The following is a 209,806-nucleotide window of genomic DNA, read 5'->3' on the forward strand; positions in this document are numbered from 1 at the left end:
ACGATCCGCTCGACGTTCTCGACCTCGTTGTAGGTCGGGATGATCACCAGCACCGGGCCGAGATCGGCGAAGGTGCTCTCCTTGGGGGTCTCCTCGGGGGCGGTCACGTTGTGCCTTTCGAAGCGGCGGGAGTGGCAGCGGGCCGTTACGCGCGCCCTCTTGCGCGCACCAGCAGCGACACCGTCAGCCCGCGCACGTGTCGGACCTCGCTCGGGGTGAACACCGCTCGCAGGGCACCGGCCTGGTCGGCCGGCAGTGCCTGGTACGGGTCGTCGCCAGTGCCGATGGTAACGACCCAGGTACGGCTCACGTCACCGATACAGCGGACCGGAACCGGGCACTCCGCCGGGAACAGGTCGTCTGCCCGTGCCGCGGTCTTCGCGATCAGCAGCGGTCTCGGACGGACGCCGTCCGGCAGGTGGTACGCCACTCCGGCGCCCACCATCATCCACGCCTTCTGCCCGGCCACCGCCACGATCCCGTCCCCGGCCCGGTAGCCGGACGCCACCAGGTGCGCCGCGCCCCGGTAATCGGTCTCGGTCCGCGCGGTCACGTACCGCACCGCCCGCTGCTCCGGCAGCCCGAGCAGTCCGACCACGGCGACCACGGCCAGCGCCGGTGCGGCGGCGAGCCCCGGAGCCGTCCGGAGGCGCGCCGGGGTCCGGGAGGGCGCGGGGAACGGTGCGGCCGCCCCCGTGCGCGAGTTCGTGACCCGCCCGGCACCCTCCGGGGCGCGTGGGGCATCGCGCGACCCGGCGTCCGCGATGGCGCGGGGGCGCTCGCGGGGTTCCGCGCGCCCCCGGAGCGGTGCGTCCTCGCGGAGCGCCGGCGTCCCCGAGAGTGCCACCCGGGCTCCGAGGGCCTGTGCGGCGGCGCGGACCGCCGCGACGCCGCCGCCCGCGAGTGCGGCCCAGGCGGGCAGGGTGAAGAGCAGATAGCGGTCGACGAAGTACGAGGTGCGCCCCTGCGAGACCAACCAGACCCCGAGCACCGGCAGCACGGCCGCTGCCGCCGCCTGGGCCGCCGCCGACCGGTGGCCGCGCCACAACAGGGCGGCCGCCGCCAGCAACAGGAAGGCGTACATCACCCCGAACGAGCCGAGGAACTCCGGCCAGAACATCCGCAGCCGGTACCGGGTCGCGGCGGCGATCCACTCCAGCTGGCGTCCCGACTGCCGCTGCCCCAGCAACATCACGGGCACGGTGGGCAGCAGCGCCGCCAGCACCGCCGGCGGGAACCACCGCAGCGCCCGGGTGTCCCGTCCCGACCGAACGGCCAGGGCCACCACCACGCACTGCCCGGCGAGGCTGCTCAACGAGACCAGGTGGAACACCCCGGCGAGCGCCGTGCACAGCGCGTACCAGGCCCAGCGCGCCGGGCAGGGCCGCTCCAGGGCCCGAAGCAGGCACCAGGTGCCCGCCGCCACGGCGCAGGTGACGAACGCGTACGAGCGGGCCTCCTGCGCGTACGCAGAGACATTGGGGAGGGCCGCCAGCAGCAGTCCGGCGGCCACCGCGGCCACCCGGCTGCCGAACCACCGCAGCGCGGCGAGCGCAGTGAAGGCGGCGGCCGCGGCCATCGCCAGCGCGGAGGGCAGCCGCAGGCTGAGCACCGAGTCGCCGAAGACACCGGTCCAGGTGTGCAGCACCAGATAGTACGCGCCGTTGCTGGCATCGACGTTGCCGAGCATCGCGAACAGCTGCGGCAGCGGCCGGGTCGCCGCGCTCCAGCTGGAGAACTCGTCGCGCCAGAGCTCCGGAGTGGTGATCCGGTAGAGGCCGAGCAGCAGGGTCACCAGGGCGGGCGATAGCCAGACGCTGCGAAGCGCGCGCCAGGGAGAGCTCAAAGGTTCGATGAGCATGGGAAGTTCAGGCGATCTGTGAAGCTGACTTGCAGTCAGTCCGCAAGGCGGGCCCGGCCAGGATACGGGAGCCGGACGGGCCCGCGAGCCGGTGTCAACCGGTGGTGGTGAGGTCGCCCAGGCGGCGGTTGCGGGCGGCCCGGGCGGCGGTCCGGACCGGCTCCGGCTGGGCGGCCAGTTCGCCGAGTGCGTGGGCGATCGCCCGGCCGGCGCGTTCGCAGAACGCGTCCGGCTCCGCCGCGGCGTCCGGGAGTTCGGGCAGCACCTGGTCCACCAGGCCGGCCGCCGCGAGGTCGTGCGCGCCGATGCCCTGGGTCCGGGCCAGTTCAGCCGCGTGCTCGCCGTCCCGGTGGACGATCGCCGAGGCGCCCTCCGGCGGCAGCGGTGCCAGCCAGGCGTGCTGGGCCGCCAGCACCCGGTCGGCGGGCAGCAGTGCGAGCGCGCCGCCGCCCGAGCCCTGGCCGAGCAGCACCGCCAGCACCGGGGTGCGCAGGGCGATCAGCGTGTCCAGGCAGTGGGCGATCTCCATCGCCATGCCGTCGAGTTCGGCCTGGACGGAGAGTTCGGCCCCGGCGGTGTCCACCACCGTGACCAGGGGGAGTCCGAGCTGTTCGGCGAGCCCGGCCGTGCGCCGGACGCACCGCAGATCGGCGGCGGTGAACGGACGCTCGGTGCCGGGAGTCGCCCGCTGCTGGCCGACCACCACGGCCGGCCGGCCCCCGAACTCGGCCAGCGCGCGCACCAGTGCGCCCGCTGCCCGGCCTTCGCGCGGGGTGGGCGCGGTCAGTGGCAGTACGCCCTCGGCGGCCCGCGCGAGCAGCTCCCGCACCCCGGGCCGGCCGGGCTGCCGGGTCAGCCGGACCGACTCCCAGGCGTCGTCCCGCCCGGCCGCCGCGGGCCGATCCGCCGGCGCCCCGTCCGCCCCCGTCCCGCCCCGGCGGTCCAGCATGGCCAGCAACCGCCCGACGAAGGCGGCCAGTTCGTCAGGCGGCACCACCGCGTCCACCAGCCCGCCGGACGCGAGCGTTTCGGTCCGCTGCACCGCCTCCGGCAGCCGGACCCCGCGCAGTTCCTCGTACACCCGGGGCCCGAGGAAGCCCAGCCGCGCCCCGGGCTCGGCCAGCACCGGCTGCCCGAGCGCGCCCCAGGAGGCGAACACCCCACCCATCGTGGGATTGCGCAGATACGTCAAGTACGGCAGCCCGGCGGCCCGGTGGGCCTGGACCGCGGCGGTGATCCGGACCATGCAGAGGAAGGCGGCCGACCCCTCCTGCATCCGGGTGCCGCCGGAGACGGGCAGGGCGAGCAGCGGCAGGCGCTCGGCCGTGGCCCGTTCCACGGCCCGGGTGATCCGCTCGGCAGTGGCGACCCCGATCGAGCCGCCCAGGAAGCCGAACTCCGAGGCCACCACCGCCAGCGGCCGCCCGCCCACCAACAGCCGCCCGGTGGTCACCGACTCGTCCAGCCCCGTCCGCGCCCGGGCCCGGGCCAGCGAGGCGGCGTACCCCTCGTCGGCGGGCGCCGCCGTGATCGGGGCGTCCCAGCACTCGAAACTCCCACGGTCGCCCAGCAGATCGATCAGCTGAGCCGCGGTCAGTCCGCTCCTGATGGTCATAGGTCCCCCGATCCCGGCTCCATCGGCGCCTCAGCGTACCCATTCCACCGCGGCCGCCGGGCCGCACCGGCATCACCCCGAGGTTCACAAAGCGGTCCACAGCTTCGCGAGCGCGGAGGAGGTCCGGCTCTGGAGTCGGTGAGCAGTCCACCGAGGACGTGCTCCCGGCGGCCAAGGCCTCGCCCGAGCGCCTGCTGTTCACCGGTTGCCTCTGAGCCGCCCTCCGCGACCGCCCGCCGCCGACCTCCGGGCCCTCCACGACCGCCCGCCGACGCACCATCTGACGATCACAGCCCGCCAGTCCCACGACATCAGCGCCCGCCCGACCCGCGATCCGGTACCCTGTGGATCGAGCGTCCGGCGGGCGCTGCACTCTGACCCGTGGAAACCCACGGCCGATGAGCCCGCAGCCCCGGCAGCACGGCGCTCGACGCCTTGTCGACAGGCCGACCACGGCTCGGATTCCGAGCTCCGTGCGAGGTCCGGGACGAGCCCCGCCTCAGTAGCTCAGGGGATAGAGCACGGCTCTCCTAAAGCCGGTGTCGCAGGTTCGAATCCTGCCTGGGGCACAGCACGGAAACAGAAAAAGGCCCAGGTCAGAGGGGAAATCCCTCCGACCTGGGCCTCTGTCGTTCTGGACTGCTACTCCTCCTGTGCCCCGTCCGTGCCCGTAGCCCCAGGGGAGTCCTGCTCGCCGAGCGCCTTGCGGGCGGCCTCGCCCATCTTGTCGGTGATGACCCGGTCGCGGTCGCTGGTCATGTGCTGGTAGATCAGCGCGGCCCGCGCGGTGCTGTGGCCCATCCTCGTCATCAGCTCGCGCGTGCTCGCGCCGTTCTGCGAGGCGAGGGTGTTCCCCGTGTGCCGAAGACCATGGAAATGGACGTCGCCGCTGACACCGGCCTTGGCCTTGGCCTTCACCCAGGAGTTGGCGTACGCACTCGACCTGCCGTCCGGCTCGGCGGCCGCGCGGGCGGTCGCACCCCCGGCCGGGCGGGCGCCCGTCGGGGGGCGTCATGACGTGCGGGGCGGCGGGGTGCTGAGTCGGCGGGGGCCGAGGCAAGCCGGGGATGCCCAACGGCCCGCCGCTCCCTGCGCGGGGGAGCGACAGGCCGTCGATCGGGGCAGGGCCTGTTAATGCGTTGCTGCGTTGCCGTGCGTTAGCCGGGGTCCGGTGTGAGTCGAGCGGCCGGGCGCCCGGACGGCGGGCCCGCCGGCGGTGGATCGCCGGCGGTGGATCGTAGGCGGTGGATCGTAGGGAGGGTCAGAGGGCGGGCGCGGGAGAGGCGGGCGCGGGGACGGCCATGGTCGGCTGTACGGGCGGGATCGGCTCCGGGTTCGGCTCCAACTCGGCGCGTCCGGCCGCGTCGGAGAGTTTGATCAGTATGGCGGTCAGCAGCCAGTTGGCGGTCAGCGACGAGCCGCCGGAGGCGAGGAACGGAAGCGCCTTGCCGGTCAGCGGGACCAGGCCGGTCACGCCGCCGACCACCACGAAGACCTGGAGCGCCACGGCTGCCGAGAGGCCGGTGGCGAGCAGCTTGCCGAAGGGGTCGGTGAGTGCGACGGCGGTCCGCAGGCCGCGTTGGACGAAGAGCGTGTAGATCAGCAGGAAGGCGGTGACTCCGGCGAGTCCGAGTTCCTCGCCGATGGTGGTGAAGATGAAGTCGCTGCGTCCGGCGAAGCCGATCAGGTAGGGCCGTCCCTGGCCGAGGCCGGTGCCCAGTAGGTGTCCCGTGCCGAAGCTGAACATGGCCTGGGCGGGTTGGTCTGAGATCAGTGCCGGGTTGTGGACGGGTTTGTAGATGTCCAGCGGGTGCAGCCAGGCCTCCACGCGGCCGTGCACGTGCGGTTCGATCGTGCCGACCACGGCGGCGCCGCCGACGGCCATCAGCAGGCCGAGCACCACCCAGCCGGTCCGTTCGGTGGCCACGTAGAGCATCACGACGAAGATGCCGAAGAAGATCAGCGAGGTGCCGAGGTCGCGTTCGAAGATCAGCACCAGCAGGCTGGCCACCCAGATGGCGAGCACCGGGCCGACGTTGCGGCCGCGAGGCAGGTTCATGCCCCAGACCTTCCGCCCGGTCAGCGCCAGCGCGTCGCGGTTGGCCATCAGGTAGCCGGCGAAGAAGACGGTGATGGCGACCTTGACGAACTCGTCCGGCTCGAGCTGGATCCCGGGGAGCTTGATCCAGCGCTTGGCACCGAAGTCCTCCGGGCTGGATGGGAAGAAGGCCGGTGCGGCCAGCAGGGTCATCGAACCGGCCATGAGCAGGTAGACGTAGCGCTGGAAGAACCGGTGGTGCTTGATCACGATGATCACGGCAGCCGCGACCAGCGAGGCGATCCACGCCCACATCACCTGGTTCGGCGCCGCCGGCAGCTTCTGGAAGTCGCCCTTGGCGGCGTGGAAGAGCGCGTAGGACTGGTCGAGCCGGTTGAGCAGCACCAGTCCGAAGCCGGTCAGGAAGACGGCCAGCGGCAGGATCAGCGGGTCCGCGTACGGGGCGAACCGCCGGACCGCCATGTGCAGCCCCAGGGCCAGCAGCGGCAGGCTGAGGCCGTAGACCAGCAGGCCCTTGGGCAGCGCGTGGTTCATCGCCTCGTTGGCGGTCACATAGCCCGCGAGGCAGACCAGGACCGCCGCAGCCAGCATGAAGAGTTCGAGGTTGCGGCGGCGGGTGGCCAGCCTGCGCCCGGAGCTTCGCGGGCTCTCTGTCACGGATTCCCCACCTCGGCGGCTTCGACAGTGATGTAGTAGACGAGGAATCCTCGCACGAGAGTGACGTCGGTGGGAGCGCAGGGGGTTCCGGACCCAGCTCCGGTGATCGTCCGGGCGTCGGTCATCATGTCCGAGGAGCCGCAAGCGCCGCAGCACGGCGACCGGCCGCGCGACGGCCGGCTGCCCTGCACCGACCGGCTGCCCACACCAGCCGGAACAGGAGAACCACCGGATGCCGACCGCAGCACTCGCCCTCGGGCACGACGGCCCGCCACCCTGGCACTGGGCCGACCTGGCCACCAACTGGACCGTAGAGCCCGTCGTCCTGGCCCTCGCCGTACTGCTCGCGAGTGCCTACCTGCTGGGCGTACGGGCGTTCCACCGCGGCGGTGGGAGCGGCGGCGTCAGTGGGAGCGAAGGCGGGAGCGGCAGCGGAAACGGTGGTGCGAGCGGTGGTGGGGGCAGCGCCGCGCGGTGGCCGCTGTACCGCACGGCCGCGTTCCTCGGCGGGCTGCTGGCCTGGGTCTGGGTGACCTGCTCGGGCCTCGGGGTGTACGAGCGGATCCTGTTCACCGACCGGGCCGTCCAGGTCGTGCTGCTGCTGATGCTGGTGCCGTTCCTGCTGGTCCTCGGTGCTCCGGTCTCGCTGCTGGTCGAGACCGCGTCCGAGGCCCGCCGCGAGCGGATCATGCGAGCGCTCCGCAGCCGCCCCTCCCGGGTGCTGATGTTCCCCGCGGTGTCCACGGTGCTGCTGATGGCGCCGCCGTGGCTGCTCTACTTCACGCCCTGGTACGAGAAGACCCTCACCAGCGGTGCCTGGAACATCGGCCTGCATCTCTCACTGGTCGTCCTCGGTCTGCTGTACTACTGGCCGCGACTGCAGCTCGACCCGGTCGCGCACGAGTACCCGCTGCTGGTCAGCCTGGTCATCACCTTCGCCGAGGTGATCTTCGACGCGGGTCTCGCCCTGATCCTCATCTACGGCCACCACCTGATCGCCGAGCCCTACTACGCCGGCCTCGGCCGCACCTGGGGACCGACCCTGCTGCAGGACCAGACCTGGGGCGGCAACGTGATCTGGGTGCTGGGCGACCTGATCGGCCTGCCCTTCCTCTGTGCGCTGATCCGCCGCATGATCGTGACCGGCCGGGCCGAGACGGCGGCGGTGGACGCCGCACTGGACGCCGAGTACGAGGCGCAGATGGCCGAGCGGCGGGCGGCGAAGGCGGCCGAGGGGGAGGCGGCCGAAGCGGAGGCAGCTGCGGCGGACACGGCCACGGGGGAGACGGCTGCGGGAGAGGCGGTGCCCGTCGCCGCGCGAGCCGCCGTCGAGGAGGACGAGTCGGAGGGCACTCGTCCGTGGTGGCTGGACGACCCCAATCTGAAGCACCGTTTCGGAGGCGCCGGGCACTGAGCCGTTCCCGGTTGGGCGCTTCCCGGGGCCCGGGAGTTCGCCCGGCCGCCGGTCAGTCCCCCTTGGCCGCGGGTTCGGCTCGCCGCCCGGTGGTGGGTTCCGCCGGTGGTTTCCCCGCCCCCGGTTCGCGGTGGCGGCGGCTGTGCCGGGCGACCCGCACCCGGTTGCCGCAGGCGCTGGTGCACCACTCGCGGCGGGCGTGGCTCTTGACGAAGTACAGGATGCAGTCGGGAGCCGGGCATGCCCGCACCTGTCCGGTCGACGGCCCGGTGAACAGGGCGACGGCCGCCGCCGCGACCTCACCGAGCGCGACCAGGTGCAGATCGGGCTCGGTCCAGCGCGGTATCCGGACGCCGGGACGGTCCGGGTCCAGCTCCAGCCAGCCGGTCGAGAGCCGGGCGGCGGCATTGACGGCGGCCACCGTGCCGGGCGGCGGAGTCGTACCGGAGACCGTCGCGGCGGCCAGGTCGCGCAGCGCGGCGCGCAGCTCGCGGTAGCGGTCGAGGTGGAACCGGGTGGCCGGGACGCCCCCGTCGAGCAGCGGACGCAACGGCTCGCCGAAGTCGGCCGACCGGGTCCGCAGCCAGTGGTCCAGATCGGCGGGTTCCCGCAGGGCGTCCACCAGGGCGCCGCGGGCGCCGCCCTGGATGAACGTGGTGTTCACCAGGTCGAGCGCGAGGGACTCGCCGGTGAGGGGCAGGTCGTCGACCGCCGGTGCCGTGGGACTGCTCATGGCTCCATCATGCCCGGCCGCCAGCCCCTCCCACGCCAGGCGTTGCTAACGCGAAATATTCCTGTCTCCTATTAGCGTTCTTCGAACCTGACCGTCCCTCCCCGGGACGCGCCGGCCGATTCTGGGGTCCCCGGTGCCTGCCGCGCCCGCATAGGCCAGGCTTGGGGGCGGCCGGTCTCTCCGGAGCCGGCTGTCCGGACGAACACGGACACGGTCACCAACCGAATCGAAGGCGAAAATGACCAACCACTTTGATGTCGTTGTCCTCGGTGCCGGCCCGGGCGGGTACGTCGCTGCCATCCGCAGCGCGCAGCTCGGCCTGAGCGTCGGCATCGTGGAGGAGCGCTACTGGGGCGGGGTCTGCCTCAACGTCGGGTGCATCCCCTCCAAGGCGCTGCTGCGGAACGCCGAGCTCGCGCACATCCTGACGCACGAGACGAAGACCTACGGCATCCAGGTCGAGGGTCGGATCAGCTTCGACTACAAGGAAGCCTTCCAGCGCAGCCGCCAGGTCGCCGACGGCCGGGTCAAGGGCGTCCACTACCTGATGAAGAAGAACAAGATCACCCAGTTCGAGGGCCGGGGTCACTTCACGGATGCCAACACCCTCCAGGTGACCGGTGTCGACGGCTCCGTGCAGACCGTCACCTTCGATCACTGCATCCTGGCCACCGGCGCCACCCCGAGGCTGCTGCCCGGCACCTCGCTGAGCCCGCGCGTGGTGACGTACGAGGAGCAGATCCTGGCCGACCAGCTGCCGGCGAGCATCATCATCGCGGGTGCCGGCGCGATCGGCGTCGAGTTCGCGTACGTGATGCACAACTACGGCGTGAAGGTCACCATCGTCGAGTTCCTGGACCGGATGGCCCCGCTGGAGGACGCCGAGGTCTCGGCCGAGCTGTTCAAGCGCTACAAGCGCCTGGGGATCGAGGTGCTGACCTCCACCCGGGTCGACGCGATCGACGACTCCGGTGAGAAGGTCAAGGTCACCGTCACCGCGGGCGGCGAGCAGCGCGTGCTGGAGGCCGACAAGGTCCTGCAGGCGATCGGCTTCGCTCCCCGGGTCACCGGCTACGGCCTGGAGAACACCGGTGTCCGCCTGACCGAGCGTGGCGCGGTCGAGGTGGACGGCCGCTGCCGCACCTCGGCGCCGCACATCTTCGCCATCGGCGACGTGACCGCCAAGCTGATGCTGGCCCACGCCGCCGAGTCGATGGGCGTCATCGCCGCCGAGACCATCGCGGGCGCCGAGACCATGGAACTCGACTACGTGATGATCCCCCGCGCCACCTACTGCCAGCCGCAGATCGCCAGCTTCGGCTGGACCGAGGAGCAGGCCCGCAGCCAGGGCTTCGACGTCAAGGTCGCGAAGTTCCCGTTCATGGCCAACGGCAAGGCCCACGGCCTCGGGGACACGGTCGGCTTCGTCAAGATCATCAGTGACGCCAAGTACGGTGAGCTGCTCGGCGCCCACATGATCGGCCCCGAGGTCACCGAGCTGCTGCCCGAGCTGACCCTGGCCCAGCAGTGGGACCTCACCGTCACCGAGATCGCCCGCAACGTACACGCCCACCCGACGCTGGGTGAGGCCGTCAAGGAGGCGATCCACGGCCTGGCCGGGCACATGATCAATATGTAGTCGCCGCGCCGCCCCCCGCCCGCCGTTCTGCCGGGGGCGCCGAGACCGTCGACTCGGCGCTCCCGGCCGGATCGCCAGCCTCGAAGCCTGTCCGCCACGGCCCCCCGCACCCTCGGGTGCTGCGAGGCGGGCGGAGCCCGGGAATTGACCACCACTCACATTCGTTGATCCACAGGTCAGTTCCCGAGCGAGATGATGACGCGATGAGCGAGAGCACCGAACGGCCCGGCCGTCTGCTGGCGGTCTCCGACCTGCACGTCCACCATGCGGAGAACCGCCGCATCCTGGCGGAGGAGCTCCTCGCGACCTCGCCCGAGGACTGGCTGATCGTGGCCGGGGACGTCAGCGAGACCGTCAGCCAGATCGAGTGGGCGCTCGGCCTGCTCAAGGAGCGTTTCGCCCGGGTGATCTGGGCCCCCGGAAACCACGAGCTGTGGACGCCGCCGACGGACCCGGTGCAGCTGCGCGGCGAGGCACGCTACCGGCACCTGGTGGAGATCTGCCGCCGCCTCGGCGTGCTGACGCCGGAGGACCCGTACGCCGTCTGGCGCGGCCAGGGCGGTCCGGTGGCCGTCGCGCCGCTCTTCCTGCTCTACGACTACTCGTTCCGCGAGCCGGGCCTGAGTCGCAAGGAGGCGATGGAGCGGGCCTACGAGTCGGGCGTGGTGTGCTCGGACGAGTTCATGCTGCACCCGGAGCCCTACCCGGACGCCGCCACCTGGTGCGAGGCGCGTCTGTCCTGGACGGGGCAGCGGCTCGCCGCCGTCGACCCAGGGCTGCCGACCGTGCTGGTCAACCACTTCCCGTTGGTCCGCGAGGACACCGCGATCCTGCGCTATCCGCAGTTCGCCCAGTGGTGCGGCACCGACCGGACGGCCGACTGGCACCGCCGGTTCCGGGCCGCCGCGGTGGTCTACGGCCACCTCCACATCCCCCGGACGACGGTCCACGACGGTGTCCGCTTCGAGGAGGTCTCGATCGGCTACCCGAGGGAGTACCGCCGCCGTGGCTTCCCCCGCGGGCTGCTGCGTGAGGTGCTGCCCGGGGCGGGGAGCGTCTGACCGCTACGGCCGGAGGGGACCGGCACCATCCGGGGAGACCGCCCCGCCCGGCGGGCGGGTGCGGGCTACCGCCGGTGCTTGCCGCTGTTGGCGGGCGTCGGCTCCGGGTACGGGATCCGCAGCTTCCGGGCCAGCGGGGCAACGGCGCCCGCGGCGCCGAGCGGCTTGGCGAGCACCAGGACGGAGACCAGGACCGCCGGTGCGCCGGCGCCCAGTGCCGCGAAGTTGCCCACGATGCCGTGGCCGAGCGCACCACCCACCTGACCGGCGATCCAGTGGGCCGCCAGGGCGCCGGGGGCACAGGCGAGCACCAGGCCCAGGTGCAGGGTGGTCACCCGGGCACCGTCCAGGCCGCTGCGGATCCGGCCGCGCCGCCCGCCGCCGATCTCGAGCGTGGCGTCGGCGGATACGGCGGTCGCCCCCTCCCGGCGGAGCCGCTTGCCCAGCGCCCGACCGGTGATGATCACGCCGAACGTGGTGGCCAGTGTCTGGGCGAAGGCCATTCCGACGATGATCCAGCGCACCGGCAGGGTGTAGTACGCGACGGCAGAGAAGGCGACGTTGCTGCCCGCGATCGCCGTGGTCAGCCAGAACGGGGTCCGGGCGTCGCTCATCGCGTAGAACCCGCGCGCCAGTGCGTACTGGGCGCAGAAGGCCGGCAGGCCGATCGCGAAGGCGATCAGCACCTGGGCCATGACATCGACGTCTGCAGGCTGGATCTGGTTGCCGTGCCCGTACGCGAGGCCGATGATCGGGTTGGCCATCGAGAGGAAGACCGCCATGGCCGGGATGATCATTCCGGCCGAGCTGCGCAGTGTCTGGGCCAGCTCCCGGCCGACGTCCTCGAACCGGCCCGAGCTCACCGCACGGGACAGGGTGGGCAAGATCGCCGTCACCATGGAGACCGTGATGATGCCCTGCGGCACCACGAAGAGCAGGTACGCGTTGTTGTACGGGGTGTAGCCCAGCCCCTCCTTCAGGTGCAGGTTGTAGGCCTGCGTGCCGGCGCCGGTCGCCATGTTGGTGATCGCGTTGAAGGACAGCTGGGTCACCACGACCAGCAGCAGTGCCCAGCCGGCGGCCCGCAGCGGGGTGGTGAGACCGGCGCCCTTCCAGTCGAAGCGCGGCCGGAAGCGGAATCCCGAGGCGCGCAGCGAGGGCAGTACGGAGAGCGCCTGCACCAGGATTCCGAACGCCGTGCCCGCACCCAGGAGCATGGTGGCGCCGCTGCTCATCTGGTCGGCGGACTCCGCGTGCTTGCAGACCCCGATGTAGAGGCTGAAGACGCCGATCACCACGACGTTGTTCATCACCGGCGCCCAGGTCATCGCGCCGAAGCGGTCACGTGCGTTGAGCACCTGGCTGAGCAGGCCGAAGACGCCGTAGAAGAGGATGGCCGGCAGGCAGTACTGGGCCAGCGCGATGGTCAGGTCCCGCTGGACGTGGTCCTTGGGGGTGTAGTTCGTGTAGGAGTCCACGATCTGCGGCGCGAACAGCCAGGCAACCAGGGTGATGGCGATCAGTGCCACACCGCAGGCCGTCAGCAGGCGGTTGGTGTAGGCGACGCCGCGGTCCTTGTGGGTCTGCGCGGCCCGGACCAGCTCGGGGACGAAGACCGAGTTGAGCACACCGCCGATCAGCATCATGTAGACGGTGGTCGGCAGCAGTGTCGCCACGGCGTAGCCGTCAGCGAGCTGCTTGGTGCCCAGCGCGGCGGCGATCACGCCGGCCCGTACGAAGCCCAGCGCGCGCGAGGTGAGCGAGCCCAGGGCCATGATCAGCCCGTTGCGGGCGGCGGAGGACTCCTTGCCCTCCGGCGCCTTCTCGGCCTCCGCCGGGGGCTGCTCCACCGGTTGGCGCGGCGGCGGCAGCTGGGTGCCCAGCTGCATGGTCGGCTGTGAGCCGTGCTGCTGCTGGGACACGGGTGGCAGGTACTGCTCGGGCGACATGAACTGCTCGTCAGTGATCTGACGCAGCGGCATGGTGGGCGGGTCGCCGTACGAGCCGGAGGGCTCGCCCGTCGTGTGCATGGTCATCGGACCCCCGTCACTCGGTGCCTGGGCAGTGCGCGGTCACGGGGCTTCCGCAGACCGCTGTCCGGCGGTCCCTTGGTGTACGGAGCCGGTACTGCCTCGTACGACCGGCTCGGTCCGCGCCGTCGTGCTTGGTTCCCCCGGGCTGGGCGCGGGTGCACCCAGCCGGAGAAGTCTGCCTTAACTCGGCACCCGATGGGGAGCGGTGTGCCGCGCGCCCGAGATCTCCCAGTGGCACTGATTGGCCCGCATTCCGGACGAACCCGGTGGAAGTCGGTCCCTAATGACCGGATTTGCAGTGGTATTTCCCGGCTCTGATGCGGGGGACTTCGGCGGGCGCGGCACTCTACCGATTCCTCCCCGACGGTCACCCCAATGAGATGTGACCTTTCTCACTGGCCGTCAGGGGTGGCGGCGGATCCACTTTCGCGATGGGTTCCAGCCCCCGCTCCGGAGGCCAGGACGCGCTGCACCCTCGGTCTGGTTCGCCAGTCGACCCGGCGCACGTCCCGGCTCAGTGCGCGGGGCCGCCACAGTTCGACCGCGACCGTCACCCCTCCGACCACCAGGCCCGCCGTCAGCCATCCGGCCAGGACGTCGCTGGGCCAGTGCACGCCGAGGGCGATCCTGGTCCAGCCGATGGTCAGGACGGCGAGTGCCGCGATGGTGCAGGCGACCGCCCGCCCGGCCCGGCTGGCGTGCGGCCAGACCAGGATCACCAGGGCGGCGGCGGTGATCGCCGAGGCCATCGCGTGCCCGGAGGGGAAGGCGGCATCCGAGGCGGACGAGACCGGGTCGGCGAAGTGCGGCCGGGTGCGGCCGACCAGCGCCTTGCCGCCCCAGTTGGCCAGCCAGCCGAGCAGGATCTGGGCCGCCGCCCACCCGGCCAGCATCCGCGCGCCGATCGCCCAGAGCCAGGCCGCCGTCACGCCCAGCAGGGTGCGGGTGACGGTCGGGCCGCCGAGGTCGGAGACCATCTGCATGGACGCCGCCCAGGCGGTGTGGTCGCGGGCGTAGCCGTGCAGCGAATCCACCCAGTCGCGATCCAGTCGGGCCAGCGGGCCCCAGTGGTTCTCCACCAGGGCCAGGAGCACCCCCAGAAGGGCGGCGCAGCCGAGAGTCAACGCCGCGGACTCGATCAATCGGCCATGGCGGCGCCGTGCGGTGGCGGCGGTGGCGCCGTCGATGGACAGGTGCATGGCTGACACCTTCCCAGGGGCCGAGGTGACTCCGCACCGTACCGATAGCAATTTTGCATCTTTTGTGAGGAGAAGCTGCGGATGTCGGATCTCGTTCGTTGATCCGGTGGACGGGGTGATTGTCGACACCGTCCGCACCTGCTCGGTCGCACAATGTGCGCGATCATGGGCCAAATTGCGCAGGATACTGCATCGCGCGAAGAATCTGGGTTAGTTGGGAATGTTGTCCGAAATCTGTGCGTTGGATCGTTACGTGTGAGCCTTCAGAGGCCCGCATCTCTTTGCCTTCATCTCTCTGCCTCCTCTCTTCGGCCCTGGCTCGCCCCGTCGGGGGTGAAGACCAAGGCAGACCGGCACCAGCAGCAAGGGAGCAAGCATGGCCACTCGTGCCGTCGTTCGCGGCAGTGCCGACCACCCTCGTTCGGCTCGCCCGAACAACCTTGAGGCCGACCGCGACCTTGTCGGCATGTACCTCGACGAGATCGCCCGGACACCTCTGCTCGATGCCGCCGAGGAGGTCGAGCTCTCGCTGCGCATCGAGGCGGGTGTCTACGCCCAGCACCTGCTGGACGAGGACGCCGTTCCCGAGAGCACCACGCGCAAGGAGCTGGAGGCGATAGCCGACGACGCCGAGCGCGCGAAGGACGTCTTCATCCGCTCGAACCTCCGCCTGGTGGTCGCGGTCGCCCGGCGGTACCCCCGCAGCGGCCTGCCCCTGCTCGACCTGATCCAGGAGGGCAACGCCGGCCTGGTCCGAGCGGTCGAGAAGTTCGACTACGCGAAGGGGTTCAAGTTCTCCACCTACGCGACCTGGTGGATCCGCCAGGCGATCACCCGCTCGATCGCCGACCAGTCGCGCACCATCCGACTGCCCGTCCATCTGGTCGAGGAACTCGGCCGGATCCGCCGGGTGCAGCGTGAGAAGGCCAAGGAGCTGGGCCGTGAGCCCGAGCCCGCCGAGATCGCGGCCGAACTCGACACCACCGAGGACCGGATCAAGGACGTGCTCGACTGGGCCCGCGACCCGGTCAGCCTCAACATGTCCGTGGACGACGAGGGTGAGACCCAGTTCGGTGACCTGGTCGAGGACACCGGCGCGGTCTCCCCGGAGGACGCCGTGATGGTCATGCTCCGCCGTGAGGAGTTGGACGACCTGATCGGCCGGCTCGACGACCGGACGGCCTCCATCATCCGCTCCCGGTACGGAATGGAGGACGGCCGCGAGCGCACGCTGACGGAGGTGGGCAAGCAGCACGGACTCACCCGGGAGCGAATCCGCCAGATCGAGAAGCACGCGCTCGCCGAGCTGAAGAAGATCGCCGACCACGCGGGCTTCGAGGCAGCCTGACACCCGGTTCTCCCGGAGCCCTGGTCCGGTGCCGGCCGGACCGGGGCCTCGCTGTCCGAGGCCGCTGCTGCCGTGCCGCCTACGCTGGATGCAGTTGACAAGGATCGGAGCAGACATGGCCGAGCAGGAAGAGCCGACCCGGCCGAAGGCGAAGCTGGTCTTCGGCGACCCGCTGGACCGCCAGACGGGGGACGACACCGACCGGGGCTGGGGCGAGCGCCCGGAGTCGGGGGAGAGTGGCGGGCGCGGCCTGGACTGGTACCTGAGCCAGCGGCCGCCGCACCACGGTGGCTGACCGCTGACCGCTGACCGCTGACCGCTGACCGCTGACCGCTGACCGAGGCCCCGCACCGGGGTTGCGCGGATCTCAGCCGCCGGGCGGCGCCGTTCCGGTGCAGTGCGGAGTGGCAGTCGGCCCGGCCGCTGTCGAGGCCGTCGAAGGGGTGGCGGGCGGCGGTGGGCCGGGCCGCAGCGGACCGGCGGTGATCGCCGTGGCGGCGGCCAGCAGCCCCGTCACCAGCAGCCCGGGCCGGTGCCGGACGGCCTGCTGGAGCCGGTGTCGCCCCCCGCCCCGGATCGGCGGGAAGGGCGGAACGGTGCGCCGCGGCGGCACGGCCGAGGGTGTCGTGGCGGTCGTGGTGGCGTTCGGGTGGCAGCGCGGCTGGTTCGCCAGGTACGTCGTCATGCGCATCAGGCTGCGCGCACCGCACCCGCCGCGGAATGCCCCCTCGAATTCCTGTGGAAAACCCGGCCTTGTGGACAACTTCGTTCACCCACAAGGCTGGTGCGGTCATACGAAAGGCCCGGGTTCGGTTCCGAACCCGGGCCTTTCGTGCGGATGCCGCGGACGGCGGTGCCGACGTCAGCTCGCGGTGCTGGTGCTGGTGCTGGTGCTGGTGCTCGCTGCCGGAGCCGGGGAGGCTGCCGGAGCCGACGAGGTGGAGGACGAGGAGCTCACCGAGCTGCTCGAGGAGGACCGGCTGTCGGTGCGGTAGAACCCCGAGCCCTTGAAGACCACGCCGACAGCGGAGAAGACCTTGCGGAGCTTCCCCTGGCAGTCGGGGCACGTGGTCAGCGCCTCGTCGGTGAACTTCTGCACCGCCTCCAGGCCGTTGCCGCACTCGGTGCACTGGTACTGGTACGTGGGCACTTGTCTTCCTCCTGGCACTCTCGCCTGATGAGTGCTAACGACGGTCAATGATGCGGCATTCCGCTGGATCAGTCCAGCGACATCGGGTGTGAGATATCACTGCCCCGGCCCGGTACGGGCCGGGGCAGCGGACGCGTCTCAGCCCTTGGAAGCGCCGGCCAGTTGCACCTTGGCCCCACCCTGCGCCGCAATGCGGCCGGGCCCGGTGGGAGTGTCCAGCAGTCGCCGCAGCGACACCAGCGCGACCAGGCCGATCCCGGCCCCGACGACCGGTACCACGAAGCCGGCCCGGGCACCGTGCGCGTCCACCAGCAGCCCGGCCACGATCGAACCCGCGGCCAGGCCGAGGCCGATCGCACCGGTCAGCCAGGTGAACGCCTCGGTCTTGGCGCCGGCCGAGACCAGCGTCTCAACCAGGGTGTAGCCGCTGATCAAGGTCGGTGCGATGGCCAGACCGCAGCACAGGCCGGCGATCGCCAGCGCGGTCAGGTTGGGCATCGCCCAGAGCGTCGAGCAGCCCAGGACCAGCAGCGTGTAGCTGCCGAGCATCCGCTGCTTGACGGAGCGGCGCCAGGCGATCATGCCGTACAGCACGCCGGCCAGCATGCTGCCGCCCGCGAAGATGCCGTACACCACGCCGTTGAGGCCGGGCTGGCCTTCGGCCCTGGCGAAGGCCGCCACCGTGACGGTCATGGCGCCGAAGACGGAGCCCACGCCCAGGAAGGAGCCCGCCAGCAGCCGGACACCGGGCGAGGCGAGCGCCGAGGCCTGCTCGGCGCCGGGTACGGACAGGTGCGGAGCGGGCGCGGTGCCGCGCTGCGCGGCGAAGGCCAGGCCGCCGATCACGGTCAGCGCGGCCTCGGTGATCAGCGACACCGAGGGCGAGACCAGGGCGGCGATGCCGGTGGCCAGCACCGGTCCGATCGCGAAGGTGAACTCGTCGGTCACGGACTCGAAGGCGAACGCGGTGTTCAGCGTCTTGGGCGAGTCGGAGAGCCTGGTCACCCAGCGGGCCCGGACCATCGCGCCGATCTGCGGCACGCTGGCACCGGCCACGCCTGCGGACACGAAGAGCGTCCAGGTCGGGGCGTGGCCCAGGGCCAGCGCGATCAGCGCGCCCACCGAGACCGCGTGCACCGCGACGGTGGGCAGCAGCACGGCGGCCTGGCCGTAGCGGTCGGAGAGCCGGCCGGTCTGCGGTCCGATCAGCGCCTGGGTCGCGGCGGCGAAGGCCACCACCAGGCCGGCCGTGCCGTACGAGCCGTAGGCGCTCTGGATGAGCAGGACGATGCCCGCGCTGAGCATCGCGTAGGGGAGTCGGGCCGCGAAGGCGGGGACCAGGAAGGTCCAGGCTCCGGGGGTGCGGAGCAGGGTGCCGTAGCCGACGCGGGTGGGAGTGGGCTCTGCGACCGTTCGGCGCGCCGTCACGGTCGGTCCTTCCTGCTGCCTGGTAGCACTCACCGGGCATGGGGCGGCCCGGTAGCGCCGAGAGTTGTCCTCTCGTGCGTTGACCGGGGTAGATACCGGGTCCACGCCGGCCGGGGGAATCGCGGAAGCGGGCCGGCAGAGGAGGGACCACGGCCGCCGAGCGGTCGCGCCAACTCTGCATCAGACAGATGTTGCGGATTTTCGGTGATCGAAACAGGTATGTCGGTCCATAGTACGCATTGCGGACCGGTTCCACGCGATCAATGCATGGTGAACAGCGTGGAAAAGGTAGGAATCTAGCGACCGTGCAGCCAACCGGCAAGCTTTCCGCCCCGGTCTACCGCCCGTAGCCTGCGCTCGGCGGCCTCGCTGACCTCCTCGGTGGTGACCACCAGGAGTTCGTCGCCGCCCCGCAGCACGGTGGTCTTGTCGGGCACGAAGCTGCTGTCGTCCCGGACCACCAGGGTGACCGCGGACCCGGCGGGCAGCCGCAGCTCGCCGACCTCGACGCCGGACATCTTCGACTCCGCGGAGAGCGCGACGGAGAGCAGCCGGCCGTGCAGGTGCTCCAGCGGCGCGGACTCGATGCCCAGGTCCTGGCCCATCGCACCCTCGGAGATCCGCAGGCCGTGGGCGACCAGCGGCAGGGTCGGGCCCTGGACCAGGGTGAAGACCACGACCAGGATGAAGACGATGTTGAAGACCTGCTGCGCCTGCGGCACCTCGGCCACCAGCGGGATGGTCGCCAGCACGATGGGCACCGCCCCGCGCAGTCCGGCCCAGCTCAGCAGGGCCTGCTCGCGCCAGGGCAGCCGGAACGGCGTCAGGGTGGCGAAGACCGAGGCCGGCCTGGCGACGAAGACCAGCACCGCGCCGATCACCAGCGCGGGGACGAACGCCGAGCCCATGGTCTCCGGGGTGCACAGCAGGCCGAGCACCACGAACATGCCTATCTGCCCGATCCAGGCCAGCCCGTCCGCGAATCCCCGGACGGCGGGACCGTGCGGCAGCTTGGCGTTGCCGAGGATCACCGAGGCGGTGTAGACCGCCAGGAAGCCGGAGCCGTGCAGCAGCGAGCCGCCCGCGTAGGCCAGGACGGCCAGCGACATCACGGCGATCGGGTAGAGGCCGGAGGAGGGCAGTGCGACGTGCTTGACCGCGTACGCCCCCAGCTTGCCGACGACCAGGCCGACGACGGCGCCGATGGCCAGCTCGGCGATGATCGTGCCGACCAGTACGTACCAGGAGTCCAGCGGCCCCGTGGTGGCGAAGGCGACCACCAGGATGACCACGGGGGCGTCGTTGAAGCCGGACTCGGCCTCCAGCAGACCGGTCAGCCGGGACGGCAGCGGTACCATCCGCAGCACCGAGAAGACCGCCGCGGCGTCGGTGGAGGAGACGATCGCGCCGAGCAGCAGCGAGACCCGCCAGTCGAATCCGGCCAGCCAGTGCGCGCCGGCCGCGGTGACGAAGACGCTGACCGCCACGCCCAGGGTCGCCAGTACCGAGGCGGCCGGCAGGACCGGCTTTATCGCCTGCCAACTGGTCTTGAGACCGCCCTCGGCGAGGATCACCACCAGGGCCGCGTAGCCGAGGACCTGGGTGAGTTCGGCGTTGTTGAAGGTGACTCCGAGGCCGTTCTGGCCCATGGCGACGCCGATGCCCAGGTAGATCAGCAGACTCGGCAACCCTGATCGGGTCGAGAATCGCACGGCCACCACCGCGAACAGGAGTATCGCGGAGAACTCGAGCAGGAAGCGGTTCAGGTGGTCGACAGTCACGCAGTAGCACCTCGGCACGTCAAGGGGGCGGTCGGGGGGCAGAGAGTGGCCGGAAACGATTGGCTCGCTCGACGACTTGTTACTCAGTCTAACATTTTACCTGATCTTTGATTGTCTGATTCCGCCCATCGAGACCGGATAGGGTCCACCTCGGCCGACCGTGGACGTCCCCAGTGCATGTCCGCCAAGCGAGTCGCCCTAATGTGGTGACCTGTCACGGCCGTCAACGCAACCCAGCCAAGGACCCAGATGCCCCGCTCGAAGAAGTTCCGGCGCGCCCGGCTGCTTGTGCTCGTGCTGGTCGTGCTGCTCGTGGCCGCCGTCGGAGGCGGTGGTTACTGGGCGGTGAGCGCCGTCCGCGCCTCCTTCCCCGACGTGGACGGCAGCGTCTCGGTGGCCGGCATGTCGGCGCCGGTCGACGTCAAGCGCGACGCCAACGGCATCCCGCAGCTGTACGCCGACACCCCCGAGGACCTGTTCCGCGCCCAGGGCTACGTCCAGGCCCAGGACCGGTTCTGGGAGATGGACGTTCGACGGCACATCACCTCGGGGCGGCTCTCCGAGATGTTCGGGTCCGGTCAGGTCGAGACCGACACCTTCCTGCGCACCATGGGCTGGCGCCAGGTCGCGCAGCAGGAGTACGACACCCAGCTCTCCGCCGACGCCAAGAAGTACCTGAAGGCCTACTCGGACGGCGTCAACGCCTGGCTGAACCAGCACCCCGGCGGCCAGGGCGCCTCGCTGGAGTACGCCGTGCTCGGCGCGGTCAACAGCGGCTACAAGCCCGAGCCCTGGGACCCGGTGGACTCGGTGGCCTGGCTGAAGGCGATGGCCTGGAACCTCTCCGGCAACCTGCAGGAGGAGATCGACCGGTCGCTGCTCTCCCAGGACTTCTCGCCGGAGCAGATCGCCCAGCTGTACCCGGACTACCCGTACGACCGCAACGGCACCATCGTGAAGACCGGCACGATCGGCAAGGACGGCAACTACCAGCCCGCCGACGGCTCCACCGCCCCGGCCGCCGCCACCGCTGCCGCAGCCCAGGGCCGGGCCGCCACCAAGTCGCTGTTCACCGACATCTCCGACAAGATGGCCGCGCTGCCGCAACTGCTCGGCCCGCAGGGCCAGGGCATCGGCTCCAACTCCTGGGTGGTCAGCGGTGACCACACCGTCTCCGGCAAGCCGCTGCTCGCCAACGACCCGCACCTCGGCCCCGGCCTGCCCTCGGTCTGGTACCAGATGGGCCTGCACTGCCGGACCGTCAGCGCCAAGTGCGGCTTCGACACCTCGGGCTTCACCTTCGCCGGCATGCCCGGTGTGGTGATCGGCCACAACCAGAAGGTCTCCTGGGGCTTCACCAACCTCGGCGCCGACGTCCAGGACCTCTACCTGGAGAAGGTGACCGGCCCCGACACCTACCTGGTCGACGGCCAGCAGGTGAAGTTCCAGACCCGCAAGGAGACCATCAAGGTCGCCGGCGGAGCCGACCGGACCATCACCGTCCGCACCACCAACCGCGGCCCGCTCATCTCGGACCAGAGCTCCGAGGAGCAGAGCGTCGGCAAGTACGCCCCCGCGGGCAACGCCGCACCCGACCGCGCCCAGGGCTACGGCGTGGCACTCCAGTGGACCGCCCTCACCCCGGGCAAGACCATGGACGCGGTCTTCATGCTGGACCGCGCCACCAACTGGACCGAGTTCCGCGCCGCCGCGGCCGACTTCGCGGTCCCGGCGCAGAACCTGATCTACGCCGACACCAGCAACAACATCGGCTACCAGGCGCCGGGCATGATCCCGCAGCGCACCAAGGGCGACGGCAGCTACCCGGCCCCCGGCTGGGACTCCAGCTACGGCTGGAAGAAGGACTTCGTGCCCTTCAACTCCCTGCCGTACAGCTTCAACCCCAAGAACGGCTACATCGTCACCGCCAACCAGGCCGTGGTGGACGCCACTTACCCGTACCTGCTCACCAAGGACTGGGAGTACGGCACCCGGGCCAAGCAGATCACCGACCTGATCGAGGGCAAGCTCAAGAACGGCGGCAAGATCTCGCCGGACGACATGCAGTCGATGCAGCTGGACAACACCAACGTGATGGCCCAGACGCTGGTCCCGCTGCTGCTCAAGGTCAACATCACCGACCCGTACGTCCGCGAGGCGCAGGACCTGCTGAAGACCTGGAACTACCGCCAGGACGCCGACTCCGCCGCGGCCGCGTACTACAACGGCGTCTGGCGCCAGCTGCTCACCCTCGCGTTCGGCCAGAAGTTCCCGGCCGACCTCCGGGCCAAGGGCGACTGCCTGCTGGTCCGCCAGAAGAGCAACAGCACGCTGCCGGACGGCGCGGTCGGCGCCGACACGCACCCGGTCACCGAGTGCGGCACCCGCGACGCCCACTTCGCCCAGCCGGACGGCGGCGACCGCTGGACCGAGGTGGTCCGGCAGCAGCTGGCCAACCCCAAGAGCCCGTGGTGGGACTACGTCGACTCCAACCACATCCAGCAGCACGGCCTGAACAACCTGCTCGCAGAGGCCCTCAAGGACGCCCGCCAGGACCTCACCGCGCAGATGGGCAAGGACATCAAGACCTGGAACTGGGGCCGGCTGCACTCGCTGAGCCTCAAGGAGCAGACGCTCGGCACCGACGACTCCTCGATCGCCTCCGGGCTGGTCCACGCGCTGCTCAACCGCGGCCCGTACCAGCTCTCCGGCGGCAGCGCGGCGGTCAACGCCTCCGGGTGGAACGCCGCGGCGGGGTACGACGTGGACTGGATCCCCTCGATGCGGATGGTCGTCGACCTCAGCGACTTCAACGCCTCACGCTGGATCAACGTCGGCGGCGCCTCGGGCCACGCCTTCCACGCCAACTACAACGACCAGACCGCCCTGTGGGCCAAGGGTGATCTGCTGCCCTGGGCCTGGTCGGCGGACGCGGTGGAGAAGGCCACCAAGCACAAGCTGGTCCTCAGCGCGCAGTAAGCCCGTGCAGTGACCCCACGAAGGGGCGGCGCGGTCCTCCGGGACGCGCCGCCCCTTCCGCGTCATCGGGGGCCGAAGCGGTGCACCGCGCTCGGTGTGACCACGGCGTGGACCGGGTGGTCGTGGGGCTCGGCGGGGACGGTGTCGAGGAGTTCGGCGTCGTACAGCAGCGTGGCCAGCAGCGGGTGTGCCCGGGCGCGGGCCAGCCGGGCCAGCACCCGGTCGTACGAGCCGCCGCCGCGCCCGAGCCGCAGGCCCCGCCGGTCCACCGCGAGCCCGGGCAGCAGGACCAGCGCGGCGCCGCAGACCGCGTCCGGACCGAGCCGGTGCCCGGTCGGCTCCAACAGGCCGCGCCCGGCGGGGGCGAGCCGCTCGTGGCCCTGGTACTCGGCCCAGTCCAGGTCGTTGTCGGGGAGCAGCACCGGCAGCAGCACCCGAACTCCCCGTCCCCGCAGGGCGTCCAGCAGGGGCCTGGTCCCGGGCTCCGTCCCGACCGACACGTACGCGGCGACGGTCTGCCCCGGACCGGCCAGCTCAACGGCGTGTTCCGACAGCGCGGCGGCGGCGGTTTCGCGCCATTCGGGCGACAGCGCACGTCGGTCCGCGAGCAGCCGTGACCTCAGCTCGGCCTTCTCGTTGTGCAATGGATCCTCCTGGGTCCGCTCCCGCCGACGCCACGGGTCTGTCCTGTGCCGGTCGGCGTTCAGAGCCTGACATGCGGAAGGCGATGGATGTCCACCCAGCTGCTGACCGGCGCCCTGGCCGGGCTGAGCGCCACCGGGCTGGCCGCGGCCGCGCTGTCCGGGTTGCGGCTGCGCCGGCTCGCCGCGGGCGCCGCCGAGCGGGAGTCGGGGCTGCGGCAGCGGATCGCCGAGCTGGAGGCCGAGCGGGACGCGCTGCAACGGACCGCGTCCTGCGACCCGCAGACCGGTGTCTGGAACTACCGCCATCTCCAACTGACCCTGGACCGCGAGGTGGAGCGCTGCCGCCGGGCCGGGACGGGCGCCGGCCCGCGCCGGCTGGCGCTGCTGATGATGGAGATCACGGGCTTCGAGGCGGTGGTCGCCGAGCACGGGCGGCGCCGGGCCAACGCGGTGCTGCGTGACCTGGCCCAGCGGCTGAGCGTGGAGATCCGTCGCTCCGACACCCTCGGCCGGTACGGCGGTGAGGAGTTCCTGGTGCTCCTGCCGGACACCGGCGCCGAGGGCGCGGCGCACGTGGCCGAGCGGCTCTGCTGGTCGGTGCGCCGGCACCAGCTGCTGGACTGGTCGCCCGCCGGCCCGCAGACCCGCAGGCCGGTCGGTGGCAACGGTCTGACCGCCGCCATCGGCATCGCGGTGCTGCCCGCCGACGGCATGCACGCGGCCGTCGTGCTGCGCGCCGCCGACCGCGCGCTCGCCCGCGCCCGCAGCGCGGGGGGCGACTGCTGGCGCTCCGCGCGGCAGTCCGAGCACACCGGTGACGAGAGCCCGGTCAGCCACACCAGACCCGTGGACCCGGTGCACCGGGCCGACCCGGTGCGGCATTCGCACGAGGCCGCCCTCGCCCGCGGCACCGACGACGCCGGGCCCGACGTCTCCCGGGACGGACCGGAGGATCGGAACAATCAGCCCGAAAACGCTGAAAGCACCGGTAATCTGGCGCCCTGCACCGAAGGGGCGGCACCGCTCACCTCCATCGGTGCTGCCCGTCCTCCCCGGCCACAACCGCCGGACACGACGGGATCTGAAAGTGATCTCGGGTTTACGTTCGGTTAACCCGGATCTCAGGTCAGCGGAACCATGCCTCAGTAAGGTCGACGCCATGACGAAGACGCACTCCCGAACGCCCGTCACGAAGGCGGTCGTTCCCGCCGCAGGGCTGGGGACCCGCTTCCTGCCCGCGACCAAGGCGACCCCGAAGGAGATGCTGCCGGTTGTCGACAAGCCGGCCATCCAGTACGTCGTCGAAGAGGCCGCCGCCGCCGGGCTCTCCGACATACTGGTGGTCACGGGCCGCAACAAGCGGGCCCTGGAGGACCACTTCGACCGGGCCTACGAGCTGGAGGAACTGCTCGCCCGCAAGGGTGACAAGGACCGGCTCACCCGGGTCCAGGAGTCCGCCCGCCTGGCCAACATGCACTACGTCCGCCAGGGCGACCCGAAGGGCCTCGGCCATGCCGTCTCGGTCGCCGAACAGCACGTCGCGGGCCAGCCGTTCGCCGTCCTGCTCGGTGACGACCTGATCGACCCGCGCGACCCGCTGCTGTCCCGGATGATCGAGGTGCAGCAGGAGCTCGGGGGCTCGGTGGTGGCGCTGATGGAGGTCGACCCCTCGCAGATCCACCTCTACGGCTGCGCCGCCGTGAAGCCCAACGGCTTCGGCGAGGACGTGTTCCGGATCACCGACCTGGTGGAGAAGCCGGACACCGCCGACGCGCCGTCCAACTACGCGGTGATCGGCCGCTACATCCTGGACCCGGCGGTCTTCGACGTGCTGCGCGAGACCGAGCCGGGCCGCGGCGGCGAGATCCAACTGACCGACGCGCTGCGCGAGCTGGCCCAGCGGGACGAGTCCGCCGGCGGACCGGTGCACGGTGTGATCTTCAAGGGGCGCCGCTACGACACGGGCGACCGCGCGGACTACCTTCGCGCTATCGTCCGACTTGCGTGTGAGCGCGAGGACCTGGGTGCGGAGTTCCGTTCCTGGCTCAGGGAGTTCGTGGCCACCGAGATGCAGGACTGAGCCGCGGCCGACCGGCCGCCGGGGCGCGACCGAGCTGCGAGGAAGCGAGCGTGAGGCGATGACCGGGACGAACGACCCCTGCTGCGAAGAGAGTTCGGCCCCGGCTGCGCCCCGGATGTGGACGGTCGACGAGCATCTCGCCGACGTCCTCGGGCAGATCGCCCCGCTCCCGCCGATCGAACTCCAGCTGCTGGACGCCCAGGGTTGCACCCTCGCCGAGGACGTGGTCGCCGCCACCGACCTGCCGCCCTTCGACAACAGCTCGATGGACGGCTACGCGCTTCGCACCGCCGACACCGCCGGGGCCACCGAGCAGTACCCGTCGGTGCTCACGGTGGTCGGCGACGTCGCGGCGGGCGCGGGCGAGCTGCCCAAGGTCGGCCCCGGCCAGGCGGCCCGGATCATGACCGGTGCCCCGATGCCCCCCGGCGCCGAGGGCGTCGCCCCGGTCGAGTGGACCGACGGCGGCGCCGGTACAGGGCGGGCCGCCGACAGCATGGCCGCCCCGGTCGAGGGCGAGGAGGTGCGCGTCCTGCGCCCGGTGGACGAGGGCGCGCACATCCGCCGCCGCGGCAGTGACATCGCCGCCGGCGACCGGGTGCTCCCGGCCGGGGCCATGCTCGGCCCGGCCCAGCTCGGCCTGCTGGCCGCCATCGGCCGCGGTACGGTCAGGGCCCGGCCGCGGCCGCGCGTGGTGGTGCTCTCCACCGGCAGCGAACTGGTCCAGCCCGGGGAGAGGGTGGGCCCCGGACAGATCTCCGACTCCAACAGCTTCACCCTCACCGCCGCCGCCCGGGACGCGGGCGCGATCGCCTACCGGGTCGGCGGCGTCCCGGACGACGCCGCCACCCTGCGCTCCGTCCTGGAGGACCAGCTGGGCCTGGCCGACCTGATCGTCACCAGCGGCGGCGTCAGCGTCGGCGCGTACGACGTGGTCAAGGAGGCCCTCCAGTCGGTCGAGGGCGGCGAGGGGGCCGGGGTCGACTTCCGCCGGCTGAGGATGCAGCCGGGCAAGCCGCAGGGCTTCGGCCGGATCGGGGCCGGTGCCGGAGTGCCGCTGCTGGCGCTGCCCGGCAACCCGGTCAGCGCGTACATCTCCTTCGAGCTCTTCGTCCGCCCGGTGATCCGCACCATGCTCGGTGCCGCGGACATCCACCGCCCGGTGGTCCGGGCCCTCTGCCCGGACGAGCTGCGCTCCCCGGCGGGGCGGCGGCAGTACCTCCGCGGCTGGTACCAGGACGGCGAGGTGCGCCCGGTCGGTGGCGAGAGCTCGCACCTGGTCGGTGCGCTGGCCAGGGCCAACTGCCTGATCATCGTCCCCGAGGAGACCACCGCGCTGGCCCCGGGCAGCACCGTGGATGTGGTCCTTCTCACGGACTGAGCGGGGCGGGGAGGTACGGTAGCGCGGTATTCGTACCCACAGCGCGGAGTTCGCGCCGCGCCTGTCTGCCGTACCCCTGGAGTTTCCCCGTGACCGCACCCTCCGGCGAGCGACCCGGCGACCGCCTCACGCACGTCGATGACACCGGCGCCGCCCGCATGGTCGACGTCTCCGAGAAGGCGACCACCGTACGGACGGCCGTGGCCGCCGGACGGGTGCGGGTGGCCCCGCGTGTGATCGAACTGCTGCGTGGCGAGGGGGTGCCCAAGGGTGACGCGCTCTCCGTCGCGCGGATCGCCGGGATCATGGGCGCCAAGCGGACCCCCGAGCTGATCCCGCTCTGCCACCCGATCGCCATCTCCGGAGTCAAGGTCGACCTGACCGTCACCGACGAGGCCGTCGAGATCACGGCGACCGTGAGGACCGCCGACCGGACCGGCGTCGAGATGGAGGCCCTCACCGCAGTCGCCGTGGCCGGCCTCACCGTGATCGACATGGTCAAGGCGGTCGACAAGGGTGCCGCGATCGAGGACGTCCGGGTGCTCGCCAAGACCGGCGGCAAGAGCGGCGACTGGTACGCGCCGGAGGCCTCGCGATGAGGGCACTGGCGGTCACCGTCTCCAACCGCGCCGCCGCGGGGGTGTACGAGGACAGGGGCGGCCCGCTGCTGGTCGCCGGACTGCGCCGGATGGGCTTCGAGGCCGACGGCCCGCGGGTCGTCCCCGACGGCGACCCGGTCGAGGCCGCCCTGCGCGAGGCCGTCGCCGCCGGCTACGACGTCGTGCTCACCACCGGTGGCACCGGAATCTCGCCGATGGACCTGACCCCCGAGATGACCGCCCGGGTCATCGACCGTCAGATCCCCGGCATCGCCGAGTCGATCCGGGCGCACGGGCGCGAGAAGGTGCCCACCTCGGCGCTCTCCCGGGGCCTGGCGGGCCTGGCCGGACGCACCCTGATCGTCAACCTGCCCGGCTCCACCGGCGGCGTCAGGGACGGCCTGGCCGTCCTCGAACCGCTGCTCGCCCACGCCGTGGACCAGCTCGGCGGCGGCGACCACCCCCGGCCGGCCGCGGACGAGGGCGGGCCAGCCGGGCCCGCCGCGGGTTCCGAGGGAGGCGCGAACTGAACAGCGGCTGGCAGGTGGAGCTGCACCAGGGGGACGTCACGCTGCGCCCGATCAGGGTCCGTGACCAGCGCGCCTGGCAGGAGGCCAATCGGCGGAACCGGGACTGGCTGCGCCGCTGGGAGGCGACCGTTCCGCCCGCGCAGCAGGGCCGGATGGCCGGCTCCCGGCCGACGTACCGGCAGATGGTCCGCTACCTGCGCGGCGAGGCGGCGGCCGGGCGGATCCTGCCCTTCGTGGTGCTCTACCGGGGTGAACTGGTCGGCCAGTTGACGGTCGGCAGCATCACCTGGGGCTCGATGTGCTCGGCCAACGTCGGTTACTGGATCGACGAGGCGGTGGCCGGCCGGGGCATCATGCCGACCGCCGTGGCGCTTTCGGTGGACTATTGCTTCGCGGTTCTCGGCCTGCACCGGATCGAGGTCTGCATCCGACCGGAGAACGGGCCGAGCCGCCGGGTCGTCGAAAAGCTCGGCTTCCGCTCGGAGGGAATGCGTCCACGGTATCTGCACATCGACGGGGACTGGCGGGACCACCTGGTCTATGCGCTGACCGCCGAGGAGGTGCCGGAGGGCCTGCTGAACCGCTGGCGTGCGGTCAGTTCCCGAGGTCAGTACGGTAATTGAATATATGTTCGAATAGATGATATCGATATGGCATCGCCACCCCCGCGAGTGGTCACAAATGCCGGCAAAATAGTCGGAGAATCAGCTTGATCGCACGACACGCCGTGCCAAATTGCTGCCGGGCCTTCACCGACCCCCGTACCGTGTGAAAGGTGAGCAGCAGCGGCCTTATCTACGCGGTCATCGTAGGGGCCTGGGCTGCCTATCTGGTGCCGATGTGGCTCCGCAGGCAGGACGAGCTGAACGAGGCTCGTCCGACGGAACGCTTCAGTACCGCGATCCGCCTGCTGGCCGGCCGATCGGCACTGGAGCGGCGGGCGGCCCGGTCCCTCGGTGACGACGGCGACAGTCCGGCTTCGGAGCCGGTTCCCGACTCGGAGTCCCCGGAGTCCTTGGAGTCCTTGGAGTCCCCGGAGTCCCCGGAGTCCCCAGGATCATCGGGCGCTTCGGCCTCCGCCGACCGGAGCGAGGTGGACGCCCCTTGCCAGGCGGCCTCCGGGCCTTCGCCGCAGCGGGGTGCGCAGGCCCGCCCGGGCGACCGGCGGGCCCGGCTGCTGGCCCGGCGGCGGCGGATGGTCACCACACTCTTCCTCGCCTTCGCGGCGGGTGCGGTGACCGCCGCGGTGGCGGGCGTGGCCTTCCTCTGGGTCCCGGCCGTTCCGGCGATCCTCCTCACCCTCTACATCGGCTACCTCAGGCGGCTGGAGCACCAGCGGTACGAGGTCAAGCTGGACCGCGCCCGCGCCGCCCAGGCCGCCGAGCGCCTCCGCGAGCGGGAGCGGGCCCGTGCGGGCCGCCCCGAGGTGGCGGGGGACGACGCGTTCCCTACTGAGCGGGGGGCTGAGCCGGACGCGGAGCGGGCGGACGAGTCGACGGTGGAGCTCGCGGCGGAGCGGTCGGCGGACCGGGCGGGGGAGCGGGCGGGGGAGCGGGTCTTCGAGCGTCCTGCCGACTCCGACCGTCCGCACCTGCGGGTGGCCGAGCCGGGCGGGCGGCGCGAGCCCGCGGAGAGCTCGGCCGCGGTGCTGGCGGAGGCGACCGACCACGAGGAGTGGGTGGACGGCATGCGTGAGAACGCCGCCGCCGGTCCGGAGTCGTGGGAGCCGGTTCCGGTGCCGTTGCCGACGTACGTGACCGCTCCGGTGGCCCCCCGGGTCACCCGCGGCCTCGATCTCAACGCCCGTGACGCCTGGGACTCCGGTCGCCCGGCCGAACTCCGCAGGACGCCCCTCTTCGACCAGTACGCCGAGGTCGTCCCACCGCCGCCGGGGGAGGACTACCTCGCCCGCCCCCGGGCTGCCAACGAGTAGCCCGCCCCGACCCCTCACGCCCCGCCGCCGGTCAGTGACCTGCAGCGGGGCGTCCGGCTGGCAGGGGGGTGGTCACGAGCCACCTCGAAAAGGTGCTAGAGTTCTTTCTCGTTGGGGCTGTGGCGCAGTCCGGTAGCGCACCTCGTTCGCATCGAGGGGGTCAGGGGTTCGAATCCCCTCAGCTCCACCCAACGACTGTTCACGAGTCCGACTCGTGACTGGTCACGAGATCCCGCTCGGCCGACTCGGCCGGGCGGGATTTCTGCGTTGTGAGGGCCTGTTCGAGGCGATGTCCGATCTCGGCAGGCCTTCGCGAGTAACGTCCGGCGGGCTTTGGCAGCACTTCGGGGGTGGTTCGGGGTGCAGGAGGCATGCCGGGGCCGCCGTTGGGGTGTGGGCCAACGACAGTGTGACGTAAGTCGCTTCCGGGCTTGGGTGGACGGCTCGTCAGGCGGCTGGTGGGGGAAGCCCGTTGATGGCGGCGGGGGCGTGGGTGAGGCTGTCGTAGTCCTCGTCGGCTCCGGGTGCGGAATTCTCGGTGCCGGCGGTCTCGGTCTGGAGCCAGTCGTGGATGATCTGCAGGTTGATCATGCAAATCATGAGCGCGAGGAGGAGGGACTGGGCGACGCGGCCGTGGGCGAGGCGTTTCTTCGGCTCGGCGATGTCGATGCGGTGGCCCTTGGCCCGGCCGTTGAGGCCTTCGTTGTTCGCCCGGATGGGCCGGTAGGTGTCGTGCCAGGCTGCGCCGAGGTAGGGCCGGTCCTGGCGGAGTTTGTCCAGCTTGCCGAGGTCGCCGGGGCGGATGGTGATCGTCGGCTTGCGGCAGATTCTCGGCAGTTCTGTCCCTGGCGGTGGCCGGAGGCGCTCGGCGGGGCTGATCTGGACGGCGGGTTTCGCCGAGGGGTGGGCGGCGGTGGCGCGGGCGTTGGTCAGATCGATGACGGCCGGCACGTTGGCTTCTGGCCGGTGGAGGCGGTTGAAGCGGGGGCAGGTCACCGCCGGGGAGGGGCCCGCAGCTGGGCATTGCAGTCGGATGGTGCCGGTGTGGTCGGGGCCCTGTTTGCGTTTGAGGAAGTAGGGCTCCCGCGCGGCGATGCGGCTGGTCTGCTGGTCGTCGAGGTTGCGTACGGCTTTGTCGTCCAGGCCCGTGGTGGCGTTCGCCAGCGCGTCCGGCATGGCCGGGCAGGCGAGGGCGCCGTCGACGAGCAGGGCGCCGAGGTGGGTGCCCTGGATGCCGCGCTGGTCCTGTTTGTAGTCGAGGACGAGCTGGTAGCCCAGGCGGCGGGCGGGCATGGCGAAGTGGTGGGTCTGCTGGTCGGTGTAGGCACGGTCGGCGGCCAGCAGGCCGGTGGGCAGCCGCAGGCCGAGCAGGGCGAGGGCGTCGAGGGCCTGGACGGCGTTGGGGCCGATGCGCTTGCCGGGAGTGTCCAGGACGAGTCCGAGCGCGAGCTGCGGATGCCGGCTGACCCGCTCGCCTGCCTTGGGGTGGCCGACTGGATGCCGTCTGCTGGCGGCGACGAGCACGGTCGCGCTGTGGCCGAAGACGCCCTCGTCGCTGCCGCCGCTGAAGTGCCAGCCGGCGGTGGTCTCGACGGATGCGAGATCGCGCCGCTCGCTTGGTGGGTGGTGCCAGGCGGGGACGGAGGTGGTGTCGACGCCGATGTCGCCGAGCCAACGTTTGAGGTGACCGCGGCGGTGGGCGAGGCGGACGGTGACCAGGACGAGCCGGTTGCTGATCTCCTGGAGTACTGCCCTGCGGCGGACGTGTTCGGGCGCGTCGTCCTCCCAGGCGGCGGCGTGGACCGCCGCCTCGGCGAGCGGCAGGCGCGTTCGCCGGTCGCACCGGCTGGGATCGAGCGCCGTGGTGAGGCGGTCGAAGCTGCGGTAGACGCGGCGCGTGAACGCGATCCGGGCATGCTGGTCCTGCGGGTCGACATCCTGGACGCCGAGCCAACCCTGCGCGGTGACAGTCAGCTGGTCCAGCAGGATCCTGCAGGCGTCGGCGAGCGACGCGCTGTTGTTGTAGTGCAGCGACAGCAGCAGGGCGACCAGGACGGTCTGCGGGGGCAACCCGGGCGGTCCCGGGCGGCCCTGGAGCTCGGTGTCGATGAGTTCGACGGCTCCGGACTGGTGCAGCAGATGCGTGAGCTGCCCCACCTTGGAGTCCGGGATCAGTGCGGGCGCGTCGCTGGCCGGAAGGGGGCGACAGTGCCGGATCTTCGTCGGGTCGCGCCACGAACCCGGGACGGTCACGGTCGGCGGCCCCGCAGGAGCCGGGATGCTGTTGCGTCGTCGAGTGGTGGGACGAAGTGCTGGTAGCGGGCCAGGGACGCTGCCGAGGCGAGGCCGGCCGCCTTGGCGATGAGGTCGTGGTCGATGCGGTCGCACATGAGCTCGACGATCCAGGTGGCCCGCAGCCGTCCGGCCGACAGCTGTGGCAGACCGGCTGGCGGCTGGTGGACCAGCGACCAGGAGCCGATCAGGTTCTTGGCGTAGGGCGTGGTGCGGCGGGGCCGGAACAGGTAGCCGCCGCCGGCCAGGGCGGCGAGCTCGGCGAGGACATCCTCCCAGCCTTCCCGGGCGACCACAGGAGAGCGGTTGATGCCGGTGTGCACCAGCGGATGCCCGGGGCCGGCGCGGCGGAGGTCCCGGCCGCGGGAAGCGGCGACCTCTCTGGGCATGAGCCCGCAGCCCGCACCGAGCCCCATCAGGGCGAGCGCGTCGGTCCGCTGCTGGCCCGGCAGATAGCTCGCCCAGTGTCGCAGCCCCGCCAACTCGCCTGCTTCGTATGGCTCGTGAGGATTGGCGGGCGCGTGCAGCCGGGGCGGAACCGGCTCGCCTCGGTCGGTCCAGGCCAACGCGTCGCGTACTCGCCGCAGCCAGGTGCGGTAGGTCTGCACCGTGGTCGGCGCCACGCTGCCCGCCCGGGACAGCACGAAGGCATCGATGACCTCGCCCCGCAACCAGGCATCCGGCTCGCGCGGCAGCCCACTCGCCTCCGCCCACAGTGCCAGCCCGGCCGTGGCGTGCAGCAGCCGCTCGACGTCGTAAGGCACTGCGGTGACCGTGGCGGTGACGACCGCGCGCACCAAGGGCGCGACGTCGTCCCAGGCCGATGGCGCCTCGCGAGGGCGGTAGCGGGCGATCTTCGCGGACGTGTCTGGATCAAGGACCACGCTCCACGAATACCGGCTGGTCAAGCAGCCGTCAGGGGATTGATCGACTTCAACGGACAGGATGGTGCGAGCATGGTGGGAGGACGCGCCCGCGTGCGCCCCCCTCGGGATCTGACCGACGATCCGGAAGCCTGGCCCAGCCTGGCCAGCGCCGATGTCGGAGCGGAGTCGGTGAGGAAGATCTCCCGCCGACTCGCCGAAACCCTCAGCGATCAAGGACTGAGCCTGCGCCAGGCAGCCGCCGGGTCCGGGGTGAACCGGCAGGCGATCGCTGACCTGCTGGCCGGTCGGTCCTGGCCGGACGTCGCCACCATCGCTCGCCTGGAGCACTTCCTGGGTGTCGCGCTCTACCCTGTGGCGAGTGGAAAGGGAACTGCTGTTCATACGTAGTCTTTCCGCGCCCCGGCCGGAAAGCGACCGGGAACGACGAATTAGGCCACGCACCCTTCGAGGTGAGCAGAATTGCTCTAACCTCGAAGGTGCGTGAGCCACGTTCAGGTGGGTCCACGTATTGGGGCGCCGATGGAGGGCCTAATCTCGTCGGCGCCCCGCCCTCTTGCCGAGAACAGCAGAAGGCCGGTTGTCTCATTCCCGTCCGGTTTCCGCGTCAGGCGACTCCCCTCAGCATCGGAGCGATCCGGTAGAGCCCGGTCTCGACCTCCAGCAGTCGGCCCTGCTGAACCAGCCGCTTGGCCGTCACCCTGACCGTCTCGAACTTCCGTCGCTCAAGCGGGCGCCCGAGTGCCTCGGTGATCTGCCGGACTCGCATCTCCCGCCCTGAGGTCGCCATCACCTGCATGACCGCCTCCGCCAGCTGGCCGCTCGCAAGCCCGCCACCTTGCTTGAGGCGACCCAGTGACGGTGCGGCAGCCTGCTGACCGCTGTCATCCCCTCGTGCGGGTTCAGGCGGTGCAGCGTCTGCGGACTCCTCAGAGGGTTGCTCGGGGTCAGGAGTCCCCGTCGAGCGGCCATCCGGCACGGCGAGCTCCGCGAGCGCGAGAGTGAGAGCCTCACGACGGGCTTCGGCAACGGCCACCTCCTGCTCAACCACAGCCAACTCCGTCGCCAACTCCTGGCGGCGCAAGTTGAGTTCGCTGGCCTTGCGGGCGTAGAAGCCCGCCGCCTCGCGCAGGCCGCGCGTTACCTGATCCTGATCGAAGTCCCCGGAGTCTGCCATCACACCCCAACCGCCCATCAGGCCAATAAAGCCACAGACATCGTAGGAAGACGCAGGCAATGATGGCAGCCAAATGCCAAATGTGCGTAACTGGTTGTCTGGCACCATGGAACGATAATTCGCACCTCGGATTGATGTTCTATATAGGAGTTGGACCAATCGGCCCCTCCTCCTATCGCGGCGTGTGAACAACAGCTGTTTCGAACCGGCTTCCTGGGTCGGTTTCGAGGGTCGCACGCTCGGCGAACGCCAAGTCCGGTCGTACTTGAGGCACAGGCCGCTGCCAAGGGCTGTCCCGCAACGCTGGCGAATCGTGATGGGTGTAGCCGTCCTGCAGCGGCTATCGTGAGTGCCATGCCTCGCCTCCGTGACTAACCAGCAGTCGCCCAGCAGCCGCCGCGGCGGCTGCTGGGCCATGCGAAGCGTCTACGCGTTCGCCATTCGTCCCTTACCGCTCCATGGGACGTCTTCGCTGTTTGGAGTCATCAGGTGCTCACTGCTCGATCTCGCGTGCCCGGACGCCTTGTGGCGCTCCTACGAACCAGCTCCGACTTCAGACGTCTGTTCTGCGCTTCTGCGTTCAGCCTGACCGGTGACTGGTTCACCTTCGTCGCGTTGAGCGGCTTCGTCTACCACCGCACTGGCTCGCCCGGATTGACCGCGCTCCTGTTCGCCGTCAACTCGCTCCCTGGCGTACTACTGATCCCACTCATCGGTCCGCTCACCGATCGCTTCGACCGTAGGCGTCTGCGGATCGCGTGCGACATCGGGGCCGTAACGCCGGTAGTCGGCCTGCTGATCGCCTTTCACCTGAGATCGGTGCCGCTTGCTCTGGTCTGCATGGCCGCTCTGTCGGTGTTCGCCGCCCTGGCGAGTCCCATTCCCGAGACCGTCCTGCCTAACATGGTCGACGCCCAGGATCTCCCGCTGGCCCAGGCCGCACTTGGCAGCGTGTACTCCGCAGGCCTCCTGGTAGGAGCCGGGCTGGGTGGTTTGGTCACTGCCACGTTGGGAAGCTCCACCACTCTGCTCATTGACGTCGTCTCGTTCGCCGTGTCAGCCCTCCTCATCGCCAGGATTCGCCGGCCCTTCTCAGCGGCTGAGCCGGGTCGACGCATGCGCGTGTGGGCGGACACCACCGAACTATGGCAGTTCGTACGGGCCACCCCTGTGGTAGCCGTGTTCCTCTGGCTGACAGCAGGACTGCGCCTTTCCTACGGCATGGTCGGCCTCCTGCCCGCCTACGCCCTCGACCGCTTCCACGTCGGAGACGCGGGAGTTGGCGTGCTGTACCTGGCCCAGGGAGTCGGCGCTGTTCTCGGCCCCTTCCTGGGCCGGCGGATCACTGGCGGTTCCACCGACCGGCGTCTGTTCGTAGCTACTGGCGCCCTGGCCGTCTTCGGTCTCGGATACCTGGCTCTGGCGCAGGTCAGCAACCTGGGGTTGGGTATGGCAGCCGCCCTGATGGGCCATCTCGGGGTGGGGGCGTGCGCGATCCTTGCCATCAACGGCCTGCAACTGGCGAGCCCTGACCACATTCGAGGGCGTGTGATGGTGCTGGCGTTCGGCCTCTCCTCCGGCTTGCAGGGAGTCTCATCACTGGCTGTCGCTCCGCTCGCAGCCACTCTCGGTATGACAGCGACCACGCGCCTGCTCGGTGTCCTCGCCGTCGCCTATGCCGCACTTTGGATCATTCCGATAGCACGTCCGCAAGAGACCCACAAGACCACAAAATCAGACAGGCGGCAGGAGGGTGCGCACGAGCGCACCGGATGAACCGTTACGCCTGTACCACCTCATGTTTCTTCAGGCGAAAGATCAGCATGCCGCAGAGCGGAGGATTTCACTCCACCGGCTTCATGTAGCTGACCAGGGCGTTTGCCCCTCCTGTTTGCTGAAGGCATTCGTCCCGTAACAGATGGATGAAAAGTGGCCCGCGGGGGCTAGCTTGCATGGTCTGCACACGCCATGCCAGGGTGCACGCTGTGGGCATTTCAGTTTCCGAGAGGAGGTAACGCAAATGGACGAGCTCCTCCAGAAGATCGCTTCTACGATCACCGACGAGGACATCGAGCAGGCCCAGGATTCCTCCGTGGCCATGCGTGAGAGCAGCCACAACGCGAAGAAGTACCGGCTGCAGATGTTCGCTGTCGACCCGGACTAATCCGGAGCGGGCTGCCGCGACTCACAGACGATAGATGAAGTCCTTAAAGGATTCCAGGCGCTGTGCAAGATTGAGCCAGACCTGGCCCCTCTGTTCGACCTGGCCGTGAATCACGTATTCGTAATGACGGAGCCTCAGAATCCGGGAAGCGGTTCATCGTTTGACGGAGTGGGGCTGATCTACGTGAATCCCCAGCCGGCATGGTCCACTCAGGACACTATCGAGTGCCTCACCCACGAATTTGCCCACACGCTCCTCTACTTGGATGCTATGCGTCACACCCACCACCCGGATTACCGGCTTCTGGACATGCCGGAAAACGAGGCTGAAACGGCGATCACGGGTCGGCGGCGTTCAATATTCTTCGCATTCCAGAGTTTCCTCATAGCGGCGGAGATACTCACAGTCCGGACCCGCCACCCAGAGATCTGCTCTGGTGTTGGGATCCACGGCTCCACGGTCGACATCCTGAAGACGGCGAAGAACACCTACGACCGCTGCATGCGGCACCCGAATTTGGACTTCCTCGCGACCTCTCGGCTGAAGGAACTTCTCGCGGACGCTCACTCGCGTATGTCCGAGATCGAGCATGCCCCGTAGCAATTCGATGTCGGTGCCGGGCGGCTTGCTGACTGTAGTGAGCTGGTCCAGGAGCGCGCAGGGGTGTCGCATGCGCACGACGGCACACGGGCCTTGGAAGGCTCGGCGAACGGCAGATGAGATCTGCATGTCCCGCGTGGCCTCGGCGAAGTCCTTCGGCGGCTTGCGCGGGTGAAGTGGCGGGAAGGCCGATGTCGATCGTGTGAGGCGCCGTCAGTCAGCTTCCAGAACGAAGAACAGGAAGCTTGGGCTGTTGGAGAGGATGCGGAAGTCGTCGGGGAACAGTTCCCGGGCGGCCGGGACGGGCTGCGGCTCGCTGATGACGGAGATCCGGAAGCCGGCTGCGGTGAAGGCGTCCGTCATCGCGTGGAGCGGCCGGTTCCAGAAGCTCATCGGGGCGGCCTGGCCGCCCATGGTCCACTCTTCGGTCCAGTTGTAGGTCGCGTAGTAGTTGGTCTTGCGCCCGGCCAGGCGGTGGATGCCGTGTATGGCGAAGGGATGGTCGACGGACACGATCAGCCGGCCGCTGGTCGTCAGCACGCGCCGCAACTCGGCCAGCGTCGACCCCCAGTCCTCCAGGTAGTGCAGTACCAGGGACGCCATGACATCGTCGAATGCACCGTCGGGGAACGGCAGCGGGTCACGAAGATCCACCACCTGCAGATCCGCCCCGTCGCCGAGCCGCCGCCGGGCCACCTCCAGCATCCCGGCGCTGGCATCGATGCCGGTCACAACGGCACCCCGGTCGCGCAGCTCGGCGAACAGGGGGCCGGAGCCGCAGCCGGCGTCGAGAACCCGGCGGCCGGCCACATCTCCGGCGAGTGCCAGGATCGCGGGCCGCTCGTAATAGGCGTTCATGATGCCGGCCTCGTTCTCGGCCGCATACACCTCGGCAAGGCTGTCGTAGTCGTTCACCCGGAACAGGGGCGCGGGCTCAACGTGATCTTCGGGCACGGTAGGCATGCAATGCATCCTGGCTTACCAGGCCAGGACGGCGCAGCCCGTCGGTTGGACCCGATTTCGGGAAACGATCATCCATCGGCCGGGAAGGGATCTACGACCTACGCCCTTCGGCGCTGGTCAGCCCTACTCGTGAACACCCCACCCAACGTCAGAGGCCCTTCCGGGATTAACCGGGAGGGCCTCTGGCCGTATGTGCGGCAGTGAAGTGCAGCGGCTGTGCAGGGTTCTGCGGCGCGTGATCCAGGTCACCCGAGGTGATTCTCCCCAGTGTCTGACGGGCCGCCTCTGGTGGCACGCGGATGCCCCGGCAGTCGCGGGGGCGGATCGCATGGACTTCGGCCGGTATCCCGGGGGCGCCCCCCCGAGCCCGGGGCGTGGCGCGGGCGGGCATCCCGTTCGACGCGGAAGGCCCTCGCGGGATCCCGGGAGGGCCGTCGGGTTCGCTTGGGGCGCCCGGTGTCCGGGCGTTGCCGGTGCCGGTGGTGCGGCTGCGTCAGTTCAGGCGGGCCAGGTAGTGGTTGTCGACCAGCCAGAGGACGTTGAGGCGGGCCGGGGAGCCGGCGACGAGGGCGGCGTCGAGCTGGTACTGGAGGCCGTAGCCGGGCTGGCCGAACCACGGGGCGATCGGGCCGGCGTGGACGGCGAAGGGCTTGAGGACGCGGTAGTCGTGGTAGTTGCAGGCGGCGGCGGGGCTGCCGTCGAGGCTCTGCGGGGGGATGGAGCGGGAGGCGTAGGGGAGGCCCTCGGGGGCGAGGAAGCCGCCGTACTCGCTGCCGTAGCGGTCGATGTCCTGACCGGGGAGCAGATGGACGGTGAACTCGACCGGGGTGCCGTCGGCGCGCAGCAGGTAGCCGTCGGACGGCGGGTAGATCCAGCCGGGGGAACCGGAGTTGGCGGTGGGGCTGTAGTAGGTGGCGAGGAACTTCTCCTCGGTCAGGCCGCCGGTGCGCCGGTAGCCGATCAGTTCGCGGCCGACCGGGCCGGTCCTGGGCAGGTCCTGCGGGCCGAGCCGGGCATCGTTGCCGTGGAAGTCGGCCGAGCACTCTCCCGCGGGGGCGGCGGAGCGGGCGGCCGTCGGGCCGGTGGCGGCCGCGGCCGGTACGGCTGGGGTGAGGAGTGCGGCGGCCGCCAGGACCGGCGCGAGGAACAGGCGAAGGCGCACATTGTCTCCGGAACGGGAGGGCGAGTCGGCACGGAGGGGAGAGCGGTCACCCTCCGTGCCCGGGTCGTCGCATAGGCAAATCGATCGGATGACGATCCGTCAATCGAACGCCCGGGTGCGGCTAAGCGGAGGATTGGATTTCGGCCAATTGCCCGGACGGCACGACGGGCCCGGAGCCGGGATGCGGCTCCGGGCCCGTCGTCAGGGCGGTCCGGGTCAGCTCTGCGGACCGGGGTGCCGGGTGAGCCGGCTGCCGCGCGGGTGGCGGGTCAGCTTGTAGCCCGCCACGCCGGCCAGGGCGGCCAGGGCGCCACCGCCGAGGGTCCAGAACCACCGGGTGTTCCAGCCGGAGAACAGGTCGGAGTACCAGTGGGTCTTCGGCTGGGCCGGTGCGGCGGCCCGGGTGGCGTCGGAGCCGTCCGCCGCCGCGGTGGGCGCGGCGGAGGCGCCGGCGGAGGGCGAACCGGCGTTGACCGGGGGTGCCAGTGGCGCCTTCAGCTCGCCGCCCTCGGGCTGGGCGTCGTCCGCCCCGCCCTTGGCGGTGATGTGCAGCTTGACCTGGGCCGCGAGGCCGAGGTCCTGCTGGTCCACGTCGCTGGTGGTGAGCCGGATGTAGTACGTACCCGGCAGCGGGTCACCGGACCAGGGCTCGGCCCAGGAGCGGATCTGCCGCAGGGTGCAGCTGACCGAGAGCGAGGTGTCCTTGGGCGTCGCCGTGGCGCCCTGCGGTCCGGCGGTGCAGGACTGGCGCCGGCGCAGCCCGTCGAAGAGTTCCACCGTCCAGGTCTGCGGTCCGTGCCGGTCCGTGCCGGGAGGCAGGGCGACGGTCACCTGCACGGTGTCGGTCTGGCCTTCGGAGGCGGGGAACGCCCAGTAGAGGTAGTCGCCGATGGAGGCCGACACGTTGGCCTCCTGGCCGGCCGCCAGGGTGGTCGCGGTCAGGAAGGAGGTGCCCGAGGTGGTGGCGGGGGCCTGGTTCCTGCCGGCCGGGCTCGCCGAGGGCGAGGCCGCCGAGGCGGCCGGGGCCAGGGCCGGCAGCAGTCCGAGCGCGAGCAGTGCTCCCGCGGCGAGGCGGTGCGGCGTGGTGGTGAGTCTGGTGCGCATCGTCAGTTCTCCTGCCAGATGGCGATCCGCCAGCGTGCCAGCCAGCCGAAGACCAGCCCGGTCAGCAGACCGGCACCGGTGAGCACCAGCAGCAACACCCAGCCGCGGCCGAGCCCGGCGGCCGGGCCGTCGGGGGCGGGGGAGGCGGCGGCCACGTCCACGGTCAGCTCCAGCGGCAGTCCGGGATCGGCGGACACACCCGGCTGCGGGGCGAAGGAGTTGCTGACGACCAGGCAGACCGTGTGGTCGGCGTTGGTGGCCGCCGAGCTGCCGGTCGTGGTGGCCTTCGCGGCGGTCGCCTGGGACGCGGACCAGCGCACACCGGTCGAGGCGACGTCGGTGCGGCCGCTGCCCGCGTCCGTGCCGCGGACCAGTTCCTGTCCCGTCGGGTCGGTGGCCTGCAGCAGCACGCCGTAGTCACGGGCGACGGCGCGGTCCATCGCTACGCTGACCGAGGCCCGCAGTTCCTGGCCCGCCTTGACCGGCACCCGGTAGACGCGGTGCTCGGAGAACTTCTCCCGGTCGCTGTAGACGCCGGGGGTCAGCAGCGGTGCGGTCTCGCACTTGTCGGTGCCGGCGGTCTTGGCGGGCGTCACCTTGTAGGTGTCGGCGTTCTGCTGGACGATCTGCTTCACCTTGCCGGTGAGCTGCTCCTGGCTGCGGACGTCGGTGTAGGTGCCGCCGGTCGCGCCCGCGATGCAGAGCAGCTGCTGGCGCGTCTTGTCGTCGTGGGCCAGACCGAGGGTGTCCACCACCAGGTGGGTGCCCTGGGCGGCGAGTTCGCGGGCCACGTCGCAGGGGTCGGGCGGGGCGCAGGTGTCCTCGCCGTCGGTGATCAGCACCACGCGGCGGGTGGTCTGGCCGCTGCCGAGGTCCTTGGCGGCCTCGCGCAGGGCGAGCCCGATCGGCGTCCAGCCGGTGGGGCGGAGGGTGGCCACGGCGGTCTTGGCCTCGACCTTGTTGGTCTTGCCGATCGGGAACAGCTGCTGGGTGTCCTTGCAGCCCATGGCCTGCTCGTTGCCGGGGTAGGTCGCGCCGAGCGTGCGGATGCCGAACTCGGTCTCGGTCGGCAGCGCGTCGATCACCTCGTCGATGGACTGCTGGGCGACCGAGATCCGGCTCTTGCCCTGGATGTCGGCGGTCCGCATCGAGCCGCTGACATCCAGGATCAGGTCGACCCGTGGGGCCTCGGAACTGGTGGGGCTGGTTGGGGTGGTCTCGTCCGCCTGCGCGGGCAGCCCGCTGAGCAGGGCCCCGGCGGATATCGCCAGCGCGGCCAGCAGGCCCAGTGGCCGCCTGACCGGCAATCGTCGTCTCATGGTCGTCACGGGCCCGATCCTATGGATCATCAGTTGGGAAAGACCAATGCTCCACGGGTGCCCGAACTGCCTTGCCGGAGAAGGAGAAACGGTGGTCCCGGGGTTCCGCGCGGGGAGAGTTCGTCAGGATCCTGTGGGCGCCTCTTACCGCCGGGTATCCGACGGTGCGTCGGGAGGAGCCGGTGCCGGGTGGTTCGGCCCCGGCCGACGCACCCCGCGGTGGATCCACAGCCTGTGGACGCATCCTGGGGTGTGCGGTGCCCCGACCGGCGCCGACCTGTGCGTTTCGGCGTGCCGGTACCCCGTGTGACCTGCCGGACTGACGCAGGCGTCCCGCCGCGCCGCTTGCTTTCTGTCCGGTTCGTCGGAGCATATGCGACGATTCGTATAAGGCGGACCTCGCCGTTCACCGTTTACGCCACTGGTGGATTCGCGGGGTACTGTCCCATCTTTGTGCGGTTGGTCCGCCCACTCTCCCCACGGAGCGGCCGCGGCACAGCCAGCTAGGACATCCGCCACCGCCTAGAAGGAACCACGCGTTGACCAGCCAGAGCCCCACCAGCGCGCGTCTGTTCAGACGGAAGCCCATCGACACCCTGATCGCCGAAGCCGGTTCGCCCGAGGGCCTGCCCGCCGGGGCCCCCGAGGAGGGCGGCCGTTCCGGGATCCACCTGCGCCGTTCGATCGGGCTGTGGCAGCTGTCCTCGATCGGCATCGGGGCGACCGTCGGAACCGGCATCTTCTTCGTGCTGAGCAGCGCGGTTCCCGAGGCCGGCCCCGCGGTGATCGTGTCCTTCGTGCTCGCGGCGGTCACGGCCGGCCTGACGGCGCTCTGCTACGCCGAGATGGCCTCCGCCATCCCGGTGTCCGGCTCCTCGTACAGCTACGCCTACGCGACGCTCGGCGAGATCGTGGCCTTCGGGGTGGGCGTCTGCCTGCTGCTGGAGTACGGGGTCTCGGCCTCCGCGATCGCGGTGAGCTGGGGCCAGTACCTGAACAAGTTCTCCGACCTGGCCTTCGGTTTCCGGATCCCCGAGTGGATGGCGCAGCCGCCCGGCGACGGCGGGTACTTCAACCTGCCCGCCGTGATCCTGGTGGCCATGGTGGTCGTGCTGCTGATCCGCGGGGTCAGTGAGTCGGCGAAGGTCAACGCGGCCATGGTCGGCATCAAGATCGTGATCCTGCTGCTCTTCATCGCGATCGGCCTGACCGGCTTCCACTCCGGCAACCTGAGCCCCTTCATGCCGCTCGGCTTCGGCGGCGTCCAGGTGGCGGCGTCCAGCATCTTCTTCTCGTTCATCGGCCTGGACGCGGTCTCCACGGCGGGTGAGGAGGTCAAGAACCCCCGCCGCACCCTGCCGCTGGCGATCATCATGTCGCTGGTGGTGGTCACCCTGCTGTACATCGGTGTGGCCATCGCAGCCCTCGGCGCCCAGTCGTGGCAGAAGTTCGACGGCCAGGAGGCCGGGCTCGCGCAGATCCTCCAGGACATCACCGGGCAGAGCTGGCCGGGCCTGATGTTCGCGCTCGGCGCGATCATCTCGATCTTCAGCGTCACCCTGGTGGTGATCTACGGCCAGACCCGCATCCTGTACTCGATGGGCCGCGACGGCATGCTGCCGAAGAAGTTCGCCGAGATCTCCCCGAAGACCGGCACCCCGGTCTGGAACACCCTGGTGGTCGGCATCGGCGTCGCCGCCCTGGCCGCCTTCGTGCCCTTGGACATCCTCACCGACCTGACCAGCCTCGGCACCCTGGTCGCCTTCTCGGTGGTCTCGATCGGCGTGATCATCCTGCGCCGCACCCAGCCGCACCTGCCGCGCGGCTTCAGGGTTCCCGGCTACCCGGTGGTCCCGCTGCTCAGCGTCGGCTTCTGCGTCTACCTGATCTACGGGCTGCACCCGCTGACCTTCCTGTTCTTCGGGGTCGCCCTCGTGCTGGCGGCCGCCGTCTACTTCGGGTACAGCGTCAGGCACTCCAAGCTCAACCGGGCCGAGACCGAGCTCAGCGCGACCGGCTGAGTGCCGGCCGGATCCGCCCGCGTGCCGGGTCGAGGGGCCGTCGGGGAAGATCTCCCCTGACGGCCCCTCGGCGTTCGCCGCGCACGCGCCGACGGCGCGTCGGTGGGCCGTCGGGGATGCTCCCGGGCGCGATCGGAGGTTGGATGCGTATCGACGGGCCGCGCGGTGCGGCGCCGGCGGGGGAGTCACGGGTGGTACGGGAGTCGGGCATGGGCACTGGGCGGCGGCGGTTTCTGGGAATGGCGGTGGGGGCCGCGGCCGGGCTGAGTGCCTGCGACGCCGCCGGTACGCCGGGTGGGGCCGCCGCCGCGAGCGCTGCGGCCGCGGGAAGGCCGGCGGGCACGCCGTCGCCGAGCCCGTCCGCGACCTCGGCCGAGAACGCCCGGCGGGGCAACGCCGACTGGGGGGTGACGAAGGCCGGTCCGGCGCGGGCGATCGAGGGGTACGCCGACCGGGTGAGCGTGCTGCCGGGTGAGCGGTTCGGTCTGTACGTGTCGACCACCGCGCCGGGGTACACCGTGTCGGCGTACCGGATGGGTTGGTACGGGGGTGCGAGGGGCCGGCTGGTGTGGCGGTCCGAGCGGTTTCCGGGCAGCAGGCAGGGCGATCCGACGGTCGACGGGCGGACCAGGACGGTCCGTACCGACTGGGCCAGGAGCGCCACGGTGGACACCGAGGGCTGGCCGGAGGGCAGTTATCTGCTCCGGCTGGACGCCGAGGACGGCTCGGGGCAGCGGTTCGTCCCGGTCACCGTGCGGTCGGCCACGACCGCGGGGAAGACGGTGATCGTCAACGCCCCGGCCACCTGGCAGGCGTACAACGAGTGGGGCGGCTACAGCCTCTACAACGGTCCGACCGGCGGTCTGGCGACCCGTTCGTTGGAGGTGACCTTCGACCGGCCGTACCTGTACGACAACGGCGCCGGGCTGTTCCTGGTGTACGAGGCGCCGCTGATCGCGCTGGCGGAGCGGCTCGGCCTGCCACTGGCGTACACCACCGGGGTGGACGTGGCGCGTGAGCCGGAGCTGCTGCACGGGGCAACCGCCGTGCTGTCGTTGGGACATGACGAGTACTGGTCGCCGGAGCAGCGGCAGCACTTCACCGCAGCCCGGGACGCCGGGACCAACGTCGCGGTCCTGGGCGCCAACTGCTGCTTCCGCCGGATCCGCTTCGAGCCCTCGGCCCTCGGTCCGGACCGCACCGTGGTCTGCTACAAGGGCGCCTGGCAGGAGGACCCCGGCTACCGGGCGGGGAAGCCCGCGACCACCGACTACCGGGAGCAGCCGGATCCCGACCCGGAGAGCTCGCTGCTCGGGGTGATCTACGACGGCTACCCGGTGGACGCCCCCTACGTGGTGACCAACCCGGGCCACTGGCTGTTCGCCGGGACGGAGGTCGGAGCGGGCGACAGCTTCGCGCACCTGGTCGGGGTCGAGTACGACCGGGTGCTCACCGGCTTTCCGACGCCCCGGCCGATCGAGATCCTGGCGCACTCGCCGGTGGTCTGCGACGGGCGGCGCAGCTTCGCGGACTCCGCGTACTACACGGTGCCCGGCGGTGCCGGGGTGTTCGCCAGCGGAACGATGCGCTGGGTGGAGTCGCTGGACGCCGACGGGCCCGGCGGCGGCCGGGCCGACCACGGGATGGACGCCAGGACCGGAGCGATGACCCGGCGGGTCACCGAGAACCTGCTGCGGGCGTTCGCCGCCGGCCCGGCCGGGCGCAACCACCCGGCCAGTGACAACGTCGAGGCCGTCTACGGGAAGAGCTCAGCGGCCGGCGAGAGCTGACGGCGCCCACCAGGCGGAGAGCCGGTCAGTCCTGGTTGCCGACGCGGAGCACCTGGGCGGCGGCCGGTCCGGCGGCCTCGGAGCCGTGGCCGCCGCCCTGGACCTCGGCGGCCACCGCGAGGTCGTCGCGGTAGGCGGTGAACCAGCTGTTGTCCGAGGACTGGCCGCCGACCTGGGCGGTGCCGGTCTTGGCGCCGGTGTCCCCGCTGATCCCGGACATCGCGGAGCGGGCGGTGCCGCTGGTGGCGGTCAGGTGCATCATCCGGCGCAGCGACTTCAGGGTGGACGCGGAGAGCTTGCGCTCGGCCGGGACCTGGTCGTAGCCGGGGATGAGGACCGGCTGGTGGAAGGTGCCGTTCTGGACGGTGGCGGCGACCGAGGCCATGGTGAGCGAGTTCATGGTGATCTGGCCCTGACCGATCAGTTGGGCGGCCTGCTCGGTCGGGCTTCCCGGCGCCGGAATCCTCGCCGGGGAGAGCTTGAGGCCGGTCTTCCAGACCGGGCCGACGCCGAAGAACTTCCGTGCGGTGTCCTGGAGTTGGCTGCCGGTGAGAGTCTTCATGCCCTGCTCGACGAAGGCGGTGTTGCAGGACTGGGCGAAGTCCTTGCTGAAGCTCCAGTCCTCGCCCGACTCGTCGTCGTCGTTCTTGAAGCTGAAGCCGTTCACCGAGTAGTGCTGCTTGCAGGGCACGGTGGCGTCGGCGGAGATGCCGTTCTCCAGCAGGGCGGCGGCGGTGATCACCTTCATGGTGGAGCCGGGGGCGCTCGTGCCGACGAAGGCCCGGTTCTGGCCGGTGGCCGGGGCGTTGGCGAAGGCCAGGATCTTTCCGGTGCTGGGCTCGACGGCCACCAGCGAGGCAGGCTTGCGGCCCCCGTCGGAGGCCTGCTGCACGGCCCTCTCGGCGGCTGCCTGGAGCTTGCCGTCGATGGTCAGCCTGGCCTTCTGCCCGTCCTTCGACTCGGTGACGGTGAAGAGCTTCTCGTCGATGCCTTGGCCCTCGCCGCTGGTGATCACCACTCCGGCGCCGGCCGCGCCGGAGTCACCGGTCGGCACCCGGCCGCCCAGTTCGCCCAGCAGCGGCTGGAGCGAGGGGTAGTCGGCGAGGGGTTCGCCGTCGCGGTCCGTCAGCCGGGCGGCGGACGAGGCGGGCAGGGGTTGGACGGAGATGCTCTTGCCCGAAGTCAGGTGCGGGTGGATCAGGGTCGGGGTCCAGTGCACGGCGCTCTTGCCGTCGCTCATCCTGACCATCCCGAGCACGCTGTCGTAGCTCCAGGCCGCCTCCGAACCCGCGAACTTCACGGTGGCCTTGAAGCCCAGCAGGACCTCTCCCGCCGGTACGGACGGCCGCGGTGACGGGAATCCGACGGCGGGGGCCGGGCCGGTGACGGTCAGTGTGATCGAGCTCGGCCTCACCTTCTCCTGGAAGGCCGCCAGCGTGGCGGTGGCGGTGTCGGGCTGGTCGGTCAGCGCGGCCGCGGTCTGGAAGTCGCCCTTCGCCCAGGCGGCCAGGAAGGCGTTCGCCGCATCCTCGGCCTGCTGCTGGCGCGGGGGCTCGGTGACCACCGTACGGACCTGCGGCTGCGCGTCCGACTGGCCGGTCTTCCCGTCCATCAGCGCACTGGCGATGTTGTACGCCCCGTAGCCGGCGACCGAGAGCATCCCGGTGCAGACGACGCCGATTCCTACCTTCACGCCCTTGTGCATGGTGCGGTTCCCCCCCCGCGGTTGAACAGTGTCCGATCCACCCTAGGCGGATGGTCCCGTCAGGCCCATGGGGCCCTGCACTCGTGACGCATTCGGTACCGGAGGCCTCGACCTCTGCGGCGGATCCGGCGTCAGATCCAGCTGGTGAACCACATCCTGGCGCGCCAGTCGCTCATCGGGATCATCTCGCCGGTGTACAGCGGCAGGAAGTACAGGAAGTTCCACATGATCGCGAGCACCAGCAGCGCCGCCGCCGTGGTGCCGATCACCCGGCGGTCGTGGGTGGCGTCCGGCGGGCCGATCAGCGCGCCGACCAGCATTGTCACGGCCAGTACCAGGAACGGGACGAAGGCGACCGCGTAGAAGAGGAAGATGGTCCGCTGCTGGTACATGAACCAGGGCAGGTAGCCCGCCGCCACGCCGCAGAGCACCGCCCCGGCCCGCCAGTCCCGCCGCAGCGCCCAGCGGTACAGGCAGTACGCCAGTGCGGCGATGCCCGCCCACCACAGCAGCGGGGTGCCGATGCCGAGCACCTCGCGGGCGCACTCGTTGGCGGTGCAGCCGGACTGGCCGTACTTCGGGGAGTCGTAGAAGTACGAGACCGGCCGGCCCAGGAACAGCCAGCTCCACGGGTTCGACTGGTAGGTGTGCGGGTCGCGCAGGTTGACGTGGAAGCTGTACATCGTCGCGTGGTAGTGCCACAGGCTGCGCAGCGCGTCCGGCACCCAGGTCATGTCGAACTGGAAGGGCGTCTTCACACCGAACACGTACTCCGGCGACAGCCCGGCGCGGTGCACCGCCCAGTCCCGGCCGTAACCGCCCTGGCCGGGGACGTCGCTGCTGAGGAACCAGCCGGTCCAGGAAGCCAGGTACACCCCGATCGAGATCAGGGTGAGCACCGGCAACGCGATCGTCGCGTCCCACAGGCCGAGCCGCAGCCAGCGCCGGGCCCCGGCCAGTCGCCGGGCGCCGATGTCCCAGCAGGCGCCGAGCAGCCAGAACGCCAGCAGCACGTACATCCCGCTCCACTTGGTGGCGCAGGTCAGGCCGATGCAGACGGCGGCCGCCAGCCGCCACGGACGCCAGCCCAGGCTCAGCCACTCGCCGCCCGGCCGGGTCTCCAGGCGCCGGGCGATCAGGGCCCGGGTGTGGTCGCGGTCCAGTAGCAGGCAGCCGAAGGCCGCCAGCATCCAGAACATGACGATCAGGTCGAGCAGCGCGGAGCGGCTCATCACGAAGTGCAGGCCGTCGACGCTCAGCAGCAGGCCCGCGACGCAGCCCAGCAGGGTCGAGCGGAACAGCCGGCGGGCGATCCGGGCCAGCATCAGGATCGAGAGCGTCCCGAGCACCGCCACCATGAACCGCCAGCCGAACGGGTGCATCCCGAACATCTGCTCCCCGATGCCGATCAGCCACTTCCCGACCGGCGGGTGCACGATGTACGCCGCGTCGGTGCGGAACGGGACGGTCGGGTGCGCGGCCACGATCTGCGCGTTGGCGTCGTCCGGCCAGCTGGTCTCGTAGCCGACGTGCCAGAGCGCGTACGCGTCCTTGGCGTAGTACGTCTCGTCGAAGATCAGGGAGTTCGGTTCGCCGAGGCCCCAGAACCGCAGCACTCCGCCGAACAGGGCCACCGCGAGCGGGCCGAGCCAGCCCGACCAGCGGCAGAGCCAGGACCAGAGCGGGGCCGGAAGGGTGATGCCGAACCCCGCCAGGAGCGGTGAGGGCGCGACCCGGTGCGGGGTCACCCCGGGGCCGTCCGGCATCGGGGGGACCAGCTGTTCGACGGGTTCGGGGCGGACCGGGGCGCGGTAGCCGTACCCGGCCAGCCGGCGCGCCCAGACCGAGCGCGGACCGGCCGCCTCGCGCGGGGCCGGGACGCCCGCCGCGGGCGGTTGGTGGTCGGGCGCGGGCAGTACGGCGAGGCCGCCCTGCTCGGGGTGGTCCACGCCCATGGGCCTCTCGGGTGCCTTCTCGCCGCTCACCCGCCACATCGTAGGGGCGGGGCATGATCAGGCAAGGGGTACTCGGCCGGTGAGGGAGCGGCGCGGGCGGCTTTCCACGGCGGTCGGCCGGGCCGGTGCCCCGGGACGGGGGCAACCCTCCGGGCCGCGGGGCCGCAGGCCGTACGGCTGCGCCGGCCCGGCCGCGCGCGCCCCCGGGTGCCGCCGTTCGCCGGGAAGGGCCGGGCCGCCGCTCTGGGAGGATGGGGGTGTGACAGGAGTACTGGTTCTCGCAGGGACGCCCATCGGTGATGTTTCGGATGCGCCGCCCAGGCTGCTGACGGAGCTGGCGACGGCGGACGTGATCGCCGCCGAGGACACCCGGCGGCTGCGGAGGCTCACCCAGGCACTGGGGGTGACCCCGGTCGGGCGGGTGGTCTCGTACTTCGAGGGCAACGAGGTGGCCCGGACGCCCGAGCTGGTGGAGGCACTGCGCGGCGGCGCGCGGGTGCTGCTGGTGACGGACGCCGGGATGCCCTCGGTCTCCGACCCGGGCTACCGGCTGGTGGACGCCGCGGTGAACGCCGAGATCAAGGTGACCGCGGTGCCGGGGCCGTCCGCGGTGCTCACCGCCCTGGCGCTGTCCGGCCTGCCGGTGGACAGGTTCACCTTCGAGGGCTTCCTGCCGCGCAAGGCAGGCGACCGCTCCCGGCAGCTGGCGGAGATCGCCGCCGAGCCGCGCACCATGGTGTTCTTCGAGGCCCCGCACCGGATCGCCGAGACCCTGGAGGCGATGGCGGCGGCCTTCGGCGAGGACCGTCCGGCCGCGGTCTGCCGCGAGCTGACCAAGACGTACGAGGAGGTCAGGCGCGGCCCACTGGGCGAGCTGGCCGAGTGGGCGGCGGACGGCGTCAAGGGCGAGATCACCGTGGTGGTCGCGGGCGCGCCGCCGGCCGCGCCGAAGGAGTACGGCCCGGCGCAGCTGGCCGAGCTGGTGGCGGCCCGCGAGGAGGCCGGGGAGCGCCGCAAGGAGGCCATCGCGGCGGTGGCGGCGGAGCTCGGGCTGCCGAAGCGGGAGGTCTTCGACGCGGTGGTGGCGGCCAAGCACGGCGCCTGACCGGCGGCGGCCGACTTCACCCGAACGCCGCAGCTCAGGATGCGGGTGCCGAGGTGTTCACCCGGTCCTACCCTGGAGGGAAGACCCGGGACACGCCCCCGAGCTACCGGTCGTAGACGGCTTTCTACAGCCCTCTCCAATTCGGCGCCAAGACTTGGCAAGCCGGGTAGCGAAAGGCATGTCCCGGGCATTCCCTGAGAGGGAAAGACCCGAGCCGGACGGACGTCCGGCGGGCGCTGGGAGACGGCTATGAGCGAGACGATCGGTAGCCCTCTGAGTGGCAGTGCAGTGCGCGACACCGCGTCGGCCGGTCTCGGCCTGACGAGCAGGCCGGCCACCCCCGTGGAGACCGTCCGGGAGGCGTACTCCTTCGCCTGCCTGAGCTGCGGTTACGGGTGGGAGCAGGCCTACGAGATCGAGCACCACGTGGCCAAGGACGGACACACGGTGTTCGAGTACCACGCGAACGGTGTCCGGGTGCCGTCGCCGCTGCGCCAGCCGACCTGCCCGGGATGTGGCGGGCACAAGGTGCGGATCATGCGGGCGGGTCGGGTCGCCACTGCCGAGCAGCCCTGGCACCACGGTCCCGGTTACGCCAGGCACGCCGAGCCGGGGGAAGCGCCGATCGACCGCCCCGTCCGGGTGCGGCGCGGGTTCCGAGCGTGGTTGCGGGGCATGTTCGGCCGCGCCGCCTGAGCGGACCCGCGCAGTGGAGGGCGGTAGCGGGAAACGCGTGGCCGAAGGGGCCACCCGCGAGTAAGTCGGTCGAGGGTGGTTCCTACGCGCGGCTAAGATTTCGGAGCATGGCGGCCACTGAAGACCACAGCACCACCGAGCGCTCCGACTCGGCGTACTACGTCACCACCCCGATCTACTACGTGAACGATCGCCCGCACCTGGGCCACGCGTACACGACCGTCGCGGGCGACGTACTCACCCGCTGGCACCGCCAGCGCGGCGAGCAGGTGTGGTACCTGACCGGTACGGACGAGCACGGTCAGAAGATCCTGCGCACGGCGGAGGCCAACGGCGTCACCCCGCAGGAGTGGTGCGACAAGCTGGTCGAGGAGGCGTGGAAGCCGCTCTGGCAGCACCTGAACATCGCCAACGACGACTTCATCCGGACCACCCAGAAGCGGCACACCGACCGCGTCCAGGAGTTCGTCCAGGACCTGTACGACAAGGGCGAGATCTACAAGGGCGGCTACTCCGGCCCGTACTGCGTGGCCTGCGAGGAGTACAAGCTCCCCGGAGAGCTGCTGCCGGGCGGGAGCGACGACGAGAAGCTCTGCGCCGTGCACAAGAGGCCGGTCGAGTGGCTGGAGGAGGAGAACTACTTCTTCCGGCTGTCCGCCTACGGCCCGAAGCTGCTGGAGTTCTACGCCCAGAACCCCGACTTCATCGCGCCCGCCTCCGCCCGCAACGAGGTGCTGCGCTTCGTCGAGCAGGATCTCAAGGACCTGTCGATCTCCCGGTCCACCTTCAACTGGGGCGTGCCGCTGCCCTGGGACGAGAAGCACGTGCTGTACGTGTGGGTGGACGCGCTGCAGAACTACATCACCGCCGCCGGTTACGGCGCGGACCAGGCGCGCTTCGAACAGCTGTGGCCGGCCTCGGTGCACCTGGTCGGCAAGGACATCCTGCGCTTCCACGCGGTGATCTGGCCCGCGATGCTGATGGCCGCCGGCCTGCCGCTGCCCAAGCGGGTCGTCGCCAACGGCTGGCTGATGGTCGGCGGCGAGAAGATGTCCAAGTCCAACCTGACCGGCATCGCGCCGACCGACCTGACCTCGCACTTCGGCGTGGACGCGTACCGCTACTACTTCCTGCGGGCGATCCCGTTCGGCACCGACGGCTCGTTCTCCTGGGAGGACTTCACCGCCCGGTACACCTCCGAGCTGGCCAACGACTTCGGCAACCTGGCCTCGCGGGTGGCCGCCATGGTCGGCAAGTACTTCGAGGGCACGCTGCCGGCGGCGACCGCCGCCGGTGCGGCCGAGCAGGCCGTCCGTGACGGGCTGGCCAAGGCCGCCGAGCTGGCCGACCGCAAGATCGGTGAGGAGCTGGACTTCGCGGGCGGCATCGCGGCGGTCTTCGACTTCATCAAGCTGGTCAACGGCTACCTGACCGAGCAGGAGCCGTGGAAGGTCGCCAAGACCGCCTCGTCCTCAGAAGCGGGGTCCGAGGAGGCTCAGGCCCGTCTGGCCACCATCCTCTACACCGCCGCCGAGGCGCTGCGGGCCACCGCGGTGCTGCTCAACCCGCTGATGCCGGTCGCCTCGCAGAAGCTGTGGGACTCGCTCGGCGCGGAGGAGTCGCTGGGCGCGCTGGGTGCGCAGACCATCGCCACCGTCGCCGACTGGGGCCGGCTGCCCGCCGGGGCCACCGTCACCAAGGGCGACATCCTGTTCCCCCGTCTCGAAGAGAAGCCCGCCGCCTGATGGCCAACGACGCCGACCGGTCGACCCCGCCGCCGCTGCCCGAGCCGTTGGCGGTGGCGGTGGCCGACTCGCACACCCACCTGGACATGCAGTCCGGCACCCCCGCCGAGGGCCTGGCCAAGGCCGCCTCGGTCGGGGTGACCACGGTCGTCCAGGTGGGCTGCGACGTGCCCGGTTCGCGCTGGGCGGCGTCCCTGGCGGAGGAGTTCGAGCAGGTGCACGCCGCGGTGGCGCTGCACCCCAACGAGGCGCCGAGGATCTTCCTCGGCGACCCCGACGGCTGGTCCGGGCAGCAGCGCCCGGCCGGCGGGATGACGGCGCTGGACGCGGCGCTCGCCGAGATAGACGCGCTGGCGGCGCTGGGGCAGGTGAAGGCCGTCGGTGAGACCGGGCTGGACTACTTCCGCACCGGGCCCGAGGGCGTGGACCTGCAGAAGGAGTCCTTCCGGCGGCACATCGAGATCGCCAAGCGGCATGGCAAGGCGCTGGTCATCCACGACCGGGACGCGCACGAGGACGTCATCGCCGTCCTGCTGGAGGAGGGCGCCCCCGAGCGCACGGTCTTCCACTGCTACTCCGGCGACGCCGCCATGGCCAGGATCTGCGCCGAGCACGGCTGGTACCTCTCCTTCGCCGGCCCGGTCACCTTCAAGGCCAACCAGCCGCTGCGGGACGCCCTGGCCGCCACCCCGCTGGACCGGGTCCTGGTCGAGACCGACGCCCCCTTCCTCACCCCGCACCCGTACCGGGGCCGCCCCAACGCGCCGTACCTGATCCCGGTCACGGTCCGCTCGATGGCGGCGACGCTCGACCTGCACGAGGACGAGCTGGCCACCGCGATCGCGGCGAACACGGCGCGGGCGTTCGGGTACTGAGGCGACTCGTACAAAAGTCGGGTTGTGGAGAAACGATTCGGCACCATTGCCGCGCTGCCATGCTCGTAGCATGAGTGCGTGAGGGAGGTGGCGATGACCGCCGAGCCTGTCGACTGGATGAACGCGCCGTCCCAGGGCTGGACGCACGAGCAGGTCAAGTACCTCGATCTGCCGTTCGAATGGGATCTGGTGGACGGAGTCATCGTGGTCCGGGGGCAGGCCAACTTCTGGCATGACCTGGTGCGTTCCGGGCTGGAACGCGGGCTGTTCGCCGCTCGTGTCGAGCCCTACGGGGTGCTCCCGGAGCGGTGCGTGTTGCTTGACGAGGACAACACGACCAAGCCGGATGTCGTGGTGTTCGATAAGACCGGCCTCGACTTCTTCGAGTTGGAGTGCCAGCCGGTTGAGTCCGTGATCCTGGCCGTCGAGGTGGTGTCACACGGCTCGCGCGCGGTCGACCGCTTTCAGAAGCCCGGGCAGTACGCCGAGAAGGGCATCCCGTACTACTGGCGGGTCGAGCGCGGCATCGACGACCTCCCGATCGTCCACGAGTTCCACCGCGACGAGGAGAAGGGCGTCTACCTCCCGGTCGCCCAGCACGAGCACGTGCTCCGCACCGAGCTGCCCTACCCCGTGGAGATCGACCTCAGGAAGGCCGTCGAACTCTGACCGCGCCGACCGCCCGTATCCTTGGCGCGTGAGCAGCACTGACCCCACCCCCTCCGACAGCCACCTCCTCGGCGCCTCCGACATCCGCGAGCTGGCGGAGGCGTTCGGCGTGAGGCCGACCAAGCAGCGCGGGCAGAACTTCGTCATCGACGGCAACACCGTGCGGCGGATCGTCCGGGCCGCCGAGGTGACGGCCGAGGACGCGGTGGTGGAGGTCGGGCCCGGGCTCGGGTCGCTGACCCTGGCGCTGCTGGAGGTCGCCAGGCACGTCACGGCGGTGGAGATCGACCCGCTGCTGGCCCAGCACCTGCCGACCACGGTCGCGGCCCGGATGCCCGAGAAGGCCGAGAACTTCAACCTGGTGCTCTCCGACGCGATGGAGGTCACCGAGCTGCCGGGGCCGGCGCCGACAGCGCTGGTCGCCAACCTCCCCTACAACGTGGCCGTCCCGGTGCTGCTGCACATGCTGGCCACCTTCCCGAGCATCGAGCGCACCCTGGTGATGGTGCAGTCCGAGGTCGCCGACCGGCTCGCCGCCAAGCCCGGCAACAAGGTGTACGGTGTGCCGTCGGTGAAGGCCAACTGGTACGCGGACGTGAAGCGCGCCGGGGCGATCGGCCGCAACGTATTCTGGCCCGCGCCGAACGTGGACTCCGGCCTGGTCTCGCTGATCCGCCGGGAGCCCCCGAAGACCGCCGCCAGCCGCGAGGAGGTCTTCGCCGTGGTGGACGCCGCCTTCGCCCAGCGCCGCAAGACCCTGCGCGCCGCGCTGGCCGGCTGGGCCGGCTCGCCGGCCGCCGCCGAGCAGGCGCTGGCCGCCGCCGGGATCGACCACAGGCTGCGCGGCGAGATGCTGACGGTGGAGCAGTTCGCGGCCATCGCCGAGCACAAGCCCGCGAAGGACTCCAAGTGACCGTCACCGTACGCGTACCCGCCAAGGTCAACGTCCAGCTGGGGGTCGGCGGCCTGCGCGCCGACGGCTTCCACGACCTGGCCAACGTCTTCTTCGCCGTCGCCCTGGGCGACGAGGTGACGGCCGAGCCCGGCGAGGGCGTGACGCTCACCTGCACCGGCCCCGACGCCGCGAGCGTCCCGCTGGACGACAGCAACCTCGCCGCCCGGGCGGCCCGGCTGCTGGCCGCCCGCCACGGTGTCACACCGAACGTCCGGCTGCACATCGCCAAGGCCATCCCGGTCGCGGGCGGCATGGCGGGCGGCAGCGCGGACGGCGCCGCCGCACTGGTGGCCTGCGACGCGCTGTGGGGTCTGGACACCCCGTTCGAGACGCTGCTGGACCTGGCGGCGGAGCTCGGCTCGGACGTCCCGTTCGCGCTGGTCGGCGGGGTCGCGCTGGGACGCGGACGAGGCGAGATCCTGGAGCCGCTGCCGGCCTTTGGCACCTTCCACTGGGTCTTCGCGGTCGCCGACGGCGGTCTCTCCACCCCGGCCGTCTTCCGCGAGTGCGACCGGCTGCGCGAGGAGGCGGGCACCGGCTCGTCGGAGGCCGACGTCCCCACCCCGGACGCCGACCCGGCGCTGCTCGCGGCACTCGCCGACGGCGACCCGGTGGCACTGGCCGCCGCGCTCACCAACGACCTGCAGGCCCCGGCGATCTCGCTGCGTCCCGCGCTGGCGGACACCCTACGGGCCGGCACCGAGGCCGGCGCGATCGGCGCCCTGGTCTCCGGCTCCGGACCGACCTGCGCATTCCTGGCGAAGGACGCGGAGGCTGCGGCTGCCATCGCCAAGTCCCTCGAGGAGTCCGGGACCTGCCGGGCCGCCCACGCGACGTACGGTCCGGTGCCGGGCGCCCGGGTCAGCTGACGCAGGGGTTCGCCGGGGAGCCGGCCCGTAGACAGCTCAGGACTGCTCGGGGCGGGGCGACCTGCTGATCCTGGCGGTGCCCGCTGCGAGGTCGATGCCGGTGCGCTTCGGGGCGCCGTCGTGCTCGTCGTCGCGCAGTACCAGGGCGATCCGTCGTTCCTCCAGCTGGACCCGCTTGCCCGGGTAGAGCAGGGCGTGCAGCTCCTCGGTGGCGGTCGCCCCGGCGCCGCGCGTCCCGGGACCGGCGTGCGCCGGCAGCCGGCCGGGGAGCAGTCCGTGGCGCTGGGCGCGGGCGACGGCCGTCTTCAGGGCGGCGGCCAGGAAGAGCGGCACCACGATCAGCAGGACCGCGAACGGACCGGTCAGTAAGCGCACCATGAGGGGGGAAAGCCCGCGCGCGGACGGTTGTTCCGTGCGGCTTCCCGACCGCGGCGCCACTTCGACCCCGGCCGCGCCGAGGCTGTCAGGAAGCCCCGGTACGCTCCCGCCGAGACATGGGAGGTACGGGGGATGGAACAGCAGGCCGCAGGTGCGGAGGACGGTGCCGGGGCGGAGCGGGACCCGGGGCCCAGCTGGGCGCTGACGGCGGTCGGCACGCTGTTCGCGGTGGGGGTGCTGGCGCTGGCCGGCTGGCTGGTGCGCTTCCCGGCGGACGAGTTCCGCTACACGTCCGAGATGGCCGGCACACCCGGCACCTTCACGGCCGCGCACTGCCACAACGAGGGCGGGGGGAAGACCCGCACCCGCCGGTGCGAGGGCCCCTTCGTCCCGCACGACGGTTCGCCCACCGATCCGGCCGCGCACATCACCAACGCCAGGGTGGACGTCGGCAAGCCCGCCGAGCTGCGCCGCACGGACGGCGGCGGCTACGTCCAGCCCGGGGTGCTGAACGCGGGGATGGACCTGGCGGGGGTCTTCGGCGTCCTCTGCGGGGCCGCGTTCCTGCTGATGTTCCCGGCCGCCGGGCCGCGGAGGGTCAAGGTCGAGACGGGCGTTCCGCTGCGGGCCAACCCGCAGCCCTGGGGGGCGCTGATACCGCTGCTCCTCGGCCTGTTCGTGTTCTTCGGGACGGCGGCGGTGCTGACCCTCCTCGGGGCGCTGGTGCTGAGTGTGATCGGGGCGATCTTCTTCTAGTCCACCCGGGGGACGGCGACCACTAGGCTGGTACGTCGGAGAACACTCCCGACCCCTCCCAGGAGCGCAGCAGCAGTGGCCGTCAACCTCGCCACCATCGAGTCCGTCACCAAGGTCTACGGCACGCGGGCCCTGCTCGACGGCGTGAGCCTCGGCGTCAGCGAGGGGGACCGGATCGGCGTCGTCGGCCGCAACGGCGACGGCAAGACCACCCTGATCCGGATGCTCGCCAAGCTGGAGGAGCCGGACAGCGGCCGGATCACCTGGTCCGGCGGGCTGCAGCTGGCGGTGCTCACCCAGCACGACTCGCTCGACCCGAAGGCCACCATCCGGCACGAGGTGATCGCGGACCGCGCCGACCACGAGTGGCTCGGCGACAGCCGGATCCGCGACATCATCCAGGGCCTGTTCGGCGGCCTCGACCTGCCCGGGTTCAAGGACGGCCTGGACACCGTGATCGGCCCGCTCTCCGGTGGCGAGCGCCGCCGGATCGCGCTGGCCAAGCTGCTGCTCGGCGAGCCGGATCTGATCGTGCTGGACGAGCCCACCAACCACCTGGACGTCGAGGGCATCGCCTGGCTCGCCCAGCACCTGCAGAAGCGCCGCTCCGCGCTGGTCTGCGTGACCCACGACCGCTGGTTCCTGGACCAGGTCTGCACCCGGATGTGGGACGTCCAGCGCGGTGGGGTCCGCGAGTACGAGGGCGGCTACTCCGACTACGTGTTCGCCCGCGCCGAGCGCGCCAGGATCGAGGCCACCGAGGAGCAGAAGCGGCAGAACCTGGCCCGCAAGGAGCTGGCCTGGCTGCGCCGCGGCGCCCCCGCCCGGACCTCCAAGCCGCGCTACCGGATCGAGGCCGCCAACGCGCTGATCGCCGACGTGCCGGAGCCGCGCGACAAGAGCGAGCTGATGAAGTTCGCCAACGCCCGGCTGGGCCGTACCGTCTTCGACCTCGAGGACATCACCGTCAAGGCCGGCGAGAAGCTGCTGCTGGAGCGGCTCACCTGGCAGCTCGGCCCCGGCGACCGGATCGGCCTGCTCGGCGTCAACGGCGCCGGCAAGACCTCGCTGCTGCGGGCCATGCAGGCCGCCTACGCCACCGACGGCGACGTGCAGCCGTCGGGCGGCGTGATCAAGGTCGGCAAGACCGTACGGCTGGCGTACCTCTCGCAGGAGGTGCACGAGCTGGACCCGGCCACCCGGGTGCTGCAGGCCGTGGAGCAGGTGCGCGGCCGGGTCGACCTCGGCAAGGGCCGGGAGATGAGCGCCGGTCAGCTGTGCGAGCAGTTCGGCTTCGGCAAGGACAAGCAGTGGACGCCGGTCGGGGACCTGTCCGGTGGCGAGCGCCGGCGGCTGCAGCTGCTGCGACTGCTGATGGACGAGCCGAACGTGCTGTTCCTGGACGAGCCGACGAACGACCTGGACATCGAGACCCTGAACCAGCTGGAGGACGTGCTGGACGGGTGGCCCGGGTCGATGGTGGTGATCAGCCACGACCGGTTCTTCATCGAGCGGACCACGGACACCGTGTACGCGCTGCTCGGGGACCGGCGGATGCGGATGCTGCCGGGCGGGGTGGACGAGTACCTGGACCGGCGGGCGAAGCTGGCTGAGGCGGCGTCGGCGACGGCGGCGGTCGCCGCCGCGCCGGTGGCGGCTCCGGTGGCGGAGAAGTCCGCCGCGGACGTGCGGGTGGCCAAGAAGGAGATGCAGAAGCTGGAGCGGCAGATCGCCAAGCTGGACCAGCAGGAGTCCAAGCTGCACACCCAACTCGCGGAGCACGCCGCCGACTTCTCCAAGGTCGCGGAGCTGGACGCCCAGCTGCGCAAGGTCCGGGAGGAGAAGGAGGAGCTGGAGATGGCCTGGCTGGAGCTCGCCGAGCAGGTCTGACCGGACCGTGCCGTCGGCGGCCCGGGCCGGCCGGGTTCGATCCGGTCGGCCGGTCGTCAGGGTCCGGGAGGTCCGTGACGCCCGACTCCGCTGCCGTCGTCGCCGCCGGGGTGCCGGCCGTCCACGAGGACGGCTCCACCGGCGGGAGTTGCAGCTGGGCCGCCGTCAGCCCAGCAGGACGTCGAGTTCGTCGGCCGCCCGGCTGATCGCGCTGCGCGAGGGATCGTGCGGTCCGGTCGGCCGGGCGGCCCTACCGGTCGGCGGCTGGTGGGCGCGGGCAGCGGCGGTGAGGTGGTCGAGGGCGTCGAACACCCGCTGGATCTCGGCGGGTTCGGGGGTGCGGTCGCCGTAGCGGATCTGGGCGGCGTAGGCGGCGACCGCGCCGCTGAGGCGTTCCAGGGCGGCGGTCGCGGGCAGCCACTGGCTGGCGAGCCGGCCGGCGGGCGGGGGTTCGGTGAGCCCCTGCTGCACCTCCTGGCGGGCGTCGGCCAGCGCCCGGTAGGCGGTTCGGCGCAGCCAGACCTCGGCGAGCGGTGCCTGCGGGGACCCGGCCACCGAGGCCAGGTACTCGCGCAGCGCGGTGGCGGCGGTGACCAGTCGGGGTTCGATCCGGTGCGGGGGCCGCTCGGGCCAGAGCAGGTAGCCGAAGACCAGCACGATCGCGCTGGCCAGGGCGGTGTCCAGGACCCGGGGCCAGAACTCGGCCATCCCGCTCTCCCCGCCGAGCTGGACGAGGACCAGGGCCATCGGGGTCATCACGGCCGTGTTCAGCCCGTAGTGCGCGGCCGCCGAGTACGGCAGCAGCGCGACGCAGCCCGAGGCGATGAGCGCCAACCCCCACCTGTCGGTGGTGGTCAGGAGCAGCGCCGCCGTCACCGCCACGCCGAGCACGGTGCCGACCGAGCGGCTGACCGCCCGCAGGAAGACCGAGCCGAGGTCCGGCTTGAGGACGAAGGCCACCGTCATCGGCACCCAGTAGGTGCGGCCCGGCGGCAGCAGGGCGCCGGCCAGTTCGGCGACCGCGATGCAGAGCGCGACCCGCAGGCCGTACCGGACCGAGCCTCCGGAGAGCAGGCGGACGCGCAGCCGCCAGGGGTCTGGGGGCGGTGCGGGCGCGGTGCCGGGTTCGGCCGGGCGGCCCGCGACGGTGTCGGTGGCGGCGCGCAGGGCGATGTCCAGGGCCTTGAGGGCCGGGGTGTCCGGCTGCCAGTCGGGGTACTCGGGCTGCGGGCCGCCGAGTACCGTGCGGGCCAGCCGTCCGGGCAGTTCGGCCACGGCCGGCGGGACCGGGCGCCAGGCCCAGAGCAGCCCGGTGGCGGTCTCGGTGGCGGCGAGTGCGGACTCGTACATCCGGCGCAGCCGCTGGACGTGGTCCGGTTCCTGGCGGCCGGGGCGGGCGTGCGGGAGCAGGTCCTGCAGCTGGTTCAGCCGGGCGGTCAGCACCTGGCGGCGGGCCGCGCCCTGCGGCGTGCCGAGTGCGGCGAGGGTGTCGCCGAGCGCCTCGTACGCGGCCGCCAGGGCCCGGCGGCGGGGGTCGGAGCGGGGGAAGCTGCGGTGCGCGCGGTGCGGCAGCCCGAGCAGGACCACGAACGCGGCGCCGGCAAGCATCATCAGCGGCGCCGCCCACCAGGGGTGCGGCAGCGCCATTCCGCTGCCGAGCGAGGCCGAGACCAGCAGCAGCATGCCGGAGGACGAGCCGCGCGGACCGGTGGCGCTGATCGCTCCGGAGGCGAAGGCGACGGCGGTGAGCGCGAGCCCGACCGTGAGCGGGGCGCTGCCCGCGTGCTGGAGGGCGGTGCCGATCAGCATGCCGAGGGAGGAAGCGAGCAGGGCGGCGGCGATCCTCGGGGCGCGCAGCCGGGCCGGTTCGACGCGGTCGTTCATGGTCGCGTGCATCGCGCCGAGGCCGGCGAAGACGCCCAGGTCGAGCCGGCCGAACAGCAGGCCGAGGAAGAGCGGGGTCGCCATCCCGAGGGCGGCCCGGAGCATCAGCGTCCGTGGCATCGGCGGTCTGACCGGCCGGGCGGCCCGGGCCCACCAGGCGGGCGAGCGGTCAGGGCCGGGGCTGTCGGGGCCGGAGGATCCAGGGGCTGACAAGGGTCGTGTGCCTTCCGCTGATGCCCCGGTCCGCCGGGAGGGCGTCGGGACGTCGCTGCTGTGCGACGTTGCGCGGCAGATGGGGCCGGACCGGGCGAATCCGGTTCGGGGTCAGTCTATCGGCGCGGCCTCCCCGTACCGGATGGGGTGCGGCGGATCGGCGCACCACACCGGCGGGCGGCGGTTCGTATGCTCCCGGTTCACCCGTGTGCACGCTGTCACCGCCGACTGTCGCACCGTCACTGTGGGTTGCATGACTCCTGTACCAGAGAGCGCTTCTGACGCATCGTCCGAACGGTCGTCGACGGTCGTGCCGGACCTGCGCCCGATCGCCGTCTCGGCGCTGATCGGCACCACGATCGAGTACTACGACTTCTTCATCTACGGGACGGCCGTCGCGCTGGTCTTCGGCAAGGTCTTCTTCCCCGAACTCGGGCGCACCAGCGGGCTGTTGGCATCCTTCTCGGTGTACTCGGTGGCTTTCGTCGGGCGTCCACTGGGTGCCCTGGTGTTCGGGCACTTCGGTGACCGGCTGGGCCGCAAGACGACCCTGGTGGTCTCTCTGCTGCTGATGGGCGTCTCCACGGTGGCCGTCGGCGTGCTGCCCGGGTACGGGTCCTGGGGGATCTGGGCGCCGGTGGCGCTGGTGGTGCTGCGGGCGCTGCAGGGCTTCGGGTTGGGCGGGGAGTGGGGCGGTGCGGCGCTGCTGCTGGCCGAGAACGCTCCGGCGGAGCGGCGCGGCCGGTACGGCGGCTACCTCCAACTCGGGCCCTGCCTGGGATTCTTCGCCGCCACCGGGGTGTTCCTGCTGCTCTCGGAGGTGCTGAGCGAGCGGGCCTTCGCCGACTGGGGCTGGCGGGTGCCGTTCCTCGCCTCGGTCGGTCTGGTCGCGACCGGCCTGTTCGTCCGGCTGCGGATCGGCGAGACGCCGGTATTCGCGCGGCAGACCGAGCGGGCCAAGGCGCCGGCCGCCGAGGTGCTGCGCGGACACGGCCGCACGGTGCTGTCCGCGGGTGGCGCGATCATGATCGGATACGCGCTGTTCTACCTGACCACCACCTACGCGCTGGCCTACGCCACCGAGCAGTTGGGCATCGGCCGGGGACTGATGCTCACCCTGCTGTTGGCGGGCGCGGTGCCGAAGGGGGTGGCCGCCTGGTGCTGCGCCGGGCTCAGCGACCGCTGGGGCCGGCGCCGGATGCTGCGGCTGGCCACCGCGCTCGCGGTCGGCTGGTCGCTGCTGCTCTTCCCGCTGCTGGAGACGGCGCGTACGCCGCTGGTGGCGCTGGGGGTGATCGGCGCGATGGCGGTGCTCGGCTGCCTGTTCGGGCCGGTGGCGGCGTACCTGCCGGAGCTGTTCCCGACCCGGGTGCGCTACACGGGTGCCTCGCTCGCCTTCAACCTCGGCGGGGTGGTCGGCGGGGCGACGGCGCCGCTGGTGGCGACCCGGCTCGCCGGGACGTATGGGACGGCCGAGCCGGTCGGCTGGTACCTGGCCGGGATCGGGGTGGCGTCGCTGCTGTGCCTGTACGCGCTGCCGGAGACGCTTGGGCCCGCTCCCGGGGCGAGGGTGGTGCGCCAGGGGCGCGGGGAGCCGTCCGACCAGCCGAGCACCTCGGTGAAGGGCTGATCGCACGGTCCCCGCGCCCCGGGGCCTCGTCTGCCGGTCGGTCAGAGGCCCAGTGCGGTGCGGCCGGCGACCAGGACGACGGCCTGCTTGGCGACACGCTCGCCCAGGTGCTCGGCGGTGGCGATGTCGGCCTTGTGGACGCCCTCCGGGCCCTGGTCGTTGTTGCTCTGGGCGGCGGCGCCGAGGAAGAAGCCGAGACGGTTGATGTCCTCCTCGGAGGCGGTGGAGCTGTTCCAGCCCGGGTGCAGGCCCAGGCTGACCCACTGCATGCCGTGCTGGGCGGCCAGCACGGTGAAGAACTGAAGGGTGTGCAGCTTGTCGCCGCTCTTCGAGGCGGAGTTGGTGAAGCCGGCCGCCAGCTTGTCCTTCCAGGCGCTGGTGAACCAGCGCTTCGAGGAGTTCTCGGCGAAGGTGTGGAAGGCGCCCGAGGCGGTGCCCATGTAGGTCGGCGAACCGAAGACGATCGCGTCGGCGGCGTCCAGCTGGGCCCACTGCTCCTCGGTGATGGTGTCCACGGCTATCCGGACGACCTCGGCCCCACCGGCGGCGGCACCGCGGGCAACGGCTTCGGCGAGCACGGCGGTGTGGCCGTAGCCGGAGTGGTAGGCGATGGCGACGGTGGGGGTGGCGGTGGTCATGGCGCGATGACTCCTGTGGCGTCGGGATGAACGGGAGGGTCGGGGAGGGCGCTCCGGCGCTCCCCGACCCCTGCGGTATCCAATGTAGACCAGGTCTCCATCGGATACCAAGTGTGGAATGGAAACCTGCACGCGTACCCTGGATCGCATGGCCCACCCGCAGCAGCACCCCGAGTACGACGTTTTCGCCGCCTTCTGTCCGAGTCGGAACGTCTTCGCCGAGCTCGCCGACAAGTGGTCGCTGCTGCTCCTGCTCAGCCTGCACAAGCTGGGGGAGCAGAGGTTCTCCGAACTGCAGCGGTCCGTCGTCGGAGTGAGCCGCAAGATGCTCACCCAGACCCTGCGCGAGCTCGAGCGGAGCGGGCTGGTGCGCCGCACCGTCCATCCCGAGACTCCGCCGCGGGTCGTCTACGGCCTGCTGCCGCTGGGGCACTCGCTCGCCGAGCGGCTGGTCCCGGTCGCGGAGTGGGTCGAGGAGAACAGCGGCTCCGTGCTGGAGGCCCGGGCGGTGTTCGACGGCTCGCGCTGCTCCTCCGTCGCGGACTGAGGCCGCGGCCGAGGGGGTGTGGTCGCGGGGCGGCGGGGGTGGCCGCGAGGTGGCGACCGGGGTGGCCGCGAGGTGGCGACCGGGGTCGATTTCACTTTCGGGCCGCTGACCGGGTAATGTCTTCCTCGTTCGAGCGGGACGGAAAAGCCCGCAGGACAGGCCCCTATAGCTCAGTCGGTAGAGCGTCTCCATGGTAAGGAGAAGGTCAACGGTTCGATTCCGTTTGGGGGCTCAACAGAACAAGGCCCTCGCCGCAAGGCGGGGGCCTTCGTCGTTTCATGTCGCCTGTTCCACGCGGCCCGTTCCGTCCGGGGTCCGCCACATGGCTTGCGGTGAGTACGCGGCCTAGCGGTCTCGGCCGGGTATGCGCTGTGATGGTGCGTCATTGGCGGTCGGCCGTGCGGACGGATGCCGCGGCAGGCCGGACGGGGACTGGGAGGGCGCCATGGGCGTTCGACTCGTGGTGGTCGACGACCACCGGCTGCTGGCGGAGGCGCTGGCGGCGGCCCTGCAGCTGCGCGGGCACCGGGTGCTCGCGATCGGCTCGCCGTCCCCGACGGTCGGCGAACTGATCGTCGGGCGCCGCCCCGAGGTCTGTCTGCTCGGCGTGTCCGGGCCGGGCGAGCCGGATGCGTTCGAGCCTGTACGGCGGCTGCGCCGGGAGCGTCCCGAGATCTCCGTCGTGGTCCTCGGGCCGGTCGGCGAGCCCGGGCGGGTCGCCGCCGCCTTCGCCGCCGGGGCCGCCGGGTACGTCCGCAGCGACGAGCGGATCGAGGTCGTGGAACGGGCCATCAGCCGGGTCCGGGCCGGGGAGGCGGCGGTCGCCGTGGACGTCCTGCAAGGCGCCTTCGAACGGCTGCTCAGGCCCGCGGTGGAACCGGACGACGATGCGCTGCGGCTGCTCAGGCTGCTGACCCGGCGTGAGGTCCAGGTGCTGCTCAGGATCGCCGAGGGCGAGGACACCGCCGCCATCGCCGCCGGCATGGGCATCGCCCCCAGTACCGCCCGTACCCATGTCCAGCGGGTCCTGATGAAGCTCGGCGCGCGCACCCGCCTGGAGGCCACCGCGGTCGCCGCCCGTACGGGGCTTCTCGACCGGGTATCGGGCGCGTAGGCGAACCGAGGGGCAGTCCCGGCGGCACGGCCGCCCTGGCCCCGTGAAGCGCCGGAGGGCGGCTCCCCGCACCCCCGGGCGGCATCCGGCTGCTGCCCGGGCGCCCATTGCCGCCCGGGCGCCCATTGCTGCCCGCCGCTGCGCGAGTGGCTGGGGCACGCGTACCCGGTTGACGTCCGGAGCCCCGCATCTCCGTTTTCGCACCCTGCACTTGTTGACTTGTGATCGGTCTTGTTGGAATGTGTTCCCGATCCTGCGATGAGGAGGGCGAGGCCGTGAAGAAGACCACGACCAAGCTCGCGGACGGCCGCGAGCTCATCTACTTCGACGCGGACGGCACCGCGCCCCGGGACGACCGCGACCTGCGCCCGCTCGCCGCCGTCACCCCGCTCTCCGAGATCCGCCGCGATCCGGTGACCGGTGACCACGTCACCATCGCCGCCCACCGCCAGGCCCGCACGTACCACCCGCCGGCGGACGAGTGCCCGCTCTGCCCCTCCACGGACGGCCGCCTGAGCGAGATCCCCGCCGCCGACTACGACGTCGTGGTCTTCGAGAACCGCTTCCCCGCGCTGGCCCTGCACCCGGCGGTCGCCGACAGCGGCGGCGCGGACCCGCTGCACCTCGCCTTCCCCGGCGCCGGCCGCTGCGAGGTGGTCTGCTTCACCGCCGGCCACGACCTCTCGTTCGCCGACCTCACCGCGGCCAGAGCCCGCCTGGTGCTCGACGCCTGGACCGACCGGACCGCCGAGCTCTCCGCCCTCCCGGGCGTCCGGCAGGTGTTCTGCTTCGAGAACCGGGGCGCCGAGATCGGCGTGACCCTGGCCCATCCGCACGGCCAGGTCTACGCCTTCCCGTTCACCACCCCGCGCACCGCCCGGATGGCCGGGCAGGCCGCCGCCCACCGCGCCCGCACCGGCCGCAACCTCTTCGAGGACCTGCTCGCCGCCGAACTCGCCGATCCCGCAAGGGTGGTGCTGGCGGGCGAGTACTGGACGGCCTTCGTCCCGTACGCGGCCCGCTGGCCGTACGAGGTGCACCTCTACCCCAACCGCCGGGTCGCCGACCTGACCCGGCTGAGCGAGCCCGAACGCTCAGAGTTTCCCGAGTTCTACCTCGAATTGCTGCGTCGTTTTGACCGGCTCTTCATTCAAGCGGGCCAGACTGCCCCAACCGCACCGACGCCGTACATCGCGGCCTGGCACCAGGCGCCCACCCTTGGGGGTGAGGAACTCGCGCTTCACCTGGAGCTGTTCACGATCCGGCGTACGGTGGGCAAGCTCAAGTTCCTGGCCGGGGTGGAATCCGGCATGGACGCGTTCGTCAACGACGTGTCGCCCGAGGCGGCGGCACAGCGCCTGCGGGAGGTCGCATCGTGAGCAAGTACCTGGTCACCGGTGGAGCCGGCTACGTCGGCAGCGTGGTCGCCGCCCACCTGCTGGAGGCCGGCCACCAGGTCACCGTGCTCGACGACCTCTCCACCGGGTTCCTGGCCGGTGTGCCGTCCGGCGCCGAGTTCGTCCGGGGGCGGATCCAGGACGCCGTCGAGGTGCTGGACGACTCCTACGACGCGGTGCTGCACTTCGCCGCCTCCTCGCAGGTCGGCGAGTCGGTCGCCGATCCGGAGAAGTACTGGCGCAACAACGTGGCCGGTTCGCTCGAACTGGTCAGCGCGATGCGCAAGGCGGGGGTGCGCAAGCTGGTCTTCTCCTCCACCGCCGCCGTCTACGGCGAGCCCGAGGGCGTCCCGATCGCCGAGACGGCCCGCACCTCCCCGACCAACACCTACGGCGCCACCAAGCTCGCCGTGGACCACCTGATCGCCAGTGAGTGCGCCGCCCACGGCCTCGCCGCCGTCAGTCTGCGGTACTTCAACGTGGCCGGGGCGTACGGCTCCTACGGCGAGCGGCACGAGCCCGAGTCGCACCTGATCCCGCTGGTCTTCCAGGCCGCCCTCGGCAAGCGCCCGCACATCGCCGTGTTCGGCGACGACTACCCGACCCCGGACGGCACCTGCATCCGCGACTACATCCACGTCGCCGACCTCGCCGAGGCCCACCTGCTGGCCCTGGACGCCGCCAGGCCGGGCGAGCACCTGGTCTGCAACCTCGGCAACGGCAGCGGCTTCTCGGTCCGCGAGGTGATCGAGTCGGTCCGCCGGGTCACCGGCCGCGAGATCCCCGTCGTCACCGCCGAGCGCCGCCCCGGCGACCCCGCCGTGCTGGTCGCCTCCGCGCAGCGGGCCCACGAGGTGCTCGGCTGGCGCCCCGGCCGCCCGCAGCTGGACGACATCGTCGCCGACGCCTGGAACTTCACCCTGGCGCTGGACGGCGCGGCCTCCTGACCCGGGAGCGCGGGGACCGTGACCGGCGTCCGCGGCGGGTGCGGCGCCGCCTCGGCCGGGGTCCGGGCGCTGCCCCGGCCGGGCGACCTGATCGGCGGACACGCCGGCCGGGGGTGGCCGAAGGGGGCGCACGGTTGGCCTGACGCTGCATCAGGACGGTGTGCGCGTAGTCTGGTTCGGTACATCCTGACGTCGCGCGGGGCCAGGTCCGAAAGTTCACCAAACCTCCGCCGAGTCGCCCCGCGCGCCGTACGCTGAGTGCGGTACCGGTGGGGGTCGGGCGCCTGAGCAGGGGGGTACGACGATGGGGCGGATCCGGGTCCTGGTGGTCGACGACCACCGCATCTTCGCCGAAGCGCTGGCGGCCACGCTCGCCGCCGAGCCCGATGTCGAGGTCGGCGCGGCCGGCAGCACGCTCGCGGCCGAACGCGCGCTGGAGCGGGCCGCCGCCGAGGGCCGGGCCTTCGACGTGGTCCTGATCGACGCCGACCTGGCCCCGGCCGGCCCGCCGCCGCGCCGTCCCCGTCCGCTCGCCGAGCCCGAGCCGCAGCCCGGCACCAGACGGCTCCCCGCCGCGCCGGCCGGCCGCCGTCCGCCCGGCCTGTCGGCGGGCGCGCCGCACCGCGTCCCGCCCCCCTTGGCGGCCGGCCCCGCCGCCCCGGCCGGGGACGGGCTGGCCCTGCTCGCCCGGGCCTGCCGCGCCCACCCGGCGCTGCGGGCGATCGTGCTCGCCACCGAGGACGACACGGGGCGGGCGGTGCGCGCGCTGCAGGCGGGGGCCTGCGGCTGGGTGGCCAAGGACAGTTCGCTGCCCCGGCTGATGGCGGTGATCCGGGGGGTGCTGCGGGGCGAGACGCACCTGCCGCCGGCCCTGCTGACCGGCGTGGTGAGGGAGTTGACCTCGGCGCGGCGGGACCGCACGGAGAGCGAACGGCTGGTGGAGACGCTGACGCCCCGCGAGGAGGAGGTGCTCCGCTGCATGGTGGCCGGGCTCGGGCGGCAGGCGGTGGCGGAGCGGCTGTACCTCTCGCCGCACACCGTCCGCACCCACATGCAGAACGTCCTGGGCAAGCTGGGCGTCCACTCCACCCTCGCCGCCGTCGCGGTGGCCCGCCGAGCGGGCGTCAGCCCCTCCGAGCCGTCGCTCCCGGCGGCCCACTCGGCCACGCCGTAGGCGACACCTCCGGGGCCCGGCCTTCGCCGCCGACGGCGGAGCCTCACCCCGCGCTGTCGAAGGGGGCGACCAGCTGCCGGAGCAGGGTGGCCAGGTCGTGCTGCTGGTCGGGGCTGAGCTCGGCGAGCAGGGCGCGCTCGTGGGCGAGCAGCCCGGCGAGCGCCTGGTCGGCGCGGTCGCGGCCGTCGTCGGTGAGCCGGACCAGCACACCGCGCCGGTCGTCCGGGTCGGGCAGCCGTTTGACCAGGCCCTTTCCGGTGAGCCGGTCGATCCGGTTGGTCATCGTGCCGGAGGTCACCAGGGTCTGGGTGAGCAGTTGGCCGGGGGAGAGCTGGTAGGGGGAGCCGGCCCGGCGGAGGGCGGTCAGCACGTCGAACTCCCAGGGTTCGAGACCGTGCTCGGCGAAGGCGGTGCGGCGGGCGCGGTCGAGGTGGCGTGCGAGCCGGCTGACCCGGCTGAGCACCTCCAGCGGCCCGACATCGAGGTCGGGGCGCTCGCGGCGCCATGCTGCGACCAGCCGGTCGACCTCGTCCTCCATGTGGATCAGTGTATCGGTGGGTGTGTCGATATGAAGCCTCTTGACATCAAGATGAACGCTCCGGGCATCGACGACCCCCGTTTCCCCGTCGATCACCCACCCGTCCCCCCGGCCGGGAGCCCCGCCGAGAACTACTGCTTCCGCTCGCCGACCAGCTTGGGGTGGCGCTCCAGCCCCTCCAGTCCGTGCCAGGCGAGGTTGACCAGGTGGGCGGCGACCTCGGCCTTCTGCGGCTTGCGCACCTCCAGCCACCACTGCCCGGTCAGCGCGACCATGCCGACCAGCATCTGGGAGTACATCGGCGCCAGCCGGGGGTCGAAACCCCGGGCCTTGAACTCCAGGCCCAGGATGTCCTCGACCTGGGTGGCGATGTCGCTGATCAGTGAGGCGAAGGTACCGGTGGACTGGGCCACCGGGGAGTCCCGGACCAGGATCTTGAAGCCGTCGGTGGAGGTGTCGATGTAGTCCATCAGCGCGAAGGCGGCCTGCTCCAGCAGTTCGCGGGAGTGTCCGCCGGTGAGCGCCCCGGTGACCATGTCGAGCAGCAGCTGCATCTCGCGGTCGACCACGACCGCGTACAGCCCCTCCTTGCCCCCGAAGTGCTCGTAGACCACCGGCTTGGACACCCCGGCCCGTTCGGCGATCTCCTCGACCGAGGTGCCGTCGTAGCCGCGTTCCGCGAAGACCGAGCGACCGATGTCCAGCAGCTGCTCGCGGCGCTGCTTGCCGGTCATCCGGACCCGGCCGCCCTTCGCCGTGCGGGTGGGGGCAGTGGAGCGGTTACGGGGGGCCTCGGGGCTCGCGGCCCCCGCTCCTGAGGTCCGGTGCTGGCCGCCTGCGCTGTCTCCGTTGCTCCCGTTCACCCCTACATCATGCTGCAGGGAGCGGCTCATGCCCCAGCTCGATTCGTCGGCCCCGTCCCGGGCGCCCGCTCATGCGGCACGGCGCGCGGCGATCCGCTCCGGATCGGGCCAGCGCACGTCGTGGACCCAGCCGGCCCGCTCGAACCAGCGGATCAGCCGGGCGGAGGAGTCGACCTGCCCGCGCAGCACGCCGTGCCGGGCGGAGGTGGGATCGGCGTGGTGCAGGTTGTGCCAGGACTCGCCGCAGGAGAGCACTGCCAGCCACCAGACGTTCCCGGAGCGGTCGCGGGACCTGAACGGGCGCGAGCCGACCGCGTGGCAGATGGAGTTGATCGACCAGGTGACGTGGTGCAGCAGGGCGATCCGCACCAGCGAGCCCCAGAAGAAGGCGGTCAGCGCGCCCTCCCAGGAGAGCGAGAGCAGTCCGCCGACCAGTGGCGGGACCAGCAGGGAGAGGGCGGTCCAGAGCCAGAACAACCGGGAGATCCGCCGCATCGCCGGGTCGCGGACCAGGTCGGGCGCGTACTTGAGCTGCGGGGTCTGCTCCTGGTCGAACAGCCAGCCGGTGTGCGCCCACCACAGGCCCTTCACCAGCGCGGGGACGGTTTCGCCGAAGCGCCAGGGGGAGTGCGGGTCGCCCTCCTTGTCACTGAAGCGGTGGTGCCTGCGGTGGTCGGCCACCCAGCGGACCAGCGGGCCCTCGACGGCCAGACTGCCGGCCACGGCCAGTGCGATCCGCAGCGGGCGGTTGGCCTTGAAGGCACCGTGGGTGAAGTAGCGGTGGAAGCCGACGGTGACGCCGTGGCAGGTGAGGAAGTACATCACCGTGGTGATCGCCAGGTCCCGCCAGCCGAGCCCGCGGCCCCAGGCGACCGGGACCGCCGCGACCAGGGCCAGGAACGGGACTCCGATGAAGAGGGCGAGCGCGATTCGCTCGATCGGGCCCTGCCGCTCACCGCCCCTGGTGGCCGAGAGCTGGGTGGCGGCCGCCCCTGCCGGGTCCGGGGGCGCTTCGCTGGCCTGCATGGTCATATGCGGTCCTTGTCGGAGCGGCAAAACCTACGTGACCGTAACCTACGGCATCGTAAGTAGCGTGGAGCGGCTCTGGCGGGCGTGTCGCGAGGTGAACCGGGGCCGGTGTGGGCACGGGGAGTGCCGGGATCTTTGCGATTGGTGGTGGATGCCCGGGCTGGAACCCCGTAGGCTGTGGACCGCGCTGTCCCCTGCGGGGCGGCGAGGTACCGTCCGTCCCGGATCGTCTAAGGGCAGGACAGCTGGTTTTGGTCCAGCTTATGGGGGTTCGAATCCTCCTCCGGGAGCACTTCGTGCAGCCTCCGGCCGAGCGCTGAGCGGGCCGGGGGTCGACTGCCGGTCGGCCGTGACCGCACTATCCTCATGCTCTGCCCGAGCGTGGACGTGCGGATCCGTGGCTCGGGCTCGCTGTGCCAGAACCCTCCCCACGAACGACCGAGGAGCCTCCAGCGTGAGCGCCAACACCCCTGCCGCCGTCATCGTGCTCGCCGCTGGTGGCGGGACCCGGATGAAGTCGAAGCGTCTGCCCAAGGTGCTGCACGAGATCTGCGGTCGCACCCTGGTCGGTCACGCGGTCTCTGCCGCCCAGGAGTTGAGCCCCGAGCAGCTGGTCGTGGTGGTCGGGCACATGCGCGAGCAGGTGCAGCAGCACCTGGCGGAGCGGTACGAGGGTGTTCGCACCGCCGTCCAGCTGGAGCAGAACGGCACCGGCCACGCCGTGCGCACCGCGCTGGAGGCGCTGGCGGCCGACGGGATCGAGCCGGACGGCACCGTGGTGGTCACCACCGGCGACGCGCCGCTGCTGACCGGGGCGACGCTGGCCGCGCTGGTCGAGGCGCACGCCGAGCAGGGCAACGGTGTGACCGTCCTCACCGCCGTCGTCCCGGACTCCTTCGGCTACGGCCGGATCCTGCGCAGCGAGTCGGACGGCTCGGTGGCCGCGATCGTCGAGGAGAAGGACGCCACTGACGCCCAGCGGGCGATCGACGAGATCAACTCGGGCGTTTTCGCCTTCGACGCCAAGCTGCTGGTCGAGGCGCTCGGCCGGCTGAACACCGACAACTCGCAGGGCGAGGAGTACCTCACCGACACCCTGGGGATCCTGCGGACCTCGGGTCACCGGGTCGGCGCGGTCGTCGCGGCCGACTTCCGCGACATCCTCGGCATCAACGACCGGGTCCAGCTGGCCGAGGCCCGGAAGATCATGAACGCCCGGCTGGTCGAGCGCGCGATGCGCGCGGGCGTCACCGTGGTGGACCCGGCGTCCGCCTGGTTCGACGTCCAGGTGACCTACGAGCCGGACGCGGTGGTGCTGCCGAACACCCAGCTGCACGGTGCCACGCACCTCGGCGAGGGCTGCGAGGTCGGCCCGAACTGCACCCTGACCGACACCCTGGTCGGTGCCGAGGCCCATGTGAGCAACGCCACCACGATCGGCGCCGAGATCGGTGAGGCGGCCTCGGTCGGCCCGTACGCGTACCTGCGCCCGGGCACCAAGCTGGCCCGGAAGGCCAAGGCCGGCACCTATGTGGAGATCAAGAACTCCGAGGTCGGCGAGGGCTCCAAGGTGCCGCACCTGTCGTACATCGGCGACACCACGATCGGCGAGGGCAGCAACATCGGCGCGGCCTCGGTCACCGTCAACTACGACGGCGTGAACAAGCACCGCACCACCATCGGCTCCCACTGCCGCACGGGCTCCGACAACATGTTCATCGCCCCGGTGACCGTCGGGGACGGTGCCTACACCGCCGCCGGATCGGTGATCATCACCGATGTCCCGGCCGGTGCGCTCGGCGTCTCCCGGGCGCAGCAGCGCAACATCGCGGGCTGGGTGGAGCGCAAGCGCCCCGGCACCGACTCCGCGCGTGCCGCAGCTGCGGCGGGTGAGTCCGCCGCGATCGTCGAGGACTGAACGGGCGACGGGGGATCTCGAGGGGAGAGCCCGGGGCCCACGCTTTCCGGCGGGGCGCGTAACCTGGAGTACATACGTGCGCCACTGGGCTGACTGCCCGTGTCCGGGCGTACTCCCATTCCCCCGTTGAGCACCGGCCGGGCGCCCGCCTGGCTCGGCGTGGCGGGTTCATGTGCGGCAGCAACGCGAGGAGACGGTGCAGTGACCGGGATCACGACGTCGGTTGAGAAGAAGCTGAAGCTCTTCTCGGGCCGTGCCCACCCCGAGCTGGCGAGGGAGGTCGCGGAGGCGCTCGACACCGAACTCGTGCCGACCAAGGCCCTGGACTTCGCGAACGGCGAGATCTACGTCCGCTTCCTGGAGTCGGCCCGCGGTGCGGACTGCTTCGTGATGCAGAGCCACACGGCTCCCATCAACCAGTGGATCATGGAACAGCTGATCATGATCGACGCTCTGAAGCGGGCTTCCGCCAAGAGCATCACCGCGATCCTCCCGTTCTACGGCTACGCCCGTCAGGACAAGAAGCACCTGGGCCGCGAGCCGATCTCGGCCCGCCTGGTCGCCGACCTGCTGCGCCAGGCCGGTGCCGACCGCCTGATGGCCGTGGACCTGCACACCGCGCAGATCCAGGGCTTCTTCGACGGCCCGGTGGACCACCTGTTCGCGCTGCCGCTGCTGGCCGACTACATCGGCGAGAAGGTCGCCAGCGACAAGCTCACCGTCGTCTCCCCGGACGCCGGCCGGGTGAAGGTGGCCGACCAGTGGTGCGACCGGCTGGACGCGCCGCTGGCGATCATCCACAAGCGCCGCGACATGACCCAGGCCAACACCATTCTGTCGGCCGAGGTGGTCGGTGACGTCAAGGACCGGGTCTGCGTCCTGGTCGACGACATGATCGACACCGCCGGCACCATCTGCGCCGCCGCCGACGCCCTGTTCGAGAACGGTGCCGCGGACGTCATCGTGGCCGCCACCCACGGTGTGCTCTCCGGCCCCGCGGCTGACCGGCTGAAGAACTCCCGGGTCAGCGAGTTCGTCTTCACCAACACCCTGCCGACCCCGGCCGAGCTCCAGCTCGACAAGGTGACCACCCTCTCCATCGCCCCGTCGATCGCCGCGGCGATCCGCGAGGTCTTCGAGGAGGGCTCGGTCACCAGCCTGTTCGAGGGCGTGCACTGACCGGGTAGTCGTACGAACGGCCCCGGTGCCTCGCGGCGCCGGGGCCGATTTCGTGCTCGACGCAGCGTGCGGTTAGACTCTTGAGACTGCTCGGCGAGGGATGTCGTGTGCCCAATACGGGTGCTTGATCCGTGATCGACGCGCTGCCTCGGCCGTGGTTCGGCCGATTGCAGATCCGTCCGCCGCCGAGTGGCCCCCCAAACGTACTTGAGGGTGTGCCCCGGCGGTTTTTCGTCTGTCGTCCGCACCCCGCGTCCAGTTCTCACGAGGAGTGCCGTCGTGTCCGAGATCCGCCTTGCCGCTGAAGCCCGTACCGAGTTCGGCAAGGGTGCCGCCCGTCGCGCTCGTCGCGCCGGCTTCGTCCCCGGTGTCGTCTACGGCCACGGCCACGCCCCGGTTCACCTGAACCTGCCCGGCCACGACCTGATGATGGCCCTGAAGACCCCGAACGCCCTGCTGGTCGTGCCGATCGACGGCAAGGACGAGTACGTGCTGCCGAAGGCCGTCCAGCGTGAGGCCATCAAGCGCACCATCGAGCACGTCGACCTGCTGCTGGTCAAGCGTGGCGAGAAGGTCACCGTCGAGGTCCCGGTCCACACCGAGGGCGAGCTGGCCCCGGGCGGCAACCTGCTGGAGCACGTCCTGAACGCGCTGCCGGTCGAGGCCGAGGCCACCCACCTGCCCGAGGCCGTCACCGTCTCGATCGAGGGCCTGGAGGCCGGCGCCTCGGTCCTGGCCAAGGACGTCGTCCTGCCGAAGGGCGTCGCGCTGGCCGTCGAGGCCGACGCCGTCGTGCTGCAGGTCATCGGCGCCCAGGCCCCCGAGGCCGTCGAGGGCGAGGCCGTCGAGGCCTGAGCCCGGTAGCTCTTTCGACCGCTGCCCCGGTCCGCTCCGCTGGAGCGGCCGGGGCAGCGGCGTGTCCGGGATGATGAGGGAAAGTGAGGAGCGGTTGATGAGCGACGAAGCGTACGAGGGCCCCTGGCTGATCGTCGGCCTCGGCAACCCGGGCGAGGGCTACGCCCGGAACCGGCACAACATCGGTTTCATGGTGGTGGATCTGCTGGCCGAGCGGATCGGGGCGAAGTTCAAGGCCCACAAGAGCCGGGCCCAGATCGCCGAGGGCCGCCTGTGCGGGCGGCGGGTGGTGCTGGCCAAGCCGATGACTTTCATGAACCTGTCCGGCGGCCCGACCACCGCGCTGCGCGACTTCTACAAGGTGCCGACCGAGGCGATCGTGGCGATCCACGACGAGCTGGACATCGACTACGCGGCACTGCGGCTCAAGCTGGGCGGCGGCGACAACGGGCACAACGGGCTGAAGTCCATCACCAAGTCGCTCGGCCCCGGCTACCACCGGGTGCGCTGCGGCATCGGCCGTCCGCCGGGCCGGATGGAGGTGGCCGACTTCGTGCTCAAGGACTTCTCCTCCGCCGAGCGCAAGGAGCTCGACTGGTTCGTCGACCGCTCCGCCGACGCGGTCGAGGCGCTGCTCTCCGAGGGGCTCGAACGGGCCCAGGGCAGCTACAACTCCTGACGGCTTTCCGGTGAACGTCTGACGCGGTTTTGACGATTGCCTGACGTGATGTCAATCCGGCGCGCCCCCTTGCACAACGGTCGTGCAACGCTTGCTCCGAGGGAGCGTGATCTGTATGGGAAGGCCACCTCTGATCGGATACGGTCATCCCCTGTACGCGCAGGATTGAGCGCAGGAATCTGGGGGTAAGGACCGTGGTTCGGTCACAACGCGTCCGGGTGGGGCGTGCGGTCGGCGGAGCGGCGATGCTCGTCGGTCTCACCGCGCTGGGTGCACCGGTGGCGCAGGCCGCCGACTCCTCGGGCGGTCAGAACGATGCGCCCGAGCCGGCGGCCGCGCAGCTGACGCCGCCGGTCAGCGGCGGCAAGGTGGGCGGCTCGGCCGGGCTGTACGCGGTCGGCGGCGGCCTGGTGATGGTTGCCGGCGGAGCGACCCTCTGGGTCAAGCGCAAGCGCGCCGGCCAGGTCACCATCCACTGAACCGCCTTGCGGGCAGGGGCCTTTCAGGCCTGTCCGGGTCTTTCAGGGGCGAGGGAGCAACACCAGGGGCGCGGGGGCACTGCCCCGCGCCCCTGGTGTTGCCCCTGGGAAGGGGCCCGGGCGTCAGCCCGTGTTGCGCAGGCCGGCCGCGATGCCGTTGACCGTCAGCAGCAGGGCCCGGGCCCGCAGTGCGTTCTCCGGCCGCCCGGCGGCGACCTCCTCGCGCTGGCGGCGCAGCAGTGCGACCTGCAGGTAGGAGATCGGGTCGAGGTAGGCGTCGCGGACGGTGAAGGTCTGCTTCAGCACCGGGTTGTGTTCCAGGAGTTCGCTCTCACCGGTGAGCCGGAGCACCTCGCGCAGGGTCAGTTCGTGCTCGGCCACGATCTGGTCGAAGACGTGGTGCAGTTCGGCCGGGACCAGCTGCTCGACGTAGTGGCGGGCGATCCGCAGATCGGTCTTGGCCAGCGTCATGGCGACGTTGGACAGGAAGTTGCGGAAGAAGTGCCACTGCCCGTACATCTCGTCGAGCACGTCACCTAGCCCGGCCTCGCGGGCGGCGGCCAGACCCGAGCCGACGCCGTACCAGCCGGGGACGATCTGGCGGGACTGGGTCCAGCCGAAGACCCACGGGATCGCGCGCAGGCCGTCCAGGCCCGCACCGGAGTCGGGGCGGCGGGACGGGCGGGAGCCCAGGTGCAGTGAGGCGAGCTGGTCGACCGGGGTGGCAGCGAAGAAGTACTTGGGCAGGTCGTCCTGCTCGACCAGGGCGCGGTAGGCGGTGTGGGCCGCCTCGGAGACCTGGTCCATCGCGGCGTCCCAGCGGGCGAGTTCCTCGGGGGCCTGGCGCGGCGCGGTGTGCAGGGCGGAGGCGGCCAGGGTGGCCGAGATGGTCAGCTCCAGGTTCTCCCGGGCCAGCGAGGGCAGCAGGTACTTGTCGGAGATGACCTCGCCCTGCTCGGTGACCTTGATCTCGCCCTCCAGAGTGCCCCAGGGCTGGGCCAGGATGGCCTCGTGCGAGGGGCCGCCGCCGCGGCCGACGGTGCCGCCGCGGCCGTGGAACAGGCGCAGCCGGATGCCGTACCGGTGGGCGACGTCGCGCAGCCGGCGCTGGGCCCGGTGGATCTCCCACTGGGAGGTGGTGATGCCGCCGAACTTGGAGGAGTCGGAGTAGCCGAGCATGACCTCCTGGACGTCGCCGCGCAGCGACACCAGCAGCCGGTAGGAGGGGTCGGAGAGCATCTCCTCCAGGATCCGGTCGGCCTGCTGGAGTTCGTCGGTGGTCTCCAGGAGCGGCACGATGCCGATCTTGGCGATCCCGGCGTGCAGGTCGATCAGACCGGCCTCGCGGGCCAGTACGGTGGCCGCGAAGACGTCGTCCGCGCCCTGGCACATCGAGATGACGTAGCTCTCGACGATCTCGTCGCCGAAGCGCTCGAAGCCCTCGCGGATGGTGTTGAAGACGTTCAGGGTCTTCGTCCCGGCGGCGTCCAGCGGGGCCGGGGTCGGGGCCAGCGGGCGGCGCGAACGCAGCTCCTTGGCGAGCAGCTTCTGCCGGTACTCGCGCGGCATGTCGTTGTAGCGCCAGGCCTCCTCGCCGAGCCGGTCGAAGAGCTGGCCGAGTGCGTGGTGGTGCGCCTCGGCGTGCTCGCGCACGTCCATGGTGGCCAGTTGCAGGCCGAAGGCCTCGATGGTGCGGATCGCGCGGGCGAGGCGGCCGTCGGCGATCAGTTCGCCGCGGTGGGCGCGCAGCGAGTCCTGGATCAGCTTCAGGTCGGCGACCAGCTCGCGGGTGCCGAGGTAGTCGCGGCCGGGGACGTGCGGGGTGCCGGCGACCAGGCGGTCGCGGGTGTTCTCCAGCTTGAGGCGGACGCAGGTGGCCTTGAGCCGGTACGGCTCCTCGGCGTTCATCCGCTTGTACCGCGGGCTGAGTTCGGGCAGCAGCTTGAGGTCGGCGTCCAGCGAGGCGAGCAGTTCGTCGGAGGCGCCGGCCAGCCGGACCGAGGTGGAGAGCGAGGCGCGCAGGTCGTCGATGGTGTCCAGGGCGTCCTTGATGCCGTACTCGTGCTGGAGGTCGAGCACGTCCCAGGTGACGTTCGGGGTGACGTTCGGGTTGCCGTCGCGGTCGCCGCCGATCCAGGTGCCGAAGGTCAGCGGGCGGACGCCCTCGGGGAGGCTCAGGCCCACCCGGGCCAGCTCCTCGTGCAGCTCCTCCAGCACCTCGGGGACGGCCTCGCGGTAGAGCTCGTCCAGGTAGTAGACGGCGTTGCGGGCCTCGTCGGTGGGCTCGGGGCGGGCGATCCGCAGCTCGTCGGTCTGCCAGAGCAGGTCGATGACCTCGGCGAGTCTGCGGTCGGCGGAGCGGCGGGCGGAGGTGAGCCGCGCGGCGGCACGATCGGTGGTGGTGGCCGGGTCGGGGTCGGCGGTGGCCAGGCCGGCGGCCGCCTGCTCGCGGTGGACGCGCTCCAGCAACTCGCCGATCCGGCGCAGCTTGTGGAGCACGCTGCGGCGGGCGGCCTCGGTCGGGTGCGCGGTGAAGACCGGGCGCACGGCCAGGTGGGCCAGGGTATCGGCGAGGTGCTTGGGGTCGGCGTCGGACAACTGGTCGGCGGTCTGCGCCAGCTGGGAGCCCTCGCGGGCCCGGCGGGCGGCGAACTCGCGGCCGCGGTGCACCTGTTCGGTGACGTTGGCCAGGTGGAAGTAGGTGGAGAAGGCCCGTACCAGCTTGGCGGCCGTCTCCAGGTCGATGCCGGAGAGGAGTTCGGCGGTGGCCTCGCCGTCGGTGCGGCTGAGCAGTCGTACCTGCTCGACCAGGCCCAGCAGTTCGGGGCCCTCCTGGCGGACCAGGGTCTCGCCGAGCAGGTCGCCGAGGCGGCGGATGTCCGCGCGCAGGGCCGCGTTGTCGGCGACCGTGGCGGAGGGCCGGGTGGAGTTGTCCGCCGACGAGGTGGGGACCGGAGCGGTCACGGCTGGCTCCCTGAGGTGGTGGGGTTCGGCAACGGCTCTCATCACCACTGTGAAGGTGACGTGTGCGGACCGCGCTGTCCGACGCGACCAGCATAGGTGGCACGGGGTGCCGCGACGGTGACATAACCGTATGGCGGACAGCCGGCGCGATCCCGGCCGGTGGCCTCCCGGGGCCGGGCCGGCGCTCCCCGGTGGCGCGGAGGCGTGCGACCGGCGCCGCCCAGCCGATTGGACCGCGCCGGTCGCACCTTCCGAGGAACGGGCGAGGGTGCGCCCGGCCCGCCGCGGAGGTGCGCGGTCGGCCGCGCGGTCGTTCGTGCCCCGGAGGTGTCGCCCCCGGCTGGCCGGGTGTTCAGTGGATGACAATGTCCCCCCCTTAGGCTGTCTCTCATGAGCAAGTCGCCTGAGGGGGGCGGGCCGGTCCATTCACTGTGGTGGTGGCGTCGGCGCCGTAGCGCGCTGCTGGACATCGGTCTGGCCGCATTGGCCGGACTGGAGTGCGCCTACGGGGCGTACGGGACGGTGCACGACCGGCTGGGCTGGAGCGCGGGCCTGGTGGTGGTGTCGGCGGTGCTGGGCGCACTGGCCGGGGCGAGCCTGGTGGTGCGGCGGCGCTGGCCGGCCGTGCCGGTGTTGATGGCGCTGGTCTTCGTCCCCGGCCTGTTCGGCGTCGTGCTGCTGGTGGTCTCGCTGTACACGCTGACGGGGACCTGGGAGTGGCCCTCGCGGCGGGGGCGGGTGCTGGGGCTCTCCGCGGTGGCGCTGCTGGAGACCTTCGCGATGGTGCTGTTCGCCTTCCTCCACCCGATGCCGCAGCAGAGCCGCTCCGACAGCCCCGCGGCCGATCAACTCCCGCCGACCTGGGTGTTCGTCCTGGTGGCGGTGCTGGTCGCGGTCGGCCTGACGGTGCTGCCGGTGGTCACCGGGCTGTACGTGGGCGCGCGCCGCCGCCTGGTGGAGTCGCTCAAGGACCGCGCGCAGGGCCTGGAGACCGAGCTGGCCCTGCTGGCCGAGCAGGCCCAGGAACGCGCGCGCCGGGCCCGGCTGGAGGAGCGCACCCGGATCGCCCGCGAGATGCACGACGTGGTGGCGCACCGGGTCAGCCTGATGGTGGTGCACGCCTCGGCGCTGGAACGCATCGCAGCCAAGGATCCGGAGAAGGCGAAGCAGAACGCCCGGCTGATGGGCGAGGTCGGGCGCCAGGCGCTGAACGAGCTGCGCGAGATCCTCGGTGTGCTGCGGATGTCCGAGGAAGCGCCGGAGCCCCAGGACGGTCTGGAGCGCCTGCCGCGGCTGGTCGAGCAGTCCGAGGCGGCCGGGATGGCGGTGACCCTGACGGTCAGCGGCGCCCGCAGGCCGTTCAGCAGCGAGGCGGAGCAGACCGCGTACCGGGTGGTCCAGGAGGGCCTCACCAACGCCCACAAGCACGCCGCCGGGGCGCAGGTCGCGGTCCTGCTGGCGTACGTGCCGAACGGGGTCCGGGTGGCGGTGATCAACGACCGTGCGGACGGCGACGGGGCCGGCGGCCGGGTGGCACTGCCCAGCGGGGGCAACGGCCTGATCGGGATGCGCGAGCGGGTGGTGGCGCTCGGGGGCAGCTTCTCGGCCGGTCCGGAGGAGGACGGCGGCTTCCGGGTGGAGGCGGTGCTGCCGTCCCGGCTGGCGGTGCCGGCGGAGCGGCTGGCCTGAGGTCGGCGCCGTGGTGGGCGCCGAGGGTGTCAGGCCGGGTAGCGGAGCAGGGCGCGGGTGGCCAGGTCGAACGCGAACGGCTCCGGGATCGGCACGCTGTCGCCGAACCTGCCGTTCCACTGCCGGTGGTAGACGCCGTCCGCGGGCTCGGAGAAGAGCGTGAGTGCGCCGTCGCGGGGGTCGATCAGCAGGTAGAGCGGGATTTGCATCAACGGATAGTCGCGGACCTTGCCGACCAGGTCGTTCTCCGGGTTCGACGGAGAGACGATCTCGACCGCGATCGCGGCCTGTTCGGCAGGGACCTCGTTCCCGCCGAGCTCGACCACCGTGATCGGGATGTAGGTCAGGTCGGGATTGCGGAGCTTGCCGACGTTCGGCGAGGCCAGGTCGGTGTTCTCGCTCGGCATCAGGTCCGCCGGGCGGTGCGCGTCGAACTGCTCCCGGACGATGAGCAGATTGCGCTGGTGGATCACCGACGGCCCCGCCATCATGATGATCTCGTCGCCGGACACCTCGATCTTCCAACCCGACGGCGGGGTCAGACTCCGCGCGTACGCCAGCAACTGGGCGTGACGGTCGGGAACCTGGAACTCGGCCATGCCCTCATCCTGTCACGGCATTCGGCCGAGTCGTGGGCCTGTGCCGCCCGACTTACCGTGGGGTTTACGGGCGGCGGCCGCCTCAGCCGTGTCGTCCCGCGCGCAACCGCACGGTCACGGTGCGCCGCGCGCACGCCGCCGGGCCCGGTGACGGCGCCGCCAGCCGCCTCACAACTCGGCCCGCGTGCCGTCCGGTTGGTCGGCGGCACGCGGGGGCTTGAGGGATCGTCCGGTTGGACTTCGTCAGTGCTCCGGGTGGCGGGGGCGGAGACGGACGGTGTGGGGCTGGCCGTGCAGGGTGAAGGAGAGGTCGAGCCGGCCGTCGCGCCGGAGGAACTCCGTGGTTCGCTCGGCGGCGTCGGGGCGGGTGAGGAAGTAGCGGAAGGCGTCGGCCTGGAGGGTGCCGAGCGGGAGGAGCTTCAGGGCGTCCCAGACGGCGGAGAGGGCGTCCGGGAGGCGGGTGAAGGTCGCGGGGGCGGTGATGCCCTCGATCTCCACGCCGACCGGGGTGTTGTCGGTGCTCGGGGTGTTCATGCCGCGCTCCGCCGGTTCGGGCTGATCAGGCACCAGACGGCTTTGCCGATGCCGCCCGGTCGGGGGTGGCAGCCCCACGCGGTGGAGAGCTGGTCGACCAGCCAGAGGCCCCGGCCGGACTCGTCGTCCTCGCCGGCTGAACGTACGCTCGGAGGGCTGGCGTTGGCGTCGTGGACTTCGATCCGCAGCGCGGTGGGGGAGAGTTCGAAGCGGACCTGGATGAGGCGACCGGGTGGCACGCGGGCGTGTTCGACGGCGTTGGCGACGAGCTCGGAGAGCAGCAACTCGCCGGTGTCCGCGTACTGTTCGCCGCCGTCGAGGCCGGCGAGGAAGTCGCGGAGCAGTCTGCGGGCTCTGCGTGCCGACCTGCGGTGACGTGGCAGCCAGCATGAGTGCTCAACCGGAGGAGTGGGCGGTTTCTCCGAGGTTTTGGGCATGGCGATGCACCTTCCGGGCATGGCGGTTGGACGTGATCAAGTCGGCCAGTGGCCTCGACGACGGCCGAAAGCTGGCATGGGAATGCCCGAGCAACTAGCCGCTGCGATCACTCTGTGTCTCGCGTGAGTTACATCACGTAGCATGCTCCCGTATCGATGCGACTTGCAACAAGAACAGTTGCAACTGTGCAGATTGATTCCTCCTGGCCCCGACGGTCCGTCAGGGGGCAGACTGGCCGGGTCAAAGGAGGACCGGCATGACCGACGAATCAAGGCCGACCGTGCGTGGCCGTCGTCTGGGCTCGGAGCTCCGCCGTCTCCGAGAATCGGTGGGCAAGAGCACCGAGAACGCCGCAGGTGCACTCAAGTGCTCCCGCGCGAAGATCAGCCGGATTGAGACCGGCGCGGTTGGCATTCGGCGACTCGACCTCGGCGTCCTGCTGGACCTCTACGGCGTCACCGAACCAAGAGACAGAGAGGCCCTGGAGAGGCTGGCGCGGGACAGCAAGAAGCGCGGCTGGTGGCACGACTACGGCGACACCATCCCGCCTGCCTACGCTGACTTCCTCGATCTGGAAGGTGACGCCCGGTACATCCGGACCTGGCAACCGCTGGTGTTGCCAGGGTTGTTGCAGACCGAGGACTATGCCCGTGCCCTGTTGGAGGCCAACCCTGCCGCTGTCCGTCCGGAACGCATCGACCAGTTGGTGAAGATCCGGATGGAGCGCAAGGGAGTGCTGGTCAAGCCGGATCCGGCTCGGTTCTGGGCGATTGTCTGGGAACCGGCCCTGCGGTGCCCGGTGGGCGGGGCGGACGTGCACAGGGCGCAGCTGGCTTACCTTGCCGAGGCGGCGCAGCTTCCCAACGTCACGCTGCAGGTCGTGCCACTTGATGTCGGCGCGACCGCTGGGGCATGCGGAGCATTCGTGATGTACGGCTTCACGGACTCCCCGACCCCGGGAGCGGTGTTCCTGGAAACGCTGACAAGCAGCCACTACCTGGAGCAAGAGGCAGAGCTCGACGGCTACGGGCTCGTCTTCGAGTACCTGCGGTCGGCGGCCCTGAACCCTGCTCAGTCGCTGGAAATGATCACCGCTATCGCGGCGGAGACATGAGTTCGAGATCGGATAAGAGGGTGAGCGCATGACCGTGCCGGAGATCTCCGCCCGGGGTTGGTACAAGAGCAGCTACAGCGCACAGGCGAACGAGTGCGTCGAGACGGGGCAGGCCATCGCCGGCGGGATGGCCGTCCGGGACTCCAAGGACCCGCACGGCCCCGCCCTGGTCTTCGCCGCTGACGCTTGGTCGGCGTTCGTGGCCGGGGTGAAGGCAGGCGAGTTCCCGACCGTCTGACCCCGACCCCACGCACGAGACAGCCCTGGCACGGGCGACCCTGCCAGGGCTGTGGCGCATCGAGACCAGAGCCCGCCTACGGCTGGACCTTCAAGCGCTCCGGCATGGCACCGAGCACCAGGCCGGTCACCGCGTGGTCGATGGAGGGGCCGAGGTACCACTCGCCGGTGTGGTCGAGGCTGTAGACGCGGCCGTCCTCGTCGATGGCGAGCAGGGCCAGGCCGTACTGCTCCTCGCCGAGGGGGGCGACCTGGCGGCCGAGGGCCCGGCCGAGGTCGGCGAGGGTGCGGGGCTGGTGCAGGCCGCAGAGCGGGTCGATCAGGAACGGCGTGCGGGCCATCAGCCGCCCGGCGCCGGTCTGGTCCAGGAACAGCCCGCCGAACTCGGCCCAGGCCTCGACGGCGGCGGGGAAGACGGAGTGCTTGGGCCCGGCCGGGTCGCCGTGGCCGGCCAGTTGGTCCGCCCACTCTTCGGCCTGGCGGATGTCCCAGCGTCCCGGGTGCCAGCCGGCGTGCTTGAGCGCGGCGGCGACCTCGGCGGGGAAGCGGGGCTGGGTGCGGACGGCGGACGCGTTCAGGAGGTGCTCCGAGGACTGGGGGCAGAGGCGGTAGTGGGCTGTGCCCACCGGTGGTTCAGGGCGCGGTCGGTCCGACGGCGACGACCTCGACGGTGAGGTGTTCGAGCAGCGGGGTGCAGGAGCGGCACGGCGGCGCGTGCGTACCGTGCGCCGGGTCGCCCTCCTCGCGGATCCGGACGGTGGTCAGCCGGGCGCCTTTGAGCGCCTTGCGGGCGTCCGGGAGGCTGAGCGGTTTGCGCGAGGCGCGTTTGGAGCGGGCCGAGTCCACCTTGTTCAGGTACTGGGAGAGCAGCACCGTCTCCGGGCAGCGCCCGAGGAACCGCTCCCGGTGCTCCATCGGCAGCGTGGCGAGGAAGTCGCCGACCAGCGGGTGCAGGATGGGCCGGGCGTCCGGTTTGTGGCCGGCCAGGGTGTGCACCTCGCCGTTCCTGAGCGAGAGCGCGGCGGCCACTGCGGGCAGCAGGCTGTCCCGGTGGTGGCGCAACACCGGGGCGGCGCCTGGCTGTTCCGGGTGCTGCACGCTGCTCCTCGCTCTCCACTGGCCGGCAGGCTGGAGCTGCCGGAAGTCTGCTGACGGTAGGTGACACCTCGCGGTGAGGATCCAAGACTGCCAAACTTCCACGACAATCGCCGACCCGGGGTGCGGGAGGGCCGCTCGGGCGGTGCTCGGACGGGCGCCAAGTCCTGCCGCCGTTTTCCGGATTCGGGCCACGACCGGTGGCGGCTGCCGGTAGCGTTCGGGCTGCGGGGCAAGGCCGTTCGAACTGCGGGGGAGCGGTTCTGGCCGGTCCCGATCAGGGGCGGTGGGGGCTGCCGGGCAACGAGGAGCCCCGGCGCCGAGCAAGGGGGGTCTTGCTGTGACGTATGCGCCTGCGGGCGAATCGGAGCGAAGCCGGCGGACGGACAGCGCATTAGTCGGGCAGGGGGAGCATCAGGGTCCGTACGCGCCTGATGCGGTCGCCGCGGAGCGGATCGGGCTGGCCGTGGTCGGCGCCGGCTACTGGGGACCGAACCTGGTCCGCAACGCCCAGCAGACGGCGGCGCTGCGCCTGCACTGGCTGTGCGACCTGGACGAGGAGCGCGCCCGCCGGGTGCTCGGCCGGTACAGCACGGTCGGGGTGACCACCTCCTTCGACGAGGTGCTGGCCGACGAGCGGGTCCGGGCGGTCGCCATCGCCACGCCCGCCGCGACCCACTACCGGCTGGTGCGGGCGGCGCTGGAGGCCGGGAAGCACGTCCTGGTCGAGAAGCCGATCACCACCACCGCCGAGGAGGCCGCCGAACTGGTCGACCTGGCCGAGAGCAGCGGGCTGGTGCTGATGTGCGACCACACCTTCTGCTACACGCCGGTGGTCCGCCGGATCCGCGAGCTGCTGCACGGCGGTGAACTCGGCGACCTGCAGTTCTTCGACTCGGTCCGGATCAACCTCGGCCTGGTCCAGCCCGATGTGGACGTGCTGTGGGACCTGGCCCCGCACGACCTCTCCATCCTCGACTTCGTGCTGCCGCCCGGCGTCGTCCCGGTCGGCGTCAGCGCCCAGGCCGCCGACCCGATCGGGGCCGGCCGGGCCTGCGTCGCGTACCTGACGGTACGGCTGAGCAACGGCGCGCTCGCCCACTGCCACGTCAACTGGCTCTCCCCGACCAAGGTGCGGACCACCCTGATCGGCGGCTCCCGGCGCACCCTGGTCTGGGACGACCTGAACCCGCAGGCCCGGCTGGCCGTCCACGACCGGGGGGTGGACCTCACCCCGCCCGAGCGGTTGACCGAGGAGATCCGCCACCAGGCCCAGGTCTCGTACCGGGTCGGCGACATGGTCGCACCCGCGCTGTCCGAGCAGGAGGCGCTGCGCGCGGTGATGGCCGAGTTCGCCGCCACCGTCACCGAGGGCCGGGCCCCGCTCACCGACGGCCGGGCTGGGCTGCGGGTGCTGCGCCTGCTGCACGCCGCCGCCCGCAGTCTCGAACTCCACGGCGCCACCGTGTCGGTGGACGTCGACCAGCTGACCACCACTCAGGAGAGGGCTGTCGCCCAATGAACGAGTCACCGCCCCGAGCCGAAGGGAGCGTCGGCGCCGGGTCAGAGCGCCCGGAGGCGAGCGGGGGGAGTTGCAGCGCTGTCGCCATTGAGGGCTCCCGCTGCCTGGTCACGGGAGGCGCGGGCACCATCGGTTCCACCGTGGTGGACCAGTTGCTCGCGGCCGGGGCCCGCGAGGTCGTGGTGCTGGACAACTTCGTCCGCGGCCGGATGGCCAACCTCGCGCACGCCCGGTCCATCGCGACGGACGGCCGGCTGCGAGTGGTGGACGGCGACATCCGCGACCGCGCGCTGCTGCGCGAACTGCTCGACCCCGGCACCGACCTGCTCTTCCACCTCGCCGCGATCCGGATCACCCAGTGCGCCACGGAGCCCCGGCTCGCCCTGGAGATCATGGTGGACGGCACCTTCGACGTGGTCGAGGCCGCCGCCGAGAAGGGCGTCAGGAAGGTGATCGCCTCCTCCACCGCCTCGGTCTACGGCCTCGCCGACACCTTCCCCACCCCCGAGACCCAGCACCCGTACAACAACGACACCTTCTACGGCGCCGCCAAGGTCTTCAACGAGGGCCTGCTGCGCAGCTTCCACGCCATGTACGGCCTGGACTACGTGGCGCTGCGCTACTTCAACGTCTACGGGCCCCGGATGGACGTGCACGGCAAGTACACCGAGGTGTTCATCCGCTGGATGGAGCGGATCGCCGCCGGGCAGCCGCCGCTCATCTTCGGCGACGGCGCGCAGACCATGGACTTCGTCTACACCGAGGACATCGCCCGGGCCAACCTGCTGGCCGCCGCCGCGCCCGTCACCGACCGGGTCTACAACATCGCCAGCTCCACCGAGGTCTCGCTGCGCGGCCTCGCCGACGCCCTGCTGGCCGCCATGGACTCCGACCTCGACGTCGAGCACGGCCCGGCCCGGGGCACCGCGGGCGGCGTGGTGCGGCGGCTCGCCGACATCTCGGCCGCCCAGCGCGACCTCGGCTGGAAGCCGGAACTCGGCCTGGAGGACGGCCTGCGCAAGCTGGTCGCCTGGTGGCGTGAGCAGTAACCCCGTTTTCCGGTCGCGTAGTTCGGAGTCCGCAGTGTCCACCGTTCCCGTCATGCCCAACATTCCCGTCATGGTGCCGTGGCTCGGCGAGGAGGAGGCCGAGGCCGCCGCCGAGGCCGTCCGCTCCGGCTGGGTGGCCCAGGGCCCCCGGGTCGCCGAGTTCGAACGGGCCTTCGCCGCCCACCTCGGCGTCCCGCACGCCGTCGCCGTCTCCTCCTGCACCACCGCCCTGCACCTGGCGCTCATCGGCGCGGGCGTCGGCCCCGGGGACGAGGTCGTGGTGCCCTCGCTCTCCTTCATCGCCACCGCCAACGCCGCCGCCTACCTCGGCGCCACCCCCGTCTTCGCCGACGTCGACCCGGCGAGCGGCAATCTCACCGCCGAGACAGTCCAGCCGCTGCTCACCGACCGGACGAAGGCCGTGATCGCGGTGGACCAGGGCGGCGTCCCCGTCGACCTGGGCGCCATCGAGGCACTGGCCCGGCCGCGCGGCATCGCCGTGGTCGAGGACGCCGCCTGCGCGGCCGGCGCAACCCTGCGCGGCCGGCCGGCGGGCGCCGGCGCCGGGATCGCCGCGTACTCCTTCCACCCGCGCAAGCTGCTCACCACCGGCGAGGGCGGCATGGTCACCTGCCAGGACGGCGAACTCGCCGCCCGGCTGCGGCGGTTGCGCGAGCACGGGATGAGCGTCTCGGCCGCCGACAGGCACGCCAAGGGCGGGGCCGCCGCCCCGGAGACCTACGACGAGATCGGGTTCAACTACCGGATGACGGACATCCAGGCCGCGATCGGCCTGGTCCAGCTGCGCAAGCTGCCCGAACTGGTCCGCCGCCGCCGGGAACTCGCCGACCGCTACCGCAGCCTGCTCGGCCCGCTGGGCGAGCGGCTGGTCGCCGACCCGGAGCACGGCACGGGCAACTACCAGAGCTGCTGGCTGCTGCTGCCCGACGGCGCCCCCGACCGAGCCGAGGTACTGGAACGGCTCGCCGCCGCCGGGATCTCCGCCCGCCGGGGCATCATGGCCGCCCATCTGGAAGCCCCCTACAAGGGCACCGAACGCGTGCCGCTGCCCGCGACCGAACTGCTCACCCGGCGGTCCCTGATCCTGCCGCTCTACCACTCGCTGACCGAGGAGCAGCAGGACCGGGTGGTCGCCGCGCTGCGCTCCGCCGTGGAGTGAGGGACCGGGGCGCGGGAACCGGGTGAGGCGGGAGGGCGGCTGCCCGGCACGGCTGCTCCGGCGAGCCGGCGGCGCCGTCCGGCCCTGACTCCCGGGGTGCGGCCGGCCCGTCGGGCACGGCTGACCGTGGGCGGCCGCTGTCGCGTGCGACCTCCCGCGCGCCGGGCGTGCGACTCGGCCGTCGGGAGCCGGTGAAGGAGCTTTCCGTAGCGCACCGTCCCCGCGCTCCGGCGCGCTGCGCATGTCCGCGCTCCTGGCGCGCTGTTCCTGCCCTGGGGCGCTGTTCCTGCCCCGGCGCGCGCTGCCCGTGTCCGCGTCCGGGGCACGCTGCCCGGCTGACCATCTGCGTCATCGACCGACCGTCCTGTCCCACAGTTGCCCGAGGGGGCCCGTATGACCACCATTCCGCTCGTCGATCTGCAAGCCGCGCACGCCGAGGTGGCCGAGGAGGTACGCGAGGGCTTCGACCGGGTGCTGGCCACCGGCGCCTACATCAAGGGCCCGGACGTCGCCGCCTTCGAGGCCGAGTACGCCGAGTTCTCGGGGGTCCGGCACGCGGTCGGCACCGCGAACGGCACCGACGCCCTGGAACTGGCCCTGCGCGCGTTGCGGCTGGACGGCGGCGCGGGCGTGGTGCTGCCAGCCAACACCTTCGTGGCCACCGCCGAGGCGGTGGTCCGATCGGGTCTGCGGCCGGTCCTGGTCGACGTCGACCCCGAGTACCTCCTGATCGACCCGGTCAGGGCGGCCGAGGCGCTGCCGGGTGCGGCCGCGCTGATCCCGGTCCACCTGAACGGCCAACTCGCCCCGATGCGGCCCCTGCTGGACCTCGCCGGGGACCGCCCGGTGATCGAGGACGGCGCCCAGTCCCAGGGCGCCCGCCAGGACGGCCGGGTGTCCGGCTCCTGGGGCCGGATCTCCGCCACCAGCTTCTACCCGGGCAAGAACCTCGGCGCGTACGGCGACGCGGGCGCCGTCGTCACCGACGACGAGGAACTCGCCACCGCGGTACGGCTGATCGGCGACCACGGCTCGGGCCGCAAGTACGTCCACGAGACCTTCGGCTTCAACTCCCGGCTGGACACCCTCCAGGCCGTGGTGCTGCGGGCCAAACTGCGCCGCCTGCCCGGCTGGAACGAGGCCCGCCGGGCCGCCGCCGCCCGCTACGGCGAACTGCTCGGCGGGCTGGACGGGATCACCCTGCCGGGCACCCTGCCGGGCAACGAGCACGTCTGGCACCTGTACGCGGTGCGGGTCGAGCACGGCCGGGACGAGGTGCTCGCGAAGCTGCACGCCGCCGGGATCGGTGCGGGCATCCACTACCCGGTGCCGGTCCACCTGCAGCCGGCTTTCCGCGAACTCGGCTACGCCGAGGGCAGCTTCCCGGTCGCCGAGCGGGCGGCGGGCGAGATCCTCACCCTGCCGCTCTTCCCGCAGATCACCGCGGTCCAGCAGGAACAGGTGGCGGAGACCTTGGTCAAGGCGCTGCACTGACCGCCGCGGGGGCGATCGGGAGGGCGGTCGGAGCCCCCGGCCCACGAGCGGCCAGCCGGGATCCGGCGCCGCGTTGCCGTCCGCCACGGCACGCGGTCTCCCGCTTCCCCGGCCGCTCGCCCGATCGCGCCCGAAGCTTCCCGGGCCCGTCCCCTCACGGCGCTGCCGGGACCCCCTAGGCTTACGTCCAGCAATCGGCATGACGAAGGTCGCAGCCAGTGGGGGCAACCAGATGACGACAGGTCGGCCCGGCGCCGCCGCAGCGCCGAACGCGGCGTACGCGGGCCAGGTGGTGTACTTCCCGGACCCGGTACGGGCCGCGAGCCACCCGGTCGGGGTGCGGGTGGACGAGTACGGCTACCCGGACTTCAGCGCGTACGCGGTCGCCGCCGCCGAGGTCGCCGACCCGCCCGAGGGCCTGGGCGTGGACGAAGTGCGGCTCACCGACTACGTGTCGGCCAACGCCGCGCTCTTCACCCAGGGCCACGAGCTCTGGGCCGACCTGGACACCGCCGTGGCCACCCCGCCCGGCTGGACCTGGCACCACGTGGTCGGCCGGGCGGCGCCGGGCTGGCGGCGGATGGAACTGGTCCCGGTCGAGGTCAAGGCGCTGCTGCGGCACCACGGCGGACTGGCCTGTTCCCGGGCCGACCACGGCCGCCGGGGCACCCGGCCGCTCCAGGAGTACCGCCCGACGCACTTCCCGCTCGCCAAGGACGGCGGCGACCCGCTCAGCGTCACCGAGGACCTGGTGCAGCGGGCCGAGCAGCGGCTCGGCCACCCGCTGCCCGCCGCGTACCGCAGCTTCCTCAAGCTGGCCGGTGGCCGGGGACCGGCCGGGGTCGCACTGGACACCGAGTGCGGCCTGCTGCTCGACCAGCCGTTCCTGACGCTCAGCGAGGAGTACGGGATCCGCGATCTGGTCTATGCCAACAAGTGCCTGCGCGACCACCTCACCAAGGACTACCTGGCCATCGCCTACGCCCAAGGCGGGTTGCTCGCGCTCAAGGTACGCGGCTCGCAGACCGGTTCGGTCTGGTTCTGCCTCTACGACGACGCCCGCGACACCGGTGCCCCCGAGAGCCCCGAGGACCGGGTCGCCCGGCTGCTGCTGCCCTGCGGCGAGAACTTCGACGAGTTCCTGCGCCGGCTGGTCGGTAGCCCGCCGGAGCTGGAGACCGTGGCGGGGATGATGGTGGACGGCGGGTTCGTCCGTGCCGTACCGGTGAACTGATGCTGCGTACGGGCACGGGCAGCAGGAGGACTGAAGGGGTGGACCTGGCGTGGTGACGTACGCGCAGGCGCAGGAACTGGCCGACGACTGGATCAACGCCGGGGTACCGCGCTCGCAGCAGCGCGAAGTCCGGGTGCGCGAGTTCGACCTGGGCTTCGTCTGCTGGGCGGAGGACCGGCCCACCGGCCCGTCCGACACCGCGGGCGGTCCGGCCGGACCGGTCGGCCCTGGCACCGAGATCCGGATGGTGATCGCCCGGGAAGGCGGTGCCAGCACGCTCTGGCCGCCGCTGCCCGTCAACGAGGTGGTCCGCCTGTACGAGGAGCAGTACGGCGGGGAGCTGGCCCCCAACCCGGCGGGCGCGGCCAAGCCCGTGCGCGGCACGGTCGAGGCGACGTCCTTCCTGCTCAGCCCCCCGCAGTGGCTGGAGGAGGCCGGGAAGGCGGCGATCGAGGCGGAGGCCGCGCGGCTCGGCGCACCGGCCGGGGCCGCTGCCGCCGCCCCTTCCGCAGCCGATGCCGGTGCCGGTGTCGGTGCCGGCGCGCCCGAGGCACCGCCGCAGTCGGTGCACCTGATCGCGCCGCCCGTCTCCGACCGTCCGGCGGGGGACGCCCCGACGATGCTGGGCCCGTCCGAGCCCCTGGGGACCCCGGCGGCGGGCGTGCCGCCGTTCCCGCCTGCCCCGCCTGCCCCGGCGGCTCCCGTGCCGCCCGGAGCCACCGTGCCCTACCCGGACGGCGTGCTCCGGGGCGAGCCGGCCGCCTTCGGCGCCGCGGGCACTCCCGTGCCCCAGTACACGCCGCCGGCGCCCGCCCCTGACAGCGCTCCCGCCGCCGGTGGCCCGGCGTCGGCCGGTGGTCCGGGGATCGAGTACGCGCCCACGATGCTCGCGTCCGACGGTGTACCGGGCCTGATGGGCCTGCCCGGCGCTCCGGCCGCGCCCGAGGGCCCGTCCGCCGGTGCGCCCGGCCGTTCGACGCCGACCGCACCGCCGCCGCCCCCGCCGGCCGAACTGCGCGGGCCGGCCGCCGCCCAGCCCGGTCCTGCGGCCGGCGGGCGAGGAGCCAGCGCGCCTCCGCCGCCTCCGCCCGCCGAGCTGCGACACGCCCCGGGCACCGTGGGGCATGCCGGTGCGGGTGGCCGCTCGGCGTCGACCGCGCCGCCGCCCCCGCCGCCCGCCGAGCTGCGCGGCGGAGCCCAGCCGCCCGCCGCCCCCGCGACACCGCCGGCCCCCGGCCCGGCCGCGGCGGGCATCGCGTACGAGGCGACCCAGCTGGCCCACGCGATCGAGGTGCCGCAGCCGGGCCACGGCACGCCGCCGCACGGCGGTCCGGCCGTTCCGTCGCCCGCCGGACCGGGCGGTCCCGGCATGCCCGCCGGACCGGGCGGTCCCGGCATGCCCGGCGCACCGGGTGTGCCCGGCATGCCGCCCACGGGACCGGTGCCGGGCGTCGGCTACGGCTACCCCGTGGCCGCGTCGGCGCCTCCGGCGCCCCAGGGAATGCCGGTACCGCCCACCCACCCGGGGCCCGCCCCGGTACCGGGCGCCGGTTACGGCTACCCGGTCGCCGGTGCACCGGTGCCCTCCGGCCCTCCGGTTCCCCCGCCCACGCCCGCCCCGGTACCGGGTGCGCCGGCCGGCGCACCCGGGGTGCCGTCGATCGGGCCCGGCACGGTGGCCGTGGTCAGCTACCGGGCACCGGACGGCTCCGAGCAGAAGCTCATCCACCGCAGCGAGCCCGGCACCCCGCACCCGGAGTGGAAGGCGCTGCACGAGCTGCGCCGTCTCAACGTCCCGCCGGACCAGGTGCTCGAACTCCACACCGACCTGGAACTGTGCGAGGTGCCCGGCGGCTACTGCGCCCGGATGGTGCGCGCCTCCTGGCCGAACGTCCGCCTCAGCCACACCGCCCCGTACGGCCGGGACCACCAGTCCCGGCAGGCGGGCATGGCGGTGCTGGTGGACCACGTCGACCAGCTGCACCAGCTGGCGGCGGCGCCGCAGCGCCCGCGGCCGGTCCGCGCGCCGCTGCCGCCGCCCGGCAGCATTCCGCAGCTGCCGCCGCTCGCCCCGCAGCAGCTGGCGGATGAGCTCGGGCAGGCCTTCGGTCCCGGGGTGTTCCGCTTCGAGCAGCGGGCGGTCTCCCGCCAGGGCGTGCCCGAGGTCGTGGCGCAGACCTTGGTGTGGGCCGGGCTGCCGCGCGACTTCGCGCCGTTCTTCTGGGCCCAGGCCCAGGAGGGCCGGCCGATCCCGACCCTGGCCGAGCTGGCGGCCGAGCGCGGACTGCCGTCCGGCCCGGACTTCGGCGGCTACCTGGTGCTCGGCAACGACTACGGCCGTCAGCTCTGCGTGCAGTACGGCACGGCGGCGGTGATCTCGGTCGAGCTGGAGCCGGGCGGTGAACCGGTGCGCTTCGTCAACTCCGGGGTCCCGGAGTTGGTCCGCAGCCTGGCCCTGCTCGGCCGGATGTGGCGCCTGCGCTACGGCCTCACCCCGGAACAGGCGGGCCGGTGGACCACCGACTTCCAGGCCCAACTGATCGCCATCGACCCGGCGGCGCTGCAGTCGCCGGAGACCTGGTGGGGCGTGCTGCTCGAACAGTTCTGGGACGGGATCCTCTGACCCCCTCGGTCTTGGCCACGGGCCGTGCCGATTCGTCGGCACGGCCCGTGGCCGTCTGGCGGGCAGGGGCGGAATCGGACATTCCGCGGGGCCGGTGCCCCCGGGGAACCAGTGGCGGACTCCCGAACGTCCTTACTGGTCATGCGCGATCCGCAGGAGGTTTCGAGCAAGCGGAACGGGGCTGACCCGCGGCATGCGTTCACGCGGTCGAGCGGCGCTGTCCTGTTTGGGTTTCCTCCCCATGCGCGCAAAATAGGTCAAGAGGGCGGGCCGCCGGTCCCGTCCTCGTCCACGTCCGACCATGGGCTGCGCAGCCCGCGAGCACGAGGGGAAGAGCCCATGAGCGACGCCGTCTCCCAGCACGGGTTCATGCTGTCCCGGCGCGGTTACGCGCCCGAGCAGGTCGAACGGGCACTGCTGTCCCTGACGTCGGAGCGGGACCGGGCGTGGGAGCGGCTCAGCGTGCTCGGTGCCGGCATCCGCGAGATGGAGAAGCGGCTCGCGGACATCGTCCAGGCCGCCGCCGACGCCCCCGCCCCCGACTACCAGGTGCTCAGCGACCAGGCCGCGCGGTTGATGGCCATCGCCGAGGCCGAGGTGACGGCGATCCAGGAGTCCGCCGAGCGCGCCGCCGAGGAGGCCAGGGACAACGCGTACCAGGCCGGACAGCAGGCCACCGTCAGCGCCCGGGAGTTCGCCACCACCAGTCGCGACGAGGCCGACGCCTTCGCCCGCCGCACCGAGGAGCGCACCCGCGCCGAGGCCGAGCGGATCCGCGCGGAGGCCGACCGGGAGGCCCGCAGCACCCGGGACCTCGCCACGGCGGAGGCCGCCAAGGTCCGGGTGAGCGCCGCCGAGGCGGAGGAGCGGGCCGAGGCCAAGCTGGCCGAACTGCGTCGCCGGGCGGACGAGATGTTCGCCGCCGCCGAGGCCAAGGCGGACGTGGAGGACGAGAAGATCTCCGCCACCGCGGAGCGCCGGCTCAGGGAGGCCGAGCAGTACCGCGACGAGGTGCTCGCCGAGATCCGCGGCAGCGACGCGGAGGCCCAGGCCACCGCCGAGCAGCTGATCGCCGAGGCCCGCCGGGAGGCCGAGCGGATCCAGGCGGCCAGCGAGCGCGAGCAGCGGGAGTTCGCCGTCCGGCACGAGCAGGTGCAGCAGCACCTGGACCACATCAAGCAGACGCTGGCCTCGCTGACCGGAGCCGCGGTCGGTGCCGTCGAGGGGGCGGGCCTACGGGCGCTGGAGGCCGCTCCCGCGCGGCCGCGGGCCGCCGTCGAAGCGTCGCGGCCGGCCCTGGCACCGGCTGCGGCCTCGGTCGAGCCGGCGGAGCCGGCCGGGGTGCCGGAGCACGCGACCAGGGAGCTCCGGCTGCCCGCCACCGCCGAGAAGCCCACCACCACCCTGCGGGCGCTCTCCGCCGTTCCGCCGCGGCCCACCACTTCGCCGGAGGTCGTCCCGGCGCGGGCGGCGGAACCGGCTCCGGCTGCGGCGTCCGTCCCGGAGCCCGCCCCGGCCGAACCGGCCGCGCAGGCGTCGGAGGCCAAGACGCGGATCGTTCCGAAGATCGTGATCGTCGATGACGGCTCCGAGTACCCGCGTGAGGTCGTGCACCGCCGCTAGCCCGTGCCCGGGCGCGGTCATGTGCGGGGCGCGCCGGCGTGGCCCCCCGAGGCGTGACCGACCCGGTCCGAAGTTGACGCCGTTCCGCCCCGCCGTCGAGGCGGGCCCGGAGGGAGGGGCCGTCCGCTCCGGCCGCAGGTGCGATCGCCACGGGCCAGGACCCGCGGCGCCCTCCAGGACAGGGCGCCACGACTCCCGGCGAATGGGCACGGGCGCCCCCACCCAGGGTCGCCCGGCCACGCACTCCCGACCCCCATCGGGGTGCGTCGGTGGCCACCGCCTCCATCCCCCACGGTTGGGTGCGGCGGGCACGAACTCCATCTTGCGCGACCACCATGGACGGGCAGTGACAGGAGTATGTCCAGTTCGTGTGATCTCCGCTGCAAGATCACGCTGAGCCCGGCGGTGCTCCTCGCGTGAGCGTCCGCGCTGCGGCGTAGGCTGGAGTTCCCCCGGGCGCGCCGCGTGCCGGGCCGTTCGCGTTGCCCGGCCGGTCGTCCGACGCCTGGGCACTCCAGCCACGGGACGAAGAAGAGACTCGCATGAGCCTGTCCGGACTGCTCGATGTCGTCGTACGGGATGCCGCCCTCGCCGAGGCGATCGAGGCGGCGGCCGCCGGTACCGCCGTGGGGGGCAGGCAGCATCTCGACCTGGTCGGTCCGCCGGCCGCGCGTCCGTTCGCGATCGCCGCGCTGGCCAGGTCGCTGGCGGCGAAGGCGGGTGAGCGGGGCCGTCCGGTGCTCGCCGTGACGGCCACCGGCCGGGAGGCCGAGGACCTGGCGGCCAGCCTGCGCTCGCTGCTGCCGCCCGACGCGGTGGCCGAGTTCCCGGCCTGGGAGACGCTGCCGCACGAGCGGCTGTCGCCGCGCTCGGACACGGTCGGCCGCCGCCTGGCCGTGCTGCGCCGGATCGTCCACCCGCGGGCCGACGACCCGGCGGCGGGGCCGGTCCAGGTGATCGTCGCGCCGGTGCGCTCGGTGCTGCAGCCGCAGGTCAAGGGCCTGGCCGAGCTGGAGCCGGTGGCGCTGCAGCGCGGCGAGCAGCACGACCTGGAGGAGGTGGCCCGCAAGCTGTCGGCCGCCGCCTACGCCAGGGTCGAACTGGTCGAGAAGCGCGGTGAGTTCGCGGTGCGCGGCGGCATCCTGGACGTCTTCCCGCCGACCGAGGAGCACCCGCTGCGGGTGGAGTTCTGGGGCGACGACGTCGAGGAGATCCGGTACTTCAAGGTGGCCGACCAGCGGTCGCTGGAGATCGCCGAGCACGGCCTGTGGGCGCCGCCCTGCCGTGAGCTGCTGCTCACCGACGAGGTCCGGGCGCGGGCCGCCGAGCTGGCGCAGGAACACCCCGGGCTGGCCGAGATCCTGGACAAGATCGCCCAGGGCATCGCGGTCGAGGGCATGGAGTCGCTGGCGCCAGTCCTGGTGGACGACATGGAGCTGCTGCTGGACGTGCTGCCCGCCGGCAGTGTCACGGTGGTCTGCGACCCCGAGCGGGTCCGGACCAGGGCGGCCGACCTGGTGGCGACCAGTCAGGAGTTCCTGCAGGCCTCCTGGGTGGCGGCCGCCGCCGGTGCGGACCGGCCGATCGACCTGGAGGCGATCGACGTCTCGGCCGCCTCGCTGTGGTCGCTGGCCGACGTGCGCGAGCACGCGGCGGAGATCGGGTTGCCCTGGTGGTCCGTCAGCCCCTTCGCCACCAGCGACTCGGCGTCCTCCGCGGGTCCGGAGCTCCTGGAGTTCGACGCCAACACCCTCACCCTCGGCATGCACGCGGTGGAGGCGTACCGGGGCGACACCGCCCGCGCCATCGCCGACGTCAAGGAACGGCTGAACGCCGACTGGCGGGTCGTCATGGTGACCGAGGGCCACGGCCCGGCCGCCCGGCTGGCCGAGGTGCTCGGCAACGAGGGGATCCCGGCCCGGCTGGTCGCCGACCTCGCCGAGGCACCGACCCGGGACGTCGTCCACGTCACCTGCGGCTCGATCGAGTACGGCTTCGTGGACGAGGACCTCAAGCTGACGGTCGTCACCGAGACCGACCTGTCCGGCCAGAAGTCCTCCACCAAGGACATGCGCCGGATGCCGTCCCGCCGCCGCAACGCGATCGATCCGCTGGCGCTCCAGGCCGGCGACTACGTGGTGCACGAGGCGCACGGCGTCGGCAGGTACGTGGAGATGGTGCAGCGCACCGTGCAGGGCGCGACCCGCGAGTACCTGGTGCTGGAGTACGCCCCCGCCAAGCGCGGCCACCCCGGCGACCGGCTCTTCGTGCCGACCGACCAGCTGGACCAGGTGACCAAGTACGTCGGCGGCGAGGCCCCGACGCTGCACCGGCTCGGCGGCGCGGACTGGGCGAAGACCAAGCAGCGGGCCAAGAAGGCGGTCAAGGAGATCGCCGCCGACCTGATCAAGCTGTACTCGGCCCGGATGGCGGCCCCCGGCCACGCCTTCGGCGCGGACACCCCCTGGCAGCGCGAGCTGGAGGACGCCTTCCCGTACGCGGAGACGCCGGACCAGCTCACCACCATCGCCGAGGTCAAGACGGACATGGAGAAGTCCGTCCCGATGGACCGGCTGATCTGCGGCGACGTCGGCTACGGCAAGACCGAGATCGCCGTGCGCGCGGCGTTCAAGGCCGTCCAGGACGGCAAGCAGGTGGCGGTGCTGGTGCCCACCACCCTGCTGGTGCAGCAGCACTTCTCCACCTTCGCCGAGCGGTACGCCAACTTCCCGGTCAACGTCCGGGCGCTGTCGCGGTTCCAGACCGACACCGAGGCCAAGGCGGTGCTGGAGGGCCTGCGCGACGGCTCGGTGGACGTGGTCATCGGCACCCACCGGCTGTTCTCCAGCGAGACCAGGTTCAAGGACCTCGGTCTGGTGATCGTGGACGAGGAGCAGCGCTTCGGCGTCGAGCACAAGGAGCAGCTGAAGAAGCTGCGCGCCAACGTGGACGTGCTGACCATGTCCGCGACGCCGATCCCGCGCACCCTGGAGATGGCGGTCACCGGCATCCGCGAGATGTCCACCATCACCACCCCGCCGGAGGAGCGGCACCCGGTGCTGACCTTCGTCGGACCGTACGACGAGAAGCAGATCTCAGCGGCGATCCGGCGTGAACTCCTGCGCGAGGGCCAGGTGTTCTACATCCACAACCGGGTGGAGACGATCGACAAGGCCGCCGCCCGGCTGAAGGACCTGGTGCCCGAGGCGCGGATCGCCACCGCGCACGGGCAGATGGGGGAGACCCAGCTGGAGAAGGTGGTGGTCGACTTCTGGGAGAAGGAGTTCGACGTCCTGGTCTCCACCACGATCGTCGAGTCGGGCATCGACATCTCCAACGCCAACACCCTGATCGTGGAGCGCGGCGACACCTTCGGCCTCTCCCAGCTGCACCAGTTGCGCGGCCGGGTCGGCCGTGGCCGCGAGCGCGGCTACGCGTACATGCTGTACCCGCCGGAGCGGCCGCTCACCGAGACAGCGCACGAGCGGCTCGCCACCATCGCCCAGCACACCGAGATGGGCGCCGGTATGTACGTGGCGATGAAGGACCTGGAGATCCGCGGTGCGGGCAACCTGCTCGGGGGCGAGCAGTCCGGGCACATCGCGGGCGTCGGTTTCGACCTCTACATGCGGATGGTCGGCGAGGCGGTGGCCGAGTTCCGCGAGTCGCTGGCCGGCGGCGGCGAGCCGGAGGAGGAGCCGCTGGAGGTGAAGATCGAGCTGCCCGTGGACGCCCATGTGCCGCACGACTACGCCCCCGGCGAGCGGCTGCGCCTGCAGGCGTACCGCTCGATCGCGGCGGTGAACTCGGAGGAGGACATCGTCCAGGTCCGCGAGGAACTCACCGACCGCTACGGCAAGCTGCCCGAGCCGGTGGAGAACCTGCTGCTGGTGGCGGGCCTGCGGCTGTTCGCGCGGCGCTGCGGCGTCGCCGACATCACCCTGCAGGGCCCGAACGTGCGCTTCGGCCCGGTCTCGCTGCGGGAGTCGCAGCAGCTGCGGTTGAACCGGCTCTACCCGCGCAGCCAGGTGAAGGCGGCGGCCGAGCAGGTGCTGGTGCCCCGTCCGAGCACCGGCCGGATCGGCGGCAAGCCGCTGGTCGGGCGGGAACTGCTGGACTGGTGCACCGAGTTCCTCACCACTATGTTCGACGACCTGGCGGGCGCGAAGAAGTAGCGCCTGCCACTGGGGTGTTCGGCGGTCTCAGGCTCAAGTGGGCCTGAGGCCGCCCTTCTTCTTGTCCGGCTTTCCTGTCCGGCGCGGTTTTCTTGTCCGGCGCCGCGGGTCAGGCGACGGTCCACTGACCGGTCTGCGGGGCCATGCCGCTGTCGAGGCCTGCCGCCGTCAGCAACTGGCGCCGCAGGCACCCCGACTTCCCGCGCCCGGTCGGCGGCAGTGACAGCAGTCCGACCTTCCGACTGGACCAGGTCGAGGAGTGGTTGCGCGCACAGGGAAAGCTCGCCGAACTGCCTCCGCTGGAGCAGGCCTGGCGGCAGGTCGAGACCCTTCGTGACCCGGCCGGGCACCCCGCCGCACCGCTGGTCGGTACCGGCGCCTTCCTGCTGTTGCTCCGGCACGAGCCCGGCACCTGGGCCGCGCTCGCCGGCGAGCCCGAGACCCGGCTCGCCACCACCCTGCCGCGCGTCCTGCAGCGCCTTGCCGCCCGCCTCCTCGGCGAGCAGGGCGCCGCCCTGCTCGCCCTGCCGACCCTGTACGGCAGTACCGACCTCGACCTGGTCCGGCAGTTGGTCCGGCTCACGGAGCAGGGGGCCGAGGCGGCGACCGCCGACGCCCCGGCAGGTCCGGCCGCGGTGTACGAGCAACTGCTCACCCGGTACGCCGAGGCCAACGCCCGTCAGCTCAGTCTACCCCGCCCGAGGCCGCCCGCCTCCTCGCCGACCTGGCGGCACCGGGGCCGGCGGAGCAGCCCACGAGCGTGCTCGACCCCGCCTGCGGCCTCGGCGCGCTGCTGCTCGCCCTGCCGCCCGCCGTCACCCGGTACGGCCAGGAGCTCGACCCCGTGCTCACCGCGCTGGCCCTGCTCCGTCTCGCCCTGCGCGCGCCGGACGGCGGCGCGTCCAGGCGGGCGGACCGCTGGACGGCGTCGCGCTCGGTCGGCAGATCCACGTGCTGCGGCCGGAACCCGCGCTGCTGGACGCCGAGTTCCTGGCCGGACAACTGCGCTCGACCGCCGTCGTCCGACGGGCCGCGAGCCATGCCTCCATCACGGCCCGCCTGGACATCCGCCGGGCCGAACTGCCCCGCCTCCCGATCGACCGCCAGCGCGAACTCGGCGCCGCCCACCGCCGCATCGCCGCCTTCGACGCTGCCCTCGGCCAGGCCGCCGCGCTCGCCCACCAGCTCGCCCAGGGCCTCACCGACGGTCTCGCGGGCGGCGCTCTGGCGGTCGGCTGGACGCCGGCCTGGACACCGATCCCGAACCGGTCTTCGAACTGCGCGAGCGGATCGGCCTGTTGGCGGCAGCGGCGGGCGAGGTCGAGGCGGCGTGGCAGGGGCTGCTGCAGCTGCTCTTCGACCGTGAGCGGCGGCTCGGACCGCACCACCCCGATGTCAGGCGCCTGCGGCAGAGCCTGGACCAGCTGAACGCCCGTCGCACCGGGACCGGTCCGCTCGCGCCGGCCGCCGCGCCCGCGCCGGGTGCCGTCGATCCCCGTACGGCGGGGCGGCCGACACCCGCCACGTTCCCCGGGGCCGGCGGCCGCTGAACCGGGCCGGCGGTCGCTGAACGGCTGTCCGGTTGATCCGGCCTACCCCGTTCGGCCCAAGGTCTGGGCAAGGCGTCGCGCCGCTCCCTATTGTCTGTACCTGCCAGGAGAACCATCGGACACCGCACCAGCCACACCGTCCCCCGCGCCTCGGGCCCGGGGTCCCTGCCCGGGAGGCCACACGTGATCCGCACCAACTCCGTCCAGCGCCACACCCGTACGGCTACCGGCGCCATCGGCGTCCTGATCGCCGCGGCCACCCTCACCGCCTGCGGCTCCGGCCCGGCACGCCAGGGGGCGGCGGCCGTGGTCGACGGGCAGCGGATCACCATCGCCACCGTCGAGGCCAAGGTGTCCGCGCTGCGGGACGAGGTCGCGGCCCAGGGCGGCGGGCCGCGCACCGAACGCGCCGGGCTGACCAAGCGTGCGGTGTCCGACCTGGTCCTCAACCGAGTCGTCGACCGCGCCCTGGCCGATCGCCGGCTCGACGTCACCGCGGCCGAGATCACGCAGGCGCGGGACTCCGACGCGAAGCTGCTCGGCGGAGAGGGCGAACTCCGGCGGGAACTGCTCCTCAAGCAGGGCGTCGCCGACGAGGACACCGACGCCTTCTACCGCCAGCAGCTCGGTATCCACAAGCTGGCCGCCGCCGACGGCAAGGACGCCCGCACGGCCGAGGGCGACGCGATCGTCCGCAAGGCCCTGGTCGAAGCCGGTACCGAACTCAAGGTCGTGGTCAACCCCCGCTACGGTGCCTGGGACCCGCGCCAGGTCGCCCTGGTCGACGCCCCCGCGGACTGGCTCCCGCAGCGCACCGCCGCCAGCTGAAACAGTCGGGCACCCGGCCCGCGGGCTTCCCCGCCGCCCGCCCGGTGGCCCGGGGAGATATCGGCGGTGCCCGAGGGCGGCCAGCAGGTAGGTTCGGAGCGTGGACGACACTGCGAAGCTGATTCTGCTCACCACCACCCACCGGGTCGCCCCCGGCCTGCTGTCCTGGCCGGCCTGGGAGGTCCTGCGCGGGGCCGCCCGGGTGCTGGCCGCCGATCAGGCACACCCGCAGCTGCCCGCCCTGCGCCAGGCCGGGGTCGAGGTGGAGCTGGTCGAGCGGGCCAGCGCCCCGGCGCTGGCCCGGCTGCTGGCCGAAGCCGCCCCGGCCGTCTGGCTCGGCAGCCCGGACGGTGACCCGGGCCTGACCGACGCGCTCGCCCGGATTGCGGTGGAGGAGGCGGGGAAGGCGCCGGAGATCGAGGTCCTCCCCGGTTCGTACGACCTCCCCGGCGCCCGGCTGCTCGACCTGGTCTCGGTGATGGACCGCCTGCGCTCGCCCGGCGGCTGCCCCTGGGACGCCGAGCAGACCCACGCCTCCCTGGTGAAGTACCTGGTGGAGGAGGCGTTCGAACTGGTCGAGGCGATCGAGGAGGGCGACCGGGAGACGCTGCGCGAGGAGCTCGGGGACGTGCTGCTCCAGGTGTTCTTCCACTCCCGGATCGCCGAGGAGCACCCCGAGGACGCGTTCACCATCGACGACGTGGCCGGGGACATCGTGGAGAAGCTGATGTACCGCCACCCGCACGTCTTCGGGGACGTCGAGGCGGGCGGCACGGAGCAGGTCGAGGCCAACTGGGAGCAGCTCAAGGCGGCCGAGAAGCAGCGTGAGTCGGTCCTGGACGGGGTGCCCGCCGGGCTGCCCGCGCTGGCGTACGCGGCCAAGCTGGTCTCCCGGGTCCGCCGGGCCGGCTTCACCGGGGTACCGGACGAGCCCTACGAGCTGCCCGCCGAGCTCACCCCCGAGTCGGCGGGAGCACTGCTGCTCGCCGTCGTCCAGCGGGCCCACGACGCCGGTGTCGACGTGGACGCGGCCCTCCGCGCGGCCGCCCGCGCCTACCGCGCGGCCGTGCGCACCGTCGAGGGGCTGCCCGCCGACTGACGGGCTGCCCGGCCGGGCAGCACCGAGGGGGCGCGCTGCTCCGTGCCCGTTCCGCTCGCCGCCCTCGGCGAGGGGCCCAGACGGCCGGCAGGGTCAGGCCGACTGGGGCTGGTCCATGTGGTGCCGCTGCGGCGGGACGACCTCGCTGATGGCGTCGCCGACCAGGGCGAGCAGCTCGGCCAGCGGGTCGAGGTGGTCAGGCAGTTCGGCGAGGGAGACGATCCGCTCGCCGTCGGGGCCCGCGATGCAGAACAGGTCGATCGAGCCGAGGTGCTTCGCGGCGGTGTCCACCAGCGCCGCGACGTCGCTGGGCTGGTGGATGTCGCTGGACACGCCGACCACCGGGCAGCCGGGCCGGTCCAGTTCGGCGGCGAGGTCCTCGGCGACACCGGCGTGCAGGTCCGCGACCATGATTCCGGCGGCGCCCGCGGCGGCGAACCGGCGGGCCAGACCGTCTCCGGACCCACCGTCGAGTACCGCGATGACCACCACTGCCCCGGCTACCCGCATGGCCTGCTCCTCCTTGAGCCGCTCCCCGTGGACGGCCCCGCACTGCCATCCATCAGAGTCATTGCGGAGGATCGTAGGCACTGCTCGACCCTCCGCGACACTCATTACCCGGCAGGTGACCAGGCTCACTCCTGCACGGGCGGGGGAGTCCGCCGCGCAGCGGCGCAATCCGGACGTCACGACCCTGTCAGCTACGCGCCGTCCGCCGACAGCCCCTCCTTCCCCCTGTCCGCCCCCTATCCGCGATCCGCGCGCCCCCGGGGCCGTGGGGCGCCGTCACGGAGCCGCCGGCCGCCCGCGTGGAGCCGGCCGCCCGTCGCCGGATACCGTCGAGACATGCCGGAAACGCCCGACTCCACCCCGCAGCCCGAGCTCTTCACCTGGGAGTTCGCCGCCGACCCCTACCCCGCGTACGCCTGGCTGCGCGAGCACAGCCCGGTGCACCGCACCACGCTGCCGAGCGGGGTGGAGGCCTGGCTGGTCACCCGGTACGCGGACGCCCGGCAGGCGCTGGCGGACGGCAGACTGTCCAAAAACCCCGCCCACCACAGCGAGCAGGCGCACCGCAGCGGCCGGGTCGGGATCCCGGGGGAGCGGCAGGCCGACCTGATGACCCACCTGCTGAACATCGACCCGCCGGACCACACCCGACTGCGCCGGCTGGTGTCGAAGGCGTTCACCCCGCGCCGGGTGGCCGAGTTCGAGCCGAGGGTGCAGCAGCTGACGGACCGGCTGATCGACGGCTTCGCCGCACGCGGTTCGGCCGACCTGATCCACGAGTTCGCCTTTCCGCTCCCCATCTACGCGATCTGCGACCTGCTGGGCGTCCCGCCGGAGGACCAGGACGACTTCCGGGACTGGGCCGGCATGATGATCCGCCACCACGGCGGCCAACGCGGCGGCGTGGGCCGGGCGGTGAAGCGGATGCGCTCGTACCTGGCCGAGTTGATCCACCGCAAGCGGGCCGACCTCGGCGACGACCTGATCTCCGGCCTGATCCGGGCCAGTGACCACGGCGAGCACCTCACCGAGAACGAGGCCGCCGCGATGGCCTTCATCCTCCTCTTCGCAGGCTTCGAGACCACCGTCAACCTGATCGGCAACGGTCTGTACGCGCTGCTGCGCGACCCGGGGCAGCGCGCGCTGCTGCAGGAGTCCGTGGCACGCGGCGAGAAGGAGCTGCTGGCCACCGGGGTGGAGGAACTGCTGCGCTACGACGGGCCGGTGGAGCTGGCCACCTGGCGGTTCGCGACCAGTCCGCTGACCATCGGCGGGGTGGAGATCCCGGTCGGCGACCCGGTGCTGGTGGTGCTGGCGGCCGCGGACCGCGACCCGGCCAGGTTCGCTGCGGAGAACACGCTCGATCTGGCCCGGAAGGACAACCCGCACCTGGGATTCGGACACGGCATCCACTACTGCATCGGCGCTCCGCTGGCCCGGCTGGAAGGCCAGATCGCGCTGGCGACCCTGCTGACCCGGCTGCCCGACCTGACCCTTGCCGCCGACCCCGCAGAACTGCGCTGGCGCGGTGGTCTGATCATGCGTGGCCTGCGCGAACTCCCGGTTTCCTTTACCGCGCGACAGGGCTGATCTTCCCCGTAATCCGGAAGTCATTCTCGGGATTTCGGTGAGATGTGCCACATGGTCCGCGCCGCCTTCCGGACACCCGGCAAGCCGGGCGTGTCGGGCTGACGGCGTGTCGGATGTGTCCTGATTCGCCGATCTGTGAATGCGCATCAAACCGGACAAATCTGCATCGTCTGTAAGCACATATAAACACAACGTAATTCCCGTGTGATGTACGGGATATGAGCTTGTGATTGGTGCGACGGTATGCGTAGTCTCCGATGAGTTCGCTGCTGCGAACCCCGTTGCGCGGAACGCCAAACCTTGCCCATCGCGCCTCGGGACACCGACCAGAACCCTTGGGCAAGGGCGGGGGACCCAGGTTTCGTCGCCGTTCCCACGGCTTGGGGTGAAGCCGCGTCGGCAGGGCAGGAAGCGTTCCTGTCCCGCTCGCCGCGGCCGGGCCAACCTCCCGGTCCGAACCCGACAGCTCACCTCGCAGGCGTGCGGAGAGGACACCTTCATGCTGTTCACCGGTTCGGGCCGTCATCGTCGCAAGACCCAGGCCGAGAAGGCCATCGCCGCCGCCGGTGTGGCCGGCGTCGGTCTCGCGCTGCCGCTGCTCACCGCCACCGGCGCACACGCCGCCTCCGTGCCGACCTGGGACAAGGTCGCCGACTGCGAGAGCGGCGGCGACTGGAGCATCAACACCGGCAATGGCTTCTACGGCGGACTCCAGTTCACCTCCAGCACCTGGAAGGCCTACGGCGGCGGCCAGTACGCGAGTCAGGCCAACCAGGCGAGCAAGGGCCAGCAGATCGCGATCGCCGAGAAGGTCCTCGCCTCGCAGGGGCCCGGCGCCTGGCCGGTCTGCTCCGTCAAGGCGGGTCTGTCCAGGGGTGGTTCGGCCGCCGACGTGGACACCGGCAGCCACACCCGCAGCTCCGGCTCGGGCTCCTCGGGCTCCTCGGGCTCCTCGAGCTCCTCGGGCAGCAAGAGCAGCACCAAGAGCTACAAGAGCCAGTCCTCCCAGGACGCTTCGCGCACGGCCGCCACTCCGTCCTTCCCGGGCAAGGCCGGCTACGACGCCGAGTCGGGCAAGTACTGGTACCAGAAGAGCGGCGGCTGGTACTGGACCAGCCACCAGAGCATCTACGAGCAGTTCGCGGGCGGCGCCGCCGAGAAGGCCCCGGCGCAGAGCCCGGTGTCCGCCGCGGCCACCACGCAGAGCGCCGCCACCGGCGACTACACCGTCAAGGAGGGTGACACGCTGTCGGGCATCGCCCGGGCCCAGCACCTCTCCGGTGGCTGGCAGCACCTCTACGACGCCAACCGCGCCACCATCGGCGGCGACGCCAACCTGATCCTCCCCGGCCAGGTGCTGAAGCTGGGCTGACCCCAGGTGGCATGAGGGGCCGTTTCCGCCGCCGTCGCGGAAACGGCCCCACTTGTCGTGCTTGTGGTCATTCAGGTGAACTACCGACTGGTAGAGCGGCCACACGCTGAGACGGAGCCAAGGGCAGCGTGGCCCGGAGGCCCGGTGCGGTTAGGCTCTGGTCGTAACGACTCCGCAATCGTCCGCAGACTGCACCCCCTGTCCGTAGGACCTGCTTCCGCTAGGAGATGCCTCGTGCCGTCCATTGATGTCGTCGTAGCCCGTGAGATTCTCGACTCGCGCGGCAACCCCACGGTCGAGGTCGAGGTCGGCCTCGACGACGGCAGCACCGGTCGTGCCGCTGTCCCGTCCGGCGCCTCCACCGGCGCCTTCGAGGCCCTGGAGCTTCGTGACGGCGACAAGAACCGCTACTTCGGCAAGGGCGTGGAGAAGGCCGTCCTCGCCGTCATCGAGCAGATCGGCCCGGAGCTGGTCGGTTACGACGCCACCGAGCAGCGCCTGATCGACCAGGCCATGCTCGACCTGGACGCCACCCCGGACAAGTCCTCGCTCGGTGCCAACGCGATCCTGGGCGTCTCCCTCGCCGTGGCGCACGCCGCCTCCGAGGCCAGCGACCTGCCGCTGTTCCGCTACCTCGGCGGCCCGAACGCGCACGTGCTGCCGGTTCCGATGATGAACATCCTCAACGGCGGTTCGCACGCCGACTCCAACGTCGACATCCAGGAGTTCATGATCGCGCCGATCGGCGCCGAGTCGTTCTCCGAGGCCGTCCGCTGGGGCGTCGAGGTCTACCACACCCTCAAGGCCGTGCTGAAGGAGCGCGGCCTGTCCACCGGCCTGGGCGACGAGGGCGGCTTCGCCCCGAACCTGGACTCCAACCGCGAGGCCCTGGACCTCATCACCGAGGCCATCAAGAAGGCCGGCTACACCCCGGGCAAGGACATCGCCCTGGCCCTGGACGTCGCCGCCACCGAGTTCTACAAGGACGGCGCCTACCAGTTCGAGGGCAAGGCGCTCTCCTCCGCCGAGCTGATCGACTACTACGCCGACCTGGTCGCCAACTACCCGCTGGTCTCCATCGAGGACCCGCTGAACGAGGAGGACTGGGACGGCTGGAAGGCGATGACCGACAAGCTGGGCGACAAGGTGCAGCTGGTCGGTGACGACCTGTTCGTCACCAACCCGGCCCGCCTGGCCAAGGGCATCGAGACCGGCACCGCCAACGCGCTGCTGGTGAAGGTCAACCAGATCGGGTCGCTGACCGAGACCCTGGACGCCGTCGAGCTGGCCCAGCGCAACGGCTACCGCTGCATGATGTCGCACCGCTCCGGTGAGACCGAGGACGTCACCATCGCCGACCTGGCCGTCGCCACCAACTGCGGCCAGATCAAGACCGGTGCCCCGGCCCGCTCCGAGCGCGTCGCCAAGTACAACCAGCTGCTGCGCATCGAGGAGATCCTCGACGACGCCGCCGAGTACGCGGGCCGTTCGGCCTTCCCGCGCTTCCGCGCCGCGGAGTAGCAGGCACAGTACGCACGAGGGCTGGTCAGCGACGGCTGACACCTGCGTCCGACCGGATGAGGTCTGACACGGACGGCTCGTGATCGGTGCCCCGCCACCCGACCCCGTAGGGTTGGGCGGCGGGGCACCGGCGCGCGGTGCCGACGGGAGGGGTACATGGCGAGGTGGAAGATCCCCGGGATCGCCGGGCGGCCACGGTTCACCAGCAGGGCCACGGTGCTCGTCCTGGTGCTCTGCTCGCTGGTGGCGATCCTCGCGTACCCCACCCGCCAGTTCATCGCGCAGCGCTCGGAGATCAACGCACAGCGCGCCAAGGCCGAGCGCGCCACCCAGCAGGTCGAGCAGCTCCGCAAGGAGCGGGCCCGCTGGCAGGACCCGGAGTACGTGAAGGCGCAGGCCCGCGAGCGGCTGCACTACGCACTGCCGGGTGAGACGCCGTTCGTGTCGGTCGACCCGAGTCCGCCCGCCACCGCACGGCCCGCACCGGGCGCGGTGGCAGCCGGCCCGGCCGCCAGGTCCGCCGTGCCCTGGTACACCAATGTTTGGGACTCGGTCGCGCTGGCCGACGCACCTGCCGCGGCCGACGCGGCTCCCAGCGCCGCCCCGTCCACTGCCCCCGTACCCGCCACCCGCTAGAGACAGCACCTCCATGACCTCTGAGAACCCTCCCGTTTCCGACACCGACATCGCCGCCATCGCGGCCCAGCTCGGCCGAGTGCCGCGCGGTCTGCGCGCGGTCGCGCACCGCTGCCCCTGCGGCAACCCGGACGTGGTCGAGACGGCACCCCGGCTGCCGGACGGCACGCCCTTCCCGACCCTGTACTACCTGACCTGCCCCAAGGCCGCCTCGCTGATCGGGACCCTGGAGGCGGACGGCGTGATGAAGGAGCAGACCGCCCGGCTCGCCGAGGACCCGGAGCTGGCCGCCGCCTACCGACACGCGCACGAGGACTACATCGCCCGCCGGGACGCCATCGAGGTGCTCGAGGGCTTCCCGAGCGCGGGCGGAATGCCGGACCGGGTGAAGTGCCTGCACGTGCTGGTCGGCCACTCGCTGGCGGCCGGGCCCGGCGTCAACCCGCTCGGCGACGAGGCGCTCGGCATGCTGGAGGACTGGTGGGCCAAGGGCCCGTGCGTGAGCGCGGCCGAACTCGCCGAGAGCGCGGCCGAGGTGGCCGAGCAGCGGGCCAGGACCGAGGACAACGCCGCCGTCATCGCCGCCAAGGAGCAGAAGGCCGCCGAGCGCGCCGCGAAGAAGCGCAAGGCAGAGGAGGAGAGCGAATGACCGCCACCCGGGTCGCCGCGATCGACTGCGGTACCAACTCGATCCGTCTGCTGATCGCCGACCTCGACCCCGAGACCGGCGCGATCGCCGACCGCGACCGGCGGATGATCATCAACCGGCTCGGCCAGGGCGTGGACAAGACCGGCCGGCTGGCACCCGAGGCGCTGGAGCGCACCTTCGCCGCCTGCCGCGAGTACGCGGCGGTCATCGCCGAGCACGGGGTCGGACCGGACCGGATCCGGATGGTCGCCACCAGCGCCTCCCGGGACGCTGAGAACGCCGAGGAGTTCCGCAAGGGCGTCCGGGAGATCCTGGGCGTCGAGCCCAGGGTGGTCAGTGGCGAGGAGGAGGCGCACCTCTCCTTCATCGGCGCCACCAAGGAGCTGACCGGCGGCGCCTTCGAGCCCCCGTACCTGGTCTTCGACCTGGGCGGCGGCTCCACCGAGTTCGTGCTGGGCCACGAGGACGTCGAGGCGGCCCGCTCGGTGAACATCGGCTGCGTCCGGATCACCGAGCGGCACTTCGCGGGCACCGAGCTGCCGACGCTGGGTCAGATCTCCGCAGCCCAGGCCGACATCCGGGCCGCGCTGGACCAGGCCGCCGAGGTGGTCCCGCTGGACCGGGCGGCCACCCTGGTCGGCCTCGCGGGCACGGTCACCACGGTGGCCGGCATCGCGCTCGGCCTGCCGGAGTACGACTCCGCCGCCATCCACCACTCGCGGCTGTCGGTCGAGGCCGTCCGCGAGGTGACCGGCCGCCTGCTGAGCTCCAGCCACGAGCAGCGCGCCGCCATCCCGGTCATGCACCCGGGCCGGGTGGACGTGATCGCGGCCGGCGCCCTGGTGCTGCTGGAGATCATGGAGCGGACGGGCGCCGCCGAGGTGGTCGTCAGCGAGCACGACATCCTGGACGGCATCGCCTGGAGCATCGCCTGACCGCGGTCGGTCCAAGCCGGTCCCGGGGCGCCCTCGGCGGCCCGGGGCCGGTCGCCGGCAGGGGCACCGGGAAAACCTTCGTGAATTTCTTCACATGAAGATCCAGTCTTTCGTCGCACTTTGCTGCCCGCTACGTCCGTTATGGGGGACCGAAGGTCGACTCGCTGACCGGCTCGTTGGACCGCAGGTGGGGTTCCCGGCTGGCCGGTGAATTCGAAATGGCGCGCGGGAACCCCCGCGTCACCAGGATCGTTGCTGCTCAGGAGCGCCGTCCGCGTTCCGGTGCTCACCGCGGACCGCGCGGGGTCGTGAATGCGCGTCAGGCCCGGCCGGACGTGGCCGCGTAGTGTAGCAGACAGTGTCCAGCGCAATGTGACGGGGCTCACGAAAGGCCCGTCGGGCGGTGCTGGATACTTTCCGATATGAGCACCACGGAGCGTCCTCGCATCCTCATTGTCGGCGGTGGTTACGTCGGCCTGTATGCCGCGATGCGCATCCTCAAGAAGATGCGCTACGGAGAGGCGACCGTCACGGTCGTCGACCCGCGGTCGTACATGACGTACCTGCCCTTCCTCCCGGAGGCGGCCGGCGGCAACGTCGCGCCTCGCAACCTCGTCGCGCCGCTGCGCACGGCCCTGAAGAAGGCGGAGGTGCTCACCGGTTCCGTTACCGGTGTGGACCACGCCCGCAAGGTCGCCACCATCCAGCCCGCGGCCGGCGACTCCTACGAGCTGCCCTTCGACTACCTGGTCGTGGCCACCGGCTCGGTCTCCCGCACCTTCCCGATCCCGGGTCTCGCCGAGCACGGCATCGGCATGAAGACGGTCGAGGAGGCCATCAGCCTCCGCAACCACGTCATGTCGCAGCTCGACAAGGCCGAGTCCACCACGGACGAGGCGGTCCGCCGCAAGGCGCTGACCTTCGTCGTCATCGGCGGTGGCTTCGCCGGCGTCGAGACGATCGCCGAGATCGAGGACATGGCCCGCGACGCGGCCAAGATCTACAAGACCGTCAGCCGCGACGACATGCGCTTCATCATGGTGGAGGCGGCCAACCGCATCCTCCCCGAGGTGGGCCCGGACCTCGGCCTGTGGACCAAGGAGAAGCTCGAGGAGCGCAACATCGAGGTCTTCATCGAGACCTCGATGGACTCCTGCGTCGACCAGCACGTGGTGCTGAAGAACGGCGTCGAGGTCGACGCCTCCACCATCGTGTGGACGGCGGGCGTCAAGCCCAACCCGGTCCTGGCCAACTTCGGCCTGCCGCTCGGCCCGCGCGGCCACGTGGACACCGCGCCGACCCTGCAGGTCCAGGGCTTCGACTACGTCTGGTCCGCCGGCGACAACGCCCAGGTGCCGGACCTCGCCGCCGGCGAGGGCGCCTGGTGCCCGCCGAACGCGCAGCACGCGTGCCGCCAGGCCGTCGTCCTCGGTGACAACGTGGTGGCCGGCATGCGGGGCTTCCCGCAGAAGGAGTACAAGCACAAGAACCTGGGTGCGGTCGCCGGTCTCGGCCTGCACAAGGGTGTGGCGATCCTCTTCGGCAAGTACAAGCTGAAGGGCCGCCCGGCCTGGTGGTTCCACCGCCTGTACCACGGCGCCATGGTCCCGACCATGAACCGCAAGATCCGGGTCTTCACCGACTGGACGCTGGCGATGTTCCTGAAGCGCGAGACGGTCGGCCTGGCCGAGATGGAGAAGCCGTTCAGCGCCTTCCAGGAGGCAGCAGGCCCCGCCCCCAAGCCCGTCGAGGCCGCCAAGCCGGCCGAGAAGGAACTCGCGAGCAGCAAGTAAGCGACCAGATCCGGGCGGAGGAGTAGCCCGGGTACGAGTCGGAGGCCCTCCGCCCGGCGGTGTCGCCGGACCACGACCTCCGTGGTGCTCAGCCGGCCGTGCGACCGGGCGGAGTACAGAAGTACCGAGAAGGCCCCTGCCGGAACCCTCCGGCAGGGGCCTTCCCCTGTGTGCGCGCGGGCCGGGGCGGGCGGGGAGCGGCTCCGGAACTCGCTCGGCTGGTCTGCTGCTTGGTGCTCGTCGCTTGCCGCCCGGCACTTGGCGCTTGTTGCCTGCCGCTTGTCGCTAGGTGCTCGGCGCTCGCCGCCTGCGGCGCCGGTGCGCCCACCAGCTCGCTGCGGGGTGCGTCAGCCGGTCCGGCCGGGTGGCCGGTGGCGTGCGGAGACAACGGGAATGCCCCCCGCCGAACCCTTCGGCGGGGGGCATTCCCGTTGTCCAGCGGACCGTCAGTCGGTCTTGATGCTCTCCAGGATGTTCAGCTTGGACGCCTGGCGGGCGGGCCACAGGGCGGCGAAGAGGCCGACCAGTCCGGCCAGGGCCAGGAAGAGCAGCAGCTCGCCGTAGGGGATCACGGTGCTGAGGGTCGGCAGGCTGGAGATCAGGGTGCGGTTGATCGCCCAGGCGGCGAAGGTGCCGAGTGCGACGCCGATCACCGCGCCGAAGAGCGAGATCACCACCGACTCCAGCCGGACCATCCGCTTGATGCCGCGGCGGTCCAGACCGATCGCACGCAGCATGCCGATCTCACGCTTGCGCTCGAAGACCGACATGGCCAGGGTGTTGATCACGCCGATGACCGCGATCACCACGGCCATGCCCAGCAGGCCGTACATCATGTTCAGCGCGAAGGTGAGGATCTTGTTGAACTCGTCGCGCATGTCCTGCTTGGTCTTGACCGCGACCACCGGGTTGTTGCCGGTGGCGTCCTTGATGGACTGCTTGAGGGTGGCGTTGGGGCCGTCGGTGCCCTTGACCAGGACCTCGCTGAGGTAGGGCTGCTCCACGTGCTTGGTGAGCTCGGGGTTGGCCACCAGGACCTCGGAGACCATCGCGTTGCCCTCGTACACACCGCCGACCGTGAGGGTGCCCTCGCTGCCGGGGCGGAAGTCCACCTTGACGCTGGAGCCGACCGCCAGGTTCTCCTTCTTGGCCATGTCGGAGTCGACCAGGATCTGACCCTGCTTCAGTGCCGCGGCGGAGCCGCTGACCATCTTCGGCTGGATCAGCTGCTCGAAACCGGCGGCGTCATAGCCGCGGACCGAGTGCGAGGCGCCGTTGAACTCCCAGTAGGCGCGGCCGACCGGGCTGGAGACCGCGACACCGGGGGCCTTCGCGATGGCGGCGGCCAGCTCCGGGGTCAGGTCGCCGGTGGCCAGGGTGACGTCGTAGTCGGCCTTCATGGAGCTGGTGACGGCCTTGTCCACCATGTCGGAGATCGAGGAGCCCAGCACGGTGAGGCCGGTGACCAGGGTGAGACCGATGGTGAGGGCGGCGGCCGTGGCGGCGGTGCGGCGCGGGTTGCGCACCGCGTTGCGGCGGGCCAGCTTGCCGGGCGTGCCCGCCAACTTGGCCAGCAGCGGGCCGACCAGGGCGATCACCGGGCGGGACAGCAGCGGCAGCAGGATGAAGATCCCGATGATTGCCAGTCCGAGACCGGCACCCACCGGCAGCCGGCCGGAGCTGCTCTTGGTGGCGGCGCCCATCACGACCAGGCCGAGGCCGCCGATGGTGATCACCGACCCGATGACGTTGCGGATCATCAGGCTCTTCTGGGTGGCCGGCTGGTCGCCGCTGCTCATCGCGGCCACCGGGGCGATCCGGGAGGCGCGGAGGGCGGGGAGGACGGCGGAGAGGACGGTGACCAGCACACCGACCACCAAGGTCACCACGATCGTGGTCGGCGCGATCACCAGCGGGCCGGTGGGCATCCCGGCACTGGTCGCGTGGATCAGCGACTGCATCCCGGCGCCGATGCCGATACCGGCGAGCAGGCCGGCCACCGAGGCGGCGACACCGAGGGCCAGCGCCTCGACCAGCACCGAGCGGGTGACCTGCGAGCGGCTGGCGCCGATCGCGCGGAGGAGGGCCAGCTCCTTGGTGCGCTGGGCGACCAGCATGGTGAAGGTGTTGGCGATGATGAAGATGCTGACGAACAGCGAGATGATCGCGAAGACCAGCAGCATGGTCTTCATGCCGTCGGTGCCGGCGGCGATCGCCTTGGCCTGCTCGTCGTTGAGCTGCTGACCGGTCTCGGTCTGGAAGTTGCCCTGGCCCTTGGGAAGGACGTTGCTGACCTGGTCGAGCAGCGCGGACTCGGCGGTACCGGACTTGGCCAGCACCGAGATGGAGCTGTACTGGCCGGGCGTCAGCAGCATCTTCTGCGCGCTGGCGGTGTCCAGCAGGGTGAGCGTGCCGCCGGAAGTGATCTGCGGGTCGTCGGTGGTGACGATGCCGGTCAGCTTCACGTCCAGGGCCGGGCCGTTGCTCGCGACCCGGATGGTGTCACCGACGTGGTAACCGCCCTTCTCTGCGGTCGCCTTGTCGAGCGCGACCTCCTTGGGGCCGAACGGGGCCTTGCCCTCCACCAGCGGGTAGCGGCTGTCCTTGCCGGAGGCGTCGGGCACGTAGTTGCTGCCTATTGCGCTCCAGAACTCGCCGATCAGGTTGCCGTTCTTGTCGGACACGCCGATGAAGCCGGAGACCACACCGCGCGCCTTCGCCGCGCCGGGCAGGGCGGCTATCTGCTTGACGGTGGCGTCGGTCAGCTTCTCGGTGTTCTTCGCGTCCTCCTTGTTCCGCGGGCCCATCCGGGAGCCGGCGGAGGGGTCGGTGACCAGCACGGAGACGTCGGTGTAGCTCTTGGCGAAGCTGTTCTTCATGGCCTGCCCGAGCGTGTCGGAGAAGACCAGGGTGCCGGAGACGAAAGCGGTGCCGAGCAGGATGGCGAGTGCCGTCATCAACAGGCGGCCCTTGTGGGCCAGCACATTGCGCAGTGCGGTGCGATACATGGGTTGCGTCCTGGGAGTCGGGGCGGCTACTGGCGAGGCGTCAGTTCGTCCGGCCCCTAGTTCGTCCGGCCCTTGGTGTCGAAGCGGCGCATCCGGTCCAGGACGCCGTCGGCGGTCGGAGCCATCAGCTCGTCGACGATCCGGCCGTCGGCGAGGAAGACCACGCGGTCCGCGTAGGAGGCGGCCACCGGGTCGTGGGTGACCATCACCACGGTCTGGCCCAGCTCGCGCACGGAGTTGCGCAGGAAGGAGAGGATCTCGGCACCGGAGCGGGAGTCGAGGTTGCCGGTGGGCTCGTCGGCGAAGATGATCTCCGGCTTGCTGGCCAGCGCGCGGGCGCAGGCAACACGCTGCTGCTGACCGCCGGAGAGCTGGGACGGGCGGTGCGAGAGGCGGCCGGAGAGGCCGACGGTGTCCACCACCCGGTCCAGCCAGGCATTGTCGACCTTGCGGCCGGCGATGTCCATCGGCAGCGTGATGTTCTCCAGCGCCGTCAGGGTGGGCAGCAGGTTGAACGCCTGGAAGATGAAGCCGATCTTGTCCCGGCGGAGCTTGGTCAGCTGCTTGTCCTTCAGACCCACCAGCTCGGTCTCGCCGATCATCGACGAGCCGGAGGAGACGGTGTCCAGGCCGGCCATGCAGTGCATCAGGGTGGACTTGCCGGAACCCGAGGGGCCCATGATCGCGGTGAACTCGCCCTGCGGGAAAGCCACGCTGACGTTGTCCAGGGCGACCACTCGGGTCTCGCCCTCACCGTAGACCTTGTTGAGGCCGGTGGCGCGGGCGGCCGCCTGGCCGGTGCGGACGGCGTACGCGGACGTCGTGGTCACGGGAGGACTCCTTGAGCAGTGGTCGGTCGGCCGTCGGCCAGCCGTGATGGGTTGGTGAAGCTCGGATCGGCCGGGCGCAGAGCACCGGCCGCTATTCCATGCTCGTTTAGCGATCATGGAAATTAGTCGCCCGGGGGAACGGTTGGGCGGACCGCCGCTGGTCGTACGCGGCGAACCGCGCCTCCTCCTCGGGGATGACTCCAACCCTGACGCGGCGCGGATGGCTGAATACCGGCGCAGGCTGGCCAAATCGCAGACGGTTCGTCAGATGGCAAGGAAACATGACAAATTCCGCCCCGGGAACATGCGAAAGGGGCGGCCGGGAGACTAGTCTCAGGGGTAGCCCGTTACAGGGGCGGAGGGGTGCACGCCCGGGTGGTGGAACGCAGACACGGGCAGCTTAAAACTGCTTGGCCTCCAGGCCGTGCCGGTTCGAGTCCGGCCCCGGGCACCAACTCCGTCCCCGTCGCGATTGCGAGATCCTCCTCGCGGCGTAGGTGCTTCTCTTTGCCAAGGCATTACCCTTGTGGGGCGTGGGTGGTGCCCTGCCGCCCCGGAGGGAATGAGCATGAGAAGCAGCAACCCGGTCTTCTCGCGGGAGGGGGCCTTCACCCGCGGTGCAGGATACGCGGGGTTCGGCACCGGAACCGCCCGGCAGCCGCAGGCCGGCAGCCCCTACTCCGGCGGCCCTTACGACAACAATCCGTACGCGCAGCAGCAGTACGGAGGTCAGCAGCTCACCGACGAGCAGCTGTACGAGATGTACCAGGCGCCCGAGGCCGGCCCGCTGCAGACCGGCCGGATGACCATGGACGACGTGGTGGCCAGGACGGCCCTCACGCTGCTCACCCTGGTCGCGGCCGGCTCGGCCGCCTGGTTCGTGCTTCCCGCGGAGAACTACGGCTTCGCCGTGGGCGCCGCGATGGCGGCCTTCGTGGTCGGCCTGGTGATCAGCTTCAAGCGGAGCATCAGCGCCCCGCTGGTCCTGGTCTACGCGGCACTCGAGGGCTTCTTCCTCGGAGCGATCACCAAGGCGCTGAACACCGCCCTGTCGGGCATCGCGATCCAGGCCGTGCTGGGTACGGCCGCGGTCTTCGCGGCGATGCTGATCGCCTACAAGAGCGGTCGGATCCGGGTCACCGCCCGCTACACCCGGGTCGGTACGGCGATCGCCATGGGCTTCGTGATCCTGCTCCTGGTCAACCTGGTGGCGTCGATGTTCGGCGCCGACATGGGGCTGCGCTCGGGGCCGCTGGGGATCGTGGTGGGCCTGATCGGGATCGGCCTCGGCGCGTTCTTCCTCTCGCTGGACTTCGCGGAGATCGAGGCGGGCATCCGGGGCGGTGCCCCGCAGCAGGAGTCCTGGCGGGCCGCCTTCGGGCTGACCCTCGCGCTGGTCTGGATCTACCTGGAGATGCTCCGGCTGATCGCGATCCTGCGCGGCGACGACTGACACCGGGCTCGCGAGCCGGCCGCGTCCGGGCCCCGGGGCATCCGCTCCGGGCCCCGCGGCCCTCCCGCACCGGCGCTTTGTGGACGCCCGGGTGCCCGCGCTGACGGGATAGCCTCGGAGTATGTCCGCTGAACTTCATCTGTCCGCCGACCGGAGCGCCCTGCTGGACGCCGTGGAGAGCCTGGCGGACCGCTACCGCACGATGCCGCAGAGCCGGCTGATGGGCGAGGTGCCGGGGCACCCCTCGCGGGCCGCCGCCGGGCTGGCGCTGGCCAGGGAGCTGGCCGACGCCGCGCTGGCCGCGGCCGGTGAACCGCCGCACGGGTTCCCGGACGCGGGCCCGTTCGCAGTGGGGGACCAGATCGCGGTCGCCGGGTACGAATTCGCCGAGGCGGCCGACGAGACGCAGCTGTCCGCGGCCCTGGCCGAGGTCCGGGCCGTCCTCGACCTGATCACGTAGAGCGCGGAGAACGGCGCGCGGGGCCCCGGCGAAGCCGCCCGGGCTCCCCGCGCCCGCCACACCGCCGAGGGGCCGGGTCCCGCATGCCCCGTGCGCCCGGAAGGGGCTGTTCCGCTGGCGTTGAGTCAGATGCTGGCGACCACGCGGTCGGCCAGGACGTAGACGGCGTCCTCGTCGGTGGAGAAGGTCAGGGAGTACGAGCCCGAGAAGCGGGAGCCGCCGAGGAGGCGGACGTCCTCGCCGGCCCGGACGGCGTCGATCAGGCGGTAGGTGGCCTCGCGGTCGCCGGGGGCCACGCAGAGGGTGGTGCCGTCGGCGAAGGCGTACACGTCCAGGGTGCCCAGCGGGCCGGGGCGGACGTCGGTGAGCGGTGTGCCCTCCTCGGCCAGCATGGTCAGCTTGGTGTCCGTCCACTCATGGGACGGGGCCGGGCTGGGGACGAAGTCGGGGTGCGAGGGGTGGCGGCGCGGGTCGGGAGCGGTGGTCGACTCGGTGTCGAGCAGGCCGGACTCCAGGCCGGTGGCGAGCAGGTCGGCCTCGCGGCGGGCACGGGCCTCACCGGAGTTCTCGGTGCCGCCGGGCACCGGCTGGCCGGGGACGGACTGCGCGGGGTGGCCCGGACCGCCCTTGGCACCCTCGCCATCGGGCCCCTCGTTGATGAGGTCCTCCAACGCGGAGCGCAGCGCCTCGCCGAACCCGGGATCCATGACGCCGTTGTCCGCCGCGTCCTGCGGGCCGGTCGGGCGCGGGAAGAACAGCGGCCACTCCTCGGCGGCGGTCAAGTGGGTGCCGGTGAAAGGGGAGTCGAAGATGGGGGCGTCCTCGGCCGCCTTGGCCTCCTGCTCGGCCCAGAACGCCCGTGCCTCGGCGATCTCCCGCTCCCGGTCCGCCGCCAGCGCCTCGGCTACCGCGCGGCGTATGACGGCCTCGTCAACCCCGGTGGTGGAAGCGGCGGTTGCGGCCCCTCGCTGCTCGTCCAGGCGGCGGGAGAGGCGACGTACGTGGAGCAGGACGGCGGTACACACGGCGATCAGGGTCAGCAGCAGGATGGTGTCGACGGCGCTCACGGAACGTACTCCTAGCGAGGAGTGGAACGGGGTTACACGTCCACACTGCCGTATGGGGCGCTGTTACTGCAGTGGCAGATGTCCGATTTGAGTGTGACGTGCATCCTTGTCCGGAAATCATCTCCTGGACCCGTTATACGCTGCGGAGTTGACCGATTTCGCGGTGTTCGCGAAACGCCGCTCCGGCGGCAAATGAGGGCTGGATCACACTCGGTATGTGATCCAGCCCTCAATCACCGTGCGTCACCCCGGATGGGGGGTTGACGGTCGGCCCTGCTCTCAACTGGCTCAGCTCAGGCGCTCGATGACCATCGCCATGCCCTGGCCGCCGCCGACGCACATGGTCTCCAGGCCGAACTGCTTGTCGTGCCACTGCAGGGAGTTGATCAGCGTGGTGGTGATCCGGGCGCCGGTCATGCCGAACGGGTGGCCGACGGCGATCGCGCCGCCATTGACGTTCAGTCGGTCCAGGTCGATGCCCAGGTCCCGGTAGGAGGGGATGACCTGGGCCGCGAAGGCCTCGTTGATCTCGACCAGGTCGATGTCGCCGATGCTCAGCCCGGCCCGCTTGAGGGCCTGCTTGGACGCCTCGACCGGGCCGTAGCCCATGATCTCGGGGGAGAGCGCGCTGACGCCGGTGGAGACCACCCGGGCGAGCGGGGTGATGCCGAGCTCGCGGGCCTTGGTGTCGGACATGATCACCAGTGCGGCGGCGCCGTCGTTCAGCGGGCAGCAGTTGCCGGCCGTGACGGTGCCGTCCGGGCGGAAGACCGGCTTGAGGCCCGAGACGCCCTCCATGGTGACCCCGGCGCGCGGGCCGTCGTCCTTGCTGACCACGGTGCCGTCCGGCGTGGTGACCGGGGTGATCTCGCGCTCCCAGAAGCCGGCCTTGATGGCGGCCTCGGCCAGGTTCTGCGAGCGGACGCCGAACTCGTCCTGCTCGGCCCGGGTGATGCCCTTGATGGCGGCCAGGTTCTCGGCGGTCTGACCCATGGCGATGTACGCGTCGGGGAGCAGCCCGTCCTCGCGCGGGTCGTGCCACTCTCCGCCGCCCACCTCTGCGCGGTGCGCGGTGCGGGCGACCGCCTCGTCGAAGATCGGGTTCTGGGTGTCAGGCAGACCGTCGGAGGTGCCCTTGACGCTGCGCGAGACGGTCTCGACGCCGGCCGAGATGAAGACGTCGCCCTCGCCCGCCTTGATCGCGTGGAGCGCCATCCGGGTGGTCTGCAGCGAGGAGGAGCAGTACCGGGTGATGGTGGCGCCGGGCAGGTAGTCCATGCCCATCTGCACCGCGATGATCCGGGCCAGGTTGTGGCCCTGCTCGCCGCCGGGCAGGCCGCAGCCGAGCATCAGGTCGTCGATCTGGCGCGGGTCCAGCTCGGGGACCTTGGCGAGGGCGGCGGTGATGATCTGCGCGGTGAGGTCGTCCGGTCGGACGTCCTTGAGCGAGCCCTTGAAGGCACGGCCGATCGGCGAACGGGCGGCGCTGACGATGACGGCTTCGGGCATGGTGGCTCCTCGCTGGGTGACCCTGGGCTTCGGGCGCCGCCGGACACGGCAGTGCCAAGTGGGACGCTCGGGAGGAAAGTTACCGTTAAGTAGCCCGTGCGTCACCTGGGTCCGGATGTGAGCTGGCCGACGCGGCTCACCCCGCGGCCTGCGCTCCCTCCTCCTCTGTCGGCGGCCGATCCGACTGCGCGTCCGGCGAGGTGTCCGGGGAGTCGTCGGGTGGGGCGGCCGCCGTACCAGTCTGCTGCCCGGCTCCGGGCAGGCCGAACCGCAGCCGGTGCACGACCTGCGCCCAGCGCCGTCCGATGTCCGGCAGGCCCGCCCGGTCGGCCGCCGTCACCTCGGTGCCCGAGTACCCCGCCGCCGTGGCCGCCGCCATCGCCACCGGCAGCACCGACTCGCGGCCGCCGTCGGGCCGGATCTCGTCCGGCCAGAGGTCCAGGGCCGCGCACAGCGAGGGCAGTACCGCCATCGCGGCCGTGGCGTACCCCTGGGCGGAGGGGTGGTAGCGGTCCGCGGCGAACATCTCCGGACGGGTGGCGAACTCGGGGCCGAGCAGCGAGCCCAGCGAGACGGTCCGGCCGCCGTTCTCCACCACCGCTATGGTCTGCGCGGCCGCCAGCTGCCGGGACAGCCGTCGGGCGACCCAGCGCAGCGGCGGCCGGACCGGCTTGATCGTCCCGAGGTCCGGGCAGGTGCCCACCACCACCTCGCAGCCGCCGGTGCGCAGTGCCGCCACCGCCTGGCCCAGCTGCCGTACCGAGTGGGCGGCCGAGCTGTGCCTGGTCACGTCGTTGGCGCCGACGATGATCACGGCGATGGTCGGCCGGTGCGGCAGGGCCAGTTCCACCTGTCGGGCCAGGTCCGCCGACCGCGCGCCGGACCTGGCGACGTTCAGCAGCCGCACCCGCCGCTCGGCCACCGAGGCGAGCCCGGCCGCCAGCAGTGCTCCCGGCGTCTCGTGCCCGCGCGCCACTCCGAGGCCGGCGGCGGTCGAGTCGCCGAGGAAGACCAGCACCATCGGCGGCTCGGCCGCCAGCGGATCGGCGAAGGCCGCGCCGTACACCCCGTCAGCCCTCGGCGGGTCACCTTCCAGCAGTCCGACCGCGCGCACCGCCATCCTCGTCTCGGTGAGCAGCAGGCCCACCAGGCCGACCCCGAGCAACCCGATCCCGCCTCCGCCGTACGCCGCCGCCGTGGCGATGCGGCGGGCGACCCGGGCCCGCGACTCCTGTGACCCCGACACCCCGGCCCCCTTCTGGTGGTGCTGCTCCCGGCTTCGTATCCCTGCTGGTACCCGTTGGAGTCGAGCGCTATCGGCGAAGGTCGGCCATCCGGGCGCCGGGGCCGGTCGCGGAGGGCCGCCGGGTCCGCGCCGGCGTCCCGCCGACCGCCCGGCCGCCGCCGCCGGCGCTCGCACTGACTGCCGACAGGACCTCCGAGGCAGGCCCTAGGCTGGTCATACCGAAGAACACCCGCATCGCACTTACCGGGAGGACCCCCGTGCGGTACCACAATTCGATCATCGAGCTGGTCGGCAACACGCCTTTGGTGAAGCTGAACAAGGTCACCGAGGGCATCAGCGCGACCGTGCTGGCGAAGGTCGAGTACTTCAACCCCGGCGGGTCGGTCAAGGACCGCATCGCGATGCGCATGATCGAGGCCGCCGAGGCGTCCGGCGCGCTCAAGCCCGGTGGCACGATCGTCGAGCCGACCTCGGGCAACACCGGTGTCGGTCTGGCCATCGTGGCTCAGCAGAAGGGCTACAAGTGCATCTTCGTCTGCCCTGACAAGGTCTCCACCGACAAGATCAACACGCTCCGGGCCTACGGTGCCGAGGTGGTGGTCTGCCCGACCGCCGTCGCGCCCGAGCACCCGGACTCCTACTACAACGTCTCCGACCGCCTGGTGCGGGAGACCCCCAACGCCTGGAAGCCGGACCAGTACTCCAACCCGGAGAACCCGGCCTCGCACTACCACTCCACCGGCCCGGAGCTGTGGGAGCAGACCGAGGGGAAGATCACCCACTTCGTCGCGGGCGTCGGCACCGGCGGCACCATCTCCGGTACCGGCAATTACCTGAAGGAGGCCTCCGGCGGCAAGGTCCAGGTGGTCGGCGCCGACCCCGAGGGCTCGGTCTACTCGGGCGGCACCGGCCGTCCGTACCTGGTCGAGGGCGTCGGTGAGGACTTCTGGCCGACCGCCTACGACCGCAACGTCGCCGACCGGATCGTCGCGGTCTCCGACAAGGACTCCTTCCAGATGACCCGCCGCCTGGCCAAGGAGGAGGGCCTGCTGGTCGGCGGCTCCTGCGGCATGGCCGTGGTGGCCGCGCTGGAGGTGGCCCGCGAGCTCGGCCCGGACGACGTGGTCGTGGTGCTGCTGCCGGACGGCGGCCGCGGCTACCTCTCGAAGATCTTCAACGACGACTGGATGGCCGACTACGGCTTCCTGCCGTCCGAGACCGACGAGGCGCACATCAGCGAGGTGCTGGCCCGCAAGGTCGCCCTCCAGCAGGACGGCATCCCGCAGTTCGTCCACATGCACCCGGGCGAGACGGTCGGCGAGGCCATCAAGGTGCTGGGCGACTTCGGCGTCTCGCAGATGCCGGTGGTCTCGCCGGGTGCCGGCCACCCCGACATCATGGCGGGCGAGGTGATCGGCTCGGTGGTGGAGCGCGAGCTGCTCAACGGGCTGCACGCGCAGGAGATCCAGCTCACCGACACCCTGGACAAGGTGATGTCCAAGCCGCTGCCGGTGGTCGGCTCGGGCGAGACCGTGACCAGCCTGATGACCGTGCTGGAGAAGGCCGACGCGGCCGTCGTGCTGGTCGAGGGCAAGCCGCAGGGCATCGTCACCCGCCAGGACCTGCTGGCCTTCCTGGCCGGGCGCGGAGGCCACTGATCAGTCGTCAACGGTGCTTCCCGGCCGGCGGGATGGGGATCCGTCCGGGCGTGAAGTGGTACACCGACGACATGTCCACGCAGCACAGGGTTAACAACCGTCGGGCATCGTAGGGATCAACGGCAAGACGCCGAGCAAGGTGACGGCAGCGACCGGGAGCGGCTCCCTGGTACTGCGGTCGCCCGGACGCGCCGGTCGGCCATGAACCGCCCGCCGCGTCCTGTCCTCCGTCCCGGTCTCCGGCGGCGGAGGGGCCCTCGTGGGGGCTGCCGTCGTCCCGCCCCTGTGCCGAAGATCCCGGCCTTCCGGTCGGTCCAGGCCGACAGGGTGCGGCGGTCCTCGCGGTGCACACCGCGCCGTCAGGCGCGGCTCCGGCGGCTCCCGGGTGGGGGAGCCGGGCCGGAGAGCCGGTCGGGCCGGTCCACGTTCAGTGGGCCGGCCCGTACCGCTTCCCCGGGTTCCGCGGGGCGGCGCCGGCTCGGCGTTTCCACCGGACGGTCCGGCTCGCCTACGCTCGCACACATGACCAGCACTGACCTGCCGGAGCAGGACGCCCCCCGTTACGTTCGCCTCACCATCGAGCTCATCGCCGAGATCACCGACGAGCAGGCTCTGAAGACCGCCGCCCTGACCCAGGTCGAGGGCGACGAGTACCTCGACGACGAGGAGCGCGCCCAGTCCGTCGAGGCCATCGAGCTGGACCCGTCCGGCTCGCTCGCGCACTTCGTCGACCCGGTCGCGCTGCTCGGCGACGTCCCCGGCGTGGAGCTGACCTCCGCCACCTGGGAGTCCGCGCGGACCGACTTCGATCCGGACGAGGAGTCCTGGGACGAGTACCAGGTCGGCCAGGAGGACTGACCAGCCATCCCGAGCGCCACGAGCCGCCCGATCCGAAATGTCCGGATCGGGCGGTTTTTCCGTTATCTGACCTTGGTGGCCATTGAGGCATTTGTTGTCATTTGAGGCTATTGATGGATCTTGAGTTGATCTTTAGTAATCTCATACGATCTCAACCCTTAAGTGACGGAACCGCTTCGCCCGATATCGCGTTGTTTTGTCCGTAACACCCCGACGAACAGGAGGGCGCGAAGTGACGGCACCGGAGAAGCGGCAGTCCCCCACCGCCGGCGGCTGGAGCCGTCGTGGTGTACTCGCGGGGCTGCTCAGCGCCCCGCTGGTGCTGGTGGCCGGATGCGACGGCGGGGCACGGCGGGGGAGTGCCGCGGGCGGTGGTGCGGGTGCAGGCGCGGGGGCCGGTGACAGTGCGGGCGCCGGCGCGAGCGCGGCGCCCGCCCCGAAGGCCTCGGCCGCGAAGATCACCGTCTCGCCGGCCGACGGCACCACGGACGCCTCCTTCAGCAGGCCGGTCACCGTCGCGGTGGCCGACGGCACCCTCGCCTCGGTCAGGCTGGTCGACGCGGACGGTGACGAGGTAGCCGGCCGACTGGCTCCCGACGGCTCCGGCTGGACCTCCACCGGGCGGCTCGGCAGCGGCACCGAGTACCGGCTCGCGGCCGTCGCCGCCGACGGCGACGAACTGCGGGCCGACGTCGACGCCCGATTCACCACCGCCACCCCCGCCCGCACCTTCACCGGCTACTTCTCGCCCGAGGACGGCTCGGTCGTCGGTGTCGGGATGCCGGTCAGCATCCGGTTCAGCGAGCCGGTCACCAACCGCCGGGCCGTCGAGCAGGCGATCGCCGTGACCGCCGACCCGGGCGTCGAGGTCGTCGGGCACTGGTTCTCCAGCACCCGGCTGGACTTCCGCCCCGCGCAGTACTGGACCAAGGGCACCGAGGTCACCGTCAGGCTGCGGCTCAAGGACGTCGAGGGGGCGACGGGTGTCTACGGCACCCAGTCGAGGGACGTGCGCTTCACCATCGGGCGCAGCCAGACCAGCGTCGCCGACCTCGGCGCCGGCACCCTCACCGTCACCACCGACGGGGTGGTCACCGCCACCTACCCGATCATCGGCGGCTCGCCCCGGCACTGCACCTGGGCGGGCAAGCTGGTGATATCCGAGCGGTACCAGCAGACCAGGATGGACTCCTCCACGGTCGGCCTCGGCGACGAGTACGACATTCCGGATGTGCCGCACGCCCAGCGCCTGACCACCTCGGGCACCTTCATCCACGGCAACTACTGGTCGCCCGCCTCGGCGTTCGGCCGCGCCAACACCAGCCACGGCTGCATAGCCCTGCGGGACGTCAAGGGGGCGGGGGACCCGGGGACGAGCGGGGCGAGGTTCTTCCGGAGCTCGATGGCCGGAGACGTGGTCGAGGTCGTCAACTCCGGTGACCGCACGGTCGATCCGTCCAACGGTCTGAACGGCTGGAACCTCTCCTGGACCGACTGGAGGGCCGGCAGCGCCCTCTGATCGCCGCGCCCGGGGGCTGCCGAGGTCCGGCGCGAAGCCCCCGACCGCGTCCCCGACCGCGTCCCCGACCGCTCCTCGGCCCGCCTTCGAGCACCTGTCAGGGCTCGCGCCGGTCCTTACGCTTGAGTCTCCAGCGACGGGAGGCCCCAGAGTGGCGGACATGGACGACGACGCCCTCCGTACCATCGGCGACCTGTCCCGGCTCACCGGGATACCGGTGAAGACCATCCGGTTCTGGTCCGATGCGGGAGTGGTGCCGCCGACCGACCGCACACCCGCCGGCTACCGGCTCTACGACCGTGCTGCACTGGCCCGCCTCGACCTCGTCCGTACGCTGCGCGACCTCGGCGTCGACCTCGCCACCATCCACCGGGTGCTGGCGCGGGAGACCACCGTGGCCGAGGTGGCGGCGGCCCACGCCGAGGCGCTGGACGTCCAGATCCGGACGCTCCGGCTGCGCCGCGCGGTGCTCAGGGCGGTGGCCAGACGCGGGTCCGAACCGGAGGAGTTGGAACTCGTGCACAAGTTGGCCAAGCTCACCGATCAGGAACGCCGCCGCCTGATCGGCGACTTCATCGACGAGGCCTTCGAAGGGCTGGACGTCGGACCGGAGTTCGTGGCGAAGATGCGCGGTGCCATGCCCGAGCTGCCCGAGGACCCGAAGCCGGAACAGGTGGACGCCTGGATCGAGTTGGCGGAACTGGTGCAGGACGAGTCGTTCCGGGCGAGTGTCCGCAGGGCCGCCGCGTACCAGGCGAAGGAGCGGGCCGAGGGGGCCAGGACCGGAAGCGAGGCCGATTCGCGACTGGTCGTGCTGGTCCAGGAGCGGGCCGGCACCGCGCTGGCGGAGGGTACCGAGCCGGACAGTGCGGCGGCCCGGCCGGTACTGGACGAACTGGCCGCCGCCTTCGCCGAGGTCTTCGGCCGCAGCGACGGCGCGGAGTTCCGGGGCTGGTTGCTGGAGCGGTTGGAGACCGGGAACGACCCCCGGATGGAGCGGTACTGGCAGCTGATCGCGTCGATCAACGGCTGGCCGTCCATCCCCAGCTTCGGCCCGGTCTTCGAGTGGCTGATCGGAGCCCTGCGCAGCAACCCGGCCTGACGCCGGGGGATTCGTCCGAGCACGCCGACCGCGGTCCGCCGGCTTCCACGGCCCGGGCCGTCCCGGTGGGCGGTTCGCCCCGGTCCGGTTCGCCCGGCGGGTGGCCGGGCCGGGGTGTTCCGAGGAGACGATCCGCCTGATGGCCCGCAGCGGTGACCTGACGTACCAGGACTTCAAGGACATGTCCGAGAGCTAGGCCGGGTCCGCTTCCCGGCCGCCGGCCCCGCCCGCTCCCCGTGAGCGGGCGGGGTCGCCGTCCTGCCCGCCCCGGGCGGCGTCAGCCGGCGCGTACCGCACATGTGCACAGAGTGTGGAGATCGCCGCGGCAGGGCCCGGTGCGGCCGAAAACCGGCGGGATGCCCGCCGCTGTCCCGACCGTTTGCCCGGTGCCGCGCTGAGTGAGCACTAGGCTCATTGGTATGACCGAGCACCAGCTTCCCCAGGGCTTCGAGACCCTCGCCATCCACGCGGGTCAGGAAGCAGACCCCCAGACCGGGGCCGTCGTCACGCCGATCTACCAGGTGTCCACCTACAAGCAGGACGGCGTCGGCGGCCTCCGCGGCGGCTACGAGTACAGCCGCTCCGCCAACCCCACCCGCACCGCGCTGGAGGAGTGCCTCGCCGCACTCGAGGGCGGCGCCCGCGGCCTCGCCTTCGCCTCCGGCCTCGCGGCCGAGGACACCCTGCTGCGCACCGTGCTCCAGCCGGGCGACCACATCGTCATCCCGAACGACGCGTACGGCGGCACCTTCCGCCTGTTCGCCAAGGTGCTGGCCCGCTGGGGCGTGGAGTTCGACGTCGCCGACATGCGGGACCTGGCGGACGTGCGCGCGCAGCTGCGGCCGAACACCAAGGCCGTCTGGGTGGAGACGCCGTCCAACCCGCTGCTCGGCATCGCCGACCTGACCGCGCTGGCCGAGATCGCACACGTCGCGGGCGCGCTGCTGGTGGTCGACAACACCTTCGCCAGCCCGTACCTGCAGCAGCCGATCGCACTCGGCGCGGACGTGGTGGTGCACTCCACCACCAAGTACATGGGCGGGCACTCGGACGTGGTCGGCGGTGCGCTGGTCGCGGCCGACGCGGAGCTCGGTGAGCAGCTGGCCTACCACCAGAACGCGATGGGTGCGGTCTCCGGCCCGTTCGACGCCTGGCTGGTGCTGCGCGGCATCAAGACCCTGGGCGTCCGGATGGACCGGCACAGCTCCAACGCCGAGAAGGTCGTCGAGCTGCTGACCCGCCACCCGAAGGTCTCCCAGGTCCTCTACCCCGGCCTGGCCGAGCACCCGGGCCACGACATCGCCGCCAAGCAGATGAAGGCCTTCGGCGGCATGGTGTCGTTCCGGGTCGCCGGCGGCGAGGAGGCTGCGGTCGAGGTCTGCAACCGGGCGCAGCTGTTCACCCTCGGCGAGTCGTTGGGGGGTGTGGAGTCGCTGATCGAGCACCCCGGCCGGATGACCCACGCCTCGGTGGCGGGCTCCAAGCTGGAGGTGCCGGCCGACCTGGTCCGCGTCTCCGTCGGCATCGAGTCGATCGACGACCTCCTGGCCGACCTCCAGCAGGCCCTGGGCTGATCACCCCTCCCGGCCCCGGGTCCCTCGGGGGCGGGAGTGACCTTCCGGGCCGCGGGGAACCGGGCGCGACCGCGCACCTCCGCCGAGGGCCGGTCGCGCCGTTCCCCGCGCCCTGAACGCCGCACCTCGACCGGTGCGGCCCGACCGGGCGGTTCCGCCGCGCGCAGCGCCCGGCCGGTCGCGCCGCGCGGTTCTAGGCTGGCGGCATGCAGAGTTGGCCGATCACCACGGACGACGTCCGGGGCGCGCACAAGATGCTCGCCGGGGTGGCCCGGGTCACCCCGATGGAGAGCAGCCGGCACCTCTCCGGGCTGATCGGCTCCCCGGTGCACCTGAAGTGCGAGAACCTGCAGCGCACCGGTTCGTTCAAGCTGCGCGGCGCCTACGTGCGGATCGCCGGGCTGTCCCCGGTGCAGCGCGCGGCGGGCGTGGTCGCGGCCAGCGCGGGCAACCATGCGCAGGGCGTGGCCCTGGCGGCGTCCCTGCTGGGGGTGCGCTCCACCGTGTTCATGCCGCTGACGGCCCCGCTGCCGAAGGTCGCCGCCACCCGGGAGTACGGCGCCGAGGTGCGGCTGCACGGCGCCAACGTGGACGAGGCGCTGCAGGCCGCGCAGCGTTATTCGGAGGCGACCGGCGCGGTCTTCATCCACCCCTTCGACCACTGGGACATCGTCACCGGCCAGGCCACGGTGGGCCTGGAGATCCTGGAGCAGTGCCCGGAGGTGCGCACCATCCTGGCCGGGGTGGGTGGCGGCGGCCTGATCGCCGGGATCGCGGCCGCGGTGAAGCCGCTGCGGCCGGACGTCCAGGTGATCGGCGTCCAGGCGGCCTCGGCCGCCGCGTACCCGCCCTCACTGGCGGCCGGGCGTCCGGTGTCCCTGGACCACTTCAGCACCATGGCCGACGGGATCATGGTCGGCCGACCCGGAGACATCCCGTTCGAGGTGGTCAACACCCTGGCTGACGGCGTCCGTACGGTCTCCGAGGACGCGCTCTCCCGCGCGCTGCTGCTCAGCCTGGAGCGGCTCAAGCTGGTGGTCGAACCGGCCGGGGCCAGCCCGATCGCGGCGATGCTGGAGCAGCCGGACGGCTTCCGGGGCCCGGTGGTGGCCGTGCTGTCCGGCGGCAACATCGATCCGCAGCTGATGCAGCGGGTGCTGCGGCACGGCCTGGCGGCGGCCGGCCGCTACCTCTCGCTGCGGGTCCGCCTCGCAGACAAGCCGGGCTCGCTGGCCGACCTGCTCGCGGTGCTGACCCAGGTGGACGCCAACGTGCTGGACGTGGCGCACGTGCGGACCGACCCCCGGCTCGGCCTGACCGAGGTCGAGGTGGACCTGCACCTGGAGACCAAGGGTCCGGAGCACTGCGCGCAGGTGATGAGCGAGCTGCGTGCCGCGGGGTACGTGGTGGCCCAGTAGCCCCTCTCGAAAGCAGGGGTAGCCAGTAGGCCCGGAAAACCGGTGGGCGCTGTCAGTGTTGCCTGGCAGGCTGGGGAGCCGGGCCGTGCCGGGCTTCGAAAAACGCCACGGAACCGAGCCTTGACGCGATATATCGCAATCTGCCATTCTCGCGATGTATCGCGTTTTCCCTTGCCGGTTGGGTGCAGTGCGCCCTGCGCGGCGGGGCGGGGCGGACAGAACGCTCGAACCTCGAATCGCTCACAGGAGATGAGACAGGCCCATGGCGCCAGCCATCCAAGCCGAGAACCTGGTCAAGACCTTCGGGGACGTCCGCGCCCTGGACGGCGTCAGCCTGGACGTCCCCGAAGGAACGGTGCTGGGCCTGCTCGGCCCCAACGGGGCGGGGAAGACCACCACCGTCCGAGTCCTCACCACGCTGCTCCAGCCCGACTCGGGCCGGGCCACGGTCGCCGGGGTGGACGTGCTCAAGCATCCCAACAAGGTGCGCAGCCTGATCGGTCTCTCCGGCCAGTACGCCGCCGTGGACGAGTACCTGACGGGCCGCGAGAACCTCCGGATGGTCGGTGAGCTCTACCAGATGAGCTCCCGCGACGCGAAGGCCCGCGCGTTGGAGCTGCTGGAGTGGTTCAACCTCACCGAGGCCATGGACCGCCCGGCCAAGACCTACTCCGGCGGTATGCGCCGCCGCCTCGACCTGGCCGCCGCGCTGGTGGTCCGCCCGCCGGTGATGTTCCTGGACGAGCCGACCACCGGTCTCGACCCGCGCAACCGGCTGGCGCTGTGGGAGGTCATCGAGTCCCTGGTCGAGCAGGGCACCACCCTGCTGCTCACCACCCAGTACCTGGAGGAGGCCGACCGACTCGCCCACGACATCGCGGTGGTCGACCACGGCCGGGTGATCGCCCGGGGCACCGCCGACCAGCTCAAGGCGCAGATCGGCGGCGAGCGGGTGGAGGTCGTGGTGCACCGGCGCGAAGACCTCTCCGAGGCCCTGGCAGCCCTCAGCCAGTACGCCAAGGGCGACGCGGCGGTGGAGAACAACACCCGCAGGATCACCGTCCCGGTCAGCGGCGGCGCCAAGGTGCTCGCCGACGTGATCCGCGAGCTGGACGCCCGCTCGATCGAGATCGACGACATCGGTCTGCGCCGCCCCACCCTGGACGACGTCTTCCTCTCCCTCACCGGCCACGCCGCCGAGGGCCGGGAGGGCGGAGAGAGCGACGAGCAGCAGTCGGCCAAGGGCCGCCGAGGCAGTGGAAAGGACGCCTGAGATGACCACCACCACGGCCACCGAACCCGCCGTCGGCCACCCCGCCCCCGTCCACCGGAGCGGCATCGCCGCCACCCTGCACGACTCCTGGGTGGTCGCGAAGCGCAACCTGCGCCGGATGACCCGGATCCCCGAGATCGTGGTCTTCGGGCTAATGCAGCCGGTGATGTTCGTGCTGCTGTTCTCGTACGTCATGGGCGGCGCGATCCAGATACCCGGGACACACGCCAGCTCCTCCGCGTACACCCAGTTCCTGATGGCCGGCATCTTCGCCCAGACCGTGACCTTCGCAACGGCCGGCGCCTCCGCGGGCATCGCGGAGGACATGACCAAGGGCCTGGTCGACCGCTTCCGCTCGCTGCCGATGGCCCGCTCCGCAGTGCTGGTCGGGCGCACCCTGGCGGACCTGGTGCAGACCGCGTTCACCCTGCTGGTGCTGGCGGTGGTGGCGCTGCTGGTCGGCTGGCGGATCCACGACGGCCTCCTGCCGGCGCTCGGCGGGTTCGCGCTGCTGCTCCTGCTCGGCTACGCCTTCTCCTGGATCGGTGCGCTGATCGGGCTGCTGGTCCGCAGCCCGGAGGCGGCCACCTCGGCGGGCCTGATCTGGCTCTTCCCGCTGACCTTCATCTCCAACGCCTTCGTGCCGATCACCAGCATGCCGGGCTGGCTGCAGGAGGTGGCGTACTGGAACCCGTTCAGCGCGACGGTGCAGGCCGCCCGCCACCTGTTCGGCAACCAGGTCGGCCCGGTGGACCAGTCCTGGCCGATGCAGCACGCCGCGCTGGTCTCGGCCGGCTGGTCGGTGTTGATCACGGTGGTGTTCTCCTGGCTGGCGGTCCGCAAGTACCGCAAGGCCGCGGGCTGAGCACCGGGCGCACACGACGGAGCGGCCGTGCCCCTCGCCGGGGCACGGCCGCTCTCGTACGCACGTGGCGGGATCAGCCCTCGTAGGGCTTGACCTCGACGATCTTCACGCTGGCCTGCTTGCCGTTCGGCAGCTCGTAGGAGGCCTCGTCGCCGATCTTCTTACCGTCGATGGCGCGGCCGAGCGGGGACTGCGGCGAGTAGATGTCCAGGTCGTCGCCGCCCGCCTCGCGGGAGCCGAGCAGGAACTTCATGGTGTCGTCCAGGTCGCCGTCGAACGCGACGGTGACGACCATGCCGGGAGCCACCACACCGGAGTCGGCCGGAGCCTCGCCGACCTTGGCGCGCTCCAGCAGCTGGGTCAGCTGGCGGATCCGGGCCTCGTACTTGCCCTGCTCGTCCTTGGCCGCGTGGTAGCCGGCGTTCTCCTTGAGGTCACCCTCCTCACGCGCGGCCTCGATCTTCTGGGCGATCTCGATGCGCCAGGGGCCGGTCAGGTGCTCCAGCTCGGCCTTGAGCTGGTCATAGCCGGACTGAGTGAGCCAGGTCACGTTCTCGCTGGTCTGGGTCACGGGTGCTCCTCGTCGGTGCTGGGCTGTGCTGAGGTTGGTCGTCAGCAGGGGTGGTGCCGTGCATTGCAAAGGTTGGTCGTACTACAAAGCAACGCCCACTCCCGGGCCGACCGGCGCGGAAGGGGCGAAACCACGAGCCTAACAACTTCCGATCCGGAGCGGGAGAGGCCGGTACGGAGCTTTGACACGCCAAAGCGTGCGGCCGGCCGGAGCCGCTCTCCGAGAGATTCCCGCCCGCACCGGGGAGTATGCGCCGACCGGGCGCCGGTGTGCCCCGGCCGGGCCTGCGGCCGGTCCGGACGGCTCACCCGGACCGGGTCACTTGCCCGGGGTGCAGCCCAGCAGCTCGGCGGTGGTGCCCCAGTCGGTGGTCTTCAGGGTGACCACCTTGCTGTAGCTGCTGCCGGCGGTCGGTACCGGGAAGTCGTACTGGCCGACCACGGAGCCGCTCTTGTCCTGGGAGCGGACGGTGCAGACCCCGCCGGTGCCGTCGCTCTTGCGCACCGACAGCTGGAGCTGCACCTCGTGCGCGGAGACCACCTGGAAGGTCGGGACCGTGCCGTTCATCGCCGTCTCGCGCAGCAGGTACGAGCCGCCGAGCCAGGCCACCAGGGCCAGGAGGAGCGTCCCGCAGACGATCGCGGCGATCCGCAGCTTCCGGTCGGCCTCCTCATCGCTGCGGCGGCTGTAACGGCCCTCGGGCAGCGGCCGGGCGGACGTAGGGCTGGAGGTCATGGCGGGCTCGGTCCTTTCGACGAGGGGCGATCGGCCGGTGGAGGGAATGGACGAGCCCTTCAGTCAGTCACTATAGGAGGGGCATGGCCGCGCCGGAGGCGGCGGGGGAGCCGGCCCGACGAACCGGAGATACCCGGAAGGAACCAGGCGTTGACTGAGCAGTTGCGACTGATGGCGGTGCACGCGCACCCGGACGACGAGTCCAGCAAGGGTGCCGCCACCATGGCCATGTACGTCTCCCAGGGCGTGGACGTCCTGGTCGCCACCTGCACGGGCGGGGAGCGCGGGTCCATTCTCAACCCGAAGCTCCAGGGCGACCCGTTCATCGAGAAGAACATCCACGAGGTCCGCCGCAAGGAGATGGACACCGCACGCGAGATCCTCGGCGTCAAGCAGGCCTGGCTGGGCTTCGTGGACTCCGGCCTGCCCGAGGGCGATCCGCTGCCGCCGCTGCCGGAGGGCTGCTTCGCGCTCCAGGACGTGGCCGAGGCGGCGGCGCCGCTGGTGAAGCTGATCCGTGAGTTCCGTCCGCACGTCATCACGACGTACGACGAGAACGGCGGCTACCCGCACCCGGACCACATCATGACCCACAAGATCTCCATGCTGGCCTTCGACGCCGCGGGCGACCCGGACGCCTACCCCGAGACGGGCGAGCCCTGGCAGCCGTCCAAGCTCTACTACAACCACGGCTTCCCGATGGGCCGGATCCGCGCGCTGCACGCCTACCTCACCGAGCACGGCCTCGACTCGCCGTACGGCGAGTGGATCGCGGGCTGGGAGAAGAGCGGCCGCAAGGAGCGCGAGATCACCACCCGGGTCCGCTGCGACGACTGGTTCGAGGTCCGGGACAAGGCGCTGATCGCCCACGCCACCCAGATCGACCCGGACGGCCCGTGGTTCCGCGTCCCGCTGGACGTCCAGCGGGACGTCTGGCCGACCGAGGACTACGAGCTGGCCCGCACCCTGATCGGCACCGACCTGCCCGAGGACGACCTCTTCGCCGGTCTGCGCACCCCGAGCCCGGTCGCCTGACCTGCGGCTGTCCGCCAGACGGGCGATACGCCCCACCCCGGTGACCCGGCCGATGTCGGGCCGGGTCACCATGGAGGAATGAGCACCCCGATGAGCTTCACCGACCTCGCCACCGGCCTCGCCCTCGACGACGCCAAGGTGACCCCCGGCCTCCTCGGCTTCGTCGTCTTCGCCGCCCTGGGTGTCGCCACCTGGTTCCTGGTGAAGTCGATGAACAAGCAGATGAAGCGCGTGGACTTCGCGGAGGAGCCCGAGGCCGCGAAGGAGTGACGTCCGGCAGCGAAGGGACGCCCGAGGCCGCCGAGGGGTGACGCTCGGTCGCCGGGGGCCTGAACGGCGGCCGGGAGGTGCCGTTCGGCGCCCCCGCCTGCCGACCGGGAGGTGCCTGGATGCGCGAGGATGGGGGCATGCCGAACCGACTCGCGGACGCGACCTCGCCGTATCTGCTGCAGCACGCCGACAACCCGGTGGACTGGTGGCCCTGGGGGTCCGAGGCGTTCGAGGAGGCGGAGCGGCGCGGGGTGCCGGTGTTGCTGAGTGTCGGGTACGCCACCTGCCACTGGTGGCAGTGAACTCGCAGACCCAGTAGTCGGCGGTGCTCACACCTCTCTGATGATCACGCGGTTCCCGCAGAGCTTCGACCAGTCGTCGCGGTCGGAGGTCAGGACAATCACGGGGGCCGGAACACGTAGCGCGAGCGCGGCAACGAGGGCGTCGATCGCGTACTTGTGCCCGTGCAGCCCGCCCGCGTCCTGAAGCAGCGCCACCGCGGTCAGGGAGTCCTCCTGGCTGACCGGTTCCACCCGCAGCCGGGAGAGCACCCACTTCAAGCGCGCCAGATCGATCTTCCCGTGCACGGCTTCGACGATAGTCAGCGCAGACACGACAACAGGCACCCCGGCTTGTCGGGATGCCTCGATGCGAGCCGCCATGCCGCGGTCGTTGCGCAGGAGTAGAGAGAGCGCCTCGGAGTCGAGCACCAGCGAGCGGGCCGGCTGCTCCTTCACGCGGCGCCCCGCTCGACATCCTCGGCGTTCTCGTCTCCGAACAGCTCGCGACGAGCGGTTTCGATCTCCTGCTCCGTGAGCGCGCCGTGTTCCTCCTCATGGGCCGCGACGATCTCGGCGAGCCCGTCCATGGCGAGCTGGTGCCTGACAGCCTCGGTGATGTAGCTGGACAGGCCGCGGCGGCCGGTTCGAGAGCGGAGCTCGCTGACCAGCTCGGTGGGCATGGACACGGAAATGTTCTCGGTGGTCCCGGCTCGGAGTGGCTTCATGGTCGCAGTGTAAGACACTTTCTATTACATGATGGAGGTTTTCTGTGCTCCGTGCCTGCCTGTGCCGTGGAGGTGCTTTCTCTCGCAGCAATGCGGCCGACGTGAGTGCCCTCGCGCCGCAGGGCGGCGTGGACGCGCGGGGAGCCGTAGGTTTCGTCGGAGCCGGCGTGGATGCGCTTGGTTAGCTCGGCGTCGTGGCGTCTGCGCTCGTAGGGCTCGTGGAGGTCGTGGCGCGCCAGCGGTAGTAGGTGGCGGCGGGGATGTGCAGTTCCCGGAGGACGGGCTCGGCCCCGACGCGGTGCTGGTGCTCATCGATGAGCCTTGAGGATCTCGCACGAGCACCGCAGGTCGGCGTTCTCCTTGCGCAGAGCGGTCAGCTCGAGCTGCGTCCTTGGGCGCCGCATGGTACCGGGATCCTTCGTCAGCTCCCGGCGATATCGTTGAGACACTCAGTTTGAGCATCACCAGTAGTGATGATGCGGTCACGTATGGACACGCGAAGGATGGGTGCCGAAGGATGGACAGGCCACATGTACACCCTGCCGTGGAATCGCGGTCTGGCTCTGGTCTCGACGCAGGCAATGGGGTGAGGTGGTAGTGGCTCTCAAGAAGTCGGACCTGTACAGCTCGCTCTGGCGGAGCTGTGACGAGCTGCGCGGCGGCATGGATGCCAGCCAGTACAAGGACTACATCCTGACGCTGTTGTTCGTGAAGTATGTGACGGACAAGGCCAAGTCCGATCCGACCTCCTTGATCGACGTTCCCGTCGGCGGATCCTTCGATGACATGGTCGCCCTCAAGGGAGATAAGGAGATCGGCGACAAGATCAACAAGATCATCGGCAAGCTCGCCGAGGCCAACGGTCTTGAGAAGGTCATCGATCTGGCCGACTTCAACGACGAGGAGAAGCTCGGCAAGGGCAAGGAGATGCAGGATCGCCTCTCCAAGTTGGTGACGATCTTCGCCGATCTGGACTTCCGTGGTAGCCGTGCTGAGGGCGACGACCTGCTCGGCGATGCCTACGAGTACCTGATGCGGCACTTCGCAACGGAGTCAGGCAAGTCGAAGGGGCAGTTCTATACCCCCGCCGAGGTCTCGCGAGTACTCGCTAAGGTCGTGGGCATCGGAGCGAGCACCCGGCAGGACCACACGGTCTACGACCCCACGTGCGGGTCCGGCTCGCTGCTCCTCAAGGTCGCTGACGAGGCCCCGCGTGGCCTCACCATTTATGGTCAGGAGAAGGACAACGCCACCTGGGCGCTGGCCCAGATGAACATGATCCTCCACGGCTACGAGGACCGTGACATCCGCAAGGGTGACACGATTACCAGCCCGCAGTTCACCCAGGGCGCACGGCTGCAGGCCTTCGACTTCGCCGTCGCCAATCCGCCGTTCTCGATCAAGTCGTGGAGCAATGGTCTGGAGAACGACTACGGTCGCTTCGAGTTTGGCCGGCCGCCGGAGAAGAACGGCGACTATGCGTTCCTGCTACACATCCTCAAGTCGCTCAGGAGCAACGGCAAGGCGGCGGTCATCCTGCCACACGGTGTGCTGTTCCGTGGCCATGCCGAAGCGAACATCCGCAAGGAGCTGCTGCGTCGCGGCTACGTCAAGGGCGTCATCGGCCTGCCCGCGAACCTCTTCTACGGCACTGGCATCCCGGCTTGTATCATCGTCCTCGACAAGGAGAATGCCCAGACACGAACTGGCGTCTTCATGATCGATGCCTCCAAGGGCTTCATGAAGGATGGCAACAAGAACCGCCTGCGTAGCCAGGACATCCACAAGATCGTCGACGTCTTCAATAAGCGGACCGAGATCGAGCGCTACGCGCGTATGGTGCCGCTACACGAGATCGCTGACCCGAAGAACGACTACAACCTCAACATCCCGCGGTACATCGACTCCTCCGAGCCGGAGGACATCCAGGACCTTCACGCCCACCTTCACGGCGGGATCCCGGACCACGACCTGGACGCACTCAACGGGTACTGGGAGGCATTCCCGAGCATTCGTGCAGCGCTCTTCAAGCCGAACCGCCCCGGCTACAGCGATCTGGCTGTCGGCGTAGCCGACGTACAAGAGGCCATCCTGGACTCCGACGAGTTCCAGAAGTTCGCCAGGGGCATCCGCGGCCAGGTGGACGAATGGTTCGCCGCGCACCGGCCAATTCTGCAAGCGCTCAATCCGGACACTGTCCCCAAGGACCTGATCGCTGGTATCAGCGACGATCTGCTGGCCCGGTTCAGGGACACCCCGCTGCTCAACGAGTACGACGTCTATGAGCAGCTCATGACCTATTGGCACAGCGTTATGCACGACGATGTCTTCCTCATCATGAACGACGGGTGGTGCGAGGCGGCGAAGCCGCGCAAGGCCATTGAGAACAAGGAGCGCAAGCTCTCCGAGACCCCGGATCTCGTCATCGGCTCGGGGCGTAACGCGATCAAGTACAAGATGGACCTCATCCCGCCGATGCTTGTCGTCGCTCGGTACTTCGCGGATGAGCAGTCCGAGGCCGATGCGCTGCAAGCGGCAGCCGAAGCGGCAACTCGCGCCGTCGAGGAGTACATCGAAGAGCACGGTGCAGAGGACGGCCTGCTTGGCGAGGCGATGGACGATGGCAAGATCTCCAAAGTCCTCGCTTCGACGCGCCTCAAAGTCGCTCGGCATGAGGGAGCTGACGCGGAGGAGATCAAGGCGCTGCAGTGTCTGATCACGTTGTACAACGAGGAGGCTGTCGCGAAGAAGGCAGCTAAGGAGGCCCAGGCCGCCCTCGATCTTGTGACCCTCAAGAAGTACAGCGGTCTCACCGAGCCTGAGATCAAGCAGCTCGTACTCGACGACAAGTGGCAGGCGACGGTCACGAGCCGTGTGGCGTCTGAGGCTGAGTCGCTCACACGCGCACTCGTCGCACGGATCCAGCAGCTCGGTGAGCGCTACACCGAGACGGTCGGAGAGCTCAACGCTGAACTCGAGAAGCTCGAAACCAAGTTGGCCGGTCACTTGTCGGACATGGGGGTGCAATGAGCACGCTTGAAACTGACGGCTGGGCGATGGTCCGCCTGGGAGATATCGGTCAGTGCCTGATCGGCCTGACCTACAGCCCCGATGCCGTCAAGTCGTCCGGAACGCTTGTACTGCGCTCCTCAAACATTCAGGACGGTCGACTTGTCTTTGACGACAATGTCTATGTGAACAGTGCGATCCCAGACAAGATCAGGGTCCGTGAAAGCGACATACTGATCTGTGCCCGAAACGGGAGTCGCCAGCTCATTGGTAAGAGCGCGATGCTCGATAGTCGCGTCGCCGGGCAGACATTTGGTGCCTTCATGGCCGTCTATCGATCTCCATTCAACCGCTACCTTCAATACTTCTTCCAGTCCGGAGGCTTTAAGCGTCAGATTGACGATAATCTCGGCGCAACTATCAACCAGATCACCAATGCGAGCCTAAACGGTTTCCTCGTTGCGTTGCCGAATCTGGCCGAGCAGGAGGAAATCGTTTCCCGCCTAACCGATGTGGATCGCTACATCGCCGTGCTGGAGAGGGCGATCACAAAGAAGCGGGCGATCAAGCATGGCATGATGCAGCAGCTGCTAACCGGCAGGACCCGTCTTTCGGGGTTCAGCGCCCCGTGGAGCGCCCGTCATTTGCTGGATCTTGTTTCACTCAAGTCTGGCCAGGTGGATCCGAGAAGGCCAGAGTATCAGGATCTGCCCCTGATTGCTCCCGATCATGTGGAGTCCGCTACTGGCCGGCTCCTGAAAGTTGAGACTGCCAGGGCGCAGGGGGCGATCAGCGGAAAGTATCTTGCGGCCCCGGGAGACGTGATCTACAGCAAGATCCGCCCCTATCTTCAAAAAGCTGTCCAGGTGAGCCATCCGGCGCTGTGTAGTGCGGACATGTATCCGCTCACGTCGAAAGCCGGCGTGGACGGGGCATTCGTGTTGCATACGCTGCTGAGTGAGCATTTCACGAACTTTGCCATCAGCGTATCTGCGCGGAGCGGAATCCCGAAAATCAACCGAAGAGAGCTGGCAGAATTCACACTCCCGGCTCCAGAGTTGGCGGAGCAGCAAGCAATTTCCTCGATGCTGAATAAAATGGGCGAGCAGATTTTCGCTCTCGAAAAGCGATTGGCCAAGCAGAGGGCTGTCAAGCAGGGAATGCTGCAAGAGCTGCTCACTGGCCGCACCCGCCTTCCCGTCAAGGAGAGCGCAGGATGAGCGACGTCGGCCAGCCGGAGCGCAGGACTCAAGACCGAGTTGTCAAGCTGTTCCGAGACTCGTTGGGCTACGAGTACCTCGGCAACTGGGAGCACCGTGCGGCAAACTCCAACATTGATGTGGAACTGCTCACGCAAAATCTCGCCGCCCGTGGCTACAGCGATAACCTCATCAGCAGGGCGATCGACAAGCTGAAGAGTGACGCCTCGCTCGGTGGCGGCCGCGATCTGTACGAGGCGAACCGAGACGTCTACGGCCTGCTCCGGTACGGAGTGAAGGTCAAGCCGGGCGTCGGCGAGCAGACGGAGACGGTGTGGCTCGTCGACTGGGTGCACCCCGAAGCCAATCACTTCGCCCTGGCTGAGGAAGTCACGGTGCTGGGGCAGCACACGAAGCGCCCGGACATCGTGCTGTACGTCAACGGCATCGCCTTCGGGACGATCGAGCTCAAGCGCTCGAAGGTCGCCGTCGCTGACGGTATCCGGCAGAGCATCGGGAACCAGCGTTCCGAGTTCATCCGGTCCTTCTTCACGACGGTGCAACTTGTCATGGCCGGCAATGACGTGGAGGGCCTGCGCTACGGTGCCATCGATACAGCGGAGAAGTACTGGCTGGCATGGCGGGAACCGTCCGACATCGCCGATTACCTCGATCGGTCCTTGACGCAGCTGTGCTCGAAGGAGCGGCTACTCGAGCTGGTCCACGACTTCATTGTCTTCGACGCGGGGCAGAAGAAGACGTGTCGGCATAACCAGTACTTCGGCGTCAAGGCAGCTCAGGAGCGGATCGCCAAGCGTGAGGGCGGCATCATCTGGCACACCCAGGGCTCCGGCAAGTCGCTGACGATGGTGTGGCTGGCCAAGTGGATCCGCGAGAATCAGCCGGACGCCCGCGTGCTCCTCATTACTGACCGGACCGAATTGGATGATCAGATCGAGAAGGTCTTTCAGGGGGTCAATGAGTCCATCTACCGTACGAAGAGCGGTAGTGACCTCCTCGGCACGTTGAGCTTGGGCGAGGAGTGGTTGGTCTGCTCGCTGGTCCATAAGTTCCGTGGCTCGGAAGACGAGGCTGCCCGCGATGAGGCTAAGATCGAGTTCATTCGTGAGCTTAAGGCAGCCGTCCCCAAGGACTTCCACGCCAAGGGCAACATCTTTGTCTTCGTTGACGAAGCCCACCGTACCCAGTCGGGCAAGATGCACGACGCCATGAAGGCGCTCGTGCCTGGTGCCATTTTTATCGGCTTCACCGGCACACCTCTCCTTAAGGAGGACAAGCATACGACTGTCCAGCGGTTCGGTAGCTTTATCCACACCTACAAGTTCAACGAGGGCGTTGCGGACGGCGTCGTGCTCGACTTGCGGTACGAGGCTCGTAACATCGACCAGGACCTGACCTCGCCGGCGAAGGTCGACCAGTGGTTTGAGGCTAAGACCCGTGGCATGACGGACCTGTCCCGCGCCGAGCTCAAGAAGCGCTGGGGCACCATTCAGAAGGTCGTCAGTTCGGAGCCGCGGGCCCGGCAGATAGTCAACGACATCCTGCTTGACATGGAGGTCAAGCCGCGTCTGGCAGATGGCCGCGGCAACGCCATCCTCGTCAGTCAGAGCATCTACCAGGCGTGTAAGTTCTACGAGCTGTTCACCCAGGCCGGGTTCAAGGGCAAGTGCGCCATCATCACGTCGTACACGCCGCAGGCAAGTGACATCGCCAAGGAAGATTCAGGCCACGGCGCGACTGAGCGGCTGCGCCAGTACGAGATCTACCGGCAGATGCTCGCGGACTACTTCGACGAGCCTGCGGACAAGGTGATGGGCAAGGTCGAGCAGTTCGAGAGGGAGGTCAAGGAACGCTTCGTCAATGATCCGGGCCAGATGCGGCTGCTCGTCGTCGTCGACAAGCTCCTGACCGGGTTCGATGCCCCGAGCGCGACGTACCTGTACATCGACAAGAAGATGCAGGACCACGGTTTGTTCCAGGCGATCTGCCGGGTCAACCGCCTCGACGGCGAGGACAAGGATTACGGCTACATCGTCGACTACCGCGACCTGTTCAACTCCCTTGAGTCCGCGATCACGGACTACACCGGCGGTGCTCTCGAGGGCTACGAGACAAAGGACATCGAAGGGCTGCTGTCAGACCGGATTGACAAGGCCCGTGACGACCTCGACGAGGCCCTCGAGAAGATCCGGGCGCTCTGTGAGCCGGTCGAACCACCAAAGAACACCCTCCATTACCAGCAGTACTTCTGCGCCCGGGAGCAGGGCAACGCCGAGCAGCTCAAGGCCAACGAACCCAAGCGGGTTGAGCTCTACAAGTCTGTGGCGGCAGTGACACGCGCCTACGGCAACCTCGCCAACGAAATGCAGGCCGCTGGGTACAGCGCAGCCGAAGCCGCAGCAATCAAGGAAGAGATTGCTCACTACGCCGACGTACGCGCAGAGGTGAAGCTCGGCGCTGGCGAGAACGTCGATTTCAAGCAGTACGAGGCCGGTATGCGGTATTTGCTGGACACGTACATCAGCGCCAGCCCCTCCGAGGTCGTTTCCAATTTCGAGGAAGCCGGCCTGATGCAGTTGATCGTCGAGATGGGATCCGGCGCGCTAGAGAGGCTTCCCGCGGGTATCAGGAGGAATCCGGAAGCGGTTGCGGCAACGATCACCAACAACATGCGCATGGTAATCATCGATGAGCGCCCGATGAACCCGAAGTACTACGACAAGATGTCGGAGCTGCTCGACGCCATACTCGAAGAGCGGCGGCAGGGTGCCCTGGACTACAAGGATTACCTTGCGAAGCTCCTGGAGCACGCGTCCAAGATCGGCAAGGGCGAGTCAGGCACCAAGTATCCGGAGTGGGCTGACAATGGTGGCCGCCGAGCCCTGATTGATTTCTTCAATCCGTCACCGGAGCTGGCCGTGGTCGTGGACACCACTGTCCTTCACACCAAGCCCGACTCGTGGGTGGGCAACGCGATGAAGGAGAAGAAGGTCAGGCGCGCGCTCGCTCAAGCTCTGACCTCCGACTTCGACAGATTTGATGAGCTCATGGACCTGCTAAAGGCACGCCATGAGTACCGCTAGTGCTTCTCTCACCATCCGTGGCATCGACATCGATGTCGTCTACAAGAACATCAAGAACCTGCACATCGGTGTCTATCCACCCTCGGGACGCGTCCGTGTGGCGGCGCCGCACCAGCTCGACGATGAGCAGGTGCGACTCGCTGTGATCCAACGCCTGCCGTGGATCAGAGAGAAGCGCGAGCAGCTTCGGTCGGCCGCACGGCAGTCCGTGCGAGAGATGGTCACGGGCGAGTCGCACTACGTGTGGGGGGTCCGCCGCAGGATGAAGGTCGTGGAGCGTCCTGGGCGGGCTCACTTCGAGCTGGACGGTGAGCGGCTGCTCCTGTATGTCCAGGCCGGCACCACGGCTGAACGGCGGCGGGAGCTGCTCGACCGCTGGTGCCGGGAGCAGCTTCGGCACGTGATCCCGGACTTGATCGCCAAGTGGGAACCCGTCCTTGAGGTGTCGGTGCCGCGGTGGAACATCAAGCGCATGAAAACCAAGTGGGGATCTTGTAATCGCGAGACCGGACAGCTCTGGTTCAATGTGGAGCTTTCCAAAAAACATCCAAGTTGTCTCGAATATGTCGTTGTTCACGAGATGGTGCACTATCTCGAACGCAACCATAGTGAACGCTTCATCGAGCTCATGGAGAGATTCATGCCGAATTGGCGGATTCTTCGCGATCGGCTAGATGAAGCGCCACTCGCAGAGGAGGAGTGGGCGTGACGACGGCGTGATTCGCCAGTTTGCTGCGCGCCCGCGAACCCGACAGCGTCACGATCGTCCTGTCAGAGCGAGGCGATAGGGTTCGAACTCAGTTCGACCGAAGTGTGGGTGTCCGCCACAGAACCGGAGGCTCGACCCGGTGAAGTTCATTGTCCTGCCCCAAGATACGCCGGTGCGCCTAGGTCCAGAGGCTGTGGTCCTAGTGGCCGATGACTGGGATGACTTCGGTTTCCGTACCAGCTATACGCTTTGGTACCGAGACTCGCAGACACAGACGAACCTAGGTTTTGTCAAGGTCGCCGTCGCCGGGCAGGGGGATGGCCCCAGCCCCATCCGTGCCGGAGTTTACGATGGCTCGCCACCGGGTGAACTCTTCTCCCTCGGGCAGAGCGACCTCTACTACGACAACATCAAGAAGCTCGGACACGACAGACGGGACGAGATCCTTCGAGGGCTCTCTGACGTTGCCTACAACCCCGACCTTCTTGAGAGTGCTATGCAGTACCCAGTGACACGCTCATCACTCTTGCGGACCGTAGAGGAACAGACGGTCAGGGCGCAGTTCAACCGGATCGCCCGTGGCGGAGCCCGGCTGACCGAGTACCGGTTCCGCTACACCGCACCGGGGCATGGCGCTGAGAGTGCTCTTGACTTCAAGGTCGATCCTGACTCCAGGCCGTCCAGCAATATCCACGCCCTCATCGGCCGCAACGGGGTTGGCAAGACGACCTTGCTGCGGAACCTGGCCGCTGCGGTTGTATTGCCTGGGAGGCACGCGGAATTCGGGCGCATGGATGTGCTCCCGACGTCTACGTCCACAGACGGCGAGCGGTTTGTGAACGTGGTGTCAGTCACCTTCAGCGCGTTCGATCCCTTCGTCGAAGTGGTCGAGGAGAGTGATCCCCGAGCGGTGAAGTACACCTACGTCGGCCTGCAAAGCACTTCGCTCGATGATCTGTCCACCGGCACCCAGCAGCAACGACTGCAAGCGGCCTTCAGTGCTGGAGTCCAGGCCGTCATCGACTCGCGGGACCTCATTCGCTGGCGCGACACCATGCTGCTGCTGAGCCGTGACCCGCAGTTCGCAGACTCCGCTGTCGCGGCCTACGCCCGTGACATACGGGCCGGCATGAAAGTCACGGACTCCGACGTGCGTGACCTGACCGCTGCCTTTGGGCGGATGAGCTCAGGCCACGCGATCGTAGTGCTGACCATGACACAACTCGTGCACCTCGTGGTGGAGCAGTCCCTAGTCCTGGTGGACGAGCCCGAGGCCCACTTGCATCCGCCACTGCTGGCTTCTTTCATGCAGGCACTGTCTCACCTGTTGGCCGACCGCAACGGTGTCGCCGTAGTCGCTACACACTCGCCTGTCGTGCTTCAGGCGATGCCACAGTCCTGCGTCTACAAGCTCATACGCCAAGGCGAGATTAGCCGCGTCGAGCGCCCTCAGCTTGAGACGTACGGCGAGAACGTCGGCGTGCTGACCCATGAGGTGTTCGGGCTGGAGGTGATGGAGTCAGGCTTCTACGCGGAGATCGGTAGAGCGGTGGCCGCACTGGATTCATACGAAGAAGTCCTCGCTTACTTTGGCGGCAAGCTCGGCGGAGAGGCAAAGGGGCTGGTCCGGATCCTCCTCGCAGAGAAGACGGATGGTCCCCTCTGATGTGGCCCCTGAAGGTCCCTATGCGGAAGGCAAGTGACAGCTACCAGGCATGCGTAGCCCGCAGCACCACGGCGGAAGGGAGGCGTGAGCGGCTGCTCAGGGCGGCCGACACCGTGCGGAAGGCTGGCCAGATGCTGCGCGAAGCCGCGGCTGCCAAGAACCTGCACGACCTTGACGCGAAGGGCTTTACGGTTCCTGAGATTGCTGGTAGCACCTTCGTGGATTGGGCGTACGAAAACGGCATGCAGACCGTCGGGGGGCGGGTAATACGCGACGAGCTGATGGCCGCTCCACCCAACGAACGCTGCCCGTTGTGCCGACAGGGTACCGTCCGCCAGCTCGACCACTACATGCCGAAGAGCCTCTTCCCTGCACTGTGCGTGGATCCGCTCAACCTCGTGCCCGTCTGCGAGCGGTGTAATTTAATCAAGGGTAATAAGCGTCCGGACAGCGCCGAGAACACGATCCTGCATCCGTACCTCGACCGGGTATCCCATGAGAGCTGGCTGGACGCACGAGCGATCCATGACTTCGGCACAGTGCGATTGTGTTTCTTCGTCAGCCCCCCGGCATCCTGGGACGCCACACTCACTGCGCGGGTCAAGAACCACTTCACGCTCTTCGAGCTCGGGAAGCGCTACGCCATCGAAGCGAACCGTGCGATCTCCGATGTTACGTACGGTGTCGACAGGCAGCGCAAACGCGGTGGCGCACGCATGGTCCGGGACTACCTACAGGAGCAAGCAGAGACCCGACTCGCCGTCGACCTCAACAGCTGTGAAGGTGTCACCTACCGGACGCTCGCTGCCGACGACCTCTACTGTCATGGTCCCTCGACGCAAGACTCTTCCAACTGAGGCTCATGGCCTCGCAGCCGACAGCTGTGTCTTGCTATGTGGCGCGGGCTGACCTTGCAGTCACTGGGTCTGTAAGGCTGGCACCTGTCTCTCGGAAACTGGGCTGGATAGTCTGGATCGTGCGACGATGCCGGTATGAATCGACTCGCGAACGCGACGTCGCCGTACCTGCTCCAGCACGCCTCCAATCCTGTGGACTGGTGGCCATGGGGAGAGGAGGCGATGCAAGAGGCCAAGCGGCGCGACGTTCCCATCCTTCTCTCGGTGGGCTATTCGTCGTGCCACTTAGCCTGATGATCATTGGTGCCATGTCATGGCGCACGAGAGCTTCGAGGACGAGGCGGTGGCCGCGTACGCCAACGAGCACTTCGTCGCGGTGAAGGTGGACCGCGAGGAGCGGCCGGACGTGGACGCCGTCTACATGGAGGCGGTGCAGGCGGCCACCGGGCAGGGCGGGTGGCCGATGACGGTCTTCCTGACGCCCGAGAAGGACCCGTTCTACTTCGGGACGTACTTCCCGCCCGAGCCCCGGCACGGGATGCCCGGCTTCCGGCAGGTGCTGGAGGGCGTGAGCGCGGCCTGGCGGGACCGGCGGGACGAGGTCGGCGAGGTGGCCGCGCGGATCCGGGCCGAACTCTCCGAGCGGGCCTCGGTGTACGGCGCCGGGGCCGGGGTGGCCGGCCCGCCCGGTGCGGCGGACCTGCACCAGGCGCTGGTCGCGCTCAGCCGGAGCTTCGACCAGCAGCGCGGCGGCTTCGGCGGCGCGCCCAAGTTCCCGCCGTCGATGGTGCTGGAGTTCCTGCTGCGCCACCACGCCAGGACCGGCTCCGAGGCGGCGCTGCAGATGGCCGAGCGGACCTGCGAGGCGATGGCCCGGGGCGGCATCTACGACCAGCTCGGCGGCGGCTTCGCCCGCTACTCGGTGGACGCGGACTGGGTGGTGCCGCACTTCGAGAAGATGCTCTACGACAACGCCCTGCTGCTGCGGGTCCATCTGCACCTGTGGCGGGCCACCGGCGGGGCGTTCGCCCGCCGGGTCGCGCTGGAGACCGCCGACTTCCTGGTGCGTGAACTCCGCACTGCCGAGGGGGGATTCGCCTCCGCGCTGGACGCCGACAGCCTTGACGAGGAGACCGGGCGGCCGGCCGAGGGCGCGTACTACGCCTGGGAGCCGGGGCAGTTGGTGGACGTGCTCGGGCCGGCGGACGCCGCGCACGCGGCCCGGCTGTTCTCCGTGACGGCGGCCGGGACGTTCGAGCACGGCACCTCGGTCCTGCAGCTCCTGGCCGACCCGGAGGACCCGGCGGAGTACGAGCGGATCCGCACCCGGCTGTTCGAGGCGCGCGCCCTGCGCCCCGCGCCCGCCCGGGACGACAAGGTGGTGGCCGCCTGGAACGGGCTGGCCATCGCCGCCCTCGCCGAGACCGGCGCACTGCTGGAGCGCCCGGACCTGATCGAGGCGGCCGAGCGCGCGGCCGACCTGCTGCTGGCCGTCCATCTCACCGCCGACGGACGCCTGTTGCGCACCTCCCGGGACGGCAGGGCCGGCGAGAACGCCGGAGTCCTGGAGGACTACGCGGACACCGCGGAGGGCTTCCTCGCCCTGTACGCGGTCACCGGCGAGGCCGAATGGCTCGACCTGGCGGGCGGGCTGCTCGACACCGTGCTGGCGCACTTCACCGACGCGGCGTCAGGCGCCATGTACGACACGGCCGATGATGCCGAGGAGTTGATCCGCCGCCCGCAGGACCCGACCGACAACGCCACCCCGTCCGGCTGGACCGCCGCCGCGGGCGCCCTGCTCACGTACGCCGCGTACACCGGTTCGGCCCGGCACCGCGGTGCCGCCGAGCGGGCGCTGGGCATCGTCGGCGCGCTCAGCGGCCGGGCGCCGCGCTTCATCGGCTGGGGGCTGGCCGTCGCCGAGGCACTGGCCGACGGCCCGCGCGAGGTCGCCGTGGTCGGCCCGGCCGACGACCCGGCCACCGCCGTACTGCACCGCACCGCACTCCTCGGCACCGCCCCCGGCGCCGTGGTGGCCCTCGGCGAGCCCGGCACGGCGGACGTCCCGCTGCTCGCCGACCGCCCGCTGCTGGACGGGCGTCCCGCCGCGTACGTCTGCCGGCACTTCACCTGCGACGCCCCGACGGCGGACCCGGCGGTGCTGGCGGCGAGCCTGGGCGTCCGGGAGGAGTAACGCCGGCCGCCCCGGGAGGAGCAACGCGGGCCGCCCGACCGCCGTGTGCCCGCCGTGGTCGCGGCCGGTTCCGTCCACGCCCGCAGGGCGGGCGCCGGAGAGGTGGTGCTCTACACCGACCTGGCCAATCCGACCAGCAACTCGATCTGCCGGAAGCCGGGTTGCCGTCCGGTCGAGGACTGCCTGGTCCTGGAGTTCGGCTGATCCGGCCCGCCGGGCCGCTCCTCGGGGCCGCCGACCGGAGGTCGCCGTCGCGGCCACTAGCCGGATCGCCTGCGGGCCGGTCCTCACACGGAATTGATGCAACGTTGATCCCCCGTTCGCCCCGGAGGGGAGGGACGCGTGTCACCGTGGGTGGAGACGGTGTGGCATGCGGTCATGCGGCTGGAGGGGCGCCGATGGCGAGGGATGGGCAGCTCTGGGGGGCTGTGGCTGGGGTGGCGGCGGCGCTGGCGGTGGTCGGCGGCTATCTGGTCGGCGGGGAGCGGATGGTCTGGGTGGTCGCCGCCGCCGAGACCCTGGTGTTCATGGGCTGGGTGGCCCGCCGCTTCCGGGGCAGGGCACTGACCGGGCCAGCCGTCCACGGTCCGGACGCGGCCCACTGCGAGCGCTGCGCCCGCGCCCGCGCCCGGCTTGGGGCAGCACTGACCGGAGCCGGAACGAGGGCCCGCTCCTGCGGCGCCGTCAGCCGGCCGGGCTGTACGCGACCATCGAGACGCCGACGTACTGCACGATGAACGCGCCCAGGGTGAAGGCGTGGAACACCTCGTGGAACCCGAACCAGCGCGGTGACGGGTTGGGCCGCTTGAGCCCGTACACCACACCGCCCAGGGTGTAGAGCACACCGCCGACGATGATCAGGGTGAGGACGGCGGCGCCGCCGGTCCGCAGGAAGTCCGGCAGGAAGAAGACCGCCGCCCACCCGAGCGCGAGGTAGCAGGGCGTGTAGAGCCAGCGCGGGGCGCCGACCCAGAAGACCCGGAAGGCGATCCCGGCGAGCGCGCCACCCCAGACCAGCCAGAGCAGTATCTGGCGCCGTCCGCCGTGCAGCAGCAGGATCGTGAACGGCGTGTAGCTGCCCGCGATGATCAGGAAGATGTTCGCGTGGTCGAGCCTGCGCAGCACGGCCTCGCCGCGCGGGCCCCAGGTGAAGCGGTGGTAGACGGCGCTGACGCCGAAGAGCAGCCAGGCGCTGACCGAGTAGACCGTGCAGGCGACCCGGGCCGCCGTCGACTGGGCCAGGCAGATCAGCACGATTCCGCCGGCGACCGAGGCCGGGAACATCCCGGCGTGCAGCCAGCCCCGCCATCTCGGCTTGACCATGCCGGTGACCGGATCCGTCGGAAGGGCCGCGGCCGGGTCCACGACCGCCGGCACGGCCGGGGCGGCGAGCGGTTCGGGGAGGTTCTCACAGGCCGTGCTCTGGTCGGCAGTCATGGCCAACATGCTACTTACGGAACCGTAGGTTACCAATGCGTAGAAAGTGGCCCTACTCACTTTTGGACGTTCTGGAGTGTTCGAGCCCGACGTTCGAGGGTCGCAATCGGGCTCGAGGAGTCGCGAAACCGACCCCAAGTTCGACACTGTGGCGCAAAGCTTCCGTCAAAAGCGCCAAGGCGCCGTATTCGGGCTGGCATGGCGGGGCTACGGTGTAACCACCCTCAAACCCCCGCAACGCCGTCTCCTGTCCGGGATGGCGTGAAACGGAGCGATCGTGTCGTACGAGAACTCTGCTCTCGCAACCGCGCCCACCCGCCACAAGGCCCTGCTCGCCTGGGTGAGCGAGATCGCGGAGCTGACCCAGCCGGACCGCGTCGAGTGGTGTGACGGCTCGGACGAGGAGTACCAGCGCCTCGCCGACCTGCTCGTCGCCCAGGGCACCTTCCGGAAGCTCGACGAGGAGAAGCGCCCCAACTCCTACTACGCGGCCTCCGACCCCTCGGACGTCGCCCGCGTCGAGGACCGGACGTACATCTGCTCCGAGCAGGAGAAGGACGCGGGGCCGACCAACAACTGGAAGGCTCCCGCCGAGATGCGCGAGGTCTTCCAGGGCGAGAAGGGCCTGTTCCGCGGTGCGATGAAGGGCCGCACGATGTACGTCGTGCCGTTCTCCATGGGACCGGTCGGCTCCCCGCTGGCCGCGTACGGCGTCGAGATCACCGACTCCGCCTACGTCGCCGTGTCGATGCGCGTGATGACCCGGATGGGCCAGGCCGTGATCGACCAGCTCGGCGAGGACGGCGAGTTCGTCAAGGCCGTCCACACCGTGGGCGCCCCGCTCGCGGAGGGCGAGCAGGACGTGCCGTGGCCGTGCAACAGCACCAAGTACATCTCGCACTTCCCGGAGACCAAGGAGATCTGGTCCTTCGGCTCCGGTTACGGCGGCAACGCCCTGCTCGGCAAGAAGTGCTACGCGCTGCGCATCGCCTCGACCATGGCCCGGGACGAGGGCTGGCTGGCCGAGCACATGCTCATCCTGAAGCTCACCCCGCCCACCGGTGAGGCCAAGTACGTCGCGGCCGCCTTCCCGAGCGCCTGCGGCAAGACCAACCTCGCCATGCTCCAGCCCACCATCCCGGGCTGGAAGGTCGAGACCATCGGCGACGACATCGCCTGGATGCGCTTCGGTGCCGACGGCCACCTCTACGCGATCAACCCGGAGGCCGGCTTCTTCGGAGTCGCCCCGGGCACCGGCACGGACACCAACGCCAACGCCATCGCCACCCTGCACAGCAACACCGTCTTCACCAACGTCGCGCTCACCGACGACGGTGACGTCTGGTGGGAGGGCCTCACCGACGAGCCGCCGGCCCACCTGACCGACTGGCGCGGCAACGACTGGACCCCGGAGTCCGGCACCCCCGCCGCCCACCCGAACGCGCGCTTCGCCGTCCCGGCCGCGCAGTGCCCGACCATCGCCCCCGAGTGGGAGGACCCGGCGGGTGTGCCGATCTCGGCCATCCTGTTCGGCGGCCGCCGTGCCACCGCGGTCCCGCTGGTGACCGAGTCCTTCGACTGGCAGCACGGCGTCTTCCTGGGCGCGAACATCGCCTCCGAGAAGACCGCCGCCGCCGAGGGCACCGTGGGCGAGCTGCGTCGCGACCCGTTCGCGATGCTCCCGTTCTGCGGCTACAACATGGGCGACTACTTCGCCCACTGGCTGAAGATCGGCCGCCAGGCCGACGCGGACAAGCTGCCGAAGATCTACTACGTGAACTGGTTCCGCAAGAACGGCGCGGGCAAGTTCGTCTGGCCCGGCTACGGCGAGAACAGCCGAGTGCTGAAGTGGATCGTCGAGCGCCTGGACGGCACCGGCGAGGGCGTCGAGACCCCGATCGGTGTGCTGCCCGCCGTCGAGGGCTTCGACCTCGACGGCTTGGAGATCCCGCAGGAGGACCTCGACCTGCTGTTCTCCGTCGACGCGGACATCTGGCGGCAGGAAGCGGCGCTGGTGCCGGCCCACCTGGAGCTCTTCGGCGACCACACGCCGACCGAGCTGTGGGACGAGTACCGAGCGCTGGTCAAGCGCCTGGGCTGACGGGCCCGGGTTTGAGGGGCCGCCGCCCCTACTCCTCACCGGGGGCGGCGGTGCTCAAAAGACATCGGCCGTCGGCCGGAGCCCCGCTCCGGCCGACGGCCGCTTCTCCGTCGCCCCCGGGCGCCTGGATCAGGCCCGCAAGGCCACGGGCAGCGCGAGTTCGGGGCCGTGTGCAGCCCGGCCCTCAGGGCTGCGTGTAGCCCGAGAGGAAGTCCCCGATCCGGGTGACCGCGTCCGTGATCTCCTCCGGGCGCGGCAGTGTGACCAGCCGGAAGTGGTCCGGCTCGGGCCAGTTGAAGCCGGTGCCCTGGACGATCAGGATCCGCTGGGCCCGCAGCAGGTCGAGCACCATCTGCTGGTCGTCCTTGATCTTGTACACCTGCGGGTCCAGCCGCGGGAACGCGTAGAGCGCGCCCTTGGGCTTCACGCAGCTCACGCCCGGGATCTCGTTCAGCAGCCGGTACGCCGCGTCCCGGGACTCCAGCAGCCGCCCGCCGGGTAGCACCAGGTCCTTGATCGACTGCCGCCCGCCGAGCGCCGCCGCCACCGCGTGCTGAGCCGGCATGTTGGCGCAGAGCCGCATCGACGCCAGCACGTTCAGGCCCTCGATGTAGCTGCGGGCCCGCGCCCGGTCGCCGGAGAGCACCATCCAGCCGGAGCGGAAGCCCGCCACCCGGTACGCCTTGGACATGCCGTTGAAGGTGACGCAGAACAGGTCCGGCGCCAGGGTGGCGAGCGGGACGTGCTCCGCGTCGTCGTAGAGGATCTTGTCGTAGATCTCGTCCGCGTAGACCACCAGTTTGTGCCGGCGGGCGATCTCGACCAGGCCCTCCAGGACCTCGCGCGGATAGACCGCGCCGGTCGGGTTGTTGGGGTTGATCACCACCAGTGCGCGGGTCCGGTCGGTGACCTTGGACTCGATGTCCGCCAGGTCGGGGTACCACTCCGACTGCTCGTCGCAGCGGTAGTGCACGGCGGTGCCGCCCGCCAGGCTGACCGAGGCCGTCCACAGCGGGTAGTCGGGCGCCGGGACCAGCACCTCGTCGCCGTCGTCCAGCAGCGCGGTCATGGCGAGCTGGATCAGCTCGGAGACCCCGTTGCCGAGGAAGACGTCATCGACCGAGAGGTCGTGCAGTCCGCGATCCTCGTAGTGCATGACCACGGCGCGGCGTGCGGAGAGCAGCCCCTTGGAGTCCCCGTAGCCGTGGGCGCCGGCCAGGTTCCGCAGGATGTCCTGGAGGATCTCCGGCGGCGCCTCGAACCCGAACAGGGCCGGGTTCCCGGTGTTCAGCTTGAGGATGCGCTGCCCCTGGTCCTCCAGACGCATAGCCTCGTCGAGCACCGGGCCGCGGATGTCGTAGCAGACATTGGCGAGCTTGCTGGACTGGATGACCTGCATGTCTGAGTACTCTACGGTGCTCGGCCGCCGGCCACCTCGTGCTCTGGGCCACAGCCCGGTGCTCTCCCCTCATCACCGCCTACTCCGGCGGCGGCTCATCACCGCCTACTCCGGCGGCAGCGCGTAGATGTGCGGGCCGAGCTGGGCGAACAGCCGCTTGCCGTCCGTGCCCAGGTACCAGTCGTCCGTCGAAGCGCCCTGGACGGAGAAGGTCCAGCGCAGGGTCGGCGCGCCGTGCACGGACGGCGGGTCCTGCTCCTTGGCGCCGCGGCCCAGCCGCACGGTGCCGGGAGAGGGGGCATGGTCCGCCCCGGTCGGCGAGTAGCCGTCCACCGATGCCGCGGCGGTGCCGCGCGCCGGGGTCTCCATGTCCATCACCTGCGCGGCGTGCTGCGCCAGCGCCCCGGTGACCGGTGCGGGCAGCCAGCCGTGGCGCAGCACCGCCGCGGCGCCCTCCGGGGAAAGCAGTTAGGCGGTGGCCAGCCAGGGCGTCGGGCCGTCCTGGTCGGCGTCCACCACCGGAGCGGTGTACGTGCCGTCAACCGCGCGCGCGGCCTCCACCTCGCGGGCGAACCTGCTGCGGAACTCCCGGTCCTCCGCGAGCTCCGGCCGGACGACCTTGACCGCCACGGTCCGGCCACCCGCCGAACGGGCCAGGTACACCCGTCCCATCCCGCCCGCGCCCAGCCGGGCGAGGAGGCGGTACGGTCCGACCGCCTCCGGATCGGTGACCTCCAAGGGCTCCATGCACTGCTCCCCGTTCACAAGGTGATCCGCCATCACCGGCCGCTGGTTCCGCAGATGGTACGGGCCGTACGCTCGACCCGTTCGGGCGGAGGGGGCGGCTGTGGTCGGCGAACTGGTCGGAGCGGGGGGCGGTCTGCTCGCGGCACCGCTGCTGCGTGCGGCGGCGGCGCGCTACGCGGTGCCCTACGGCGAGCCGTGGCGTGCGCCCGGAACCCCGGGCGGCCCCGGCCTCCTCCCGGTCGGGCTGGTCGCGGCCGGGACGGGCGCGGCGGTCGGCGCGGCCGCCCACCGGCCGCTCGTGCTGCCGCTGGCCTGGGTGGCCCTGTTCGGCGTGGTGCTCGCCTTCGTCGACGTGGCCGTCCACCGGCTGCCGGACGTCCTCACCCTCCCGCTCGCCCTCGGCACGGCCCTGCTGCTCGTCCTGACCGAACACCAGGGCGCCGTACTGCTGCGCTGCCTCTACGCCGCACTGGCGCTCGGCGCCTGCTACGGCGCGCTCGCACTGCTGGCACCGATGGGCTTCGGTGATGCCAAACTGGCCCCCACCCTGGGCGCGGTCCTCGGCTGGTACGGCTGGAGCACCGTGCTGGCCGGCTTCTGGTACGGCTTCGTGCTCGCCGCCCTGTGGGGCGGAGCGCAGTTGCTGACCCGCCGGATGAAGGGCGGCGACGCCTTGCCCTTCGGGCCCTGCATGCTCCTCGGCGCACTGCTGGCGGTCCTCCTCCACTGACACCGGGCAGGGGTGTGCTTCCAAGGGGCGGCCGCCCCGGCACACTCGGGCGCCCACGTGGTGTACCCGGCATCCGTACGGGGGTCCTGGCAGGGTGGTGCAGGCACCACCCGAACTCGGTAGCCAGCACCATCGCCACTCCGGGGCGCTGCCGGGAGCATGGTCACCGGACGTCGTGCGGCGTCAGGCCAACCACGGGGAGACTCGACCATGCCGCTCATGAACTCTTCCGCCAGGACCGCTCTCACGGCCGCACTGCTCGTCATCACGGGCGGATCGACCCTGGGCGCCCAGCCGGCGAGCGCCGCCGGCCATCCACCGGACGCCACGACCTCCCGCTGGGCGGACGGCACCTGGCGGATGGACGGCTACGGCACCGTCCTCACCATCGCGGGCGACCGCCTCCAGACCTACCAGACCACCTCGATCAGCTGCCTCAAGGGCGACGACGCCCAGCGCTCGCACACCGCCCCGGGGGCGGTCACCTTCACCGGCCCCGATGCGACCGTCCTCACCGTCCGGGTCCTGTCCGGCCAGGCCGGCGCGGCCCTGCACATCGACGGCTCACCCGGCGACCGCATGCTGCACCGTGTTCCGTCCCTGCCCGCCGACTGCGGTCGGCCCGCGCCGGCCGATCGGGTGGCCACCTTCGACGTCTTCTGGCAGACGTTCGAGGAGAACTACCCCTTCTTCGCCGCCAAGGGCATCGACTGGCACGCCGCCAGGGAGCACTACCGGCCGCAGATCAACGCGGGGACCAGCGACGCCCAACTGTTCGCCGTCCTCAGCGAGATGGTCCGACCGCTGTATGACGCGCACGTCTTCATCGCGGCCGGGGGCACCGGCCGCTTCGCCCAGGGCCGCCCCGGCACGGTCGTGCCGAGCGGTGAGCTGGACGACCGGCTCCGTGCCTACATCGAGGAGCGCGACCTCGGCGGAGGGCAGCTGCGGTCCTACGCCAAGGGCCGGATCGGCTACGCGGACCTGCCGAAGGGCCAGGGCTACCTCAGGATTTCCGGCTTCGGCGGCTACACGGACGACCCGGACGACAGCTACGCCGCCAACAGCGCCGAGCTGCAGCGGGCGCTGGACGACATCCTCACCCCGGAGCGCACCGCCCGGCTCAGCGGTCTGATCATCGACGTGCGGATCAACGGCGGCGGTTCCGACGGCCTCGGTCTGCAGATCGCCTCGCGGCTCACCGACCGTGGGTACCTCGCGTACAGCAAGGTGACGCGTGACGATCCGGCCGATCCCAGCGCGTTCACCCGTCCACAGCCGATCGTCGTCCAGCCCGCCCCGGGTGCCCGCTACACCGGCCCGGTCACGGTCCTGACCAGCGGCTCCACGGTCAGCGCGGGGGAGACGTTCACCCAGGCGCTGATGGACCGCCCTGGCGGCTCGGTGCGGATCGGCCAGTCCACCCAGGGCGTGTTCTCGGACATCCTGGAGCGCACCCTCCCCAACGGCTGGCAGATCGGCCTGCCCAACGAGGAGTTCCGCACCCGCTCCGGGCGCACGTTCGACGGGCCGGGCATCCCGCCGCAGTACCGCGAACCGGTCTTCACCGACGAGGAGTTCGGCCACCACCGCGACTCCGCCTTCGACCGTGCGGTCTCCCTCCTGAAGAGCGGGGTCCGACCGGCCGCCGAGGCCCGGCCACGGTAGGGTCCGGCCACCGTAGCCAGGAGGCCGCCGCATCCGGCAGGCACGACGGGCCTCGGCCGGGACACCGCCCATCCTCGAAAGGCGGCGTCCCGAGGGGGTTACGCCATCGCGTGGACGTGGGCGCCCACGTTGGCGGAGAAGTCGTTGCCGTTGGCGGCGTCCCAGTTGGTCGACCAGCTCATCGCGCCGCGGATGGCCGGCCACCTGGTCGGCGGGACGAAGCTGCCGCAGTTGGTACCGGTGGCCAGGCAGTCCAACGCGTGGTTCACCACGGTGGAGTCGACGTAACCGCCGCCCGCCGCCTTGCCGGAGGCGGGGACCCCGATGCCGACCTGGTCCGGACGCAGACCGCCCTGGATGTGGGTGCAGACCTGGCTGGTGATGAAGTCGACGGTGCCCTGGTTGTAGACCTTGCCGTCACAGCCGTTCATCCCACCGGAGTTGTAGAACTGAGTGTTGACGACGGTCAGGATGTCCCTGGTGTTCAGCGCCAGTTGGAAGTACGCGCCCGAGGTGCTGTACATCCCGATGGTCTCCGGTGCCATGGTCAGTACGAAGCCGGAGCCGACCTTGCTCTGCAGGGTGTGCAGTGCCTGTGCCAGGTGGACGGGGTCGACACCGTTCTCCAGGTCGATGTCCACACCGTCGAAGCCGTAGCTCCGGATCAGGGCGGACGCACTGTTGGCGAAGCTGTCGGCGGTAGCGGAGCTGTTCACCGTGACGGTGCCGTTCTGGCCGCCGACCGAAAGCACGACCCGCTTGCCCGCCGCGTGCTCGGCGGCGATGTCGGCCCTGAAGTCCGCGTCGGTGTAGCCGCCCAGCCTGCTCGCGAGCGCCGGGTCCAGGGTGAAGCCGATCGCACCGGGAGTACCGGTCGCGTCCGCGAAGGAGACCGCGATGATGTCGTAGGCGCTCTGCACGTCGCGCAGCCGCTGCACGGTGGCGCCGTTGTCGAAGTTCTGCCAGTAGCCGGTCAGCAGGTGCGCCGGGAGGGGTCCGCTCGGCGGGGTGGCGGACCCGCTCGGTGGGGCGCTGCCGGTCGGCGACGAACTCGGGGAGGAGCTCGGCGCCGGACTGGAGCTGCCGCTCGGGGCCGAGGTGGGGCTGCTGCTCGGGCTGCTGCTCGGCCCGCCGGGCGACGAGGACGGCGAGGACGGCGAACTCGACGGGGAGGAGGAGGTGCTCGGGGCCGGCGTCGGGGAGGAGGTACCCGCAGGGCCGGTCAGCGCGATGTCGTCCGCGCCGTAGGCGCCCTGGCCGTACCAGCCGTGCACGTACACCGTGACGGTGCTGGTGCTGGCGCCGGTGGTGAAGGTCGTGCCGAGCTGGTTCCAGCCGTTCTGGCTGGACCAGGTGGAGGGGTCCGTGCCGCCGGTGCCGCTCACACCCAGGTAGACGTACGGGCCCTGGACCCAACCGCTCAGCGTGTAGCGGGTGTTGGGCAGCACGCTGACGGTCTGCCGGCAGTCGGCGGTGTCCGAACCGCCCGGAATCCCCTGCAGGGCGTACGAGCCGGAGCGCGCCGGGGAGGAGACCGCGCTCGCGGTGCCGGTACAGCTCCAGCCGGCGAGCGTGCCGGTCTCGAAGCCGCCGTTGGCGACGAGGTCGCCGACCGCCGCGCCGGCGCTGCCCGTGAACAGCGCGAGGCCGCCGCCGGCCAGGGCGAGCGCGGTGGTGCCGGCCGCGAGGGCCGTGGGGAGAGTGCTTCGGCGGCGCCGGTGGGACGGCGGCTGCAGCGTACGGGCCATGGAGGCGCTCCGTGGGAAGAGGGGAGCCGCCGCGGTGGGGCGCGACGGTTCCGTGTGGGGGAGGGTGGTCCGCGGTAGGGCTGTCGGGGGCGGGGTCGGTACGCGCCGCCGTCCGCCGCCCTCACACAGAAAGCTGGACTAGACCAATGGCGGGCGTCAAGCATCCGGAACCCGTCTTACGGCCCGGTTAAGGAACCGGTGACCGTTCCGTGTCCACGGCGGCCGCGACCGCGTCGGGGCCGCCCGCGACCGCAGCCACATCGGATCCACATAGGGCCGAGGGTTTCTGTTCACTCTTGTGACAGGTTCGCTACGTGCGGCTTTACCTTCGTGCACCCGTGCGGGAGTAGGCTGCGGCGGGGGTTTTCAGTCGCACCGGGGGACCAAGCACGGAGGGGCCGAACGTCATGGGTCTGCGCGATGTGGTCGAGCGCACGCCGGGTCTGCGCAGCCTGCTGGACAACGCATACCGGCTCTACGGCCGCCGGGTCGAGGTGCACCTCGACAACACCCCGCACCACATCGGGGTCATCCTGGACGGTAACCGCCGCTGGGCGAAGGCGACCGGCGGGACCACCGAGTACGGGCACCAGCGCGGGGCGGACAAGATCAGCGAGTTCCTGGGCTGGTGCGACGAGACGCACGTCAAGGTCGTCACGCTCTGGATGCTCTCCACCGACAACCTCTCCCGCCCGGCCGAGGAGCTGGTCCCGCTGCTCGGGATCATCGAGGACGCGGTCCGCGGGTTGGCCGAGGCCCGCCGCTGGCGGGTCAACCCGGTCGGCGCGCTCGACCTGCTGCCCGAGCACACCGCGGAGGTGCTCAAGCAGGCGGCCCAGGCCACCGAGCACGTCCAGGGCGTCACCGTCAACGTCGCCGTCGGCTACGGCGGCCGGCACGAGATCGCCGATGCCGTCCGCTCGCTCCTCCAGGAGCACGCCGGCCGGGGTACCTCGATCGAGGAATTGGCCGAAATCCTCACCGTCGAGCACATCGCCGAACACCTCTACACCACCGGCCAGCCCGACCCCGACCTGATCATCCGGACCTCCGGCGAGCAGCGTCTGTCCGGCTTCCTGCTCTGGCAGAGCGCCCACAGCGAGTTCTACTTCTGCGAGGCGTACTGGCCGGCCTTCCGCAAGGTCGACTTCCTCCGCGCGCTGCGTGACTACCAGCTGCGCCACCGCCGACTGGGCCTGTGACGGACGTCGGTTCCAAGCCGCCGGGGCGCTGAATCGAGTTCAGATCGTCTGCCCGTGAGGCGTTCGGGTAAACGTTCGTCGACAATGATCCGTCAGTTCCGTGCGGCGGGAATGCACCACGGTTCGCCTGGGAATACCCCAGTCAGACCGGTACCCCGGCCACCGGGGTCGCGGGGACCGGCTTGCCGCGGGTGACGCTGGGTCATCCGCTCGGGAGGCCTAGTGGTCAGTACCAAGAGCCGCCGGACACCAGACCGGCGCACGTACGTTCTCGACACCAGCGTGCTCCTGGCCGACCCGTTCGCCATGACGCGCTTCGAGGAGCACGAGGTGGTCCTCCCGGTGGTCGTGGTCACCGAGCTGGAGGCCAAGCGGCACCACCCGGAGCTGGGCTACTTCGCCCGCCAGGCGCTGCGCCTGCTGGACGACTACCGCATCCGCCACGGCCGGCTCGACGAGCCGATCCCGGTGGGCGACTTCGGCGGCACCATCCGGGTCGAGCTCAACCACTCCGACCCCTCCGCGCTGCCGGCCGGGTACCGCTCGGGCGGAGGCGAGGCGGACACCCGGATCCTGGCGGTCGCCCGCAATCTGCAGGCCGAGGGCTACGACGTCACCGTGGTCTCCAAGGACCTGCCGCTGCGGATCAAGGCCAGCTCGGTCGGGCTGTTGGCCGAGGAGTACCGCGCGGAGCTGGCGATCACCTCGGGCTGGACCGGGATGTCCGAGCTGCATGTGTCCGGCGACCAGGTGGACGCCCTGTTCGGGGCGGGCCACGACGTCGCGGTGGACATCGACGGTGCCGAGGAACTGCCCGTGCACACCGGTCTGGTGCTCACCTCGGAGCGCGGCCGGGCGCTCGGCCGGGTGGCGCAGGACGGCCGGGTGCGGCTGGTCCGGGGGGACCGCGAGGCGTTCGGGCTGCGGGGCCGCAGCGCCGAGCAGCGGGTGGCCCTGGAACTGCTGCTCGACCCCGAGGTCGGCATCGTCTCGATGGGCGGCCGGGCGGGCACCGGCAAGTCCGCGCTGGCGCTCTGCGCCGGCCTTGAGGCGGTGCTGGAGCGGCAGCAGCACCGCAAGGTGATGGTGTTCCGTCCGCTGTACGCGGTCGGCGGGCAGGAGTTGGGCTACCTGCCGGGCACCGAGGCCGAGAAGATGGGGCCGTGGGCCCAGGCGGTCTTCGACACCCTGTCCGCGGTCACCACCCCGGACGTGATCGAGGAGGTGATCGCCCGGGGGATGCTGGAGGTGCTGCCGCTGACCCACATCAGGGGGCGGTCGCTGCACGACGCGTTCGTGATCGTGGACGAGGCGCAGTCCCTGGAGCGGAACGTCCTGCTGACCGTCCTGTCCCGGATCGGCCAGGGTTCGCGGGTGGTGCTCACCCATGACGTGGCCCAGCGCGACAACCTGAGAGTCGGGCGGTACGACGGCGTGGTCGCGGTGGTGGAGAAGCTCAAGGGCCACCCGCTGTTCGCACACGTCACACTCACCCGCTCCGAGCGCTCGCCGATCGCCGCCCTGGTGACGGAGATGCTGGAGGACATCCAGCCCTGAGACCGGCACGAGCCGAACGGAGCGCCGACCCGGGGCGCCCTGAGGCGAACGGGTGGTCAATGACACGCCACATCGGGGCAAATCACCCTAGAACGGGATCAAGGGACCTGCTGCATAGCGGCAGGTCCCTTGGCTGTCACCACATCTGACTGTCCCTTCTCTGGAGTACCGGCAAACCCGCTGCTCGCGGGAATTGTGAGATGCGCCACGCAACCGGGAATTGCGTAGACACGCCCTGGTGCGGCATGGTGAGGGTTCTGTCAGGCCCCGCATACGGCACAACTCGCCCGGCAACTCCGGTCGGCGGGCGGACAACTGAACACCGCTTGAGCCGTATGCCGCCCGATCCACACGCCTGTCCGACTCGGTCTCGGCCCGGCGCCGGGCCCGAGTCTCCCGTGACCAGCACCTGTGGAGACCAGCGCCAAGGGGCATGTTGCGTCCGAACGGTCACGCGCGGGCGATGCTGGAAGGAAACCATGTGACTCGGATCTCGGTCCGGGGAGTCGCTGTGGCCTCTGCCACCGCGGTCACCGCTGTAGGTGCCGTCGTCGGCGTGGCGTCCGGTAGCGAGGGCAAGAACACCCAGACGGTCGACGTCGCAGGTGCCACCCTGCTCGCCGACGTCCCGACGGGCGCTCACGCACAGACCGTCAGTGACAACTTCAAGCAGCAGGCCACCGCTCAGGAGGCAGCCGCCGACCAGGCCGCGCAGGAAGCCGCCGCCAAGAAGGCCGCCGACGAGGCCGCGCGCCAGAAGGCCGCCGCCGACGCCCAGGCGAAGGCCGACGCGGAGAAGGCCGCCAAGGCCGCCGAGGAGAAGCGGCAGGCCGACGAGGAGGCCGCGAACCGCGCCAAGGCGCGGACCGAGATGGCCGCCGTCGTCGCCACCGACCCCGGCTCGGTCCAGGCGATGGCCGCCTCGATCATCGGCGACTCCGGTCAGTTCCAGTGCTTCAGTCAGATCGTGAAGCGCGAGAGCGGCTGGGACTACACCGCGACCAACGCGAGCTCCGGTGCGTACGGCCTGGTCCAGGCGCTGCCGGGGTCGAAGATGGCCTCGGTCGGCTCGGACTGGCGGACCAACCCCGCGACCCAGATCAAGTGGGGCCTGAACTACATGAACGACCGCTACGGCTCGCCGTGCGGCGCCTGGTCCTTCTGGCAGGCGCACCAGTGGTACTAGGAGCGCAGCTGCCTCGCTGAGAGGCCCCCGGCCATGGTCGGGGGCCTCTCAGCGTTCCGCGGGCTCTGAGGTCCTGAGTGCGCCGGGGCCGGACACGCCGTGGGCCGGAAAGCTGCGGGCCGCGCCGCCCAGCGCTGCGCTGACCATGACGCCGGTGGGCGGTGCGGTCCAGATGCGGACGCGGGGGCCGGGGAGGGTCCTGGTTTGCCCCGGCACCGGCCGGTCCGCCGACAGTTGGCCTTCTGTTACACCCGACCCCTCCCCGTGGAACCGCGGTCCGAAACCGCTGAATTATCCGATATTGAGATAGTTTCTACCGCTGTGACATTGGAGATTCCCCGCGCTCACCTCGCTCCAACGGCGAACCCGAGCCGTTCGGGCGGGTAGCGTCGTCCCTGACAGCCGTGACGGGGACGACCCACGGCGTAGCAAGAGCCGATCGGGGAGCGGTGTGTCGAAGGTGGCGCGGGGCGCAAGAGTGCTCGCGGTGTCGGGGGCTGGAGCCCTCGCCTCGCGACTGGTGGCGGCACTGGCGGAACGGCGCCGGGCCGTCCGCGCCGCGGAGGAACAGGTAGCGGACCCGGACGACCTCCTGCTGTCCATGGAGCAGGTCCCGGCACCTCGTTCCCCGCTGCCGGACGGATCCGAGCGGCGCTCCGGGGCCGAGCGGATCCAGGCACCGTACGGCCGTGAAGCCGTCGTACCGGGCCGTCCGGCGAACCCGGTCGACGCGGTGCCGTGGACGCTGCGGGTGGCGGCCGAGTCCACCTGGCGGCTGCTGCTGCTCGCGGCGGCCCTCTACCTGCTCTTCCGGGTGGTGGACATGCTGCGGCTGGTCGCCTTCGCGGTGCTGGCCGCGTTGCTGATCTCCGCGCTGCTGGAGCCGACGGTCTCCTGGCTGCGGCGGCACGGAGTGCCCCGCTCGCTGGCGGCGGCGGCGACCTTCCTCAGCGGGCTGGCCGGGATCGGACTGGTCGGCTGGTTCGTGGTCTGGCAGGTGTCCACCAACCTCAACTCGGTCACCGGGAAGGTCCAGGCCGGTGTCAACCAGCTGCGCGAGTGGCTGGTCACCGGGCCGCTTCACCTGACCCAGCAGCAGATCAACGACTTCGCCAAGCAGATCACGAACGCGATCGGCACCAACTCGGACCAGATCACCTCGGCCGGGTTCACGGGTGTGACGATAGCGGTCGAGGTGCTCACCGGCGTCCTGCTGGCCGCCTTCACCACCTTCTTCCTGCTCTACGACGGCGCCCGGATCTGGAGCTGGCTGCTGCGCGGCCTGCCCCGGCACTCCCGTTACGCGCTCGCCGGTGCGGGCCCGAAGGCGTGGGCGACCCTCACCGCGTACGTGCGCGGCACCGTGTGCGTGGCCTTCATCGACGCGCTCTGCATCGGTATCGGCATCCAGCTGCTGGGCGTACCGCTGGCGATGCCGCTGGCGGTGATCGTCTTCCTCGGAGCGTTCGTGCCGCTGGTCGGCGCACTGGTCACCGGCACCATCGCGGTACTGATCGCACTGGTGACGCAGGGGCCGTTCATCGCACTGATGGTGCTGGTCGTGCTGGTCGCGGTGCAGAACATCGAGGGGCACCTGCTCCAGCCGCTGATCCTCGGCCGTGCGGTCCGGGTGCACCCGCTGGGTGTGGTGCTCGGCGTGGCGGCCGGCTCGATCATCGGTGGGATCGGGGGCGCGATCGTGGCCGTCCCGCTGATCGCGGTGACCAACACCGTCGTCTCCCACCTGCGCCAGCGCAACGCGGCCGGCCAGCAGGTCTTCGAGGCCCTCGAAGCCGCTCGCGGGGCGGCCGAACGGTAGGGCCGTACCGCCGGGGGCGCGGGCAGCGCCCTGCAGGCCGCCTCCAGCGGTACGGAGGCTCATCCAGGAGAACGCGGAAGGCCCTGCCGGACGATGTGTCCAGCAGGGCCTTCCGCGTTGTCGCGTGCGTCAGAGCGCAGCCAGGACGGCCTCGGAGTCGAGGGTCGCGGCAACGGCCTGGACGACGGCGGCGATCTTCATCGACGCCTGGACGGTCGCGGCGTCCACGCCCGCCTTGCGCAGGACCTGCTCGTGCGAGTCGAGGCACTGGCCGCAGCCGTTGATCGCGGAGACCGCGAAGCACCACAGCTCGAAGTCGGCCTTCTCCACGCCCGGGGTGCCGATGATGTTCATCCGCAGCCCGGCGCGCATGGTGCTGTACTCGTCGTTGGAGAGCAGGTGCAGCGTCCGGTAGTAGACGTTGTTCATGCCCATGATCGAGGCGGCACCCTTGGCGGCGGTGTACGCCTCCGGGGTCAGGTTCGCCTTGGCCTCGGGCTCCAGCTCACGCAGCACGGCGGCGCTCCGGGTGGCCATGGCGCAGGCCAGCACGGTGCCCCAGAGCTGCTGGGCGGGGAGCTCGGAGTTGCCGATGACCGCGCTCAGGTTGAGCTTGAGGTCCTTGGCGTAGTCCGGCAGGGCCGCCTTCAGTTCGTCGAGGGCCATGATCAGCCGGCCAGCAGGGCCTGGGCGTCGAGGGTCTCCTCGCCCTTGTTCCAGTTGCAGGGGCACAGCTCGTCGGTCTGCAGGGCGTCCAGCACCCGCAGGACCTCCTTGGGGTTACGGCCGACGGAACCGGCGGTCACCATGGCGAACTGGACCTCGTTGTTCGGGTCCACGACGAAGACGGCGCGCTGGGCCAGGCCGTCGGCACCCTCGACGCCGCAGGCGCGCATCAGGTCGTGCTTGACGTCGGCCAGCATCGGGAAGGGCAGGTCACGCAGGTCCTTGTGGTCCTTGCGCCAGGCGTGGTGGACGTACTCGGAGTCGCCCGAGACGCCGAGGATCTGGGCGTCACGGTCGGCGAACTCCTCGTTCAGCTTGCCGAACGCGGCGATCTCGGTCGGGCAGATGAAGGTGAAGTCCATCGGCCAGAAGAAGACGATCTTCCACTTGCCCTCGTAGGTCTTGTGGTTGATCTGCGCGAACGCGTTCGCGGCGTCCAGGTCGACGCAGGCGTTGAGTTCGAACTCGGGGAACTTGTCACCGATCGTGAGCACGTTCGCTTCTCCTGTGTGATGCGATTGAGGGGAGGACCGTCCGGATTGCGGACGGATCCCAGCCTGACACACCGCTCACTGATCGGGGAAATAGCTAGACTCGATTCATCTGATCGGAGAGAGCTATCAGTATCTTGCATCACCCCAAGTCCCGCACCCCGACCATCGCCCAGCTCAAGGCCTTCCTGGCGGTCGTCGAGCACCGGCACTTCCGCGATGCGGCCACCGCTGTGGGCCTCAGCCAGCCGGCCCTCTCCGGAGCGGTCGCGGCGCTGGAGGAGACGCTCGGATCACAGTTGGTCGAGCGCACGACGCGGAAGGTCATCATCACACCGCTGGGGGAGCGGGTGGCAGAGCACGCGCGCCGGGTGCTCGCCTCGCTGTACGACCTCACCGAGGAGGTGGAGGCGGCCCGTCGCCCGTTCACCGGTCCGCTGCACCTCGGCGTGATCCCGACCGTCGCCCCGTACCTGCTGCCCGCCGTGCTCAGGCTGGTCCGCCGCAGCTACCCCGACCTGGACCTGCACGTCCACGAGCAGCGCACCCCCTCGTTGCTGGAGGGACTCGCCGCCGGTCGGCTCGACCTGCTGCTGCTCGCGCTCCCGGCCGGCGGGGCGTCGCCCACCCGCGACATCCCGCTGTTCGACGAGGACTTCGTGCTGGTCACCCCACCCGACCACGAGCTGGCCGGGCGCACCGGCGTACCCCGGGACGTGCTGCTCGACCTCGACGTGCTGCTGCTGGAGGAGGGCCACTGCCTGCGTGACCAGGCGCTGGACATCTGCCGCGAGGTCGGTGCCGACACCTCGGGCGGCTCGACCAGGGCCGCCGGGCTCTCCACCCTGGTCCAGCTGGTCGCCGGAGGACTCGGCGTCACCCTGCTGCCCGCCACCGCCCTGGACGTCGAGGCTGGTCGCACCGACCGGCTGGCCACCGTGCGCTTCGCCGATCCGGCCCCCGGCCGCCGGATCGGCCTCGCCACCCGCCCCGGCTCGGCGCGCAGTGGCGAGTACGAACGCTTCGCCGCCTCGTTGCGCGAGGCGCTGTGCGACCTGCCGGTCCGCATCGTGTCGTGACCCGGCGGTCCACCGGGGCCGTTCGAGCGGCTCCGCCGACGGGTACTCAACCCATGTGCCGTGCCGATCGGTTGAGGGGTGGCCGCCATGTACGTCGCCAGGATCGGGATCGAGAACATCGGGGGCTTCCAGGGCGAACGCAGCCTCGACCTGGAGCTGACCAGGCCCGACGGCTCGCACGCCGGCTGGACGGTGTTCGCCGGGCCGGGCGGCTCGGGCAAGACCGCGCTGCTGCACGCCGTCGCCCACGCGCTCGGGCACGGGCCCGGCGACCCGTCCTGGCTGGGCGAGGGCGAGGTGCGGATCACCGGCGCCGGGGCGGACGAACTGTGCTGGCGGCTCAGCCGGACCGAAGGTGGCTGCACCGAGCACCGTTCGGACCCCGCCGCGGGCGCCGGGGCCGTCGCCACCCGCCTCCACGGCTCGGCCGGCCTCGCCGCCGGCCTGCACTGGCTGGCCGGGCAGCGCGGCAACTCCTCACTCGCACTGCTCGGCGACGGACTGCTGCCCGACGGCCACCGCATCGCCCGGATCGACCCGGACGGCCTCTGGGTCACCCGGGGCGGCAACACCCTGCCGGCGGCCGCTCTCGGAGAGGGCGTCAGGAGCGTCCTCGCCCTCGTCCTCGACCTGCTCAGGAGCGCCCAGGCGGCCGATCCGGACGAGGAGTTGGTGATCGACGGCGAACCGCCCATCGCCCCCGCGCCCGGCCTGGCCCTGATCGACGAGGCCGAGGCCCACCTCCACCCCGCGCGGCAGCAGTGGCTCGGCGATTGGCTGGTCGCGCACTTCCCCGAGGTCCAGTTCCTGGTCACCACCCACAGCCCCTACATCTGCCAGGCAGCCGACCCCGGCGGCCTGGTCCGCCTGCCCGGCCCCACCGAGCAGGCCCCGCCCTACGTCCTGGACGAGGACCTGCACCAGCGCATCGCCTACGGCAGTGGCGACGACGTCGCGCTCACCGAGCTCTTCGCCCTGCCCAGCGCCCACTCCCCGCAGGCCGAGGAGGAACGGCAGCTGCTGATCGCGCTGGAGCGCAAGCTGTACACGGGCAAGGCCTCCAAGGCCGACATCGCCGAGTACCACGCACTCGGTGCCCGCCTGGGCAGTCCGCTCACCGCCCGGGTCGACGAGGCCCGCTCACGACGAGGCGGCAACAGGTGATCCCGCTCCAGCGCCCGCCGCTGCGCGGCAGACTGGCCGCCGAGCTGACCCGGCGCACCGAGGGGCTCCGCATCTCCGGGGCGACCACCGCCACCGGACGGGCGGCCTGGCGCGACGCCCGGGACACCAAGGCCCGGCTGCGCACCCTGCTGCACGGGATGGCCCCCGGTCTGGTCCGCTGCATGTACTGCGGCGACAGCCTCGGCACCGACATCGACCACTTCGAGCCGATCGCCCGCGCCCCGCTGCGCACCTTCGACTGGCACAACCACCTGCTCGCCTGCGCCTACTGCAACAGCAACCTCAAGCGCGACCAGTTCCCCTGCGACCCCGTCACCGGTGCCCACCTGCTGATCGACCCCTCCCGCGAGGACCCCGCCGACCATCTGCTGCTCTATCTGGAGTCCGGCGCCTACCAGGGACTGACGGCCAAGGGCCACACCACCATAGACGTGTTCGGCCTCAACTCGCGCGGCGAACTCGTCCGGGGGCGGCGACTGGCCTTCACCGTGGTCAAGGCGCTGCTGCGGGAGTGGCGCCAGCAGAGCGGCGTGTCCCCGGCGACCGCACGGGAGTTGGCGGACGCCCTCGCGATGCTCTGGCAGGCCGACGTGTTCCGCGCGGTCGTCCGCCTCGCCCGGACCCCGTCCCTCGCCGAAACCGTCCTCGGCACGGACGCCCATGCGGCGCTCGGGCAACTGGCCTGCCTGGACGAGCGGTTCACCTGACCGGCCGGGGCGCCTGGGGCGCGGTCAGCCGTAGGCCTTCGGCGCGTGCAGCCCGCGCAGCTGCCGCGCCCCGGCCGGCTCAGCAGCCGCGCCCGGACGGCCGGGGGAGCCGCTGCTCGAACCAGACGACCTTGCCCGCGCCGAGCCTGGTCGCGCCCCAGCGGTCCGCGCACCTGGCCACTATCTGCAGCCCCCGCCCCCGTTCGTCCTCCGGTCCGACCCGCTGGGCCCGGGGCAGGACGGGACTGTCGTCCCCGACCTCGCAGCGCAGCACCGACGTCCGGACCAGCCGCAGGGTGACCGGCCGGGTGGCGTGCTGGATGGCGTTGGTGACCAGTTCGCTGACCATCAACTCGGTGTTCTCGGCAAGCGGTTCGAGTCCCCAGCGGCGCAGCGCGTGCCCGGCCAGGCGGCGTGCCCGGCCGGGCGTCTCGTGCCGGGGCTGGAGGTACCAGTACGCGACGTCCTCGGCCGGGATGCCGTCGAAGGCGGCGGCCAGCAGCGCGATGTCGTCGGCCCGGTCGCCGGGCGGGAGGATCCGCAGCGCCTCCTGGCAGAGCTGCTCGGGCGAGCGCGGGTCCGTGTTGCCGAGGCGGCTGCGCAGCACCTCCAGGCCGGTGCCGATCGGGCGGCGCCGGGATTCGACCAGTCCGTCGGTGAAGAGCAGCAGCGCGGAGCCGGGCGGTGCGGGCAGCTCGACCGACTGGAAGTCGACCCCACCGACCCCGATCGGCGCGCCGGGCTCCAGGTCGAGCAGCTCGCTGCGGCCGTCCGGATGGATCAGGACGGGCGGTACATGTCCGGCGTTGGCCAGCACCACCCGGTTCGCGATCGGGTCGTAGACCGCGTACACGCACGTGGCCAAGTGCTGTTCGTGGCCCAGTCGTTGGGCCTGTTCGTCGAGGTGGTAGAGCACTTCGTGCGGCGGCAGGTCGAGGGCGGCCAGGGTCTGCGCGCTGGTGCGCAGCTGGCCCATGATCGCGGCGGAGGTCAGTGAGTGGCCCATGACATCGCCGACGATCAGCGCCATCCGGTTGCCCGGCAGTGGCACCGAGTCGTACCAGTCGCCGCCGACCTGGGCGCCGCTCTCACCGGGCAGGTAGCGGTGCGCCAGCCGGACGCCGTGCCGCTGCGGCAGATGGGCGGGCAGCATGCTGCGCTGCAGCTCGTCGGCGATCTCCCACTCGCGGGAGTAGCGCAGCGCGGTGTCCACCGCGAGCCCGGCCTGGGTGGCCAGGTGGGTGGCGGTGGCGGTGTCCGCGAGATCGAAGGCGGTCGCGGCGTCGAAGGCGGCCGTCACCGGGTCCGCCACGACGGGTTGCTGGGCCGGGACCTTGCCCGGCCGGCGGATCAGCAGCAGGAGTCCGAGCGCCGCCTTCCGGCCGCGCAGCGGCAGGGCGAGCAGCGCCGTGCCCGCCGCCAGCCGGGCCATCGTACGGGCGCCGTACAGCTCCTCCAGCAGCGGGCGCAGCCCGGCGGCGGACGGGGTGCCCAGGACCACCGGACCGGACGGCAGCTGCTGGCGGAGCGTTCGGGCGAGCACTCCGTCCGGCTCCACGCGGAGGACGGGCGAGCAGCGGCCGAGCCGGGTGCCGTGGGCGTGGTGGATCCGAAGGGCGGTCGGGCAGCCCGGGTCGCGTTCGAGGTTCGGCAGCGGGTCGCGCAGGTGCACCACGGCGGCGTCGGCCAGTGCCGGGACCACGACCCGCCCGAGGTTGCGCAGGGTCGCCGTCAGGTCGAGCGAGCTGTTGATCCGCCGGGCGGCGCTGTCCAGGTACGCCAGTCGCTCGGCGATCGGCCGGCGTCCGGCCGGGGTCTGCGGCGGGATGGTGGTGGCGGGCGGTGCGGGCGGGGGAATGGTCATGGGCGTCATCGAGGGTGGCGAGCGGCGCTGGATGGGCACGGTGGGCGGCTGCCCGGTTTGGGGCTGGTAGTGGTCGCGCACGGGCTGCCCGTTCCGGTGGTCGTAGGGGTCTGGGGGAGTTCAGCGATCCGGTGGCCGATCGTTCGTGCTTCTCGATGTGTCCCGCGGGCGGTGGGCCCCGCGGGTGGTGGATCCCCGGTCGATGGGCCGCGGGCGCCGGGCCGCGGCCGGGTGCCTCGCAGCCCGGCCCGCCGGTGGATCCACCGCGGTCGTCAGCCGGTCCGCCGACACCGCAGGAACAGTTGCTCCTCCGGCGGCAGGGTGGTGCTCGCGGGGGCGTACGGGTGGCCCGAGTGTCCCTCGACCGTGAAGCCGGCCTCGGCCAGCGTCTGCTCCAGCTCCTCGCGCAGGTAGCCGCTGATCCTGATTTCGTGCCCGAGGAAGGGCAGCGGCGCGTAGTCGAGGTCGGCCTCCACCATGCCGAGGGCCAGCAGCCCCCCGGGCCGCAGCAGTTCGCGGATCCGGGCCAGCACCACCGGTATCTCGTCCTGGGGCAGCAGGATCAGCGAGAAGAAGGCCGCCGCGGCGGCGAGGCTGCCCGCTGCCTCCGGGCCCAACTCCGGTACGCCCCAGGCGTGTACGGCGCGCGGCGTGGCCAGGTCGTACATGTCCATCCGGTGGTACGCGGCCGCCGGGACGGTGTGGCGGGCCAGTGCGAGCATCCCGTCGGAGAGATCGACCCCGGTCACCCGCAGGCCGCCCTCGGAGAGCTGGCGGATGGTCGGATCCCCCGTGCCGCAGCCGATGTCGAGGACGGGTGCACCGGGCTCAAGTTCGGCCAGCAGCCAGTCGCCGCACTCCAACTGGCCGGCCTTGGCGGGGAAGACCTCGCCGTAGCGGGCGCCGATGGTGTCGAAGGCCACCGCCTGCAGCGCACGCTCGGTACGGCGCCGGCTCTCCTGTTGACCGGCGTCGTGGCCGGCGCGGTCGTCCGCGTGCGGGTCGGTCTGCCGGGTGGTCGGCCGACCGGTCTGCCGGTCGGTCGTACGGCCGGAGTTCCGGGCGGCCGCGTGGTCGGTCTGCCGGGCGGCCGTATGGTCGGCCCGCTGGTCGGCGGAGGCGGGCCCGCGGCTCTGGGCGGGATCGGATATCTGTCCGGTCGTCACGATTTCGAGGCACCTTTCCACCCTGGCCGCAGCACGGCCGCAGGACCGGCGGCCGCCCTCGGCCCCCGGCCTCGCCACCTGCTGCGGTCCGCCACGCTCCCGCGTCACTGTGCTGCCTGTTGCCCTGCTGGTTCCGTGTCCCGCTACTCGCTGTCGTGCCTGCCGGCGCGCCGGGCTTCCCCGCTCCAGCCCCCGCTCCGTCCGTTTTCCTCCCGGCAGTGCTTCGGGCACACTGCACTGGCCTTTGAGAATAGGCGTGATCACTCGGCCATGGGATCCCTTTCCGGCCAACTCGTCCTCACCGGGACGAATTTGGCCGGGATCGTGGGAGCACATCGGGGCAGGAGGGGGTGGTGCGGGCAGCTGCCCCGCGCCGCACAGTTCACTGAGCGCCGCGCCTCTGACCTGCGGAGACGCGATTGACGGCGGCGTTTATCGAACGTCAATCGGCGTCTGTCAGAGTTCTTTCAGCGCCGGGGAAGCGTCAGGGCGTTCCCGCAGCCGGGGGGCTGCGGGAACGCCGACGACACGGGGGAACTGACGCACGGGGGATCTCCTGTCGGGGGACGGAGATTACGGCGCAGGGGGAGCGGAGGGCTCGGTGTGCTGCTGCTCGATGAGGTCCCGCAGGGGGAGGGCCTCGGGCACACCGAGCCGCGTGAAGATCGAGTGCGCCTCCTGGAGACAGGCCAACCCACGTGCGGGCTGTCCCAACTCCAGGAGCGCCTCACCCAACGCCGCGTTCGCCAGGCCCTGGCAGTAGGCGGCATCCAGCTCCTGCGCGATCGCCAGCGCCTCCTCCGCCGCCTCGGCGGCTTCCGGAGGCTGACCGTCCGCCAGCAGGCAGGGCGCCAGCCTCGCCAGTGAGTAACCCTCCCAGATCCGCCGCTGGTCGGACTGGTACAGCCGGTGCGCCTCCCGCAACTGCGCCGCGGCCTCCCCGGGCGACCCGGTGGACCGCAGCACCACGCCGAGCTGGTACAGCGTGTCCGCCAGACACGGCGTGTTGCCCGACGAGCGCGCCGCCTCCACGGCGGCCTGCGCGGAGCCGACGGCTTCGTCGTGCTGGCCCAGGTCGAGATGCGTCCGGGCAAGATTGCCCAACAGTCGCGCCTCGCTGATCCTGGCACCGAGGCTACGGCTGACCAGACGGGCCTCCTCAAGGAACGGAAGTGCCTCGGCGGGGCGGTCGGCCAGACTCAGAACGACGGCGAGCAGGTTGGCGACATTCGCCCGGAGATGCGTCTGGTCGTCCTTCCCCTGCAGGTCCAGACTGCGGCGGAAGGAGAGTTCCGCGTTGTGGTACTCGCCGGCGACGTGCTGGAGGAAGCCGAGAGCCAGTTGGATCCGCGCAAGGGCGGCATTGTCGGAGTTCGACCGGGCGTTGGCGTCGGCGGTGTCCAGGGCCACTCTTATCCGCTGCCCATGAGTTGGGTCCTCGACCAGACCGTTCAGGACGATGAGCAGGTCCACGGCAGGCCGCAGTAGCTGCAGGGGGCCTTGAACAGCAGCCTCGATGCTACTGAGCACCAGAGCGAGTTCCGACCGAAGCCAGTTCCGGGCAGCGTCACCTCCGCTGAAGGAGCAACCCGTGGAGACGGGTTGGTGAAGCGACTCCGTCAGCACGTCGTCGGGCTCGATCGCCTGGGCGGCATTCCGCATGGTTGCCACCAGTGAATCCAGCAGGCGGAGGAGAGCGGCGTGTTGAGCGGTGGTGTCCCGGAGCTTCTCGTTCTGTCGTTGGGCAAAGAGACGAAGCAGGTCGTGGTACCGATAGCGGCCGGGAGTAAAGCACTCCAGCATGTTGGCCTCTACCAAGGCTTCCGCAAGCTGCTCCGCAGCGTCCTCACTGACGCCGAGTAGATCTGTGACAGCGCTCAGGGGAAGGTCGGGAGCATCGATCAGAGAGAGCAGGCGGAAGGCGCGTGCCTCCTCCGTCTTCAGCTGCCCGTATCCGAGGCCAATGGTGGTTTCCACGGCCAGGTTGCCGAGCTGCAGCTCACTCAGCCGCCGCCGCTGATCCGCTAACCGACGGGCCAGATCGGAGACACTCCAGCGCGGGCGACTTGCCAGGCGGGCCGCAGCGATCCGGACGGCTAGTGGTAGGAGTCCGCACGCCCGGACGACAGCCAGTGAGGCCTCGGGCTCGGCCGCGACGCGCTGTTCTCCGACGATCGCGGAGAACAGTGCCAGTGCCTCCGCCGGGGTCAGCTCCTCGACGTCCACCAGGTGAGCTCCGGGCAGTTCTGCCAGTCGGGAACGGCTGGTTACCAGGACAGCGCTGCTGGACACGCCTGGGATCAGAGGTTTGAGTTGCTCGGCGTCCTTGGCGTTGTCCAGGAGGATGAGCATCCGTCGATCGGCAAGCAGTGACCGATACAGGGCAGATCGTTGTTCAAGTGCGTCAGGAGTTTCGGTGGCTCCCAGCGCGTAGAGGAAGTCGCCGAGCACCACAGCAGGGTCCGCAGGTGAAGCACCGGCACCACGAAGGTCGGTGTACAACTGGCCGTCCGGGAATTCCGACCGCAGACGGTGGGCGACATGAACTGCGAGGGTGGTCTTCCCGACCCCACCGATCCCGGCCAGTGAAGTGACGACGACGGCCTGCCCGGAGCCGCTGCCCAGCACACTCTGGAGCTCACTCACGAGCTCGGTACGGCCACTGAAGTCGGACACATCGGCCGGAAGTTGTGCCGGCGGTACGAAGGGCACGGCCTCATCGGCCGCGTTCGCTCTTGCGAATGATGAAGGGGCAGGCATGAGTGCGGGGTCGCCGGCCAGGATCCGGGAGTGAACCGACCCCAGGCCGGCTCCCGGTTCGACCCCCAGTTCCTCGATGAGCAGCTTGCGGGTGTCGCTGTAGACACCAAGTGCCTCTGCCTGGCGGCCGCAGCGGTACAACGCAAGCATCAACAGCTCACGGAGCCGTTCCCGTAGCGGGTGCTCGGCGGCAAGCGAGCTGAGTTCAGCAACGGTTTCCGAGTGGAGGCCGATCTCCAACGCGGCCGCACATCGCTCTTCCGCAGCGCTGATCTGGCGCTCGGTCAGGCGCATTCGCTGGGCTTCGGCGTAGGGTCCCGGGATGCCGGCCAGCGGGCGGCCGGCCCACCGAGAGAGAGCCGAGGCGAGGAGGCGGTGAGACTCGCGGAAGTCTCCGCTGGTCTTGGCGGTGGCGGCCGAGGCGAATTCGCTTTCGAACGCTGCCAGGTCAAGAGCTTCGGGGGGGATCCGCAGCGCATAGCCGTCGCTCACAGAGACCAGCAGCTCGGCGGGGGTACGTACTTCCCGGTGCGGTTCGATGACGGTTCGCAGCCGCGACACATAGGTTCGCAGCGCGGCCACTGCTTGCGGCGGAGGACGGTCACCCCATAGGCCGTCGACCAGATCCTGCGTTGCCACCGGCCGGCCGTGATTGAGCAGGAGCGCGACCAGAACCGCCTGCTGTTGTGGCGACCCGAGCGAGAGGGGTTGCTCTCCGCGCCAGGCTTGGACGGGACCGAGCACCTGGAAGCGCAGCGCATGCGACTTCCCCTGAAGCTCCATGAGATCCCCCGATGGCATTGATGTGCTTCCCGAGCGTCACGCTCCACGGTCTCGCGTGAGGCGCCAGCTTATGAGGAAGCGGGCAAACGTTGGAGAAGAAGACACGCCTCGGGGTGTTTATAAGACATTTAACGAACACTACGATACTTGGCTCGCGCCTTGACTCTCCGGTCGGGCCGAAGTGACCTGATGACCCGAAAGGCGGCTTTGATCCATGGCCGACAACACCACCACCAGCGCCGTTCCGACCGAGACTCCGCTGGTGCCCGAGCAGCCGGCGTCGGCCGAGCACACACTCCCGGCTGCTGACGCCCAGCCGATCCTCGACGTTCTCAATGGACTGGCCGAGCCTGAGCCCAACACTCAGGCGGTGCCGGCTCCTGACACTCAGCAGCCCAAGAAGGACGGTGGCTTCGAGCCGCTCGGAACCATCATCAACCGCCCGTAACCGGACAGTTCAGTGCCCTGCTCCGCCCTTCGCGGTGGTGCAGGGCATTTGTGTGCGGCCGGTCAGGGGCCGCCGACCGGCAGAGCCGCCCCGCCCGCGCCGCGAACGGCGGCAGGAAGGGCGGCTCAAAGACCGCTACACCGCTACTGCGCCGAGCGGACCCGCAGGTTGGTGATCAGCGGGCCGTCGGTGACCTCCGCGAAGAAGTCGTTGCCCTTGTCGTCGACGACGATGAAGGCCGGGAAGTCCTCGACCTCGATGCGCCAGACGGCCTCCATGCCGAGCTCGGGGTACTCCAGGACCTCGACCTTCTTGATGCAGTCCTGGGCGAGGCGGGCCGCGGGTCCGCCGATCGAGCCGAGGTAGAAGCCGCCGTGGGCGTTGCAGGCCTGGGTGACCTGCTTCGAGCGGTTGCCCTTGGCGAGCATGACCATCGAGCCGCCGGCCGCCTGGAACTGGTCGACGTAGGAGTCCATCCGGCCGGCCGTGGTCGGGCCGAAGGAGCCGGAGGCGTAGCCCTCGGGGGTCTTGGCCGGACCGGCGTAATAGACCGGGTGGTCCTTCATGTACTGCGGCATGCCCTCGCCGCGGTCCAGCCTCTCCTTGATCTTGGCGTGCGCGATGTCGCGCGCCACGACCAGGGTGCCGCTGAGCGAAAGCCGGGTCTTCACCGGGTACTTGGAGAGCTGCTCGCGGATCTGCGACATCGGCTGGTTCAGGTCGACCCGCACGACCTCGCCGTCGAGCTGCGAGTCCGTGGTCTCAGGCAGGTACTTGGCCGGCTCGGTCTCCAACTGCTCCAGGAAGACGCCCTCAGCGGTGATCTTGCCCAGCGCCTGGCGGTCGGCCGAGCAGGAGACGGCCATCGCGACGGGCAGCGAGGCGCCGTGCCTGGGCAGGCGGATCACCCGGACGTCGTGGCAGAAGTACTTGCCGCCGAACTGCGCACCGATACCGATCTTCTGGGTCAGTTCGAAGACCTTCTGCTCCAGCTCCAGGTCGCGGAAGCCGTGACCGGTCTTCGCGTCCCCACCGGTCGGCAGGTTGTCCAGGTAGTGCGCCGAGGCGTACTTGGCGGTCTTCAGCGCGAACTCGGCGCTGGTGCCGCCGACCACGATCGCCAGGTGGTAAGGGGGGCACGCGGCCGTGCCCAGCGAGCGGATCTTCTGCTCCAGGAAGGAGAGCATCGACGACTCGTTGAGGATCGCCTTGGTCTCCTGGTACAGGTACGACTTGTTGGCGCTGCCGCCGCCCTTGGCCATGAAGAGGAACTTGTACGCGTCGCCGTCGGTGGCGTACAGCTCGATCTGGGCCGGCAGGTTGTTGCCGGTGTTCTTCTCGTCCCACATGGTGACCGGGGCCATCTGCGAGTAGCGCAGGTTCAGCTTGGTGTACGCGTCGTACACACCGCGCGCGATGGCGGACTCGTCCGAGCCCGCGGTCAGCACGTTCTGGCCGCGCTTGCCCATGACGATCGCGGTACCGGTGTCCTGGCACATCGGCAGGATGCCGCCGGCCGAGATGTTGACGTTCTTCAGCAGGTCCAGCGCGACGAAGCGGTCGTTGGGACTGGCCTCGGGGTCGTCCAGGATGCGGCGCAGCTGGGCGAGGTGGGCCGGGCGCAAGTAGTGCGAGATGTCGTGCATCGCCTCGGCGGTGAGCAGCCGCAGGGCCTCCGGCTCGACCTGCAGGAAGGTTCGGCCCCCGGCCTCGAAGGTGCTGACGCCCTCGGAGGTCAGCTTGCGGTAGGGGGTGGTGTCCGCACCGAGCGGCAGGAGGTCGGAGTATTCGAACTCTGGCGTGGGAGCCATGGGGGAGGTCCTTAACTGATTCGGCTGCGACGACGAAGCACCCCCAAGGGTAGGCGGCGGACCGGGTGCCGGTGCGGGCAGGTGGGCCTGCGTGACGGGGGTCACGCGGATTGCGGCGGACCGGGCTGAACTGCCGTTCGGCCGGGGCCGTGATGGCTAGTCTTGGCCTGTGGACAACTCGTCGTCGCAGCAGGACAAGTCGCAGAACGGGCCGCAGGACAAGCCGTCTCCGCAGCAGGACCCGGGTCTGCCGCCCGTCTCCATGACCAAGCCCGAGCGATCGCCCGCACCCGAGCGGGGCCCCGCCCCGAAGCCGGCTCCGGCCCCCATCGACACCGCACCCGTCTCCGAGGTCGAGATGAGGGCCTCGGACGCCGACCGCGAGCGGGTCGCCGAACTGCTGCGCGACGCGTACGCGGAGGGGCGGCTCACGATGGAGGAGCACAGCGACCGCATCGAGGCGGCGTACGGGGCCAGGACGCTCGGCGATCTCGTACCGCTGACCCGGGACCTGCCCGCGCACCGGCCGATCTCGATGGAGAAGCCCCCGCTGCGGCAGCCGGAGGCGGGGCCGGAGCCGGCGCCGGCTCCCAGGCCGCCGGCCCGCCAGGAGGCGCCGACCATGGTGGCGGTCTTCGGCGGCGCGGAGCGCAAGGGGCGCTGGCGGGTCGGGCCGTATCTGCGCGCGGTGGCGGTGTTCGGCGGGGTGGAGATCGACCTCACGGACGCGGTGTTCGAGTCGCCGGAGGTGGTCATCGAGGTCACCGCGATCTTCGGTGGGGTGGAGATCCGGGTGCCGGAGAACGTGAGCCTGCACGGCGGGGGCGTCGGTATCTTCGGCGGTTTCTCGGTCCGCGAGCAGACGGCGGCCGATCCCTACGCGCCGGTGGTCCGGGTGAAGGGCGCGGCGGTGTTCGGCGGCTGTGAGGCAAGGCCGCGCCGGGGCAAGAAGCTGCGCGAGTGGGCGCGCAGGCAGCTCGACCGCTGACCGCCCCCTCGCGGAAGAGCAGAACATCCGTCCAGCCGGGCAGTTGGACCGCTGCCCGGCATTCGAATCCTCAACCACCCCACCGGCCAGGACAGTTGCCCACGTCCAGGCCGGTGCCGCCGTTCCGCGGCCTGGGGACGGACCGGGGTGAACCGTCAACGGGGCTTCCGGCACTCACCGTTGGGATGAGTGCAGTCCGTAGTCGGTCGGGTGCGTTGTGCATGAACCGGGATACTGCTGGGTAGTTCCTCCCGCACATCGTTTCTTGTACGGCTGTGACCCCGGAGACGGCAGACGCCGAAGCGGCCGAGGCCCGACGGGGTGAGCACGGGGCAGCCGGGCAGTGACGCGAGCCTTCCCCCGAGTCTCGAAACGTCGTAGGAGTAAGCCGTGCTGCATCCGATCGAGTCCAGCGTCCGTACCACCGTGATGATGGCGGGGCGACGCAGTCCCGCCGACCTGCTCGGCGCCGGGACGCAGCAGCTCGACCGCCCCGAGGACAGTCCCTGGCACACCGGAGCGGCCTGCCGCCGCGACGAGGCCGGACTGTTCTTCGCGCCTTCGAAGGAGCCCACCGCGGCCCGGCTCTCCCGGGAGCAGCAGGCCAAGCAGGTCTGCGCCCGCTGCCCGGTGCTGCTGGAGTGCCGGGAACACGCGCTGGTCCAGCCGGAGCCGTACGGGGTGTGGGGCGGGCTGACCGCGGCCGAGCGGCGCGTGGTGCTGGCCCGGCGGCGGCGCCGCGACGGCGAGTTGCGGGAGGCCCGGCGGGTGGGCGAGCAGCGGCGGATAGCGGGGTGAAACGGCCGGTGGGCCTCGGGAGACTCTCCCGAGGCCCACCGGCCGTTCTGCCGTCCGCTGCCGGAGCCGCCCGGCGGCGCGCCGTCGTCGGTCAGCGCCGTCGTCGGTCAGCGCCGTCGTCGGTCAGCGCCGTCGCCGGTCGGCGCCGCCGTCAGTTGGCGCGGTCGAAGTCGATCGCGCTGTAGGCCCGCAGCTTCGAGAGCTTGTGCACCGAGTCGATCTGGCGGATCGTGCCGCTCTTGGAGCGCATCACCAGCGAGCTGGTGGTGGCGGTCTCCTGGCGGTAGTGGACGCCGCGCAGCAGTTCGCCGTCGGTGATGCCGGTGGCGACGAAGAACACGTTCTCGCCGCTGACCAGGTCGTCGGTGCTGAGCACGCGGTCCAGGTCGTGGCCCGCGTCCAGTGCCTTCTGCCGCTCGGCCTCGTCCTTCGGCCACAGCCGGCCCTGGATGACGCCGCCCATGCACTTCATCGCGCAGGCCGCGATGATGCCCTCGGGGGTGCCGCCGACGCCCATCAGCAGGTCGATGCCGGTGCCCTCGCGGGCGGCCATGATGGCGCCGGCCACGTCGCCGTCCGAGATGAACTTGATCCGGGCGCCCGCCTCGCGGATCTCCCGGACCAGGCCGTCGTGGCGCGGGCGGTCCAGCAGGACCACGGTGACGTCCTCGACCGCGCTGCCCTTGGCCTTGGCCACCCGGCGGATGTTGACGGCCGGCGGGGCGGTGATGTCGACGAAGTCGGCGGCCTCGGGGCCGGCCACCAGCTTGTCCATGTAGAAGACCGCGCTGGGGTCGAACATGGTGCCGCGGTCGGCCACGGCCAGCACCGCGATGGCGTTGTTCATGCCCTTGGCGGTCAGCGTGGTGCCGTCCACCGGGTCCACGGCGACATCGCACTCGGCGCCGGTGCCGTCGCCGACCCGCTCGCCGTTGTAGAGCATCGGGGCCTCGTCCTTCTCACCTTCGCCGATGACGACCACGCCGTTCATCGAGACGGTGGAGACGAGGGTGCGCATGGCCTTCACGGCCGCGCCGTCGGCGCCGTTCTTGTCGCCTCGCCCGACCCAGCGGCCGGCCGCCATGGCGGCGGCCTCCGTGACCCGGACGAGTTCGAGGGCGAGGTTCCGGTCCGGAGCCTCCGGGGCGACCTCGAGGGATCGAGGGAGGTTGTGCGGGTGGGTGGTCATCGTCGTTACCTCTCTGTACGCGACGGCCAGTGAGCGCCCGACTACTTCCTGGTCGAACGCCGTGATGAGGGTGTTGCGATCGTATCTGGCTACGAGATGACTGTCTGTGGCGCCCACCGCCGCGACCTGCGATTCCGGGCGGGTTTGAGCCGTTTCCGCCTCGACGCGGACCCCGGGTGCAGGGTGCGGGGTCCCGATGGTTCACCATGAGGGGGTGGCAGGCAACAGCAGCATGAAGGGCCGGCAGACGGTACGGGACATGGTCCTGTCGATGGCGGCTATCGGTGTCGTGGTCGCGGTGGGATACCTGTTCCTCCCGCACGGCGGTGGCGACGGCGTACACGTCGTGGACTACCGCTCCTCGCTCGCCTCGGCGAAGCGTGCCGCTCCCTACCCGCTGCTGGGGCCCGAGGGCCTCTCCGACAAGTGGCGGGCCACCTCGGTGGAGTACGGCCAGGACGCCAAGGGCAACGCCACCTGGCACCTGGGCTTCGTCACCCCGTCCGGTGACTACGCGGCCATCGAGCAGAGCAACGGCGCCCGGGACCAGGTCATCGAGAACGCCGTGGCCGGCGCCAAGTCGGACGGCAACGCCACGGTCGGCGGCAAGCAGTGGGAGCGCTACCAGGGCAGCCAGTACCGCGGCCTGACCGTCCAGACCGGCAGCGCCACCACGGTGGTCACCGGCAGCGCCTCATACCAGGAGCTCTCCGAGCTCGCCCAGTCGCTGAAGTGACCCGTACGGCGAAACGGCCCCCGGCTCCGAGAGCCGGGGGCCGTTCGCGTTGCGGTGGACCTGGGGTCGGGTTGCGGCGGACCCAGGGTCAGACCGTGGTGACGACCTGGTCGTACTCGAGCCGCGGGCTGCGCGGGAACCAGGCGTCCTCGCCCGGCATGCCGATGTTGACCACGGCGAGCACCGAGTGGTCGCCCTCGGGGAAGAACTCCTTGTCGATGGCCGCGGCGTCGAAGCCGGTCATCGGGCCGGCGGCCAGACCGGCGGCGCGGACGCCGATGATGAAGTACGCGGCCTGCAGGGCGCCGTTCAGGGCGGCGGAGGACTCGCGGGTCGAGCGCTCCGCGAAGAAGACGTCCTTGGCCTGCGGGAAGTGCGGGAAGACGGTCGGCAGTTCCTCGTGGAACTCGTTGTCCTGGGCCAGGATCGCGACCAGCGGGGCGGCCGAGGTCTTCGACTGGTTGCCCTCGGCCATGTGCTGCACCAGGCGCTCACGGCCCTCGGGGGTGCGGACCAGGACGATGCGCAGCGGCTGCTGGTTGAACGCCGTCGGGCCGTACTTGACCAGGTCGTAGATCGCCTGGACCTGCTCGTCGGTGACCGGCTCGTCGGTGAACGAGTTAGCGGTGCGGGCCTCGCGGAAGAGCAGGTCCTGGGCGGCGGCGTCGAGCACCAGGATGTCGTTGGCTGCGGTAGTCATGCTTCTACACCTTTTGCTGGAGACGAAAGCGTTGGGGCGGCACCGTCGCCGCTCGGCCGGTCCAACAGTAGGTGAAACTTAAACTATTCCGCAAGAGGGCCGTGACTCGGCTCACGCCCCCCGGCCCTGTCGCCGGTCGGTCCTAGGCGTCCGCGCTGTCGGCTCCCTCCTTCTCGGCCGCCAGGGCCGCGTCCAGCCGCGCCCGCGCACCGTCCAGCCAGCGCTGGCAGACCTTCGCCAGCTGCTCGCCGCGCTCCCACAGCGCCAGCGACTCCTCCAGCGGGACGCCGCCCGCCTCCAGCTGCCGGACCACCTCCAGCAGTGCGTCCCTGGCCTGCTCGTAACCCAGGGCGTCGTCGTTCCCCGGGCCTGTCACCTGCTGATCTGCCATGCCGACCAGCCTAGGTGCCGCCCCTGACAAGCAGGGCTGGCCGTCGGGCCCGGGCGTGGGAAACCGGTGGAGGCGCGGGAAGCCGGTGAAGGCGCCGCCGCTACGCGGGGGCTTCGCCGACCGTCACGTCGAAGGCGCCCTCGGCGACCTTTGCGTGCAGCTGCTCGCCGGCCGCGACCTGCGCCGGATCGGTGACCACGTGCCCGTCCGCCCGCTGCAGCACGGCGTACCCCCGCTCCAGCGTGGCCAGCGGCGAGAGCGCCACCACCCGCGCCAGGGTGTGCCCCAGGTCCGACTCCGCGGCGTCCAGCCGGTGGCCGAGGCAACGCCGGGCCCGCTCGACCAGTGCGGCCACCTCGTCGGCCGGCCCGTCCACCAGCCGGTGCGGAGCGGCGAGCACCGGACGGCTCCGCACGCTCGCAAGCCCGGCCAGCTCCCGTTCGACCCGCCCGAAGACGTGCCGGCGCGCCCGGTCCCGCAGCTGGTGCACCTTGGCCAGCTCCTCCCCGACGTCCGGCACGACCCGCTTGGCGGCGTCCGTCGGAGTCGAGGCCCGCAGATCGGCGACCCAGTCGAGCAGCGGCTGGTCCGGTTCGTGCCCGATCGCGCTGACCACCGGAGTGCGGGCGGCGGCCACCGTCCGCACCAACTCCTCGTCGGAGAACGGCAGTAGATCCTCGACGCTGCCGCCGCCCCGGGCCACGATGATCACGTCGACCTCGGGGTGCGCGTCCAACTCCCGTACCGCGGCCGACACCTGGGCCACCGCGCTGACCCCCTGCACCGGTACGTTGCGCACCTCGAAGCGGACGGCGGGCCAGCGGCGCCGCGCGTTCTCCAGGACGTCCCGCTCGGCGGCCGAACCGCGCCCGGTCACCAGGCCGATGCAGTGCGGCAGGAAGGGCAGCGGCCGCTTCCGCTCCGCCGCGAACAGCCCCTCGGCCGCCAGCCGCCGCTTCAGGTGCTCCAGTCTGGCGAGCAGCTCGCCCAGCCCCACCAGCCGGATCTCGGAGGCCCGCAGCGAGAGCGTGCCGCGCGCCAGGTACCACTCGGGCTTGGCGAGCAGGATGATCCGCGAGCCCTCCTGGACGTCCTCGGCCACCCGGTCGAACACCGCCCGGAAGCACGTCACGGTCAGCGAGACGTCCCGCTCCGGGTCGCGCAGTGTCAGGAACACCACACCGGCCCCCGGACGCCGGCTGAGCTGGGTGATCTGCCCCTCGACCCACACCTCGCCGAGCCGGTCGATCCAGCCCCCGATCAGCGCGGAGACCTTGCCGACCGGGATGGGCGCCTCAGGTGAACTGGTGTTGGCCATGCGTACGAGGCTATCCCCGGCGACCGACAGCGGAGGCCGCCCCGGGCGGCCCGGCGGCGGGCCCCGGGCCGTGGCTTCCAGCGCCGCCCGTCCGCTCGGCGGCGCAGGCCGCGCGCGCGGGACGGTACCGCCGTCGCGGTCCGAACGGGGGAGGGTGGGCCCGTACCATGGGTGCCATGTCCAACACTGCTCAGCGCCGCGTCCTGCTCGCCGCCCCCCGGGGTTACTGCGCGGGCGTCGACCGCGCCGTGATCGCCGTGGAGAAGGCCCTTGAGCAGTACGGGGCGCCGATCTACGTCCGCAAGCAGATCGTGCACAACAAGTACGTCGTGCAGACCCTGGAGAAGAAGGGCGCGATCTTCGTCGACGAGACGGAGGAGGTGCCCGAGGGCTCGATCGTGGTCTTCTCGGCGCACGGCGTCGCCCCCTCGGTGCACGACGAGGCGAAGGCCGGCAAGCTCGCCACCGTCGACGCCACCTGCCCCCTGGTGACCAAGGTCCACAAGGAGGCCGTGCGGTTCGCGGACGAGGGCTACGACATCCTGCTGGTCGGCCACGAGGGCCACGAGGAGGTCATCGGCACGATGGGCGAGGCCCCGGACCGGATCCACCTGGTGGACGGCGCCGAGGACGTGGCCAACGTGCAGGTGCGCGACGAGTCCAAGGTCGTCTGGCTGTCCCAGACCACCCTCTCGGTGGACGAGACCATGGCCACCGTCGACCAGCTGAAGCAGCGCTTCCCGCTGCTGGTCAGCCCGCCCAGCGACGACATCTGCTACGCCACCCAGAACCGTCAGGTCGCGGTCAAGAAGCTGGCGCCGGAGACCGACCTGCTGATCGTGGTCGGCTCCAAGAACTCCTCCAACTCCGTCCGCCTGGTCGAGGTCGGTCTGGAGTACGGCGCCAAGGCCGCGCACCTGGTCGACTTCGCCGACGAGATCGACGAGGCCTGGCTGGAGGGCGTCACCACGGTCGGCCTGACCAGCGGTGCCTCGGTGCCGGAGATCCTGGTCGAGGGTGTGCTGGCCTTCCTCGCCGAGCGCGGCTTCGCCGACGTGGAGATCGTCAAGACCGCCGAGGAGCACCTGACCTTCTCGCTGCCCAAGGAGCTGCGCCGCGACCTGCGCGCCGAGGCCGCCGAGAAGCTCTGAGCGCCGCCGCGATGCCCGGGAGCCATGGGGATCCCGGGCATCGTCGTGTCCGGCCCCGGGTATCAGCAGGCGGGCGCCGGCCGGCGCCCGTACGTTTGTGCACAGACTGTGGACGACGGAGGGCAGTGGCCATGGCGGCGGTATTCGGCGTTGACATCGGCGGCTCGGGGATCAAGGGCGCGCCCGTCGACCTGGAACGCGGCGAGCTCACCGAGGAGCGGTACAAGGTCCTCACCCCGCACCCGGCCTCGCCGGAGGCGGTGGTCAGCGCCGTCTGCGAAGTGGTCCACCACTTCGGCCACCAGGGCCCGGTCGGGCTCACCTTCCCCGGTGTGGTGGTCGACGGGCACACCCGGACGGCGGCCAACGTCTCCAAGGACTGGATCGGCCAGGACGCGCAGGGCCTCTTCCGGCAGGCCCTCGGCCTGCCCGCCACCGTGCTCAACGACGCCGACGCGGCCGGCCTCGCCGAGATCACCTACGGCGCCGGCCGCGACCAGGGCGGGGTGGTGCTCGTCCTCACCTTCGGCACCGGTATCGGCAGCGGCCTGTTCGTGGACGGCGTCCTGGTCCCCAACAGCGAGCTCGGCCACCTGGAACTGCGCGGCAAGGACGCCGAACGCCGGGCCTCCTCGGCGGCCAAGGAACGCCACGAACTCAGCTGGTCCGAATGGGCCGTCAGGGTGGACGAGTACCTCGACCTGGTGGACCGGCTGTTCTCCCCCCGGCTGATCATCATCGGCGGCGGGGTCAGCCGCAAGCACGACAAGTTCCTGCCCCTGCTGAAGCAGCGAGGGGCGAGGATCCTGCCGGCCCGCCTGCGCAACGACGCCGGCATCGTCGGTGCCGCCATGGCCGCCGCCAAGTCCGGCTGACGCCCGGGCGCGGCACCTTCCGGGGCACGCACCCGTCCGCGGCGGACGGCGTGCCTGCGGAGCAGGCCCTCAGCCGTTCGACCTGCTGCGCCTGAGGCGGCGCTGGGCCACGAACCGGGCCGCCACGATCACACCCGCCAGGCCGGTGCCGCCGAACAGCCACTCGGCCCGGACCGCGAGACCGGCCGCCAGCGCCACCACCTGCCCGGTCACCCCGGGCGAGGCGACCGGCTCGAAGATCACCAGCGCGGCGGCGAAGGCGATCGGCCCGCTGATCGGCGCGGCGGCCAGGTCTGCGAACCGCACCCGGATCGCCAACTGGAAGCAGACCACCAGGTAGCCGATCCCGAACAGCACCCCGAGCTCGTCGAACAGCATCCGGTCCACCGCCGCCACCAGCACGGTGCCGGCCACCGCCAGGACGCCGGTGCCGACGGCGGTGAGCCGGGCCGGCCGCCCGCTGCGCGGACGCTCCCGGGCGCCGAGCTGGAGCGTCAGGCGCAGCCGCGCCTTCGGCGGGGCGGGCCGCACGGCCGTGCGCCGCCTGGACGGCTGGCGGGCCCGGGACTCGGGGGGCGTCGCGGGCCCCGGTACGGCGGCCTCCGCGGCGGTACCGGCTGGCGGTCGCCGTCTGGGCCCGGGCGGCTGGGTACGGATGCTCTGCTCCACCCAACCAACGTACGGTCCGATCATCGCCACAGTGTGTAATGGCCGCGTTTGGCCCTCGCCCGTGTCCCCGGCCGTGAGTAGTCTCAGGAGGCTCGTCCGGGCGGGACCGTCCGGACGCGTTCGGACACGACCAGGGGGAGACGAGATGTCCGTGACCGAGCCGACTGCCGAGGCGGTCTTCGCGTTCGAGCGGCTGCACCACGTCCAACTGGACATCCCGGCCGGCAGCGAGGACGTCTGCCGGGAGTTCTGGGCCGGGGTGCTCGGGATGGCCGAGGTCGAGAAGCCACCGGTGCTGGCGGCGCGCGGCGGCTGCTGGTTCCGGGGCGGCGGGGTCGAGGTGCACCTCGGAGTGGTGGCCGAGTTCGCCCCGTCCCGCAAGGGCCACCCGGGCATCCTGGTCCGTTCGCTGGACGACCTGGCCGCCCGACTGCAGGCACACGGCCACCCGGTGGTCTGGGACGGCGACTTCCCCGGCTACCGGCGCTTCCACTCCGCCGACGGGCTGGGCAACCGGCTGGAATTCCTGGAGCCGGCCGCGGAGCCCGACGGCGCCGGGGAGGCCTGAGCCACCGGGGCCGGGCCCGTATCCCGTTCGCGCCCGGACCCCGTTCGGCTGGCCCTTAGACTGGGAGATCGGCCCCTACGGTGCCATTCCACTCCTCCAAGCCCACGGGACTGCGCTTCATGTCGCTCACGATCGGAATCGTCGGCCTGCCCAACGTCGGCAAGTCGACTCTTTTCAACGCCCTGACCAAGAACGACGTGCTGGCGGCCAACTACCCGTTCGCCACCATCGAGCCCAACGTGGGCGTCGTCGGCGTCCCGGACTCCCGGCTGGCCAAGCTGGCCGAGATCTTCGGCTCGCAGCGGATCCTCCCGGCGACGGTGGACTTCGTGGACATCGCGGGCATCGTGCGCGGCGCGAGCGAGGGCGAGGGCCTGGGCAACAAGTTCCTCGCCAACATCCGTGAGGCGAACGCCATCTGCCAGGTCGTCCGGGCCTTCACCGACCCGGACGTGGTGCACGTGGACGGCAAGGTCTCGCCCAAGGACGACATCGAGACCATCCACACCGAGCTGATCCTCGCCGACCTGCAGACCATCGAGAAGGTGCTGCCCCGGCTGCAGAAGGAGGCCCGGCTCAAGAAGGACACTGCGCCGGTGCTCGCCGCCGCCGAGGCGGCCCAGGCGGTCCTGGAGAGCGGCAAGACCCTCTTCGAGGCAGGCTTCGACACGGCCCCGATCCGTGACCTCCACCTGCTGACCGCCAAGCCCTTCCTCTACGTCTTCAACGTGGACGAGGAGGAGCTGGCCGACGAGGACTTCAAGAACGCCCAGCGCGAGCTGGTCGCCCCGGCCGAGGCGATCTTCCTCAACGCCAAGATCGAGTCCGAGCTGATCGAGCTGGACGACGACGAGGCCCTGGAACTCCTCCAGTCCATGGGCCAGGACGAGCCGGGCCTCGCCACCCTGGCCCGGGTCGGCTTCAACACCCTCGGCCTGCAGACCTACCTGACCGCCGGTCCCAAGGAAACCCGCGCCTGGACCATCAAGAAGGGCGCCACCGCCCCCGAGGCGGCCGGTGTGATCCACACCGACTTCCAGAAGGGCTTCATCAAGGCCGAGGTCATCTCCTTCGCCGACCTGGTCGAGACCGGCTCCATCGCCGAGGCCCGTGCCAAGGGCAAGGCCCGGATCGAGGGCAAGGAGTACGTCATGCAGGACGGCGACGTGGTGGAGTTCCGCTTCAACGTGTGACGTTCCGCCAGGTCGAACCGACCCGCCTCCGAGGCGGGTCGGACGGCCGAGCCCGGGCGAATCGCCGGAGAATCCTTCGCGGTCCGCAGACAGTCCGCAGGACACCCGATTTGCGACCGTCGCGGGTCATCGCTAGTCAGCCAAGAAGTCCCTGGTCAGAAGCATGATCAGCGTCCCGTCGCAGGTCAGGATCGGCTGTCGATCATTGCGTTTCAACGTCTGATCCGTCACGGTCGAACGCCGAAGGGGCCCGGTCCGCACGGTCCGGGCCCCCTCGGGCTCCCGGGGCGGGTCAGCGCACCTGGACGGACTTGGTGTCGGTGACGTGGCTGACGAACGGGCGGCCGCCCTGCGGGACGCAGTAGAACACCCCGCGAGGTGCCACTTCGGCACCCCGGCCGCGGTTCGTGACCGGGATTCCGGTGCGGGTGCGGGTGCGGATGTGGCTGAAGGGGACCTGATCGCTGCCGATCCGGCCCCCCTCAACCCCCTTGCGCGTCAGCGCACGTGGACGACCTTGACGTCCGTGGTGCGGTCGACGAACGGGTGGCCGCCCTTCGCGCCGTCGTATCCGTAGAGAACCCCGCGGAGCTGGATGGTTGCACGGTGGCGGGCCTTGATCTTCACGTCGACCGTGGCGTCGTGCAGCGGAAGCACGGTCATGGGGCCGCACTTGACGGTGCGCCAGGCGCCCGACTTGCCGGAGCGCTCCTGCACGCAGAGCCTGGCGTCCGTGGCGCCGTCGTCGGTGGCCCGCCCCTTGATGTGGATGACCTGGCCGACGCTCACCTTGCTGGGCGCGCTGAGCTCCGCGGCGCCCTTGGCGAGTGCGGGTGTGGCCGCGGCCGCGATCACGGCGGTGCCGATCGCACCGACCGCGGCGAGGCGTGCCGCACTCCGCTTCAGACCGTTCTTCATCGAGCATTCCCCCTGATGGTCCGGCTGTTCGAACGATGAGCAGGCCACAGTGTCAGCCGCCCTGGCAAACCGCCTGCTAGAAGCCGGTGTCGTAGGTGTAGAACTTGGTGTGGTCGAGCATGTCGGCCGGAGAGACGTTGTTCCACGGCTTCATGGTTTCGTTGAGATCGACCACATCGGCGGTGTTGCCGGTCGGCAGGTAGCTCTGGTCGCGGTGGCGGGTCTGCCACTCCGCCCACAGCTTGTCGATGAAACAGTGGTGCAGCCAGAAGGCCGGGTCGTTGGGGGACATGCCGGTGGCCATGTGGCCGCCGATCCAGACGTGCACCCGGTTGTGCAGGTTGACGCCGCGCCAGCCTTCCAGGTGGTTGCGGAAACCGTCGGAGGAGCTGTTCCACGGGGCCATGTCGTAGGTGGACATGGCGAGCACGGACTCCGCCTCGGCCTTGGTCGGCAGCGCGGCGACGGCCGAACCCAGGCTGCGGCGAAGGTAGTTGCGGCTGTCGGGGCGGACCGTGAGGGTCCACTTGCCGCCGCTGTAGGCGAACGGGCCGGTGGTGACCTGGCCGTCGCTGCTGCGGCCGTTGCCGCCGAGGAAGTCCGGGCCCCAGATCGAGGAGGTGGTGGTGCGGTCGGCCGTCCAGTCCCAGTAGGGCAGGTTGACGGCCGGGTTGATGCTCTGCAGGTCCTGCTCGAACTGGAGCAGGAACCTGCGGTGCCAGGGCAGGAAGGACGGCGAGCGGTGCCCGACCCGTTCGCCGTTGTCGCTGTCACTGATGATGAAGGTGTTGTGGGTGCTGACGTAGGAGTCGTAGCGCCCGAGGCGCTTGAGCTCCAGGACGGCGTCGACGAAGTCGCGCTTCTCCTTGGCCGTCAGGGTCGCCTGGTTCTTGCGGACTGCCATGAGAGTTCCTCTTGGGTGGGTGCGGTCAGGGGCCGGTCGGTCGCTCGACCGCTCAGCTGAGCGGGAGCAGCTCGGCGCCCTGGAGATCGATCACGGCGGCGCGGGCGAGCGAACGCGGGGTGGCGTGGGTCTGGTAGTGGTTCACCACGCTGATCCAGGTGCCGTCGGCGTTCTGCATGACGTGCAGTTCCTCACCGTCGATCAGGACCTGGTAGCCGCTGCCGTGATGGCCGCTGTGACCGCTGCCGTGGCCCCCGTCGAGCCTTCGACCCTGGAGCCGTCGGCCCTGGTACACCTCGTCGAACTCGTCCCCGGCACCCGGGTCGGCGGCGACGGCGGACTGCCTGGAGGGCCCGGTGAACCCGATCACGGCGGTGCCGGCGGCCGCGGCGAGCGCGACACCCGCGCCCTGCAGCATCCGGCGCCGGGTCAGGTCGGACGAGTGGTGGCCCTCGCGCGAGGAGCCGTTCGAGGGTGTGGCGCTGTTTTCGGACATGGCTGAGTAACCCCCCTGGGTTGTGTGCCTGGATGACGGATCGACAGCCTGACGGGTGGTTCTAAGGCGTTTTCCAAGGTCGATCCGCAGGCTCATGCTTACAGCCGGAGGTGGAGCGCCGGAACGGCCGATCGGCGGGGGTCGGGCGGTTGTCCATATTTCCGGACATGCCTCGCCGAAAGTTCCATTCTGTACCAGTCAAGGACTTCTCTGTACGCACCGACCGGAGGAGCGTTTCAGTGGAGATTCTTCACAGGATCTGCCAGTTGGCAGAAGATCCTTCATCAACTATGCGCGTCCTGTGACCGGCCTTACGGTTCCAGGATGGCGTGATGCCGTAGGTTCAGATGATTCGAAAGGGCGTCTCGACCCCCGGGAGTGATGCTCACGGCACGGGTCGTGCCGATGCGTACGATCCAGCCGGCATCGAAGGCGTGGCGGCAGAGGGCGGCCCCGACCGTCCCGGCGAGGTGCGGCCGGCGTTCGGTGAAGTCGAGGCAGGGGCGGACGGCCGGCCGCTTGGAGTTCTCGGGCAGGGCGATGCCGAGGGCGTCCAGCCACTCGGCGCCCTCGGCGGTCAGGGCCGGACCGCGCCGCCAGTCCAGCAGGCCCCGCTCGGCCATGGTCTCGGTGATGGCGACCCCGAGCAGCCCGGCCAGGTGGTCGTAGCAGGTGCGGGCCCGTGCCATGGCGCTGCGCCGGGTGGCGGCGGAGAGCGTCCGGGGCGGTGTCGCGAGCCGGCCGGGTGCCAACGCCGAGAGGTGCTCGACCAGTTCGGCGGCCTCCGGCCCCGCCAGCCGCACGTACCGGTGACGGCCCTGGCGCTCCTCGACGAGCAGGCCGCCCTCGGTGAGGAGGTTGAGGTGGGCGGTCGTGGTGGAGGCGGCGATCCCGGCGTGGCGGGCGAGCTCGGTGGCCGTCCATGCCCTGCCGTCCAGCAGTGCCAGGCAGAACACGGCTCTGGTGGCATCCGCCAGCAGCCCGGCCAGTGCGGCCACCGCCTGCCCCTCGGCCCGCACCTCGTCGACCGCCGCCCCGTGCTCCCGCACATTCCGCTTCACGCCCCAAGGGTGCACCCGCGACGCTTCGGCAGGTATCGAAACGTCCGGCGCCTACGTTCGCCGCCGTGGCCCTCTCGGCCACCGGCACCGCCGGACACCTGGCCATCGCGCCGAGCATCCTGCACTTCGGTACGCCCGTCGTCCTGCTCTCGACCGAGAACGAGGACGGTTCCTTAGCTCCCGGTCCCAGACGGCGGCTCTTCGGGGGCGCAGGCCGTAGCGCGAGCCCCGGCGCCCGGGGCCGGCGCCCGGGCGCCGCCCGGCGGACGGCCCTCAGCCGATCAGATGCGCGTTGACCGCGCGGGCCGCCCCGGCCAGCTCCGGCAGTTCCTCCACCGTCACTCCCGCACCGGTGAGCAGCGCCGTCCCCTGGCAGGCGGTGACGAAGAGGTCGGGCTCCCGCCAGGCGACCACGACCCGGGGGATACCCGCCGTGATGATCAGCTGGGCACAGGTGCGCGGCCGGGAGGCGCGCTGCCCGCAGGGCTCCAGCGAGCTGTAGATGGTGGCCGTGCGCAGCCGGGGGTCCCCGGCGGGCAGCTTGGCGAGCGCCGCCTCCTCGGCGTGGTTGTGGGAGTCGAGCTCCCGGCTGTAGCCCTCGCTGAGGACCGCGCCGTCGGCGCCCACGATCACCGCGCCGACCGAGAACGCGGTCCGGGACGGCGGGCAGAGCCGGGAGAGCTCGACGGCGCGGCCGAGCCACCGCAGATCCTCGGACGTGGTCACGGGCTGGTCTCCTTGGGGGCGTACCGGAGCAGGACGACATCGCCAACCGTACGCGCCTCGATCAGCCGCATCCGCCGGGTGGGGCCGCCGGGGTAGTCGGCCGGACCGGCGAAGCGGGGTGCGCCGGCCTGGCCGACCAACAACGGGGCGATGGCGAGCTGCAGTTCGTCGGCGAGCCCCTGGGCGAGGAACTGGGTGTGCACGCTGCCGCCGCCCTCGACCATCAGCCGCTCGACGCCGCGCGCCCCCAGGTCGTCCAGTACGGCGCCGAGGTCCACCTCCGTGCCGAGGCCGACCACCTCGGCCAGCGGGGCGAGCCGGGCGCGCAGCCCGGGCGCCGCCGCGCTCGTGGTGTACGCGAGCTTGGCGCCGCCGGTGTGCCAGAACGCGAGGCCGGTGTCGAGTGTCCCGCTCGCGCTGAGGGTGACCTTGAGCGGGTACTCGGGCTTGCCCACCGCGACCCGGGACGCCCGCCGGGCGGCCGAGTTGACCAGCAGCCGGGGGTTGTCACGGCGCAGGGTGTTGCCTCCGACCAGGATGGCGTCGCAGCCGGCCCGCTCCTCGTCCACCCGGTCGAAGTCGGCCGGGTTGGAGAGCAGCAGGCGGTCGGGCGAGGCGTCGTCGAGGAAGCCGTCGACGGACATCGCGGCGCTCAGCAGGACGTACGGGCGGCGTGCGGCCACGGGCGGTCCGTTTCTCTCCGGGGGTGTTCAAGGGGAAACGGTACGGCCGGGGCGCCGCCTCGCGCCCGCGTCCCGCGGACCGCTACGCAGCTCTGGGCGGGAGGGGCAGGGGGAGGGCGGGCAGGCCGTCGATGCTGGTGCCGACGTACTCCTTGCTCTCGCAGTACGCGCGGAACTCCTCGTCCTGTCGGCGCTCGAAGTACTGCGCGTGCAGTTCGCGGTCGCCCCGGTAGTCCATCAGCGGCACCGCGAAGCCGCAGGAGTCGCTCACCCGCTCGGCGTGCACCAGCACGATCGCGCGCAGTCCGGCCCCGTCCGCGGACGGATCGAAGTGCGCCAGCAGCTCCCCGAAGCGCGGGTCGTCACGGAACACGGCCTCACCGCGCCCGTGCACCCGCACCACCGTGGGCGGGCCGGTGAAGGCGCACCACATCAGGGTGATCCGCCCGTTCTCCCGGAGGTGGGCGATGGTCTCGGCGTGGCTGCCGCCGAAGTCCAGGTAGGCCAGGGTCAGTTCGTCCAGCACAGCGAGCGTGCCGGAGCGGCCCTTGGGTGAGAGGTTGACGTGTCCGTCCCCGGCCAGCGGGGCGGTGGCGGTGAAGAAGACCGGCTGACTCTCGATGAATGTCCGCAGGCGGCCCTCAATGCGTTCATAGGTCTTTCCCATGCCTCGATTGTGGGAGGGCGTCCCGGTCGAGTGAAGCCGTCCGGTCGATCGTCTTGAGGGCTGAGACCCGAATTCTTGCTTCGCGAGACGTGGAATGCCCTCGCCGGCGTCGTCGGCGCGAGCTGGCAAGTGTCCGGCGTGTTACCGGAGCTGATGTCGGATCAGGCCCTGTCGGGATGTCGGCCGAGGGCTGCCGGGTACCCCGGTCGGGTTCACCCGGTTGCTGCCCGGTACGGCTTTCGGGTGGCCCGGGCCGAGCCCCTGGACCGTGCGAGCGCGGGCACCCGCGGCCCCATGCGGCGGCGTGCGGCATCCCGTGCGCTCCCCGGCGGCTGCCGATCGCATTACCTGGTGTTAACCGGGCCCGTATCCGCCGGTAGCAGTGCCCCCGTAGCGTCCGTAACCGCACCACGCCCGGCCCGTCCCCCACCGGGCCGGGCCCCGTGCGGCCGGACGGGCTAGCGTGCGGGTATGGGGGCGTACCGGGTGATGCGGCAGGACGACAACGGCAACCGCTTCGTGGTTGCCGCGGGCCCCGGGCGGGCGGAGGCCGAGGCGCCGGCGGCGGAGTTCGAGGCCCGCGGCCACAAGCAGCTGTACTGGACCGAGCCCGAGCCCGCATAGGGTCTGGGACATGGAGAACCGGATCGTCGTCGGCGGAGCCCTCATCCACCAGGGCCGGGTACTGGCCGCCCGGCGCAGCGCGCCGCCCGAGGTGGCGGGTTACTGGGAGTTCCCGGGCGGCAAGGCCGAGCCGGGGGAGAGCCCGGCGCAGGCGCTGGAGCGCGAACTGCACGAGGAACTCGGCGTGCGCGCCCGCGCGCTGCGCCAGCTGCCGGGTCGCTGGCCGATCCGACCCGGGCTGGAACTGCGCATCTGGGCCGCCGAGTTGCTCTCCGGCGACCCGCAGCCGCTGGAGGACCACTCCGAGCTGCGCTGGCTCGGCCCGGGCGAGCTCGCCGACGTGGACTGGCTGGAACACGACCGCGAGGTCCTCCCGCACGTCGCCCGGCTGCTCGGCCAGGCCTGACCTCGCCGGACGAGGCAGGCAGGCCCGGTGCGTCGATCGGGAAGCGCACCCGACGGCCCGGGATACGCTGGCAACGTGGCGGGTGTGTCACCGTTCGGCAGCATTCGTCACCACAGGTGAGGTGAAATCCAGCCATCCCGTACCCGGTGGTCCGCCGAGGTGCGTAGCCCGAGAGCCGGAGGACCCGTCCGTGTCGAGTACGGCCAGCGGCGGGGGAGCACGGCAAGGCCAGGGGCTCCCCCGGCGTGTGCGCCCGGCGAATCCGGTGACGGGGAGCGGGGGTACGGGCCGCGGGCTCGGAAGCGCCGCCGCGCGCGCCAGGCTGCGCCGGCGGATGCCGTCCGCCGCACCACAGGTGTACTCGCCGACGGCTCCGGGGGCGGCCCGCCGCTGGGCGGCCGCTCCGGGGGCGCCGGGGGCGCCGGTCTCGCGCGGCATCCCCGCCGCGCCGTTCCCGGGCTCCGGCGTCGTGCCGGTCGGGACCGGCCGGCACACCCGGGGCAGCCTGTTCGACGTGGTGAAGGTGGCCGTCGCGATCCTGGACACCTCGGGCCGGGTGGTGCTGTGGAGCCCGGCCGCCGAGGAACTGCTCGGCTGGCCGAGCGAACTGCTGGTGGGCCGCCGGATCGACGACCTGGTCGGCGGCGGGTGCGCGGGCGAGCGCACCCACGAGGCGATCCGGGACACCCTGCACAACGGCAGCTGGCACGGGCTGACCGAGCTGCGCCACCGGCAGGGCGGTCTGGTCGCGGTCGAGGCCCGCATCTCCCTGCTGGTGGACGGGGACGGTACGCCGTTCCTGCAGGCGGCGCTCACGGACGCGGCGACGCTCCAGGCCGTCGAGCGTGATCTCGCGGTGCGGGACGCGCTGTTCGAACAGTCCCCGCTCGGCATCGCCGTCCTCGACACCGACCTGCGCTACACCGCCGTCAACCGGACCCTCGCCGAGATGAACGGCGTCGCCGCCGAGGAGCACGTGGGCCGCACCACCGGCGAGACCCTGCCCGAGCGCGCCGCCGACGAGATCACCACCATCCAGCGGCAGGTGCTGGCCACCGGCGAACCGGTGGTCGACGTCACCCTTGCCGCGCCGGGCCCCGCCCGGGCGGGCTACCGGTCGATCTCGTACAGCCGGATGACGGACCGCTCCGGCCGGGTGCTCGGCATCTCGGGCACGGTGATGGACGTGACCGAGCGCTACCGGGCGGTCTCCAAGGTCGAGCACGCCCGGCGCAGGCTCTCGCTGCTCAACGAGTTCGGCTCCAGGGTCGGCGACCTGTTGGACGCGTCGAGGATCGCCCAGGAACTGGCCGGCGCGGTGGTGCCCAGGCTGGCCGACTACTCCGCGGTGATCCTGCTCCAGGCGGTGGCGCACGGCGACGACCTGCCCAGGCACGGCCACGACCGGCGGACCTCGCTGCTCCAGCTCGGCACCGCCTCGGTCCAGGACGGCCCGGAGGTCGAGACGATGCTCCGCCGGGGCGCCCGGATCACCTTCGCCGAGGACTCCGCCTTCGGCCGGGTGCTGCGCAGCGGCGTTCCCGAACTGCTCACCGGACCGGACGAGCTGAGCGACCTCACCTACCCCAACGACCCCAAGGTGCAGGCGGCGCACGACCTGGGCGTGCACTCGCGCCTGGTGGTACCGCTGCGCGCCCGGGGCATCGTTATCGGCCTGCTGGTGGTCAGCCGCGCGGGCTACCGGGAGGGCTTCGACCGGGACGACCTGGCCTTCACCGTCGAACTCGCCGACCGGGCGGGCAGCTCGCTGGACAACGCCCGCCTCTACGCGCGCGAGCGCACCGCCGCGCTCACCCTGCAGCGCACCCTGCTGCCCCAGCAGGTCCCGCAGCCCGCCGGGATCGAGGTCGCCTACCGGTACGTGCCGGGCAGCAGCGGCACCGAGGTGGGCGGCGACTGGTTCGACGTCATCCCGCTGCCGGGCGAGCGCACGGCACTGGTGGTCGGCGACGTGATGGGCCACGGCCTGCGGGCCGCGGCCACGATGGGCCGGCTGCGCACCGCGGTACGGACCCTGGCCGGACTCGACCTGCCGCCCGAGGTGCTGCTGCGGCACGTCAACGAGCTGGCCGACGACCTGGCCCAGGGCCCGGACGAGGCGCTGCTGGCCACCTGCGTGTACGCGGTCTTCGATCCGGCGACCGGGCGGCTGATCGCCACCAAGGCGGGCCACATCCCGCCGGTCCTGGTCGTGCCCGGGGCAGGGGCCGAGAACGGCGGCCGGAGCGGCAGCCCGCTGCCGGGCGGTGCCGGGCAGGTGGTGGACCTGCCGTCCGGTGCGCCGCTCGGGGTGGGCGGCGTCCCGTTCGAGTCGATCGAGCTGGAGATCCCCGAGGGCAGTCTGCTCGCGCTGTGCACGGACGGTCTGGTGGAGTCCAGGGACAAGGACTTGGACGTCGGCCTCGGCCGGCTGATCAGCGTGCTGGAACAGCCGTACCCGTCGATCCACCAGGCGTGCGAGGCGGTGCTGGCCACCATGGAGCACGGCCAGGAGCCGGACGACGTCGCGCTGCTGCTGGCCCGGCTCGGCCGGGGCCGGGCCGGCACGCCGACGGCCGGCTGGACGCTGCCCGCGGAGCCGACCGCGGTCTCCCGGGCCCGCCGCCTGGTGCGCGGCACACTGGCCGACTGGTCCGTGGAGGAACTCACGGACACCGCCGAACTGCTGGTCAGCGAACTGGTGACCAACTCCGTCCGGTACGCCAGCGCCCCGATCGGGGTCCGGCTGACCCTGGGCGACTCCCTGCTGGTGGAGATCTCCGACCCGATGCCCGATCCGCCGCGCGAGCGCCACGCGGCCGAGGCCGACGAGGGCGGCCGGGGTCTCGAACTGGTGGGCCGCCTCGCGTTGCGCTGGGGTACCCGGGCCGAGGGGATGGGAAAAGTGGTCTGGTTCGAGCTGGCAACGGTCGGTTCCGATCAGGGGCGGACATTCCGATAGTCGGATGTTCGCTGTGGCCATTGAGCGTTCATCAATGCGGCGGTTTCCACCGCAACTCGGCATGGTCTCGTCAGATCTGACCGTCATTCAGGTCCGATAAGCTCAATGCGCTTGACCCCCGGTGTGCCGATTCGGCCGAGCCGTCCGGTTCGAACAGTCGGTGCCGGGTATGGAGCCGGAGCGGGGCCGGCCTTGATTCGATGTTGTGATGTCCAGGGCGTGTGCGCTCGCCCCCGGATGATGAATACTCGGTTTCTCGACATCCGGATGGCCACGGGTTGGAGGGGTCGGTCCGTTGAACAGCATCCCGGCGCCGAACGCGCCGAGCAGCGGCAGCAGTCCTGCCGTGCTCGGGCAGCTCGGTGTCTCGATTGACCGGGGTAGGGACCGCAGCGCGCCCGGCAGCTGGGGGCACACCCAGCCGGGCTCCATCTACGACTTCGTCAGAGTCGCCACCTTCGCGATCGGCCCGGACGGGCGGATCAGCCAGTGGAGCGGCCGGGCCGCCGAGTTCTTCGGCGTCCCCCCAGCCGAAGCGGTGGGCGCCGACCCGATCACCACCTTCGTCCCCCGCGAGCACTGGCAGCGCGGCCGCGCCCGGCTGGAGCGCATCCTGGGCGGCGAGGAGTGGGTGGGCACCGCGCCCTACCGGGACGCCGACGGCACCGAGGGCCTGGCCGAGGTCTACGCGATGCCCGACGCCGTGCCGGACGCACCACCCGGCGCCGGCACTCCCTGCGCCCCCGGTGCCACCTGCCTCGCGGTGGACCTCGGACGGCTGCGCCGGCTCGAGACCGACCTGGCCGCCTCCGAGGCCGTCTTCGGGCAGACCCCCACCGGCTTCTTCCTCTTCGACAACGACCTGCGCCTCCAGCGGGTCAACGACGCCTTCGCCGCCGGTGTCGGCCTGTCGCCCGCCGAACTCCAGGGCCTCACCCCCTACGACCTCTTCCTGCCGGGGGAGGCCGAGCGGCTGCTGGTCGCGCTGCGCAAGGTGCTCGACGGCGGCGGCCCGATCGTCGACCTGCGCATCACCGGAGCCGTCCCGCGCACCGCAAGCGCCCCCGCGCCCGGCCGCCGCGACGGCGGCCGCCGCTGGGCGATCTCGCTCTACCGCCTCACCGGCACGGCCGGACACCCGATGGGCGTGGCCGGCCAGGTGATGGACGTCACCAGCCGCCACGTCGCCGAACGCGAGGCCGCCGGGGTCCGCCGCAGCCTCGCCCTGCTGAACGAGGCCAGCAGCCACATCGGCTCCACCCTCGACCTGGAGACCACCGCCAAGGAACTGCTCGACGTGATCGTCCCGCAGTTCTGCGACCTGGCCACCGTCGACCTCTACACCGCGCTGCTCACCGGCGACTCCGGACCGATCTCCGGCCGGTCCGGGCTCTCCGACGGATGCGGCGAACTGCGCCGGGTCGCCGTCTCCAGCGTGGTCGGCGGGGCCTCCAGCGTGCTGGGCGCCGAAGGGACGGTTGCGGTCGCCGAGGCCGGCGGCACCCTCTGCTACCCCCGCCGCTCCCCGCACGCCCGCGCGCTGCGCACCGGCCGCAGCGTCGTCCCCCAGCCGGGTCCCGACCCGCTGCTGCGCTCCACCCTGGTGGTCCCGCTGGTCGCCCGCGACCAGGTGCTCGGCCTGGTCCAGCTCTCCCGCGCGATAGGTAGCGAGCCCTTCGACGCCCGCGACGTCGCCATCGCCGAGGAGCTGGTCGCCCGCGCCGCCGTCTGCGTCGACAACGCCCGGCTCTACCGCCGCGAGCACGAACGCGCCCTGCTGCTCCAGCGCAGCCTGCTGCCCCCCGGGAACCCGGCCGCCACCGGCCTGGAGATCGCCCGCCGCTACCTGCCCAGCAACAACACCGAGGTCGGCGGCGACTGGTTCGACGTCATCCCGCTGCCCGGCAGCCGCACCGCCCTGGTGATCGGCGACGTGATGGGCCGCGGCCTGCAGGCCGCCGTCGCGATGGGCCAGCTCCGGACGGCGGTGCGCACCCTCGCCATGCTCGACCTCGACCCCGCCGAGGTGCTCGCCGCACTGGACGAGATCGCCCGTGGCCTCGGCGGCGACAGCGACCGAGCGGGGGAGGAGTCCACCGAGCTCTACCTCGCCACCTGTGTTTACGCCGTGTACGACGCGGTCAAGCAGCGCTGCACCTTCGCCAACGCCGGCCATCTGCCGCCCGTCCTGCTCAGCCCGGGTGAGCCGGCCAGGATGCTGGACGTCCCGCCCGGCCTGCCGCTCGGCGTCGGCGGCGAGCCCTTCGAGGAGGTCTGGGTCGACCTGCCGGACGGCGCGGTGCTCGGCCTCTACACCGACGGTCTGGTGGAGTCCCGCAAACACCAGCTGGACGAGGGTCTGCGGGCCTTCCGCACCGCGCTGACGGGCGGCTCCAAGGAACTGGAGAAACTCTGCGACGAGGTGCTGGACGAGCTGATCCCGCACCACGGCGAGGACGACATCGCGCTGCTGATGGCCAAGGTGCAGAGCCTGCCGGAGGACGCGGTGGGCGACTGGAAGCTGCCGGCCGAGCTGACCAGCGTCGGCAGGGCCCGGGACCTCGCCTGCGGCTGGCTGCTCACCCGGGGTCTGGACGAACTGGTGGACACCACCGAGCTGCTGGTCAGCGAGCTGGTCACCAACGCGCTGCGGCACGGCCGGGGAGAGATCCGGCTGCGGCTGCTCCGGGACCGCACGATGGTCTGCGAGGTCTGGGACGACGGCTACGCCCAGCCGCGGCAGCGGCGGGCCCAGGAGACCGACGAGGGCGGCCGCGGGCTGCAGCTGGTCAGCCTGCTGGCCGAGCGCTGGGGGAGCCGCCGGACGCCCAACGGCAAGATCGTCTGGTTCGAGCTGGCCCTGTAGGGGCGCGGCGGGGCCCGCGCCCCGGCGGCGATGCCGGCCCTGTGCCGGGTAGGCCGGGAGGGTGCTTTCGGACGGCCGGCCGCCGTGTCGGGCGGTGCGGGGCGGGCCGGTGGCCTTCAGTGGTGGTCGGCCCTGAATCCTCGGATCAACTGACCATCCGCCGGAGAAGTGCATGCGCGTCCCCCAGGTCACCGCCGCCGCCCTCGCCCTGATGATGAGCACCGCACTGGCCGGCTGCTCCGAGGACAGCGCCCCGCCGCCGCCCACCGCCGCCGACCTCGCCCGGGTGGACCGGGCCGCCCTCCGCGAGGGCGGCACCCTGCGCTGGGCCGTGGACTCCGTCCCGGCGACCCTGAACGTCTTCCAGCCCGAGGCGACCGCCGACTCACAGCTGATCGCCCGGGCCCTGCTGCCCAGCCTGTTCCGGCTGGACGAGCACGCCCGTCCCGCCGCCGACCCCGACTACCTGGTCTCCGCGCAGTCCACCAAGCCCGGGCAGGCTCCGCAGGTCGTCACCTACCGGCTCAACCCCAAGGCGGTCTGGAGCGACGGCACCCCGATCTCGGCGGCGGACTTCACCGCTCAGTGGCGCGCCCTCTCCGGCGCCGACCCGGCCTTCCACAGCGACCACCCGGACGGGTACGCCGCGATCCAGTCCATCGCACAGGGCGCGGACGCCCATGAGGTCAAGGTCACCTTCAAGCAGCCGTACGGCGCCTGGCGCGCCCTGTTCAGCCCGCTCTACCCGGCCGCGTCGACCAGCTCCGCGGACGTCTTCAACCGGCCGCTCACCACCGAGGCGCTGCGGGTCTCGGCCGGGCCGTTCACGGCGCGCTCGTACGACCAGCAGGCCGGGAAGGCGGCACTGATCCGCAACCCCCGGTGGTGGGGCAACACCGCGAAGGCCGAGGAGATCGACTTCCTGGCCACCCCGGCCGAGGCCCGCCTGGACGCCCTGAACCAGGGCAGGCTGGACATCGCCCCGCTCACCTCCGCCATCGACTACGCACTGACGAACCGGTCCGCCGCCGGTCCGCCGGCAGCCCCGGCCAGTGGGTCGGCGACCGACGCGTCCGTCTCCGGGAAGCCCTCCGGCTCGGCGGCGTCCCCGCACAGCTCCAGCCCCTCCGCCTCCGGCAGCCCCTCCGCCTCCGGCGACGGCACCACCAGCGCCTCCGCGTCCTCGCCCACGTCGACCACGAAGCAGAACCCGGCCGCGCCGCTGGCCGCCGCGGCCCTGGTCGACGCCTCCGACCAGGCGCTGCGCCGGGCCGAGTCGCTGCCCGGGCTGACCCTGCACCGGGCCGCCTCGCCCGCGTTCACCCAGCTCACCCTGAACGCCGCCAGGGCTCCGCTCGGCGACACCGCCGTCCGGCAGGCGGTCGCCCTGGCGGTGGACCGGCAGCGGATCGCCAAGGCGGCGCTCGGCCCGCTCGGCCTGCCGGCCACCCCGCTCGGCAACCATCTGCTGATGGCTGACCAGGACGGGTACCAGGACAACAGCGCCGCGGCCGGGGACGAGGACACCACTGCGGCCAAGCTTCTGGACAAGGCGGGCTGGAAGCAGGCCGCGACCGGCCGCGCCAAGGACGGCAAGCAGCTGCTCCTCACCCTGCTGATCCCGGACGGCTCCGCCACCGCCCGGCGGACCGCCGACGCGCTCACCGCCAACCTGGCGGAGGCGGGGATCACCCTGCGCACCCAGGCGGTGCCCGCCGCGGAGTTCGTCAAGGAGCACCTGGCCACCGGCGACTACGACCTGGCGCTCTTCTCCTGGCCCGTCACCGGCTTCCCCGGCGCCGAGGAGCACGCGCTCTACGCCAAGCCCCGGCCGGGCGCCGACGGCATCCCGGCGATCGGACGCAACTACGCCAGGATCGGCACCGAGGAGATCGACCGGCTGTTCGACCGGGCCACCCACGAGCTCGACCTCGGCGCGCAGCGCAAGCTGCTCCAGCAGGCCGACGCCCGGATCTGGCAGCTCGCCCACTCCGTCCCGCTCTACCAGCGGCCCGACCTGGTCGCGGTCCGTGACACCGTGGCCAACGCCGGCGCGTACGGCTTCGCCGGACCCCGCTTCCAGGACCTGGGCTTCCGCAGCGCCGGTTGAGCGGCACCGGCACGCACGGCGGCTCCCGGCCGTGCACGGCCGGTTCTGATCATCTTCCGGCGCCCGTTTCGGATTCGTTGGGTGGTTCCCCGTACCATAGGAGGAAGCCGTGGCATGTCATCGTGCCCGGCGGGTGGACCGGTAGTAGCAGGCGGAACGGGCGGCGGCGATCAACAGGGATCGCAGGTCGCCCACGGCGAAGACGCTGATCGACGCTGTACGCAGCCGGGCGCCGTAACCCACGATTCCGGGAGAATCCGCTAGGCATGCCCACGCGCAACGACATCCGTAACGTCGCCATCGTCGCTCACGTCGACCACGGCAAGACCACCCTGGTCGACGCCATGCTGAAGCAGGCCGGCGCCTTCGCCGCCCACCAGCAGCTCGACGACCGGATGATGGACTCGAACGACCTGGAGCGCGAGAAGGGCATCACCATTCTCGCGAAGAACACCGCGGTCAAGTACCACCCCAAGGACGGTGGCGCTCCGATCACCATCAACATCATCGACACCCCGGGCCACGCCGACTTCGGTGGCGAGGTCGAGCGCGGTCTGTCGATGGTGGACGCGGTGGTGCTGCTGGTGGACGCCTCCGAGGGCCCGCTGCCGCAGACCCGCTTCGTGCTCCGCAAGGCCCTGAACGCCAAACTGCCGGTCATCCTGTGCATCAACAAGACGGACCGTCCGGACTCCCGGATCGACGAGGTCATCAACGAGACCTACGACCTGTTCCTGGACCTGGACGCGGACGAGGACCAGATCGAGTTCCCGATCGTCTACGCCTGCGCCCGTGACGGCGTGGCCTCGCTGACCAAGCCGGAGAACGGCACCGTCCCGGCGGACAGCGACAACCTGGAGCCGTTCTTCTCCACCATCCTGGAGACCGTTCCGGCCCCGACCTACGACGAGGACGCCCCGCTCCAGGCGCACGTCACCAACCTGGACGCCGACAACTTCCTCGGCCGTATCGCGCTGCTCCGCGTCGAGCAGGGCTACCTGAAGAAGGGGCAGACCGTCGCCTGGATCAAGCGCGACGGCTCGGTCCAGAACGTCCGGATCTCCGAGCTGCTGATGACCGAGGCGCTCACCCGCAAGCCCGCCGAGCAGGCCGGGCCCGGCGACATCTGCGCCGTCGCCGGCATCTCGGACATCATGATCGGCGAGACCCTGGCCGACCCGGAGAACCCGGTCGCGCTGCCGCTGATCACGGTGGACGAGCCGGCCATCTCGATGACCATCGGCACCAACACCTCGCCGCTGGTCGGCAAGGGCGGCTCCGGCAAGGGCGCGGACGCCAAGTCCGGCGGCAAGGTCGACCGCAAGGTCACCGCCCGCCAGGTGAAGGACCGGCTGGACCGCGAGCTGATCGGTAACGTCTCGCTGCGCGTCCTGGACACCGACCGCCCGGACGCCTGGGAGGTGCAGGGCCGCGGTGAGCTGGCGCTGGCCATCCTGATCGAGACCATGCGCCGCGAGGGCTTCGAGCTGACCGTCGGCAAGCCGCAGGTGGTCACCCGGGAGATCAACGGCAAGACCCACGAGCCGGTCGAGCGCCTGACCGTGGACGTGCCCGAGGAGCACATGGGCGCCGTCACCCAGCTCATGGGCATCCGCAAGGGCCGCATGGACAACATGTCCAACCACGGCTCCGGCTGGGTGCGGATGGAGTTCGTCGTCCCGTCCCGCGGTCTGATCGGCTTCCGTACGGAGTTCCTGACCAGCACCCGCGGCACCGGCATCGCGCACTCGATCCACGAGGGCTACGAGCCGTGGTTCGGCACCCTGACCACCCGCAACAACGGTTCGCTGGTCGCCGACCGCTCCGGCGTGGTCACCGCCTTCGCGATGACCAACCTGCAGGAGCGAGGTGTGCTCTTCTGCGAGCCGGGTACCGAGGTGTACGAGGGCATGATCGTCGGTGAGAACTCGCGCTCCGACGACATGGACGTCAACATCACCAAGGAGAAGAAGCTCACCAACATGCGGTCCTCGACCGCCGATGTGGCCGAGTCGATCGTCCCGCCGCGCAAGCTCTCGCTGGAGCAGTCGCTGGAGTTCTGCCGCGAGGACGAGTGCATCGAGGTGACCCCGGAGACCGTGCGGATCCGCAAGGTGGTGCTGGACCAGAAGGAGCGTGGCCGCACCGCCTCGCGTGCCAAGAAGGGCTGACACGCTTCGGTAGTACCCGAAGGGCCGGTTGGTCTCCCCCCTCTGCGGAGGGGGGAGACCAACCGGCCCTTTTCACTCTCCGCAGTCGACACGGGTGGCCGGAAGATCATCTAGATGTCCGGTTATCGTATGTAACCGACCGTTATTCAAAGCAACTGTCCGTTTCATGCCTGTCTGGGTATGTCTTAAATGTCCGTTTTTTAAAATCAATGCAACTTTCATGTGACCAAATTGAAATGCGTAACGGTCACTTAAGTATCCGAGCGTGGTCGATAGTGGGTGCAGTCGAGCTCGGGTCAAGGGTTACGCGCAGGGGTGCGCGCCGAAACCTCGAGCGAGGAAGCATTGCCGGGGTGTGGTCGGACCTCTGGTCGGCCGGCTCCCGTGATGCTCTCCACGTTTGGATCACGGATACAGGAGGCACACCCATGCGCGGTGCCAGCCAGGCCAAGTGGGTCGTCACGGCTGTCGCGGTCGCCCTTGCCGCTACCGCTTGCGGCAGCAGCGGCGGTTCGTCGAGCAGCGGCGAGGCCGACAGCAGCGGCATGTTCAGCTACCAGAGCAGCGAGCCGCAGCACCCGCTCCAGCCGGCGAATGCCATGGAGGTCGGCGGCGGCCGCATCGTCAAGAACCTGTTCCGCGGGCTGGTCGACTACGACCCGGCCACCGGCAAGCTGCGCAACCAGGTCGCCGACAAGGTCGAGACCACCGACTCGCAGCACTGGACCGTGACCCTGAAGTCGGGTTGGACCTTCCACGACGGCACCCCGGTGACCTCGCAGTCCTTCGTGGACGCCTGGAACTGGTCCGCGAACACCAAGAACAACCAGACCAACAGCAACTGGTTCTCCGACATCGTCGGTTACGCGGACGTCCACCCGGACAAGGACAAGGGCGCCCCGACCTCGGACAAGATGTCCGGCCTGAAGGTCGTGGACGACACCCACTTCACCATCGACCTGACCGCCCCGGTCTCGTACTTCGAGTACAAGCTGGGCTACACGGCCTTCTCGCCGCTGCCGAAGGTGTTCTTCACCAACCCGGACAAGTACGGCGAGTCCCCGATCGGTGACGGCCCCTACAAGTTCGTCTCGTGGGAGCACAACAAGGCCGTCACCCTGGCCGCCTACGACAAGTACGCGGGCCAGGACAAGCCGAAGAACGGCGGCATCGTCTTCAAGAACTACACCCAGGCCGAGGCCGCCTACAAGGACCTGGTGTCGGACAACCTGGACGTGCTGGACCAGGTTGACCCGACCGACCTGGCCTCGTACAAGAACGACCTGGGCGACCGCGCCGTCGACCAGCCGATGGGTGGCATCACCTCCATCGCCTTCGCGATGTACCAGGACGCCTGGAAGGGCGACGACAAGGCGAAGGTCCGTCAGGGCCTGTCCATGGCGATCGACCGGGACACCATCACCAAGACGGTGCTGCAGGGTTCGCGCATGCCGGCCGACAGCTGGGTCGCCCCGGGTGTCGCCGGTTACAAGAAGGGCGCCTGCGGTGAGGCCTGCACCTTCAACCCGGCCAAGGCCAAGGAGCTGATCGCGGCCGGCGGCGGTGTCCCGAACAACAAGGTGACGATCCTCTACAACGCCGATGGCGGTCACAAGGAGTGGGTCGACGCGGTCTGCAACTCGATCCGTCAGAACACCGGCGTGGAGTGCGTCGGCGACCCGAAGCCGGACTTCAAGACCGCCCGTGACCTGATCGACGGCCACAAGGTCGACAGCATCATGCGCTCGGCCTGGCAGCAGGACTACCCGCTGAACGCCAACTTCCTGCGCGACATCTACGGCACCGGCGCCTCCGCCAACGACTCGCTGTACTCCAGCCCGGAGTTCGACCAGCTGTCGAAGGCCGCCGACGCCGCCACCTCGATCGACAAGACCACCGACCTCTACAGCCAGGCCGAGGCCGTTCTGGCCAAGGACATGCCGTCCATCCCGCTGTGGTACTACAAGGTCAACTCCGGCTACTCGAACAAGGTTCAGAACGTCAAGTTCGACTCCTTCGGCGACCCGGTGTTCACCGAGGTCGAGCTCAAGAAGTAAGCAGGCCGGTACCACCAGGCCCGCCAGGGCTGCCATCGGCGCAGCCCGGGACCAGCAGCAGGCGTAACGGGCCGGTGTCGACCCCTCCCCCGAGAAGGGCGGGGGTCGACACCGGCCGCTTCCGCGCCGACCACGCAATGGAGGCATGATGGGGCGCTTTGTCGCGAGGCGACTGCTCCAGATGATCCCGGTGTTCATAGGTACGACCGCACTGATCTTCTTCATGGTGCATGTCCTACCGGGTGACCAGGTCCGTGCGATGTGGGGAGACAAGCAGCCGGATCCGGCTCAGCTGGCCTCACTCAAGCACAAGTTCCACCTGGATCTGCCGCTCTGGCAGCAGTACGTGGAGTACATGAAGGGCCTCTTCACGGGGGACTTCGGTGAGACCCTGTCGGGCCGGAAGGTCATCGACGTGATCTCCGAAGCCATGCCGGTGACCGTCCGTCTGGCCCTGATGGCCTTCGCCATCGAGATCGTCTTCGGTGTCGCGATCGGCCTGCTGTCCGGGCTCAAGCGCGGCAAGTTCGCGGACAAGAGCACCCTGGTGGTCACCCTGATCCTGATCTCCATTCCGGTGCCGGTGCTCGGTTTCGTCTTCCAGACGGTCTTCGGCATCGACCTGAAGTGGGTCAAGCCCACCGTCCAGGACTCCATGGACCTGCAGCAGCTGCTGCTGCCGGCCATCGTGCTGGGCTCGCTCTCGCTGGCCTACGTGGCCCGGCTGACCCGTACCTCCATCGTGGAGAACATCCGTGCCGACTACATCCGCACCGCGGTGGCAAAGGGCCTGCCGCGCCGGAAGGTGATCGTCACCCACCTGCTGCGCAACTCGATGATCCCCGTCATCACCTTCCTCGGTACCGACCTCGGTGCCCTGATGGGCGGCGCGATCGTCACCGAGGGCATCTTCAACGTCAAGGGTGTCGGCAACGCGCTCTACCACGCGATCAACCAGAAGGAAGGAGCGACGGTCACCGGGTTCGTGGTCGTCCTCGTGATCGTCTACCTCGCCGCCAGCCTGATCGTGGACCTGCTGTACGCGGTCCTGGACCCGAGGATCCGGTATGCCTGACCTGACCGACAAGAAGTCCCCCACCGAGCAGGCCGAGGGCGTCGCCGTCGCGGCGGCCGCCAAGCCGGAGAAGGCCCGCAGCCTCGGCTCGGACGCCTGGGAGGACCTGCGCCGCCGTCCGATCTTCCTCATCTCCGCGGCACTGATCCTGGTGTTGATCGTGATGAGCATCGCCCCGGGCCTGTTCACCTCGGTGGACCCGCGGGCCGGCGACCTGACGCACGACTACCTGAGGGCGCCGAACTACAGCCACTTCTTCCAGGGCGACTGGTTCGGCTACGACATCCAGGGCCGCTCCATCTACGCCCGGGTGATCTACGGCGCCCGCGCCTCGATCGTGGTCGGCATCTGCGTCACCGCAGCCGTGACCATCGTCGGTGGTCTGATCGGCATGCTGGCGGGCTACTTCGGCGGCTTGGTGGACACCCTGCTCTCCCGGCTGACCGACGTCTTCTTCGGCATCCCGCTGCTGCTCGGCTGCCTGGTCGTGCTGAACGCCTTCACCGAGCGCACGGTGTGGAGCGTGGTCTTCGCGCTGACCTCGATCGGCTGGACCCAGATGGCCCGCGTGATGCGCGGATCGGTGATCACCGTCAAGCAGGCCGACTACGTCACCGCCGCCAAGGCGCTCGGCGCCGGCACCGCTCGGATCCTGTTCAAGCACGTGCTGCCGAACGCGATCGCGCCGGTGATCGTGGTGGCCACCATCGCACTCGGTGGTTACATCGCGACCGAGGCGACGCTGAGCTTCCTCGGCATCGGCCTCCAGGACCCGACGATCTCGTGGGGTATCGACATCGACTCGGCCCAGAAGGCGATCCGGCAGGCGCCGTTCGCGCTGTTCTTCCCGGCCGGCATGCTCAGCCTCACCGTGCTGGCGTTCATCATGCTCGGTGACGCGGTCCGCGACGCCCTCGACCCGAAGCTGCGCTGAGAGAGGCGGAACGCACCATGACCACCGTCATTGAGACGACCGACGGCCAGGAGCGCCTGGTCCCCGGCACCCCGTTGCTCGAAGTCCGCGACCTGCACGTGGAGTTCGTGACCCGGGACGGCATCGCCAAGGCCGTCAACGGCGTCAACTACTCCGTCGCGGCCGGCGAGACGCTGGCCGTGCTCGGTGAGTCCGGCTCCGGCAAGTCGGTGACCGCGCAGACCATCATGGGCATCCTGGACATGCCCCCGGGCCGGGTCACCGCCGGTGAGATCCTCTTCCGGGGCCAGGACATGCTCAAGATGTCCAAGGAGGAGCAGCGCAGGCTGCGCGGCCGGAAGATCGCGATGATCTTCCAGGACGCGCTCTCCGCGCTCAACCCCGTGCTGAGCGTGGGCTACCAGCTCGGCGAGATGTTCCGGGTGCACCAGGGCGCCTCCCGCAAGGAGGCCAAGGCCAAGGCCATCGAGCTGATGGACAAGGTCCGCATCCCCGCCGCCGCCCAGCGGGTGAACGACTACCCGCACCAGTTCTCGGGCGGCATGCGTCAGCGCATCATGATCGCGATGGCGCTGGCCCTGGAGCCGGACCTGATCATCGCCGACGAGCCCACCACCGCCCTGGACGTCACCGTCCAGGCCCAGGTGATGGACCTGCTGGCGGAGCTCCAGGCCGAGTACCACATGGGCCTGATCCTGATCACCCACGACCTCGGCGTGGTCGCGGACGTGGCCGACAAGATCGCGGTGATGTACGCGGGCCGGATCGTGGAGACCGCGCCGGTGCACGAGCTGTACGCGCGCCCGGCGCACCCGTACACCAAGGGGCTGCTGAAGTCGATCCCGCGCCTGGACCAGAAGGGCCAGGAGCTGTACGCGATCAAGGGCCTGCCGCCGAACCTGCTCAAGGTCCCGGCCGGCTGCGCGTTCAACCCGCGCTGCGAGGCGGCCACCGACCTCTGCCGTACCGAGATCCCGGCGCTGCACCCGGTCACCGACAAGGACGGCGCCGAGCTGGCCGGCCGCCGCAGCGCCTGCCACTTCTGGAAGGAGACCCTCCATGGCTGAGCCGATCCTGGAGGTCAAGAACCTGGTCAAGCACTACCCGCTGACCCAGGGCGTCCTCTTCAAGAAGCAGATCGGCGCGGTCAAGGCCGTCGACGGCATCTCCTTCGAGCTGCACAAGGGCGAGACCCTGGGCATCGTCGGTGAGTCGGGCTGCGGGAAGTCGACGCTGGCCAAGGTGCTGATGAACCTTGAGCGCGCCACCGCGGGTGAGGTGCTGTTCAAGGGCGAGGACATCTCCAAGCTCTCCGGTGCCGCCCTCAAGGCGGTGCGGCGGAACATCCAGATGGTGTTCCAGGACCCGTACACGTCGTTGAACCCGCGGATGACGGTGGGTGACATCATCGGGGAGCCGTTCG

The 209,806-nt window shown here is 70.9% G+C and carries 172 protein-coding genes, 5 tRNA genes, 5 pseudogenes and 1 riboswitch; of the genes and pseudogenes, 116 read left to right on the top strand and 66 right to left on the bottom strand.

The annotated features are described in order from the left end of the window. Window positions 1-145 precede the first annotated feature (145 nt). Window positions 146-1,861, bottom strand: coding sequence for a glycosyltransferase family 39 protein (locus ACZ5ON_RS15075; protein WP_465591310.1), 1,716 nt, complete (start codon window positions 1,859-1,861; stop codon window positions 146-148). A 94-nt stretch (window positions 1,862-1,955) separates the two neighbouring features. Further along, a complete protein-coding gene (locus tag ACZ5ON_RS15080) occupies window positions 1,956-3,476 on the bottom strand; it encodes a carboxyl transferase domain-containing protein (protein WP_465591313.1) in 1,521 nt (506 codons plus the stop codon). 496 nt (window positions 3,477-3,972) lie between these two features. On the opposite strand from ACZ5ON_RS15080, the gene ACZ5ON_RS15085 reads away from it, so the two are divergent. Continuing rightward, window positions 3,973-4,045: transfer RNA gene (locus ACZ5ON_RS15085), tRNA-Arg, on the top strand. Between the two features lie 73 nt (window positions 4,046-4,118). Here ACZ5ON_RS15085 and ACZ5ON_RS15090 read toward each other — a convergent pair. Both ACZ5ON_RS15090 and ACZ5ON_RS15095 read right to left on the bottom strand, forming a co-directional pair. Beyond that, window positions 4,119-4,463, bottom strand: a pseudogene (locus tag ACZ5ON_RS15090) (tyrosine-type recombinase/integrase); the annotation flags it as partial. Between the two features lie 274 nt (window positions 4,464-4,737). Continuing rightward, on the bottom strand, window positions 4,738-6,126 hold the full coding sequence (locus tag ACZ5ON_RS15095; protein ID WP_465591788.1) for an FtsW/RodA/SpoVE family cell cycle protein: 1,389 nt from the start codon (window positions 6,124-6,126) through the stop codon (window positions 4,738-4,740). A 298-nt stretch (window positions 6,127-6,424) separates the two neighbouring features. Here ACZ5ON_RS15095 and ACZ5ON_RS15100 point away from each other — a divergent pair, with 298 nt between their 5' ends. Next, window positions 6,425-7,606: a cytochrome c oxidase assembly protein gene (locus ACZ5ON_RS15100; protein WP_465591316.1), complete on the top strand. Its 1,182-nt coding sequence runs from the start codon at window positions 6,425-6,427 to the stop codon at window positions 7,604-7,606. Window positions 7,607-7,658: 52 nt separating this feature from the next. On the opposite strand, the gene ACZ5ON_RS15105 is transcribed toward ACZ5ON_RS15100, so the two are convergent. Then, the gene (locus tag ACZ5ON_RS15105) at window positions 7,659-8,339 is read right to left on the bottom strand and encodes a CGNR zinc finger domain-containing protein (RefSeq protein ID WP_465591319.1); all 681 of its coding nucleotides are present in this window, start codon (window positions 8,337-8,339) and stop codon (window positions 7,659-7,661) included. 238 nt (window positions 8,340-8,577) lie between these two features. Between ACZ5ON_RS15105 and lpdA the strand changes: the two genes are divergently transcribed. Further along, the gene (gene lpdA / locus ACZ5ON_RS15110) at window positions 8,578-9,978 is read left to right on the top strand and encodes a dihydrolipoyl dehydrogenase (protein WP_465591322.1); all 1,401 of its coding nucleotides are present in this window, start codon (window positions 8,578-8,580) and stop codon (window positions 9,976-9,978) included. Window positions 9,979-10,181: 203 nt separating this feature from the next. Further along, window positions 10,182-11,039, top strand: coding sequence for a metallophosphoesterase family protein (locus ACZ5ON_RS15115; RefSeq protein WP_465591325.1), 858 nt, complete (start codon window positions 10,182-10,184; stop codon window positions 11,037-11,039). Window positions 11,040-11,104: 65 nt separating this feature from the next. On the opposite strand, the gene murJ is transcribed toward ACZ5ON_RS15115, so the two are convergent. Then, complete coding sequence (gene murJ, locus ACZ5ON_RS15120; protein ID WP_465591328.1) at window positions 11,105-13,075, bottom strand: murein biosynthesis integral membrane protein MurJ; 1,971 nt, start codon at window positions 13,073-13,075, stop codon at window positions 11,105-11,107. A gap of 389 nt (window positions 13,076-13,464) precedes the next feature. After that, window positions 13,465-14,271: a phosphatase PAP2 family protein gene (locus tag ACZ5ON_RS15125; RefSeq protein ID WP_465591331.1), complete on the bottom strand. Its 807-nt coding sequence runs from the start codon at window positions 14,269-14,271 to the stop codon at window positions 13,465-13,467. A gap of 376 nt (window positions 14,272-14,647) precedes the next feature. Here ACZ5ON_RS15125 and ACZ5ON_RS15130 point away from each other — a divergent pair, with 376 nt between their 5' ends. After that, complete coding sequence (locus ACZ5ON_RS15130; RefSeq protein WP_465591335.1) at window positions 14,648-15,619, top strand: sigma-70 family RNA polymerase sigma factor; 972 nt, start codon at window positions 14,648-14,650, stop codon at window positions 15,617-15,619. A 115-nt stretch (window positions 15,620-15,734) separates the two neighbouring features. Next, complete coding sequence (locus tag ACZ5ON_RS15135) at window positions 15,735-15,914, top strand: hypothetical protein (protein ID WP_465591338.1); 180 nt, start codon at window positions 15,735-15,737, stop codon at window positions 15,912-15,914. Window positions 15,915-15,986: 72 nt separating this feature from the next. On the opposite strand, the gene ACZ5ON_RS15140 is transcribed toward ACZ5ON_RS15135, so the two are convergent. The 4 genes from ACZ5ON_RS15140 to ACZ5ON_RS15155 form a co-directional block, all read right to left on the bottom strand. Next, window positions 15,987-16,304: a hypothetical protein gene (locus tag ACZ5ON_RS15140; RefSeq protein ID WP_465591341.1), complete on the bottom strand. Its 318-nt coding sequence runs from the start codon at window positions 16,302-16,304 to the stop codon at window positions 15,987-15,989. A gap of 177 nt (window positions 16,305-16,481) precedes the next feature. Beyond that, a complete protein-coding gene (locus ACZ5ON_RS15145) occupies window positions 16,482-16,769 on the bottom strand; it encodes an FmdB family zinc ribbon protein (RefSeq protein WP_465591344.1) in 288 nt (95 codons plus the stop codon). 138 nt (window positions 16,770-16,907) lie between these two features. Beyond that, window positions 16,908-18,197, bottom strand: coding sequence for an MFS transporter (locus ACZ5ON_RS15150; protein WP_465591347.1), 1,290 nt, complete (start codon window positions 18,195-18,197; stop codon window positions 16,908-16,910). A gap of 296 nt (window positions 18,198-18,493) precedes the next feature. Continuing rightward, a complete protein-coding gene (locus tag ACZ5ON_RS15155) occupies window positions 18,494-19,978 on the bottom strand; it encodes a potassium/proton antiporter (protein ID WP_465591350.1) in 1,485 nt (494 codons plus the stop codon). Between the two features lie 249 nt (window positions 19,979-20,227). On the opposite strand from ACZ5ON_RS15155, the gene ACZ5ON_RS15160 reads away from it, so the two are divergent. Beyond that, complete coding sequence (locus ACZ5ON_RS15160) at window positions 20,228-22,957, top strand: penicillin acylase family protein (protein WP_465591353.1); 2,730 nt, start codon at window positions 20,228-20,230, stop codon at window positions 22,955-22,957. A 62-nt stretch (window positions 22,958-23,019) separates the two neighbouring features. Here the strand turns inward: ACZ5ON_RS15160 and ACZ5ON_RS15165 are convergent, their stop codons facing one another. Then, the gene (locus ACZ5ON_RS15165; RefSeq protein WP_465591356.1) at window positions 23,020-23,601 is read right to left on the bottom strand and encodes a 5-formyltetrahydrofolate cyclo-ligase; all 582 of its coding nucleotides are present in this window, start codon (window positions 23,599-23,601) and stop codon (window positions 23,020-23,022) included. An 87-nt stretch (window positions 23,602-23,688) separates the two neighbouring features. On the opposite strand from ACZ5ON_RS15165, the gene ACZ5ON_RS15170 reads away from it, so the two are divergent. The 8 genes from ACZ5ON_RS15170 (at window position 23,689) to ACZ5ON_RS15205 (ending at window position 30,311) form a co-directional block, all read left to right on the top strand. Further along, complete coding sequence (locus ACZ5ON_RS15170; protein ID WP_465591359.1) at window positions 23,689-24,714, top strand: GGDEF domain-containing protein; 1,026 nt, start codon at window positions 23,689-23,691, stop codon at window positions 24,712-24,714. Between the two features lie 46 nt (window positions 24,715-24,760). Further along, on the top strand, window positions 24,761-25,681 hold the full coding sequence (gene galU / locus ACZ5ON_RS15175; RefSeq protein ID WP_465591362.1) for a UTP--glucose-1-phosphate uridylyltransferase GalU: 921 nt from the start codon (window positions 24,761-24,763) through the stop codon (window positions 25,679-25,681). 58 nt (window positions 25,682-25,739) lie between these two features. Then, entirely contained in the window at window positions 25,740-27,062 is a 1,323-nt protein-coding gene (glp, locus tag ACZ5ON_RS15180; protein ID WP_465591365.1) for a molybdotransferase-like divisome protein Glp, read from the top strand. Between the two features lie 158 nt (window positions 27,063-27,220). Continuing rightward, the gene (moaC, locus tag ACZ5ON_RS15185; protein ID WP_465591791.1) at window positions 27,221-27,661 is read left to right on the top strand and encodes a cyclic pyranopterin monophosphate synthase MoaC; all 441 of its coding nucleotides are present in this window, start codon (window positions 27,221-27,223) and stop codon (window positions 27,659-27,661) included. Next, window positions 27,658-28,191 carry a MogA/MoaB family molybdenum cofactor biosynthesis protein gene (locus ACZ5ON_RS15190; protein ID WP_465591368.1) on the top strand — a complete coding sequence of 178 codons (534 nt, stop codon included), beginning with the start codon at window positions 27,658-27,660 and terminating at the stop codon, window positions 28,189-28,191. Before moaC ends, ACZ5ON_RS15190 begins: the two co-directional genes overlap by 4 nt. A 14-nt stretch (window positions 28,192-28,205) precedes the next feature. After that, on the top strand, window positions 28,206-28,814 hold the full coding sequence (locus ACZ5ON_RS15195; protein ID WP_465591372.1) for a GNAT family N-acetyltransferase: 609 nt from the start codon (window positions 28,206-28,208) through the stop codon (window positions 28,812-28,814). A 152-nt stretch (window positions 28,815-28,966) separates the two neighbouring features. After that, window positions 28,967-30,124 (top strand): divisome protein SepX/GlpR, encoded by a 1,158-nt coding sequence (gene sepX / locus ACZ5ON_RS15200; RefSeq protein WP_465591375.1) that lies wholly within the window; start codon window positions 28,967-28,969, stop codon window positions 30,122-30,124. 113 nt (window positions 30,125-30,237) lie between these two features. Continuing rightward, window positions 30,238-30,311 (top strand) — tRNA-Ala (locus ACZ5ON_RS15205). Between the two features lie 260 nt (window positions 30,312-30,571). Here the strand turns inward: ACZ5ON_RS15205 and ACZ5ON_RS15210 are convergent. Both ACZ5ON_RS15210 and ACZ5ON_RS15215 read right to left on the bottom strand, forming a co-directional pair. Continuing rightward, entirely contained in the window at window positions 30,572-32,377 is a 1,806-nt protein-coding gene (locus tag ACZ5ON_RS15210; protein WP_465591378.1) for a hypothetical protein, read from the bottom strand. Beyond that, window positions 32,374-33,300: a hypothetical protein gene (locus tag ACZ5ON_RS15215; RefSeq protein WP_465591381.1), complete on the bottom strand. Its 927-nt coding sequence runs from the start codon at window positions 33,298-33,300 to the stop codon at window positions 32,374-32,376. Before ACZ5ON_RS15215 ends, ACZ5ON_RS15210 begins: the two co-directional genes overlap by 4 nt. Window positions 33,301-33,339: 39 nt before the next feature. Here ACZ5ON_RS15215 and ACZ5ON_RS15220 point away from each other — a divergent pair, with 39 nt between their 5' ends. Beyond that, entirely contained in the window at window positions 33,340-33,690 is a 351-nt protein-coding gene (locus ACZ5ON_RS15220) for a helix-turn-helix domain-containing protein (RefSeq protein ID WP_465591384.1), read from the top strand. 217 nt (window positions 33,691-33,907) lie between these two features. Here ACZ5ON_RS15220 and ACZ5ON_RS15225 read toward each other — a convergent pair whose 3' ends face one another. Beyond that, the gene (locus ACZ5ON_RS15225; protein ID WP_465591387.1) at window positions 33,908-34,585 is read right to left on the bottom strand and encodes a hypothetical protein; all 678 of its coding nucleotides are present in this window, start codon (window positions 34,583-34,585) and stop codon (window positions 33,908-33,910) included. A 417-nt stretch (window positions 34,586-35,002) separates the two neighbouring features. Here ACZ5ON_RS15225 and ACZ5ON_RS15230 point away from each other — a divergent pair, with 417 nt between their 5' ends. The 3 genes from ACZ5ON_RS15230 to ACZ5ON_RS15240 all read left to right on the top strand — a co-directional run bounded on the left by ACZ5ON_RS15230 (window position 35,003) and on the right by ACZ5ON_RS15240 (window position 37,241). Beyond that, entirely contained in the window at window positions 35,003-36,253 is a 1,251-nt protein-coding gene (locus ACZ5ON_RS15230) for an MFS transporter (RefSeq protein ID WP_465591390.1), read from the top strand. 244 nt (window positions 36,254-36,497) lie between these two features. Then, window positions 36,498-36,641, top strand: a complete 144-nt coding sequence (locus tag ACZ5ON_RS15235) for a hypothetical protein (protein ID WP_280703263.1) — start codon at window positions 36,498-36,500, stop codon at window positions 36,639-36,641. A gap of 123 nt (window positions 36,642-36,764) precedes the next feature. Next, window positions 36,765-37,241, top strand: coding sequence for a hypothetical protein (locus tag ACZ5ON_RS15240; protein ID WP_465591394.1), 477 nt, complete (start codon window positions 36,765-36,767; stop codon window positions 37,239-37,241). A 213-nt stretch (window positions 37,242-37,454) separates the two neighbouring features. On the opposite strand, the gene ACZ5ON_RS15245 is transcribed toward ACZ5ON_RS15240, so the two are convergent. From ACZ5ON_RS15245 to ACZ5ON_RS15260, 4 genes are all read right to left on the bottom strand, one after another. Further along, on the bottom strand, window positions 37,455-38,213 hold the full coding sequence (locus tag ACZ5ON_RS15245; protein WP_465591397.1) for a class I SAM-dependent methyltransferase: 759 nt from the start codon (window positions 38,211-38,213) through the stop codon (window positions 37,455-37,457). Between the two features lie 484 nt (window positions 38,214-38,697). Further along, window positions 38,698-39,366 carry a TNT domain-containing protein gene (locus ACZ5ON_RS15250; RefSeq protein WP_465591400.1) on the bottom strand — a complete coding sequence of 223 codons (669 nt, stop codon included), beginning with the start codon at window positions 39,364-39,366 and terminating at the stop codon, window positions 38,698-38,700. Between the two features lie 216 nt (window positions 39,367-39,582). After that, the gene (locus tag ACZ5ON_RS15255; protein WP_465591403.1) at window positions 39,583-40,470 is read right to left on the bottom strand and encodes a peptidase; all 888 of its coding nucleotides are present in this window, start codon (window positions 40,468-40,470) and stop codon (window positions 39,583-39,585) included. Window positions 40,471-40,472: 2 nt separating this feature from the next. After that, entirely contained in the window at window positions 40,473-41,789 is a 1,317-nt protein-coding gene (locus ACZ5ON_RS15260) for a VWA domain-containing protein (protein WP_465591794.1), read from the bottom strand. 539 nt (window positions 41,790-42,328) lie between these two features. On the opposite strand from ACZ5ON_RS15260, the gene ACZ5ON_RS15265 reads away from it, so the two are divergent. Together ACZ5ON_RS15265 and ACZ5ON_RS15270 are read left to right on the top strand one after the other, a co-directional pair. Further along, on the top strand, window positions 42,329-43,810 hold the full coding sequence (locus ACZ5ON_RS15265) for an amino acid permease (RefSeq protein ID WP_465591406.1): 1,482 nt from the start codon (window positions 42,329-42,331) through the stop codon (window positions 43,808-43,810). A gap of 239 nt (window positions 43,811-44,049) precedes the next feature. After that, window positions 44,050-45,600, top strand: a complete 1,551-nt coding sequence (locus ACZ5ON_RS15270) for a N,N-dimethylformamidase beta subunit family domain-containing protein (RefSeq protein ID WP_465591408.1) — start codon at window positions 44,050-44,052, stop codon at window positions 45,598-45,600. 25 nt (window positions 45,601-45,625) lie between these two features. On the opposite strand, the gene ACZ5ON_RS15275 is transcribed toward ACZ5ON_RS15270, so the two are convergent. Next, complete coding sequence (locus tag ACZ5ON_RS15275; RefSeq protein ID WP_465591411.1) at window positions 45,626-47,293, bottom strand: penicillin-binding transpeptidase domain-containing protein; 1,668 nt, start codon at window positions 47,291-47,293, stop codon at window positions 45,626-45,628. Between the two features lie 143 nt (window positions 47,294-47,436). Then, window positions 47,437-49,260 carry a dolichyl-phosphate-mannose--protein mannosyltransferase gene (locus tag ACZ5ON_RS15280; protein ID WP_465591798.1) on the bottom strand — a complete coding sequence of 608 codons (1,824 nt, stop codon included), beginning with the start codon at window positions 49,258-49,260 and terminating at the stop codon, window positions 47,437-47,439. Window positions 49,261-49,519: 259 nt separating this feature from the next. Between ACZ5ON_RS15280 and rsmI the strand changes: the two genes are divergently transcribed. The 7 genes from rsmI to ACZ5ON_RS15315 all read left to right on the top strand — a co-directional run bounded on the left by rsmI (window position 49,520) and on the right by ACZ5ON_RS15315 (window position 56,174). Beyond that, the gene (rsmI, locus tag ACZ5ON_RS15285; protein ID WP_344640186.1) at window positions 49,520-50,365 is read left to right on the top strand and encodes a 16S rRNA (cytidine(1402)-2'-O)-methyltransferase; all 846 of its coding nucleotides are present in this window, start codon (window positions 49,520-49,522) and stop codon (window positions 50,363-50,365) included. A 249-nt stretch (window positions 50,366-50,614) separates the two neighbouring features. Beyond that, on the top strand, window positions 50,615-51,061 hold the full coding sequence (locus ACZ5ON_RS15290; RefSeq protein ID WP_465591418.1) for a hypothetical protein: 447 nt from the start codon (window positions 50,615-50,617) through the stop codon (window positions 51,059-51,061). Window positions 51,062-51,168: 107 nt separating this feature from the next. After that, window positions 51,169-52,806: a methionine--tRNA ligase gene (gene metG, locus ACZ5ON_RS15295; RefSeq protein WP_465591421.1), complete on the top strand. Its 1,638-nt coding sequence runs from the start codon at window positions 51,169-51,171 to the stop codon at window positions 52,804-52,806. Continuing rightward, window positions 52,806-53,681 carry a TatD family hydrolase gene (locus ACZ5ON_RS15300; RefSeq protein WP_465591424.1) on the top strand — a complete coding sequence of 292 codons (876 nt, stop codon included), beginning with the start codon at window positions 52,806-52,808 and terminating at the stop codon, window positions 53,679-53,681. The genes metG and ACZ5ON_RS15300 overlap by 1 nt, the downstream gene beginning before the upstream one ends. Before the next feature lie 93 nt (window positions 53,682-53,774). Beyond that, window positions 53,775-54,350: a Uma2 family endonuclease gene (locus tag ACZ5ON_RS15305; protein WP_465591427.1), complete on the top strand. Its 576-nt coding sequence runs from the start codon at window positions 53,775-53,777 to the stop codon at window positions 54,348-54,350. Window positions 54,351-54,378: 28 nt separating this feature from the next. Continuing rightward, a complete protein-coding gene (rsmA, locus tag ACZ5ON_RS15310; protein ID WP_465591430.1) occupies window positions 54,379-55,263 on the top strand; it encodes a 16S rRNA (adenine(1518)-N(6)/adenine(1519)-N(6))-dimethyltransferase RsmA in 885 nt (294 codons plus the stop codon). Next, window positions 55,260-56,174, top strand: coding sequence for a 4-(cytidine 5'-diphospho)-2-C-methyl-D-erythritol kinase (locus ACZ5ON_RS15315; protein ID WP_465591433.1), 915 nt, complete (start codon window positions 55,260-55,262; stop codon window positions 56,172-56,174). Before rsmA ends, ACZ5ON_RS15315 begins: the two co-directional genes overlap by 4 nt. A gap of 36 nt (window positions 56,175-56,210) precedes the next feature. Here the strand turns inward: ACZ5ON_RS15315 and ACZ5ON_RS15320 are convergent, their stop codons facing one another. Then, entirely contained in the window at window positions 56,211-56,552 is a 342-nt protein-coding gene (locus tag ACZ5ON_RS15320) for a DUF6191 domain-containing protein (protein WP_465591436.1), read from the bottom strand. A gap of 132 nt (window positions 56,553-56,684) precedes the next feature. Here ACZ5ON_RS15320 and ACZ5ON_RS15325 point away from each other — a divergent pair, with 132 nt between their 5' ends. Beyond that, entirely contained in the window at window positions 56,685-57,308 is a 624-nt protein-coding gene (locus ACZ5ON_RS15325; protein ID WP_465591439.1) for a hypothetical protein, read from the top strand. 75 nt (window positions 57,309-57,383) lie between these two features. Further along, the gene (locus tag ACZ5ON_RS15330) at window positions 57,384-59,198 is read left to right on the top strand and encodes an ABC-F family ATP-binding cassette domain-containing protein (RefSeq protein ID WP_465591442.1); all 1,815 of its coding nucleotides are present in this window, start codon (window positions 57,384-57,386) and stop codon (window positions 59,196-59,198) included. A 165-nt stretch (window positions 59,199-59,363) separates the two neighbouring features. Here the strand turns inward: ACZ5ON_RS15330 and ACZ5ON_RS15335 are convergent, their stop codons facing one another. After that, the gene (locus ACZ5ON_RS15335; protein WP_465591445.1) at window positions 59,364-61,202 is read right to left on the bottom strand and encodes an FUSC family protein; all 1,839 of its coding nucleotides are present in this window, start codon (window positions 61,200-61,202) and stop codon (window positions 59,364-59,366) included. A gap of 346 nt (window positions 61,203-61,548) precedes the next feature. Between ACZ5ON_RS15335 and ACZ5ON_RS15340 the strand changes: the two genes are divergently transcribed. Continuing rightward, on the top strand, window positions 61,549-62,925 hold the full coding sequence (locus ACZ5ON_RS15340) for an MFS transporter (RefSeq protein ID WP_465591448.1): 1,377 nt from the start codon (window positions 61,549-61,551) through the stop codon (window positions 62,923-62,925). Between the two features lie 41 nt (window positions 62,926-62,966). On the opposite strand, the gene ACZ5ON_RS15345 is transcribed toward ACZ5ON_RS15340, so the two are convergent. Then, on the bottom strand, window positions 62,967-63,563 hold the full coding sequence (locus tag ACZ5ON_RS15345; RefSeq protein WP_465591451.1) for a flavodoxin family protein: 597 nt from the start codon (window positions 63,561-63,563) through the stop codon (window positions 62,967-62,969). 148 nt (window positions 63,564-63,711) lie between these two features. Between ACZ5ON_RS15345 and ACZ5ON_RS15350 the strand changes: the two genes are divergently transcribed. From ACZ5ON_RS15350 to ACZ5ON_RS15375, 6 genes are all read left to right on the top strand, one after another. Further along, the gene (locus tag ACZ5ON_RS15350; RefSeq protein WP_465591454.1) at window positions 63,712-64,110 is read left to right on the top strand and encodes a winged helix-turn-helix transcriptional regulator; all 399 of its coding nucleotides are present in this window, start codon (window positions 63,712-63,714) and stop codon (window positions 64,108-64,110) included. 159 nt (window positions 64,111-64,269) lie between these two features. Beyond that, window positions 64,270-64,342: transfer RNA gene (locus ACZ5ON_RS15355), tRNA-Thr, on the top strand. Window positions 64,343-64,555: 213 nt separating this feature from the next. After that, a complete protein-coding gene (locus ACZ5ON_RS15360) occupies window positions 64,556-65,224 on the top strand; it encodes a LuxR C-terminal-related transcriptional regulator (protein ID WP_465591457.1) in 669 nt (222 codons plus the stop codon). 275 nt (window positions 65,225-65,499) lie between these two features. Further along, window positions 65,500-66,603 (top strand): galactose-1-phosphate uridylyltransferase, encoded by a 1,104-nt coding sequence (gene galT / locus ACZ5ON_RS15365; RefSeq protein WP_465591460.1) that lies wholly within the window; start codon window positions 65,500-65,502, stop codon window positions 66,601-66,603. Continuing rightward, on the top strand, window positions 66,600-67,568 hold the full coding sequence (gene galE, locus ACZ5ON_RS15370; protein ID WP_465591463.1) for a UDP-glucose 4-epimerase GalE: 969 nt from the start codon (window positions 66,600-66,602) through the stop codon (window positions 67,566-67,568). Before galT ends, galE begins: the two co-directional genes overlap by 4 nt. Before the next feature lie 304 nt (window positions 67,569-67,872). Further along, window positions 67,873-68,742 (top strand): LuxR C-terminal-related transcriptional regulator, encoded by an 870-nt coding sequence (locus ACZ5ON_RS15375; RefSeq protein ID WP_465591466.1) that lies wholly within the window; start codon window positions 67,873-67,875, stop codon window positions 68,740-68,742. A gap of 43 nt (window positions 68,743-68,785) precedes the next feature. Here ACZ5ON_RS15375 and ACZ5ON_RS15380 read toward each other — a convergent pair whose 3' ends face one another. From ACZ5ON_RS15380 to ACZ5ON_RS15390, 3 genes are all read right to left on the bottom strand, one after another. Next, a complete protein-coding gene (locus ACZ5ON_RS15380; RefSeq protein ID WP_465591471.1) occupies window positions 68,786-69,280 on the bottom strand; it encodes a MarR family winged helix-turn-helix transcriptional regulator in 495 nt (164 codons plus the stop codon). Between the two features lie 131 nt (window positions 69,281-69,411). Then, window positions 69,412-70,014 (bottom strand): TetR/AcrR family transcriptional regulator, encoded by a 603-nt coding sequence (locus ACZ5ON_RS15385; protein WP_280701072.1) that lies wholly within the window; start codon window positions 70,012-70,014, stop codon window positions 69,412-69,414. Window positions 70,015-70,212: 198 nt separating this feature from the next. Further along, window positions 70,213-71,175, bottom strand: a complete 963-nt coding sequence (locus tag ACZ5ON_RS15390; protein ID WP_465591474.1) for an acyl-CoA desaturase — start codon at window positions 71,173-71,175, stop codon at window positions 70,213-70,215. Window positions 71,176-71,391: 216 nt separating this feature from the next. On the opposite strand from ACZ5ON_RS15390, the gene ACZ5ON_RS15395 reads away from it, so the two are divergent. The 6 genes from ACZ5ON_RS15395 to ACZ5ON_RS15420 all read left to right on the top strand — a co-directional run bounded on the left by ACZ5ON_RS15395 (window position 71,392) and on the right by ACZ5ON_RS15420 (window position 76,282). Further along, window positions 71,392-71,462 (top strand) — tRNA-Gln (locus ACZ5ON_RS15395). Between the two features lie 164 nt (window positions 71,463-71,626). Further along, on the top strand, window positions 71,627-73,090 hold the full coding sequence (glmU, locus tag ACZ5ON_RS15400; protein WP_465591477.1) for a bifunctional UDP-N-acetylglucosamine diphosphorylase/glucosamine-1-phosphate N-acetyltransferase GlmU: 1,464 nt from the start codon (window positions 71,627-71,629) through the stop codon (window positions 73,088-73,090). Window positions 73,091-73,291: 201 nt separating this feature from the next. Further along, window positions 73,292-74,269: a ribose-phosphate diphosphokinase gene (locus tag ACZ5ON_RS15405; RefSeq protein WP_465591480.1), complete on the top strand. Its 978-nt coding sequence runs from the start codon at window positions 73,292-73,294 to the stop codon at window positions 74,267-74,269. 279 nt (window positions 74,270-74,548) lie between these two features. Next, window positions 74,549-75,124, top strand: coding sequence for a 50S ribosomal protein L25/general stress protein Ctc (locus ACZ5ON_RS15410; RefSeq protein WP_465591483.1), 576 nt, complete (start codon window positions 74,549-74,551; stop codon window positions 75,122-75,124). Between the two features lie 97 nt (window positions 75,125-75,221). Next, window positions 75,222-75,803 (top strand): aminoacyl-tRNA hydrolase, encoded by a 582-nt coding sequence (gene pth, locus ACZ5ON_RS15415; protein WP_465591486.1) that lies wholly within the window; start codon window positions 75,222-75,224, stop codon window positions 75,801-75,803. A gap of 245 nt (window positions 75,804-76,048) precedes the next feature. Beyond that, the gene (locus ACZ5ON_RS15420; protein WP_344640210.1) at window positions 76,049-76,282 is read left to right on the top strand and encodes a hypothetical protein; all 234 of its coding nucleotides are present in this window, start codon (window positions 76,049-76,051) and stop codon (window positions 76,280-76,282) included. 123 nt (window positions 76,283-76,405) lie between these two features. Here ACZ5ON_RS15420 and ppc read toward each other — a convergent pair whose 3' ends face one another. Next, entirely contained in the window at window positions 76,406-79,288 is a 2,883-nt protein-coding gene (gene ppc, locus ACZ5ON_RS15425; protein WP_465591490.1) for a phosphoenolpyruvate carboxylase, read from the bottom strand. A 348-nt stretch (window positions 79,289-79,636) separates the two neighbouring features. Between ppc and ACZ5ON_RS15430 the strand changes: the two genes are divergently transcribed. Further along, window positions 79,637-80,935: a sensor histidine kinase gene (locus ACZ5ON_RS15430; RefSeq protein WP_465591492.1), complete on the top strand. Its 1,299-nt coding sequence runs from the start codon at window positions 79,637-79,639 to the stop codon at window positions 80,933-80,935. 29 nt (window positions 80,936-80,964) lie between these two features. On the opposite strand, the gene ACZ5ON_RS15435 is transcribed toward ACZ5ON_RS15430, so the two are convergent. From ACZ5ON_RS15435 to ACZ5ON_RS15445, 3 genes are all read right to left on the bottom strand, one after another. Beyond that, a complete protein-coding gene (locus ACZ5ON_RS15435) occupies window positions 80,965-81,534 on the bottom strand; it encodes a Uma2 family endonuclease (RefSeq protein WP_465591495.1) in 570 nt (189 codons plus the stop codon). Between the two features lie 243 nt (window positions 81,535-81,777). Continuing rightward, window positions 81,778-82,068 carry a hypothetical protein gene (locus ACZ5ON_RS15440; RefSeq protein ID WP_465591498.1) on the bottom strand — a complete coding sequence of 97 codons (291 nt, stop codon included), beginning with the start codon at window positions 82,066-82,068 and terminating at the stop codon, window positions 81,778-81,780. Further along, the gene (locus ACZ5ON_RS15445) at window positions 82,065-82,505 is read right to left on the bottom strand and encodes an ATP-binding protein (RefSeq protein WP_465591501.1); all 441 of its coding nucleotides are present in this window, start codon (window positions 82,503-82,505) and stop codon (window positions 82,065-82,067) included. Before ACZ5ON_RS15445 ends, ACZ5ON_RS15440 begins: the two co-directional genes overlap by 4 nt. Window positions 82,506-82,762: 257 nt before the next feature. Between ACZ5ON_RS15445 and ACZ5ON_RS15450 the strand changes: the two genes are divergently transcribed. Further along, window positions 82,763-83,620, top strand: coding sequence for a helix-turn-helix domain-containing protein (locus ACZ5ON_RS15450; RefSeq protein ID WP_465591504.1), 858 nt, complete (start codon window positions 82,763-82,765; stop codon window positions 83,618-83,620). A 28-nt stretch (window positions 83,621-83,648) separates the two neighbouring features. Further along, window positions 83,649-83,858 (top strand): DUF397 domain-containing protein, encoded by a 210-nt coding sequence (locus ACZ5ON_RS15455; protein WP_465591509.1) that lies wholly within the window; start codon window positions 83,649-83,651, stop codon window positions 83,856-83,858. Between the two features lie 76 nt (window positions 83,859-83,934). Here the strand turns inward: ACZ5ON_RS15455 and ACZ5ON_RS15460 are convergent, their stop codons facing one another. After that, entirely contained in the window at window positions 83,935-84,435 is a 501-nt protein-coding gene (locus tag ACZ5ON_RS15460; RefSeq protein WP_465591802.1) for an SUKH-3 domain-containing protein, read from the bottom strand. Window positions 84,436-84,490: 55 nt separating this feature from the next. Further along, entirely contained in the window at window positions 84,491-84,955 is a 465-nt protein-coding gene (locus tag ACZ5ON_RS15465) for a YwqJ-related putative deaminase (RefSeq protein ID WP_465591512.1), read from the bottom strand. Window positions 84,956-85,418: 463 nt separating this feature from the next. Between ACZ5ON_RS15465 and ACZ5ON_RS15470 the strand changes: the two genes are divergently transcribed. From ACZ5ON_RS15470 to ACZ5ON_RS15520, 11 genes are all read left to right on the top strand, one after another. Further along, window positions 85,419-86,474 (top strand): Gfo/Idh/MocA family protein, encoded by a 1,056-nt coding sequence (locus tag ACZ5ON_RS15470; RefSeq protein ID WP_465591515.1) that lies wholly within the window; start codon window positions 85,419-85,421, stop codon window positions 86,472-86,474. Window positions 86,475-86,578: 104 nt separating this feature from the next. After that, a complete protein-coding gene (locus ACZ5ON_RS15475; RefSeq protein ID WP_465591805.1) occupies window positions 86,579-87,523 on the top strand; it encodes an NAD-dependent epimerase/dehydratase family protein in 945 nt (314 codons plus the stop codon). 52 nt (window positions 87,524-87,575) lie between these two features. Beyond that, the gene (locus ACZ5ON_RS15480) at window positions 87,576-88,703 is read left to right on the top strand and encodes a DegT/DnrJ/EryC1/StrS family aminotransferase (protein WP_465591520.1); all 1,128 of its coding nucleotides are present in this window, start codon (window positions 87,576-87,578) and stop codon (window positions 88,701-88,703) included. Between the two features lie 393 nt (window positions 88,704-89,096). Further along, window positions 89,097-90,197 (top strand): DegT/DnrJ/EryC1/StrS family aminotransferase, encoded by a 1,101-nt coding sequence (locus ACZ5ON_RS15485; protein ID WP_465591523.1) that lies wholly within the window; start codon window positions 89,097-89,099, stop codon window positions 90,195-90,197. Window positions 90,198-90,429: 232 nt separating this feature from the next. Further along, window positions 90,430-91,431: an SMI1/KNR4 family protein gene (locus ACZ5ON_RS15490; RefSeq protein ID WP_465591808.1), complete on the top strand. Its 1,002-nt coding sequence runs from the start codon at window positions 90,430-90,432 to the stop codon at window positions 91,429-91,431. Between the two features lie 49 nt (window positions 91,432-91,480). Further along, window positions 91,481-94,054: an SUKH-4 family immunity protein gene (locus ACZ5ON_RS15495; RefSeq protein ID WP_465591526.1), complete on the top strand. Its 2,574-nt coding sequence runs from the start codon at window positions 91,481-91,483 to the stop codon at window positions 94,052-94,054. Between the two features lie 339 nt (window positions 94,055-94,393). After that, on the top strand, window positions 94,394-95,677 hold the full coding sequence (locus ACZ5ON_RS15500; protein WP_465591530.1) for a hypothetical protein: 1,284 nt from the start codon (window positions 94,394-94,396) through the stop codon (window positions 95,675-95,677). 542 nt (window positions 95,678-96,219) lie between these two features. After that, a complete protein-coding gene (gene mfd / locus ACZ5ON_RS15505; RefSeq protein ID WP_465591533.1) occupies window positions 96,220-99,852 on the top strand; it encodes a transcription-repair coupling factor in 3,633 nt (1,210 codons plus the stop codon). Window positions 99,853-100,803: 951 nt separating this feature from the next. After that, window positions 100,804-101,280: a hypothetical protein gene (locus ACZ5ON_RS15510; RefSeq protein WP_465591536.1), complete on the top strand. Its 477-nt coding sequence runs from the start codon at window positions 100,804-100,806 to the stop codon at window positions 101,278-101,280. A gap of 305 nt (window positions 101,281-101,585) precedes the next feature. Continuing rightward, window positions 101,586-102,230 (top strand): SurA N-terminal domain-containing protein, encoded by a 645-nt coding sequence (locus tag ACZ5ON_RS15515; protein WP_465591539.1) that lies wholly within the window; start codon window positions 101,586-101,588, stop codon window positions 102,228-102,230. 100 nt (window positions 102,231-102,330) lie between these two features. Continuing rightward, the gene (locus tag ACZ5ON_RS15520) at window positions 102,331-103,329 is read left to right on the top strand and encodes a nucleoside triphosphate pyrophosphohydrolase (RefSeq protein ID WP_465591542.1); all 999 of its coding nucleotides are present in this window, start codon (window positions 102,331-102,333) and stop codon (window positions 103,327-103,329) included. A 93-nt stretch (window positions 103,330-103,422) separates the two neighbouring features. On the opposite strand, the gene ACZ5ON_RS15525 is transcribed toward ACZ5ON_RS15520, so the two are convergent. Further along, window positions 103,423-103,839 (bottom strand): SDR family NAD(P)-dependent oxidoreductase, encoded by a 417-nt coding sequence (locus ACZ5ON_RS15525; RefSeq protein ID WP_465591545.1) that lies wholly within the window; start codon window positions 103,837-103,839, stop codon window positions 103,423-103,425. Between the two features lie 336 nt (window positions 103,840-104,175). Here ACZ5ON_RS15525 and ACZ5ON_RS15530 point away from each other — a divergent pair, with 336 nt between their 5' ends. The 7 genes from ACZ5ON_RS15530 (at window position 104,176) to ACZ5ON_RS15560 (ending at window position 112,335) form a co-directional block, all read left to right on the top strand. Further along, the gene (locus ACZ5ON_RS15530) at window positions 104,176-105,429 is read left to right on the top strand and encodes a cytochrome P450 family protein (protein WP_465591548.1); all 1,254 of its coding nucleotides are present in this window, start codon (window positions 104,176-104,178) and stop codon (window positions 105,427-105,429) included. Between the two features lie 314 nt (window positions 105,430-105,743). Continuing rightward, window positions 105,744-105,924: riboswitch (cyclic di-AMP (ydaO/yuaA leader) on the top strand. Window positions 105,925-105,928: 4 nt separating this feature from the next. Further along, the gene (locus ACZ5ON_RS15535; RefSeq protein ID WP_465591551.1) at window positions 105,929-106,801 is read left to right on the top strand and encodes a transglycosylase family protein; all 873 of its coding nucleotides are present in this window, start codon (window positions 105,929-105,931) and stop codon (window positions 106,799-106,801) included. A 234-nt stretch (window positions 106,802-107,035) separates the two neighbouring features. Continuing rightward, window positions 107,036-108,322, top strand: coding sequence for a phosphopyruvate hydratase (gene eno / locus ACZ5ON_RS15540; protein WP_344638722.1), 1,287 nt, complete (start codon window positions 107,036-107,038; stop codon window positions 108,320-108,322). A 156-nt stretch (window positions 108,323-108,478) separates the two neighbouring features. Further along, complete coding sequence (locus ACZ5ON_RS15545) at window positions 108,479-108,958, top strand: FtsB family cell division protein (protein WP_465591558.1); 480 nt, start codon at window positions 108,479-108,481, stop codon at window positions 108,956-108,958. Between the two features lie 13 nt (window positions 108,959-108,971). Then, complete coding sequence (locus ACZ5ON_RS15550; protein WP_465591561.1) at window positions 108,972-109,607, top strand: DUF501 domain-containing protein; 636 nt, start codon at window positions 108,972-108,974, stop codon at window positions 109,605-109,607. Further along, window positions 109,604-110,542, top strand: coding sequence for a Ppx/GppA phosphatase family protein (locus ACZ5ON_RS15555; protein WP_465591564.1), 939 nt, complete (start codon window positions 109,604-109,606; stop codon window positions 110,540-110,542). The genes ACZ5ON_RS15550 and ACZ5ON_RS15555 overlap by 4 nt, the downstream gene beginning before the upstream one ends. 422 nt (window positions 110,543-110,964) lie before the next feature. Then, a complete protein-coding gene (locus tag ACZ5ON_RS15560) occupies window positions 110,965-112,335 on the top strand; it encodes an NAD(P)/FAD-dependent oxidoreductase (protein WP_465591567.1) in 1,371 nt (456 codons plus the stop codon). A 446-nt stretch (window positions 112,336-112,781) separates the two neighbouring features. Here ACZ5ON_RS15560 and ACZ5ON_RS15565 read toward each other — a convergent pair whose 3' ends face one another. Beyond that, a complete protein-coding gene (locus ACZ5ON_RS15565) occupies window positions 112,782-115,343 on the bottom strand; it encodes an ABC transporter permease (RefSeq protein ID WP_465591570.1) in 2,562 nt (853 codons plus the stop codon). 56 nt (window positions 115,344-115,399) lie between these two features. Continuing rightward, entirely contained in the window at window positions 115,400-116,290 is an 891-nt protein-coding gene (locus ACZ5ON_RS15570) for an ABC transporter ATP-binding protein (RefSeq protein WP_465591573.1), read from the bottom strand. A gap of 252 nt (window positions 116,291-116,542) precedes the next feature. Between ACZ5ON_RS15570 and ACZ5ON_RS15575 the strand changes: the two genes are divergently transcribed. From ACZ5ON_RS15575 to ACZ5ON_RS15585, 3 genes are all read left to right on the top strand, one after another. Further along, a tRNA-Leu gene (locus ACZ5ON_RS15575) sits at window positions 116,543-116,627 on the top strand. 114 nt (window positions 116,628-116,741) lie between these two features. After that, the gene (locus ACZ5ON_RS15580; RefSeq protein ID WP_465591576.1) at window positions 116,742-117,626 is read left to right on the top strand and encodes a Bax inhibitor-1/YccA family protein; all 885 of its coding nucleotides are present in this window, start codon (window positions 116,742-116,744) and stop codon (window positions 117,624-117,626) included. A 121-nt stretch (window positions 117,627-117,747) separates the two neighbouring features. Then, window positions 117,748-118,086 (top strand): hypothetical protein, encoded by a 339-nt coding sequence (locus tag ACZ5ON_RS15585; protein WP_465591579.1) that lies wholly within the window; start codon window positions 117,748-117,750, stop codon window positions 118,084-118,086. A 125-nt stretch (window positions 118,087-118,211) separates the two neighbouring features. Here ACZ5ON_RS15585 and ACZ5ON_RS15590 read toward each other — a convergent pair whose 3' ends face one another. From ACZ5ON_RS15590 to ACZ5ON_RS15600, 3 genes are all read right to left on the bottom strand, one after another. Then, window positions 118,212-119,153: a hypothetical protein gene (locus tag ACZ5ON_RS15590; RefSeq protein ID WP_465591582.1), complete on the bottom strand. Its 942-nt coding sequence runs from the start codon at window positions 119,151-119,153 to the stop codon at window positions 118,212-118,214. Window positions 119,154-119,441: 288 nt separating this feature from the next. After that, window positions 119,442-120,662 carry an acetyl-CoA C-acetyltransferase gene (locus ACZ5ON_RS15595; protein WP_465591585.1) on the bottom strand — a complete coding sequence of 407 codons (1,221 nt, stop codon included), beginning with the start codon at window positions 120,660-120,662 and terminating at the stop codon, window positions 119,442-119,444. Between the two features lie 136 nt (window positions 120,663-120,798). Further along, the gene (locus ACZ5ON_RS15600) at window positions 120,799-121,908 is read right to left on the bottom strand and encodes an SGNH/GDSL hydrolase family protein (RefSeq protein WP_465591588.1); all 1,110 of its coding nucleotides are present in this window, start codon (window positions 121,906-121,908) and stop codon (window positions 120,799-120,801) included. 257 nt (window positions 121,909-122,165) lie between these two features. On the opposite strand from ACZ5ON_RS15600, the gene ACZ5ON_RS15605 reads away from it, so the two are divergent. The 8 genes from ACZ5ON_RS15605 (at window position 122,166) to ACZ5ON_RS15640 (ending at window position 132,175) form a co-directional block, all read left to right on the top strand. Beyond that, window positions 122,166-123,566 (top strand): cystathionine beta-synthase, encoded by a 1,401-nt coding sequence (locus ACZ5ON_RS15605; protein ID WP_427393553.1) that lies wholly within the window; start codon window positions 122,166-122,168, stop codon window positions 123,564-123,566. Between the two features lie 522 nt (window positions 123,567-124,088). Further along, complete coding sequence (locus ACZ5ON_RS15610) at window positions 124,089-124,424, top strand: hypothetical protein (RefSeq protein WP_344638710.1); 336 nt, start codon at window positions 124,089-124,091, stop codon at window positions 124,422-124,424. 232 nt (window positions 124,425-124,656) lie between these two features. Continuing rightward, complete coding sequence (locus tag ACZ5ON_RS15615; protein ID WP_465591592.1) at window positions 124,657-125,943, top strand: L,D-transpeptidase; 1,287 nt, start codon at window positions 124,657-124,659, stop codon at window positions 125,941-125,943. 160 nt (window positions 125,944-126,103) lie between these two features. Beyond that, complete coding sequence (locus ACZ5ON_RS15620) at window positions 126,104-127,045, top strand: helix-turn-helix domain-containing protein (RefSeq protein ID WP_465591595.1); 942 nt, start codon at window positions 126,104-126,106, stop codon at window positions 127,043-127,045. A gap of 419 nt (window positions 127,046-127,464) precedes the next feature. After that, window positions 127,465-128,619 carry a cystathionine gamma-synthase gene (locus ACZ5ON_RS15625; RefSeq protein ID WP_465591598.1) on the top strand — a complete coding sequence of 385 codons (1,155 nt, stop codon included), beginning with the start codon at window positions 127,465-127,467 and terminating at the stop codon, window positions 128,617-128,619. Between the two features lie 206 nt (window positions 128,620-128,825). Continuing rightward, window positions 128,826-130,037 (top strand): threonine ammonia-lyase, encoded by a 1,212-nt coding sequence (gene ilvA / locus ACZ5ON_RS15630; RefSeq protein WP_465591602.1) that lies wholly within the window; start codon window positions 128,826-128,828, stop codon window positions 130,035-130,037. A gap of 262 nt (window positions 130,038-130,299) precedes the next feature. Then, entirely contained in the window at window positions 130,300-131,310 is a 1,011-nt protein-coding gene (locus tag ACZ5ON_RS15635; protein WP_465591605.1) for an ATP-binding cassette domain-containing protein, read from the top strand. Between the two features lies 1 nt (window position 131,311). Further along, entirely contained in the window at window positions 131,312-132,175 is an 864-nt protein-coding gene (locus ACZ5ON_RS15640; protein ID WP_465591608.1) for an ABC transporter permease, read from the top strand. 73 nt (window positions 132,176-132,248) lie between these two features. On the opposite strand, the gene greA is transcribed toward ACZ5ON_RS15640, so the two are convergent. Beyond that, entirely contained in the window at window positions 132,249-132,746 is a 498-nt protein-coding gene (gene greA / locus ACZ5ON_RS15645; protein WP_344638702.1) for a transcription elongation factor GreA, read from the bottom strand. A gap of 318 nt (window positions 132,747-133,064) precedes the next feature. Beyond that, entirely contained in the window at window positions 133,065-133,481 is a 417-nt protein-coding gene (locus tag ACZ5ON_RS15650; RefSeq protein ID WP_465591612.1) for a DUF4307 domain-containing protein, read from the bottom strand. 150 nt (window positions 133,482-133,631) lie between these two features. On the opposite strand from ACZ5ON_RS15650, the gene mca reads away from it, so the two are divergent. From mca to ACZ5ON_RS15665, 3 genes and pseudogenes are all read left to right on the top strand, one after another. Further along, complete coding sequence (mca, locus tag ACZ5ON_RS15655) at window positions 133,632-134,516, top strand: mycothiol conjugate amidase Mca (protein ID WP_465591615.1); 885 nt, start codon at window positions 133,632-133,634, stop codon at window positions 134,514-134,516. A gap of 78 nt (window positions 134,517-134,594) precedes the next feature. After that, a complete protein-coding gene (locus ACZ5ON_RS15660) occupies window positions 134,595-134,786 on the top strand; it encodes a hypothetical protein (protein WP_344638699.1) in 192 nt (63 codons plus the stop codon). 137 nt (window positions 134,787-134,923) lie between these two features. Then, window positions 134,924-135,079, top strand: a pseudogene (locus ACZ5ON_RS15665) (DUF255 domain-containing protein); the annotation flags it as partial. A 36-nt stretch (window positions 135,080-135,115) separates the two neighbouring features. Here ACZ5ON_RS15665 and ACZ5ON_RS15670 read toward each other — a convergent pair. Genes ACZ5ON_RS15670 through ACZ5ON_RS15680 form a run of 3 tightly spaced genes read right to left on the bottom strand, consistent with a single transcriptional unit; the run spans window position 135,116 to window position 136,031 of the window. Beyond that, window positions 135,116-135,523, bottom strand: coding sequence for a PIN domain-containing protein (locus ACZ5ON_RS15670; protein WP_465591619.1), 408 nt, complete (start codon window positions 135,521-135,523; stop codon window positions 135,116-135,118). Next, the gene (locus ACZ5ON_RS15675; protein ID WP_465591622.1) at window positions 135,520-135,792 is read right to left on the bottom strand and encodes a hypothetical protein; all 273 of its coding nucleotides are present in this window, start codon (window positions 135,790-135,792) and stop codon (window positions 135,520-135,522) included. Before ACZ5ON_RS15675 ends, ACZ5ON_RS15670 begins: the two co-directional genes overlap by 4 nt. Then, a complete protein-coding gene (locus ACZ5ON_RS15680) occupies window positions 135,789-136,031 on the bottom strand; it encodes an IS3 family transposase (protein WP_465591812.1) in 243 nt (80 codons plus the stop codon). Before ACZ5ON_RS15680 ends, ACZ5ON_RS15675 begins: the two co-directional genes overlap by 4 nt. A gap of 358 nt (window positions 136,032-136,389) precedes the next feature. Here ACZ5ON_RS15680 and ACZ5ON_RS15685 point away from each other — a divergent pair, with 358 nt between their 5' ends. The 8 genes and pseudogenes from ACZ5ON_RS15685 (at window position 136,390) to ACZ5ON_RS15720 (ending at window position 148,737) form a co-directional block, all read left to right on the top strand. Next, window positions 136,390-138,822, top strand: coding sequence for a type I restriction-modification system subunit M (locus ACZ5ON_RS15685; RefSeq protein WP_465591625.1), 2,433 nt, complete (start codon window positions 136,390-136,392; stop codon window positions 138,820-138,822). After that, window positions 138,819-140,021, top strand: a complete 1,203-nt coding sequence (locus ACZ5ON_RS15690; protein WP_465591628.1) for a restriction endonuclease subunit S — start codon at window positions 138,819-138,821, stop codon at window positions 140,019-140,021. Before ACZ5ON_RS15685 ends, ACZ5ON_RS15690 begins: the two co-directional genes overlap by 4 nt. Next, complete coding sequence (locus tag ACZ5ON_RS15695; RefSeq protein WP_465591632.1) at window positions 140,018-143,104, top strand: type I restriction endonuclease subunit R; 3,087 nt, start codon at window positions 140,018-140,020, stop codon at window positions 143,102-143,104. Before ACZ5ON_RS15690 ends, ACZ5ON_RS15695 begins: the two co-directional genes overlap by 4 nt. Further along, complete coding sequence (locus ACZ5ON_RS15700) at window positions 143,091-143,813, top strand: M48 family metallopeptidase (RefSeq protein ID WP_465591635.1); 723 nt, start codon at window positions 143,091-143,093, stop codon at window positions 143,811-143,813. Before ACZ5ON_RS15695 ends, ACZ5ON_RS15700 begins: the two co-directional genes overlap by 14 nt. 139 nt (window positions 143,814-143,952) lie before the next feature. Further along, complete coding sequence (locus ACZ5ON_RS15705) at window positions 143,953-145,479, top strand: AAA family ATPase (protein WP_465591638.1); 1,527 nt, start codon at window positions 143,953-143,955, stop codon at window positions 145,477-145,479. 131 nt (window positions 145,480-145,610) lie between these two features. Continuing rightward, the gene (locus ACZ5ON_RS15710) at window positions 145,611-146,336 is read left to right on the top strand and encodes an HNH endonuclease (protein ID WP_465591641.1); all 726 of its coding nucleotides are present in this window, start codon (window positions 145,611-145,613) and stop codon (window positions 146,334-146,336) included. A 135-nt stretch (window positions 146,337-146,471) separates the two neighbouring features. Further along, window positions 146,472-148,533, top strand: a pseudogene (locus tag ACZ5ON_RS15715) (thioredoxin domain-containing protein). Window positions 148,534-148,578: 45 nt separating this feature from the next. Continuing rightward, window positions 148,579-148,737, top strand: a complete 159-nt coding sequence (locus ACZ5ON_RS15720) for a GNAT family N-acetyltransferase (RefSeq protein WP_465591644.1) — start codon at window positions 148,579-148,581, stop codon at window positions 148,735-148,737. Between the two features lie 480 nt (window positions 148,738-149,217). Here the strand turns inward: ACZ5ON_RS15720 and trhA are convergent, their stop codons facing one another. Continuing rightward, on the bottom strand, window positions 149,218-149,970 hold the full coding sequence (gene trhA, locus ACZ5ON_RS15725) for a PAQR family membrane homeostasis protein TrhA (protein WP_465591647.1): 753 nt from the start codon (window positions 149,968-149,970) through the stop codon (window positions 149,218-149,220). Between the two features lie 277 nt (window positions 149,971-150,247). Here trhA and ACZ5ON_RS15730 point away from each other — a divergent pair, with 277 nt between their 5' ends. Next, entirely contained in the window at window positions 150,248-152,071 is a 1,824-nt protein-coding gene (locus ACZ5ON_RS15730; RefSeq protein ID WP_465591650.1) for a phosphoenolpyruvate carboxykinase (GTP), read from the top strand. A gap of 184 nt (window positions 152,072-152,255) precedes the next feature. On the opposite strand, the gene ACZ5ON_RS15735 is transcribed toward ACZ5ON_RS15730, so the two are convergent. Both ACZ5ON_RS15735 and ACZ5ON_RS15740 read right to left on the bottom strand, forming a co-directional pair. Further along, complete coding sequence (locus ACZ5ON_RS15735; RefSeq protein ID WP_465591653.1) at window positions 152,256-153,470, bottom strand: pyridoxal phosphate-dependent aminotransferase; 1,215 nt, start codon at window positions 153,468-153,470, stop codon at window positions 152,256-152,258. Window positions 153,471-153,842: 372 nt separating this feature from the next. Next, window positions 153,843-154,217 (bottom strand): annotated as a pseudogene (locus tag ACZ5ON_RS15740) (hypothetical protein); the annotation flags it as partial. A 100-nt stretch (window positions 154,218-154,317) separates the two neighbouring features. Between ACZ5ON_RS15740 and ACZ5ON_RS15745 the strand changes: the two are divergent. Then, a complete protein-coding gene (locus tag ACZ5ON_RS15745) occupies window positions 154,318-154,947 on the top strand; it encodes a prepilin peptidase (RefSeq protein WP_465591656.1) in 630 nt (209 codons plus the stop codon). A gap of 219 nt (window positions 154,948-155,166) precedes the next feature. After that, window positions 155,167-156,615 carry a S41 family peptidase gene (locus ACZ5ON_RS15750; protein ID WP_465591660.1) on the top strand — a complete coding sequence of 483 codons (1,449 nt, stop codon included), beginning with the start codon at window positions 155,167-155,169 and terminating at the stop codon, window positions 156,613-156,615. A 98-nt stretch (window positions 156,616-156,713) separates the two neighbouring features. Here ACZ5ON_RS15750 and ACZ5ON_RS15755 read toward each other — a convergent pair whose 3' ends face one another. Beyond that, window positions 156,714-158,363: a chitinase gene (locus tag ACZ5ON_RS15755; protein ID WP_465591663.1), complete on the bottom strand. Its 1,650-nt coding sequence runs from the start codon at window positions 158,361-158,363 to the stop codon at window positions 156,714-156,716. A 407-nt stretch (window positions 158,364-158,770) separates the two neighbouring features. Here ACZ5ON_RS15755 and ACZ5ON_RS15760 point away from each other — a divergent pair, with 407 nt between their 5' ends. From ACZ5ON_RS15760 to ACZ5ON_RS15775, 4 genes are all read left to right on the top strand, one after another. Continuing rightward, window positions 158,771-159,565 carry an isoprenyl transferase gene (locus tag ACZ5ON_RS15760; protein ID WP_465591666.1) on the top strand — a complete coding sequence of 265 codons (795 nt, stop codon included), beginning with the start codon at window positions 158,771-158,773 and terminating at the stop codon, window positions 159,563-159,565. Between the two features lie 222 nt (window positions 159,566-159,787). Beyond that, a complete protein-coding gene (locus ACZ5ON_RS15765; protein ID WP_465591669.1) occupies window positions 159,788-161,122 on the top strand; it encodes a PhoH family protein in 1,335 nt (444 codons plus the stop codon). Window positions 161,123-161,603: 481 nt separating this feature from the next. Continuing rightward, a complete protein-coding gene (locus tag ACZ5ON_RS15770) occupies window positions 161,604-162,308 on the top strand; it encodes an aggregation-promoting factor C-terminal-like domain-containing protein (protein WP_449806468.1) in 705 nt (234 codons plus the stop codon). 487 nt (window positions 162,309-162,795) lie between these two features. After that, window positions 162,796-164,127 carry an AI-2E family transporter gene (locus tag ACZ5ON_RS15775; RefSeq protein ID WP_465591674.1) on the top strand — a complete coding sequence of 444 codons (1,332 nt, stop codon included), beginning with the start codon at window positions 162,796-162,798 and terminating at the stop codon, window positions 164,125-164,127. Between the two features lie 129 nt (window positions 164,128-164,256). On the opposite strand, the gene ACZ5ON_RS15780 is transcribed toward ACZ5ON_RS15775, so the two are convergent. Both ACZ5ON_RS15780 and ACZ5ON_RS15785 read right to left on the bottom strand, forming a co-directional pair. Beyond that, window positions 164,257-164,793 carry an alkyl hydroperoxide reductase gene (locus ACZ5ON_RS15780; RefSeq protein ID WP_465591677.1) on the bottom strand — a complete coding sequence of 179 codons (537 nt, stop codon included), beginning with the start codon at window positions 164,791-164,793 and terminating at the stop codon, window positions 164,257-164,259. A 2-nt stretch (window positions 164,794-164,795) separates the two neighbouring features. Further along, on the bottom strand, window positions 164,796-165,347 hold the full coding sequence (locus ACZ5ON_RS15785) for a peroxiredoxin (protein ID WP_344638681.1): 552 nt from the start codon (window positions 165,345-165,347) through the stop codon (window positions 164,796-164,798). 134 nt (window positions 165,348-165,481) lie between these two features. Here ACZ5ON_RS15785 and ACZ5ON_RS15790 point away from each other — a divergent pair, with 134 nt between their 5' ends. From ACZ5ON_RS15790 to ACZ5ON_RS15800, 3 genes are all read left to right on the top strand, one after another. After that, window positions 165,482-166,423, top strand: a complete 942-nt coding sequence (locus ACZ5ON_RS15790) for a LysR substrate-binding domain-containing protein (protein WP_465591681.1) — start codon at window positions 165,482-165,484, stop codon at window positions 166,421-166,423. A gap of 87 nt (window positions 166,424-166,510) precedes the next feature. Further along, window positions 166,511-167,587, top strand: coding sequence for an AAA family ATPase (locus tag ACZ5ON_RS15795; RefSeq protein ID WP_465591684.1), 1,077 nt, complete (start codon window positions 166,511-166,513; stop codon window positions 167,585-167,587). After that, window positions 167,584-168,315 carry an HNH endonuclease gene (locus ACZ5ON_RS15800; RefSeq protein ID WP_465591688.1) on the top strand — a complete coding sequence of 244 codons (732 nt, stop codon included), beginning with the start codon at window positions 167,584-167,586 and terminating at the stop codon, window positions 168,313-168,315. The genes ACZ5ON_RS15795 and ACZ5ON_RS15800 overlap by 4 nt, the downstream gene beginning before the upstream one ends. A 79-nt stretch (window positions 168,316-168,394) precedes the next feature. Here ACZ5ON_RS15800 and ACZ5ON_RS15805 read toward each other — a convergent pair whose 3' ends face one another. The 3 genes from ACZ5ON_RS15805 to ACZ5ON_RS15815 form a co-directional block, all read right to left on the bottom strand. After that, window positions 168,395-170,179, bottom strand: coding sequence for an ATP-binding SpoIIE family protein phosphatase (locus ACZ5ON_RS15805; RefSeq protein ID WP_465591691.1), 1,785 nt, complete (start codon window positions 170,177-170,179; stop codon window positions 168,395-168,397). Between the two features lie 272 nt (window positions 170,180-170,451). Continuing rightward, on the bottom strand, window positions 170,452-171,345 hold the full coding sequence (locus tag ACZ5ON_RS15810; protein ID WP_465591693.1) for a class I SAM-dependent DNA methyltransferase: 894 nt from the start codon (window positions 171,343-171,345) through the stop codon (window positions 170,452-170,454). 573 nt (window positions 171,346-171,918) lie between these two features. Further along, window positions 171,919-174,888: an AfsR/SARP family transcriptional regulator gene (locus tag ACZ5ON_RS15815; RefSeq protein WP_465591696.1), complete on the bottom strand. Its 2,970-nt coding sequence runs from the start codon at window positions 174,886-174,888 to the stop codon at window positions 171,919-171,921. A gap of 214 nt (window positions 174,889-175,102) precedes the next feature. On the opposite strand from ACZ5ON_RS15815, the gene ACZ5ON_RS15820 reads away from it, so the two are divergent. Then, a complete protein-coding gene (locus ACZ5ON_RS15820; RefSeq protein WP_465591699.1) occupies window positions 175,103-175,336 on the top strand; it encodes a hypothetical protein in 234 nt (77 codons plus the stop codon). Between the two features lie 143 nt (window positions 175,337-175,479). Here ACZ5ON_RS15820 and ACZ5ON_RS15825 read toward each other — a convergent pair whose 3' ends face one another. Then, the gene (locus ACZ5ON_RS15825) at window positions 175,480-177,147 is read right to left on the bottom strand and encodes a fumarate hydratase (RefSeq protein ID WP_465591702.1); all 1,668 of its coding nucleotides are present in this window, start codon (window positions 177,145-177,147) and stop codon (window positions 175,480-175,482) included. A gap of 262 nt (window positions 177,148-177,409) precedes the next feature. Between ACZ5ON_RS15825 and ACZ5ON_RS15830 the strand changes: the two genes are divergently transcribed. Together ACZ5ON_RS15830 and ACZ5ON_RS15835 are read left to right on the top strand one after the other, a co-directional pair. Then, window positions 177,410-178,135: a DUF1707 SHOCT-like domain-containing protein gene (locus ACZ5ON_RS15830; protein ID WP_465591815.1), complete on the top strand. Its 726-nt coding sequence runs from the start codon at window positions 177,410-177,412 to the stop codon at window positions 178,133-178,135. Between the two features lie 429 nt (window positions 178,136-178,564). After that, a complete protein-coding gene (locus ACZ5ON_RS15835; RefSeq protein ID WP_465591818.1) occupies window positions 178,565-178,933 on the top strand; it encodes a WhiB family transcriptional regulator in 369 nt (122 codons plus the stop codon). Window positions 178,934-179,084: 151 nt separating this feature from the next. Here ACZ5ON_RS15835 and glpX read toward each other — a convergent pair whose 3' ends face one another. Next, the gene (gene glpX / locus ACZ5ON_RS15840) at window positions 179,085-180,122 is read right to left on the bottom strand and encodes a class II fructose-bisphosphatase (protein WP_465591705.1); all 1,038 of its coding nucleotides are present in this window, start codon (window positions 180,120-180,122) and stop codon (window positions 179,085-179,087) included. Between the two features lie 214 nt (window positions 180,123-180,336). On the opposite strand from glpX, the gene ACZ5ON_RS15845 reads away from it, so the two are divergent. Further along, the gene (locus ACZ5ON_RS15845) at window positions 180,337-180,858 is read left to right on the top strand and encodes a DUF4245 domain-containing protein (RefSeq protein ID WP_465591707.1); all 522 of its coding nucleotides are present in this window, start codon (window positions 180,337-180,339) and stop codon (window positions 180,856-180,858) included. An 88-nt stretch (window positions 180,859-180,946) separates the two neighbouring features. Here the strand turns inward: ACZ5ON_RS15845 and ACZ5ON_RS15850 are convergent, their stop codons facing one another. From ACZ5ON_RS15850 to xseA, 3 genes are all read right to left on the bottom strand, one after another. Continuing rightward, window positions 180,947-181,558 carry a malonic semialdehyde reductase gene (locus ACZ5ON_RS15850; protein ID WP_465591709.1) on the bottom strand — a complete coding sequence of 204 codons (612 nt, stop codon included), beginning with the start codon at window positions 181,556-181,558 and terminating at the stop codon, window positions 180,947-180,949. A 142-nt stretch (window positions 181,559-181,700) separates the two neighbouring features. Next, window positions 181,701-181,949 carry an exodeoxyribonuclease VII small subunit gene (locus ACZ5ON_RS15855; protein ID WP_465591712.1) on the bottom strand — a complete coding sequence of 83 codons (249 nt, stop codon included), beginning with the start codon at window positions 181,947-181,949 and terminating at the stop codon, window positions 181,701-181,703. A gap of 100 nt (window positions 181,950-182,049) precedes the next feature. After that, window positions 182,050-183,267 carry an exodeoxyribonuclease VII large subunit gene (gene xseA / locus ACZ5ON_RS15860; protein WP_465591715.1) on the bottom strand — a complete coding sequence of 406 codons (1,218 nt, stop codon included), beginning with the start codon at window positions 183,265-183,267 and terminating at the stop codon, window positions 182,050-182,052. Window positions 183,268-183,434: 167 nt separating this feature from the next. Between xseA and ACZ5ON_RS15865 the strand changes: the two genes are divergently transcribed. Together ACZ5ON_RS15865 and ppgK are read left to right on the top strand one after the other, a co-directional pair. Then, the gene (locus tag ACZ5ON_RS15865) at window positions 183,435-184,418 is read left to right on the top strand and encodes a 4-hydroxy-3-methylbut-2-enyl diphosphate reductase (protein ID WP_465591718.1); all 984 of its coding nucleotides are present in this window, start codon (window positions 183,435-183,437) and stop codon (window positions 184,416-184,418) included. Between the two features lie 131 nt (window positions 184,419-184,549). After that, complete coding sequence (gene ppgK / locus ACZ5ON_RS15870; RefSeq protein WP_465591721.1) at window positions 184,550-185,293, top strand: polyphosphate--glucose phosphotransferase; 744 nt, start codon at window positions 184,550-184,552, stop codon at window positions 185,291-185,293. 69 nt (window positions 185,294-185,362) lie between these two features. Here the strand turns inward: ppgK and ACZ5ON_RS15875 are convergent, their stop codons facing one another. Next, complete coding sequence (locus ACZ5ON_RS15875; protein ID WP_465591723.1) at window positions 185,363-185,962, bottom strand: DUF6542 domain-containing protein; 600 nt, start codon at window positions 185,960-185,962, stop codon at window positions 185,363-185,365. Between the two features lie 151 nt (window positions 185,963-186,113). On the opposite strand from ACZ5ON_RS15875, the gene ACZ5ON_RS15880 reads away from it, so the two are divergent. Together ACZ5ON_RS15880 and ychF are read left to right on the top strand one after the other, a co-directional pair. Next, the gene (locus tag ACZ5ON_RS15880) at window positions 186,114-186,530 is read left to right on the top strand and encodes a VOC family protein (protein ID WP_465591726.1); all 417 of its coding nucleotides are present in this window, start codon (window positions 186,114-186,116) and stop codon (window positions 186,528-186,530) included. A 119-nt stretch (window positions 186,531-186,649) separates the two neighbouring features. Beyond that, on the top strand, window positions 186,650-187,723 hold the full coding sequence (ychF, locus tag ACZ5ON_RS15885) for a redox-regulated ATPase YchF (RefSeq protein ID WP_465591729.1): 1,074 nt from the start codon (window positions 186,650-186,652) through the stop codon (window positions 187,721-187,723). Window positions 187,724-188,221: 498 nt separating this feature from the next. Here ychF and ACZ5ON_RS15890 read toward each other — a convergent pair whose 3' ends face one another. The 4 genes from ACZ5ON_RS15890 to ACZ5ON_RS15905 all read right to left on the bottom strand — a co-directional run bounded on the left by ACZ5ON_RS15890 (window position 188,222) and on the right by ACZ5ON_RS15905 (window position 191,102). Next, the gene (locus ACZ5ON_RS15890) at window positions 188,222-188,641 is read right to left on the bottom strand and encodes a hypothetical protein (protein WP_465591732.1); all 420 of its coding nucleotides are present in this window, start codon (window positions 188,639-188,641) and stop codon (window positions 188,222-188,224) included. Window positions 188,642-188,717: 76 nt separating this feature from the next. Beyond that, complete coding sequence (gene melC2 / locus ACZ5ON_RS15895) at window positions 188,718-189,545, bottom strand: tyrosinase MelC2 (RefSeq protein WP_465591735.1); 828 nt, start codon at window positions 189,543-189,545, stop codon at window positions 188,718-188,720. A 52-nt stretch (window positions 189,546-189,597) separates the two neighbouring features. Next, window positions 189,598-190,041, bottom strand: coding sequence for an apotyrosinase chaperone MelC1 (gene melC1 / locus ACZ5ON_RS15900; protein ID WP_465591738.1), 444 nt, complete (start codon window positions 190,039-190,041; stop codon window positions 189,598-189,600). A gap of 311 nt (window positions 190,042-190,352) precedes the next feature. Beyond that, the gene (locus ACZ5ON_RS15905) at window positions 190,353-191,102 is read right to left on the bottom strand and encodes an ArsR/SmtB family transcription factor (protein ID WP_465591740.1); all 750 of its coding nucleotides are present in this window, start codon (window positions 191,100-191,102) and stop codon (window positions 190,353-190,355) included. 65 nt (window positions 191,103-191,167) lie between these two features. On the opposite strand from ACZ5ON_RS15905, the pseudogene ACZ5ON_RS15910 reads away from it, so the two are divergent. Next, window positions 191,168-191,284: pseudogene (locus ACZ5ON_RS15910) on the top strand (flavin reductase family protein); the annotation flags it as partial. Between the two features lie 91 nt (window positions 191,285-191,375). On the opposite strand, the gene ACZ5ON_RS15915 reads toward ACZ5ON_RS15910, so the two are convergent. From ACZ5ON_RS15915 to ACZ5ON_RS15925, 3 genes are all read right to left on the bottom strand, one after another. Further along, window positions 191,376-191,828, bottom strand: a complete 453-nt coding sequence (locus ACZ5ON_RS15915; protein ID WP_465591743.1) for a cytidine/deoxycytidylate deaminase family protein — start codon at window positions 191,826-191,828, stop codon at window positions 191,376-191,378. Then, window positions 191,825-192,511, bottom strand: coding sequence for a RibD family protein (locus ACZ5ON_RS15920; RefSeq protein WP_465591748.1), 687 nt, complete (start codon window positions 192,509-192,511; stop codon window positions 191,825-191,827). The genes ACZ5ON_RS15915 and ACZ5ON_RS15920 overlap by 4 nt, the downstream gene beginning before the upstream one ends. An 82-nt stretch (window positions 192,512-192,593) precedes the next feature. After that, a complete protein-coding gene (locus ACZ5ON_RS15925; protein WP_465591751.1) occupies window positions 192,594-193,178 on the bottom strand; it encodes a pyridoxamine 5'-phosphate oxidase family protein in 585 nt (194 codons plus the stop codon). Window positions 193,179-193,649: 471 nt separating this feature from the next. Between ACZ5ON_RS15925 and ACZ5ON_RS15930 the strand changes: the two genes are divergently transcribed. From ACZ5ON_RS15930 to ACZ5ON_RS15980, 11 genes are all read left to right on the top strand, one after another. Then, window positions 193,650-193,802 (top strand): hypothetical protein, encoded by a 153-nt coding sequence (locus ACZ5ON_RS15930; RefSeq protein WP_465591754.1) that lies wholly within the window; start codon window positions 193,650-193,652, stop codon window positions 193,800-193,802. 10 nt (window positions 193,803-193,812) lie between these two features. Next, window positions 193,813-194,208 carry a (deoxy)nucleoside triphosphate pyrophosphohydrolase gene (locus tag ACZ5ON_RS15935; protein WP_465591758.1) on the top strand — a complete coding sequence of 132 codons (396 nt, stop codon included), beginning with the start codon at window positions 193,813-193,815 and terminating at the stop codon, window positions 194,206-194,208. A gap of 334 nt (window positions 194,209-194,542) precedes the next feature. Continuing rightward, window positions 194,543-197,170 carry a SpoIIE family protein phosphatase gene (locus ACZ5ON_RS15940; protein WP_465591761.1) on the top strand — a complete coding sequence of 876 codons (2,628 nt, stop codon included), beginning with the start codon at window positions 194,543-194,545 and terminating at the stop codon, window positions 197,168-197,170. A gap of 295 nt (window positions 197,171-197,465) precedes the next feature. Then, a complete protein-coding gene (locus tag ACZ5ON_RS15945; RefSeq protein WP_465591764.1) occupies window positions 197,466-200,036 on the top strand; it encodes a SpoIIE family protein phosphatase in 2,571 nt (856 codons plus the stop codon). Window positions 200,037-200,208: 172 nt separating this feature from the next. Next, entirely contained in the window at window positions 200,209-202,146 is a 1,938-nt protein-coding gene (locus tag ACZ5ON_RS15950) for an ABC transporter family substrate-binding protein (RefSeq protein WP_465591767.1), read from the top strand. Between the two features lie 266 nt (window positions 202,147-202,412). Next, complete coding sequence (typA, locus tag ACZ5ON_RS15955; RefSeq protein WP_465591770.1) at window positions 202,413-204,317, top strand: translational GTPase TypA; 1,905 nt, start codon at window positions 202,413-202,415, stop codon at window positions 204,315-204,317. A 428-nt stretch (window positions 204,318-204,745) separates the two neighbouring features. After that, window positions 204,746-206,374, top strand: a complete 1,629-nt coding sequence (locus ACZ5ON_RS15960; protein WP_465591773.1) for a peptide ABC transporter substrate-binding protein — start codon at window positions 204,746-204,748, stop codon at window positions 206,372-206,374. A 148-nt stretch (window positions 206,375-206,522) separates the two neighbouring features. After that, entirely contained in the window at window positions 206,523-207,449 is a 927-nt protein-coding gene (locus ACZ5ON_RS15965; RefSeq protein WP_465591778.1) for an ABC transporter permease, read from the top strand. Continuing rightward, complete coding sequence (locus tag ACZ5ON_RS15970) at window positions 207,442-208,383, top strand: ABC transporter permease (protein ID WP_465591781.1); 942 nt, start codon at window positions 207,442-207,444, stop codon at window positions 208,381-208,383. The genes ACZ5ON_RS15965 and ACZ5ON_RS15970 overlap by 8 nt, the downstream gene beginning before the upstream one ends. A gap of 17 nt (window positions 208,384-208,400) precedes the next feature. Beyond that, complete coding sequence (locus tag ACZ5ON_RS15975; RefSeq protein WP_344638624.1) at window positions 208,401-209,450, top strand: ABC transporter ATP-binding protein; 1,050 nt, start codon at window positions 208,401-208,403, stop codon at window positions 209,448-209,450. After that, the coding region (locus ACZ5ON_RS15980; protein WP_465591785.1) for an ATP-binding cassette domain-containing protein at window positions 209,443-209,806 on the top strand (364 nt) is incomplete at its 3' end. The genes ACZ5ON_RS15975 and ACZ5ON_RS15980, both read left to right, overlap by 8 nt.

The sequence above is a fragment of the Kitasatospora sp. NPDC032150 genome (assembly GCF_055579945.1).

What these genes read in the sequence shown, in the direction of transcription:
- ACZ5ON_RS15075 (WP_465591310.1), bottom strand. Translation starts at nt 1,861, where the DNA reads ATGCTCATCGAACCTTTGAGCTCTCCCTGGCGCGCGCTTCGCAGCGTC.
- ACZ5ON_RS15080 (WP_465591313.1), bottom strand. Translation starts at nt 3,476, where the DNA reads ATGACCATCAGGAGCGGACTGACCGCGGCTCAGCTGATCGATCTGCTG.
- ACZ5ON_RS15095 (WP_465591788.1), bottom strand. Translation starts at nt 6,126, where the DNA reads ATGCTGGCTGCGGCGGTCCTGGTCTGCCTCGCGGGCTATGTGACCGCC.
- ACZ5ON_RS15100 (WP_465591316.1), top strand. Translation starts at nt 6,425, where the DNA reads ATGCCGACCGCAGCACTCGCCCTCGGGCACGACGGCCCGCCACCCTGG.
- ACZ5ON_RS15105 (WP_465591319.1), bottom strand. Translation starts at nt 8,339, where the DNA reads ATGAGCAGTCCCACGGCACCGGCGGTCGACGACCTGCCCCTCACCGGC.
- lpdA (WP_465591322.1), top strand. Translation starts at nt 8,578, where the DNA reads ATGACCAACCACTTTGATGTCGTTGTCCTCGGTGCCGGCCCGGGCGGG.
- ACZ5ON_RS15115 (WP_465591325.1), top strand. Translation starts at nt 10,182, where the DNA reads ATGAGCGAGAGCACCGAACGGCCCGGCCGTCTGCTGGCGGTCTCCGAC.
- murJ (WP_465591328.1), bottom strand. Translation starts at nt 13,075, where the DNA reads ATGACCATGCACACGACGGGCGAGCCCTCCGGCTCGTACGGCGACCCG.
- ACZ5ON_RS15125 (WP_465591331.1), bottom strand. Translation starts at nt 14,271, where the DNA reads ATGCACCTGTCCATCGACGGCGCCACCGCCGCCACCGCACGGCGCCGC.
- ACZ5ON_RS15130 (WP_465591335.1), top strand. Translation starts at nt 14,648, where the DNA reads ATGGCCACTCGTGCCGTCGTTCGCGGCAGTGCCGACCACCCTCGTTCG.
- ACZ5ON_RS15135 (WP_465591338.1), top strand. Translation starts at nt 15,735, where the DNA reads ATGGCCGAGCAGGAAGAGCCGACCCGGCCGAAGGCGAAGCTGGTCTTC.
- ACZ5ON_RS15140 (WP_465591341.1), bottom strand. Translation starts at nt 16,304, where the DNA reads ATGACGACGTACCTGGCGAACCAGCCGCGCTGCCACCCGAACGCCACC.
- ACZ5ON_RS15160 (WP_465591353.1), top strand. Translation starts at nt 20,228, where the DNA reads ATGCCCCGCTCGAAGAAGTTCCGGCGCGCCCGGCTGCTTGTGCTCGTG.
- ACZ5ON_RS15170 (WP_465591359.1), top strand. Translation starts at nt 23,689, where the DNA reads ATGTCCACCCAGCTGCTGACCGGCGCCCTGGCCGGGCTGAGCGCCACC.
- galU (WP_465591362.1), top strand. Translation starts at nt 24,761, where the DNA reads ATGACGAAGACGCACTCCCGAACGCCCGTCACGAAGGCGGTCGTTCCC.
- glp (WP_465591365.1), top strand. Translation starts at nt 25,740, where the DNA reads ATGACCGGGACGAACGACCCCTGCTGCGAAGAGAGTTCGGCCCCGGCT.
- moaC (WP_465591791.1), top strand. Translation starts at nt 27,221, where the DNA reads ATGGTCGACGTCTCCGAGAAGGCGACCACCGTACGGACGGCCGTGGCC.
- ACZ5ON_RS15190 (WP_465591368.1), top strand. Translation starts at nt 27,658, where the DNA reads ATGAGGGCACTGGCGGTCACCGTCTCCAACCGCGCCGCCGCGGGGGTG.
- ACZ5ON_RS15225 (WP_465591387.1), bottom strand. Translation starts at nt 34,585, where the DNA reads ATGGTGCCAGACAACCAGTTACGCACATTTGGCATTTGGCTGCCATCA.
- ACZ5ON_RS15235 (WP_280703263.1), top strand. Translation starts at nt 36,498, where the DNA reads ATGGACGAGCTCCTCCAGAAGATCGCTTCTACGATCACCGACGAGGAC.
- ACZ5ON_RS15240 (WP_465591394.1), top strand. Translation starts at nt 36,765, where the DNA reads ATGACGGAGCCTCAGAATCCGGGAAGCGGTTCATCGTTTGACGGAGTG.
- ACZ5ON_RS15245 (WP_465591397.1), bottom strand. Translation starts at nt 38,213, where the DNA reads ATGCATTGCATGCCTACCGTGCCCGAAGATCACGTTGAGCCCGCGCCC.
- ACZ5ON_RS15255 (WP_465591403.1), bottom strand. Translation starts at nt 40,470, where the DNA reads ATGCGCACCAGACTCACCACCACGCCGCACCGCCTCGCCGCGGGAGCA.
- ACZ5ON_RS15260 (WP_465591794.1), bottom strand. Translation starts at nt 41,789, where the DNA reads ATGAGACGACGATTGCCGGTCAGGCGGCCACTGGGCCTGCTGGCCGCG.
- ACZ5ON_RS15270 (WP_465591408.1), top strand. Translation starts at nt 44,050, where the DNA reads ATGGCGGTGGGGGCCGCGGCCGGGCTGAGTGCCTGCGACGCCGCCGGT.
- ACZ5ON_RS15280 (WP_465591798.1), bottom strand. Translation starts at nt 49,260, where the DNA reads ATGGGCGTGGACCACCCCGAGCAGGGCGGCCTCGCCGTACTGCCCGCG.
- ACZ5ON_RS15290 (WP_465591418.1), top strand. Translation starts at nt 50,615, where the DNA reads ATGAGCGAGACGATCGGTAGCCCTCTGAGTGGCAGTGCAGTGCGCGAC.
- metG (WP_465591421.1), top strand. Translation starts at nt 51,169, where the DNA reads ATGGCGGCCACTGAAGACCACAGCACCACCGAGCGCTCCGACTCGGCG.
- ACZ5ON_RS15300 (WP_465591424.1), top strand. Translation starts at nt 52,806, where the DNA reads ATGGCCAACGACGCCGACCGGTCGACCCCGCCGCCGCTGCCCGAGCCG.
- ACZ5ON_RS15305 (WP_465591427.1), top strand. Translation starts at nt 53,775, where the DNA reads ATGACCGCCGAGCCTGTCGACTGGATGAACGCGCCGTCCCAGGGCTGG.
- ACZ5ON_RS15320 (WP_465591436.1), bottom strand. Translation starts at nt 56,552, where the DNA reads ATGGTGCGCTTACTGACCGGTCCGTTCGCGGTCCTGCTGATCGTGGTG.
- ACZ5ON_RS15325 (WP_465591439.1), top strand. Translation starts at nt 56,685, where the DNA reads ATGGAACAGCAGGCCGCAGGTGCGGAGGACGGTGCCGGGGCGGAGCGG.
- ACZ5ON_RS15335 (WP_465591445.1), bottom strand. Translation starts at nt 61,202, where the DNA reads ATGCCACGGACGCTGATGCTCCGGGCCGCCCTCGGGATGGCGACCCCG.
- ACZ5ON_RS15340 (WP_465591448.1), top strand. Translation starts at nt 61,549, where the DNA reads ATGACTCCTGTACCAGAGAGCGCTTCTGACGCATCGTCCGAACGGTCG.
- ACZ5ON_RS15345 (WP_465591451.1), bottom strand. Translation starts at nt 63,563, where the DNA reads ATGACCACCGCCACCCCCACCGTCGCCATCGCCTACCACTCCGGCTAC.
- ACZ5ON_RS15350 (WP_465591454.1), top strand. Translation starts at nt 63,712, where the DNA reads ATGGCCCACCCGCAGCAGCACCCCGAGTACGACGTTTTCGCCGCCTTC.
- ACZ5ON_RS15360 (WP_465591457.1), top strand. Translation starts at nt 64,556, where the DNA reads ATGGGCGTTCGACTCGTGGTGGTCGACGACCACCGGCTGCTGGCGGAG.
- ACZ5ON_RS15375 (WP_465591466.1), top strand. Translation starts at nt 67,873, where the DNA reads ATGGGGCGGATCCGGGTCCTGGTGGTCGACGACCACCGCATCTTCGCC.
- ACZ5ON_RS15380 (WP_465591471.1), bottom strand. Translation starts at nt 69,280, where the DNA reads ATGGAGGACGAGGTCGACCGGCTGGTCGCAGCATGGCGCCGCGAGCGC.
- ACZ5ON_RS15385 (WP_280701072.1), bottom strand. Translation starts at nt 70,014, where the DNA reads ATGACCGGCAAGCAGCGCCGCGAGCAGCTGCTGGACATCGGTCGCTCG.
- ACZ5ON_RS15390 (WP_465591474.1), bottom strand. Translation starts at nt 71,175, where the DNA reads ATGACCATGCAGGCCAGCGAAGCGCCCCCGGACCCGGCAGGGGCGGCC.
- pth (WP_465591486.1), top strand. Translation starts at nt 75,222, where the DNA reads ATGAGCGACGAAGCGTACGAGGGCCCCTGGCTGATCGTCGGCCTCGGC.
- ACZ5ON_RS15420 (WP_344640210.1), top strand. Translation starts at nt 76,049, where the DNA reads ATGCTCGTCGGTCTCACCGCGCTGGGTGCACCGGTGGCGCAGGCCGCC.
- ppc (WP_465591490.1), bottom strand. Translation starts at nt 79,288, where the DNA reads ATGAGAGCCGTTGCCGAACCCCACCACCTCAGGGAGCCAGCCGTGACC.
- ACZ5ON_RS15430 (WP_465591492.1), top strand. Translation starts at nt 79,637, where the DNA reads ATGAGCAAGTCGCCTGAGGGGGGCGGGCCGGTCCATTCACTGTGGTGG.
- ACZ5ON_RS15435 (WP_465591495.1), bottom strand. Translation starts at nt 81,534, where the DNA reads ATGGCCGAGTTCCAGGTTCCCGACCGTCACGCCCAGTTGCTGGCGTAC.
- ACZ5ON_RS15440 (WP_465591498.1), bottom strand. Translation starts at nt 82,068, where the DNA reads ATGAACACCCCGAGCACCGACAACACCCCGGTCGGCGTGGAGATCGAG.
- ACZ5ON_RS15445 (WP_465591501.1), bottom strand. Translation starts at nt 82,505, where the DNA reads ATGCCCAAAACCTCGGAGAAACCGCCCACTCCTCCGGTTGAGCACTCA.
- ACZ5ON_RS15450 (WP_465591504.1), top strand. Translation starts at nt 82,763, where the DNA reads ATGACCGACGAATCAAGGCCGACCGTGCGTGGCCGTCGTCTGGGCTCG.
- ACZ5ON_RS15455 (WP_465591509.1), top strand. Translation starts at nt 83,649, where the DNA reads ATGACCGTGCCGGAGATCTCCGCCCGGGGTTGGTACAAGAGCAGCTAC.
- ACZ5ON_RS15480 (WP_465591520.1), top strand. Translation starts at nt 87,576, where the DNA reads ATGCCCAACATTCCCGTCATGGTGCCGTGGCTCGGCGAGGAGGAGGCC.
- ACZ5ON_RS15485 (WP_465591523.1), top strand. Translation starts at nt 89,097, where the DNA reads ATGACCACCATTCCGCTCGTCGATCTGCAAGCCGCGCACGCCGAGGTG.
- ACZ5ON_RS15490 (WP_465591808.1), top strand. Translation starts at nt 90,430, where the DNA reads ATGACGACAGGTCGGCCCGGCGCCGCCGCAGCGCCGAACGCGGCGTAC.
- ACZ5ON_RS15500 (WP_465591530.1), top strand. Translation starts at nt 94,394, where the DNA reads ATGAGCGACGCCGTCTCCCAGCACGGGTTCATGCTGTCCCGGCGCGGT.
- mfd (WP_465591533.1), top strand. Translation starts at nt 96,220, where the DNA reads ATGAGCCTGTCCGGACTGCTCGATGTCGTCGTACGGGATGCCGCCCTC.
- ACZ5ON_RS15525 (WP_465591545.1), bottom strand. Translation starts at nt 103,839, where the DNA reads ATGCGGGTAGCCGGGGCAGTGGTGGTCATCGCGGTACTCGACGGTGGG.
- ACZ5ON_RS15530 (WP_465591548.1), top strand. Translation starts at nt 104,176, where the DNA reads ATGCCGGAAACGCCCGACTCCACCCCGCAGCCCGAGCTCTTCACCTGG.
- ACZ5ON_RS15535 (WP_465591551.1), top strand. Translation starts at nt 105,929, where the DNA reads ATGCTGTTCACCGGTTCGGGCCGTCATCGTCGCAAGACCCAGGCCGAG.
- ACZ5ON_RS15545 (WP_465591558.1), top strand. Translation starts at nt 108,479, where the DNA reads ATGGCGAGGTGGAAGATCCCCGGGATCGCCGGGCGGCCACGGTTCACC.
- ACZ5ON_RS15550 (WP_465591561.1), top strand. Translation starts at nt 108,972, where the DNA reads ATGACCTCTGAGAACCCTCCCGTTTCCGACACCGACATCGCCGCCATC.
- ACZ5ON_RS15555 (WP_465591564.1), top strand. Translation starts at nt 109,604, where the DNA reads ATGACCGCCACCCGGGTCGCCGCGATCGACTGCGGTACCAACTCGATC.
- ACZ5ON_RS15560 (WP_465591567.1), top strand. Translation starts at nt 110,965, where the DNA reads ATGAGCACCACGGAGCGTCCTCGCATCCTCATTGTCGGCGGTGGTTAC.
- ACZ5ON_RS15565 (WP_465591570.1), bottom strand. Translation starts at nt 115,343, where the DNA reads ATGTATCGCACCGCACTGCGCAATGTGCTGGCCCACAAGGGCCGCCTG.
- ACZ5ON_RS15570 (WP_465591573.1), bottom strand. Translation starts at nt 116,290, where the DNA reads ATGATCGCTAAACGAGCATGGAATAGCGGCCGGTGCTCTGCGCCCGGC.
- ACZ5ON_RS15580 (WP_465591576.1), top strand. Translation starts at nt 116,742, where the DNA reads ATGAGAAGCAGCAACCCGGTCTTCTCGCGGGAGGGGGCCTTCACCCGC.
- ACZ5ON_RS15585 (WP_465591579.1), top strand. Translation starts at nt 117,748, where the DNA reads ATGTCCGCTGAACTTCATCTGTCCGCCGACCGGAGCGCCCTGCTGGAC.
- ACZ5ON_RS15595 (WP_465591585.1), bottom strand. Translation starts at nt 120,662, where the DNA reads ATGCCCGAAGCCGTCATCGTCAGCGCCGCCCGTTCGCCGATCGGCCGT.
- ACZ5ON_RS15610 (WP_344638710.1), top strand. Translation starts at nt 124,089, where the DNA reads ATGACCAGCACTGACCTGCCGGAGCAGGACGCCCCCCGTTACGTTCGC.
- ACZ5ON_RS15620 (WP_465591595.1), top strand. Translation starts at nt 126,104, where the DNA reads ATGGACGACGACGCCCTCCGTACCATCGGCGACCTGTCCCGGCTCACC.
- ACZ5ON_RS15625 (WP_465591598.1), top strand. Translation starts at nt 127,465, where the DNA reads ATGACCGAGCACCAGCTTCCCCAGGGCTTCGAGACCCTCGCCATCCAC.
- ilvA (WP_465591602.1), top strand. Translation starts at nt 128,826, where the DNA reads ATGCAGAGTTGGCCGATCACCACGGACGACGTCCGGGGCGCGCACAAG.
- ACZ5ON_RS15635 (WP_465591605.1), top strand. Translation starts at nt 130,300, where the DNA reads ATGGCGCCAGCCATCCAAGCCGAGAACCTGGTCAAGACCTTCGGGGAC.
- ACZ5ON_RS15640 (WP_465591608.1), top strand. Translation starts at nt 131,312, where the DNA reads ATGACCACCACCACGGCCACCGAACCCGCCGTCGGCCACCCCGCCCCC.
- ACZ5ON_RS15650 (WP_465591612.1), bottom strand. Translation starts at nt 133,481, where the DNA reads ATGACCTCCAGCCCTACGTCCGCCCGGCCGCTGCCCGAGGGCCGTTAC.
- ACZ5ON_RS15660 (WP_344638699.1), top strand. Translation starts at nt 134,595, where the DNA reads ATGAGCACCCCGATGAGCTTCACCGACCTCGCCACCGGCCTCGCCCTC.
- ACZ5ON_RS15675 (WP_465591622.1), bottom strand. Translation starts at nt 135,792, where the DNA reads ATGAAGCCACTCCGAGCCGGGACCACCGAGAACATTTCCGTGTCCATG.
- ACZ5ON_RS15690 (WP_465591628.1), top strand. Translation starts at nt 138,819, where the DNA reads ATGAGCACGCTTGAAACTGACGGCTGGGCGATGGTCCGCCTGGGAGAT.
- ACZ5ON_RS15695 (WP_465591632.1), top strand. Translation starts at nt 140,018, where the DNA reads ATGAGCGACGTCGGCCAGCCGGAGCGCAGGACTCAAGACCGAGTTGTC.
- ACZ5ON_RS15700 (WP_465591635.1), top strand. Translation starts at nt 143,091, where the DNA reads ATGAGTACCGCTAGTGCTTCTCTCACCATCCGTGGCATCGACATCGAT.
- ACZ5ON_RS15710 (WP_465591641.1), top strand. Translation starts at nt 145,611, where the DNA reads ATGCTGCGCGAAGCCGCGGCTGCCAAGAACCTGCACGACCTTGACGCG.
- trhA (WP_465591647.1), bottom strand. Translation starts at nt 149,970, where the DNA reads ATGACTGCCGACCAGAGCACGGCCTGTGAGAACCTCCCCGAACCGCTC.
- ACZ5ON_RS15735 (WP_465591653.1), bottom strand. Translation starts at nt 153,470, where the DNA reads ATGCAGGTCATCCAGTCCAGCAAGCTCGCCAATGTCTGCTACGACATC.
- ACZ5ON_RS15750 (WP_465591660.1), top strand. Translation starts at nt 155,167, where the DNA reads ATGAACTCTTCCGCCAGGACCGCTCTCACGGCCGCACTGCTCGTCATC.
- ACZ5ON_RS15755 (WP_465591663.1), bottom strand. Translation starts at nt 158,363, where the DNA reads ATGGCCCGTACGCTGCAGCCGCCGTCCCACCGGCGCCGCCGAAGCACT.
- ACZ5ON_RS15760 (WP_465591666.1), top strand. Translation starts at nt 158,771, where the DNA reads ATGGGTCTGCGCGATGTGGTCGAGCGCACGCCGGGTCTGCGCAGCCTG.
- ACZ5ON_RS15780 (WP_465591677.1), bottom strand. Translation starts at nt 164,793, where the DNA reads ATGGCCCTCGACGAACTGAAGGCGGCCCTGCCGGACTACGCCAAGGAC.
- ACZ5ON_RS15795 (WP_465591684.1), top strand. Translation starts at nt 166,511, where the DNA reads ATGTACGTCGCCAGGATCGGGATCGAGAACATCGGGGGCTTCCAGGGC.
- ACZ5ON_RS15805 (WP_465591691.1), bottom strand. Translation starts at nt 170,179, where the DNA reads ATGACCATTCCCCCGCCCGCACCGCCCGCCACCACCATCCCGCCGCAG.
- ACZ5ON_RS15815 (WP_465591696.1), bottom strand. Translation starts at nt 174,888, where the DNA reads ATGGAGCTTCAGGGGAAGTCGCATGCGCTGCGCTTCCAGGTGCTCGGT.
- ACZ5ON_RS15820 (WP_465591699.1), top strand. Translation starts at nt 175,103, where the DNA reads ATGGCCGACAACACCACCACCAGCGCCGTTCCGACCGAGACTCCGCTG.
- ACZ5ON_RS15825 (WP_465591702.1), bottom strand. Translation starts at nt 177,147, where the DNA reads ATGGCTCCCACGCCAGAGTTCGAATACTCCGACCTCCTGCCGCTCGGT.
- ACZ5ON_RS15830 (WP_465591815.1), top strand. Translation starts at nt 177,410, where the DNA reads ATGACCAAGCCCGAGCGATCGCCCGCACCCGAGCGGGGCCCCGCCCCG.
- ACZ5ON_RS15835 (WP_465591818.1), top strand. Translation starts at nt 178,565, where the DNA reads ATGATGGCGGGGCGACGCAGTCCCGCCGACCTGCTCGGCGCCGGGACG.
- glpX (WP_465591705.1), bottom strand. Translation starts at nt 180,122, where the DNA reads ATGACCACCCACCCGCACAACCTCCCTCGATCCCTCGAGGTCGCCCCG.
- ACZ5ON_RS15850 (WP_465591709.1), bottom strand. Translation starts at nt 181,558, where the DNA reads ATGACTACCGCAGCCAACGACATCCTGGTGCTCGACGCCGCCGCCCAG.
- ACZ5ON_RS15855 (WP_465591712.1), bottom strand. Translation starts at nt 181,949, where the DNA reads ATGGCAGATCAGCAGGTGACAGGCCCGGGGAACGACGACGCCCTGGGT.
- xseA (WP_465591715.1), bottom strand. Translation starts at nt 183,267, where the DNA reads ATGGCCAACACCAGTTCACCTGAGGCGCCCATCCCGGTCGGCAAGGTC.
- ACZ5ON_RS15865 (WP_465591718.1), top strand. Translation starts at nt 183,435, where the DNA reads ATGGGTGCCATGTCCAACACTGCTCAGCGCCGCGTCCTGCTCGCCGCC.
- ppgK (WP_465591721.1), top strand. Translation starts at nt 184,550, where the DNA reads ATGGCGGCGGTATTCGGCGTTGACATCGGCGGCTCGGGGATCAAGGGC.
- ychF (WP_465591729.1), top strand. Translation starts at nt 186,650, where the DNA reads ATGTCGCTCACGATCGGAATCGTCGGCCTGCCCAACGTCGGCAAGTCG.
- ACZ5ON_RS15890 (WP_465591732.1), bottom strand. Translation starts at nt 188,641, where the DNA reads ATGAAGAACGGTCTGAAGCGGAGTGCGGCACGCCTCGCCGCGGTCGGT.
- melC2 (WP_465591735.1), bottom strand. Translation starts at nt 189,545, where the DNA reads ATGGCAGTCCGCAAGAACCAGGCGACCCTGACGGCCAAGGAGAAGCGC.
- melC1 (WP_465591738.1), bottom strand. Translation starts at nt 190,041, where the DNA reads ATGTCCGAAAACAGCGCCACACCCTCGAACGGCTCCTCGCGCGAGGGC.
- ACZ5ON_RS15925 (WP_465591751.1), bottom strand. Translation starts at nt 193,178, where the DNA reads ATGGGAAAGACCTATGAACGCATTGAGGGCCGCCTGCGGACATTCATC.
- ACZ5ON_RS15930 (WP_465591754.1), top strand. Translation starts at nt 193,650, where the DNA reads ATGGGGGCGTACCGGGTGATGCGGCAGGACGACAACGGCAACCGCTTC.
- ACZ5ON_RS15935 (WP_465591758.1), top strand. Translation starts at nt 193,813, where the DNA reads ATGGAGAACCGGATCGTCGTCGGCGGAGCCCTCATCCACCAGGGCCGG.
- ACZ5ON_RS15940 (WP_465591761.1), top strand. Translation starts at nt 194,543, where the DNA reads ATGCCGTCCGCCGCACCACAGGTGTACTCGCCGACGGCTCCGGGGGCG.
- ACZ5ON_RS15950 (WP_465591767.1), top strand. Translation starts at nt 200,209, where the DNA reads ATGCGCGTCCCCCAGGTCACCGCCGCCGCCCTCGCCCTGATGATGAGC.
- typA (WP_465591770.1), top strand. Translation starts at nt 202,413, where the DNA reads ATGCCCACGCGCAACGACATCCGTAACGTCGCCATCGTCGCTCACGTC.
- ACZ5ON_RS15960 (WP_465591773.1), top strand. Translation starts at nt 204,746, where the DNA reads ATGCGCGGTGCCAGCCAGGCCAAGTGGGTCGTCACGGCTGTCGCGGTC.
- ACZ5ON_RS15965 (WP_465591778.1), top strand. Translation starts at nt 206,523, where the DNA reads ATGGGGCGCTTTGTCGCGAGGCGACTGCTCCAGATGATCCCGGTGTTC.
- ACZ5ON_RS15970 (WP_465591781.1), top strand. Translation starts at nt 207,442, where the DNA reads ATGCCTGACCTGACCGACAAGAAGTCCCCCACCGAGCAGGCCGAGGGC.
- ACZ5ON_RS15975 (WP_344638624.1), top strand. Translation starts at nt 208,401, where the DNA reads ATGACCACCGTCATTGAGACGACCGACGGCCAGGAGCGCCTGGTCCCC.